Raw genomic sequence first — 230,554 nt, 5'->3', positions numbered from 1 at the left:
GGCGGACTCCACTCGAACAATAAAAGAAAACTATTGAATATTCATGATTGTTGGCGCACATCGACATGACCCTGTGCATAGGGGGATGTGCGAATTGCTATCTGCAATTTAATCCTGACCAGGATCCTGGGATCCCGATCTGGACCGCGGATCATAGCCTAAACTGAGCCAGAGATCTTCTGTTTCTCACAGATTCTTCCCGATTTATCCACAGGACGATCTGAAACCGGGTAAGTGTAAACGATCCTGGCACAAGTGCCCCACGATTTAGCCCGCATATTGGAAAAATTAATGAGCACAGACAATTTATTGCTTAAATGATCTAACGAAGATCCGGGACGATCCTTGCGCTTTGTCGACGAGCCCGTATAATCCTCGACCCGGCGCGTGATGCTCATCTTCCTGCGTCGTCCGTTGCTCATTTTCCACGCGAAAACGTGCGGAAATACGCGGGAAATAAGGAAAGAGAATTGACTCCGGAGTGTACAATTATTACAATCCGGCCTCTTTAATCACCCACGCTGAGGCGTTAGTCGTTCGAAATTCGTTCGGGTATACGCAAAAGTCAGTGAATTTATTCAAGTTTAGGTAGAAATCGCCATGAAACGCACTTTTCAACCGTCTGTACTGAAGCGCAACCGTTCTCACGGCTTCCGTGCTCGTATGGCTACTAAAAATGGTCGTCAGGTTCTGGCACGTCGTCGTGCTAAAGGCCGCGCTCGTCTGACCGTTTCCAAGTAATAAAGCTAACCCCTGAGTGGTTAAGCTAGCATTTCCCAGGGAGTTACGTTTGTTAACTCCCGCTCATTTCACTTTCGTCTTCCAGCAGCCACAACGGGCTGGCACGCCGCAAATCACCATCCTCGGCCGCCAAAATTCGCTGGGGCATCCCCGCATCGGTCTCACAGTCGCCAAGAAAAATGTTAAGCGAGCGCATGAACGCAATCGGATTAAACGTCTGACGCGTGAAAGCTTCCGTTTACGTCAGCACGAACTGCCTTCGATGGATTTCGTGGTGGTGGCTAAAAAAGGGGTTGCCGACCTCGATAACCGTGCTCTCTCGGAAGCGTTGGAAAAATTATGGCGCCGCCACTGTCGCCTGGCTCACGGGTCCTGATAGCCCTCATTCGGGTCTATCAACGCCTGATTAGTCCGCTACTCGGGCCGCACTGCCGTTTCACACCAACGTGCTCAAGCTACGGAATTGAGGCATTGCGCAGGTTTGGAGTGATAAAAGGCAGTTGGTTGACGGTGAAACGCGTATTAAAATGCCACCCTTTACACCCCGGTGGAGACGACCCCGTCCCTCCAGGACCCTTTGATACCAGAGAACACTAACGATGGATTCGCAACGCAATCTTCTTATCATCGCTTTGTTGTTCGTGTCTTTCATGATCTGGCAGGCATGGGAGCAGGATAAAAATCCTCAACCCCAGCAGCAGACCACGCAGACCACGACCACCGCAGCGGGTAGCGCCGCCGACCAGGGCGTACCGGCCAGTGGCCAGGGGAAACAGATTACGGTTAAGACCGATGTGCTTGAGCTGACTATTAACACCCGTGGTGGTGATGTTGAGCAGGCGCTGCTGTTGACCTACCCGAAAGAGCTGAAGTCTAACGAACCGTTCCAGTTACTGGAAACCACGCCTGAGTTTATCTACCAGGCGCAGAGCGGCCTGACCGGTCGTGATGGCCCGGATAACCCGGCTAACGGTGCGCGTCCACTGTATAACGTCGAGAACGACACCTTTGTACTGGCTGATGGTCAGAACGAACTCGTTATCCCGATGACGTATACCGACGCTGCAGGCAACACCTTCACGAAAACCTTCACCCTGAAACGCGGTGAGTATGCGGTGAACGTGGGCTACACCGTACAGAACGCCAGTGCGAAACCACTGGAACTGTCGACCTTTGGCCAGCTGAAGCAGTCCATCAATCTGCCGTCTCACCGTGACACCGGAAGCAGCAACTTTGCGCTGCATACCTTCCGTGGCGCGGCGTACTCCACGCCTGACGCAAAGTATGAGAAATACAAATTCGACACCATTGCCGATAACGAAAACCTGAACGTCAGCGCTAAAGGCGGTTGGGTGGCAATGCTGCAGCAGTATTTCGCCACTGCATGGGTGCCTAATAACGACGGTACCAACAACTTCTACACCGCGAACCTGGGTAACGGTCTTGCAGCCATCGGCTACAAATCTCAGCCAGTTCTGGTTCAGCCGGGTCAAACCGGTAAAATGGCCAGCACCCTGTGGGTCGGCCCGGAAATCCAGGACAAAATGGCCGCTGTTGCGCCACACCTGGACCTGACCGTAGATTACGGTTGGTTGTGGTTCATCTCCCAGCCGCTGTTTAAGCTGCTGAAGTTCATCCACAGCTTCCTGGGTAACTGGGGCTTCTCCATCATCGTTATCACCTTCATCGTTCGTGGCATCATGTACCCGCTGACTAAAGCGCAGTACACCTCCATGGCGAAGATGCGCATGCTGCAGCCGAAGATTCAGGCCATGCGTGAGCGTCTGGGCGATGACAAACAGCGTCAGAGCCAGGAGATGATGGCCCTGTATAAAGCAGAGAAAGTAAACCCACTGGGTGGTTGCTTCCCACTGCTGATTCAGATGCCAATCTTCCTTGCGCTGTACTACATGCTGATGGGTTCCGTTGAGCTGCGCCATGCGCCGTTCGCGTTGTGGATCCATGACCTGTCTGCACAGGACCCGTACTACATCCTGCCGATCCTGATGGGCGTGACGATGTTCTTCATCCAGAAGATGTCTCCGACCACGGTGACCGACCCGATGCAGCAGAAGATCATGACCTTTATGCCGGTCATCTTCACCGTGTTCTTCCTGTGGTTCCCGTCAGGTCTGGTGCTGTACTATATCGTCAGCAACCTGGTGACCATCATCCAGCAGCAGCTGATTTACCGTGGTCTGGAAAAACGTGGCCTGCATAGCCGCGAAAAGAAAAAGTCCTGATTCGGTAAGTTAACGCTAAAATAAGGGCGGTCGATTGACCGCCTTTTTTATTTGTATTGAACGAGACCAACCATGAGCCATAACGACACTATCGTCGCCCAGGCAACCCCACCGGGACGCGGTGGTGTAGGCATTCTGCGTATCTCCGGCCTGAAGGCGCGCGAGGTCGCCGAAGCGGTACTGGGTAAACTGCCAAAACCCCGCTACGCTGATTACCTGCCGTTTAAAGATACCGACGGCACGCCGCTGGACCAGGGCATTGCGCTGTGGTTTCCTGGCCCAAACTCTTTTACCGGTGAAGACGTGCTGGAACTACAGGGTCACGGTGGCCCGGTTATCCTCGATCTGCTGTTAAAACGCATTCTGACCCTGCCTGGCCTGCGTATCGCAAAACCGGGTGAGTTTTCCGAGCGCGCGTTCCTGAACGACAAGCTCGATCTGGCGCAAGCCGAGGCGATAGCGGACCTGATCGACGCCAGTTCTGAACAGGCTGCTCGCTCCGCCCTGAACTCGCTGCAAGGGGCATTCTCCGCGCGCGTGAATCACCTTGTGGAAGCACTTACTCACCTCAGGATCTACGTGGAAGCGGCTATCGACTTCCCGGATGAGGAGATCGACTTCCTCTCTGACGGTAAAATCGAAGCCCAGCTCAACCAGGTGATGGCCGACCTCGACGCGGTTCGTGCCGAAGCGCGTCAGGGTAGCCTGCTGCGGGAAGGGATGAAGGTGGTGATAGCCGGACGTCCTAATGCCGGGAAATCGAGCCTTTTGAACGCTCTGGCGGGCCGTGAAGCGGCGATCGTGACCGACATTGCCGGCACCACCCGCGACGTACTGCGCGAGCATATCCATATCGACGGGATGCCGCTGCACATCATTGATACCGCCGGTCTGCGCGATGCCAGCGACGAAGTCGAGCGCATCGGTATCGAACGCGCCTGGCAGGAGATCGAGCAAGCCGACCGCGTGCTGTTTATGGTGGATGGCACAACCACCGACGCTGTAGACCCGGCTGAAATCTGGCCAGACTTTATTGCCCGTCTGCCGGCGAAGCTGCCTATCACCGTGGTGCGAAATAAAGCAGACGTGACTGGCGAAACGCTGGGCATCAGCGATGTGAATGGTCACTCACTAATCCGCCTGTCGGCGCGTACCGGTGAAGGCGTTGACGACCTGCGTAACCATCTCAAGCAGAGCATGGGCTTTGACACCAGCATGGAAGGTGGCTTCCTGGCGCGTCGTCGTCACCTGCAGGCGCTGGAAGAGGCGGCACGCCATCTTGACCAGGGCAAAGCGCAGCTGATCGGTGCGTGGGCGGGTGAACTGCTGGCGGAAGAGCTGCGTCTGGCACAGCAGAATCTGAGTGAGATCACCGGGGAGTTTACGTCGGACGATCTGCTGGGAAGGATCTTCTCAAGCTTCTGTATTGGTAAGTAATACCCACGAAAACATGGTGATTTCCTTCCAGGAAATCACCTTTGTCCAAATGGCAACTCGCCTAATCCCTTCTCACCCCCTATCCTGCATGCCTGTATCTATGGGGGTTTTATGGCTCGTTTTCTGTTTTGTAGTTTTGCGCTGGTTCTGCTTTATCCGTCTGGCATTGATATGTATCTGGTGGGATTACCGCACATCGCCCGCGATCTGGGTGCCAGTGAAGCTCAGCTGCACATCGCGTTTTCGGCCTACCTCGCGGGAATGGCGTCATCGATGGTGTTTGCCGGGAAGGTCGCAGATAAGGCTGGTCGCCAACCCGTCGCCATAACGGGAGCCATCATCTTTGCGTTGGCTTCCGTGCTCTGTTCACTGGCGCAGGATAGTGCCCTGTTCCTGGCAGGCCGTTTTATCCAGGGCATCGGGGCGGGCGGCTGCTACGTGGTGGCTTTCGCAATTTTACGCGACACATTAAGCGCCCAACGCCGCGCCAAAGTGCTCTCTATGCTCAACGGCATCACCTGTATTATTCCGGTGTTGGCTCCGGTTGTTGGTTATCTGATCATGTTGAAATTCCCGTGGCAGAGCCTTTTCTGGACGATGGCAGCAATGGGGGGGCTGGTCTTTGTGTTGTCCATTTCCGTGCTAAGAGAAACTCACCCAGGTTCGCAAAGTACGGCACACTCAGCAACGATTCACCCGGCAGAGAAGCTGCTTAACCGCTTTTTCCTCAGTCGTCTGGCCGTAACCACGTTAAGCGTGGCGGTGATCCTGACCTATGTAAACGTTTCCCCGGTTTTACTGATGGAGACCATGGGCTTCGATCGGGGTGAGTATTCAACAGTGATGGCATTAACCGCGATGGTCAGTATGGCCGTCTCGTTTTCCACCCCCTTTGCGCTAAATATTTTCAGCCAGCGCACGTTGATGCTGACCTCACAGGTGTTATTTCTCGCAGCAGGCGTGATTCTGGCAACCACCAGCTCACATGTGGTGATGCTGGTAGGCATTACCCTCATTTGCGCCGGGTTCTCGGTCGGCTTTGGCGTGGCGATGAGCCAGGCGCTCGGCCCGTTCTCACTGCGGGCAGGCGTGGCAAGCTCCGTGCTGGGTATCGCTCAGGTCTGTGGCTCGTCCCTGTGGATTTGGCTGGCAGCGGTAATCGGACTTAATGCGCTCAATATGCTGATCGGGATTCTGATTGGCTGTAGCATGGTCTGTATTACCTTACTTATGCTCATCCAGCCCGCGGCAAATTATGAAGAAGCCCATCAGCAGTCTCGATCTTAACCTGTTGCTGTGCCTGCAGCTGTTGCTGCAGGAGCGTAGCGTCACCAAAGCGGCGAAGCGGATGAACGTGACGCCGTCTGCGGTGAGTAAATCACTGGCCAAGCTGCGCGACTGGTTCGACGACCCGCTGTTTGTCAAAACGCCTTTAGGATTGCTGCCGACGCCACTGACGGTAAGTCTGGAGCAGGATCTGACTGACTGGATGCAAATCGGTAACCAGATCCTCGATAAATTTCACCATGACGCGCCTGGCGGGCTGACGTTCGTGCTGGCCGCCGAAACGCCGTTGATGCTGATCCGCTTTAACGCCCTGCTGGAGCAGGTGAACCAGCGCTATCCGCAGGCTACGGTGAAGATGCGTCACTGGGATTACGACTCTCTGGACGCCATTACGCGTGGGGAAGTGGATCTTGGCTTCACTGGTCGAGAAACTCATCCGCGTTCCCGCGAGTTGCTGAAGCTGTTGCCGTGGTTTATCGACTACGAAATCCTGTTTAGTGACCGTCCATGTGTTTATCTGCGCGAGGATCACCCGGCGCTTCAGGAAGAGTGGAACCTGGAGACCTTCCTGCGCTACCCGCATATCAGTATCTTCTGGGAGCGCAGCGACACATGGGCGCTTGATGAGGTGCTAAAGGAGATGGGTCGTGAGCGCAATATCGCCATGTGCCTGCCGGGTTTTGAACAGGCGATGTTTATGGCGGCGCAGCCTGGCCATAATTATATCGCTACGGCTCCCCACTACTGCCACCACTACAATGAACTCCACCAGCGGAAGCTGATCGCGCTTCCTATTCCGATTGACGAAGCGCAGGCTGAAAAGTTGACCGTCCCCTTCACCCTGATCTGGCATAAACGGAACAGCCATAATCCGAAAATTCTCTGGTTGAGAGAGACTATCAAGGCGTTGTACGGTGCCAGCGATCCAATTTTTACCTAAGAAAATGTAAAGTTCGGTCCTCAGGCTTCTCTTACTCCCATTTACTGATTAAAACAGGAGTGAAGTTAAGCGATAATCATGTAACCGTTTAACCGATTACGACCATTATCAAGGAGCGAAAAATGGCAACGCACTTTGCAAGAGGGATACTTACAGAAGGACGCCTCGTATCGGCACGAATTTCTTCAGCCTGTCACAGTGAAGCACGCAAACTCCCGGAACACCGCAGGACGCGTTTTTTAGCGTCCAGAGCGCTTCTCGCAGAGCTGTTGTTTATGTTGTACGGCACCAGTGAACTGCCGGATATCATCACCCAACCTGAAGGCCGCCCGGTTTTTGCTAACCCGGATCTCCCCCGTTTTTCCATTGCCTATACGGGCAATATCATTGGGGTAGCACTCACCACCGAAGGGAATTGTGGGCTGGATATGGAACTTCAGCGCGCAACCCGGGGCATCCACGGCGCGAACCCACACGATGATTACCCGCTCTCCAGCAATGAAAAGCTGTGGGTGCGTAACCAGAACGATCCCAACGAGGCCAGAGCTCAGCTCATCACCCTACGCCAGAGCATTCGAAAGCTCTGTGGATGCGCCTCAGACGACGCCAATATGCTGCAGCTGCTGCCAGGTTCCGGACGTCTTCGAGCCACCCAAGCTACGCTGGTAGAAGCGCTCAGTGACGCAGAGGATGTCCTCATTTGGTCCATAGCGGTTACCCCCGCTATCGAACGCATGAAAATCTGGGAATTTGACAGTCAACAGGGATGGCGTAGCCTTCCTGATGTGCCCGAACGCGCCAACGAGCCCGCCGCACGCCTGATGCGTTTAACCAGTTTACCGGCAGAAAAAGCATACACCCTTAGCTGATCCATTCAGGGTCATCATGATGAAACAGGAGTAATCATGTCTGATACGTTAAAAGTCGTTACGTTACTGGGAAGCCTGCGCAAAGGTTCATTTAATGGGATGGTTGCCCGCACGCTGCCACAGCTGGCACCGGCAGGTATGGAGATTAGTGCCCTTCCATCTATTGGTGACATCCCGCTCTATGATGCAGATGTCCAGCAGGAAGAAGGGTTCCCGCAGAGCGTTGAGGCGCTGGCGGCGCAAATCCGTCAGGCCGATGGTGTGGTTATTGTCACACCAGAGTATAACTACTCCGTTCCTGGCGGTCTGAAAAACGCCATTGACTGGTTATCCCGCCTCCCTGAGCAGCCTCTTTCAGGTAAACCCGTGCTGATCCAGACCAGTTCTATGGGTGCCATTGGCGGCGCGCGCTGCCAGTATCACCTGCGCCAGATTCTGGTGTTCCTGGATGCGATGGTGATGAACAAGCCGGAGTTTATGGGCGGAGTGATTCAGAACAAGGTCGACCCGCAGACGGGTGAAGTGGTGGATCAGAGCACGCGTGACCATCTGTCTGGTCAGCTGACTGCGTTTGGCGATTATATTAAGCGGGTGAAGGCTTAAGCTTATTGCGGCCTGATGCCCTCACCCTGACCCTCTCCCGCAGGGAGAGGGAACAAACATGTTTATTTGGCGTCAATAAACACAATCTTCAGCACAAACAGCAGCGCGACAACGATGACGCACGGGCTGAGATCACGGAAGCGACCGGTACCAATTTTCATTACGCAGTAAGAGATAAAGCCCAGCGCGATACCTTCGGTAATCGAGAAGCTGAACGGCATCATCACGGCGGTAATAAACGCTGGCACCGCTTCGGTTAAGTCATCCCACTTCACGCGTGACAGGCTGGAGGTCATCAGCACACCTACGTAGATCAGCGCGCCGGCTGCCGCATACGGTGGAACCATTCCCGCCAGCGGCGAAAGGAAGATCACCAGCAGGAACAGGATACCCACCACGACCGCCGTCAGACCAGTACGGCCTCCCACAGAAACACCGGAAGAGGATTCAATATAAGCGGTAACAGAAGAGGTACCGATAAAGGAGCCCGCAACAGACGAGATGCTGTCAACGAACAGCGCCTGCTTCATGCGTGGGAACTTCCCTTTCTCATCGGCCAGACCTGCTTTGTCGGTCACGCCAATCAGGGTACCGGAGGAGTCGAACAGGTTGACCAGCATAAAGGAGAAAATTACGCCCGCCAGACCCAGGTTCAGGGAACCCGCCAAATCAACATGACCAATAACGGTGGAAACACTCGGTGGCGCAGAAACGATACCGTTGTAGTGAACGTCACCCAGCAGCCAGCCCAGCAGCGTGGTCACCACGATGGATACCAGCACCGCCGCATGAATATTGCGGGAAGCCAGGATCGCGATGATAAAGAAGCCCAGCACGCCCAGCAGCACGTTGTGAGAGGTCAGGTGACCGATGCTTACCAGCGTATCCGGGTTAGCCACGATAACGCCGGCGTTTTTCAGCCCCATCATACCGATGAACAGACCAATACCGCTGGTAATGCCCACGCGCAGGCTCACAGGAATGTTGGCAATCATCCAGTAACGTACGCGGAAAATAGTCAGCAACAGCAGACCAATAGCGCCCCAGAAGATAGCGCCCATGCCCACTTGCCACGGCAGGCCCATCGCCTGAACAACCACGAACGCGAAGAACGCGTTCAGGCCCATCGCCGGTGCCAGTGCAACCGGCAGGTTAGCGAACACACCCATCAGGATGCTGCCGAGAGCCGCAATCAGACAGGTGGTCACGAAGACGGCGCTGGTATCCATGCCAGCAACGCCCAGAATTTGTGGGTTAACAAAAACGATATAGACCATCGTCAGGAAGGTGGTGAAACCGGCGATCACTTCGGTGCGTGCCGTTGTGCCGTGCTCGCGCAGTTTAAACACGCGCTCAAGCAGACCCTGACCAGATGCCTGGGTAGTGTGTTGTTGACTCATCATCAATTTCCGAACAAGGAGGGAAAATTCGTCGCTATCCTATACCAAAATGCGACAATAAGGGCGGTTATAGGGTACTTTTTTTCATTGAATTTGCTTATACGGCAACGATTGCGTGTCGTAAAACCACACCACGTAAACGTTAAACTTGTTAAAAGGGAAAGACATGTCCGGAATTGAGGCGGTATTTTTCGACTGCGACGGTACGCTTGTCGACAGTGAGGTCATTTGTTCCCGTGCGTATGTCGCCATGTTCCAGGAATTTGGTATTACGCTCGATCTCGAAGAGGTGTTCAAACGCTTTAAGGGCGTGAAACTGTACGAGATTATCGACATCATTAACGACGAGCACGGTGTGGATCTGCCGAAAGGGGATCTCGAGCCGGTTTACCGCGCCGAGGTCGCACGCCTGTTTGATTCCGAACTGGAGGTCATCGCCGGGGCGAATGCGCTTCTGGATGCGATGACGGTGCCAATCTGTGTGGTCTCTAATGGTCCGGTCAGCAAAATGCAGCACTCGCTGGGGAAACTGGAGATGTTGCATCATTTCCCGGAAAAATTGTTCAGCGGCTACGATATTCAACGCTGGAAGCCCGATCCGGCGCTGATGTTCCATGCGGCCAACGCGATGAACGTTAACGTAGAAAACTGCATTCTGGTGGATGACTCGTCTGCGGGCGCGCAGTCAGGGATTGATGCGGGAATGGAAGTGTTTTACTTCTGCGCCGATCCGCACAACAAACCGATCGATCATCCAAAAGTGACGACCTTTACCGATCTGGCGCAGTTGCCAGCATTGTGGAAGGCGCGCGGGTGGGATATTACGCGTTAAGTTAACGTAGGGCGGGTAAGCGCTAGCGCCCCCCGCCACAAACATCACTCTTTCGGATCTTTACCCGCCAGCAGCTTGTCCAGCTCGTCGCCGCCTACGTGACGGAAGTCCTGACCTTTCACGAAGTAGAAAATGTATTCGCAAATGTTCTGGCAGCGGTCACCGATACGCTCAATGGAGCGCGCGCAGAACAGGGCAGTCAGTACGCTTGGGATCGTACGTGAATCTTCCATCATGTAGGTCATCAGCTGACGCACGATGCCTTCGTATTCCTGGTCGACTTTCTTGTCTTCACGGTAGATACGTACCGCTTCGTCCAGATCCATACGCGCAAAGGCATCCAGCACGTCATGCAGCATCTGCACGGTGTGACGCCCCAGCGACTCCAGGCTCACCAGCAGCGGCTGGTGCTGCTGAGAGAACTTCTCCAGCGCGGTGCGGCAGATTTTATCCGCCACGTCTCCAATACGTTCCAGCTCGGCGATGGTTTTGATAATCGCCATCACCAGGCGCAGGTCGCTCGCTGTTGGCTGACGCTTGGCGATAATACGAACGCAAGCTTCATCAATCGCGACTTCCATCATATTGACGTTTTTGTCACCTTCAATGACGCGCTTCGCCAGCTCGCTGTCCTGGTTGTGCATTGCCGTGATCGCATCGGAAAGCTGCTGCTCAACCATGCCACCCATGGTCATGACCTGCGTGCGAATGCTTTCCAGCTCTGCGTTGAACTGGCCTGAAATGTGTTTATTAAGATTAAGGTTGTCCATGGTTCACTCCAAATCAACCGTAGCGGCCAGTAATATAATCTTCAGTTTGCTTTTTAGCGGGTCTGGTGAACAGCGCATCCGTATCGCTGAACTCAATCAACTCGCCCAGGTACATAAACGCCGTGTAATCGGAACAACGTGCAGCCTGCTGCACGTTGTGGGTCACGATAACCACGGTGTAATCCTGCTTCAGTTCGGTGATCAGCTCTTCAATACGACCGGTTGAGATTGGGTCCAGCGCAGAACACGGTTCATCCAACAGCAACACTTCCGGGCGAATGGCGATACCGCGCGCAATGCACAGACGCTGCTGCTGACCACCGGAGAGAGAGTACCCGCTCTGGTGCAACTTATCTTTGGTTTCGTTCCATAATGCGGCCTTGGTCAAAGCCCACTGCACACGCTCGTCCATATCGGCACGAGAGAGCTTTTCAAACAGGCGAACACCAAACGCAATGTTGTCATAAATGGACATCGGGAACGGCGTGGGTTTCTGGAACACCATCCCCACTTTGGCACGCAGCAGGGCGATATCCTGAGCCTGGGTCAGAATGTTTTCGCCGTCCAGGATGATTTCACCTTCAGCGCGCTGCTCCGGATAGAGCGAATACATCTTGTTAAAGGTACGCAGCAGCGTGGATTTACCACAGCCAGACGGACCGATGAATGCCGTAACCTGGTTCTTCGCGATATCCAGGTTGATATTCTTCAGGGCATGGAATTTGCCGTAGTAGAAGTTCAAATCACGAACCTGAATCTTACCCGGGGCAGTATCAACCATACTCATTGACTCATTTCCTCATTCGGCGCCGCGAGCTGCCGCGCCGTAAAAAATTAACCGTGTTTCTTCTTCGCGAAAATGACGCGCGCCAGAATGTTCAGCAACAGTACGCAAAGGGTAATGATCAGCACCCCGGCCCAGGCCAGCTGCTGCCATTCCGCGAATGGGCTCATCGCAAATTTAAAGATCGTCACCGGCAGGTTAGCGATCGGCTGCATCATGTCCGTGCTCCAGAACTGGTTGGAGAGAGAGGTAAACAGCAGCGGGGCCGTTTCACCCGCGATACGCGCAACCGCCAGCAGGATACCGGTCATGATCCCGGAGACTGACGCTTTCAGCGTAATCGCAGAGATCATCTTCCATTTCGGCGTGCCCAGTGCATAAGCCGCTTCACGCAGGCTGTCCGGCACCAGTTTCAGCATGTTCTCGGTAGTACGAATGACGATAGGCACCTGCAGCAGCGCCAGCGCAATCACACCCGCCCAGCCGGAGAAGTGTTCCATCTGTGCCACCACGACGGTGTAAACAAACAGACCCACCACGATAGACGGGGCTGAAAGCAGGATGTCATTGATGAAACGAATGACTTCCGCCAGCCAGGATTTACGACCGTACTCCGCAAGATAGATGCCTGCCATGATGCCCAGCGGCGTACCAAATACCGTTGCCCACAGGATCAGCAACCCGCTGCCCGCCAGGGCATTCGCCAGACCACCACCCGCCGTGTTTGGCGGTGGCGTCATCTCGGTAAACAGCGCCAGCGACATCCCGTCAATCCCGCGCACAACCGTCGAGAAGAGGATCCAGACCAGCCAGAACAGGCCAAATGCCATGGTTCCCATTGAGAGCGTCAGCGCGATACGGTTTTTAAAACGGCGTCGGGCCTGCATTTTGCGGCGGGATTCCGCCAGTTCAGCGGTAGCTTGCATTTCGAGAGTCGCCATTAGCGTGCCCCCTCATTTTTAGCGAGGCGCATAATCATCAGCTTGGAGATCGCCAGAACAATGAAGGTGATCACGAACAGAATCAGACCCAGCTCCATCAACGCCGCAACGTGCAGCCCGGATTCCGCCTCAGCAAATTCATTCGCCAGTGCAGAGGTAATACTGTTACCCGGCATGAAGAGTGATGCGCTGTCGAGCTGGTAGGTGTTACCGATGATAAAGGTCACCGCCATGGTTTCACCCAGCGCACGTCCCAGACCCAGCATCACGCCGCCAATCACCCCATTTTTGGTGAACGGAAGGACAATGCGCCAGATAACTTCCCAGGTGGTACAGCCGATACCGTAGGCCGACTCTTTCATCATCACCGGCGTTTGTTCGAAGACATCGCGCATGACCGCCGCAATGTACGGAATAATCATAATGGCGAGGATCACACCTGCAGCCAGAATACCGATACCGAAAGCCGGGCCAGAGAACAGGGCACCCACAAACGGGATGGCAGAAAGTACATTACCCACGGGTTCCTGGAAGTACGTTGCGAACAGCGGCGCAAAGATAAACAGGCCCCACATGCCGTAAACGATACTCGGAATGGCCGCCAGCAGCTCAATGGCAATACCCAGCGGGCGACGCAGCCAGCCCGGTGCCAGTTCCGTCAGGAACAGAGCAATACCAAAACTGACGGGAACCGCAATCAGCAGGGCGATGAACGAGGTCACCAGCGTACCGTAAATCGGCACCAGCGCACCGTAGATATCGTTCGGCGCGTCCCACTCTTTGGTCCACAGGAAGGAGAAACCGAATTTCTGGATGCTCGGCCAGGAGGAGAAAATCAGAGACACAATAATGCCGCCCAGCAGCAATAGCACAATCAGCGCAGCCAGTTTAACCAGCGCGCTGAAAATCATGTCACCTTTTTTACCCGGAGGGTTAAATGCAGGCTTGGTTGCAGCCATAAATCACTCTTCTGTTAAACGCGTTTACGAAATCGGCGGGTAAGCGCAAGCGCCACCCGCCATTTTCGTCAGAATGCTAAATTAATACAATGCTTTACCGCTGCTGTCTTTTACGTTGGTTTTCCATGCAGCACGAATCTGCTCAACCACGTTTTCTGGCAGGGTAGCGTAATCCAGGGCATTAGCCTGTTTGCCGCCGTTTTTGTACGCCCAGTCGAAGAACTTCAGCACTTCGGCGCCCTGCTCAGGTTTCTTCTGCTCTTTGTGAACCAGGATGAAGGTGGTAGAGGTGATTGGCCATGCACCTTCGCCTTTCTGGTTAGTCAGATCCTGAGCGAAAGATTTGCTCCAGTCAGCGCCTTTTGCAGCGTTGGCAAAGTTCTCTTCGGTCGGGCTGACAGGTTTGCCATCAGCAGAAACCAGTTTGGTGTAGGACAGGTTGTTCTGTTTAGCGTAGGCGTATTCTACGTAACCGATAGAGCCCGGCAGACGCTGTACGAAAGCGGCGATGCCGTCGTTGCCTTTACCACCCAAACCAGTTGGCCAGTTAACGGTAGAGCCAGAACCGACTTTAGATTTCCACTCTTCGTTCACTTTCGCCAGATAGCTGGTGAACACGAAAGAGGTACCAGAACCATCAGCGCGGCGAACCACAGCGATGTTCTGAGATGGCAGTTTCAGGCCAGGGTTGAGTTTGGCAATCGCCTCGTCATCCCATTTTTTGATTTTACCCAGGTAGATGTCACCCAGGGTTTTGCCGTCCAGCACCAGTTCACCAGACTTCACGCCCGGCAGGTTGATGGCCAGAACCACACCGCCGATCACGGTCGGGAACTGGAACAGACCTTCCTGAGCCAGTTTGTCATCAGACAGCGGAGCGTCTGATGCGCCGAAATCAACGGTATTAGCGGTAATTTGTTTAACGCCACCGGAGGAGCCGATACCCTGATAGTTAACCTTGTTACCGGTTTCTTTCTGGTAGGTATCCGCCCATTTGGCATACACCGGCGCAGGGAAGGTTGCACCAGCGCCAGTCAGGCTTGCTTCTGCAAATACAGAGAACGCGCTCAGAGATAAGGTCGCGGCGACAACAGTTGCGACAGTGGTACGCATAACTTTCATAATGTCTCCTGCAAGATTTTCGTAAATCGTTGTTTAGTGGCTACGATGAGCAAAATAGGACAAACAGGTGACAGATAAATGTACGAATTATGACAGTTTTATGACAATGGAAATTTCACTTAAAAACCAGCAGAAGAAAGCTTAATTTTCATCGTGTTAGCCACTTTTATGACAAGGCGTTTTCAGAAATATTTTCTTTATGTGACACTGAAAAAAGTAGCTGAAGATGACAGATTGTCATAAATAAAAACGCAAAAGAGTTGATTAAAAACAAGCCAGGCGGGATAGAAAAGCTCCACCCGAAGGTGGAGCCTGAAGGGATTATTCTACGGTGACAGACTTCGCCAGGTTACGCGGCTGGTCAACGTCGGTGCCTTTGATCAGCGCAACGTGATAAGCCAGCAACTGCAGCGGAACGGTGTAGAAGATCGGTGCAATCACCTCTTCCACATGCGGCATCTCGATGATGTGCATGTTGTCATTGCTGACAAAACCGGCATCTTTGTCGGCGAAGACGTACAGAACACCACCGCGGGCGCGCACTTCTTCAATGTTAGATTTCAGTTTTTCCAGCAGTTCGTTGTTAGGAGCCACAACGATGACCGGCATATCGGCGTCAATCAGCGCCAGTGGGCCGTGTTTCAGCTCGCCTGCCGCATAGGCTTCCGCGTGAATGTAGGAGATCTCTTTCAGCTTCAGCGCGCCTTCCAGCGCAATCGGATACTGATCGCCACGACCCAGGAACAGGGCGTGATGCTTGTCGGAGAAATCTTCTGCCAGTGCTTCAATGCGTTTGTCCTGGGACAGCATCTGCTCAATACGGCTCGGCAGTGCCTGCAGGCCATGAACGATGTCATGCTCAACAGAGGCATCCTCGCCTTTCAGACGTGCCAGTTTCGCCACCAGCATCAACAGAACGGTCAGCTGAGTGGTAAACGCTTTAGTGGAAGCCACGCCAATTTCGGTACCCGCTTTGGTCATCAGCGCCAGATCGGATTCACGCACCAGCGATGAGCCAGGGACGTTACAGATGGCCAGAGAGCCAAGGTAGCCCAGCTCTTTAGACAAACGCAGCGCCGCCAGCGTATCCGCCGTTTCACCAGACTGGGAAAGGGTGATCATCAGGCTGTTACGACGTACAGCGGATTTGCGGTAGCGGAATTCAGACGCGATTTCCACATCACACGGCACGCCCGCCAGGGATTCAAACCAGTAACGAGAAACCATACCGGAGTTGTAGGAGGTACCGCAGGCCACGATCTGAATATGCTCAACCTTGCTGAGCAGTTCGTTCGCGTTTGCACCCAACTCGCTCAGATCCACCTCACCGTGGCTGATGCGCCCGGTAAGAGTGTTTTTGATGGCGTTTGGCTGCTCGTAAATCTCTTTCTGCATGTAGTGACGGTAAGCGCCTTTGTCGCCCGCGTCGTACTGCAGGTTAGATTCGATCTCCTGGCGTTTCACCTGCTCGCCTTTGGTATCGAATACGGTCACGCTGCGACGAGTCACTTCCGCAATATCACCCTCTTCCAGGAAGATAAAGCGACGGGTAACTGGCAGGAGCGCAAGCTGGTCAGAGGCGATAAAGTTTTCACCCATGCCCAGACCGATAACCATCGGGCTACCGGAACGTGCGGCCAGCAGCGTGGACGGATCGCGTGAGTCCATGATCACCGTGCCGTATGCACCGCGCAGCTGAGGGATAGCACGCAGAACTGCGTCACGCAGTGTACCGCCCTGCTCCAGCTCCCAGTGCACCAGGTGAGCAATCACTTCGGTGTCAGTTTCAGAGACGAAGGTATAGCCGCGCGCTTTCAGTTCTTCGCGCAGCGGTTCGTGGTTTTCGATAATGCCGTTGTGCACGACCACGATGTGTTCAGACACATGCGGGTGCGCGTTGCCTTCAGACGGTTCGCCGTGCGTCGCCCAACGGGTGTGCGCAATACCGGTACCACCATGCAGCGGATGTTCTTCCGCGGCCTGGGCCAGCATCTGCACTTTACCGAGACGACGCAGACGGGTCATATGACCTTCTGCATCGACCACGGCCAGACCAGCAGAGTCATAGCCACGGTATTCCAGACGACGTAAACCTTCGAGAAGGATTTCAGCAATATCACGCTGCGCAACTGCGCCAACAATTCCACACATAGTTTTAGATTCCGAATTTAGGCATAACGCCTGCGTTGTCGCTGACCTGTATTTGCCCTTTCCGGGCACCCCGAGCCTTGTAGAGAGTGGGGTTATTTTTATGGGTACTGCTTGTGGGGGGAGGATTATGTTATCCCCTCACCCCGACCCTCTCCCCAAAGGGGCGAGGGTAAATCCGTTACTTTTTCTTCACCGGGCGTTTCCAGCCCTGCTTGTGCACCTGTGGCACACGGCTTAATACCAGCTCGTTATCGGCGATATCGCGCGTAACGGTTGTCCCGGCGGCAATCGTTGCCCCGTTGCCCACCGTAACCGGTGCCACCAGCTGTGTATCGGAACCGACAAACACATCATCACCGATAATGGTTTTAAACTTGTTGGCACCGTCATAGTTGCAGGTGATTGTGCCTGCACCAATATTGACGTTATCGCCAATTTCCGCATCGCCCAGATAGGTCAAATGACCGGCTTTAGAGCCTTTACCCAGACGCGCTTTTTTCATCTCAACGAAGTTGCCCACGTGAGCCCCTTCCATCAGCTCAGCGCCCGGGCGCAGACGCGCAAACGGTCCAATGGTGCACGCCGCTTCAAGATGCGCATCTTCCACCACGCTGTAAGGGCTGATTTCGCAATCGTCACCGATGACGCTGTTTTTGATAACGCAGCCAGCGCCAATTTTGACACGATTGCCCAGAGTGACTTTGCCTTCAAAGATAACGTTAGTATCAATTTCAACGTCACGACCGTGAGACAGGGAACCACGCAGATCGAAACGCGCCGGATCGCGCAGCATCACGCCTGCCAGCAGCAGTTTTTCGGCCTGTTCAGACTGATAAACGCGCTCCAGACGGGAAAGCTGAAGGCGGTTATTCACCCCTTCGGTTTCGCTAATGCGTGCCGGATGTACCGCCGCAATCTCACGTCCTTCCTGATATGCCATCGCAATGATGTCGGTGATGTAGTATTCACCCTGCGCATTGTTGTTGTTGAGCTTCGACAACCAGCGCTTCATATCCGCGCCATTGGCAATCAGGATACCGGTGTTGATCTCCTGAATCTGGCGCTGTTCGTCGCTGGCGTCTTTATGCTCAACAATCCCCGTTACGTTGCCGTTTTCTCGGGTGATGCGGCCATAACCGGTTGGATCGTCCAGCACGACGGTTAACAAACCGATGCCGCCCTGCGGTTTGGCTTCACGCAGGCGAGTTAGTGTTTCAACGGAGATCAGCGGAACATCGCCGTAGAGCATCAGAATATCTTCGTCATCGGCAAAGAACGGTGCTGCCTGCTGCATCGCGTGACCTGTACCCAGCTGCTCAGCCTGAAGCACCCAGTTGAGCTTGTCATCGCTCAGCGTCTTTTTAAGCAGATCGCCACCGTGGCCGTAGACCAGGTGAACCTGACGGGCACCCAGTTCATTTGCTGCATCAATGACATGCTGCACCATCGGCTTTCCTGCCAGCGTGTGAAGCACTTTAGGCAGATCGGAATACATGCGGGTACCTTTGCCAGCGGCAAGGATCACCACGCTCATCGCACTGTTTGACATACGCATCCTGACGGTAGTTTGAGTGAGAAGTAAAAACGTTTGATGCCTAAAATTCTACATCTTTTTCATCATGAATTAAGGCCGAAAAAAAAAGCCAGCCTGGAACCCAGACTGGCTTTTGTGCTTTTCAAGCCGGTGTTACATCGCTTTTTTGGTCAACTCGATAACGCGCAGTTTCGCGATCGCTTTGGCCAGCTCCGCAGACGCCTGAGCGTAATCCACGTCACCATGAGAGCTGCTAATGTGCTCTTCAGCCTTACGCTTCGATTCCAGGGCTCGCGCTTCGTCGAGATCCTGGCCACGAATAGCGGTATCGGCCAGAACGGTCACACTGCCAGGCTGCACTTCAAGAATGCCGCCGGACAGATAGATAAACTCTTCGTGACCGAACTGTTTAACGATGCGGATCATACCAGGCTTAATGGCGGTGAGCAGCGGTGCGTGACCCGGGAAAATACCCAGCTCACCTTCACTACCCGTTACCTGGATTTTCTCGACCAGACCAGAGAACATTTGTTGCTCTGCGCTGACGACGTCCAGGTGGTAAGTCATTGCCATATCACCCTCCGATTAAGGCGTTAAAGTTTTTTGGCTTTTTCCACTGCTTCTTCGATGGAACCAACCATGTAGAACGCCTGCTCTGGCAGGTGATCGTATTCGCCTTCCATGATGCCTTTAAAGCCACGGATGGTGTCTTTCAGGGAAACGTATTTACCTGGAGAACCGGTGAATACTTCCGCAACGAAGAACGGCTGGGACAGGAAGCGCTGGATCTTACGCGCACGTGCTACCACCAGTTTGTCTTCTTCAGACAGTTCATCCATACCCAGGATGGCGATGATGTCTTTCAGTTCCTGGTAACGTTGCAGCAGGGACTGTACGCCACGCGCGGTGTCGTAGTGTTCCTGACCAACAACCAGTGGATCCAGCTGACGGCTGGTGGAGTCCAGCGGGTCAACGGCTGGGTAGATACCCAGAGACGCGATCTGACGGCTCAGTACCACGGTTGCATCAAGGTGCGCAAAGGTGGTTGCTGGTGATGGGTCAGTCAAGTCATCCGCAGGTACGTATACCGCCTGAACGGAGGTGATAGAACCGGTTTTGGTAGAGGTGATACGTTCCTGAAGAACACCCATCTCTTCCGCCAGAGTCGGCTGATAACCTACCGCTGAAGGCATACGACCCAGAAGTGCAGATACTTCTGTACCGGCCAGGGTGTAACGGTAGATGTTATCGACGAACAGCAGGACGTCACGGCCTTCGTCACGGAACTTCTCAGCCATAGTCAGACCGGTCAGCGCAACACGCAGACGGTTTCCTGGTGGCTCGTTCATCTGGCCGTAAACCAGGGATACTTTGTCCAGAACGTTGGAGTCGGTCATTTCGTGGTAGAAGTCGTTACCTTCACGAGTACGTTCACCTACGCCCGCAAATACGGAGTAACCGGAGTGCTCGATCGCGATGTTACGGATCAGCTCCATCATGTTTACGGTTTTACCTACACCCGCACCACCGAACAGACCAACTTTACCGCCCTTCGCAAATGGACACATCAGGTCGATAACTTTGATGCCGGTTTCCAGCAGTTCCTGAGAGCTGGACAGCTCTTCGTAGGAAGGTGCCGCGCGGTGGATAGCCCAACGCTCTTCTTCACCGATGTCGCCTTTCATGTCGATTGGTTGACCCAATACGTTCATGATACGACCCAGCGTTGCTTTACCTACCGGGACTTCGATCGGATGCTCAAGGTCTTTAACTTCCAGACCACGACGCAGACCGTCGGAAGAACCCATCGCGATGGTACGCACGATACCGCCGCCGAGCTGCTGCTGAACTTCCAGCACCAGGCTCTCGTTACCATTCTGTACCTCAAGCGCGTCGTACACGCGTGGTACGGCGTCCTGAGGGAACTCGACGTCCACCACGGCGCCGATTACCTGGACAATCTTTCCAGTAGCCATCTTGAATCCTCTACGTAATTCGTAAACCTGGTTAAACCGCGGCGGCCCCCGAGACGATCTCGGTGAGTTCCTGAGTAATGCTGGCCTGACGAGCTTTGTTGTAAACCAACTGCAGCTCTTTAATCAGGCTGCCGCCATTATCGGTCGCGGCTTTCATCGCCACCATTCGTGCGGCCTGCTCGCTGGCCAGGTTTTCTACAACGCCCTGATAAACCTGAGATTCAACGTAACGACGCAGCAGGGTATCCAGCAGCGGTTTCGGATCGGGTTCATACAGGTAATCCCAGGCTTTGTGCTTCAGCTCATCATCTTCTGATGCCGGTAAAGGCAGCATCTGAGTGAGCGTTGGAACCTGAGACATGGTGTTAATGAATTTGTTGCTGACAACGTACAGTCTGTCCAGACGGCCTTCATCGTAGGCCTGCAACATCACTTTAACCGGGCCGATCAGTTCGGACAGGGACGGGTTATCACCCATACCGGTCACCTGAGCGACAATGTTGCCACCAACGGAGTTAAAGAAAGAGACGCCTTTAGAGCCGATCATTGCGATATCGCACTGAACGCCTTTTTCAGACCATGCTTTCATATCCGCCAGCAGTTTTTTGAACAGGTTAATGTTCAAGCCGCCACACAGACCACGGTCGGTCGACACCACCAGGTAGCCCACGCGCTTAACGTCGCGTTCTTCCAGGTAAGGGTGCTTATATTCCAGATTACCGTTTGCAAGGTGACCAATCACTTTGCGCATGGTTTCTGCATAAGGACGGCTGGCCGCCATGCGATCCTGCGATTTACGCATTTTGGAAGCGGCGACCATCTCCATCGCTTTAGTGATCTTTTGCGTGTTCTGGACGCTTGCGATCTTACTACGTATCTCTTTTGCGCCGGCCATGAGCTTCTCCTCAATGCCAGGCGGCTTGTCCTGAGACAAGCCGCCGGACGATTACCAGGATTGGGTTGCTTTGAAGGAATCGAGGATAGCTTTCAGCTTGCCTTCGATTTCGTCGTTATAGCCACCGGTCTGGTTGATCTCTTGCATCAGCGGAGCGTGATCACGGTCGACGTAAGCCAGCAGAGCGGCTTCGAAGCTACCGATTTTCGCCAGTTCCACATCTTCGAGGTAACCGCGTTCAGCCGCGAACAGTACCAGGCCCTGCTGAGCAACAGACATTGGTGCGTACTGTTTCTGCTTCAGCAGCTCGGTCACTTTCTGACCGTGGCTCAGCTGTTTACGGGTTGCTTCGTCCAGATCGGATGCGAACTGAGAGAACGCAGCCAGTTCACGATACTGTGCCAGCGCGGTACGGATACCACCGGACAGTTTCTTGATGATCTTGGTCTGAGCAGCACCACCAACACGGGATACGGAGATACCCGGGTTAACCGCCGGACGAATACCGGAGTTAAACAGGTTGGTTTCCAGGAAGATCTGACCATCGGTAATGGAAATTACGTTGGTCGGAACGAATGCAGAAACGTCACCCGCCTGGGTTTCAATGATCGGCAGTGCGGTCAGAGAGCCCGTTTTACCCTTCACTTCACCTTTAGTGAAGTTCTCGACGTATTCCGCGTTAACACGGGAAGCACGCTCCAGCAGACGAGAGTGGAGGTAGAATACGTCGCCAGGGAACGCTTCACGTCCAGGTGGACGACGGAGCAACAGGGAAACCTGACGATAAGCAACAGCCTGTTTAGACAGGTCATCGTATACGATCAGTGCATCTTCACCGCGGTCACGGAAGTATTCGCCCATTGCGCAACCCGCGTATGGCGCCAGGTATTGCAGTGCAGCAGATTCAGAAGCGGTAGCAACAACAACAATGGTGTTAGCCAGTGCGCCGTGCTCTTCCAGTTTACGAACCACGTTAGAAATGGTGGACGCTTTCTGGCCGATAGCCACGTACACGCATTTGATGCCGGAATCACGCTGGTTGATGATGGCGTCGATAGCCATCGCGGTTTTACCGGTCTGACGGTCACCGATGATCAGTTCACGCTGACCACGACCGATTGGGATCATGGCATCAACGGACTTATAACCTGTCTGAACAGGCTGATCTACGGACTGACGATCGATAACGCCTGGTGCGATAACTTCGATTGGGGAGAAGCCATCGTGCTCAACCGGACCTTTACCGTCGATTGGTGCACCCAGGGTGTTAACTACGCGACCCAGCAGGCCACGGCCAACCGGCACTTCCAGAATACGGCCAGTACACTTAACCTTCATGCCTTCGGCGAGGTCAGCGTATGGACCCATCACAACTGCACCTACGGAGTCGCGCTCCAGGTTCAGTGCGATAGCGTAACGGTTACCCGGCAGGGAAATCATCTCACCCTGCATACAATCGGCCAGGCCGTGAATGCGGATAACACCGTCACTTACAGAAACAATAGTACCTTCATTGTGAGCTTCGCTCACAACATTGAACTGAGCAATGCGCTGCTTGATCAGTTCGCTGATTTCGGTGGAATTCAGTTGCATGCTCCAGTCCCCTTAAGACTGCAAGACGTCTGCAAGGCGCTCAAGACGGCCGCGTACGCTGCCATCAATGACCATATCACCCGAACGGATGATTACGCCTGCCATTACAGACTTATCGATTTTGCAATTCAGCTTAACTTTGCGTGACAGACGTTTTTCCATCGCGGCGGTAATTTTCGCAAGCTGTTCATTACTCAGTTCAGTCGCAGAAGTTACTTCAACTTCAGCAGTAGCTTCACTAAGGGCACGTAAGTGCTCAAACTGCTCGAGAACATCCGGGAGCACACGGAGACGACCATTTTCTGCCATTACCTTAATCAGGTTCTGGCCGTTGGCATCCAGTTGCTCTCCGCACACGGCGATAAACGACGCGGCGAGAGTTTCAGGTGCTAACGCACCGGAAAGCAACTCGGCCATTTGTTCGTTTTTCGTCACCTCAGCGGCAAACGCCAGCATATTCTGCCAGCGATCGACATTTTGGTGTTCGATAGCAAAGTCAAAAGCTGCTTTGGCGTAGGGGCGAGCTACCGTAACAAATTCAGACATCAGCCCCTCCCTCCTTACAGTTCAGCGACAAGTTTGTCCACGATGTCGCTGTTAGCAGCTTCATCCACGGAACGTTCGATGATCTTCTCGGCGCCAGCAACAGCCAGAATCGCAACCTGCTTACGCAGTTCTTCACGAGCACGTTTACGCTCAGCTTCAATTTCAGCCTGAGCCTGTGTCACGATCTTAGTACGTTCCTGTTCTGCTTCAGCTTTGGCTTCGTCCAGGATCTGCGAACGGCGTTTGTTAGCCTGTTCGATGATAACCTGAGCTTCCGCTTTCGCTTTTTTCAGCTGGTCTGTCGCGTTGGCCTGTGCAAGGTCCAAATCTTTCTTAGCGCGTTCTGCAGAAGCCAGACCGTCAGCAATTTCTTTCTGACGTTTTTCGATGGCAGCCATTAATGGCGGCCATACATACTTCATGCAGAACCAGACAAAGAGAATAAACGCGATGGCCTGGCCGAGGATTGTTGCGTTCATGTTCACAGCACAATACCTCTTTAATTTCTGTGGCTTAGGGTTTTAAAACTACTACTACGCGACAGCAAACATCACGTACAGACCCAGACCTACAGCGATCATTGGGATAGCATCCACCAGACCCATAACGATAAAGAACTGAGTACGCAGCAGAGGAATCAGATCAGGTTGACGCGCAGCGCCTTCCAGGAATTTGCCCCCGAGGATGCCGATACCGATCGCAGCACCGATAGCCGCCAGACCCATCATCACAGCGGCAGCCATGTACAGCAGATCCATATTCAGGTTTTCCATGACAGTCTCCAGTTTGTTTCAATTAAAACGTAGTAGTGTTGGTAAAAAATCAGTGCTCTTCAGACGCCATCGACAGATAGACGATCGTCAGAACCATGAAGATAAAGGCTTGCAGCGTAATGATCAGGATGTGGAAAATGGCCCATGGCACATTAAGAATCCACTGTGACCACCACGGCAGAAGACCCGCGATCAGAATGAAAATCAGCTCACCCGCATACATGTTGCCGAACAGTCGCAGACCCAGTGATACAGGTTTGGACAGCAGGCTAACGCCTTCCAGGATCAGGTTGACCGGAATAAACGCCCAGTGGTTGAACGGCTGCAAGGTAAGCTCTTTCACAAAGCCGCTTACGCCTTTCATTTTGATGCTGTAGAAAAGAATCAGGATAAACACGCCCAGCGCCATCGACAGGGTGATGTTCACGTCAGCAGACGGAACCACGCGCAGTGCAGGCAGACCGAGGACGTGTTCGCCAATCCACGGAATGAAATCGATAGGCAGAAGGTCCATCAGGTTCATCAGGAAGACCCAAACGAACACGGTCAGGGCCAGCGGAGCAATCAGCTTGCTCTTGCCATGGTACATGTCTTTGACGCTGCCATGGACGAAGCCGATGATCATTTCGATGAACGTCTGGAATTTCCCTGGAACACCGCTGGTCGCTCTTTTAGCAACACCGCGGAACATGGCCAGGAACAGAAGACCCAAAACCACCGAGAAGAACATGGAGTCGATGTTGATCGTCCAGAAGGTGGCCGGGGGGTTATGTGGATCCACCAGCGAGAATGTACGCAAGTCCATCTGAAGGTTGCTCAGATGATGACTTATGTAATCCTGCGGCGTCATATTTTCTGAAGCCATGATGCCTTTTACCCTTTGTTATTGATTACAGCTGGAGCCAGAACTTGTACCACCAGCACCAAAACCCACGTAGCTATCAGCGGCATGAAGACCACTTTCAAAACCGCCAGCGCCATCACCAGTAGAGCAAAGGTCAGCAACACCTTACACACTTCGCCGAGGGCGAAGGACCAGGCCACGCGGCCTTTGGCGGGTGTATGCGCCTGATGACGCCAGGCAAAAATCATAAACAACACGTTTGGCAGTACAACCGCCAAACCCCCGCACACGGCGGAGATGCCCCAGAAGGGGTCTTTGAGGCTAAACAGCAGTCCACTTGCTATCACAGCCAGAAACTGAATGAACAGAAGCTTACGAGCAACGTTTCTACTCAAGAGCGACACAGACATCACGTTTTTACTCCTGCTCCCTTCGAGGTATGCCGCGTGTCGTATAAAACGTCCTTTAAGGCTCAGAGTCAAGCATCAAAAAGCGGTCAAATTATACGGTGCGCACCCGTGATTTCAAACATTAAGTAGCGAAAAGGTGAATAAATGTTTAAATATTTTTCCCCACCGCTATTTTTTAACTTTCTCAGAAAGCATCGACCTTCGACCAAAAGTGCAAACAGCGCGAAAACGTTGACAGCAAAGCGTGCACGAGATCACAAAACACACATTTGCGATAAGGTTGTATTAATCAAAGGCGCAAATCGCTTAAATATATCTTTATGAAATCAAACACAAAATGTCGTAACTATTTTCAAAACAGCCCCGTACACAATAAAAACCTTTCATTGACATTCTTAATAAATAATTAACATTGCATTCTGGTTTCTGCCTTCCATTTTTAGCAGACTTATATTTTCGCCATTGACTATCTTCATAGTGAAGAATAACGGTCAGGTTAACCATAAGAAAAACCTTAGTAAAAACGAGGTTAAAAGCTGTCTGGTAAAACCCAAGTAGTTGTGCTGTTTTTTAACATGGTAAGAACAGCACAAATTCCACATTTTTTATTAATTTTTTAAAAATTGTTTGGCTTAATTATCACCAGGTGACGTTCCCCATCGAGTTGAGGAACATTTAATTTCTCGATGGATTCAACAGCAAAACCATCCGGAAGCTGTTCAATCTCATCACCAGGCAACTGCCCTTTCAGCGCATAAAAACGGCCATTATCTGCAGGCAAGTGCTTACACCAGCTCACCATATCATTGAGCGAAGCAAACGCGCGGCTGATAACACCATCAAACGGTGGCTCCGCCGGGAACTCCTCTACCCTGCTCTGCACGGGCGTGATGTTCTCAAGCTTCAGCTCATGCTGTACCTGACGTAAAAAGCGTACGCGCTTGCCAAGGCTGTCCAGCAACGTGAACTGGCTCTCAGGACGAACAATCGACAGCGGAACGCCCGGTAGACCAGGGCCTGTCCCCACATCAATAAAGCGTTCACCTTTCAGATAAGGCGCAACCACAATGCTATCGAGAATATGGCGTACCAGCATCTCGTTGGGGTCTCGTACTGAGGTTAGGTTGTACGCTTTGTTCCATTTGTTCAGCATATCGACGTAGGCCACCAGCTGATTTTTCTGGTGATCGGTGAGCGAAATACCTGCCTGATCCAGCAGACGAGAGAGTTTGTTGAGCACGGTGAATACCTGTTGAGAAACTTAAGTGGCGGGTGGCGCTTCGCTTACCCGCCCTATGGAATTCTGTAGGCCCGGTAAGCGCAGCGCCACCGGGCAATGTTCAGAGCATTACGCGCTGCGGCGCAGCATGCCCTGTTTTTTTAACCACACCAGCAGAATCGAAATCGCGGCCGGAGTAACGCCCGATATGCGGGATGCCTGGCCAATCGACACAGGTTTATGATCGTTCAGCTTGGCGATCACTTCGTTGGAAAGACCAGTGACCTGACGATAGTCCAGCATCTCCGGCAGCAGCGTGTTTTCGTTGCGCTGCTGTTTTTCAATCTCATCCTGCTGGCGTGCGATATAACCTTCGTATTTAACCTGGATCTCAACCTGCTCTGCCGCTTCAGCGTCTTCCAGGCCTGGTGCGAACGCGGTCAGTTTGACCAGGTTCTCATAGGTGACTTCAGGGCGACGCAGCAAATCTTCGCCGCTGGCTTCGCGCGACAGCGGTGCAGTCAAGTGAGCGTTCACTTCGGCTGCAATTTCCGCCTGCGGATTCACCCAGGTGGTTTTCAGCCGCTGACGTTCCTGTTCAATACGCTCCAGCTTCTCGTTGAAACGCGCCCAGCGCTCGTCATCGACCAGACCCAGCTCGCGACCCATTTCGGTCAGACGCAGGTCGGCGTTGTCTTCGCGCAACATCAGGCGGTATTCCGCGCGCGAGGTAAACATACGGTACGGTTCTTTTGTGCCCAGCGTGCAGAGATCGTCGACCAGCACACCCAGATACGCCTGAGAACGGCCTGGTGCCCAGCCTTCTTTCTCAGCAGAGAAGCGCGCAGCGTTCAGACCGGCAAGCAGACCCTGTGCAGCCGCTTCTTCGTAGCCGGTGGTGCCGTTAATCTGCCCCGCGAAGAACAGACCGTGGATGAATTTGCTTTCCAGGGTTGGCTTCAGGTCACGAGGATCGAAGAAATCGTACTCAATAGCGTAGCCAGGACGAACGATTTTCGCATTCTCCATCCCCTGCATTGAGCGAACAATTTGCATCTGCACATCGAACGGCAGGCTGGTGGAGATGCCATTCGGGTAAATTTCGTTTGAGGTCAGTCCTTCCGGCTCCAGGAAGATCTGATGCTGGTTGCGATCGGCAAAACGCATCACTTTGTCTTCGATCGACGGGCAGTAGCGTGGGCCGATCCCTTCAATCACGCCTGCGTACATTGGGCTGCGATCGAGGTTATTGCGGATCACGTCATGGGTTTTCTCGTTGGTATGCGTGATGTAGCACGGTACCTGCTGCGGATGTTGCGCCGCATTGCCCATGAACGAAAACACGGGCATTGGGTTATCACCGTGCTGTTGCGCCAGCACGCTGAAATCAATGGTGCGCGCATCAATACGTGGAGGTGTGCCCGTTTTCAGGCGGCTGACGCGCAACGGCAGTTCACGCAGACGGCGAGACAGTGGAATCGACGGCGGATCGCCAGCACGTCCACCGCTGTAGTTATCCAGACCAATATGAATTTTACCGTCGAGGAATGTGCCCACGGTCAGCACCACGGCTTTCGCGCGGAACTTGAGGCCCATCTGGGTTACGGCACCCACAACACGATCGTTCTCAACGATAAGATCTTCAACTGCCTGCTGGAAGATCATCAGGTTTGGCTGATTCTCCAGTGCAGTACGTACCGCCTGACGGTAAAGCACGCGGTCAGCCTGGGCACGGGTTGCTCGTACCGCAGGGCCTTTACTCGCGTTTAGTATCCTAAACTGAATGCCAGCATGATCGATCGCTTTCGCCATCAGGCCGCCAAGTGCATCCACTTCTTTTACCAGGTGTCCTTTCCCAATGCCGCCAATCGCCGGGTTACAGGACATCTGTCCAAGCGTGTCGATATTGTGTGTCAAAAGCAGGGTCTGCTGACCCATTCGCGCTGCGGCCATTGCGGCCTCAGTGCCTGCATGACCCCCGCCAATGATAATGACGTCAAAAGGATCCTGATAAAACATGGTGGTCTGCCTCGCGTAAAGCGGTATGAAAATGGATTGAAGCCCGGGCCGTGGATTCTACTCAACTTTAGTCTTTCGAGAAAGCATTGGGATCCTGGGCTATTAAAAAGAAGATCTTTTATTTAGAGATCTGTTCTATTGTGATCTCTTATTAGGATCGCCGACCTCTGTGGATAAGTCCGATCCGGCAAATAAGATCATGCGGTTAGGAAGGATCGTTTGCTGTGAATGATCGGTGATCCTGGACCGTATAAGCTGGGATCAGATCGCCACTTTATGCACAGGTCAAAAACCATACCAGAGTTGTTATTTGGATAACTACGGCTTAATACGAGCTTTTAACCAGAGTTATCCACATCTGTTCGCGCGATCTTTAATCGTTTTTGAGTAAATTTTTCCATTCTGCCAGCCAGATCTCGGCTGGATCTTCCGGAATATCATGATCGAGGATGTTGATCTTCAGCGTTTCACCCAGCTGTTTTGCACCACAGGCGGTAACAGCGGCCTCAACTTTCTCTATTGCGCCACAGAAGGTGTCATATTCACGACTTCCGATACCTACCGCACCAAAACGGACGTTGGACAGGTCTGGTTGTTGTTCCTGCAGTTCGTCATATAAAGGTTGCAGGTTATCCGGCAGGTCGCCTGCGCCATGTGTGGAGGTGATCAGCAGCCAGATCCCATCAGTCGGGAGATCTTCAAGCAGCGGTCCGTGCAGTGTCTCTGTGGAAAAACCTGCTTCTTCCAGCTTCTCAGCCAGATGTTCCGCAACGTATTCCGCACCGCCCAGGGTGCTGCCACTGATAAGAGTAATGTCAGCCATTGATCGCTCGCTCAGATAAAGAGGCGGCCATTGTACGCTGTGAACGAGCTGGGATCTACCTGTGGAAAATGTGGGAATGAATTTGCCCGATCACGGGCGGATGGTACGCATTATCGGGTTTTGCAGGGAGATCAGGGTCTCAGTGGACTGAATTTCATCGATTGTTTGGATCTTGTTGATAAGTACCTGCTGGAGGGCGTCGATGGATCGACACATGACTTTTATAAAGATGCTGTAGTGCCCGGTGGTGTAATAGGCTTCTGTGACTTCATCGAGTGCGTTCAGCTTTGCCAGGGCAGAAGGGTAGTCTTTTGCGCTTTTAAGAATGATGCCGATAAAGCAGCAAACGTCATAACCCAGCTGTTTGGGGCTGACGTCAATGCGTGCGCCGGTAATGATCCCCGCCTGTTTCATCTTCTCTACGCGAACATGGATTGTTCCCGGGCTGACACCAAACTGTTTTGCCAGCTCGGCGTAGGCGGTACGGGCATTAGCCATTAAGGCCTCCAGGATGCCGCGGTCGAGATTGTCGATCTGATAATTTTCCATAGCTTTTTCTTATGAAGATTAATGAATCACTCTATTCTAGCGGTTTATTTTATCGAATCAAAAGTGAAGGAGGCTTTTTGTTGATTGGTTATTGAATAAGGTGCCATTTCTGTTGCTTAATCAATAGCAACAGGACGCAGGAGTATAAATAATGAAAACCGCTTATATCGCAAAACAACGCCAGATCAGTTTCGTTAAATCCCATTTTTCAAGCCAGCTGGAAGATAAACTTGGACTGATTGAAGTCCAGGCTCCCATTCTGAGCCGCGTGGGTGACGGGACGCAGGATAACTTATCTGGAAGCGAAAAAGCGGTGCAGGTGAAAGTGAAAACACTGCCAGATGCCCAGTTCGAAGTGGTTCACTCCCTTGCGAAATGGAAGCGTCAAACCCTGGGACAACACGACTTCAGCGCGGGCGAAGGGCTCTACACGCACATGAAAGCCCTTCGCCCCGATGAAGACCGCCTTACTCCAATTCACTCCGTCTACGTTGATCAGTGGGACTGGGAGCGCGTAATGGGTGATGCCGAGCGCCATGTCGGTACGCTGAAATCCACCGTTGAGGCGATCTACGCTGGGATCAAAGCGACCGAAGCGGCTGTAAGCAAAGAGTTTGGTCTGGCACCGTTCCTGCCGGATACGATCCACTTTGTGCACAGCCAGGAGCTGCTGAGCCGTTTCCCGGATCTGGATGCTAAAGGCCGTGAACGCGCAATCGCCAAAGAATTAGGTGCTGTGTTTCTGATGGGGATCGGCGGCAAACTGTCTGACGGCAAACGCCACGACGTTCGTGCGCCGGATTATGATGACTGGAGCACCCGTGGTGAGAGCGAATACGCGGGTCTGAACGGCGATATCCTGGTCTGGAACCCGGTGCTGGAAGATGCGTTTGAGCTGTCTTCTATGGGGATCCGCGTGGATGCTGATGCGCTGAAGCGTCAGCTGGCCGTTACTGGCGACGAAGATCGTCTCAAATTAGAGTGGCACCAGTCGCTGCTACGCGGGGAAATGCCGCAGACCATCGGTGGCGGTATCGGCCAGTCCCGTCTGACCATGTTACTGCTTCAGTTGCCACATATCGGTCAGGTTCAGTGTGGCGTCTGGCCGCAGCAAGTACGCGAAAGCGTTGGCTCCCTTCTGTGATTAACGCCGCCAGCGTCTGAGCAGGCGGCTACGCAACCCGGTATCGAAGCGCCAGATATGATCGAAGATGCGCATGATGCCGGGTTTTCCATGGGCGGACATCGCCACCGCGTGGAAACGGTGCTGATGCACCCGCTGTAACTCCTTCACTTTATTCACCACATCATCCGGCAGACGCTGGGCAATAAAATCGGAAATTACCACCGCGTCAGCGTCGTACCAGTCGCCACCCTGCATTCTCTCCACAATGCTACGAAAACAGCTGGCTAAATCCGTGCCGCCGCGAAAACGCTGGCTTAAAAAGCGGATCGCCTGTTCGATACCCTGCTGGTTCGTCAGCTCATAACCCACCACCTCGCTGGAGAAGAGCATGATGAAGCAGCGACGGCGATCGGCGAGCGCCACGCGCATCAGAGCCAGACAGAATGCCTTCGCACATTGCTCATTAAACCCGCCCATCGATCCGGACGTATCCACGCAAACAATAAAAGGTCCGCGCGGCTGCTCATCAAAATCCTGGTGGACGACTGGCCTCTGGCTGAGCTTCTCGCGCCAGGCTTCACCGTGCAGCCGGTAGGTGAGAAGCTGTTTTTCCACCAGCCGACGGTAAAACTCATACTCCAGCTCGGTCATCCCCAGCGTGCTGAGTTCGGTGGGCAGCAGGCGCAAAATGTCATCGCTTTGCTGAAGCCCATCGACCTGCTCGGGAACGGTTGCCGGTTCGCGTACCAGGGTGCGGAAGGTTTCCATCGGGGCATCTTTCTTTGGGACTGACTTTGCCTCCCTTGAACGGCCCAACTGTTCTGCGAGTTTCATCAGCTCGGGCTGCTGTGCCAGAAAATCGCCGTACTTGACGATCAGCTGATAATCCCCGCGCCGAAGCTGACCGGCGCTCATATCCCAGAGACGCCCGGCGGCGTTTTCATTTTCCACCAGTACCTGCTCGAGCTGACCGCTTAAGGTCATGCGTTCCTGAACTTCACTGAGCAGTTGTTCACGCTCCTCATCCAGCAGTTGCTGGTTCAATGTTGTGGCCTGAACGACAAGGCTGAGGCGCCAGCGCTGTAAAAAGAGAGTGTGCAACGCGGGCGTGAAGGTGGCGTTATCCGTGACCAGCACCCGGGCCTGGCTGGCAAACGGGGAGTGGACGTTGTCGAGCAATGTCAGGGTTTGCGGAAGCTGAACGATAAACTGTGGCGTTGAGAGCCGCTGGCACTGCTGATAACAGGCCACCTCTTCCGTTAACTCAGGGGGGACCTCGGTCTCTTTGAACCGCTGACGCAAGTTTTCACGCCAGCGTGGGAGATCGTCCGTCATCGCTTTTTTAAGCTTCGGAAATTTTTCAAAGAATGCGGCCAACTGCGGCGACGCCAGAAGGGTAATGACCACTTCTTCGATCAACCCTTCTTCGCTGACGGCCAGCATGATGTTAAGCGTATCCAGCGTTAGCATTGACGCGCCTGTTTAATCTGTGTGCTCACATCCTGCAGGCTGGCTTCAATGCGACCTAACCAGTCGCTATGTATGAAGAGGCATTTTTGCTGCTCGCTAAAGCGGGTGTGTTGCTGGTGCCATTCGGTATCCAGCGCTTCCAGCTGCTGCTTAATCTCTTCAGGAACGCTGTCAGAGGCGGTGCCTGGCAGTGCAAGACGCGATCCCTGCAGGCTCACATCGCGGATCACCAGATGCTGGCTACTGTCCACTTCCATACTTAGCGGCTGCGCGAAACCGATGCCGTTGAGTTTTCCGCGGATTTCTCCACCTTTATCCAGCCATTGCGATAGCGGCTCGCGCTCAATCGTAACGTGTACAACCTGCATATCATGGAGCTTTAGCGGTTGCTGGAGCAGCAGGGTAAGCGTCGGGCTAGTCAGCTCGGCGGGTAATTCGTAGTGAGGTTTGCGGGCGAACATTCCACCCAGCCGGTTCACTTTCAGCGCCGTTTTATCACTTTGTTGCTGCTGTAACTGGATGCGTCGTTGGGCAATAGCACCAAGCTGGTTGAGCATCGCCTGTTGTCCCCAGGCGTGTCCGGTCATCAATATTTCAAGCTGTTGCTGCATCAGGTTCATGCCTTCTGCGTCGTGCCAGAGGCAATCTTTCAGCAGGATCAGATCGATTGGCGCAACGGCATCACGGCCGCTGAACAGGGCGCTGGCCTGCAGCAGGCGGATCGCTTTTTTCCAGCGACGATCGGAGACATAGGGCGCTGAAGGGAGTAAATCGAGCTGCTGGCGCAGCATGAAGATCAGCTCGAAGACGGCATCTGGCAGTTTGATTTTGCCGATCTCCTGCTGCCACAGCTGATATTCCTCATCGGTAACCTGAAGCGAAGCGGAGACCGGGTTTTCATTCTCATCCTGCTGGCTCACCAGCATAGAGCGGAAGTTGGATTTATCCTGCACTTTGTCCAGCCACAGGCGGATCAACATGCGGTCATACAGCGCTTCCAGACTGCTGTCGGCCTCGGGGAGTTCGTTGGAGGCGGCCACCAGCAGACGCATCGGGATTTTTTCTTCACTGGCACCGTTGCGGAACCGACGTTCGTTTATCGCCGTGAGCAGGGTGTTCAGAATGGCCGGTCCCGCTTTCCAGATTTCATCAAGAAAGACAATTTCTGCCTCAGGCAGATATCCCGCCGTCAAACGCTCATAGCGCCCTTCATCTTTCAGCGCCTGAATAGAAAGGGGGCCAAACACTTCTTCCGGGGTGGAAAAGCGGGTCATCAGGTATTCAAACGCGCGGGCGTTCTGAAAGGCAAATTTCAGTCGGCGGGCAATCAGGCTTTTGGCGATACCCGGTGGACCCAGCAGAAATACGCTTTCGCCGCTCAACGCCGCCAGTAAACAGAGGCGGATGGCGTGGCTACGCTCGAAAAGGCCTTTTTCCAGCGCGCTGCTGAGGCGGGAAATTCTTTCTGCTAATAAATGTGAGTGAGCCATAATAGTTTTTGCATCCTTTCGCCGTCGTGGCGGCCAATTGAAGCGAGTATAGACGTTTCAGCCAGGGCTGGTAATAGACTGAAGTGCGGCGCAATTTTCTTTGCGCTACATTAATGCGGTTGCATTTAGGGGTACGATTTTGCAACGAATCAGGCATACTGTGCGCTTTTTGTGGACCAAGGGACCAGGAACACATTTGTTATTTAAACGAAAAGACTAGTCTATGAGCACTGATAATAAGCAATCATTACCCGCAATTACGCTTGCGGCGATCGGGGTTGTCTACGGTGATATCGGCACCAGCCCGCTTTATACGCTTCGTGAATGTCTGTCCGGCCAGTTTGGCTTTGGTGTTGAACGCGATGCCGTATTTGGCTTCCTGTCCCTCATCTTCTGGCTGCTGATCCTGGTAGTTTCTGTTAAATATCTCTCCTTTGTTATGCGCGCTGATAACGCAGGCGAAGGCGGTATCCTGACCCTGATGTCCCTTGCCGGGCGTAACACGTCAGCCAGAATGACGTCGGTGCTGGTCATCATCGGCCTGATTGGCGGCAGTTTCTTCTATGGGGAAGTCGTCATCACGCCTGCTATCTCAGTGCTTTCGGCGATAGAGGGGCTGGAGATTATTGCCCCGCAGCTTGATTCCTGGGTTGTTCCTCTGGCCATTATTGTCCTGACGCTGCTGTTTATGATCCAGAAGCACGGTACCGGGCTGGTGGGGAAACTGTTCGCGCCGATTATGCTGGCCTGGTTCCTGATCCTGGCGGCGCTTGGTTTACGCAGCATTATTGCTAACCCGGAAGTGCTGCAAGCGCTAAACCCCTACTGGGCCGTGAATTTCTTCCTCGAATACAAAGTGGTTTCCTTCGTGGCGCTGGGGGCGGTTGTGCTCTCCATCACCGGCGTTGAAGCGCTGTATGCTGACATGGGACACTTCGGGAAACTGCCTATCCGCGTGGCCTGGTTTATTGTGGTACTGCCGTCTCTGGTGCTGAACTACTTCGGCCAGGGCGCGCTGTTGCTCAAAAATCCGGAAGCGATAAAGAACCCATTCTTCCTGCTGGCCCCTGACTGGGCACTGGTACCGATGCTGATTCTGGCGACGCTGGCGACCGTCATTGCCTCTCAGGCGGTGATTTCAGGCGTGTTTTCTCTGACGCGCCAGGCCGTGCGTCTGGGGTATCTCTCACCTATGCGCATCATCCATACCTCAGAGATGGAGTCGGGCCAGATCTACATTCCGTTCGTTAACTGGCTGCTCTATTTCGCTGTGGTGATCGTCATCGTCAGCTTCGAGCATTCCAGCAACCTGGCGGCGGCGTACGGTATTGCGGTCACCGGTACCATGGTACTGACGTCGATCCTCTCCACAACGGTCGCGTACCGAAACTGGCACTGGAATAAATTCCTCGTGGCGATGATTCTGGTGGGCTTCCTGTGTATCGACGTGCCGCTGTTCTCCGCGAACCTCGACAAGATTGTTTCCGGTGGCTGGCTACCGCTGACGCTGGGTCTGGTGATGTTTATTGTCATGACCACATGGAAAAGCGAGCGCTTCCGTCTGCTGCGTCGTATGCACGAACACGGGAATTCTCTGGAGGCGATGATTGCGTCGCTGGAGAAATCCCCGCCAGTGCGTGTACCGGGAACTGCGGTGTACATGTCTCGTGCCTTGAACGTGATCCCGTTTGCGTTGATGCATAATCTTAAGCACAACAAGGTATTGCACGAGCGTGTGATTCTGCTGACGTTGCGCACCGAAGATGCACCGTATGTTCACAATGTGCGTCGTGTTCAGATTGAGCAATTGTCGCCTACCTTCTGGCGCGTGGTGGCAAGCTACGGCTGGCGTGAAACGCCAAACGTGGAAGAGGTCTTCCACCGCTGCGGCCTGGAAGGGCTGAGCTGCCGGATGATGGAGACGTCATTCTTCATGTCACACGAGTCACTGATTATTGGCAAGCGTCCGTGGTATCTGCGCCTGCGCGGCAAGTTGTACCTTATCCTGCAACGTAACGCCCTGCGTGCGCCTGACCAGTTTGAGATCCCGCCTAACCGAGTGATTGAGCTGGGTACACAGGTCGAGATTTAAGCCTGCATTAAATGCCGGGTGGCGTTGCGCTTACCCGGCTTACAAACCCCCCTGCCTACCCACCATAATTGTCTCTACATTTCACTTAGCGAAACGTTTCGACGTCGATCACAAATCTGTTACGTCATGGTGGTTTTCTGAACACCGTTGAGACTAAACTGATTTTAGCGAAACGTTTCGCTAGTGGAGCAAGAAAATGAAGAAAGGCACTGTACTCAACTCAGAAATCTCGTCGGTTATTTCCCGTCTTGGGCATACCGATACGCTGGTGGTTTGCGATGCAGGCTTACCGGTTCCGCGTAGCACAACCCGTATTGATATGGCGTTAACGCAGGGTGTTCCTTCGTTTATGCAGGTACTGGAAGTCGTGACGGCGGAGATGCAGGTTGAGGCGGCCATTCTCGCGGCGGAAATCAAACAACATAATCCGCAACTCCACGAAACGTTGCTCAGCCATATTGAGCAACTGCAACAACACCAGGGAAACACCATAGAAATTCGTTACACAACGCACGAGCAGTTCAAACAACAAACCGCAGACAGTCAGGCGGTGATTCGCAGCGGGGAGTGTTCCCCGTATGCGAATATCATTCTCTGTGCTGGCGTCACCTTCTGAGGCCATCATGGACGCATTACTGCAACTCAAAGGGATCGATAAGTCGTTCCCGGGCGTAAAAGCCCTCTCCGGTGCGGCGCTGAACGTCTACCCCGGGCGCGTGATGGCGCTGGTGGGCGAAAACGGCGCTGGCAAATCCACCATGATGAAAGTGCTGACCGGTATCTACCAACGTGATGCCGGTTCACTCGTCTGGCTGGGTAAAGAGACCACCTTCAATGGCCCGAAATCCTCTCAGGAAGCGGGTATCGGTATTATTCACCAGGAGCTGAACCTGATCCCGCAGCTGACCATTGCGGAGAATATCTTCCTGGGCCGCGAGTTCGTAAACCGGTTCGGCAAAATCGACTGGAAAACCATGTATGCCGAAGCGGATAAGCTGCTGGCGAAGCTGAACCTGCGCTTTAAGAGCGACCGACTGGTGGGTGAACTTTCCATTGGCGATCAGCAGATGGTGGAAATCGCGAAAGTGCTGAGTTTTGAGTCGAAGGTCATCATTATGGATGAACCGACTGACGCCCTGACCGATACCGAAACCGAATCCCTGTTCCGCGTTATCCGCGAGCTGAAATCGCAGGGGCGCGGGATTGTCTATATCTCTCACCGCATGAAAGAGATCTTCGAAATCTGCGATGACGTCACCGTTTTCCGCGACGGACAGTTTATTGCCGAGCGCGAAGTCGCCACGCTGACCGAAGATACGCTCATCGAAATGATGGTGGGACGTAAGCTCGAAGATCAATACCCGCATCTGGATAAAGCGCCGGGTGAGATCCGCCTGAAGGTGGACAACCTCTGCGGTCCAGGTGTGAACGATGTGACCTTTACCCTGCGTCAGGGGGAAATCCTCGGTGTGGCGGGGCTGATGGGCGCTGGGCGTACCGAGCTGATGAAAGTGTTGTACGGCGCACTGCCGCGCACCAGCGGTTATGTCACCCTCGACGGTCATGAAGTGGTCACCCGCTCTCCGCAAGATGGTCTGGCGAATGGCATTGTCTATATTTCTGAAGACCGTAAGCGCGATGGCTTAGTGCTGGGCATGTCGGTGAAAGAGAACATGTCGCTTACCGCACTGCGCTATTTCAGTCACAGCGGCGGTACGCTGAAACACAAAGACGAACAGCAGGCGGTCAGCGATTTTATCCGTCTGTTTAACGTCAAAACACCGTCGATGGAGCAGGCAATTGGCCTGTTGTCCGGTGGTAATCAGCAGAAGGTGGCGATTGCGCGTGGTCTGATGACGCGCCCGAAAGTGCTAATCCTCGATGAACCCACCCGCGGTGTGGATGTCGGCGCGAAGAAAGAGATCTATCAGCTGATTAACCAGTTCAAGGCCGACGGTCTGAGCATCATTCTGGTCTCTTCCGAGATGCCAGAAGTATTAGGCATGAGCGATCGCATTATCGTCATGCATGAAGGGCATCTCGGCGGTGAATTCACTCGCGAGCAGGCCACCCAGGAAGTTCTGATGGCTGCCGCTGTGGGCAAGCTTAATCGCGTGAATCAGGAGTAAGAAGATGACTACCCAGGCTGTTTCTGGTCGCCGTTATTTCACAAAGGCATGGCTGATGGAACAAAAATCGCTGATTGCCCTGCTGGTGCTGATCGCGATTGTGTCGACCATGAGTCCGAACTTTTTCACCGTTAATAACCTGTTCAATATCCTTCAGCAGACTTCTGTAAACGCCATTATGGCGGTCGGGATGACGCTGGTGATTTTGACCTCAGGGATCGATCTGTCCGTTGGTTCCCTGCTGGCGCTCACCGGTGCGATCGCCGCTTCCCTTGTTGGTGTTGAGGTTAACGCGCTGGTGGCCGTGGCTGCAGCGCTGGCTGCTGGGGCGGCAATCGGTGCCGTGACCGGCGTGATTGTGGCGAAAGGGCGTGTTCAGGCGTTCATCGCGACGCTGGTGATGATGCTGTTGCTGCGCGGTGTGACCATGGTTTACACCAACGGCAGCCCGGTGAACACCGGCTTTACCGATAACGCCGATCTGTTTGGCTGGTTCGGTATCGGCCGCCCGCTGGGTATTCCGACCCCGGTCTGGATCATGGCTATCGTCTTCCTGGCGGCGTGGTACATGCTGCATCACACCCGTCTGGGTCGTTATATCTATGCGCTGGGCGGTAACGAAGCGGCAACGCGTTTGTCCGGGATTAGCGTCAATAAAGTTAAAATTATCGTTTATTCCCTGTGCGGCTTGCTGGCTTCTCTGGCAGGCATCATCGAAGTGGCGCGCCTCTCCTCCGCGCAGCCAACGGCGGGCACGGGTTATGAGCTGGATGCCATTGCGGCAGTGGTTCTGGGCGGTACGAGTCTTGCGGGTGGTAAAGGTCGCATTGTTGGGACATTGATCGGCGCACTGATTCTCGGTTTCCTGAATAATGGTTTGAATTTGTTAGGTGTTTCCTCCTATTACCAGATGATCGTTAAGGCAGTGGTGATTTTGCTGGCGGTACTGGTAGACAACAAAAAACAGTAACTGACGACACTACAGGACATCTTAGATATGAACATGAAAAAACTGGCTACCCTGGTTTCTGCTGTCGCGCTGAGCGCAACCGTAAGTGCTAACGCTATGGCGAAAGACACCATCGCGCTGGTTATCTCCACGCTGAACAACCCGTTCTTCGTCTCTCTGAAGGATGGCGCGCAGAAAGAAGCGGACAAACTGGGCTACAACCTGGTGGTGCTGGATTCCCAGAACAACCCGGCGAAAGAGCTGGCTAACGTTCAGGACTTAACCGTTCGTGGTACCAAAATTCTGCTGATCAACCCAACTGATTCTGATGCCGTAGGTAATGCCGTTAAAATGGCAAACCAGGTGAAGATCCCGGTGATCACCCTGGACCGTCAGGCCTCTAAAGGTGACGTGGTCAGCCACATTGCGTCTGATAACGTGCTGGGCGGTAAAATCGCGGGTGATTACATCGCGAAGAAAGCCGGAGAAGGCGCGAAAGTTATCGAATTACAGGGTATCGCGGGTACCTCTGCTGCCCGTGAACGTGGCGAAGGCTTCCAGCAGGCCGTTGCTGCACACAAATTTAACGTCCTGGCCAGCCAGCCTGCCGATTTCGACCGTACTAAAGGTCTGAACGTGATGCAGAACCTGCTGACCGCACATCCTGACGTGCAGGCAGTATTCGCGCAGAACGACGAAATGGCACTGGGTGCGCTGCGTGCCCTGCAGACTGCAGGTAAATCTGATGTGATGGTTGTCGGATTTGACGGTACGCCGGATGGTGAAAAAGCAGTAAACGATGGCAAACTGGCTGCGACCATCGCTCAGTTGCCGGAGCAGATTGGCGCGACTGGCGTTGAAACTGCCGACAAAGTGCTGAAGGGCGAAAAAGTTCAGGCCAAATACCCTGTTGACCTGAAACTGGTCATCAAGCAGTAAAAGGCGAATCAGGCAGCCAGCGGCTGCCTGAGGGACACCAATAAAGAAAAGTGTGGCATACGCCACCGGGTAACACCGGTGGCGCTCTCAGATGGACAACCCAACCATGAAAACCGCAGGCAACCTCGTCGTCCTTGGCAGTATCAATGCCGATCACATTCTTAACCTTGAATCATTCCCTACACCGGGCGAAACGGTCACGGGTAACCAGTATCAGGTGGCATTTGGCGGTAAAGGTGCAAACCAGGCCGTCGCCGCCGGTCGCAGTGGGGCGAATATTGCGTTTATCGCCTGCACGGGTGATGACGATACCGGTGAGCGCGTACGCAAACAGCTGGCGAGCGATAATATCGATATCGCACCGGTCAGCGTGGTTGCAGGGGAATCTACCGGCGTGGCGCTGATTTTCGTCAACGCAGAAGGTGAGAATGTCATCGGTATTCATGCTGGTGCCAACGCTGCTCTGACAACGGAGCGCGTAGAAGCGCAACGTGAGATCATTGCGAATGCCGAAGCGTTGCTGATGCAACTGGAGTCACCGGTTGAAAGCGTGCTGGCCGCCGCCAAAATTGCGCATGAAAATCATACCACTGTCGTACTTAATCCCGCTCCTGCCCGTGTATTATCAGACGAGCTGCTGGCGCTGGTGGACATCATTACGCCAAACGAAACCGAAGCGGAAAAGCTGACGGGCATTCATGTCGAAAATGATGACGATGCCGCGCGAGCTGCACGTGCATTGCATGATAAAGGCATCGGTACCGTGATTATCACCCTTGGTAGCCGTGGGGTGTGGGCAAGCGTCAATGGCGAAGGCCGTCGAGTGCCGGGCTTTAAGGTGAAAGCGATTGACACCATCGCTGCTGGAGACACCTTCAATGGTGCGCTGGTGACCGCGCTACTGGAAGGCAAGCGAATGGATGATGCGATCCGTTTTGCACATGCTGCTGCCGCGATTGCCGTGACGCGCAAAGGGGCCCAGCCTTCCGTTCCGTGGCGTAAAGAGATCGATGAATTCTTAAGTCAGCAGGGGTAACGCTTGGCAACAATGAAAGATGTCGCCCGCATGGCGGGTGTTTCTACCTCGACGGTCTCTCACGTTATAAACAACGATCGCTTCGTCAGCGAGGCGATTCGGGAGAAAGTCGAAGCTGCGGTAAAAGAACTCAACTATGCGCCATCTGCACTGGCGCGTAGTCTTAAGCTCAACCAGACGCGCACTATTGGTATGCTGATTACGGCCAGTACCAACCCTTTCTATTCTGAGCTTGTGCGAGGTGTAGAGCGTAGTTGCTTCGAGCGTGGCTACAGCCTGGTGCTGTGCAATACCGAAGGTGACGAGCAGAGAATGAACCGCAACCTGGAGACGCTGATGCAAAAACGCGTCGACGGGCTACTGCTGCTCTGTACCGAAACACACCAGCCCTCGAAAGAGATTATCCAGCGTTATCCCTCTATTCCCACGGTGATGATGGACTGGGCACCGTTCGACGGTACCAGCGATCTGATTCAGGATAACTCCCTGCTGGGGGGCGACATGGCCACCCAGTATCTGATCGATAAAGGTTACACCCGCATTGCCTGTATTACCGGTCCGCTGGATAAAACCCCGGCGCGTTTGCGTCTGGAAGGGTATCTCTCTGCTATGGCCCGGGCGGGGCTTTCTGTGCCAGAAGGCGACCGTATTACCGGTGATTTTGAGTTTCACGGTGGCTTTGAAGCGATGCAGACCTTGCTGGCGCAGCCGCAGCGTCCGCAGGCCGTCTTTATCGGCAACGATGCCATGGCATTTGGCGCCTATCAGGCGTTATATCAGGCAGGCTTGCGCGTTCCGGATGATATGGCGGTAATTGGTTACGATGATATCGAACTGGCTAGCTACATGACCCCACCGCTGACCACGATTCATCAGCCGAAGGATGAACTGGGCGAGCTGGCCATCGATGTGTTGATCCACCGTATGGCGCAGCCCACGCTGCAACAGCAACGCCTGCAGCTTACTCCTGTTCTGATGGAACGCGGTTCGGCTTAGACTTTGCTTTATGGCGTTCTTTGATCAGGTTGCGGCCGTCTTTCGGTTTTAACAGCATAAAGACCAGCGCTGAAACGACGGTGAGAACGCCCATCGTGATAAACGTATAGTGAAATTGCTCGACGGTATTCGTGCTGTCAAAACCTTCATAAAACCGCAGTACCGCCGCACTTACGGCCACCCCAAGACTGATCGACAGCTGTTGCGTCACCGCCAGCACGCTGTTGCCGCTGCTGGCGTTCTCGTCCGTCAGATCTGCCAGCGTGATGGTATTCATCGACGTAAACTGCGTTGACATCGCCATGCCCAGCACAAATAACGGCAGGATCAACATCCATACGGGAAGGGCGGCGGATTGCAGAGAGAACTGCGCAATCATCAGACCGATAAAGACCGTTACGCCAACCAGCGTCTTACGATAGCCAAACCAGCGCAGCACCTGTGTAACCGTTGATTTTGCCAGAATCGAGCCCATTGCCGTGGGCGCCATCATGCAGCCAGCAATCAGTGCCGGGTAGCCGAAACCGACCTGCAGCATCAATGGCATCAGAAACGGTACGCAACCCGTCCCCAGACGTGACGCAATGTTGCCTGCAATCCCTACGGAAAACGTTCGGGTGTTAAAGAGTCCGAGTGAGATTAACGGTGTCGGGTGACGGCGCGCGTGACGTATATAAAGAAGGAACAGCAGAATACCGCTGAGGATGACGGAGAGCGCAATCCATGTTGCTACGATCTTCTCACCAAACAGTTCCATCCCGCTTGAGAAGAGCACCAGGCTCAGTCCAAACAGGAAAAAGCCTCCCATGTCGAAGCTGCGTCTTGGCGTGGTGAAGTTCGGCATATATTTGCGGGCATACAGCAGCCCGGCAACGCCAATAGGAATATTAATCAGGAAGATCCAGTGCCAGCTTGCCCAGGTGACAAACACACCACCTAGTACCGGGCCAAGTATCGGGCCAACCAGGCCTGGCATGGTGACGAAGTTGAGCACGGGAAGCAGTTCGCTTCGAGGATAGGCTCGCAGCAAGGCAAGGCGTGCCACGGGCATCATCATCGCTCCGCCAATACCTTGTAATACGCGGAAGATAACCAGCTCCGTTAAGGATGAGGAGAGCGCACAAGCCAGCGAGCCGAGCGTAAAGAGCGTTACGGCCAACATGAAAACTCTGCGGGTGCCGAAGCGGTCGGCCAGCCAGCCGCTGACCGGAATTAACATCGCGACCGTCAGGGTGTAGCTAATGATGGCGGACTGCATCGCCAGCGGGGAGCGGTTAAGGCTTTGCGCAATAGCGGGAAGCGCTGTGTTGAGGATGGTGGCATCCAGTGCCTGCATAAAAAACGCCATGGCTGCAATCCACGGCAATCCGGCCATGCTGCGCGCTTTTTTCTTTGTCATTTATTTACCTGCTGGTGGGTTGGCGCGGCCAGCAATGCCTGGCACGCACTCAGGGCTCGCTGCCCGTCGCTTTCCTGAATGGCATCCACTATCGCCTGATGCAAATCCAGTTTAACCACTTCGTCTTGTGTAATAGAGGTAAAGTAAGTGTGGTACACCGAATGAAATAAAGAAGCAAAAGAGGTGAGGAACGGATTGGCACTCATCATATAGATATGTTCATGCCAGGCCATATCGACCTCAACCCAGCGTTCCCGGTTGAAGTGCTTTTTCAGGAACACCATCTCTTCCATTAACGCGTTGAGCTGTGCTTTCTGTTCTGCCGTTCCAAGCGTGGCGGCAAGCAGGCACGCCTGTGGTTCAAGACTGCTGCGCATCACCAGAAAGTGATCGACAACCTGATGAAAGTTATCTTCCGTCATCCACCAGGAGAGCAGCTCCTGATCGAGAAAATTCCAGTTACTCTGTGGCATGACACGTGTGCCGATGCGGGGACGTGGAAGCACCATACCTTTTGCCGTTAGGGTTTTCACCGCTTCACGAACTGCTGTACGACTCACTCCAAACTGCTCACCCAGCTCCATTTCACCCGGCAGGATGCTGCCTGGGGCATATTTACCCGCTAAAATCCGCTGAGCCAGCTTCTCTGCCAGCACATACGACAGGTTTTTTTGGGCGGCCAGCTGTTGTGCGCTTAATGGCATCGCTTTTATTCCTTAAAGATTCATGCTGATAATTATGCCACCTCGAGTGTGATTGTGGTTGCAGATACATCAAATAGAACAATTTGTAGCTTGATTTCATCGCTGTTGGTGAAAAAAGACACGGATGAAAACTTTTTTTAAATTTCCTCTTGTCACGTCGGAATAACTCCCTATAATGCGCCTCCACTGACACGGAACAACGGCACACACGCCGCCGGGTCAGCAGAGAAAAGCAAAATAAACGCTTGACTCTGTAGCGGGAAAGCGTAATATGCACACCCCGCGCCGCAGCGAAAACGAAGCGGCACTGCTCTTTAACAATTTATCAGACAATCTGTGTGGGCACTCAAAGTGACATGGATTCTTAATGTCTTCGGACACTAAATGAATACCAAGTCTCAACGAGTGAACACGTAATTCATTACGAAGTTTAATTCATTGAGCATCAAACTTTTAAATTGAAGAGTTTGATCATGGCTCAGATTGAACGCTGGCGGCAGGCCTAACACATGCAAGTCGAGCGGTAGCACAGAGAGCTTGCTCTCGGGTGACGAGCGGCGGACGGGTGAGTAATGTCTGGGAAACTGCCTGATGGAGGGGGATAACTACTGGAAACGGTAGCTAATACCGCATAACGTCGCAAGACCAAAGAGGGGACCTTCGGGCCTCTTGCCATCAGATGTGCCCAGATGGGATTAGCTAGTAGGTGGGGTAACGGCTCACCTAGGCGACGATCCCTAGCTGGTCTGAGAGGATGACCAGCCACACTGGAACTGAGACACGGTCCAGACTCCTACGGGAGGCAGCAGTGGGGAATATTGCACAATGGGCGCAAGCCTGATGCAGCCATGCCGCGTGTATGAAGAAGGCCTTCGGGTTGTAAAGTACTTTCAGCGGGGAGGAAGGTGTTGAGGTTAATAACCTCAGCAATTGACGTTACCCGCAGAAGAAGCACCGGCTAACTCCGTGCCAGCAGCCGCGGTAATACGGAGGGTGCAAGCGTTAATCGGAATTACTGGGCGTAAAGCGCACGCAGGCGGTCTGTCAAGTCGGTGTGAAATCCCCGGGCTCAACCTGGGAACTGCATTCGAAACTGGCAGGCTAGAGTCTTGTAGAGGGGGGTAGAATTCCAGGTGTAGCGGTGAAATGCGTAGAGATCTGGAGGAATACCGGTGGCGAAGGCGGCCCCCTGGACAAAGACTGACGCTCAGGTGCGAAAGCGTGGGGAGCAAACAGGATTAGATACCCTGGTAGTCCACGCCGTAAACGATGTCGACTTGGAGGTTGTGCCCTTGAGGCGTGGCTTCCGGAGCTAACGCGTTAAGTCGACCGCCTGGGGAGTACGGCCGCAAGGTTAAAACTCAAATGAATTGACGGGGGCCCGCACAAGCGGTGGAGCATGTGGTTTAATTCGATGCAACGCGAAGAACCTTACCTACTCTTGACATCCAGAGAACTTTCCAGAGATGGATTGGTGCCTTCGGGAACTCTGAGACAGGTGCTGCATGGCTGTCGTCAGCTCGTGTTGTGAAATGTTGGGTTAAGTCCCGCAACGAGCGCAACCCTTATCCTTTGTTGCCAGCGGTCCGGCCGGGAACTCAAAGGAGACTGCCAGTGATAAACTGGAGGAAGGTGGGGATGACGTCAAGTCATCATGGCCCTTACGAGTAGGGCTACACACGTGCTACAATGGCGCATACAAAGAGAAGCGACCTCGCGAGAGCAAGCGGACCTCATAAAGTGCGTCGTAGTCCGGATTGGAGTCTGCAACTCGACTCCATGAAGTCGGAATCGCTAGTAATCGTAGATCAGAATGCTACGGTGAATACGTTCCCGGGCCTTGTACACACCGCCCGTCACACCATGGGAGTGGGTTGCAAAAGAAGTAGGTAGCTTAACCTTCGGGAGGGCGCTTACCACTTTGTGATTCATGACTGGGGTGAAGTCGTAACAAGGTAACCGTAGGGGAACCTGCGGTTGGATCACCTCCTTACCTTAAAGAACCTGCCTTTGTAGTGCACACAGATTGTCTGATGAAAAACAGCAGTAAAAATCTCTGCAGGCTTGTAGCTCAGGTGGTTAGAGCGCACCCCTGATAAGGGTGAGGTCGGTGGTTCAAGTCCACTCAGGCCTACCAAACTCCTTTTAAAGGATGAGCGGTACAGAGATTGCAAACGATGGGGCTATAGCTCAGCTGGGAGAGCGCCTGCTTTGCACGCAGGAGGTCTGCGGTTCGATCCCGCATAGCTCCACCATCCTTTACTGCGAACCCAAGAAAACTTCAGAGTGAACCTGAAAAGGTGCACTGCGAAGTTTTGCTCTTTAAAAATCTGGATCAAGCTGAAAATTGAAACGACACACATGTTATGTGTGTTCGAGTCTCTCAAATTTTCGCAAGTCGATGATGAATCGAAAGAAACATCTTCGGGTTGTGAGGTTAAGCGACTAAGCGTACACGGTGGATGCCCTGGCAGTCAGAGGCGATGAAGGACGTGCTAATCTGCGAAAAGCGCCGGCGAGGTGATATGAACCTTTGACCCGGCGATGTCCGAATGGGGAAACCCAGTGTGATTCGTCACACTATCGTTAACTGAATACATAGGTTAACGAGGCGAACCGGGGGAACTGAAACATCTAAGTACCCCGAGGAAAAGAAATCAACCGAGATTCCCCCAGTAGCGGCGAGCGAACGGGGAGCAGCCCAGAGTCTGAATCAGCTTGTGTGTTAGTGGAACGGTCTGGAAAGTCCGACGGTACAGGGTGATAGTCCCGTACACGAAAATGCACAGGCTGTGAACTCGAAGAGTAGGGCGGGACACGTGGTATCCTGTCTGAATATGGGGGGACCATCCTCCAAGGCTAAATACTCCTGACTGACCGATAGTGAACCAGTACCGTGAGGGAAAGGCGAAAAGAACCCCGGCGAGGGGAGTGAAAAAGAACCTGAAACCGTGTACGTACAAGCAGTGGGAGCACCTTCGTGGTGTGACTGCGTACCTTTTGTATAATGGGTCAGCGACTTATATTCTGTAGCAAGGTTAACCGTATAGGGGAGCCGAAGGGAAACCGAGTCTTAACTGGGCGTTAAGTTGCAGGGTATAGACCCGAAACCCGGTGATCTAGCCATGGGCAGGTTGAAGGTTGGGTAACACTAACTGGAGGACCGAACCGACTAATGTTGAAAAATTAGCGGATGACTTGTGGCTGGGGGTGAAAGGCCAATCAAACCGGGAGATAGCTGGTTCTCCCCGAAAGCTATTTAGGTAGCGCCTCGTGAACTCATCTTCGGGGTAGAGCACTGTTTCGGCTAGGGGGCCATCCCGGCTTACCAACCCGATGCAAACTACGAATACCGAAGAATGTTATCACGGGAGACACACGGCGGGTGCTAACGTCCGTCGTGAAGAGGGAAACAACCCAGACCGCCAGCTAAGGTCCCAAAGTCATGGTTAAGTGGGAAACGATGTGGGAAGGCACAGACAGCCAGGATGTTGGCTTAGAAGCAGCCATCATTTAAAGAAAGCGTAATAGCTCACTGGTCGAGTCGGCCTGCGCGGAAGATGTAACGGGGCTAAACCATGCACCGAAGCTGCGGCAGCGACACTATGTGTTGTTGGGTAGGGGAGCGTTCTGTAAGCCGTTGAAGGTGTCCTGTGAGGGATGCTGGAGGTATCAGAAGTGCGAATGCTGACATAAGTAACGATAATGCGGGTGAAAAGCCCGCACGCCGGAAGACCAAGGGTTCCTGTCCAACGTTAATCGGGGCAGGGTGAGTCGACCCCTAAGGCGAGGCCGAAAGGCGTAGTCGATGGGAAACAGGTTAATATTCCTGTACTTGGTGTTACTGCGAAGGGGGGACGGAGAAGGCTATGTTAGCCGGGCGACGGTTGTCCCGGTTTAAGCATGTAGGCGGAGGTTCCAGGTAAATCCGGTACCTTATTAACGCTGAGGTGTGATGACGAGGCACTACGGTGCTGAAGTAACAAATGCCCTGCTTCCAGGAAAAGCCTCTAAGCATCAGGTAACATCAAATCGTACCCCAAACCGACACAGGTGGTCAGGTAGAGAATACCAAGGCGCTTGAGAGAACTCGGGTGAAGGAACTAGGCAAAATGGTGCCGTAACTTCGGGAGAAGGCACGCTGATATGTAGGTGAAGCCCCTGCGGGTGGAGCTGAAATCAGTCGAAGATACCAGCTGGCTGCAACTGTTTATTAAAAACACAGCACTGTGCAAACACGAAAGTGGACGTATACGGTGTGACGCCTGCCCGGTGCCGGAAGGTTAATTGATGGGGTTAGCGGCAACGCGAAGCTCTTGATCGAAGCCCCGGTAAACGGCGGCCGTAACTATAACGGTCCTAAGGTAGCGAAATTCCTTGTCGGGTAAGTTCCGACCTGCACGAATGGCGTAATGATGGCCAGGCTGTCTCCACCCGAGACTCAGTGAAATTGAACTCGCTGTGAAGATGCAGTGTACCCGCGGCAAGACGGAAAGACCCCGTGAACCTTTACTATAGCTTGACACTGAACACTGGTCCTTGATGTGTAGGATAGGTGGGAGGCTTTGAAGTGTGGACGCCAGTCTGCATGGAGCCAACCTTGAAATACCACCCTTTAATGGCTGGTGTTCTAACGTAGACCCGTAATCCGGGTTGCGGACAGTGTCTGGTGGGTAGTTTGACTGGGGCGGTCTCCTCCCAAAGAGTAACGGAGGAGCACGAAGGTTAGCTAATCCTGGTCGGACATCAGGAGGTTAGTGCAATGGCATAAGCTAGCTTGACTGCGAGAGTGACGGCTCGAGCAGGTGCGAAAGCAGGTCATAGTGATCCGGTGGTTCTGAATGGAAGGGCCATCGCTCAACGGATAAAAGGTACTCCGGGGATAACAGGCTGATACCGCCCAAGAGTTCATATCGACGGCGGTGTTTGGCACCTCGATGTCGGCTCATCACATCCTGGGGCTGAAGTAGGTCCCAAGGGTATGGCTGTTCGCCATTTAAAGTGGTACGCGAGCTGGGTTTAGAACGTCGTGAGACAGTTCGGTCCCTATCTGCCGTGGGCGCTGGAGAATTGAGGGGGGCTGCTCCTAGTACGAGAGGACCGGAGTGGACGCATCACTGGTGTTCGGGTTGTCATGCCAATGGCACTGCCCGGTAGCTAAATGCGGAAGAGATAAGTGCTGAAAGCATCTAAGCACGAAACTTGCCCCGAGATGAGTTCTCCCTGACTCCTTGAGAGTCCTGAAGGAACGTTGAAGACTACGACGTTGATAGGTCGGGTGTGTAAGCGCAGCGATGCGTTGAGCTAACCGATACTAATGAACCGTGAGGCTTAACCTTACAACGCCGAAGCTGTTTCGGCGAAGAGACAGACAATCAAATTTCAGCTCTGATACAGATTAACAGAATTTGCCTGGCGGCTTTAGCGCGGTGGTCCCACCTGACCCCATGCCGAACTCAGAAGTGAAACGCCGTAGCGCCGATGGTAGTGTGGGGTCTCCCCATGTGAGAGTAGGGAACTGCCAGGCATCAAACAAGTGAAGAGGCCATCCGGAAGGATGGCCTTTTTGCGTTTATATGCAAAAAAACAGGCGAAGTACCGCCCGGCAAGTCGTCAGATCGCACTCCGCTCCACAATAAACTCCGCAATCCCATCCACGTCATTTAAATCGAGCACCGGAACCTCAAGCGGCAACACAATATCACTGGCTACGGCAATCACATGCTCATCAAGCGTTAACTCGCTGACATCATGCCCGGCATCGCTTCGGAACAGCAGGATCTTAGGCACGGCCTCATGCTTAAAACCCTCAACCAGCACCAGATCCAGCGTGGAATGATCCATTCGACTGACGAGGTAAGCGAGATCCAGCGGTGCCTCATCTGGTGTTTCTGTCATCAGCGCCCAGCGCTGACTACTTGCTACCATCGTTTGCGCTGCACCCGCTTTACGCAACTCATAGCTGTCTTTGCCTGGTTTATCGACATCCGTATTATGGTGGGTATGCTTGATCAATCCTGGGCGTATACCTCTGACACAAAGGGCAGGTATGAGTTTTTTCAACAGCGTGGTTTTCCCGGTCCCACTCCAGGCGGAAATGGCCAGAACAGGTATCATCATTTCTCCTGCATCATCTGCAAATCTTCAGTTGTATTCACGTTCACAAACGCAGACTTCATATCACTGAAATCAATGGAATGGCCGCCAGACTGACGCATAAAGACCATCACCCTACGCTCTCCCGCCATCAGGTACTCCTGAAGAGCAGGTACTAATAATCTGTGCATCAACGCGATAGCAGGATGATCACGCTCACCGTCATGTACCCAGACCACGGGGGCTGCACCACGAAGTCGCACCAGACGCTCGACAAGACAGGACGGAATCAACGGGGTATCGCAAGGACAGAAAATAAACCACTCTCCGGGCGACTGCTGCATAACCGAAAGCATACCAGCCAGCGGTCCTGGGTAATTTGCCTGGTTATCCTGATAAACGGCGTAGCCGCTGCGCTGGTATGTCTCAATATGCCTGTTAGCACTGATGACCATTGTCGTCACCTGGCCTTTAAGCGCATCAGCGACACATTGCCACAAGGGTTTACCGTTCAAAAGCTGAAGCCCCTTATCTTTTCCCCCCATTCGCGTCGCTCTGCCACCCGCCAGAACGACCCCAGTGATTTCCTGGTTAAGATTCACGAATATCGCCTCTTTTATTGTGGGATTGACCCTGCTAACGTGTCACTCTAAATGAAAGGAGCACCACCATGAAATGTAAACGTCTTAATGAAGTCATTGAACTCCTCCAGCCAGCCTGGCAAAAAGAGCCAGAGCTGAATCTGATGCAATTTTTACAGAAACTGGCGAAAGAGTCAGGTTTTGACGGCGAACTGGCAGACCTTTCTGATGATATCCTGATCTACCATCTTAAAATGCGTGACTCAGCTAAAGATGCTGTTATTCCTGGTATTCAGAAAGATTATGAGGAAGATTTTAAAACCGCATTACTGCGCGCCAGAGGCGTAATTAAAGAGTAAAAGCTTGTAAGCGGCGGCACCGAAATCGCCACAAGATGATATCCTGAATCATTCGTATAATTTCCGGATGATCGGATGAACGACCAGGCTTTTACTTTCCAGACATTACACCCGGATACCATTATGGATGCCCTGTTTGAACAGGGTATCCGGGTGGATTCCGGGCTAACGCCGTTAAATAGCTACGAAAACCGCGTCTATCAATTTCAGGATGAGGAGCGTCAGCGCTTCGTCGTGAAGTTCTATCGCCCTAAACGTTGGTCAGCAGAACAAATTCAGGAAGAGCATCAATTTGCTCATGATCTGCTGGATGATGATGTACCTGTTGCCGCCCCGCTAAAATTCAATAACCAAACGCTCCTTATGCACGAAGGGTTCTACTACGCTGTCTTCCCAAGCCTGGGGGGTCGCCAGTTTGAAGCGGATAATATTGATCAAATGGAGTGGGTGGCCCGCTATCTGGGACGTATACATCAGACGGGACGTAAAAAATCTTTTATTGCTCGTCCGATTATCGGCATTCAGGAATACCTTCTTGAACCTCGCGAAGTATTCGAAACCTCTGCGCTGATCCCCACAGCGTTAAAGGATAGTTTCCTCAGCGCCACCGATAAACTTATTGGGGCAGTTAAAGCCAGCTGGCGCGATGATATTTCCGTCCTGCGTTTGCATGGTGATTGTCACGCAGGAAATATTCTCTGGCGTGATGGCCCGCTGTTTGTCGATCTCGATGATGCGCGTATGGGGCCTGCGGTTCAGGACCTGTGGATGCTGCTCAATGGCGACAAAGCCGAGCAACGCATGCAGCTTGAAACCATTATTGAAGCTTATGAAGAATTTAGCCCGTTTAATTCAGATGAAATTGTCTTGATTGAACCTTTACGCGCGATGCGTTTTGTTTATTATCTCGCATGGTTAATCAGGCGTTGGGATGATCCCGCGTTTCCTAGAAATTTCCCGTGGCTTACCGGAGAGGATTACTGGCGCAGCCAGATATCTACATTTACTGAGCAGGTTAAGGTTCTTCAGGAGCCCCCTCTGCAATTAACGCCGATGTATTAATTGGACACACCCAGGAGAAAGTTAATCATGAAAAAAATTTGGCTGGCGCTGGCAGGTATGATTCTGGCATTTAGCGCTTCTGCTGCGCAGTTTACCGACGGAAAACAGTACATCACGCTGGACAAGCCTGTTGCTGGCGAGCCACAGGTTCTGGAGTTCTTCTCGTTCTATTGCCCACACTGCTATCAGTTCGAGCAGGTCTTGCATGTTTCCGATAACGTGAAGAAAAAGCTGCCAGAAGGCACCAAAATGACTAAGTACCACGTTGAGTTCCTGGGTCCATTGGGTAAAGACCTGACTCAGGCGTGGGCAGTTGCTATCGCGCTGGGCGTGGAAGATAAGATCACTTCCCCAATGTTTGAAGGCGTACAGAAAACCCAGACCGTTCAGACCACTGCGGATATCCGTAAAGTATTCGTTGATGCGGGTGTGAAAGGTGAAGACTATGACGCGGCATGGAACAGCTTTGTCGTGAAATCTCTGGTGGCCCAGCAGGAAAAAGCTGCTGCCGACCTGCAGCTTCAGGGTGTTCCGGCGATGTTTGTTAATGGCAAGTATCAGCTGAACATGCAGGGCATGGACACCAGCAGCATGGATATCTTCGTACAGCAGTACGCAGATACTGTGAAATACCTGGTTGAGAAGAAGTAAGATTGTTGATGTAAAAACGCCGGTCACTGACCGGCGTTTTTGTATGAAGATTTAATGTTGTCTATCTGTTCGTCTTTCTCTTTCCAGAGAGTATTAAGCCATAACTGGAAACGACGTTTAAAATTCTTATCGTTAACGTAGTCACCGTGTAATTCGGCCTCGATCGGTACCAGATCAACACGTACAACAATGCGCGTCAGCTTGCCGCTGAGCATATCGAAGAACGGCGTTTTATCGTTTTCCGGGTAGCAGAGGGTAACGTTAAGTAATTTATCGAACTGAGCACCCAGCACGTTAAGCGCCATCGCAATACCTGCGGCTTTTGGCGGCAGCAGGTTCTGAAAAGGAGAACGTGTTTGTTGACGCTTCTCTTCAGTAAACCTGGAGCCTTCAACAAAGTTCACGATGGTTGTTGGGTGCGCGCGAAACTTTTCACAGGAACGGCGCGTGGTCTCCACGTCCTTACCGCGATGCTCCGGATGACGGATCAAATAGCTGCGCGAGTAGCGTTTCATAAACGGCATATCAAGCGCCCAGCAGGCCAGACCGATGAAAGGAACCCAGGCGAGCTGCTGTTTCAGGAAGTATTTGTTCATCGGGATGTGCTTACGGAAAAGCACACATAACACCACGATGTCAGCCCAACTGTGGTGATTGCAAATTAGCAGGTACCAGTTCTTTTTGTTGAGGCTCTCTAGCCCTTCAACATCCCACTTCAGTTGCGGATTCAGGTACAACAGGATCGCCAGCCCTTCACACCAGCAATACATCATGAAATTACAAAATGTGGACACGGCTCGCCACACCACAGGCACAGGCAGCAACAGTTTAATCATTCCTGCGACAATGATCGGCACAGAACAGGCGATAGTCACCAGAATCGTTAAAATAATGCTTAACAGTAATGTTATTGCAGCGAGCAATCTCGACATGGTTAGCTTTTTCAAATAGTTAGCTGTAATTGAGCGACCGGCTATTCGGCGCTGGGCGCTGATTTTACCAGAAAACAGATGAAGTAATGGCGCTTTCACACGGAGAGTTGGTGGCTTTTTCCCAACTGCAGAAGATTTCGCTACGCTTCTGCACGAATCAGGGCTTATATCCACATAGACTAAATTGTCATCAGTGGGTAATACAGATGAGATCTAACAAAATAACATTATGATAATTAAGATCTAAATTATATCTCGTATGTATTTTTTGCGTCTGTTATTCATATGAAGTGAAAATATACACAAACTTATCCACAGTTTGTTTTTTGCGAGAGATCTTCACGATCGTAAAATCTTTTCCTGTATCTGGCGCTAATAACTGATGTTTTCATCCTTCTGTGGCATCCTTTAGCCATAAATTGATTAAAGGCACGGACATTATGGTTCAGATCCCAGAAAACCCTCTTATTCTCGTCGACGGCTCTTCTTACCTGTATCGGGCGTATCATGCGTTTCCTCCTCTGACCAATAGCGCAGGGGAACCTACCGGCGCGATGTATGGCGTGCTTAACATGCTGCGCAGCCTGATACTCCAGTATCAGCCAACCCATGCGGCGGTGGTCTTTGATGCCAAAGGCAAAACCTTCCGCGACGAGTTGTTTGAGCATTACAAATCTCACCGTCCGCCAATGCCTGACGATCTGCGTGCGCAGATTGAGCCGCTGCACGCCATGGTGAAAGCGATGGGCCTGCCGCTGCTGGCGGTCTCTGGTGTTGAAGCCGATGACGTCATCGGCACGCTGGCGCGTGAAGCTGAAAAAATGGGCCGTCCGGTGCTGATCAGCACCGGTGATAAAGATATGGCGCAGCTGGTAACGCCAGGTATCACCCTGATTAACACCATGACCAACACCATTCTGGGGCCTGAAGAGGTTGTCACAAAATATGGCGTACCGCCTGAGCTGATTATCGACTTCCTCGCGTTGATGGGCGACTCGTCGGATAACATCCCAGGAGTCCCTGGTGTCGGTGAAAAAACGGCACAGGCGCTGCTTCAGGGGCTGGGCGGGCTGGATACGCTGTACGCGGAATCGGATAAAATCGCCGGGCTCTCCTTCCGTGGTGCAAAAACCATGGCCGGAAAACTTCAAGATAACAAAGAGGTGGCTTACCTCTCTTATAAGCTGGCAACGATTAAAACCGATGTCGAACTGGAACTGGGTTGTGAGCAACTGGAAGTGCAGCAGCCTTCTGCTGACGATCTGCTGAACTTGTTTAAGCAATACGAATTCAAGCGCTGGATCACCGACGTCGAAAGCGGCAAGTGGTTACAGGCAAAAGGGGCTAAGCCAGCAGCAAAACCGAAAGAGACGATAGTGGTTGATGCTGAAGAACAAGCCGAAGAAGAAGCCGTAACCTTGTCCTTCGACAACTACGAAACGATTCTTGAAGAGTCGCAGCTGATCGCCTGGATTGAGAAACTGAAAAAAGCGCCGGTCTTTGCCTTTGACACGGAAACCGACAGCCTCGACAACATCTCTGCCAATATGGTGGGCCTGTCATTTGCCACTGAACCGGGGATGGCGGCTTATGTCCCTGTTGCACACGATTACCTGGATGCGCCGGCGCAGATCTCCCGTGAACGCGTGCTTGAGCTGCTGAAGCCGATTCTGGAAGACGACAAGGCGCTCAAAGTCGGACAAAACCTGAAGTACGATCGCGGTATTCTGCAAAACTACGATATTGAGCTGCGCGGTATTGCATTCGACACCATGCTGGAATCCTACATTCTGGACAGTGTTGCAGGTCGCCATGATATGGATTCCTTATCAGACCGTTGGCTGAAACATAAAACCATCACTTTCGAAGAGATTGCCGGTAAAGGGAAAAATCAACTTACCTTCAACCAGATTGCACTCGAAGAGGCGGGTCGCTATGCGGCGGAAGACGCGGATGTCACCCTGCAATTGCACCTGAAGATGTGGCCAAAACTTCAGAAAGAAGCAGGGCCGCTGAACGTATTCCAGCATATTGAGATGCCACTGGTGCCTGTGCTTTCACGTATTGAGCGCAATGGCGTTAAAATCGATCCAACCGTATTGCATAACCACTCCGGGGAGCTCGCGCAGCGTCTGACCGAGCTTGAGCAAAAAGCGCATGAGCTTGCTGGAGAACCGTTTAACCTCTCGTCGCCGAAACAGCTACAAACCATCCTGTTTGAAAAGCAGGGCATCAAGCCGCTGAAGAAAACGCCTGGTGGTGCACCGTCGACGTCTGAAGAGGTGCTTGAAGAGCTGGCACTGGATTACCCCCTGCCAAAAGTGATTCTGGAGTATCGGGGTCTCGCGAAGCTGAAGTCCACTTACACTGATAAGCTCCCGCTGATGATCAACCCGAAAACGGGCCGTGTGCATACGTCGTATCATCAGGCTGTGGCGGCGACGGGTCGACTCTCTTCAACCGATCCAAACCTGCAGAACATTCCGGTACGTAATGAAGAAGGCCGCCGAATCCGTCAGGCTTTTATTGCTCCAGATGACTACCTGATCGTCTCTGCAGACTACTCGCAAATTGAGCTACGTATTATGGCGCATCTGTCCCGCGACAAAGGCTTGCTGACCGCGTTTGCCGAAGGGAAGGATATCCACCGTGCAACCGCGGCGGAAGTCTTCGGTTTGCCGCTGGATAGCGTAACCAACGAACAGCGCCGCAGTGCCAAAGCGATCAACTTTGGTTTGATCTACGGTATGAGCGCATTTGGTCTGTCGCGCCAGCTCAACATTCCACGCAAAGAGTCGCAGAAGTATATGGATCTCTACTTCGAGCGTTATCCGGGCGTGCTGGAATATATGGAACGTACCCGCGCACAGGCGAAAGAGAAAGGTTACGTCGAAACACTCGATGGCCGCCGTCTCTACTTACCGGACATCAAATCCAGCAATGCCGCGCGCCGCGCGGGTGCAGAACGTGCGGCAATCAACGCCCCTATGCAAGGTACCGCGGCGGACATCATTAAGCGTGCGATGATCGCCGTTGATGCCTGGCTGGAAAAAGAGAAGCCCCGCGTGAAAATGATCATGCAGGTTCACGATGAACTGGTATTCGAAGTGCACAAAGACGACCTCGACGCTGTATCGAAGAAGATCCACGAACTGATGGAAAGCAGCATGACACTCGATGTGCCGTTGCTGGTGGAAGTCGGAAGTGGTGAAAACTGGGATCAGGCTCACTAAAGGCTCTGCGAATAACGCGCTTTTTATGTAAGTTAGCAACATAACAAAGTGCGTTTTGTGACGATCATTAGAATTCCCTATGTAAATAATGAAAAAAAACTACAAAAAGTGCTTTTTCTGCAGCACAAAAAGGGGTAGAGTTATCGGCGTAGGGTACAGAGGTAAGATGTTCTATCTTTCAGACCTTTTACTTCACGTAATCGGATTTGGCTGAATATTTTAGCCGCCCCAGTCAGTAATGACTGGGGCGTTTTTTATTGCGGCAAAGAAAAAATCAGGCAAAAAAACGCGGACATCGCCGCGCTCGGTATTACTCTTCTTCCGCTTCCGTCGCGGGTTCCAGCTCGCTAAACCAGGTGTCGAGCTTCTGACGCAGTTTGTCCACGCCCTGCTTTTTCAGCGAGGAGAACGGCTCCACCTGCACATCGCCGTTGAAAGCCAGCACCGCTTCGCGAACCAAATTCACCTGCGCTTTACGCGCGCCGCTTGCCAGCTTGTCGGCTTTCGTCAGCAGTACCAGTACGGCAATATCGCTTGCTACAGCCCAGTCGATCATCTGCTGATCCAGATCTTTCAGGGGGTGACGGATATCCATCAGCACCACCAGGCCTTTCAGGCACATGCGTTTTTCCAGGTATTCACCCAGCGCACGCTGCCACTTGATTTTCATCTCTTCGGGGACCTGAGCGTAACCGTAGCCCGGTAAGTCGACCAGGCGTTTGCCCTCTGCGACTTCAAACAGGTTAATCAACTGGGTACGGCCAGGTGTTTTTGAGGTACGCGCCAGGCTTTTCTGATTTGTCAGCGTGTTCAGGGCGCTGGATTTCCCCGCATTGGAGCGGCCAGCAAATGCCACTTCAATACCGGTATCAGAAGGAAGGTGGCGAATATCGGGCGCACTGGTGACAAAATGCGTCTGTTGGTAGTTCCAGGTAGTCACGTGGTCGTCTCCAAAATCGTAATCTGAAGGGGATTATACCCGAATGCAGGCAAAAGGCTTTTCTGATTGCATAGGTCTGTAGGTGAAAGCCCCGGCCGTTGTGAGAGATCGGCTAATCATGCTTTGGGATATTTCAGAGAAATCGCAGGCGTCAAAAAAGCCAAACTGTTTTAAATCATTAGCTTATTTCCAGGTAATTATCTGAAAATCCCTTTTTGTACCGTTTCGTTGCTTGTTAGTTTAACGGAACAAGGTAAAGTGTGCGTCAGGGCGAGGAAGCCAACAGGATATCGACTTAAGGATTAGGGTCAGGAGCGCCAGGAGGCGAAGACGCAGGATTGTCAGGATGACCAGCGCCTGGAGGCGTTTTAACAGGAAATGGAACCGTATCACGGACGGTATAAGCCAAGGGATAAACAGGGTTTGTTGTTGGCAAACATGGAATGTCTGACCCGCTAAGGGTTGTGAGTCAGGAAAAAAGGCGACAGATTGCTCTGTCGCCTTTTTTCTTTGCTTGCTTTCTGCTAGATTTCGCCGCAATTCTATACTGAAGAAAACGACTTAAAGATAAAACATCATGAAAAAACCAACCTCCGCTGCGGGTGCTAAACGCCCTGCGAAAGCACGCCGCAAAACGCGCGAAGAACTGAACCAGGAAGCGCGCGACCGTAAACGCGACAAAAAGCATCGCGGTCATGCTGCGGGTAGCCGTGCAAACGGTGGTGGTACTGCGGGCGCTTCTGCAAAAGGTAAGCAGCAGAAAGATCCTCGTATCGGCAGTAAAACTCCCATTCCACTGGGCGTGACAGACACCCCGGTCACTAAGCAGCACAAACCAAAGAGCGAGAAACCTATGCTTTCACCGCAGGCTGAGCTGGATATGCTGGAGAACGATGAGCGCCTGGACGCGCTCCTGGAACGTCTTGAAGAGGGTGAAACCCTGACTGCTGAAGAGCAGTCATGGGTGGATGCCAAACTGGATCGTATTGATGAACTGATGCAGAAGCTGGGCCTGTCATACGACGATGACGAAGATGAAGAAGAAGACGAGAAACAGGAAGATATGATGCGTCTTCTGAAGGGCGGAAACTAACATTTGCACCCGGCAGGCACGATAGTCCTGCTTATAACCCTTCCGATTATATGTTATCTGGTGTGGTTATTCGTTAAACTACGGCGGTTGTCGCGGCGACAGAAGTGGCTGCGCACCCGAATGATGGCCCGCAACGGGGCCAGGTCGGGCCGCCGTGTACGAACGCGACACCAACGGAAGGAGTGAGCATGTCTGTACCAACTATCGACTGGGATTTGGCCCTAATCCAGAAATATAACTATTCCGGGCCGCGTTATACGTCATACCCCACCGCGCTGGAGTTCTCCGATACCTTCGGCGAGGGGGATTTTCAGCAGGCTGTCGCGCGCTATCCTGAGCGTCCGCTGTCGCTCTACGTCCATATTCCGTTCTGCCACAAGCTTTGCTACTTCTGCGGCTGCAATAAAATCGTTACCCGCCAGCAGCATAAAGCTGATCAGTATCTTGACGCGCTCGAACAAGAAATTGTCCATCGCGCGCCGCTGTTTAAAGACCGTCACGTTAGCCAGCTTCACTGGGGCGGCGGCACGCCAACCTATCTTAATAAAGCGCAAATTAGCCGCCTGATGAACCTGCTGCGCGGCAATTTCAGTTTTAACGCCGACGCTGAAATCTCGATCGAAGTCGATCCGCGTGAAATTGAACTGGATGTACTGGATCACTTACGCGCTGAAGGTTTTAACCGCCTGAGTATGGGCGTGCAAGATTTCAATAAAGAAGTACAGCGTCTGGTGAACCGTGAGCAGGACGAAGAGTTTATCTTCGCCTTGCTCAATCACGCGCGTGAGATTGGTTTCACCTCGACCAACATTGATCTGATTTACGGCCTGCCAAAGCAGACGCCGGAAAGTTTTGCCTTCACGCTGAAACGTGTGGCCGAACTCAGCCCGGACCGTCTGAGCGTCTTTAACTATGCGCATCTGCCGACGCTGTTTGCTGCCCAGCGCAAAATTAAAGATGCCGATCTCCCTTCTGCCCAACAGAAGCTGGATATTTTACAGGAAACTATTACTTCGCTGACCGCAACCGGTTATCAGTTCATTGGCATGGATCACTTTGCCCGTCCGGACGACGAACTGGCGATTGCTCAGCGCGAAGGGGTCCTGCACCGCAATTTCCAGGGCTACACCACCCAGGGCGATACCGATTTGCTGGGGATGGGCGTCTCTGCCATTAGCATGATTGGCGACTGCTATGCACAAAACCAGAAAGAGCTGAAGTCGTACTACCAGCAGGTTGATGACATCGGCAACGCGCTGTGGCGCGGCATTGCGTTAACGCGCGACGACTGTATTCGCCGTGATGTCATCAAGGCGCTTATCTGCAACTTCCGTCTCGATTTCAGCGACGTGGAAGCGCAGTGGGAGCTGAACTTCAGCGATTATTTTGCGGAAGACCTGAAGCTGATTGCACCGCTGGCGAAAGATGGGCTGGTGGATGTATCGGAGAGTATGATTGAGGTCACGCCGAAAGGGCGTCTGTTGATCCGTAATATTTGCATGTGCTTTGACGCGTATCTGCGTCAGAAAGCGCGTATGCAGCAGTTCTCGCGAGTGATTTAAGGCGCATAGCCAAAAGTACGAAACGTAGGCCGGGTAAGGCGAAGCTGCCACCCGGCTTTTACGTTCAAACCCGCTAGCTAAACAGCCCAACCAGCGCCGCGCACAGCACCGCCGCAACGGCTGTTTGCGGTGTATGGCTTTCGGCTGCACCGCTAGAGAGCAAATTCACTAATGATTCCAGCATGATGGTCCCCCCAATTTCCGGGCACGATCATACAAAACTCATCGAAACAGTAAAGCGCAAAATAACGGCAATTTGCGCTCAATTAATAACCTTTACACAAGAGCGGATATTACTCCATTCCCAGCTCTTTCAGCTTGCGCGTCAGGGTATTACGTCCCCATCCCAACAGGCGAGCGGCTTCCTGCTTATGCCCTTGTGTATGGCGGAGCGCAGTGGTCAATAACGTACGTTCCATCTCTGGCTGAGCCTCTGAGAGTAAGTTTTGATGACCGGAACGCAGCGCGCGGTCGGCCCACTGCGCCAGCAGCGTCGCCCAGCTATCCGGCAGCGCGTGCCCGGTACTGCTCTCTGGTGCGGTTGCTTCAAACAGCTCGGCCGGTAAATCCTGAATCAGGACTTCCTGTCCGGCGGCCATCACGGTCAGCCAGCGGCAGGTGTTTTCCAGCTGGCGCACGTTACCTGGCCACGCGAGACGCGTGAGGGCTGCGTCGGTTTCTGGATGAAGCTGCTTAGCTTCCACACCCAGTTCCCGAGCTGCCACCTGCAGGAAGTGACGTGCCAGGCGAGGAATATCTTCCCGGCGTTCACGCAGCGGGGGCAAATGGACGCGAATGACGTTCAGGCGATGGAATAAGTCCTCACGGAATTTTCCTTCCTGCACGCGTTGCTCCAGGTTCTGGTGAGTCGCGGCGATAATGCGCACGTCCACCTTCACCGGCGCATAGCCACCCACGCGATAAAACTGCCCGTCGGCCAGTACGCGCAGCAGGCGGGTCTGGACATCCAGCGGCATATCGCCGATCTCATCCAGGAACAGTGTTCCACCGTCAGCTTGTTCAAAGCGCCCCTGACGAATTGTGTTCGCGCCGGTAAATGCCCCTTTTTCGTGGCCGAACAGTTCGGATTCAATCAAATCCTTCGGGATTGCTGCCATATTCAGGGCGATAAACGGGGCTTTTGCCCGCGGGCTGTGGCGATGTAATGCATGCGCCACGAGCTCTTTACCGGTTCCCGATTCGCCGTTAATTAATACGCTGATGGACGAGCGGGACAAACGGCCAATAATACGAAACACATCCTGCATCGCCGGCGCTTCGCCGATAATGTCAGTTGTTGGCCCAAAATCGGGTGTGTGGCGAGGCTGTTGCTGTTCCTGATAGTGGCTAATTGCACGCTCAACCAGCGCTACCGCTTCGTCGATATCAAACGGTTTTGGTAGGTAATCGAACGCCCCTTGCTGATAGGCGCTCACTGCGGCATCAAGATCGGAGTGCGCCGTCATTATGATGACCGGAAGCATAGGGTGGCGTTGTTTGATCTGTTTTAAAAGCGCCAGCCCGTCCATTCCCGGCATGCGAATATCTGAGAGCAGAACATCGGGCGTTTTGGTGGTGAGTGCGTCGAGCACTTCGCTGCCGCTCTCAAACGTCGTGCAGCTTAATCCTGCCCCTGTGAGCGCGCGTTCAAGCACCCAACGGATGGAGCTATCGTCATCGACTACCCAGACTATCCCTCGTTGCATAAACGTCACCTTTATTTTTTAATCGGCAGGAAAACCGAAAACTCGGTGTGTCCCGGCCAACTGTTAAATTCAATTTTTCCAGAGTGTTGATCGATCAAACTGCGTGCAATGGATAAGCCCAGGCCGGTTCCGCCTTCGCGACCACTTACCATCGGGTAGAACAGGGTGTCCTGTAGATGCGATGGAATACCAGGTCCGTTATCCTCAACGTCGATTCGGGCGGCCAGTCGATAGCGTACGCCGTGTAACGTGAGCTGGAAGGCGGTGCGGGTACGTAAAATAATCTCGCCCCCTTCAGGCCCCAGAGCCTGCAGGGCATTGCGTACGATATTCAACAGTACCTGCTCAATCTGATCCGGGTCATGTGCCAGTTCTGGCAGGCTTGGGTCGTAATCACGCACCAGCGTGACGTTTTCTGGTAATTCCATCGAAACCAGTTTCACCACCCGCTCAGCCACTTTATGAATACTTTCTGATACGTGCATACCCGGTTGCTGTGGCCCGAGAAGACGGTCAACCAGATTGCGCAGGCGGTCTGCCTGTTCGATGATGACGTTGGTGTACTCCGCCAGCGCGGGGTCGGGCAACGCCTTTGTCAGGAGTTGTGCTGCGCCGCGTAACCCACCCAGCGGGTTTTTGATTTCATGCGCCAGACCTCGCACCAGGTCGCGGGCGGCAATTTGCTGGGCATGCTGAAGCTGCTCCTGGCTCAGTCGGCGCTGATTATCCATTGGCGCCATTTCCAGCAGGATCAGTCCTTCAGGAAGGCGTTGGGCAGTCAGTGACAGAATATGCGAGCGCCCGTCGATAACCAGCGTGACTTCGTTATCCGTGAATCCTTGACCGGCCTGCAAACTTTCCTGCATCAGGCCAATATTCAGCGAAAAATAACTCAGTAATTCCGGAAGCGGGGTGCCAAACAGTTTACGTGCGCTTTGGGCGAGCAGCTGCTGTGCCGCCGGGTTGGCATAATGTACGGCCAGCTCGTCGTCGACAAGCAAGATACTGTTAATCAAAGAATTGAGGATCTGCCCAGCATCGGGCAGCGTGCCAGTTGCCATTCAGCAGTCTCCTGGAGTTGTTTGCACTAATTTAGTGCAGTATAGCTTTTTCGTCGTAAAAAGCGCGCGAGATCAGGTTGTTGGTGGAGAAAAAAGCCCATCCGGAGATGGGCTAAAAGTTTCCACGGCAACTACCCCCGGCGTTTGTGACGCCGGGTAAAACAACTTAATTAAACGCTGTAGTACAGCTCGAACTCTACCGGATGCGGAGTCATACGCACGCGGTCGTTCTCTTCAGTACGCAGGGCGATGTAAGCATCGATAGCGTCGTCAGTGAATACGCCACCTGCAGTCAGGAACTCGCGGTCTGCGTCCAGCGCCTGCAGGGCTTCTTCCAGAGAACCAGCAACCTGTGGGATCTCTTTCGCTTCTTCTGGCGGCAGGTCGTACAGGTTTTTGTCCATTGCTTCGCCTGGGTGGATCTTGTTCTTGATACCATCCAGACCAGCCATCAGCAGTGCTGCGAAGCACAGGTATGGGTTAGCCGCTGGGTCCGGGAAGCGCACTTCGATACGACGCGCTTTAGGAGAAGCAACAACCGGGATACGGATAGAAGCAGAACGGTTACGCGCAGAGTAGGCCAGCATTACTGGTGCTTCGTAGCCCGGGACCAGACGCTTGTAGGAGTTAGTGGTTGGGTTAGCCAGGGCGTTGATCGCTTTAGCGTGTTTGATTACGCCGCCGATGTAATACAGCGCCTGCTCAGACAGACCAGCATATTTGTCACCAGAGAACAGGTTGGTACCGTTCTTGGACAGAGACATGTGGCAGTGCATACCGGAACCGTTGTCGCCAAACATAGGTTTTGGCATGAAGGTAGCGGTTTTACCGAAACGGTGCGCAACGTTGTGCACAACGTATTTGTAGATCTGAATTTCGTCTGCTTTTTTGGTCATGGTGTTGAAGCGGGTAGCCACTTCGTTCTGACCAGCAGTCGCCACTTCGTGGTGGTGAGCTTCAACTACCAGGCCCATCTCTTCCATCACCAGACACATGGTGGAACGAATGTCCTGTGCTGAGTCGACCGGAGGAACCGGGAAGTAACCGCCTTTAACGCCTGGACGGTGACCTTTGTTACCACCTTCGTATTTGGTGGAAGAGTTCCATGCGCCTTCGATATCGTCGATAGCAACGTGGGAACCAGAAATAGACGCACCGAAACGGATGTCGTCGAACAGGAAGAATTCTGGTTCTGGCCCGAAAAGAACGGTGTCTGCGATGCCGGTAGAACGCAGGTACTCTTCAGCGCGTTTTGCGATAGAACGTGGGTCGCGGTCGTAGCCCTGCAGCGTGCCTGGCTCGAGGATGTCGCAACGGATGATCAGGGTTGGTTCTTCGAAGAACGGATCAATGACCGCAGTGGTCGCATCTGGCATCAGAACCATGTCGGATTCGTTAATGCCTTTCCAGCCACCAATGGAGGAGCCGTCAAACATTTTGCCTTCTTCGAAGAATTCGGCGTTTACCTGATGAGCAGGAATTGTGACGTGCTGTTCTTTACCTTTGGTATCGGTGAAGCGCAGATCAACAAACTTCACTTCATGTTCGTTCAGCATCGTCAAAACGTGTTCAGCGGACATACTTAACTCTCCAGATTGGTCATTGTCGTCGTGGTAACGAGGTCTTCAATTTCTGTTTGTACTGGCTGGTGCCATGTATTTTTTATAAAGCGAAATCTGTGCCAACTTTTAAAACACCCCAAAAAGGCGTTATCATGCGCACCATAGTGCAAAAGGGCTGCACCACAATGGATTTGTTGCACCAGTATAGTGCTTCAATGTGAACATTGAGCACCATATTGGTGCAATTTACGTTAAAGTGCCCTTTTACCGCTCCGTGAAAGCGATCACAAAGCATCTCTGCAATACTTGTTTGCGGGGGATGTTTGTGATCCTGTTTTGTAGTGCGATTAATCCGTGTACAATAACGCGCTATTTCTAAATGCCTGAGGCAAAGTTGTGATCGAAAATTTGCGTAACATCGCCATCATCGCGCACGTTGACCATGGTAAAACTACCCTAGTTGACAAGCTGCTGCAGCAATCCGGTACGTTTGATGCGCGTGCCGAAACCCAAGAACGCGTGATGGACTCCAACGATTTGGAGAAAGAGCGTGGGATTACCATCCTCGCGAAAAACACCGCGATTAAATGGAATGACTACCGTATCAACATCGTTGATACCCCAGGGCACGCCGACTTCGGTGGTGAAGTTGAACGTGTAATGTCCATGGTAGACTCCGTTCTGCTGGTCGTTGACGCAATGGATGGCCCAATGCCACAGACGCGCTTCGTGACCAAAAAAGCATTTGCCCATGGTCTGAAGCCAATCGTTGTTATCAACAAAGTTGACCGTCCTGGCGCGCGTCCTGACTGGGTTGTTGACCAGGTATTTGACCTGTTCGTTAACCTCGACGCGACCGACGAGCAGCTGGACTTCCCTATCGTTTACGCTTCTGCGCTGAACGGTATTGCGGGTCTGGATCACGAAGACATGGCTGAAGACATGACCCCGCTGTACCAGGCGATTGTTGACCGTGTTCCTGCGCCAAACGTCGATCTCGACGGCACCCTGCAGATGCAGATCTCTCAGCTCGACTACAACAACTATGTTGGTGTAATCGGCATTGGTCGTATCAAGCGCGGTAAAGTGAAGCCTAACCAGCAGGTCACTATCATTGATAGCGAAGGCAAAACCCGTAACGGTAAAGTCGGTAAGGTACTGACTCACCTGGGTCTTGAGCGTATCGAGAGCGACATCGCTGAAGCGGGCGACATCATCGCTATCACCGGTCTGGGTGAACTGAACATCTCCGACACCATCTGCGACCCGCAGAACGTCGAAGCGCTGCCAGCCCTGTCCGTTGATGAACCAACCGTATCCATGTTCTTCAACGTCAACACCTCTCCGTTCTGCGGTAAAGAAGGTAAATTTGTTACCTCTCGTCAGATCCTTGACCGCCTGAACAAAGAGCTGGTGCACAACGTTGCGCTGCGCGTTGAAGAAACCGAAGACGCTGATGCATTCCGCGTTTCAGGTCGTGGTGAGCTGCACCTGTCTGTTCTGATCGAAAACATGCGTCGTGAAGGTTTCGAAATGGCGGTTTCCCGTCCGAAAGTTATCTTCCGCGAAATCGATGGCCGTAAACAAGAGCCGTTCGAAAACGTGACGCTGGACGTTGAAGAGCAGCACCAGGGTTCTGTGATGCAGGCTCTGGGTGAGCGTAAAGGCGACCTGAAAAACATGAATCCAGATGGCAAAGGCCGCGTACGTCTTGACTACGTGATCCCAAGCCGTGGTCTGATCGGCTTCCGTTCAGAATTCATGACCATGACTTCCGGTACTGGTCTGCTGTACTCCACCTTCAGCCACTACGACGATGTTCGTCCGGGTGAAGTTGGCCAGCGTAACAACGGCGTGCTGATCTCCAACGGTCAGGGTAAAGCGGTTGCGTTTGCGCTGTTCGGTCTGCAGGATCGCGGTAAGCTGTTCCTGGGTCACGGTGCTGAAGTTTATGAAGGCCAGATCATCGGTATTCACAGTCGTTCTAACGACCTGACTGTAAACTGCCTGACCGGTAAGAAACTGACCAACATGCGTGCGTCCGGTACTGACGAAGCAACGGTTCTGGTTCCACCGATCAAGATGACTCTGGAGCAAGCTCTGGAATTCATCGATGACGACGAACTGGTAGAAGTGACTCCACAGTCAATTCGTATCCGTAAACGTCACCTGACCGAGAACGATCGTAAACGTGCTATGCGCGGTGCGAAAGAAGACTAATACGGTTATGCCGTAGGCCGGGTAAGCGTTCTCATTACCCGGAACGTAAAAAGCCGCTGAGCGTTCAGCGGCTTTTTATTTGATAATGATCAGACTTCCTTTATTACCCGGAATTGACATGTCCTGAGTCAATCTCTGTTCCGCGAAATTCAACAGATTAGGGTAGCTCTTCTCCATTAATCACGAACACCCGATCTGCCGATGAAATCGTGGTTTCGCGATGTGCGATAATGATCCTGGTAATATTCATCGCTTGTATAGACTGATTGACCTGGCTCTCACTGGTTTTATCCAGGTGGCTGGTCGCCTCGTCCATGAATAGAATACCCGGTTTGCGGTATAATGCCCTGGCAATATAAAGCCGCTGTTTTTGACCACCGGATAACCCTTCCCCGAGTTCACCAATCAGTGTCTCATAACCCATCGGTAGTTTTAAAATGTCATTATGAATATGGCTGGCGATGGTGCATTCCACCATCCATTGCTCGTCAATGTCAGGCCGGAAACCGGCGATGTTTTCTTTGATTGAGCCCGAAAACAGCTTATCTTCCTGCATAATACAGGCAATGCGTTCAGCATAATGCTCAAAACCAAGTTGCTTAATATCAATGCCATTAATTCGGACACAGCCGTTCGCGGGTTCGAATAATCCGCATAACACTTTCATTAGGGTGCTTTTACCGGCACCCGACACGCCCGTAATAGCAATACTCTCTCCGGCATGAATGGTCAGATTCAGTTTACTGAAGATGGGGTCTGCATGGTTATCATAACGGTAGGCCAGATCCTGGGTTTCAAGCGTTAAGGCTCCCTGTGGTAAACGCAGCGGGCTGGTGGCCGTTAAAGACGTTGCTTCCTGTAGCGCAATATCGGCAACGCGTTCATTATGTAAGTTGATGATGTTCAGCTGAATGATAAAGTTGATGAGGGTATTTATTCGATCATAGAACTGGCTCCTGAAGGTGTTAAACGCGATAAACATGCCGATGGTTAAATGACTATCAATCATCAGTTTGCCGCTTACCCACAGGATAACAATTTGGTCGCAGGCGGCGATAAAAGATACAACGCCACCAAAGAAAAGATCCATTCGCGTCAAACGAATACCAGTATTGACCCTATCTGAAAAAAGGTTAAACCAATTATTGATTCTCAGGTCAGTCATCCCCTGAATCTTAATCGTCGCAATACCGTACAGGGTTTCCATAAAATAAGAATTAAGACGTGCCTCCTTGATTAATTCTTCTTCGGATAACTGGCGGTAGTATCGATAGGTTGCAAACCGAATGAAGGTATATATTGCGGTAAAAGAGACCACGATCATGCTGAGTTGCAGGTTGTATAAAAACATCATTATCAGCAAACCCATGAGCATTAGCGTATCAATAATGCTACCAGTTAAACCGGTGGTAAATGTGGCGCGTATCACATCAAGTGAGTGGAAACGAGACTGAATATCCCCTAGTTTGCGCCTTTCAAAATAGGTTGTCGGTAGCTTAATAAGGTGCGAAAAGAGGCTAAAGCTCCACTGGACGTCGATGAGTGTTCCCAGTATCAGCGTGGTCCAGGAGCGTATGACACTGACCGCCAAACGCAACAGAATCAGAATGAACAGCCCAAGACAGATGAGATTGAGTAAACCGTAATCTCCGGATGCAATGACATTATCCGTGACTAATTGTGTACCCACTGGCAACAGCAGGCTGATCAACTCAATCACCAGCGATAAGAAAAATATCTTTGTCAGTGATGCCGTCAGACCATTGATATTCTTTAATAACGTGGCAGTTTTTAACCTCTTTTGCTTCTTTTGACCTGAGAAGGCCGTTCCCGGCCATACCTCAAGCACGACACCGGTAAAATGCCTGGACAATTCGGACATGCTAATTACCCGTCGTCCAAAAGCAGGATCGTGGATCACCACGCTGTTCTTATCGACCTTAATCAGTACGACAAAATGGTTAAAATCCCAGTGCAAAATGCAGGGCTTACGCACATCACGTAATTCCTGAAGCTCCACGGACAATGCACGTGACGACATCTCCAGTTCACTGGCAATTGCTTTTATCGCATTGAGGTTGACCCCACGCGATGACAAATTGAATTGTTGCCGGAGTTGTAGAAGGTCAACCTGCTTGCCATAAAAACTGCATATCATTGAAAGACAGGCCAGGCCACATTCGGATGCTTCAGTTTGAAATACAACCGGGATGCGTTTAAATAACCTCAAATCAAGTTTGCGCATCAGCGTCTCAGGGGTATAAAAATTATTCATTTCCCGCATCCGTTACGCTCATTTTCATTTCGTAAAATGGCGATAATAACCATTCGTAGATACGTCTCTTTTCAAGGAAAAGAGAAATCTGCGCTTTTGCTCCCTGGCTCAGTGAGAGTTGCTTTCCATGAACCTGCACAGACTGTAGGTCAGGTTTGATCATGATTTTGTACCAGGATTTTTTATCGTCATAGAATTCGTGTGCAATGGTCTGCTTTGACAGGAGTTCAGGTTTCGATGCCGGAACCCTGGATATTGCTGATATTGATGCCCTGAACTGACCAAATTTCTCATAAGGAAAGGCGTCGTAACTGACATTAACGCGCTGGCCAATCGCAAGATAGGGGAGAACTTCATCCGGAACCCAGGTTTCGATATAGCATGGCGAATGTATATTCTGCTGAACACGCGCGAGTACATCGCCGGAGCCGATCATCTTACCTTGCGTCGTATTGATGGAGTCGATTAAGCCATCGGCTGTCGCCTCGATGACATAATTTCCTTCTGCTTCTGTGTTTAACTTTTCTTTTTCCAGCTCATACTTTTGTTGCTCAAGCTGATAAATCTGGTGGTCATAATCAGCTCCCTGGGACTGGATCTGCTGATTGAGCATATCTACCTGAACCTGGTCCTGTGATTTTCTGGCGACCAGGTCAGAAACATTGCTCTGCTGTTGATAGAGTAGTGCGTTTTGGCTGCTCATCTGGTCTTTCGTGACCAGACCTTTTTCCTGATAACTGCGGTAATCGTTAACGTTTTTCTCAATCTGATGCAGTTCCCGCTCAGCCTGCACAAGCAATTCAGATGAGGTGTTAAAACTGGACTGATAATGTACTTTCTGAATTATCAGTGCGTTAAGCGTACGTTTTTTCGAAGAGATCAAATTTGCCATCATTACATTGATACTGTTTATCTGTAGCGTGATCTCCTTTTTTTTGTTCTCATCAACCAGACCTGATTGCGTCGATACACCTGAATGAATGAGGAAGAGTGCGTCACCTTTTTTTATACGATCGCCTTCGCTAACAAAACTCTTCACTACCGTACCCTGCATTGATGCAGAGATATTCACTGCACCGGGGAAAGTCGTTATCTCACCGTGAACAATGACGCGCCGGGTATAGGAACCTTTGGCAATAAAAATAGAAATAGAGGCAATAAAAAACAGGCTGAGCAATACGATAAAAGCAAAAGGGATCCCTGGGAGAAGTACGGCCTTTCCTTCCCATCGGGTACTCTGATATTCAATAGCTTCCTTGCGAAACATATCTGGCCTCTTACGGCTGTGGAAATAGCCGCTCAATATCAGCGGCTATGAGTGATAACGATTCAGGAATTAATGTCTGCCGTGATCATTACCCTGGCGGCCACCGCCATTTTTCGAACCTCCATTACCTTTTGACGAACCACCGCTTTTACCACCAACGTTAACTGAGCAACCGCCGCTAAAGGAGGTGCTTTCAGAGTGAGAACCATCCTTGTTGGTGGTACTGGTGTGGGAATAGCTGCCGTTACAACCAGCACTACCACCACCGAACATCCCACCAATCGCACTACCGATAGAACCCCACATTCCTGCACCGCTTACATTGCTTAATTCATTTTCATTGAGTTCACGCATTATAAATTTTCCTTGCAATAGTGAGCAAAAGGTATACCCATAATATCCATAGACTTTTTCCATACCATTTCACCATCCGTGAATGAAATGTTTTTTACGCCAAAACGCGTAAAATCCTTTTCGCTGTACGTCGACAGACCTGTGTCTGGATCACCAATATTTTCTTTTTGCCCGCAAAGTGGCATCATCCATGACACATTTATATCTTTGTAAAATGCTTTATCCGTTTTTCTTATTTCTGAGAAAATGCGATCTGTTATCGTTGTGTCTGTATTGATTTCACCGTTAACCGTGGTCGTTAACTTACTGTCATCAGAATTAGGTGAGCCATGGAAACCAATAATGGAACCATAATTGATGATTTTGTTTTTTGCCGCAGGGAAAAGATAGTTAGCACAGGAAGAAAGACATAATCGCCTGACCTCAATGTTAATTTCTTTGTTATGAATAATGCGTGCTATTTTGATTGCAGCTTCGACATCACCGCCACCACTGTTTATCGATATTGTTCTTACAGGAATAAGGTTTTTTTTGATAATTGAAGAAATTATTTCGTCATCATCTTTTGATATATTTCCGTCGATATATAATGTATCAAAAACGAGGTGGGTTGAAAGTTTTGGTTCAAGCCCTTGCCTCACAATAAGTTGGCTAGAGAGTTGATATAAAATATCTCTGCTGGCTTTTTTATATCGGTAGGCGTTGTATGAGTAAATAGCGAAAGTGCAGAGTATCGCTATTAAAACGGCACAGAGGATGTATCCCTTTTTAATCTTCACGAAAAGTGCTGCTCCATGTGTAAAGTAATGTAAACCTACCATTATAAAAAAGAAGATAAATGCAGTATTTGTATCTAAATGTAAATTTGAGTAAAGTGAATTTGTATCAATCTCGAGCAAAGCCGCGTGAAATGGGATTCCCATGGAGTAAGTAGTGGTAATGTGGTGATGAAAAGAAACTGTACGGAAGCGTTTTTCTGTAGTGTTTTACAGATTGAATTGATACGAATACCTCTGCAAAAACGCACTTAAATAAAACTCGTCTCACTGACTATTGTCCCGAAACTCAATAGCATCTCCGAATGCTAAATTTTCGTTCTTTAGATCAATCCCCCTAAGCTGAATCTGGCGCATAGCCAAAGCTTATCTTTCCCGCTACAGTTACTTTTCCACGGCGAGCAGGAGATAAACATGCTTTATATCTTTGACTTAGGAAATGTAATCGTCGATATCGATTTTAATCGGGTGCTGGGCGCATGGAGCGATTTTAGCCGTGTCCCACTGGCGACATTGAAGCAGAGTTTCGTGATGAGCGAGACCTTCCATCAACACGAACGCGGCGAAATCAGCGATGAAGAGTTCGCCGAACGTTTCTGCCATGAGCTGGATCTGCCGTTAAGCTACGAGCAGTTTTCTCACGGCTGGCAGGCGGTATTTGTGGCGATACGTCCGGAAGTTACGAACATCATGTACAAACTGCGAGAGCAAGGACATCGTGTGGTGGTGTTGTCAAATACCAACCGTCTGCACACCACATTCTGGCCTGAGGAGTACCCTGAAGTTAAGGCAGCGGCAGATAAGATTTATCTTTCGCAGGAAATGGGGATGCGTAAACCTGAGGCACGAATTTATCAGGCTGTTCTTCAGGCAGAAGGATTTACCGCGGCCGATGCGGTCTTTTTCGACGACAACGCCGATAATATAGAGGGAGCTAACCAGTTGGGTATTACGTCAATTCTGGTGACCGGAAAAGAGACGATACCAAACTACTTTGCGAAGCAGTTATGCTAAAAACCGTTCATCAAAAAGCCACCCATCATACTCGTCCGCTGAGAGCCTGGCTAAAACTGCTCTGGCATCGCATTGATGAGGACAACATGACCACGCTGGCGGGTAATCTCGCGTACGTGTCGTTGCTCTCATTAGTGCCGCTGGTGGCGGTTATCTTTGCGCTTTTTTCCGCTTTTCCAATGTTTGCAGACGTTAGTCTGCAGCTTCGCCATTTTGTCTTCGCAAATTTTATTCCTGCAACCGGGGATGTCATCCAGAACTACATTGAGCAGTTCGTTGCTAACTCCAACAAGATGACGGCAGTGGGGGCATGCGGTCTTATCGTCACAGCGCTGCTGTTGATGTACGCCATTGATAACGCGCTGAACACCATCTGGCGGAGTAAAAAGGCACGACCGAAGGTGTACTCCTTTGCCGTTTACTGGATGATCCTGACGCTGGGTCCGTTGCTGGCCGGGGCGAGTCTGGCAATCAGCTCGTATCTTCTTTCATTACGCTGGGCGAGTGATTTAAACGGCGTTATTGATAATGTGCTTCGCATCTTCCCGCTGATCCTGTCTTGGCTCTCATTCTGGCTGCTCTATAGCGTCGTGCCGACCACGCGCGTGCCTAACCGTGATGCGGTCGTGGGGGCGCTAGTGGCGGCGTTGCTCTTTGAGCTCGGGAAGAAAGGGTTTGCCCTCTACATCACCATGTTTCCGTCCTATCAGCTGATTTACGGCGTGCTGGCGGTGATCCCGATTTTGTTTGTCTGGGTCTACTGGACCTGGTGTATCGTCTTGCTTGGTGCCGAAATAACTGTCACTCTCGGTGTCTATCGCGAACTCAAAAAAGCAGCAGCAGCTGAAAAACAACAAGAAGCAGACCAACCATGATTGCATTGATACAGCGCGTAACCCGTGCCAGCGTCACCGTGGAGGGAGAGGTGACGGGTGAAATTGGCCCAGGACTTTTGGTGTTGTTAGGTGTCGAAAAGGATGATGACGAACAAAAAGCTAACCGCTTGTGCGAGCGCGTGCTGGGCTACCGTATTTTCAGCGATGCGGAAGGTAAGATGAACCTGAACGTCCAGCAGGCGGGCGGCAGCGTGCTGGTGGTTTCTCAGTTCACGCTGGCGGCGGATACCGAGCGCGGCATGCGCCCGAGTTTCTCTAAAGGTGCCGCGCCCGATCGTGCTGAAGAACTTTATGAGTATTTTGTTGAGCGCTGTCGCCAGCAGGAAATGAATACGCAAACCGGACGATTCGCTGCTGATATGCAGGTTTCGCTGGTGAACGATGGCCCCGTCACATTCTGGCTCCAGGTATGAGCCAACTGGCGGCGTGGCCGCGGGTAACAAGAGAGAGTACAGCTATGTATCACCTTCGAGTACCGCAAACGGAAGAAGAGTTAGAAGCCTATTACCAGTTCCGCTGGGAAATGCTGCGCAAGCCATTACATCAGCCAAAAGGGTCTGAACGCGACGCCTGGGATGCGATGGCCCACCATCAGATGGTGATGGATGAAGAGGGCAACCTCGTCGCCGTTGGGCGTTTGTATATCAACGCCGATAACGAAGCGTCTATTCGCTTTATGGCGGTTCATCCCTCCGTGCAGGACAAAGGTCTGGGGACGCTGATGGCGATGACCCTGGAATCTGTCGCCCGTCAGGAAGGCGTTAAGCGCGTCACCTGTAGTGCCCGCGAAGATGCCGTGGAGTTCTTCGCGAAACTTGGTTTTGTTAATCAGGGGGAAATCACGACCCCGCAAACCACACCGATTCGTCACTTTTTGATGATTAAACCTATCGCCACGCTGGATGATATTTTGCATCGCGCCGACTGGTGCGGGCAGCTACAGCAAGCCTGGTATCAGCACATTCCGCTGAGTGAAAAAATGGGTGTCCGTATTCAGCAGTACACAGGACAAAAATTTATCACCACCATGCCGGAGATCGGCAATCAAAACCCACACCACACCCTGTTTGCCGGAAGTCTGTTCTCGCTGGCTACGCTGACGGGCTGGGGGCTTATCTGGCTGATGCTGCGTGAGCGCCATCTGGGGGGGACGATCATTCTTGCCGACGCCCATATCCGCTATAGCGCACCGATCAGCGGTAAACCGAGCGCCGTGGCCGATCTGGGTTCACTGGGGGGCGACCTCGATCGCCTGGCCCGAGGTCGCAAAGCCCGCGTACAAATGCAGGTTGAACTGTTTGGTGACAAAACATCTGGCGCGGTGTTTGAAGGCACCTATATTGTTCTTCCGGCGAAGCCATTCGGCGCGTATGAAGAGGGTGGGAACGAAGAGGAATAATCCCTTCGTTGTTATTGCCTGGCTGAGCTAATTCGCCAGGCGATGTCTCGCATAACGTCTCGAGCTGACTGACTAACACCGCCAAGCTGAAAGAAGCCATGGATAACGCCCAGCCAGCGCTGAGCAGTACACTTCACACCCTGCTCAGTCAGATGCTGGAACAGCATTTCTCCCTCATCACATAGCGGATCGTATTCAGCGGTAACAATGTGCACAGGCGGAAGGCCGTGAAAATCATCGCGCCACAGTGGGCTGGCTTCCGGATGCTGAAGGTCAGTCTCTGCGAGATACATTTCATACCCGCTGAGCAGGGTATCGCGAGTGATAATATAATCCGTGCCATTCAGGGCATAACTTTCAAAGCTGGCTGTGGCATCAAGCATGGGATAGATCAGGATGAGCTGTGCTGGATTCCACAGGCCTTTATCTTTGAGCCGCAGTGATGTCACCAGCGCAAGATGTCCACCTGCACTGTCGCCGCAAAGGGTGATTCGGTTTTTATCTACACCCAGTTTGCCTGCATTCTGCCAGACAAGCTCTGCAGCGTGTTCTGCGTCGTCATGTGCTGCGGGGAATTGATGCTCGGGTGCCAGTCTGTACTGAACCGCAATAACCCGGCAGTTACCGTAAAATGCCAGCTGGCGGAGCTGATTATCATGCGTATCAAACCCACCGCTGATAAAGCACCCGCCGTGGTAGTAGATGGCTGCCGGCAATAATTCAGACGCATTGAGAGGTGAAAACACCCGGATGGTAAGTCCATCAAGGACAAGCGTCTCCACCTGAACGCGCGTTTCTATCTTCCCGGCAAGCCCCGTGCTGGCAACATACCCTGCTCGTCGTACCTCAATGGTCTGTCGACGCGACGATGGCCGACCTGCAGCGATAAATCCCTGAACCAGCTGCGCAATACCCTTTTCCAGTGCCATGAAAATGCCCTTTAACTGTATGGATATACAGCTTTATAGCCTGGTTTAATTCAAAAGAAAACAAGAATGTTGTTGAGGACAACAATCTGGAAAGCGCCTCGCAAATGGAAGGCAAACTATTGGCGGGGACTTTTACTCTACTGAGAGAAAGCGTATGTTGCCTTGAAAATAAACAATAATGATATACTAAGGTGATATATGAGTTTTCTCGTGGAGCTTAACATGGGCAGGATTCTGATCGATTTGTCGGATGACGTTATTCAACGTCTCGATAACCTCAAACAGCTGCGTAACCAACCTCGTGCCGAATTACTGCGTGAAGCAATTGAGCAGTTTCTCGATCAGCAAAGCTCATCCGTTATCCGTGATGCGCTTGGTCTGTGGGGGAACCAGCAAGAAGATGGATTAGAGTATGAACGCAAGCTGCGTGAGGAGTGGTAGCTATGGAACACATGGCGGTTTTTGATACCAATATCCTGATCGACCTTTTCAATAATCGCGTCGAGGCAGCAAATACAATCGAAAACACAGCATCGCACCGGTCAATCAGTCTAATTACATGGATGGAAATCATGGTGGGGGCACGCAAACATGGCCACGAAGCGAAAACAGCGACAGTGTTGGGCGCATTTGAGATTATCGATGTAACCCAAGAGATTGCTGAAAGAAGCGTCGTGCTCCGTGAGAAACATGGCATGAAACTGCCGGATGCCATTATTTTAGCGACTGCCCAAAGCAGAAATAGCCCGTTAATAACCCGGAATACCAAAGACTTTCAGGGTATTCCAGGGGTTGTTTCACCGTACCAGCTGTAGGCCGGGCAAGCACGCGCCGCCCGGCACTGTTACAGGGAATTATTCCCCTTCACCCGGGAACAGGAACGGGTTGATCGAGCTGCGGGCAAAGCCCTCCTGCTCCATCTTTGCGTCCAGAATCAGCGAGGCGAGATCGTCGGCTACCGCTTCGACTTTTGGGTCTTTTTCCTGATACAGAATCTTGAGGTAAGTCCCGCAGTCGCCGCAGCTTTCGGCTTTTACCGCTGCTTCTTCGTTTTCCAGCGACCAGTAGTTGAGATCGCGAGTCTGTTCACAGTTGCTGCACTTCACGCGCACTACATGCCATTCGGTTTCACACAGGTTGCAGTGCAGGTAGCGCAGCCCCTGAGTGGTACCAATCTGCACCATACTGGATACCGGCATAGAGCCGCATACCGGGCAAAACTGGCGTGCTTCACCATATTCTGCACGGGCTTTACCGGGGATCAGGCTCGCCATTTGCGCCCAGTAGAGCGACAGCGCAGCCCAGATAAACGGGGCTTTATCACTGCTGACCAGCGTAAAATCGGAAGCAAACAGCGCGCTCGCCATCTCTTCCAGCTCCTGATCGGAGGCTTTTTCCAGATTTTCGATAACGGCCAGCGCGGTGCCGCTCATCTCTGGCTTCAGTTCGGCAATCAGCGAATGCAGCAGCTTGTGCCAGTGTTTATCGCGCGGCAGCACGTGAATATCCAGCAGTGGTTTGCCTTGCTCACTGGCTTCTTTAATGCGCGCAGTCAGGTCCATTTGCAGAGGGTGGTCGTACAGCACCACTTCCTGCGCGTGGGCAATCAGCGCGGCGAAGCGCAGAAAATCGCCCAGCGGGTTGTTCTCTGCCAGCTCGCGCAGACGCTCTGCGCGGCGGTTGTAGAGGTTCTTGAGCCTGGGGAATAACAACGGCGGAATATATTCCGCCGTGCGTTTCTCGCTCGACCCCAGCTCATCTTGCGGGATTATGCGAATACTCATTCAGATGACTTTTCCTGTTTCTGGCGGACTTCACGGTACCAGCGTGGGTGATGTTTCTTTGCCCACGTACTGGTTACCCATCCTTCCACCATCGCGGTAATGGTGCCTTTCACCCAAAGGGCGGCGTAGATATGCACCATGATAACCACAATTAACGCCACTGCGGCAAATGAATGCAGCATCAGCGCGAATCGGATCACCGGGATTGAGAAAGCAGGCGCAAAGTACGGACGCCAGATGATCACGCCGCTCACCAGCAACAGGACCAGGAAGATAATCGCCGCCCAGAATACGCATTTCTGACCGAAGTTATAACGTCCGGTATCACCCACTTCCTCGTTGACGACGATCTTACGAATATTCTTCGCCCAAAAGATATCATCCCGATTGATTAGGTTATGGTGCCAGTAGCGGAAGAACATGATGATGAACGACGCGAACATGATGACGCCAACAAACGGGTGCAGTATACGCGCCAGTTGTGGTGTCCCCATGATCTGCATCAGCCAGTTGAAGGACGGGAAGAAGAACCCCAGCCCGCTTATCGCCGCCAGCATGAAGCAGAAGGCGGTGACCCAATGGTTGATACGTTCCGGCGCGGTATAGCGCACGATGGTGTCACGTTTTCTCATTTGCGCACCTCGTCTTTCTCTTCATGCAGGTTGTCATCTTCCTCTTCCGCGCGGTTCGGGCCGACACCGACGTAGTGGAAAATGCTCGCTGCGAAGGTAGCAGCAAAACCAACCGCTGCCAGTGGTTTCCAGATGCCTTTCCAGAACTTCACGGTGGCGCTGATTTCCGGGTTTTCCGGCAGGCCGTGATACAGATTCGGCTTGTCGGCGTGGTGCAGCACGTACATTACGTGCGTACCGCCAACTCCGGCCGGATCGTACAGGCCCGCATTGTCGTAACCACGGGTTTTCAGCTCGCCTACGCGTTCTGCCGCCAGCGTTTTCATATCCTCTTTCGAACCAAAGTGGATAGCACCTGTCGGGCAGGTCTTCACGCAAGCCGGTTCCTGGCCGACGTTTACACGGTCAACACACAGCGTACATTTGTAGACGCGGTTGTCTTCCGGGTTCAGGCGCGGCACGTTGAACGGACAGCCGGCAATGCAGTAGCCGCAGCCAATGCACTGCTCAGACTGGAAGTCGACAATACCGTTGGCATACTGAATGATAGCCCCTTCTGACGGGCACGCCTTCAGGCAACCCGGATCCGCACAGTGCATACAGCCGTCTTTGCGGATAAGCCATTCCAGTTTGTCGTTCTGCTCCACTTCAGAGAAGCGCATCACCGTCCAGGACTTGGCGGTCAGGTCCGCCGGGTTGTCATAAACCCCGACGTTGTGACCCACTTCGTCACGGATGTCGTTCCACTCTGAACAGGCCACCTGACAGGCTTTACAGCCGATACAGGTGGTCACGTCGATAAGCTTCGCCACTTCCTGCTGGTGGTCCCGCGCCTGAGGCGCGGGCGTGAAACCGTTAGTCGCGGAACGACGGATAATGTCCTGAGATTGATAAGCCATAAGTCGTCTCCGTTACACCTTTTCCACGTTCACGAGGAAGGCCTTAAACTCCGGCGTCTGCGTGTTCGCATCACCGACGAACGGCGTCAGGGTGTTCGCAATAAACCCTTTCTTCGCCACGCCCTCATACCCCCAGTGAATAGGAATACCGATGGTATCCACCTGCTGACCGTGAACGTTCAGCGTGCGAATGCGCTTGGTCACCACCGCCTTGGCTTTGATGTAGCCACGGTTAGAGGAGACCTTCACGGTATCGCCATGGGCAATGCCGAGCTTGTTCGCCAGCTTTTCACCGATCTCCACAAACTGTTCCGGCTGCGCGATGGCGTTAAGCAGCGCGTGCTTGGTCCAGTAGTGGAAGTGCTCAGTCAGACGGTAAGTGGTGCCCACGTACGGGAACTTGTCCTTTTTACCCAGCGCTTCGAAATCGCCCTTGAAGATACGGGCTGCCGGGTTAGAGACCACGTTCGGGTGCAGCGGGTTGGTGCCCAGCGGCGTCTCAAACGGCTCGTAGTGTTCCGGGAACGGCCCTTCCGCCATTTTATCAATAGCAAACAGGCGTCCCATCCCTTCAGGCTGCATGATAAACGGCCCGACATCGCTGCCTGGTGCGGCAGTGCTGTAGTCCGGAATATCCACGCCGCCCCATTTCGCACCGTCCCACTTGAGAAGCTGACGCTTCGGATCCCACGGGTTACCCTGCGGGTCTGCGGAGGCACGGTTATAGAGGATGCGGCGGTTGAGCGGCCATGCCCATGCCCAGCCCAGCGTGTTGCCAAGACCTGACGGGTCGGCGTTATCGCGGTTGGCCATCTGGTTGCCTTTCGGCGTCCAGCTACCGGCAAAGATCCAGCAGCCGCTTGAGGTGGTGCCGTCATCACGCAGATGCGCGAAGGTGCTCAGCTGCTCGCCTTTCTTCGCCAGCACGGTACCGGTGGCTGGATCGATAACATCCGCCAGCGCTTTGCCGTTGCTTTCCATGGCCACTTCTTCCGGCGCTGGGTTTTCCGGCGTCGAATAGTTCCAGCTCATGTTCAGCACCGGTTCCGGGTTCGCGCCGCCTTCAGCCGCATACATCTTACGCAGGCGTAAGAAGATACCGGCCAGGATCTCGCCGTCGTTCATGGCGATGCCCGGGGCGTCCGCGCCTTTCCAGTGCCACTGTAGCCAGCGTCCGGAGTTGACGATAGAACCGTTCTCTTCCGCGAAGCAGGTCGATGGCAGACGGAACACTTCGGTTTGAATCTTCGATGGATCGACGTCGTTCGATTCACCGTGGTTCTGCCAGAAGGTCGAGGTCTCGGTATTGAGCGGGTCAATCGTCACCAGGAACTTCAGCTTCGACAGGGACTCAACAACCTTGTTCTTGTTCGGGAACGAGGCAACCGGGTTAAAGCCCTGGCACAGATAGCCGTTCACTTTGCCCTGGTGCATCATCTCGAAATACTGCAGAACGTCGTAGCCTTTGTCCCACTTCGGCAGCCAGTCAAAGCCCCAGCTGTTTTCCGCCGTCGCTTTGTCGCCGAAGAACGCTTTCATCATGGAGACGAAGAACTTCGGATAGTTGCCCCAGTAGTTCACCTGGCCTTCAAGCAGCGGTTTAGGCGTGCTGGCCGTCAGATAGGTTTGCAGGTCCGGCTGTTTCTCGCTTGGCAGACTCATATAGCCTGGCAGGCTTTGAGACAGGAGACCGAGGTCGGTCAGGCCCTGAATGTTGGAGTGACCGCGCAGGGCGTTCACGCCGCCGCCTGCCATCCCCATGTTGCCGAGCAGCAGCTGGACCATCGCCATGGTACGGATGTTCTGCGCACCGATGGAGTGCTGCGTCCAGCCGAGTGCATACAGGAACGACGCGGTTTTGTCTTTCGCGCTGGTTTCGGCGATAAGCTCACAGACTTTCAGGAAGTCCGCTTTCGGCGTACCGCAGATGTTTTCGACAACGTCCGGTGTATAGCGGGAAACGTGCTCTTTCAGCAGGTTCCACACGCAGCGCGGATGTTGCAGGGTGGTATCGCGCTTCGCAAAGCCTTTCTCATCCAGCTCGTAGTTCCAGCTGGTTTTATCGTATTTGCGTTTTTCGGCGTCATAACCGCTGAACAGGCCATCTTCGAAGTGGTAATCCTCACGCACGATCAGGCTGGCGTTGGTATAGGCTTCGGTGTATTCGCGGTTATATTTTTCGTTGGTCATCAGGTACAGCAATACGCCTGACAGGAAAGTGATGTCAGTACCTGAACGAATAGGGGTGTAGAAATCCGCCACTGACGCAGTACGCGTAAAGCGGGGATCGATCACAATCAGTTTCGCACCGTTGTGGATTTTGGCTTCCATCGCCCAGCGGAACCCTACAGGGTGCGCTTCAGCGGCGTTACCGCCCATCACCACAATGAGGTTGGCGTTCTTGATGTCGACCCAGTGGTTGGTCATCGCACCGCGACCAAATGTTGGAGCAAGACTTGCTACCGTTGGTCCGTGTCAGACACGCGCCTGGTTGTCGACCGCGAGCATACCGAGTGCACGCGTAAATTTCTGGGTTAAATAACCGGTTTCGTTGCTGGAAGCAGAGGCACACAGCATCCCGGTGGAGAGCCAGCGGTTGACCGTGACGCCGTCGGCGTTTTTCTCAACAAAGTTGGCATCGCGATCTTCTTTAATATGTTTTGCGATGCGGTCAAACGCTTCTTCCCAGCTAATTTGCTGCCATTTGTCGGAGCCAGGCGCGCGATATTCAGGGAATTTGAGGCGGCTTTCGGAGTGGATAAAGTCCACCAGACCGGCCCCTTTCGGGCACAACGCGCCGCGGTTGACCGGATGATCCGGGTCGCCTTCGATATGGAAAATAGACGCTTTGGCGTTTTTAGCACCGTCGCCGAGGCTATACATTAACAGCCCGCAACCGACAGAGCAGTACGTACAGGTATTACGGGTTTCACGGGTGCGCAGCAGCTTATACTGCCGCGTTTCCGCCAGCGCTACGCCGGGCGCAAAGCCCAGTGCCGCTGCCGTGGTGCCTGCCATACCGCCAGCGCAGATCTTAAAGAACTGCCTTCTGCTGACCTGCATGGGTCACTCCTTGTTTCGACATTGCTTATATATGGTGTTTTGACTTCGCGGCTAAAGAATGACCGCAAAGGAGAAAAATTTGCGTTAATCCCTCAATTCCACGAGGGATATCATAAGAATACCACAATGTCGGTATGCCTGTTCTCATGGCGTTAAAACAAAGTGAACGTATTATCACCTTGCTGATTATAAAGTGTGATGTTGATCACGCTGGAAGCTCGACATGTTAAAGCCGTGTAGCGGGTGTCGGGTTGCACCCCTCCGAAATGAGTAGGAGAATGGTTGTTGAAAAGTTGATCCATACTATGCGTAAGACCTGCAGTTTATGTTGCAATAGCAGGCTCACCTTCGTGGTTGTTCAGGAATACCGCTGTGTCTAAACAAAACCGTGCTCCTCACTCGTCGTCATTGCCTGCGGGCATTGTGGAATTGTCGGTGCACAGGCCACCCCACATCACTCACGCCACGCCCGATTTTCTGGCCGAGGAAGTTCCCGTTGCCCTGGTTTACAACGGTATTTCGCATGTGGTGATGATGGCCTCTCCGAAAGATCTCGAGCTTTTTGCCATTGGTTTTTCTCTTTCGGAGGGCATCATTGAGCACCCGCAGGAGATCTACGGCATGGATGTGGTTCAGGCCTGCAACGGCCTGGAAGTGCAAATTGAACTCTCGAGCCGCCGTTTTATGGGGCTGAAAGAGCGTCGACGTGCGCTGGCAGGGCGCACCGGTTGCGGTGTCTGCGGCGTTGAGCAACTCAACGATATTGGTAAACCCGTTACGCCTCTGCCGTTTACTCAGACCTTTAATCTGGCGTATCTCGACCATGCGCTTGAACACCTCAACGACGTTCAGCCGATAGGTCAACTGAGCGGTTGTACACACGCCGCAGCCTGGGTGCTGCCATCAGGTGAAATTGCCGGTGGGCATGAGGATGTGGGTCGCCACGTGGCGCTGGATAAGCTGCTCGGTCGCCGTGCGCGTGAAAACGACATCTGGCAGCAAGGTGCTGCGCTGGTGTCCAGTCGGGCCAGCTACGAGATGGTGCAGAAATCCGCGATGTGTGGCGTTGAAATTTTGTTTGCCGTGTCGGCGGCGACCACGCTGGCGGTGGAAGTGGCCGAGCGCTGTAACCTGACGCTGGTAGGGTTCTGCAAGCCGGGAAGGGCGACAATTTATACCCATCCTCAGCGCTTAATTGTTGATCAGTAATTTTGAATGATATTAGCAAATCCTTCCGCTTTTAGTTGTTGGTGATGAGGTCTAGTATTTATCTCATCAAGGCACAACGCCTTATCTAAACAACTTAACGAAAGGGTTTAAATCATGAAAAGCATCAAAACTTTTGTCGCTGTAATCGCTCTGGCTACTTCTTTCGGTTCTTTCGCAGCACAGACTGTGACCGCAACTGCCTCTACCATTGACGGCGCAGAAGCGAAAATCGCTGCACAGGCTCAGGAAGCAGGAGCGTCATCTTACAAAATTACCCAGGCATTCTCCGGTAACCGTGTACACATGACGGCTGAACTGAACAAATAATCTCGCTTTACCGTCGAAAGAGCGCCCCCGGGGCGCTTTTTTTATTGTATCCCCGCCAGGCGCAGTAGCGCCGTTACCACCGCCGCCGCAACGATCACCACAATTAACGGCATCTTCCGCCAGGCCAGAAACACCGCAAACGCCACGCCCAGCACGCGCGCCATACCCGCAAAATGTTCCCCTTCATAAAAGGTTGTCGCCAGCGCCACGGAAAAGAGTAAAACCGTTGCCGCGTCAGAAAGCAGCGACTGTGAACGCTCCGACAGTGCCAGCCTGCTGCCGAGCTTTGCACCACCCAGACGCATCAGATACGTCCCTGCCGATAAGATGGCAATCCCCAGAATAAAGAATGTCATGTTTCCCATTATTTTTTCCTCGCCGCCAGGCCCAGTAAAGACAGCAGAACCGGCAAACCGACCGGAGCAAACGGCACGGCGGCCAGCGACAGAGCGGCACCGCTGCAGGCACGGATCAGCGTGGTTCGGTTTTTAAATGCGGGAACCACTAATGCCAGCAGAATGGCCGGAAATACCGCGTCCAGCCCGATGGTTTCTGGATCTGGCAGAAGCTTACCGACCATGGCACCCAGCAGGGCTCCCAGCGGCCAGATAATCGCCACACCTAAACCACATAACCAGTAGGCAGCTTTACGCTGTTCGGGCGTTTTTTGCGACAGGCCAAATACCACGCTTTCATCGTTCATGATGTGACAGCCCAAAAAACTCAAACCACGTTTGCCGACCAGTTCACGCACCGTGACGCCAAACGGCACATGGCGGGCGTTCACCAGCAACCCGGCAGCCGCAGCCGCCAGAGGGTTACCTCCGCTCGCGACAATGCCGATAAACATAAATTCGGACGCGCCCGCGAGTACGGTAATGGAAAGCACGAACGGTACCCAGACAGGGAAACCGTAGGCCATCGCCAGAGAGCCGTATGACATCCCGACCACGCCAACGGCGAGGCAAACCAGGATGATTGCTTTTATCGTGTCGCCTTTCAGGCAAGAGAGATGATGCTTCATACAATTTTAGCCATATCGAACGTGTATCCATTATAATGAACGCAACAGAGTAGCTTTTCAAGACGAACGATTCGTTCGATTTAAAGAACAAGAGGCCGTTATATGACGCAGCCAATTAGCGTAATCGCCAAAAGTCTGGTGCGAGAACGCCAGCGAACCGGACTTTCACTGGCGGAAATTGCCCGCCGTGCCGGGATCGCTAAATCCACACTGTCCCAGCTGGAGTCTGGCAATGGCAACCCTAGCCTGGAAACGCTGTGGTCGCTTTGCGTGGCGCTGGATATTCCTTTCGCCCGTTTACTGGAACCACAACAGCCGACCACGCAGGTCATTCGCCGCGGTGAAGGGACCAAAGTGGTTGCCGGACAGGCTAACTATGAAGCCATTTTACTGGCGGCGTGTCCACCGGGTGCGCGCCGCGATGTTTACCTTCTGATGACTCAACCGGGTGCAGACCGACTCTCTCAGCCGCATCCGCCGGGCTCGGTAGAGCATATTATCGTGACCCAGGGGCGGGCACTGGTCGGCCTGATTGACGCGGCGGAAGAGCTGAATGCGGGGGATTACATTTGCTATCCTGCCGATCGTCCGCACATCTTTAAAGCCCTTGAGCCAGACACGTATGCGCTGCTGGTGGCAGAACAAAATTAAACCGCCGGGCAATTTTGTGTTAACTCAATGATAAAAATAACAATTCCTCCATCTCTCAAAAGCAAATAACCTTATAAAAATTACGGCATTGATAATCATTTTCAATATCATTTAATTAACTATAATGAACCAACTGCTTACGCGGCATTAACAGCTGTGCCGCCCGACAATAATGGAGAGGATTATGAGTTATACACTGCCATCCCTGCCGTATGCCTACGACGCACTGGAACCGCATTTCGACAAGCAGACGATGGAAATCCATCACACTAAACACCACCAGACCTATGTGAACAACGCGAACGCCGCGCTGGAAAGCCTACCAGAGTTCGCTAACCTGTCTGCTGAAGAGCTGATCACCAAACTGGACCAGCTGCCAGCGGACAAGAAAACCGTACTGCGTAACAACGCAGGTGGTCATGCTAACCACAGCCTGTTCTGGAAAGGCCTGAAAACCGGTACTACCCTGCAGGGTGATTTGAAAGCGGCGATCGAGCGCGACTTCGGTTCCGTTGACAACTTCAAAGCGGAATTCGAAAAAGCGGCTGCAACGCGTTTCGGTTCTGGCTGGGCGTGGCTGGTACTGAAAGGTGACAAACTGGCGGTAGTTTCAACGGCTAACCAGGATTCCCCTCTGATGGGTGAAGCAATTTCTGGTGCATCCGGTTTCCCAATCGTGGGTCTGGACGTGTGGGAACATGCTTACTACCTGAAATTCCAGAACCGTCGCCCGGACTACATCAAAGCATTCTGGGACGTTGTTAACTGGGACGAAGCCGCTGCACGTTTTGCTGCTAAAAAATAATCCCTGATATCGGCATCACCGGTTAATTCATAAATGAAGCCTGGTTAATTTCACCAGGCTTTTTCAATTTTTCCCTCTCAGCGTATCAGATTATTTTTACTTAAATTCTAATTAAGAAAATATCAGCGCCTGAGGTTTATCTGCATGAATATAATTTGACCTGAAAAAATATTCTGGCTGACAGTTGCTAACGCTTTTGTTCCCACCCTTTTCAGGTCAATGTCCATGCATGTTAATAAAAAGCTAACAATATGTTTGCAGGTATTTTTTTACCTGCACTTCACGTTTTGTAATGCATTCTTGTTCTCGTTTCCCGCGCATGCTGAAACAAATCGGAACGTAGAAATCAATACAAAAAGTGGTGAAAATAATACTGCAAAAGTAAAAGATACGCCATCAGATACCCGCGATAGTGATAAAGATATAGCCGGGGTGCTTTCTGGTGCTGGCTCATTATTAAGTCAGGATAATAAAAACGACGCTATTATCAACTCATTGATTAATAGCGGTTCAAGTAAAGCTACGAATGAAATTCAACAGTGGTTGCAGCAATTTGGCACGGCCAGAGTGAATATTGGTCTTGATCAGAACTTTTCGCTTGAGAGTGCGAATCTGGATCTGCTGCTCCCGCTGTATGATGATAAAGGCGCCAATTTATTATTCACGCAACTGGGTGGGCGACGCGAAGACGATCGTAACATCTTCAACGCCGGCCTTGGCTATCGCTACTTTGCTGATAGCTGGATGTGGGGGGTGAACGCCTTCTATGATCAGCAAGTATCCGGCAATACGCACCAGCGAATGGGTGTCGGTGGCGAATTAGGTTGGGACTACTTGAAGCTCAGTGCCAACGGTTATAAACGCCTTTCCGGGTGGAAAACATCTTCAACACATCAGGATTACGAAGAGCGCGTCGCAGATGGCTATGATGTGCGTACAGAGGGGTATTTACCCGTTTATCCTCAACTCGGCGCAAAACTGGTCTGGGAACAATATTATGGCGACGATGTTGCCTTGGTTGGTGACGACGATGATGACCGCCAAAAAAATCCTTATGCTGTTACTGCTGGAATTAACTTTACCCCATTCCCCCTTATTTCATTTGGACTTAACCAAAAAATGGGTAAGGGTGATCACAATGATACACAGGTTGAATTTAATGTTAACTGGATGCCGGGTGTACCCATTGCAACACAGCTAGACTCCGAAAAAGTCAAAGAGCGCCGTACATTACTTGGCAGTCGAATGGATCTGGTTAATCGTAACAATAACATTGTGCTGGAATACCGTAAGCAGGATCTTATTTCGCTCTCGCTTCCTGAGCGTATTGAAGGCGTTGAATCGAAAACAGTGCCTGTTACTGTGAACGTTAAGACAAAATACCCTGTCGATCATATTGTCTGGCAAGACGAAAATCTGGTTAAAAATGGCGGGAAAATTAGCGAGAAAAATGGCGCCTGGTTTGTTGTATTACCGCATTATGAGCAAAACGGTGCTGAGAAAAATATGTATGTGGTCTCCGCAACGGCTTATGACAATCGAGGAAATAAATCTGATACCGCGCATATGACCGTGGCGGTGAATGGATTTGACGTCACTCAGGTCACTTCTGATACCACTTCCGAAAATACGCATTTGCCAGCCGATGGCGTGAGTACCACACAAGTCATGGTGACGATAACATCCGGTGGCGGGCAGAAAATTACGGGGCTTGCCAGCCATCTGAGCAGCCAGTTGCTCCGCGTGTCCGCACGGAAAAAGACGGTGGGTACCGACCTGGTTAGCGAGAAAATGACGGCGTTTCGGGAACAGTCCGCAGGGGTGTATGTGAGTACATTCACCAGCGGAAGTGTGCCGGGGGATGTGACAATCCAGCCGTTGTACGATACGACGAAGCTGAATAAAACCGTGGTCACTCTTGATGCAACAGACGACTCTCAACACTTTGACCATCTGGAGGCGTCAAAAAATACGGCACTGGCGAACGGTCAGGATGCGATTATGCTGACGGCGCATGTGGTTAATGCGGCGAATGAACCGGTACAAGGGGCGAAGGTTAAATGGCAGGGGGATAACTCGCACGCCGTTTTCTCTGCTGCGCAAAGCACCAGCGATGCGCAAGGTAATGCGACGGTATCGGTCACCAGTCACGATGTACTCAGTCTGACGGTTAACGCGCAACTGGAAAATGGCGAATCGATTACAGGCCCTGCGCTGCAATTCACCGCTGATGCCGATTCCGCCGTCGTGACGCATCTTGAAGCGGATAAGACCGTCGCCAAAGCGGATAATCAGGATACGATCACGCTTACCGCGGTGGTGACTGATGACAGTCAGCATCCGCTGGTTAATCAGCCTGTGCAATGGGCGATAGACTCTGCAAATACGTCGGTACATCTCGCGGATAAACAGAGCAACACCAATGAACAAGGGGTGGCGACGATCTCGATCGCCTCGGCTAAAGCCGGGCAGGGAATTGTTTCCGCCACTGCCGGCAATAGCGAGAGCGTCACCTCTGACAAACTCACCTTTGTTGCCGATAGCGAAAGCGCAACCCTTGGAACTATCACGGCCAGTAAAACCAGTGCGCTGGCGAACGGGCAGGATACGATCTCACTTGAAGTTAAAGTGGAAGATGCCAACAAAAACCCGGTGAAGGGTGCAAAAGTCGATTGGTCTACGGGCAGCGCGACCGTCCACCTTTCCGGGACATCTACTGAAACTAACACTCTCGGGATAGCGACCATTGAAGTCACTTCAGCAAGCATTGAAACGCTTGAAGTGACGGCGACGATGGGCGGACAAACGCAGACATCTCCTGCACTTAATTTTACCGTGGATAGCACAACGGCAGTGGTGAAAACGCTGAATGTCGATAAATCTCAGGCGACAGCGAATAACAATGATCGTATTACGCTGACGGCGGAAGTTGTTGATGCTAACGATCATCCGGTTCCTGCATCAACGCTGCAGTGGTCCATTGTTCAGGGGCAAGGCACATTGAGCGCATCACAGAATGCGACAAATGAGTCAGGTATTGGGTCAGTGACACTCACCGCCACGCAGCAAGGAACGGTTGTAGTCTCGGTGAATACGGCGACAGGAACTGCGGTGAATTCACCTGAATTGGTGTTTGTAGCTGATACGGCCACTGGCAAGGTTTCACAGGTGACCACGGATAAAACAACCGCGGTGGCTGACGGTAAAGACAAGGTGACTTACACCGCGACCGTAACGGATGCGAATGGCAATCCGCTTCAGGGGATGGATGTAAACTGGGACGTCACACCCTCTTCCGCGAAACCTTCCTCCACAACGTCCCGGACAGGTGCAGATGGCACTGCATCAGTCAGTGTGACAACGCTGAAAGCCGGGGACGTCAGCCTTACCGCGCAGGCCGGAACAGGAACCGCCTGGAATGCGCCGGTGGTGACATTCACTGCCGATAGCACGACAGCGCAGATTGGCGAACTGTCGGCGAGCAAAGCGACCGCGCTGGCGAATGGTGTGGACAGCATTACGTTTACTGGCGCGGTAACGGATAAAAACGGTAATCCAGTAAGCGGCGAGACGGCGGCCTGGTCGGTGGTGCCAGCGACAGGTGTGCTTTCCGCGACAACGAATGAATCTGATGCCCAGGGAAATGTCTCAGTTACCCTGAAATCAGACCAGGTCGCGGACTATAGTGTGAAAGCGACTGTTAACGGGCATGAAGAGACATCTGACAGCGTGTCGTTTACCGCGGATACCACAACTGCCGCGATACGTACGTTGGTCGCGGATAGAACCAGTGATATTGCTGCCGGTTCAGACACGGTCACCTTAACGGCAACGGTGCTGGATGGCAGAAACCATCCGGTGCCTGGAGCCACCGTATCCTGGTCAAGCAACAATGCTGAGGGGGTGTTTAACGAAAGCAGTACAACGACGGACACCGGGGGGAAAACCTCTGTGACGTATAGCAGCATACTGGCGATGCCTACCGTTGTGACGGCAAAAAGCAGTAATAACAGTGAGAAAACGCTGGAATTAACCATCGTGCCAGACTTGCAAAGCGCAATTCCGGTGTTTATTACGGCAAGTAAATACAGCGCGGTGGCGAATGGTGATGACAACATCACCTTAGCGGCAACGGTGAAAGACAAATACGGTAATGTGGTCACTCAGGGGAGCGTCGGCTGGCAAGTCACGCCTGCAGGTAATTATCAGTTATCTGCGACAGAACAACCGACGGATGACACGGGAAAATCCACGGTAACGCTGGCGAGTACCGATGTCGTGACCTGCCGGGCGGTGGCAACGTTTAATGGCTTCAGCAAAGCGTCGCAAACAATGCGTTTTGCACCGGATCAGGCAACAGAAAAAGTTACCCAGATTACGGCCAATAAAACGACGGGCGTCATTGCGGGTAAAGACATCGTCACGCTTCAGGCGACAGTGATGGATGAGTACGATCACCCGATTGATAATGCAGTCGTCCACTGGGGGACTGACAACGACACCGGTGTGTTCGCACCTGGTGACAGCAGTACGACAAACAGCGAAGGTGTTGCCGAAATATCGTTTACGGCGACAAAAGCGCAAGCCACGTTGGTCGGCGCCGGGATTAACCATTCTCAGCAGACAATGACGATAAATTATATCGGCAACGCCGATACCGCGACGTTGTCTGCCATCAAAGCTGATAAGTCGAAAGCTGTGGCGGATAACGCAGAGCGCGTAACCTGGTCGGCGACGGTGAAAGACGTCAATGGCAACCTTCTGCCAGGTGTAACGGTGAACTGGCGCAGTAACGATGCCGCCATGACGTTATCAGGCGACAGTAGCGTGACGGATGCGAACGGTATTGCGACGGTCAGTGGCACGACGACAAAAGCGGGTGATGTTGTGTTGACGGCAACGCTGGCGGCAGGTGGTCAGTCGCTTACAGCGGCTAAGGTCAGTTTTATCGGCGATGTTAAAACGGCGGAACTGGTGTCGTTAAACGTGGATAAATCGGTCATTCTCAGTAACGGCGTGGATTCGGCAACGTACACTGTTGAGGTAAAAGACGCTAACCAGAACCTTGTTCCGGACGCGTCGATAAACTGGCAAACCACGATGAACACTCTGTCGGCTGCCAGTACCAAAACGGATGCTTCGGGGATCGCCACTGTCAAACTTTCAGGCCATGATATCGGGATGGCAACGGTGACGGCTTCCATTAATAACTCGACGTTGTCTAACGCTAACGTGAAGTTTATTAACACGATTGAAGATACCTGGGTTATTAACTCAGATTCATCAAATTATTCTTCAGCAAAGATCGGTGGGTTCCCGTCATTAGGTTTTGTTACGGTTGATCCAACAAATGGGCCGACTCAGTTGGAATGGGCACCCAGCGGATATTCCGACGTTTCCACACCGGTCATCCTGACCGATGGAAGTGGTCAACAGTATACGGTGAATTTAAAAGGGTACAGAACGTCTGACTGTTCTCAGCGTCCGCTTAATGCTGCAGTAAGCTGCGCCTCCAGTGGTGGGATGCGTGCGAAATTCACTTATGCTCGTACAGATAATCCGGATTTACCCGCCGGACATTACACCGGGCTGGTTCACTTCCTGGGTAAAGACTGGCACACCAGCTATGCCTTTGAGTACAAGCTAACGCTGGATCTTACCGTGAACTAACCGCTAAAAAACTTGCGAAAGGAATAAGGAAAAGCGAGTCTGATGACTCGCTTTTTTGTATCTGCAAAAAGGAGCAGCAATGCATTATCCGGTGAATGTATTTACAGGCAAGGTCAGGGAGTACGACGGCAGCCGCCCGAGTGCCATCGCCAAAGTGCAGGTCGACGGTGAGCTGACGTTAACCGAGCTTGGGCTTGCGGGCGACGAGCAGGCCGAGAAGAAAATCCACGGTGGGCCCGATCGGGCGCTGTGCCACTATCCGCGCGAGCACTATCAATACTGGATAGCCGAATTCCCCGAGCAGGCGGACCTCTTTGTCGCGCCAGCCTTTGGCGAGAACCTCTCCACCGAAGGGCTGACGGAGAGGAATGTTTTCATCGGCGATATCTACCGCTGGGGCGACACCCTGATTCAGGTGACGCAGCCGCGCTCACCGTGCTTCAAACTTAACTACCATTTTGGCATCAGCGATATGTCTGCCCAACTGCAAACGGCAGGCAAAACCGGCTGGCTGTACCGCGTAGTGCTGGCAGGGCAAGTTTCTGCGGACGCGCCGCTGGAACTGGCATCACGCCTGAGCGATGTCTCAGTGTATGACGCCTGCGCGATAGCCTGGCATATGCCGTTTGACGACGACCAGTATCATCGCCTCCTGTCGGCGGCAGGGTTATCAACCAGCTGGACAAGAACGATGCAGAAGCGGCGTATTAGTGGGGAGATCGAGGATAATTCGCGGAGATTGTGGGGGAAATAGCGGTTTCTGCAAAAACGACAGCCTCCGCCTGAATGAAGAGGACAGCACCTTTCTGGCGCTGTCCTCGCTAATCATGAACTTGATACCTGGCCCACAAAAATAGCGTCAGCTTGCCGAAAAAACTTGAGAATTTTCTCCGCTCAAATATTGTGTCTTCAAATTGGTTTAAACCAGATTGCGAGACATGAAAGAAAAAAACAATGTTGATCTCCTGAGAGACCGCTTCGAAAGTTGGCTAGCGGCTAATGATTTTCCGCCGGGCTCCAGACTTCCCTCCGAGCGCGAATTGTGCGAATTGCTTGATGCTAAACGCATGACCTTAAGGCAGGTTTTAATTGAGCTTGAGGTTGCGGCACGTATTTTCCGCAAGAACCGCAGCGGGTGGTTCATCTCTCCCCGGCGATTCATCTACAACCCAAAATCGCTCTCCAGTTTTAATGCGGAGGCGCGTGCGCAGGGGCGAAAACCTTCCTGGGGTTATTTGACCAAAGATGTTGTTGATACCGTCCCTCGTCATATTGAGAAAGCTTTTTCGTCTTCCAGGGCTCCCTACCTGATTACCGGCTGGTGCGGACTGGACGATCATAAAGTTTTTTACCATGAGTCCTGGATTGATGCCGAAGCCGCCCCGGAGTTTATGGTGAAGCTGGAAAACCACGCTTTTTCTAAAGTCTGGGAAGAGCGGTTTGGGCTTGCCTTAACCATCAAAGAGATGATTTTCAAACCGGTCAATATGCCTGAGCTTGCCTGCAAAGAGCTGGGAGTAGCACCCAATACGTACGGTATTTTGGTAGAGAAGCATCGTGCCACCTCTGAAAAGAAAGTGGTTCAGGTTGATCTGGAGTACTGGAGACTTGAATCCGTCGAACTGGTTATTCGTGATGAGTGAGAAAAATTATGGAAAACGTTATCAGAGAAAAACTGGCTGAGCGTGCAAAAAATATTCGTCTTTATTTGCACGCCTATGCCTTTCATTTAAACATGCGCTACGAGAGAGTTCTTCCTGAAGATTTACTGGATATTGCATATCAGAATCATTTATCGGGTGTGAAAGTGCATGTTGAAGACGGTGAATCCTTTTCACTGAGAAATATGCGACCAGAGCAGTTGAGTTCTTTTAAAAAGAAAGCCGAGCAATACGGACTGGATATTCATATTGAAACCAGCGCGTCAGATAAAAAGACCCTGGATGAGGCTATTGCTATTGCGCAGGCCACAGGTGCTACCTCTGTCAGATTTTATCCACGTTATGAAGGGCGTTTAAATTCAGTACTGGAAAAAATCGCCCAGGATATTGCTTATCTGGCGCAGTTTGATAATAGCGGTATCCAGTTTACGATTGAACAGCATGAAGATCTCAAAGGACATGAGCTGGTTACACTGGTAAAAAACAGTGGTATGAAAAACCTCTCAATACTCTTTGATTTTGGCAATATGATCAATGCTAATGAAGAGCCAATGGCTGCGTTACGGACTATGTCGCCTTACATCACTCAGGTTCATATCAAGGATGCCAAAGTGATAAAAGAGGGTAAAGGATGGGCGCATGAAGCCTGCCGTACAGGGCTCGGCGATCTCCCTGTAGAGATGATGTTGCGTGAACTTTTACTGTTGGGTGACGACCAGGCCCAGGTCACTTCTTTTGGCCTTGAAGAAGAGGTTGATTATTACGCACCAGCATTTCGTTTTGATGATGAAGGAGATAACCCTTGGATACCGTGGCGTGACGCAAGTTTTACCCCACTTCCTGATAATGAACTGGTTGATGCTCGTCTGGCACAGGAAAAAGAGTATGCTATTTCTCAAATTGAATTTATTCGTAATTTGTGCGCTAAATTTATAAATATAAAACAACCTGCTTAATTAATTTAACAGTGTCTTGCGGCTTCCTTTTTCAGGGATAGCCTGGATTTTTATATATTACAGAACGGTTTTCTCTCAAAATTGCAGTGAGGGTGTCGAATATGTTTATGAATAAATGGGCTCGTCTGTGCTTTTTGGTATTAGGTGGTGGGACGATATTTAAGCTTTCCAGCATGAAGGATGTCTTTTATGTCCCAATGCAAAGTGACTGGGGGCTGACAAATACACAAATAGGGCTCAGTTTTACGGTATATACGATTGTGCAAACCACGGGGCTTTTCCTCTCTTTATATATTGCCGACCGCTATTCTAAGAAGATCCTTCTGCCCTTCGGGTTAATTGGTGTGGGGCTGTGCGGTCTCTATTTATCCACGCTGCCGTCTTTCACTGGCTATCTCATTTGCTTTGCGGCGATGGCCTTCTTTGCTGATGTCGTTTACTGGCCGGTGTTATTAAAAGCTGTACGCCTGTTAGGGACACAAGAAGAACAGGGGCGGTTGTTCGGGCTTCTGGAGGCAGGGCGTGGTGTGGTGGACGTTATTGTGGCTTCTGGCGCGCTGTTCGTCTTTGTGCACTTTGGGGAAGGGAAAGCGGGGATGCAGGCTGGTTTGCTCTACTACACGTTCATCACCCTGATGGCCGGTGTTATCACCTACTTCATCGTTGATGATGACCATGTCAAAAACGCTAAAGGAAGCAGCGCAAACATTGAAACCCTGAAAGGTATTAAGCATGTTCTGACCTGCCCGAACGTCTGGTTAGCATCATTTGGTATCTTCTTTGTGTATGCGGCTTACTGCGGTTTAACCTATTTCATCCCGTTCCTGAAAGACATCTACATGCTTCCGGTTGCGCTGGTAGGGGCGTACGGGATCATTAACCAGTATGCCCTTAAAATGGTGGGTGGGCCGGTGGGTGGTTTCCTGGCAGATAAAGTCGCTAAGTCCCCCACGGTCTACCTGAAATGGACGTTCTTGATTTCTGCCGTTGCGATGATGTTGTTTATGCAACTCCCTCATCAGTCGATGAACGTTTACATCGGGATGGTTGCAACGTTAGGGTTTGGCGCCATCATCTTCTCGCAGCGTGCCATCTTCTTTGCCCCGATGGATGAAATTGGAACCCCACGGCAATATGCCGGTTCGGCAATGGCATTTGGTTGTATTATCGGCTATATGCCCGCGATGTTTGCGTACACACTCTACGGCTGGATTCTGGATAACTTTAAAGGGATCACCGGATACAACTATGTGTTCAGCGTGATGATTGCCTTTAGTCTTTCAGGATTTATTTGCTCGACATTGCTGGTGAAACGCATCAAAAAACAGAAAGTTATGTCAGTCAGTGAGGCAGCATAAGATCATGAACCACGACCCCCGATGCAACATCGGGGGTCGTGGGGGTCAGGAACGTTTATACAGTGGCAGCCACAGCGTTAACCGTAATCCGCCCAGTGGGCTGTCGTCAGCTTTCACCCAACCGCGGTGCTGTTGCATGGCGGTTTCAACAATCGCCAGACCCAGCCCCGTGCCGCCAGATTCGCGGTCACGCGCCTCGTCGGTACGGTAGAACGGTCGGAAAATCTGCTCGCGATCTTCCGGACTCACGCCAGGACCATCATCATCGACGATCACGGTGATCCCGTCTTTATCCACCGAGAAGGCGACCTCAATCTTCGTATGCGAGTAGCGCAGGGCGTTACGTACGATGTTCTCCAGCGCACTTTCCAGCGTGTTAGGGTTACCGTACAGCGGCCATGGCCCCGGCGGGAAGTTGACGGTAAAGGATTTACCCATCTGTTCTGCTTCGAACGCCGCGTTGTCTAATACTTCATGCCACAGATGATTGGCTTTCACCGTCTCGCTGACCAGCGCGTTTTTCTGCTGATTGCGCGACATCACCAGCAGATCGTTGATCATGCTGTCCAGACGATGCGCTTCCGTTTCAATACGTTCCAGCTCTTTGCTCTCTCCACTACGACGACGGAGCAGGGCGGTACCAAGCTGTAGTCGTGTTAGCGGGGTACGCAGTTCGTGCGAGATATCCGAAAGCAGCCGTTGCTGCGCCGTCATCATACGCTCCAGCGCGCTCACCATCTGGTTGAAACTGGCACCTGCAGCAAGAAACTCTTGTGGCCCGGATTCTAGCTCAGGATGCTGTCTCAGGTTGCCCTGCGCCACTTCGTCGGCGGCATTTTTCAGCTTACGCGCCGGTTTTGCCAGGCTCCACGCCAGCCATAACAGCAGCGGCGAGCTAACCAACATGGTGACAATCAGCAGCAAGAGCGGACGGTCAAACAGCAGATTGATAAAATCAGACTGGGAACTGCTCGCCGGTCGAATCAGGTAGAGCTGATAATTATCCTCCCCATCCCTGACAGAAAAAGGCCCCACCATCTCAACGCGGCCATATTTCTTCTTCTGGGGGTGATCGGCGTTATCTGCCTGACCGATAAAGTTACGGATAATCTGCATTTCATTGCGATCGGCACCAATCACACGTCCTTCACTGGTGACCAGCAGCAGGCGCTGCCCGGGTGGTGCCCACTTGTCGATAGCGCGAAACAGCCTGCGCCACCACATCAAATCGTTTGGCGGGTCATTTGCCAGCTCGGCTTCGACGTGCTGCTCGATCATCACGCCCTGACGTTGCTCGCTGTCGAGAAGCTCCGTCATCTGGCGTGAGTCGAGTTTTGGCAACATCAGTACGAGCATTAAAACCAGTGCCAGCGTCAGCCAGAAAATGGCGAAGATGCGGGCGGTTAAGCTTCCTATCATGAAGCGGAGACCATCAGATAACCGCGACCACGCAGGGTTTTAAACCATGGGTGACCGTCTTTACGCTCCGGCAGCTTACGGCGCAGGTTAGAGATGTGCATGTCGATGGCGCGGTCAAACGGCGTGAGACGCTTGCCCAGCACTTCCTGGCTCAGATGTTCACGCGATACCACCTGGCCGAGATGTTGCGCCAGCAGATAAAGCAGGGTGAACTCCGTGCCGGTCAATTCCAGCGCCTGGCCGTCGAAGCTGGCTTCCTGGCGGCCCGGGTTCAGGCTCAGGGAGTCCACTTCCAGCGTCGGCGAACTGTTGTCGGTATTCTGCTGCTGCTCGCTCCAGTGTGAACGACGCAGGATAGCGCGAATACGGGCGACCAGTTCACGGTCGTTGAACGGTTTCGGTAAATAGTCATCCGCACCCAGTTCAAGGCCAAGTACGCGGTCAAGTTCGCTGCCGCGTGCGGTCAGCATAATTACGGGTGTCTGGTGTGTCTGGCGAAGCTCTTTCAGCGTATCAATGCCGTTTTTCTTCGGCATCATGACGTCGAGCAAAAGTAAATCGATGCTGTCGTCAAGGAGACTCAGCGCCTGCTCGCCATCATGGGCAACCAGAACGTTGAAACCTTCCATGTCGAGCAACTCCTTTAAAAGGGATGTGAGCTCTCGGTCATCATCAACTAACAGGATTTTATTCATTGTTTAAATACCTCCGAGGCAGAAATTACGACATCAAGGCTGTCTAATCCATGACTTTACGTTGTTTTACACCCCCTGACGCATGTTTGCAGCCTGAATCGTAGACTGTCTCTCGTTGAATCGCGACACGAAAGATTTTGGGAGCAAGTGATGCGCAAAGTTACCGCTGCCGTCATGGCCTCAACGCTGGCGTTCAGTGCGTTTAGCCAGGCTGCTGTAGCTATCATCAGCGATAACGGTTCCTCACAAGAGGGCACAACGCAGCACAGTAGCCAAAGCCATATGTTTGACGGCATAAGTTTAACCGAACATCAGCGTCAACAGATGCGAGATCTGATGCAGAGGGCAAGACATGACCAGCCCCCTGTTAATGTTAGCGAAATGGAGACAATGCATCGCCTTGTCACCGCAGAAAATTTTGACGAAAGCGCTGTACGCGCTCAGGCAGAAAAAATGGCACAGGAACAAGTTGCCCGCCAGGTAGAGATGGCGAAGGTCCGCAACCAAATGTTCCACCTGCTAACGCCCGAGCAGCAAGCGGTTTTGAACACCAAACATCAGCAGCGTATGGACCAGCTGCGTGAGGTTGCACGGATGCAGCGAAACTCGGAAACGACGTTTTTCAGTAGCAATAGCAGTACCCGTAGTAACCAGTAAACCCTGTTTTCCTTGCCATAGACACCATCCCTGTCTTCCCCCACATGATGTGGGGGTTTTTTTTGCCTTCATTCTAATTTGTTAACCGTTTATTCATCCTTTGACTCCTCACGCTTCCGTTATACTAGCGGCATGACATGACAGGAGTGTTTATGAATCAATCCTATGGAAGGCTGGTAAGCCGGGCCGCCATTGCGGCAACCGTCATGGCCTCTAGCCTGCTACTGATCAAAATCTTTGCCTGGTGGTATACCGGCTCGGTCAGTATTCTGGCGGCGCTGGTAGACTCATTGATGGACATTGCAGCCTCACTGACCAACTTGCTGGTGGTGCGTTACTCGCTGCAACCGGCGGATGAAGAGCACACGTTCGGGCACGGCAAAGCGGAGTCGCTGGCCGCGCTGGCGCAAAGCATGTTCATTTCCGGGTCTGCACTGTTCCTGTTTTTAACCGGCATTCAGCATCTCGTCTCGCCGACCCCGATGAACGATCCCGGCGTGGGCGTCGTTGTGACAGTCGTTGCACTTATATGCACACTTGTTCTGGTAACGTTCCAGCGCTGGGTCGTTCGCAAAACGCAAAGTCAGGCAGTACGGGCGGATATGCTTCATTATCAATCTGATGTTATGATGAATGGGGCTATTCTTATTGCGCTCGGTCTGGCCTGGTACGGCTGGCATCGGGCCGATGCGTTGTTCGCGTTAGGGATTGGTATCTATATTTTATATAGTGCCTTACGGATGGGGTATGAAGCGGTGCAATCGCTGCTCGATCGCGCTCTCCCGGACTCAGAACGTAATGAAATTTTTACTATTGTGACCTCCTGGCCTGGCGTCAGCGGTGCGCACGATCTTCGAACGCGGCAGTCAGGGCCGACCCGCTTTATTCAGATTCACATTGAAATGGAAGACAACCTGCCACTGGTTCAGGCTCACGTTATTGCTGAGCAGGTCGAGCAGGCGATTTTGCAGCGTTTTCCTGGTTCAGACGTCATCATTCACCAGGATCCCTGCTCGGTAGTACCTGGACATGTTGGGCTTTCGTAATTCGTTGTAAAAAAGTGAGCCAGGCCAGCATTTTGTGTATAAATTACCGCCATTTGGTCTGACCTGAATCAATTCAGCTGGAAGTGATTGATATACTATTTGCAGTATTCGTTGGTCGATAAGTTTCTTCCGGCAACAGATTTCAATTTTGCATTCCTAAGTTCAGAGGTAGTCATGATTAAGAAAATCGGTGTGTTGACAAGCGGCGGTGATGCGCCGGGCATGAACGCGGCAATTCGTGGGGTTGTCCGTGCAGCGCTGACGGAAGGTCTGGAAGTTTTTGGTATCTATGATGGTTACCTGGGTCTGTACGAAGACCGTATGGTTCAGCTCGACCGTTACAGCGTGTCTGACATGATCAACCGTGGCGGCACCTTCCTTGGGTCTGCACGCTTCCCGGAATTCCGTGATGAACACGTTCGTGAAGTGGCTATCGAGAACATGAAGAAACGTGGCCTGGACGCCCTGGTGGTTATCGGTGGTGACGGCTCTTACATGGGTGCAAAACGTCTGACTGAAATGGGCTTCCCGTGCATCGGTCTGCCAGGCACTATCGACAACGACATCAAAGGCACTGACTACACCATCGGTTACTTCACCGCGCTGGGTACCGTTGTGGAAGCGATTGACCGCCTGCGTGACACCTCTTCTTCTCACCAGCGTATCTCCATCGTTGAAGTGATGGGGCGTTACTGTGGTGACCTGACTCTGGCCGCCGCGATTGCGGGTGGTTGTGAGTTCGTGGTTGTGCCGGAAGTGGAATTCAGCCGTGAAGATCTGGTTGCTGAAATCAAAGCGGGCATCGCGAAAGGTAAAAAACACGCGATTGTTGCCATCACCGAGCACATCTGTGATGTTGACGAGCTGGCGAAGTACATCGAAACCGAAACCAAACGCGAAACCCGCGCGACCGTACTGGGTCACATCCAGCGTGGCGGTTCCCCTGGCCCGTACGACCGTATTCTGGCGTCCCGTATGGGGGCATACGCTATTGAACTGCTGCTGCAGGGTCACGGCGGCCGCTGCGTCGGTATTCAGAACGAGCAGTTGGTGCACCATGACATCATCGACGCCATTGAAAACATGAAACGTCCGTTCAAAGGTGACTGGCTGGACTGCGCGAAAAAACTGTACTGATCCCTCAAGCCCTCTCCGTTGCGGAGAGGGCTTTTATTCCTCTAAGTTATAGCCAATCTTTTTTTATTCTTTAATCCTCGATTCGCTTTCTGGCACGCTGCATTCATCAAAACACTACACAAGAGAGCTGGGCGATGAATAAATGGGGCGTGGGTTTAACATTATTGCTGGCATCGACCAGCGTTCTGGCTAAGGACATCCAGTTACTGAACGTGTCATACGACCCGACGCGTGAACTTTACGAGCAGTACAACAAAGCGTTTGCTGCACACTGGAAGCAGCAAACCGGTGACAACGTTGTGGTTCGTCAGTCTCACGGCGGTTCCGGCAAGCAGGCGACGTCTGTGATCAACGGTATTGAAGCCGATGTGGTCACGCTGGCACTGGCTTACGATGTCGACGCTATCGCCGAACGTGGACGTATAGATAAAAACTGGATCAAACGCCTGCCGGACAACTCCGCGCCTTACACCTCGACCATCGTCTTCCTGGTGCGTAAAGGCAACCCAAAACAAATCCATGACTGGAATGATCTGATTAAACCCGGTGTGTCAGTCATCACGCCTAACCCAAAAAGCTCCGGCGGCGCTCGCTGGAACTACCTGGGGGCGTGGGGTTACGCGCTGCACCACAACAACGGTGACCAGGCTAAAGCTCAGGAATTCGTGAAAGCGCTGTATAAAAACGTTGAGGTGCTGGACTCCGGCGCGCGTGGCGCAACCAACACTTTCGTCGAGCGCGGTATTGGTGACGTGCTGATCGCATGGGAAAACGAAGCCCTGCTGGCCACCAACGAGCTGGGTAAAGACAAATTCGAGATTGTGACCCCAAGCGAATCAATCCTTGCGGAACCAACCGTTTCTGTGGTCGACAAAGTGGTAGAGAAGAAAGAGACCAAAGCAGTGGCGGAAGCCTACCTGAAGTATCTCTACTCGCCAGAAGGCCAGGAAATTGCGGCGAAAAACTTCTATCGCCCACGTGACCCGGCGGTCGCGAAGAAATACGAGAATGTCTTCCCGAAACTGAAGCTCTTCACCATTGATGACGAGTTTGGTGGCTGGGCAAAAGCGCAGAAAGAGCACTTCTCTAACGGCGGTACCTTCGACCAGATCAGCAAACGCTAAGTATTTCGCTAAGAATGACACGGAGACCCGGTGTGAGAAATCCACCGGGTTTTTTATTTGGTCATCATTTTGCGTTACTCTTTCACTTCAAATGGATACAGGGAACGCGCTGTGAAAAAAATTATCTTATTGATCCTGATTGTCATCGCCCTTGCCGCTGGCGGCGGGTACTGGATGAAAGCGGGTAATCCGGATGCGCTGCGACATATCGTTCTCGACCAGTGTGTGCCGAATCAAATCCAGAACCGTAACCCGGCGCCGTGTGCGCAGGTGAAAACAGATGCAGGTTATGTGGTGTTTAAAGACCGCAATGGACCGCTGCAGTATCTGCTGATGCCAACCTACCGTATCAACGGCACAGAAAGTCCGCTTTTGACCGAGCCTCATACGCCGAACTTTTTCTGGCTGGCGTGGCAGTCACGCAGTTTTATGACCCTGAAGCGGGGATCCGAGGTGCCTGACAGCGCCATTTCACTGACGATTAATTCCCCGACAGGCCGTACGCAGAACCATTTTCATATTCATATCTCCTGCCTGCGCCCGGACGTGCGCGAGAAGCTGAACGCGGCTCAGGGAGAAATTAGCACCCAGTGGCTGCCGCTGCCGGGTGGGCTGGAAGGACATGAGTATCTTGCCCGTCGGGTAACGGAGAATGAGCTGGTGCAGCGCAGTCCGTTTATGATGTTGGCTGAAGAACTGCCGGAAGCACGCGACCATATGGGACGCTTTGCGCTGGCGATGGCACAGCAGTCAGATGGCTCTTTTGTTTTACTGGCAACGGAACGTAACCTGCTTACCCTTAATCGCGCATCGGCTGAGGAACTGCAGGATCATCAATGCACTATCCTGAATTGACCCCACCATAAATCGCGTTTACTCCGGCTGCCTGTCACCGTAGACTTGCTGAAAAAATCTACAGGAGACAGGTATGTCGTTCTGGTTAGCTCATCCTCTACTGCTGCCCTCACTGATCGTAGGCGTCACCATTGTGCTGTGGGCGACGTCGCTGTTACCGGAATTTATCACCGCGCTGTTGTTCTTCACGGCGGCAATGACCGCCAGAATCGCCCCGCCGGAGGTGATCTTCGGCGGTTTTGCCTCGTCGGCGTTCTGGCTGGTGTTTAGCGGTTTTGTGCTCGGCGTGGCGATCCGTAAAACCGGCCTGGCGGACAGGGCTGCGCGTGCGCTGTCGGCAAAGCTCACCGACTCCTGGGTGTTGATGGTGGCGAGCGTGGTGCTGCTGAGCTATGCGCTGGCGTTTGTGATGCCGTCGAATATGGGGCGTATTGCGCTCCTGATGCCTATCGTTGCTGCGATGGCGAAAAGGGCGAGTATCGCAGACGGTTCGCGGGCGTGGTTTGGCCTGGCGCTGGCTGTGGGGTTCGGTACATTCCAGCTCTCGGCAACTATTTTGCCTGCAAACGTTCCTAACCTGGTGATGAGCGGTGCGGCGGAAGGTTCGTACGGCATCCACCTGAGTTACGTCCCGTATCTGCTGCTGCACACCCCCGTGCTGGGTATTCTCAAAGGTCTGATTCTGATTGGCCTGATCTGCTGGCTCTTTCCCGGTAATCCAAAACCACCGAAGGATCTGGCACCGTCTGAACCGATGGGGCGGGATGAAAAGCGTCTCGCCTGGCTGCTGGCGGTGGTGCTGGGGATGTGGGTGACGGAGAGCTGGCACGGTGTGGGGCCCGCGTGGACGGGGCTTGCGGCCTCGGTCATCGTCATGCTACCGCGCATCGGTTTTATCACCGGAGAAGAGTTTTCTGCGGGGGTGAATATGCGTACCTGTATTTATGTCGCGGGCATTCTTGGTCTGGCGATTGTGGTGACGCAGACCGGGATTGGTGCAGCCGTAGGTGAAGCATTGCTGCGGATAATGCCGCTGGACGCTGATAACCCCTTCACCAGTTTCCTGGCGCTGACCGGTATTACCACCGCGCTCAACTTCATTATGACCGCCAACGGTGTTCCTGCGCTGTACACCACGCTGGCACAGAGTTTTTCCGACGCGACGGGTTTCCCGCTGCTGTCGGTGATCATGATCCAGGTGTTGGGTTATTCCACACCGCTGCTGCCGTATCAGGCGTCGCCAATTGTGGTCGCAATGGGGCTCGGGAAGGTGCCTGCAAAGGCGGGGATGGTGCTCTGTCTGGCGCTGGCGATAGCGACCTATCTGGTGCTGCTGCCGCTGGATTACTTGTGGTTTAGCGTATTGGGTCGTTTGTAGCGGAGTAGGGCGGGTAAGCGCAAGCGCCACCCGCCACAACAGCATTACGCCTGTTTGGCCGCTTCTGCTGCTTTAACGATCACCGCGAAAGCGTCAGCCTTCAGGGATGCACCGCCAACCAGCGCGCCATCGATGTCTGGCTGGGTGAACAGCTCAGCAGCGTTGGATGCGTTTACGGAACCGCCGTACTGGATAATGACTTGTTCAGCCACTTTCGCGTCGGCTTTAGCAATGTGATCGCGGATGAACTTGTGAACTGCCTGAGCCTGCGCAGGGGTTGCTGATTTGCCGGTACCGATCGCCCAGACTGGCTCGTAAGCAATGACCGCGCCTTCGAATGCTGCTGCACCCTGAGTTTTCAGCACTGCGTCGATCTGGCGAGCACACACTTCTTCCGTTTTGCCTGCTTCGTTTTCAGCTTCGGTTTCACCGATGCACAGAACTGGGATCAGACCTTGCTCTTTCAGCACAGCGAATTTCTTCGCGATGAACTCGTCGGATTCTTTGTGATAGGTACGACGCTCAGAGTGGCCGATGATGATGTATTTCGCGCCGATATCTTTCAGCATTTCAGCGGAGGTTTCACCGGTGAATGCGCCAGACAGGTTAACGTCAACGTTCTGTGCACCCAGAATGATGTGGCTGCCGTCAGCGGCGTGTTTAGCCAGATCCAGGTACATATCCGGCGGAGCGATAGCAACCGCACAGCCCGTCACGCCAGCCAGCTCTTTACGCAGGTTCGCAACCAGTTCGTTTACCATGTGGCGGCTGCCGTTCAGTTTCCAGTTACCCATCACTAAAGGATGTCGCATTTCAATTCTCCACGCTAAATAAGCGAATTAAGGAATATGGCCACCCTGTCGGGCAGCATGGTCTGTGAATCAGTATAGAGATTTTCCCTCGAAAGGCTTTGCTTTTTGTCATTAATTCGCCCCTCCGAGTGTGTCAGATAGTGCCAGCTTAATCGGTTCAACTGCGAAGGTCAGTCCTTTTTCGCCGTTGTCTGCGACAACATAGCGAATCGCACCTTCGGTATCGGCGTAGTAGCGCTTGTTTTTACCGGCGGCGAGGAGTTTTTGCAGCTTTTGCTGGCTTTGCTTTTTCGTCAGTGCCGGGGTAAAGGCCTGTAACACCGCGCTCATATACTCCAGCGCCTTCGCCTTCGCAGCTTTCTGCTCTGGCCCCTGAATTGGCAGCCAGGTGATTTGCATGCTTTTGATTTTTAGCGTGCCGCGTTCCAGCGCCGTTGAGGCATACAAGTTCTCGTTAATCTTGCTTGCCGCACGGGTCAGCGTAGGGGTATCGCGAGAACCATCAATGGCGCGAAATTCATCCAGCGGCAGCGTTGGGTTGGCCTGATTGAAGGCTTCACGAAACTGGCTGATGGATTGATCGAAAGACGGGGAGCCCGCAAGCAGATACGGCGCCGTTGTCGGGGCGGTGGTTTCGGCTGCATGCAGGGGAAAGCCCGCGCTAAGCAGCGTTAAACACAGGAAAAGAGAACGCGCCGAAATTTTCATCAACATTGCCCCTGGCCGTAAGTGCTCATGATTAAAACGATATCTGGTCGGCTTGTCAAAAGGTCACAACTCCAGGGTAAAATGCGCGCTATACGATAATAAGGAACCTTACATGACCATACAGCAGTGGCTGTTTTCATTCAAAGGGCGTATTGGACGCCGTGATTTCTGGATCTGGATGGTGACGTGGGTTGTCGCCATGCTGCTTCTGTTTTTTGTTGCTTACAACGCGTGGCTGAGTACGCAAACGGCGGCCTTTGCGCTGGTCTGTCTGCTATGGCCAACAGCGGCCGTGGTGGTAAAACGTCTGCACGATCGCGGCCGTTCCGGGGCGTGGGCATTTCTGATTATTCTGGCGTGGATGCTGGTGGCAGGGAACTGGGCGATGCTTCCGTCCATTCTTCCCTGGGTCGTCGGCAGGCTGCTACCGTCAGTTATCTTCGTGATGATGATTGTCGATCTGGGCGCATTTATTGGCACCCAGAGCGAAAACAAATACGGTAAAGACACCGTTGAGGTGAAATACCGCTGATCACCAGTAGTGTTCGGCGGTCATATGGCCCGGCCGGCGGCGAAGATGTTTCGTCATCTGTCGGGTATCTTTCAGAAGTTGTTGCGTGTCACGAACCATCTGCGGATTACCACACAGCATGACGTGGCTGGTTTCCGCTGTCATCGGCAAACCCACTGCCTTTTCCAGAACTCCACTTTCAATTAATGCCGGCACACGGCCCGTCAGCGCACCTTCTGCCGTTTCACGACTGACCACCGTTTGAATTTTGAGCTTACCGCCATACTTCTGTTCCAGATCGCGCATTTGCGGCAAATAGCTTAAGTCTGCAGCGTAGCGCGCGGCATGAACCAACACGATGTTTTTAAAGCGTTCAAGGTCTTTGCCATATTGCAAAATGGAGAGATACGGACCGATGGCCGTACCGGTTGCCAGCATCCATAGCGTGTCACAGTCAGGAATTTCGTCGAGCACAAAGAAGCCGGCAGCGTCACTCACAATTTGCACATCATCACCGGGCTTAAGAGCGGCGAGACGCGGGCTGAGTTTGCCGTCCGGAACGGTAACCAGATAGAACTCGAGATCCGGGTTATCTGGCGCGTTAACGTAAGAGTAAGCGCGCTGTACGCGTTCACCGTCGACATCCAGCCCCAGCTTCGCAAATTGCCCGGCCGTAAACGGGTGAACGGGAGCATGCAGGGTGAGACTAAATAGCGTATCGGTCCAGAACTGTATCTTTGTGACTTTACCTGTTACCCAGTCCGCCATGATCTTCTCCTGTGCTGTTTCTCTGGTCTATCTTCCTGTCTTGTCGTGAAGATTTCCAGCCCATTTGGGCCGGAAAGCTCTATCGATCAAACGGTTTTACAGAATGTGCGTCTGTACGTCCGGGTCTTTACGGTCGAGATAGTGGATAGACTGAATGCGACGAATGGTGCGTGATTTACCGCGGATCAGCAGCGTTTCAGTGGTTGCCATGTTGCCCTTGCGGGTAATGCCGTCCAGCAGATCGCCTTTCGTGATGCCGGTCGCCGAGAAGATAACATTATCGCTGCGGGCCATTTCGTCCAGAGCGAGAACTTTATGAGCTTCGATGCCCATTGCTTCGCAGCGTGCCAGCTCCTCTTCGCCAATCCGACGGTTCTCTTCGCTGTCGCCTTTGACATCATGACGTGGCAGCAGGCGCGCCTGCATGTCGCCGTCCAGGGCGCGGATCACTGCTGCTGATACGACTCCTTCCGGCGCGCCACCGATGCCATAAAGCACATCGACTTCGCTGTCCGGCATACAGGTCAGAATCGAGGCCGCAACGTCACCATCCGGAATGGCAAACACGCGCACACCGAGTTTTTGCATCTGCGCAATCGTGGCATCGTGGCGCGGTTTCGCCAGAATGGTGACGGTCAGCTCGCTGAGCGGTTTACCCAATGCTTTGGCGATATTATGCAGGTTCTCTTCCAGCGGCAGGCTGAGGTCGATTGCGCCTTTGGCACCCGGGCCGACAATCAGTTTTTCCATGTACATATCTGGCGCGTTGAGGAAGCAGCCTTTATCGCCCACTGCCAGCACCGCCAGGGCATTGGCCTGACCCATTGCCGTCATGCGTGTGCCTTCGATCGGATCGACGGCGATATCCACCGCATCGCCTTTGCCGGTGCCGACTTTCTCACCAATGTAGAGCATTGGCGCTTCGTCGATCTCGCCTTCGCCGATCACGATGGTGCCGTCGATGTTGACCTGGTTAAGGACGATGCGCATGGCATGGACAGCCGCACCGTCTGCGGTATTTTTGTCGCCACGACCCAGCCATTTATAGCCTGCGAGGGCGGCCGCTTCGGTGACGCGGGAAAACTCGATAGCAAGTTCACGTTTCATGAGGTACTCGTGCAATCAAAAAGAATTGCACGAAGTTTATCACAGAGTGGGGAGACGAGTTCCCTCTCCCCTGTGGGGAGAGGGTTAGGGTGAGGGGAATTACTCTTCGTGATCTTCCCATGCCAGGGCGCGTTTCACCGCTTTTTTCCAGCCGCTGTAGCGGAAGTTACGTTCGGTGGTTTCAATACCTGGGCGGAATTCGCGTTCGATCACCGCTTTTTCCTGCAGCTCGTCCAGGTTCTGCCAGAAACCTACTGCCAGACCGGCGAGGTACGCCGCACCCAGCGCCGTGACTTCACGCACTTCAGGGCGTTCAACGCGGGTACCCAGAATGTCCGACTGGAACTGCATCAGGAAGTTGTTCGCGACCGCACCGCCGTCCACGCGCAGGGCGTGCAGACGAATGCCGGAGTCAGCCTGCATCGCTTCCAGCACGTCGCGCGTCTGGTAGGCGATGGATTCCAGCGTGGCGCGGATAATGTGGTTAGAGTTCACACCACGCGTCAGACCGAAAATCGCGCCGCGTGCATACGGGTCCCAGTACGGTGCGCCCAGACCGGTGAATGCAGGCACCACGTATACGCCGTTGGTGTCTTTCACTTTGGTCGCGAAGTACTCGGAGTCGAACGCATCGCTGATCAGTTTCATCTCATCACGCAGCCACTGAATAGACGCACCCGCCATGAACACTGCACCTTCCAGCGCGTAGTTCACTTCGCCGCGTGGGCCGCAGGCAATGGTGGTCAGCAGGCCGTTTTCTGATTTCACCGCTTTCTCGCCGGTGTTCATCAGCATAAAGCAGCCAGTGCCATAGGTGTTCTTCGCCATCCCTTCCTTGACGCACAGCTGGCCGAACAGCGCCGCCTGCTGGTCACCCGCGATACCGGCGATAGGAATACGCGTACCGCCTTTACCGCCGATGTTGGTCTGGCCGTATACCTCAGAAGACTTGCGTACTTCAGGCAGCATCGCGCGTGGGATATCCAGCGCGTCCAGCATCTTGTCATCCCACTCCAGGGTGTTGATGTTGAACAACATGGTACGTGAGGCGTTGGTATAGTCGGTGACGTGGACACGTCCCTGGGTCATCTTCCAGATAAGCCAGGTATCGACGGTACCGAACAGCAGCTCGCCACGTTTTGCACGCTCGCGCGACCCTTCCACGTGGTCGAGGATCCACTTCACCTTGGTACCGGAGAAATACGGGTCAACAACCAGACCGGTGGCGCTGCGCACATACTCTTCCATGCCATCGCGCTTCAGCTGTTCGCAGATTTCTGATGTGCGGCGGCACTGCCAGACGATGGCATTATAAATAGGCTTACCGGTTTCACGTTCCCAGACAATCGTCGTTTCACGCTGGTTAGTAATACCAATCGCGGCAATCTCGTCGGAACTGATATCGGCTTTCGCCAGCACTTCGACCAGCGTGGAGCTTTGTGATGCCCAGATCTCCATCGGGTCGTGCTCTACCCAGCCTGGGCGAGGATAAATTTGCTCAAATTCGCGCTGTGACACGCTGACGATGTTCGCGTCATGATCCATTACGACAGCGCGGGAGCTGGTAGTGCCCTGGTCGAGCGCAACGATATATTTTTTTTCGGTCATGGTATGTGTCCCGTAGTCAGATTACAGCGAAGCTTTTTGTTGTGCGGTAGAAGTCGTTTCCTTCTCCTCTTCCACACAGGTGTCGCACGGTAAGTGGCGACCAATTAATTTGCGGTAGCTAAATGCACCCAGCGCAGCCCCGACAACCGGCGCAAACAGCGGAACCAGGAAGTAAGGAATGTCTTTGCCACCGGTGAAGGCGACGTCGCCCCAGCCTGCGATAAAGGCGAACGCTTTTGGTCCGATATCACGTGCCGGGTTCATCGCAAACCCAGTCAGCGGGCCCATTGATGCGCCAATCACCGCAATCAGCAGGCCAATCAGCAGGGGTGCCAGCGGGCCGCGCGGAATGCCGTTTCCGTCGTCAGTCAGCGCCAGGATAACGCCCATCAGGATAGCGGTAATCACCATTTCAACTGCGAACGCCTGCACAAAATTGATATGCGGGTTAGGGTAGGTTGAGAAGATGCCTGCCAGGTCCAGACTTTCGACACTGCCGCGCACCATATGATGCGTCTGTTCGAAGTCGATGAAAAGATTGTAATAAAGCCCGTAAACTAACGCCGCTGCGCAAAACGCGCCGGCAAACTGAGAAAGAATGAAAGGAACAACTTTGCGTCCTTCGAAGCACGCGAACAGCCACAGTGCGATAGTCACCGCCGGGTTAAGATGTGCACCAGAAACACCTGCAGTCAGGTAGATGGCCATCGCCACGCCCAGACCCCAGATAATACTGATTTCCCACTGACCAAAACTGGCACCCGCCACTTTCAGTGCAGCGACACAGCCCACTCCGAAGAATATCAACAACCCGGTACCAAGGAACTCGGCAATGCACTGGCCTTTTAAGGTTGATGTCTGACTCATAATCGGAATCCTGAAGAAATTGATGTTTATTGTTAGCATGGCCGCCCGTGACAGCCACGATGCCCTGTAGACATAGTGTTAATTTATCGTTAACGAGCAAAAACGAGAAATATCGAAATCAAAATGTGTGGTCTTCGTCATAAAATGAGCGTTTTCGCGCCATAAAGCACATTTTTGCATCAGTGGCGGAATGTGAGCTGAATCATTTCATTAACGAATGAGTTAACAATTTAGGGTGATATGACGCGAACGCACCAGGACCAGACCTAAAAGTGTTGCAAACCGCGATCTGCGCGGTGTGTCGCTGGACACAGAGCGCTGTGCTCCATACAATCGACGGTATATGTCGTGCGCGTTTACGTTAAAGCGTCGCCTTGCAATTCAGGAGAGGTAGCATCATGTCTTTAGAAGTGTTTGAGAAACTGGAATCGAAAGTACAGCAGGCGATTGACACCATCACCCTGCTGCAGATGGAAATTGAAGAGCTGAAAGAGAAGAACAACAGCCTGGCGCAGGAAGTTCAGAACGCTCAGCACGGCCGCGAAGAACTGGAGCGCGAAAACAACCAGCTGCGCGAACAGCAGAACGGTTGGCAGGATCGCCTGCAGGCGCTGCTGGGACGTATGGAAGAAGTCTAATTTCTTACGGGAACTGCAGATTCGAACAAGCCGGGTATGGCGATGCCGCTACCCGGCTTTTTTTATGCCAGTTATAAAAAAGGCCGCCAGAGGCGGCCTTAACGCTACTTGTCCTGCGCTGTCATAGCAAAAGCAACGAACACATTCGGTTCATCACTCTTTACAACGAGTACGCTGGCGACAATGAACGCGATACATAAATAGCGTTTCATTATGCGGTCCCTGCAGCTAACCGCTCCACCGTTCACCACCGGTGATAAGTCGGTGGACACAAGCCCTGGTGTTAGCCTGCTTTACGGTAGTGAATACACCTTTCCCTGGACCGATGCCCATGTGCGAGATGGCGGAAAGGGACGCTGTATCATAAAGGTCATCAACCGTGGCGTTAAGGTTTTCATAGACAAATAGGATTTTATAAAGGTTCTGAGGGGTTGCCCAAGGTTTAGACAAGAGTATGATGAAGTTCCTTGGTGTTAGTCTGTAAGACTTCCCAACGGACCGCGAATCCCGAGGGACAAAAAAACCGCCACATTGCTGTTGGCGGTTTTTTTATGGCCCACGCTTACGGTTTAATTACTCGATATCCAGCGGATCTTCGGAAAGGATTATGCCGGTGTTATCGGCGTACAGATGGTCACCGGAGAAGAAGGTCACGCCGCCGAAATTGACGCGCACGTCGCTTTCGCCGATGCCGTCACCCGCCGCCCCTACCGGTATGGCCGCGATGGCCTGAATCCCGATATCCAGCTCTTCCAGATCGTCCACCTGGCGCACGGAACCGTAAACCACAAGGCCTTCCCACTCATTCTGAACGGCAATGCCGGCCAGTTCAGCATCAATTAATGCGCGGCGCACGGAACCGCCGCCGTCGACCACAAGAACGCGGCCGCGACCGTTCTGCTCGAGCAGATCGTACAGCAACCCGTTGTCCTCGAAACATTTCACCGTGACGATTTGTCCGCCAAACGACGACCGCCCACCAAAGTTGGAGAACAGCGGTTCAACGACGTTGACATCTTCCTGATAGATGTCACAAAGCTCGGAGGTATCGTATTTCATAGGTTTAACGCTCAGTTGCTGCGAATGTGTTCAGTATATCGTGCGAAATGCGTTGTTGGCAAAATCATCAATTGTTAATTGATATTTGTCAGCTAACGAAGCGTCTGACTTAAGACAATCCCGATGACGAACAACAGGTTAGTCAGAAGCGCGCCTTTTACCGTGCGTTCCAGCATTGGTGGCATGGCTGCAGGGCTCAGTTCGCGCATGACAAATCGCGCCTGCTTAATCAGCAGCGGTGCGGCAAGTACAAACAGCCAGCCCCATACGCTGTGCAGCGAGATCAGGTTAAACAGTGCCAGACAGAGCAGCGCGCCTATCAGCAGGCAGGCGTGGTAGCGGCGCGCGTTAACCGGACCCAGACGTACCGCCAGCGTGTTCTTACCGTTCTCACGATCGCTGTCGATATCGCGCAGGTTGTTGATATTGAGCACCGCCGTTGCCAGCAGTCCGCAGGCGGTTGCAGGCAGGAACAGAGCAGGGATAAGGGTATGCGCCTGTAAGTACCAGCTTCCCATCACGCTCAGCCAGCCGAAGAACACCAGCACGGAAATATCACCCAGACCAATATAACCATAAGGACGCGTGCCGACGGTGTAGGTGATGGCCGCGACAATGGCCAATAAACCTAACACCAGGAAGCCAATAAAATCGCTGGTGGTTTTAGACGCCACCGTAACCAGTGCCAGACCCGATAAACAAATCAGCACCACGGTGATAATCAATGCGCGTTTCATCTGCGCCTGAGTAATCACCCCTTTCTGCATCCCGCGCAGTGGCCCGATACGGTCAGGTTTATCGCTGCCTTTTACTGCGTCACCGTAATCGTTGGCGAGATTGGAGAGGATTTGCAGCAGGCCGGCGGTAATCAATGCCAGCGCGGCGACCAGCGGGTCAAAATAACCTTGCCACCAGGCAAGAGCCGTACCGACGACAATCGCAGCAAAGGCCAGAGGAAGTGTTTTAGGGCGCAGACTTTCGAGCCACGCCTGAGTACGGCTGATATCAGTCATAGTTATTTAGCCAATAAAAATGGGGGCATTAGCCCCCATTAAACGTGATGAGAATCCAGTAACCGCGATTATAGGATAAAACGGCTCAGATCTTCATCTGCCACTAACGCATCCAGATGTTTACTCACATATTCTGCGTCAATGGTAATGGTTTGACCGTTAAGGTCGCTCGCATCATAAGAGATATCTTCCACCAGGCGTTCCAGCACAGTATGGAGACGACGCGCACCGATGTTCTCGGTGGTTTCGTTCACCTGCCATGCGGCCTGGGCGATACGTTTGATACCGTCCTGGGTGAACTCGAGGTTCACACCTTCGGTCGCCATCAGCGCTTTGTACTGTACGGTAGCAGAGGCATTTGGCTCGGTCAGGATACGTTCGAAATCTTCAGTGGTCAGCGCCTGCAACTCAACGCGGATTGGCAGACGACCCTGCAATTCCGGGATCAGGTCAGACGGGCTGGCAACCTGGAATGCACCGGAGGCGATAAACAGAATGTGGTCTGTTTTTACCATGCCGTGCTTAGTGGAAACGGTGCAGCCTTCAACCAGCGGCAGCAGGTCGCGCTGAACGCCTTCACGGGACACATCCGGGCCGGAGCTGTTGCCGCCACGTTTACAGATTTTATCGATTTCGTCGATAAACACGATACCGTGCTGCTCAACCGCTTCGATAGCATCCTGTTTCAGCTCTTCCGGGTTCACCAGTTTTGCCGCTTCTTCTTCGATAAGCAGCTTCATCGCGTCCTTGATTTTCAGCTTACGCGCTTTCTGCTTCTGGCCGCCCAGGTTCTGGAACATGGACTGCAGCTGGCTGGTCATCTCCTCCATACCTGGAGGTGCCATGATTTCCACGCCCATCGGTGCGGCCGCGAGATCGATCTCAATCTCTTTATCATCCAGCTGGCCTTCACGCAGTTTTTTGCGGAACGCCTGACGTGCGGCTGAAGGTTCAGACTGTTGTTCAGCCTGGCCCCAGTTGTTTTTTGCCGGTGGGATCAGCACGTCGAGAATGCGCTCTTCGGCCATCTCTTCCGCGCGGTAGCGGTTTTTCTCAATCGCCTGAACGCGCACCATTTTGATAGCAGAATCGGTCAGATCGCGGATGATAGAATCCACTTCTTTACCGACATAACCTACTTCGGTGAACTTGGTGGCTTCAACTTTGATGAACGGTGCGTTAGCCAGCTTCGCCAGACGACGGGCGATCTCGGTTTTACCGACGCCGGTTGGGCCGATCATCAGAATGTTTTTCGGCGTCACTTCATGGCGCAGCTCTTCGTCAAGCTGCATACGACGCCAGCGGTTACGCAGGGCGATCGCCACGGAGCGCTTGGCGTTATCCTGGCCGATAATATGTTTGTTCAGTTCGCTAACAATTTCGCGTGGGGTCATTTCAGACATGGGAGATCCTTACGCTTTAGACGGTAATTCTTCGATGGTGTGGTTGTGGTTGGTATAAATGCAGATATCACCTGCAATATCCAACGCCTTCACCGCGATATCTCGCGCGTTCATGTCGGTATTTTCCAACAGCGCGCGGGCTGCAGCCTGGGCATAAGGGCCGCCAGAGCCGATGGCAATCAGGTCGTTTTCCGGCTGAATGACGTCACCGTTACCGGTGATAATCAGCGACGCGGTTTCGTCGGCTACGGCCAGCAGCGCTTCGAGCTTGCGCAGCATGCGGTCGGTACGCCAGTCTTTCGCCAGCTCAACAGCGGCTTTCACCAGATGACCCTGGTGCATTTCCAGTTTGCGTTCAAAAAGTTCAAACAGCGTGAAGGCATCAGCGGTGCCGCCAGCAAAACCGGCGATCACTTTGTCGTTATAGAGACGACGTACTTTCTTCACGTTGCCTTTCATGACGGTATTACCCAGCGTGGCCTGGCCATCACCGGCGATTACCACATGGCCGTTACGGCGTACACTTACTATTGTTGTCACGAGCAGACCCCCTGGTTACAGAATCGGGAAACAGAAGCCCTGAGCCTGTGCTCAGGGCTGAATAGAATGATAGATGGGGGGGAAATTGGGGGTTTCAACCCCCGGATGCGAGTCGAATACAGTTTGTGTGACCGGCGACTTTCAAACGTGAAATGGTGCCATCAGCATTTTCTTTGCCTTTCACTGGGCCAATCACCACGCGATTCCAGCCATTGTTGGTGGTAATACGTGAATCAAACCCTTCAAAGGCCAGCTGCGCGCGCACCGTTTCCGCCTGCTCGGCACCTTTAAACGAACCGCACTGAACCATCCAGCGGCGCTCGTCTTTTTTCTCTGCCGTCTGCTTCGGTGCCTCGGTCTCTTTAGTGATAGGCGCGGCCTGCTGCGTTTTCGGCTGCTGAGCGGTGGTATGCGCTGGCGTCTGCAAGAGATCCTGATATGGCTGAGCCGTTTGCTTCTGCGGCTGAGTCTTCGGCTGTTGCTGAACCGGCTGGGACTGCACCGTACGCGTCTGCTGCTGGTAAGGCTGTTCCGTTACCCGCGGCTGTGCTTTCGGCTGCTGCACCGGCTGGGTTTGCGCCCACTGTTGTTGCTGCTGTTGCTGTTGCTGAATTTGCTGTTGCGCCTGACGTCGCTGTAACGTTTGCTGACGCTGTGCCGGAGTCTGTTCATTCCACGGGACTTCATTCAGCTGCGTGGGTTGCTGGCGCATATCAGCCTGCATTTGTGCCAACAACTGACGCTGTTCATCCGTCAGTTGATTCGCATTCTGCACTTCTCCACCTGCGGAAGGCTCGGTTGGCGCACGTACGCCAGGCTGACGGCTTTCCAGCTCTTTGATATAGCGCCAGCGTTCTTCAGGCTTCGGAGGAAGACCATTTCCGGCCACTTTACTGGCCTGAAGCGCCTCAGACTCTTCTTTTTTATGGTGCGTAATAAAGTACAGTCCACCAATAAAGGCGACGACTACAGCCGCAGCAATAGCGACCATTGCTGGCGAGACAGCAGGCAGGTTACTCTGCTTTTTCCTTGAGCTACTCTTTTTGCGTCGCGAAGGTGCCGGCTGGCCGCGACGTACATAATCTCGTTGTGCCACTATCGTTTCGCTGTATTTATTCGTTCGTCAGTCCGCCATGTTACTTAAGCGGCGGGGCTTTGACCAGATAAGGGTATCCGAAAGACGTTTACTTTAAGTCAATGCCTGGGTAGTGCCGCGAACAATCAGTTCGCAGTCCAGCAACCGCGAGCCGCTGCTAACTGTTTGACCGTGAAGCTGATCCAGCAGAAGAAGCATCGCTTCGCGGCCGATTTGATAGCGCGGCTGAGCGACCGTTGAGAGCGGCGGATCGCAAAATTCTGAAAGCGAAATATTATCGAATCCGATGATCGATAAATCTTTCGGTATGCGCAGGCCACGACGTTTGGCATACGACAATGCGCCCAGCGCCATTACATCGCTGTGACAGAATACGGCGGTGGGCGGCTCAGGCAGGTCAAGAAGTTTTTCCAGCGCCTGTCCACCCGCAGCGAAGGTGAAGTCACCACGAGCAATATAGTGCGGATTGACAGTGACGCCGGTACGGCGCAGCGCCTGAACGTAGCCCTGTAAGCGGTAGTGACACAGCGGCATCTCTTCCGGTCCGGCAATGCAGCCAATACGTTTATGCCCCAGTTCCTGGAGATAGTTGACGGCGTTGAATGCGGCGGTGAGGTTATCGATATGGACCGTCGGCAGCTCCAGCTCTGGCGCAAACTCGTTGGCCATGACCATCGGCGGTAAATTACGCTGCTCTTCAATGCTGGCATCAAACGGCAGGCGAGAGCCAAGCAGCAACATACCGTCGATCTGCTTGGTGATAATGAGGTCGATAAAGGTTTTTTCCTGCTGGTTCTGGTGCGCACAGTCGCCAATCAGTACCAGATAACCCTGTTCAGCCGCTGTCACTTCAATACCGCGGATAATCTCGCTGAAAAAGGGATCGCAGATGTCCGGCACTATCACCAGGATGGTGCGCGACTCATTGCGCTTGACGTTACGGCCCATCGCCTGTGGAAAATAGCCCACTTCCAGCGCAGCCTGCTCAACCCGGTTACGGGTCGCCTGGGAGACTTTATCCGGATTCATTAATGCGCGGGATACCGTTGCCGTAGAGACCTGTGCTTTCTGGGCAACGTCTTTCATGGTCGCCGGTGCAACCTCTTTGCTGGACTTCAACGTCTTCTCCTCGCCTGAACACCGAACTTCTGACATCACCATTTTTACAGATAGTTAATGGAATCGGTTACAGAATTTTCATAAAAAGTGTGAGGAACGTTAAATTTTTCGATCCGTCTTCAGCCTTCGATGGGATCGACGTCCAGTACCCACTTCACTTTTCGCGCTTCCGGAAGGGTGTTAATCAGTACCAGCGCGCCGCTGACGATATGCTGGAGACGAATTCTCGAAGGGTGCTGGAGCAAAATTTGCCAGCGAAAACGTCCGCCGCGCTTTGGTGCCAGTGCCGGAACCGGGCCCAAAATCCACAGCTGGTTATCCACCAGTGGACTGGCCTGCAGGAGGTTTCTCAGCTGCTGCAGGAAAAGTGGGGCCTGCTGGTTGTTATGATCTTCTGCACGAACGATCACGTGGCTGGTCCACGGCGGTAGCTGCAGGGTCTGGCGTTCTGCCAGCGCCTGTTCGGCAAAGGCGTCATAGCCTTTGTGTAGCAGGGTCTGGAGTAACGGGTGTTCAGGGTGGTGCGTTTGCAGAACCACTTCGCCCTGTTTGCCCGCGCGTCCGGCACGACCGGCGACCTGGGTATAAAGCTGGGCAAAACGTTCCGCGGAACGGAAGTCTGCTGAGAAGAGTGCGCCGTCGACATCCAGCAGGGCAACCAGCGTTACATCCGGGAAATGGTGTCCTTTCGCCAGCATCTGGGTACCAATCAAAATGCGTGCGCCGCCGCGATGCACTTCCGCCAGTTGCTGTTCCAGCGCACCTTTACGGCTGGTGGTGTCCCGGTCGATGCGGGAGAGAGGGACGTCAGGGAAGAAGGGCGCAAGAGCCTGTTCCAGCTGTTCAGTCCCCAGACCCACCGGCACAATGTGCGTTGAACCACACGATGGACACTGGCGCGGAACAGGGCGTTGACTGTCGCAGTGGTGGCAGCGCAAATGACGCTGGGCCTGATGGAAGGTGTAGTAATGATCGCAGCGCGGGCACTCGGCAATCCAGCCGCAGTCGTGGCACAGCAGAGCTGGCGCAAATCCGCGTCGGTTGAGAAACAGAATGACCTGGTTCCCGGCCTGCAAATGCTGGCGCATCCGGGTGATAAGCGCGGGTGCTAACCCCGCCTGAACTTGCTGTCCTTTCAGATCCAGTACGTGCTGAATGGCCGGGCGCGCATTTCCCGCGCGACGCGTCAGGCGTAGCATATGGTATTTACGCTGACGCACGTTGTGCAGCGTTTCGAGCGCCGGCGTGGCGGAGCCGAGAATAATAGGGATTTGCTCGCTGTGCGCGCGATAGACCGCCAGATCGCGGGCGTGATAGCGCCAGCCTTCCTGCTGTTTATAGGAGCTGTCGTGCTCTTCGTCGATCACGATAACGCCGAGATTTTTAAACGGCGTAAACAGCGACGAGCGGGTGCCGATCACAATCGCCGCTTCACCGTTTTTCGCTTTCAGCCAGGCGTTGAGGCGCTCGCTGTCGTTCAGGCCGGAGTGCAGCACCTCAACCGGCGCGTTAAAGCGCTCGCGGAATCGGGCGATGGTTTGCGGCGTCAGGCCAATTTCCGGCACCATCACCAGCGCCTGTTTGCCCTGTGCGAGCACGTTTTCCAGCACGCTCAGGTAGACTTCGGTCTTGCCGGAACCGGTAACTCCCGCCAGCAGCCAGGCAGAGAAATGATCGGAGGCGCTATGGATCGCGCCGACGGCGGTGGCCTGCTCGGTATTCAGACGCAGTCTGTCACCTGATACGGAAAAATTTGTTCGCCAGTCGTAAAGTGCAGGCGCTTCGCTGCCCAGTTCACTCAGCCCTTTCTTTCTCAGGGCCTGTAGCGCCGTTTCGCTGACCTCAAGTTCGTCGACCTGATGACGCCAGATTTTCCCCTGGCGCAGCGCCGCCAGCGCCTGCTGCTGTTTCTGCGAGCGTTTGAGGCTGTTGATGTCGACAGCCTGACCTTCTTCAGTGGCAAACCAGTACCACATCGGCGCATGGCTGGCGCTCTTACCCTGACGCAGCATAATGGGCAGGGCGTGGAACAGGACGTCGCCGATGGGATGGTGGTAGTAATCCGCCGCCCACAGCAGAAGTCGCCAGGTGCTGCTGGAGTAAACCGGCTCACTGTCCAGCACCTCAACAACCGATTTCAGTTCATTAAGCGGTAACTCGCTCTTATCGCTGACCGAAACCACAATCCCCACGCGCTGCTGCTTGCCAAAGGGCACGGTCACGCGACAGCCCGCTTTGGCGCTCATGCTGTCAGGCAGCAGATAGTCAAAGGTGCGGGAAAGCGGAACGGGCAGGGCAACGTGAGCGACGGGCATCTAATCTTCCTGACTTGAAAAGTGGCGCGTTAGTATACACTTTAGTAAAAGCGGCGTGCGGATCAGTTTGCATACGTTGGTCAAATTCTGTATGATTCGCCGCCTTTGGTGTACTTTACGCCAAAGAACTTACAATCAACATCGCGTGGTGTCTGGCGTTAGGGCTGGAAGAGCGACGCGGCCTTAACTGAGGTTCTCCCATGAAAAAAGATATTCACCCGAAATACGAAATGATTACTGCAAACTGTTCTTGCGGTAACTCTATCCAGATCCGCTCTACCGTGGGTCACGATCTGAACCTGGACGTGTGCGGCAAATGCCACCCGTTCTACACTGGTAAGCAGCGTGATGTTGCAACCGGTGGCCGTGTTGACCGCTTCAACAAGCGTTTCAGCATCCCGGGCGCTAAATAAGTTTCCCGAAAAAAAGGCACCGCAAGGTGCCTTTTTTGTATCCGCTTTTCAGTATTCCCACGTCTCCGGGTCAATACCCAGTTCACGCATGATCACCTTCGCCTCTTCCGGGATTTCGTCGCTACGCTCTTTGCGCAGATCGTCATCGTTCGGCAACGGTTGACCGGTAAACGCATGCAGAAACGCTTCGCACAACAGTTCGCTGTTGGTTGCGTGGCGCAGGTTGTTCACCTGACGACGCGTACGTTCATCGGTGAGGATCTTCAACACCTTCAGAGGAATGGAAACCGTAATTTTCTTTACTTGCTCACTCTTCTTACCGTGCTCAGCGTATGGGCTGATATATTCGCCGCTCCATTCAGCCATGAGATACCTTTAATCCTCTCAGTCATTTATCTAAGGGTGCAAAACCTGTAACTCTGGGTTTTGAACCGTAATCTTGCCTAGTTTACCGTAGAGACGATACCGTGGCACGGATATTGCCGCTGCAGCGTGCACTAAAGCATATAATTTTAACGGCTATTTGCGCATTGCTCAATCTATACGCAAAGAAGTTTAGATGTCCAGATGTATTGACGTCCATACATTCAATGTTTACTCTGGTGCCTGACTTTTCACCTCATTCGCCAGGAAGCCTTCACCATGACGCGTAAACAGGCCACTATTGCAGTGCGTAGCGGATTAAATGATGACGAGCAGTACGGCTGCGTTGTCCCGCCAATTCATCTTTCCAGTACCTATAATTTCACCGGATTTAATGAACCCCGCGCGCATGATTACTCGCGTCGTGGCAACCCTACGCGTGATGTGACCCAGCGCGCGCTGGCTGAGCTGGAAGGTGGCGCAGGTGCAGTATTAACCAATACCGGTATGTCCGCCATTCACCTGGTGACAACGGTGTTCCTGAAACCGGGTGATCTGCTGGTTGCGCCGCACGACTGCTACGGCGGCAGCTATCGTCTGTTTGATAGTCTGGCAAAGCGCGGCTGTTATCGCGTGCTGTTTGTCGATCAAAACGACGAACAGGCGCTGAAACAGGCGCTGGCAGAGAAACCGAAGCTGGTACTGGTGGAAAGTCCAAGCAACCCATTGTTGCGCGTTGTCGACATTGCGAAAATTTGTCAGCTCGCAAGGGATGCGGGAGCGATAAGTGTAGTGGATAATACGTTCCTCAGTCCGGCCCTTCAGAACCCATTAGCATTGGGTGCTGATCTGGTATTGCATTCATGCACTAAATATCTGAACGGCCATTCTGACGTGGTCGCGGGCGTGGTGATTGCCAAAGATCCTGAAGTTGTCACGGAACTGGCATGGTGGGCGAATAACATTGGCGTCACTGCCGGGGCCTTCGACAGCTACTTGCTGTTACGTGGCATTCGTACGCTGTCGCCGCGCATGGAAGTGGCGCAGCGCAATGCTCAGGCGATTGTCGATTTCCTGAAAACGCAGCCGCTGGTGAAGAAGCTCTATCACCCGTCGCTGCCGGAAAACCAGGGGCACGAGATCGCCGCGCGCCAGCAGAAGGGATTTGGCGCGATGTTAAGTTTTGAACTGGACGGTGACGAGCAAACGCTGCGTCGCTTCCTGAGCGGGCTGTCATTGTTTACGCTGGCGGAATCCTTAGGTGGGGTTGAAAGCTTAATCTCCCACGCCGCGACCATGACGCACGCAGGTATGGCACCCGAAGCACGTGCCGCCGCCGGGATTTCCGAGACGCTGCTGCGAATCTCAACCGGTATTGAAGATTCTGAAGATTTAATTGCCGATCTGGAAAATGGCTTCCGGGTCGCAGCCAAGGGGTAATCATGAGTGTGATAGCGCAGGCAGGGGCGAAGGGTCGTCAGCTGCACAAGTTTGGTGGTAGTAGTCTTGCTGATGTGAAATGTTATCTGCGTGTCGCAGGGATCATGACAGAGTATTCGCAGCCGGGGGACATGATGGTTGTCTCTGCGGCGGGCAGCACCACCAACCAGTTGATTAGCTGGCTGAAATTGAGCCAGACCGATCGCCTTTCTGCGCATCAGGTGCAACAGTCCTTACGTCGTTATCAGAGCGAGCTGATTGCCGGCCTGCTGCCTGCAGACGTAGCGGACGGGTTGATCAGTGCCTTCACCCATGACCTTGAGCGTCTGGCTGCCCTGCTGGACAGCGGCATTACCGAAGCGGTGTATGCCGAAGTGGTCGGCCACGGGGAAGTGTGGTCTGCGCGTCTGATGGCTGCCGTATTGCAACATCTTGGTGTTGAAGCCGCCTGGCTCGACGCGCGCGATTTCCTGCGCGCTGAGCGTGCTGCACAGCCGCAGGTCGACGAAGGATTGTCTTACCCGTTACTGCAACAGCTGCTGGTGCAACATCCAGGTAAACGCATTGTCGTCACCGGCTTTATCAGCCGCAGCAACGCGGGCGAAACGGTGCTGCTGGGGCGTAACGGCTCCGACTACTCTGCAACGCAAATCGGTGCTCTGGCGGGCGTGTCCCGCGTCACCATCTGGAGTGACGTGGCTGGTGTTTACAGCGCCGACCCGCGCAAAGTGAAAGATGCCTGTTTACTGCCGCTGCTGCGTCTCGACGAAGCCAGCGAACTGGCACGTCTGGCGGCACCGGTACTGCACGCGCGCACGCTGCAGCCAGTCTCCGGCAGCGATATTGACTTGCAGCTGCGCTGCAGTTACACCCCGGATCAGGGCTCCACGCGCATTGAGCGCGTGCTGGCTTCCGGTACCGGGGCGCGTATTGTTACCAGCCACGACGACATCTGTCTGATTGAGTTCCAGGTTCCGGCAGGACAGGATTTCAAACTGGCACATAAGGACATCGACCTGGTGTTAAAGCGTGCTCAGGTACGTCCGCTGGCCGTTGGCGTGCATAACGACCGCCAGCTGCTGCAGTTCTGCTATACCGCAGAAGTGGCGGACAGCGCGCTGAAAATTCTGGATGAAGCGGGCCTGCCGGGCGAGCTTCGCCTGCGTCAGGGGCTGGCGCTGGTGGCGATGGTGGGCGCGGGCGTCACCCGTAACCCGCTGCACTGCCACCGTTTCTGGCAGCAACTGAAGGGACAGCCGGTTGAGTTCACCTGGCAGTCGGAAGAGGGCATCAGCCTGGTCGCCGTGCTGCGTAAAGGGCCTACCGAGAGCCTGATTCAGGGTCTGCATACCTCTCTGTTCCGCGCGGAAAAACGCATTGGCCTGGTGCTGTTCGGTAAAGGCAACATCGGTTCCCGCTGGCTGGAGCTGTTTGCCCGCGAACAGGTCACTCTCTCTGCACGTACCGGGTTTGAATTTATTCTCGCTGGCGTGGTGGATAGCCGCCGCAGCCTGCTGAACTACGAAGGGCTGGACGCCAGCCGTGCGCTTGCCTTCTTTAATGATGAAGCCGTCGAGCAGGATGAAGAGTCGCTGTTCCTGTGGATGCGTGCGCACCCGTATGACGATCTGGTAGTGCTGGATGTCACCGCCAGCGAACAACTGGCCGATCAGTATCTTGATTTCGCCAGCCATGGGTTCCACGTCATTAGCGCCAATAAGCTGGCGGGGGCAAGCAGCACCGATAAATACCGTCAGATCCACGACGCGTTTGAAAAAACAGGTCGTCACTGGCTCTATAACGCCACCGTGGGCGCGGGCCTGCCGGTTAACCACACCGTGCGTGATCTGATTGAAAGCGGCGACAGTATTCTGGCGCTGAGCGGTATCTTCTCCGGCACGCTCTCCTGGTTGTTCCTGCAGTTTGACGGCACCGTACCGTTCACCGACCTGGTGGATCAGGCGTGGCAGCAGGGCTTAACCGAGCCCGATCCGCGCGTTGACCTCTCCGGTAAAGACGTAATGCGTAAGCTGGTGATCCTCGCGCGTGAAGCCGGTTACGACATCGAACCGGATTCCGTGCGCGTCGAATCACTGGTGACTGCTGGCTGTGAAGAAGGTTCTATAGACCATTTCTTTGAAAATGGTGAAGAGCTTAACGAGCAGATGGTACAGCGTCTGGAAGCGGCGAACGAGATGGGGCTGGTACTGCGCTATGTGGCGCGTTTTGAGGCCAACGGAAAAGCGCGTGTGGGTGTTGAGGCGGTGCGTCCTGAACATCCGCTGGCAGCACTTTTGCCGTGCGATAACGTCTTCGCGATCGAAAGCCGCTGGTATCGTGATAACCCACTGGTGATCCGCGGTCCGGGGGCGGGGCGCGATGTGACCGCCGGCGCGATCCAGTCCGACATCAACCGCCTGGCTAAGTTACTGTAACGCCTGAATTTCCCTCTCTCTCCGGGAGAGGGAATTACCCTCATCATGAATTTTCCTCATATTCCCTGAGCAAACCTCACCGTTATTGTTGATTATTTCTGTTGACGTCCCCCCGCTTTTCCGTCATTTTTACATCTGGACGTCTAAACGTATAGAAGTTCACAAAACAACACACAACGACACGCGATTGATAGAGGTACGGTATGAGCTTTTTTCACGCCAACCAGCGGGAAGCCCTGAATCAGAGCCTGGCCGAAGTAAACGGCCAGATTAACGTCTCTTTTGAATTTTTCCCGCCGCGCACCAGTGAAATGGAGCAAACTCTGTGGAGCTCTATCGATCGCCTGAGCAGCCTGAAACCGAAGTTTGTCTCCGTAACCTACGGTGCAAACTCCGGCGAGCGTGACCGTACGCACAGCATCATTAAAGGCATTAAAGATCGCACCGGTCTGGAAGCGGCCCCGCACCTTACCTGTATTGACGCAACCCGTGATGAACTGCGTGCTATCGCCCAGGATTACTGGAACAACGGCATTCGTCATATTGTTGCCCTGCGCGGTGACCTGCCGCCGGGTAGCGGTAAGCCGGAAATGTATGCTGCCGACCTGGTCGCGCTGCTGAAAGACGTGGCCGATTTTGATATCTCCGTTGCCGCTTATCCTGAAGTTCACCCGGAAGCGAAAAGCGCCCAGGCCGATCTGCTTAACCTGAAGCGTAAAGTGGAAGCCGGTGCAAACCGCGCGATTACCCAGTTCTTCTTTGATGTGGAAAGCTACCTGCGCTTCCGTGACCGTTGTGTTTCCGCAGGCATCGACGTTGAAATCATCCCAGGTATTCTGCCGGTCTCTAACTTCAAACAGGCGAAGAAATTTGCTGACATGACGAATGTGCGCATTCCGCTTTGGATGTCTAAAATGTACGAAGGGCTGGACGATGACCCGGAAACACGCAAGCTGGTGGGCGCAAATATCGCGATGGACATGGTGAAGATTTTAAGTCGTGAAGGGGTGAAGGATTTCCACTTCTACACGCTGAACCGTGCGGAGATGAGTTACGCCATATGCCACACGCTCGGTGTTAGACCAGGCGTGTAACAAAAAAGCCCTCTTCGGAGGGTTTTTTGATTTATAAGGGTTTTATTTTCCTGTCATATCGGCAATTCTGCCAAAGACGTAAAAAAGTCACAAATTTTCAAAGTGTAATTAAACGGAATTAACTATCGAATCTGTGGGTTATCCCAACTGTACCTTATCAATAAGGGCGTATATCGTAACGGTAACACTGTAAAAGGGAGCATAGCGATGAGCACGTCAGACGATACCAATAAAGTCGGCAAATGCCCGTTCCATCAGGGCGGTCACGATCAGAGCGCGGGGGCAGGTACCAGCAGCCGTGACTGGTGGCCAAAACAACTCCGTGTCGACCTTCTTAACCAACATTCCAACCGTTCGAACCCTCTGGGTGAAGACTTCGACTACCGCAAAGAATTCAGCAAACTTGATTACTCTGCGCTTAAAGGCGACCTCAAAGCACTTTTAACCGACTCTCAACCGTGGTGGCCAGCCGACTGGGGCAGCTATGCAGGTCTGTTTATTCGTATGGCCTGGCACGGTGCAGGCACCTATCGCTCCGTTGATGGGCGCGGTGGTGCAGGACGCGGTCAACAGCGCTTTGCGCCGCTGAACTCCTGGCCTGATAACGTCAGCCTGGATAAAGCACGCCGCCTGCTGTGGCCAATTAAGCAAAAATACGGGCAAAAAATCTCCTGGGCTGACCTGTTTATCCTCGCGGGTAACGTGGCGCTGGAAAACTCGGGTTTCCGCACCTTTGGTTTTGGTGCCGGGCGTGAAGACGTCTGGGAACCGGATATGGACGTTAACTGGGGCGACGAAACGACCTGGCTGAAGCACCGCGATCCGGAAGAGCTGGCGAAGCGTCCACTCGGCGCAACCGAAATGGGCCTGATTTACGTTAACCCGGAAGGGCCAAATGCCAGCGGCGAACCGCTGTCAGCGGCAGCGGCGATTCGCGCCACCTTTGGTAACATGGGTATGGATGACGAAGAGACCGTCGCGTTGATTGCAGGGGGGCATACTCTCGGTAAAACCCACGGTGCAGGAGAAGCGACCCATGTAGGTGCTGATCCGGAAGCCGCACCGATTGAGGCGCAGGGTCTTGGCTGGCATAGCACGCACGGCTCTGGCGTTGGCGAAGATGCTATCACCTCTGGTCTGGAAGTCATCTGGTCACAAACCCCGACCCAGTGGAGCAACTATTTCTTCGAGAACCTGTTCAAATATGAGTGGGTGCAGACACGTAGCCCGGCCGGTGCCATTCAGTTTGAAGCCGTAAATGCGCCGGACATTATGCCTGATCCGTTCGACCCGTCGAAAAAACGCAAACCAACCATGCTGGTCACCGACCTGACGCTGCGTTTTGACCCGGAATTCGAAAAAATTTCCCGTCGTTTCCTGAACGATCCGCAGGCTTTCAACGAAGCTTTCGCACGTGCATGGTTCAAACTGACCCACCGTGATATGGGGCCAAAAGCGCGGTACATTGGTCCGGAAGTGCCGAAAGAAGATCTGATTTGGCAGGATCCGCTGCCACAGGCGGTGTTCAACCCTTCGAAGGAAGATATTGAAAGTCTGAAAGCGGAAATTGCGGCATCGGGTCTCTCCGTAAGCGAGCTGGTTTCTGTTGCCTGGGCGTCTGCTTCAACCTTCCGCGGCGGCGATAAGCGTGGCGGTGCCAATGGCGCACGTCTGGCGCTGGCGCCTCAGCGTGACTGGGATGTGAACGCCGCAGCGGTTCGTGCACTTCCTGCTCTGGAAGCTATTCAGCGCACCACTAACAAAGCTTCCCTGGCAGATATTATCGTGCTGGCGGGCGTAGTAGGCGTGGAGCAAGCCGCGAAAGCGGCAGGCGTATATGTCACTGTACCGTTCACACCAGGCCGTGTGGATGCACGTCAGGATCAGACGGATATCGAGATGTTTAACCTGCTCGAACCGATTGCTGATGGCTTCCGCAACTATCGTGCCCAGGTTAATGCCTCGACCACGGAATCACTCCTGATTGATAAGGCCCAACAGCTGACGCTGACCGCGCCTGAACTGACGGTGCTGGTGGGTGGCTTGCGTGCATTGGGTGCTAACTTCGATGGCAGCAAGAATGGCGTGTTCACCGACCGCGAGGGCGTGCTGAGTAATGACTTCTTCGTCAATCTGCTGGATATGAATACCCAATGGAAAGCGACCGATGAGTCAAACGAACTGTTTGCCGGTAGCGACCGCGCCAGCGGTGAAGTGAAATATACCGCGACCCGAGCCGATCTGGTCTTCGGCTCTAATGCCGTCCTGCGCGCGCTGGCAGAAGTTTATGCCAGCAGCGATGCCAGCGAGAAGTTTGTCCGTGACTTCGTTGCAGCATGGGCGAAAGTGATGGATTTGGATCGTTTCGACCTGCAGTAAATAAAAATCCCCGCTTCGGCGGGGATTTTTAACACCATGTGGGCTGCGACTATTCCCACTCCTGTAAGAACCGCTGTCCGTACTGATCGGCAACCAACAGTGCCGCGTAAACCTGGTCCGGCGACACGCCGCCCGGCATGTTATGAATGGTTTCGCCTTCCGCGCAGGAGGCTTCCGCAATCAGACGCATTTTAGCCGGGATATCCTCTTTGATGTTCAGCTGTGCCAGCGTGATGGGCAAACCAACGCTGTGACAAAGCGCCGCGACGGTCTCTATTTCTTCTACCGGGGCGTTTTCCAGTACCAGCTGCGTCAGCGTACCGAATGCGACTTTTTCACCATGATAGAAGTGATGTGCGTCCGGCACTGCCGTCATGCCGTTGTGAATGGCGTGTGCTGCAGCAAGCCCGCCGCTTTCAAAACCGACGCCGCTGAGATACGTATTGGCTTCAATGATGCGTTCCAGCGCCGGTGTTACGACGTGCTGTTCCGCCGCCAGCATCGCTTTTTCACCCTCTTCAATCAGCGTGTTGTAGCACAGCTCGGCGAGCGCTAACGCAGCCTGCGTACATTTGCCTCCTGCCATGGTGGTTGCGCCACTGCGGGAACAGGCTCGTGCTTCAAACCAGGTGGCCAGTGCATCGCCAATCCCCGCAGCCAGCAGACGTGGTGGTGCTCCTGCAACCACATTGGTGTCGACGATAACCATGTTCGGGTTGTGCGGTAGCATCAGGTAGCGATCGAACTCGCCGTTGTCGGTATAAATCACGGAAAGCGCGCTGCACGGCGCATCAGTGGAGGCTATAGTCGGGGCAATGGCGACCGGCACGTCCATAAAGTGAGCCAGCGCTTTGGCAGTATCCAGCGTTTTTCCGCCGCCGATACCCAGTACCGCCATACAGTCAGCACTGTCTGCCAGTTTTTTCAGTCGATCGATTTCATTTTGCGAACATTCGCCACCAAACGGTGCGATTTCAGCATGCAGTTCTGCGTTTTTGAAACTCTGCCGTAAAGTCTCTTCAGCAAAGCCCAGTACAAATTTATCGCCGACTACCAGCCAGCGCTGTGCTAGTGGCTTCAGATAGTCGCCGAGACGGGTAAGCACATTAGCGCCCTGGATGTATTTCCCCGGCGATTGAATGATACGGTCCATAACAGTTCTCCCTTAGAGGTTGAGGTTACCAAACGCGTTTTTCCAGTCTTGCTCGAACTTCTCTATGGCTGACTCTACCGCCGGGGTGCCGAGCATTTGTTGCGCTACATCTAAAGGAAGCGTGATTGCTTCACAGCCGGCAAGCAGGCAGTCCAGCGCCTGTCGCGGAGTTTTAAAGCTGGCGGCAAGTACCTTGCTCTCTGGCGCATGCATTTCAAGCAGGGATTGCAGTTCTTGCACCATACGAATACCGTCACCGCCTTGAGCGTCGACGCGGTTGACATACGGGGCCACATACTTTGCTCCTGCCAGTGCGGCGAGTAACCCCTGTGCTGCGCTGTATACGGCGGTACCCAGCGTGGTAATGCCCTCTTTTTTCAGAACCTGAATCGCGATAAGCCCCTGAGCTGTCACCGGAATTTTGACCACAATGTCCGGTATGACATTACTCAGGCGTTTAGCCTCCGCCACCATGCCCTCTGCATCGCGGCTCATGGTTTGGGCAAACAGCGTGCCGTCCGGCCCGATGGCCTTTTGCAGGCGCGGCAGCACGTCCCAGATGGATTCACGGCTGGCAGCGATAATGCTTGGGTTAGTGGTCACGCCCGCAATGGAAAAAATGCGTGCAAGGCGTTCGACTTCCGCCACGTTGGCGGTATCCAGATACAGTTCCATCACTCTTCCTCGTATTAAAGTTCTAATTCGTGTTGCAGCAGAGAAGCAATAGCCTCCCCGGAGCTGGCGTTCACCAGCGCGTTGCGGAAATCTTCATGCATGATGCGACGTGCCAGGCGTGAGAAAATTCGCATGTGCTGGTCGCCTGCGGCGTGTTTGTTCAGCGTCAGCATGATGATGAATTGCGCTTCCTCATCTCCCCACATGACGGGGGCTTTCAGGCGTGCAACGCTGATGGTGGATTGCTCAATGTGCTCCGATTTGCTGTGTGGGATGGCAAAACTAAAACCCAGCCCGGTAGAAAATACGGCTTCGCGCGCCCACAGATCGGCTTCCAGCTTGCGCGGATAGCGGCAACGCCCAGCGAGCAAAAGGTTATCGGTCATGCCTTTCATGACCTCTTCTTTGCTGTTCCAGTCGTTATCCAGAGAAATGCAGCGTGGCGTCACCAGCGGCGTATCCTGCTGATTCATGCGGAACTGGGCGAGCAGGTGTTCCACTTCAAGCGAGGTGCGACACGCCATGGCCTGGTTCAACAACTGGCGGCAGGCGCGGCTATCAAGCTGGGCCAGGCGCGCTTTGGTCGCCGGGATAGCAGGCGACCCCATACTGAGCTCGTCCAGGCCCAAACCTACCAGCAATGGCAACACAGAACCTTTTGCACCCAGCTCACCGCACAGGCCAATCCATTTTCCCTGGCGATGGACGGCCTGTACCGCGTAATCCAGAGCGCGCAGGAAAGCCGGGTTCAGGCTGTTGTAATGGCGCGTGACTTTGGCATTGTCGCGGTCGACGGCCAGGAGATACTGCGTCAGGTCATTGCTGCCGATACTAAAGAAATCAATTTCTTCACAGCATTGATCGATGATGAACATCACCGAGGGCACTTCCAGCATGATGCCGAGCGGGATTTTTTCATCAAATGGAATATGTTCAGTACGAAGCTGCTGCTTCGCTTCGGCAAGCTTCTCTTTAACCCACAGGATCTCTTCCATGGAGGAGATCATCGGGATCATGATCTTCAGGTTGCCGTGAGCAGAGGCGCGCAGGATCGCCCGAAGCTGGGTGGTGAAAAGCGTTGCATACTCTTCGTAGATACGTACTGCGCGGTAGCCGAGGAAGGGGTTGTTTTCTGCCGGTATGTTCAGGTACTCCACCGGTTTATCGCCTCCGATATCCATAGTACGCACGATAATGCTGCGCTCATTTGCACTTTCAAGGGCCTGGCAGAAAATGTTGTACAGCTCGTTTTCACCGGGGGCGCTGGTGCGATCCATATACAGCATTTCGGTGCGGAACAGGCCAACGCCTTCGGCACCGTTACCAAATGCCGCCACGGCTTCCACTGCATGAGCGATGTTCGCGGCAATCTCAATGCGCAGGCCATCTGATGTTCTGGCTTCCCGATCAAGCCAGATGCGTTGCTGCTCGCGGATCGCCTGTTGTACTCGTGCTTCCTGCTGATAGTAGCGCACCACCGCATCACTGGCATTGACCACAACCGCGCCCGCATTGCCATCTACGAAGACAGGCTGGTTGCGCCATTGAAGAAGACCTTCGCTATCGACGCCGACCAGCGTGGGAATATTGAAGGAGCGCGCAAGAATAACGGTGTGCGAAGTGGTTCCGCCGCTCTTTAACAGCAGCCCTTTGAGTAATGTTTTATCCAGTTCCAGGAACTGACCGGGAGTGAGGTCGTCTGCAAGGCAGACGGTCGGCTGCGTCAACTGGCCTGGCACCGGGAAGCGTTGTTCTCCATAAATGTGTTGTAAAAGTTGATAGCAGACATCGCGCACATCCAGTACCCGCTCCTGCAGGTAGCTGCTACTGGAACGAGAAAACGCATCGCAGAAATGGTTTGCAGTAGCGATTGTTGCTTGCGCGCAGCTCAGTCCCTGGCTCACGCCTGCAAGAAGATGCTGGCGCAGTGAGGTATCCGTCGCCAGCGATCGATGCGCATCGAGAATGGCGCTGGCGGTACTCTCGCTGTCCATCGCACGCAACTCAATGTTTTTCACCAGCAGGGTGAGACCGTTATTCAGCGCAGACTGCTCTTCTTCAACATTTTTCGCATCGGGTAAATCAGTCAGTGCATTGAGATCCAACGAGGTCAGTAAGGTCAGAATACCCTGGGCGCTACCGCTGCAAACAGGCATGGCGCGGAACAGCGTTGGGTTAAGGCGCGTGAGGGATTCTGGTAATGGATCAAGCTCGGTAGTGATGGTTTCTGCGAGTGGTGAATCACAGTGCGGGAACTCTTCCCGGATCCAGTGTTCCAGTTGTTGATGGGCGTTTTGCTCATCTTCCCCTTGAATCACCAGGCGACATGCATCACCTGCCAGCGTATCGGTACCAATAAGAGCCAGTGCGCTTCTGGCATCGGCCTTACGGCCAGTGCGCAGGTTGTGCCATTCGATTTGTGAGCTAAACGTATTGCACAGCGTTTCCACATGACTTGCCGGACGCGCGTGAACCCCGTTGGGTAATTCACAGGTAAATTCCACTACCAGAGCCATACACACACTCCTCAAACCAATCATCATTAATTGGGGAACAGCATACGAGTGCGGTGATGACGCGCGCCATGTGACAAATCTGCCAAAAACTGGACAAATGTAATATCACTCGAAAAGTGAGATTTGACTCACAGGTTGTGATGGTTTGTCTTACGCTTCCGTCTGTGCGAAATGTCGAGGCGGATCGCATTTTCATTTCAACATTACAAAAATCCAGTAAATGGCCTTTTTGTCTCCTGTCCGCCGACTATCTGATTGCCTATTGTTTGCCACAACACCTTTAGGGTTTTAGGCCAGGAGCGACATATGAAAGAGTTGGTGCATATTCTCAAGAACACGCGGCAGCATCTGATGACAGGTGTGTCGCACATGATTCCGTTCGTGGTTGCAGGCGGAATTTTGCTGGCGGTTTCAGTCATGTTGTACGGCAAAGGCGCGGTACCGGATGCAGCAACCGATCCCAACCTGAAAAAACTGTTCGATATCGGCGTGGCCGGGTTAACGCTGATGGTCCCTTTCCTCGCCGCCTATATTGGCTATTCCATTGCCGAACGTGCCGCGCTTGCACCTTGCGCCATTGCGGCCTGGGTTGGTAACAGCTTCGGTGCGGGTTTCTTCGGCGCCATTATTGCCGGGATACTCGGTGGGATAGTTGTCTGGTATCTGAAGAAACTGCCGGTTCCGAAAGTGCTGCGCTCAGTCATGCCTATCTTCATCATCCCTATCATCGGCACTTTTCTTACCGCGGGCATCATGATGTGGGGCCTGGGTGAGCCTGTCGGGGCGTTGACCACGGGGTTAACTCAGTGGCTGCAAGGAATGCAGCAGGGCAGCATCGTTGTGCTGGCCGTCATCATGGGGCTGATGCTGGCCTTCGATATGGGGGGGCCAATTAACAAAGTGGCCTATGCCTTTATGTTGATTTGTGTTGCCCAGGGCGTCTACACCGTTGTGGCAATCGCAGCGGTGGGTATCTGTGTGCCTCCGCTGGGGTTAGGCCTGGCGACGCTCATTAATCGCAAGAATTTTACTGGTGAAGAGCGTGAAGCGGGTAAAGCGGCACTGGTGATGGGCTGCGTGGGGGTCACCGAAGGGGCGATTCCATTTGCTGCAGCCGATCCTCTGCGCGTGATCCCTTCCATCATGTTGGGCTCCGCGTGCGGTGCAGTGACGGCTGCCGTGATGGGCGCACAATGTTATGCCGGATGGGGTGGGCTTATCGTTCTCCCTGTGGTGGAGGGCAAAATGGGCTACATCGCGGCAGTAGCCGTGGGTGCGGTGGTTACCGCCATCAGCGTTAACGTGCTGAAAAGTATTGCCCGCAAGAATGCAAAACAGGTCGAAGAAAAAGAGGACGACCTGGATCTGGATTTCGAAATTAACTGAATGAGGAAGAGAACATGGCCCGAATTATCGCAGTAACGGCATGCCCGTCAGGCGTTGCGCATACCTATATGGCGGCCGAAGCACTGGAAAGTGCCGCTAAAGCCAAAGGCTGGGAAGTGAAAGTTGAAACGCAGGGGTCGATAGGTCTTGAGAACGAACTGACGGCTGAGGATATCGCCGCAGCGGATATGGTGATCCTGACTAAAGATATCGGCATTAAATTCGAAGAGCGTTTTAGCGGGAAAACCATCGTGCGCGTCAACATTAGCGACGCGGTAAAGCGTGCTGACGCCATCATGAACAAAATTGATGCCCACCTGACACAAACCGCCTGATGCTCTCCCGCCCTTCGGGGCGGGCTCGTTTTTCCGTTACAGGAGTTACCTCATGACGAATCGTACCCAGCGTCTGAAAGACGCACTCTTTGCTAACCCGCGCGAAATCTCACTTGAGCGTGCTTTGCTCTATACCGCCAGTTATCAGCAGACGGAAGGCGAGCCGGTTATGCTCAGGCGCGCGAAAGCCACGGCGTACATTCTCGACCATGTGAATATCGCGATTCGTGATGAGGAACTGATTGCCGGAAACCGCACCGTTAAACCGCGCGCAGGAATTATGTCCCCTGAGATGGACCCGTACTGGCTGCTTAAGGAGTTGGATCAGTTTGCCACACGACCCCAGGATCGCTTCGACATTAGCGACGAGGATAAGCGGATCTACCGTGAAGTGCTGTATCCCTGGTGGGAAAAACGGTCGATGAAAGATTTCATCAACAGCCAGATGACGGATGAAGTGAAAGCCGCCGTGGGGACACAGATTTTTAGCGTCAATCAGACGGATAAAGGGCAGGGGCATATCATCATTGATTACCCACGCCTGCTGAATAATGGTCTGGGTGCGCTGGTAGAGGAAATGCGTGAACACTGCACCCGCGATACGGAGAACACCTTCTATGCCGCGGCGCTGATTCTGCTTGAAGCCTCGCAGCGCCACATTCTGCGCTATGCAGTGCTGGCTGAAGACGTCGCTGCCATCAGCCATGGCTCTCGACGCGAGGAATTACTCAAGATTGCGGAAAACTCTCGTCATAACGCTCAGCATAAACCGCAAACGTTCTGGCAGGCGTGTCAGCTATTCTGGTACATGAACGTTATTTTACAGTACGAATCTAACGCCAGCTCGCTCTCCATCGGGCGCTTTGATCAGTATATGTTGCCGTTTTATCAGGCTTCGCTCTCGCAAGGTGACGATCCTTCGTTTCTGAAAGAACTTCTGGAATCATTGTGGGTGAAGTGCAATGACGTGGTGTTATTACGTTCGACCAGCAGCGCACGTTATTTTGCCGGATTTCCGACGGGATATACTGCACTGCTGGGCGGCCTGACGGAGAGTGGTCGCAGTGCGGTGAATGTGCTTTCCTTCCTGTGCCTGGATGCCTACCAGAGCGTTCAGCTTCCGCAGCCCAACCTTGGCGTGCGAGTGAACGAACTTATTGATCGACCTTTCCTGCTCAAAACTGCAGAGACGATCCGCCTGGGAACCGGTATTCCGCAGATATTTAACGATGAAGTGGTGGTGCCAGCTTTTCTGAATCGTGGTGTGTCACTTGAAGATGCGCGTGATTACGCCGTTGTCGGCTGCGTTGAACTGTCCATTCCGGGTAAAACCTACGGTCTTCACGATATCGCGATGTTTAACCTGCTGAAAGTCATGGAAATTGCGATGCAGGAGAACGAAGGCAATGCGGATCTCAGTTATGAAGAGTTGCTGAGACATATTCGCGCCAAAATTAATCACTACATTGCGCTGATGGTCGAGGGGAGCAATATCTGCGATATCGGCCACCGCGACTGGGCGCCCGTTCCGCTTCTCTCTTCGTTTATCAGTGATTGCCTGGTTACGGGGAGAGATATTACCGACGGCGGTGCACGCTATAACTTCTCTGGCGTGCAGGGGATAGGGATAGCGAATTTGAGTGACTCATTGCATGCTCTGAAAGGGCTGGTTTTTGAACAGCAACGCTTAAGTTTTGATGAGCTATTAGCCGTGTTAAAAGCCAATTTTGCCACCCCTGAAGGCGAGAAAGTGCGTGCAAGGCTGATCAACCGCTTCGAAAAATACGGCAATGATATTGATGATGTCGACAATATCAGCGCTGAATTGCTGCGCCATTACTGTAAAGAGGTCGAAAAATACCGCAACCCGCGTGGTGGGCAATTTACCCCCGGTTCATATACCGTGTCGGCACACGTACCGCTGGGCGCAGTCGTGGGTGCCACACCGGATGGTCGCCTGGCAGGTGAGCAGCTGGCAGACGGTGGGCTCTCTCCTATGCTCGGGCAAGATATGCAGGGCCCGACGGCGGTACTGAAATCGGTGAGTAAGCTGGATAACTATTTATTATCTAACGGTACACTTCTGAACGTTAAATTCACGCCTGCGACGCTGGAAGGCGATGCCGGGCTGCAAAAGCTGGCGGATTTTCTGCGCGCGTTCACCCAGCTTAAACTGCAACATATCCAGTTCAACGTCGTTAACGCGGACACGCTACGCGAAGCACAGCAGCGCCCACAGGATTTTGCCGGGTTGGTCGTCCGGGTTGCCGGATACAGCACCTTCTTTGTTGAGTTATCGAAGGAGATCCAGGATGACATTATCCGTCGCACAGCACATCAGCTGTGACGAGGTTGAAACGCGCGCCAATGCGGCGCGTATTTTCAACATTCAGCGCTATTCGTTGAATGATGGGCGTGGCATTCGTACGGTAGTGTTTTTTAAAGGTTGTCCTCACCGCTGCCCCTGGTGTGCTAATCCTGAGTCGATCTCACCGAAAATCGAGACAGTGCGCCGCGTGAGCAAATGTTTGCACTGTAGCCCCTGTCTGCGGGATGCTAATGAGTGCCCTTCTGGCGCGTTCGAGCATATTGGAAGAGACGTTACGCTCGATGTGCTCGAACGTGAGGTAATGAAAGACGATGTGTTCTTCCGTTCTTCGGGTGGTGGCGTCACCCTCTCCGGAGGGGAAGTGTTGATGCAGGCACCTTTTGCGACACTGCTTTTGCAGAGGCTGCGTCGATATGGCGTGCATACAGCCATCGAAACGGCAGGAGATGCGCCTTTATCTCGCTTACTGCCACTGGCGCACCAGTGTGATGAAGTGCTGTTTGATTTGAAAATAATGGATACGGAGCTGGCGCGTTCAGTGGTAGCAATGAATCTGCCCAGAGTGCTCGATAATTTTATGCAACTGGTGGCAGACGGAGTAAATGTGATCCCTCGCGTGCCGCTTATTCCGGGTTTTACGCTCAATGAAACGAACATGGCTCGCGTGCTGGCGTTTCTGTTACCTTCTGGAATACGGCAACTGCATTTACTGCCGTTCCATCAGTACGGGGAACCAAAGTATCGTCTCCTTGGTCAGGAGTGGGGGATGCGGCAAGTGGTTCCGCCAACAGAAAGTGAGGTTGCGGCGATGCGTCAAATGGCTGAGCGCGAAGGTTTCCATGTCACCGTAGGAGGTTAAGTATGGCAGTGATAACGGAACGTCACCTGGTGGCGGTGACCGCTTGTGTCAGTGGCGTTGCACATACCTATATGGCAGCCGAAAGGCTTGAAAAACTCTGCCTGCATGAGAAGTGGAGCGTTCACATTGAGACGCAGGGAGCTCTGGGCGTTGAAAACGAGCTCACAGATGACGATATTCGTCGCGCCGATGTTGTTCTACTGATCGCGGATATCGAACTGGCTGGCAGTGAACGCTTCGAACATACCCGCTACGTGAAGTGCGGGATTAACGCCTTTTTACGTGACCCGCAAAGGGTGATGGGAGCGGTGCGTAAAATGTTTTCCGCACCGCAGCATACTCAGCTCATTCTGGACTAGCCACTTTCCCTGTTAGCTGGCTGTGATACTGGCGACGGTATTCTGACGGGGATCGCTCTGTGTTTTTACGGAACAACCGGCAGAAATAGTTACTGTCAACAAACCCGCAGGCATGTGCCACCTCTTTCACTTTTAAATCATACCCTTTCAGCAACTGACGCGCGTGTTCCAGCCGGGTATGCGTCAGGTATTCATTGAAACCCACTGCACCTGTTTTCTGGAAGAGATGCGACAGATAGTTGGGGGAGATGTAAAACGCCTGCGCCACGGATTCACGGGTTAGCGGCGCGGCGTAGTGCTCGTCAATATAGACCCGAATCGCTTCAAACAGAGCCTGACTACGCGAGGCGGTTTGGATCTGGCTGCCCAGCAGGTCGACGCAGTGGCTAAGCAGGCTGGCGATAATCAGCCGTGCGGTTTGCTGCTCATGCGGCTGCATCTGCATTTCATGGAGCGTTTGCAGCAGGAATGAGCCAATACGAGGACCTCTGCGGGCAACATGCCGTTTTGCCAGGTTACGGACCTCAACGCCATCCCAGTGCAGGAGGCTAAACCCAAGTTGTTGTTTGCCAAACAGAATGCTCAACGTCGTCGCGGGCTTTTGCCATTGCGGATCATTCCAGCCGCCAGCAGGAACGTATAAAACATCACCCTGCTGTAAAACGGAAGCAGCCAGGTCTTTCACCGAACCTTCGAGCACGATCTCCAGACGAGGAAAATCGACCTGCAAGGCAAGTGCGGGAACGGAGGATGTTGAGTTTGCAAAATGCACCTGACGTAGAGGCAACGTGCCGTTTATCAGGTCAGTCAGGATGTGGGTGATATCGTGGTGCATGATGTGAATACCGAGGTATTGCCCGGCAAGCGCAGCGCTGCCGGGCATAAAGCATTAGCCGGTGTTACGCATACCTGCCGCAACGCCTGCAATCGTCACCATCAGCGCCTGTTCAACGCGTGGATCCGGCTCTTTACCTTCTTCTTCCGCCAGACGCGAACGATGCAGCAGTTCTGCCTGCAGGACGTTCAACGGGTCGGTATAGATGTTACGTAGCTGAATAGACTCGGCAATCCACGGCAGGTCCGCCATCAGGTGTGAGTCGTTGGCGATATCCAGCACCACTTTGATGTCACCTTCCAGCAGTTCGCGCAGCTCTTTACCCAGTGCCCACAGCTCAGGTTTCACCAGGCGCTGATCGTAGTATTCCGCCAGCCACAGGTCAGCTTTCGAGAAGACCATCTCCAGCATACCCAGGCGGGTTGAGAAGAATGGCCAGTCGCGACACATAGCTTCCAGCTCGCTCTGTTTGCCATCTTCTACCACTTTCTGCAGCGCGGCACCGGCACCCAGCCAGGCTGGCAGCATCAAACGGTTCTGCGTCCAGGCGAAGATCCACGGGATAGCACGCAGGGATTCTACGCCACCGGTTGGGCGACGCTTCGCAGGACGTGAGCCCAGCGGCAGTTTACCCAGCTCCTGCTCAGGCGTCGCTGAACGGAAGTAAGGTACGAAGTCTTTGTTTTCACGCACGTAGCCGCGGTACAGATCGCAGGAGATATCTGACAGCTCGTCCATAATATGACACCAGGACGCTTTTGGCTCCGGCGGCGGTAGCAAGTTCGCTTCCAGAATAGCGCTGGTGTAAAGCGACAGGCTGCTGATGGTGACTTCTGGCAGACCGTACTTGAAGCGGATCATCTCGCCCTGCTCGGTCACGCGCAGGCCGCCTTTCAGACTTCCCGGCGGTTGTGACAGCAGTGCGGCATGAGCAGGTGCACCGCCACGGCCAATGGAACCGCCGCGTCCGTGGAACAGGGTCAGCTCAATACCGGCTTTCTCACAGGTTTTAATCAGTGCATCTTGCGCCTGGTACTGGGCCCAGGATGCTGCCATTACGCCCGCATCTTTTGCGGAGTCAGAATAGCCAATCATGACCATCTGTTTGCCCTGAATAAAGCCACGATACCAGTCGATGTTCAGCAACTGGGTCATGACATCATTGGCATTGTTCAGGTCATCGAGGGTTTCAAACAGCGGCGCGACCGGCAGGGCGTAGTCGATACCGGCTTCTTTCAGCAGGAGATGAACGGCCAGCACGTCGGACGGCGTTTTCGCCATGGAGATCACATAGGCCGCCACCGATCCTTTCGGCGCATCAACGATCGCTTTACAGGTGTTGAGAACTTCGCGGGTGTCGTTGCTTGGCTCCCAGTTGCGAGGCAGCAGAGGACGTTTGGAGTTCAGTTCGCGGATCAGGAAGGCCTGCTTGTCGGCTTCGGACCAGCTTTCATAATCGCCGATGCCGAGATAGCGGGTCAGTTCGCCCAGGGCTTCGGTATGACGGGTGCTCTCCTGACGCACATCGATACGCACCAGCGGTACGCCAAAACACTTCACGCGGCGCAGGGTATCAAGCAACTCACCGTTCGCGATGATGCCCATCCCACAGGCCTGCAGAGATTTATAACAGGCGTACAGGGGCTCCCAGAGCTGTTCGTTCTGGCTCAGAAGACCTTCGGGTTTTGGCAGGCGCTGGCCTTTAAGTCGTGCTTCCAGCCAGGCCTGAGTAGCCATCAGTTGACTGCGCAGTTTTTTCATCAGGAAACGATACGGCTCGCTGGCACCTTCTTCACCAGCCAGCTCGCGCAGTTCCGGTGTTGCTTCAACCATCGACAGTTCGGAAATCAGTACCTGAATGTCTTTCAGGAACAGGTCGGTGGCCTTCCAGCGGCTCAGCAACAGGACATGACGGGTGATCTCTGCGGTCACGTTCGGGTTGCCGTCGCGGTCTCCGCCCATCCAGGAGGTGAAGCGCACTGGAACAAAATCCACCGGCAGGCGGTAGCCCAGGTTCTCTTCCAGCTGTTCGTTCAGCTCGCGCAGGTAGTTAGGAACCCCTTCCCACAGGCTGTTTTCTACCACCGCAAAGCCCCATTTGGCTTCATCAACCGGGCTTGGGCGATGCTTACGAATTTCATCGGTGTGCCAGGATTGGGCAATCAGCTGGCGCAGGCGGCGCATCAGCTGGTTGCGCTCGTAGTCAGCGATGTCTTTGTTATCCAACTGCTTCAGGCAGTTGTTCACTTCCACCATTTTATGGATCAGGGTACGACGGGTGATTTCGGTTGGGTGCGCGGTCAGTACCAGCTCCAGCGAAAGGGACTCCACCGCTTTTTTGATGGTGTCTTCATTGAGGCCTGGCTGATCTTTGAGTTTACGAAGCGTACGGGCAATGACTTCCGGGTTGCTGGCAGCTTCGCCATTTGGCGAAATGCTGTGGTATTGCTCAGCGGTGTTTGCCAGGTTAAGGAACTGGCTGAATGCGCGTGCAACGGGTAACAGCTCATCGTTAGAGAGGTTCTGCAACGTGGTTAGCAGCTCCTGACGATTGGCCTCATTACCTGCACGAGAAGATTTCGATAGCTTGCGGATGGTTTCAACACGGTCGAGGATGTTCTCCCCCAACGCATCTTTGATGGTATCTCCAAGCACTTTGCCGAGCATACTGACATTACTACGCAACGCGGAATATTGTTCGTTCATAAAAACCCAGTCACCCCATCATTTTTGTTTATGCCCAGTCGAAACTCTTCTGGACATTATTTTGTCATCTCCCTTTATAAAGCCACGTAAAACCCCCGTCGTCAATTGCTGCGAAAACGGTTCAGCAAACGAATAAATGTGGGTAATTTACGAAATTTAATTCGCTTCGCGTCAGATAAGTGATGCTTATGGGAATGTGACGGAGATCGCGAGATTTTCCCCTCTCAGATGAGAGGGGAAAGGTCATTAATGCCAGCAGAAGTGATGCACAACCTGAGTAATCAGTTCGCGGGTTGGCTTGATAAAGCGAGTTTCCAGATACTCATCCGGCTGGTGGGCCTGGTTGATGGAGCCAGGGCCAAGGACCAGCGTCGGGCAGAGCGTTTGAATAAACGGCGCTTCGGTGCAGTAGTTCACCACATCGGTTTTCTCGCCGAGCAGTTTTTCCACCACGTCGACCAACTGGTGATCCGGCGGGCACTCATAGCCCGGAATTGGCGGATGCAGATCGGAAACCGTCAGACGGCCTGGCCAGCGTTCACTCACCGGTGCAAGGGCTTCTGTCAGTAATCCGTTCAGATCGCTCAGCGTCATACCCGGCAGCGGGCGGATATCCATGTGCAGCTCGCAACAGGCGCAGATACGGTTGGAGGCATCGCCGCCGTGAAGGCTACCGAGGTTCAGCGTCGGATAAGGAACGGTGAACGAATCATGGTGATAGCGCTCTTTCAGGGAATCACGCAGCTGCATGATGTGGCCGATGGCATCGTGCATCAGCTCAATGGCATTCACGCCGCGCGCCGGGTCGCTGGAGTGGCCGGACTGGCCCAGCACGCGCACTGCCGTCGAGATATGGCCTTTGTGCGCGCGAATCGGTTGCAGAGACGTTGGCTCGCCGATGATCGCGCAATCCGGGCGAATCGACGTGTTTTCAGAGAAGTAGCGAGCGCCCGCCATGCTGGTTTCTTCATCGGCGGTCGCCAGAATGTAGAGCGGTTTCTTCAGTTTCGTCACGTCGACGTCACGCAGCGCGTCGAGGATAAAGGCGAAGAATCCTTTCATGTCGGCGGTGCCCAGACCGTAGAGCTTGTTGTCATGTTCGGTCAGGGTGAACGGATCGCGCGTCCAGCGGCCGTCGTCAAACGGTACGGTGTCAGTATGACCGGCCAGCAGCAGGCCGCCCGCACCGGTTCCGGTGCTGGCGAGCAGGTTAAATTTGTGGCGGGTTCCGGGGACGGGCTGAACCTCAACGTTAAACCCAAGATCGCTAAACCAACCCGCCAGCAGATTGATTAAAGACTCATTGCTCTGATCCAGCGCTTCTTCGGTTGCACTGATGGACGGTGTGGCAATCAGGGCGCGGTAGATCTCGATAAATGGCGGTAAGTTCATTTTCATTGTTGACACACCTTAGGTCGTGATAGTATCAATATTCATGCAATAAATGTGAATAAAAATACATTAACGTTGAGCATAAAGGAACCCGATGTTGAATACGCTGATTGTAGGCGCTAGCGGTTATGCGGGCGCAGAGCTTGTAAGCTACGTGAATCGCCATCCACATATGACCATAACCGCTTTGACCGTGTCAGCGCAAAGCAATGATGCAGGAAAGTTAATTTCTGATTTGCATCCGCAACTTAAGGGCATTGTTGATCTGCCGTTGCAGCCAATGTCTGACATCAGTGAGTTCACCGAAGGCGTCGACGTGGTGTTTTTGGCCACTGCGCACGAAGTCAGCCACGACCTGGCACCGCAATTTCTGGCGGCCGGTTGTGTGGTGTTCGACCTCTCTGGCGCGTTCCGTGTTAACGATGGCGCGTTCTATGAAAAATATTACGGTTTTACCCATCAGCACCCGGATCTGCTTGAAAAAGCGGTGTACGGCCTGGCGGAGTGGAGCGCAGACAAACTGAAAGAAGCGGATCTGATTGCAGTCCCGGGCTGCTATCCAACGGCGGCGCAGCTTTCTCTTAAGCCTTTGATCGACGCGGGCCTGCTGGATCTGAACCAGTGGCCAGTGATCAACGCCACCAGTGGCGTGAGCGGTGCCGGGCGCAAGGCTGCTATCTCCAACAGCTTCTGCGAAGTGAGCCTTCAGCCGTATGGTGTGTTTAACCACCGTCATCACCCTGAAATTACCACCCATCTGGGCGCGGAGGTGATTTTCACCCCGCACCTGGGCAGCTTCCCGCGTGGGATCCTCGAAACCATTACCTGCCGCCTGAAACCGGGCGTAACCAAAGAACAGGTGAACGAGGTCTTCACTCAGGCATACGCGGATAAACCGCTGGTGCGTTTGTACGATAAAGGCGTCCCGGCGCTGAAAAACGTGGTCGGTCTGCCGTTCTGCGATATCGGCTTTGCTGTGCAGGGCGAACACCTGATTGTGGTCGCCGCAGAAGATAACTTACTCAAAGGCGCTGCCGCTCAGGCCATGCAGTGCGCAAATATTCGTTTCGGCTTCCCTGAAACGCAGGCTCTTATTTAAGGTGTGATGATGAACCCATTAATTATCAAACTCGGTGGTGTACTGCTGGACAGCGAAGAGGCGCTGGAGCGTCTTTTTACCGCGCTGGTTAACTATCGCGAATCGCACCAACGTCCGTTGGTGATTGTTCACGGTGGCGGCTGCGTGGTGGATGAGCTGATGAAAGGGCTCAACCTGCCGGTGAAAAAGAAAAATGGTCTGCGCGTTACGCCTGCCGATCAGATTGACATCATCACCGGTGCGCTGGCGGGGACGGCGAACAAAACGCTACTGGCATGGGCGAAGAAACACCATATTGCTTCCGTTGGCCTCTACCTGGGCGATGGCGATAGCGTAAAAGTGACTCAGCTCGACGAAGAACTCGGTCATGTTGGACTGGCGCAGCCAGGTTCGCCTAAGCTGATTAACACGTTGCTGGACGGTGGTTTCCTGCCGGTGGTCAGTTCTATCGGTGTCACCGAAGAGGGTGAGCTGATGAACGTGAATGCGGACCAGGCGGCAACGGCACTGGCGGCAACGCTGGGCGCAGACCTGATCCTGCTTTCCGACGTGAGCGGTATTCTGGACGGCAAAGGTCAGCGCATTGCGGAAATGACGGCGGCGAAAGCCGAGCAGCTGATTGCGCAGGGCATTATTACCGACGGTATGATCGTCAAAGTGAACGCTGCACTGGATGCCGCGCGCACGCTCGGTCGTCCGGTCGATATCGCCTCCTGGCGTCACGCGGAGCAACTCCCGGCGCTGTTTAACGGCACGCCGATTGGCACGCGTATTTTAGCGTAAGTTTTTATTGAATGACCGTAGGCCGGGTAAGCGTAGCGCCACCCGGCGGAACTAACGAATAAAGGAACGATGTTATGGCACTTTGGGGTGGGCGTTTTACACAGGCAGCGGATCAGCGGTTCAAACAGTTCAACGACTCTTTGCGCTTCGACTACCGCCTGGCCGAACAGGATATTGTCGGCTCTGTGGCCTGGTCCAAAGCGCTGGTGACAGTTGGCGTACTGACCGCAGAGGAACAGCAGCAGCTGGAAGAAGCGCTGAACAACCTGCTGGAAGAAGTGCGCCTGAACCCGGATCAAATTCTCCAGAGTGATGCCGAAGACATTCACAGCTGGGTAGAAGGCAAACTGATCGATAAAGTCGGTCAGTTGGGTAAGAAGCTGCACACTGGCCGTAGCCGTAACGACCAGGTCGCAACCGATCTGAAGCTGTGGTGTAAAGATACCGTTGGCGAACTGCTGGCCGCTAACCGTCAACTGCAGAGTGCGCTGGTGGAAACCGCGCAGAACAACCAGGACGCGGTCATGCCGGGTTATACCCACCTGCAACGTGCGCAGCCAGTGACGTTTGCGCACTGGTGCCTGGCCTATGTCGAGATGCTGGCGCGTGATGAAAGCCGTCTGCAGGATACCCTGAAACGTCTGGACGTGAGTCCGCTGGGTAGCGGCGCGCTGGCCGGTACGGCGTATGAAATTGACCGTGAACAGCTGGCAGGCTGGTTGGGCTTTGCCTCTGCCACCCGTAACAGCCTGGACAGCGTGTCTGACCGTGACCACGTGCTGGAACTGCTCTCAAATGCTTCAATCGGCATGGTCCACCTGTCGCGTTTCGCAGAAGACCTGATCTTCTTCAACTCCGGTGAGGCCGGGTTTGTCGAGTTGTCTGACCGTGTGACTTCAGGTTCTTCCCTGATGCCGCAGAAGAAAAACCCGGATGCGCTGGAGCTTATCCGCGGCAAGTGTGGCCGCGTCCAGGGCGCGCTGACCGGCATGATGATGACCCTGAAAGGGCTGCCGCTGGCGTATAACAAAGATATGCAGGAAGACAAAGAAGGGCTGTTCGACGCGCTCGACACCTGGCTGGACTGTCTGCATATGGGCGCACTGGTGCTGGATGGTATTCAGGTGAAACGCCCGCGTTGCCAGGAAGCGGCGCAGCAGGGGTATGCCAACTCCACTGAGCTGGCGGATTACCTCGTTGCGAAAGGCGTACCGTTCCGTGAAGCGCACCATATTGTGGGCGAAGCGGTAGTGGAAGCGATTCGCCAGGGTAAACCGCTGGAAGATCTGGCGCTTGCCGAGCTGCAGAAGTTCAGCGCGGTTATCGGGGATGATGTTTATCCGATTCTGGCATTACAGTCTTGTCTGGATAAGCGTGCGGCGAAAGGCGGCGTGTCACCTAAGCAGGTCGCGCAGGCGATTGCGGATGCGAAAAACCGCTTAGTTTAAACTGTGAGGGTGGGTGCCCTCATCCCGACCCTCTCCCACGGGGAGAGGGAGAAAAACCGAGCCTGGCTTAACGCCAGGCTTTTTTACACAAAAAAAAAGCGGACCACGGGGTCCGCAAAAGTTCACGTTGGCTTTAGTTGTTCGAGTTTTGAGAGAAACTCGCTGACGGAGCGGGGTCGTTTTGGGTCAAACACGTGCCGCCTCGTCTATGTGGTGTATTATTCAACAGAATGCTTGATAGGGATAATCGTTCGTTGCTATGCTATCTATCGCCATGAACTATCGTGGCGACGGAGGATGAATAATGAATATTCGTGATCTTGAATACCTGGTAGCGTTAGCCGAGCACCGTCATTTTCGCCGCGCGGCAGATTCCTGCCACGTCAGCCAGCCTACGCTGAGCGGCCAGATCCGCAAGCTGGAGGATGAGCTTGGTGTGATGCTGCTGGAGCGCACCAGTCGTAAGGTACTGTTCACCCAGGCAGGTCTTTTGCTGGTTGATCAGGCGCGTACCGTGCTGCGCGAGGTCAAAGTGCTCAAGGAAATGGCAAGCCAGCAGGGGGAAACGATGTCAGGCCCACTGCATATTGGCCTGATCCCAACCGTTGGCCCGTACCTGTTACCGCACATCATTCCGATGCTGCACCAGACGTTCCCGAAACTTGAAATGTACCTGCATGAAGCGCAGACCCATCAGCTGCTGGCGCAGTTAGATAGCGGTAAGCTCGACTGTGCCATTCTGGCGCTGGTCAAAGAGAGCGAAGCCTTTATTGAGGTGCCGCTGTTTGATGAGCCGATGATGCTGGCGATCTATCAAGATCACCCGTGGGCGAACCGCGATCGCGTGCCGATGGCCGATCTGGCCGGCGAGAAGCTGCTGATGCTGGAAGATGGCCACTGCCTGCGCGATCAGGCGATGGGTTTTTGCTTTGAAGCGGGTGCTGATGAAGATACCCATTTCCGCGCAACCAGCCTGGAAACGCTGCGTAATATGGTGGCTGCGGGAAGTGGTATTACACTGCTGCCTGCGCTGGCCGTACCTCGTGAACGCACGCGAGATGGCGTGGTGTACCTGCCGTGCATTAAGCCAGAGCCGCGCCGTACGATTGGCCTGGTTTATCGCCCGGGTTCGCCGCTGCGCAGCCGCTATGAGCAGCTGGCAGAGGCCATCCGGAGTTCAATGGATGGCCATTTTGACAGCGCGTTAAAACAGGCGGTTCAGACCGTTTAGTGCCGCTACCCGATAGGCTTCTGCCATGGTCGGGTAGTTAAAGGTGGTGTTAACGAAGTACTCGATGGTGTTACCACCCCCTTTTTGCTCCATTATCGCCTGGCCGATATGAATGATTTCCGCGGCGCGTTCACCAAAGCAGTGAATACCGAGGATCTCTTTCGTCTCGCGATGGAACAAAATCTTCAGCGTTCCCACGCTCATCCCCACGATTTGCGCGCGCGCCAGATGTTTAAACTGGGCACGACCTACCTCGTAAGGCACTTTCATGGCCGTCAGTTGCTGTTCGGTTTTCCCGACTGAGCTAATTTCCGGGATGGTGTAAATCCCTGTCGGAATATCTTCAATCAGATGCGCCGTTGCTTCGCCTTTCACCAGCGCCTGAGCCGCAATGCGTCCCTGGTCGTAGGCTGCTGACGCGAGACTTGGATAGCCAATAACATCCCCGACTGCATAAACGTGCGGCAGGGCGGTCTGGTACATACTGTTGACCTTCAACTGACCGCGACTGTCGGTTTCCAGACCAATGTTTTCCAGCGCCAGTGAATCGGTGTTACCGGTACGGCCGTTGGCATACAGCAGGCAGTCGGCTTTCAGCTTCTTGCCAGATTTCAGGTGCATGATCACACCGTCATCGCAGCCTTCGATTTTCTCGTACTCTTCGTTGTGGCGAATGACGACACCGCTGTTCCAGAAGTGATACGAGAGGGAATCCGACATCTCCTGGTCGAGGAAGGCCAGCAGGCGATCGCGGGTGTTGATCAGGTCAACTTTGACCTCCATGCCCCGGAAGATCGACGCATATTCGCAGCCAATCACCCCAGCGCCATAGATAATCACGTGGCGTGGTTCGTGGTGCAGGCTGAGGATGGAGTCACTGTCGTAGATGCGTGGGTGCGAGAAATCTACATCGGCCGGGTGGTACGGGCGTGAGCCGCAGGCAATAACGAATTTTTCAGCGGTGATGGTTTCAACCGAACCGTCGTGGCATTCGAGCGCCAGGGTGTGCTCATCAACAAAATGCGCGTTACCCTGCAAAATTTCACAGTGGTTACGCTCATAAAACCCCTGACGCATACGTGTCTGCTGGTTAATGACGGTATCCGCGTGATTCAGGATGTCGGCAAAGGATGAACGAAGAAGTCGGGAGTGGTCGCTGTAGAGAGGGTTCTGGTTAAATTCGATAATGCGGCTAACGGCGTGGCGGAGGGCTTTCGAAGGGATGGTGCCCCAGTGGGTGCAACCGCCGCCAACATTATGGTAGCGCTCAATGACCGCTACTCGGGCTCCCTGTTTCACCAGACCCATAGCAGCACCTTCGCCGCCGGGGCCGGAACCAATAACTATTGCGTCGTAATCGTAGGAATGTGGCATGGCAAGGCTTACCTGTTCTTATACATAAAAGCAACAGAATCATAACATCATTGCCAGAGTAACCCAATTATCGTTGTGCTTTTTTCGGGCAGTGAAGCACAAACCGCGCGTAAACAATCATTCACAAAGCCAGGCAAACAGATTAATTTTATTCTCTGGTATAGTGCCATCAGGCCTTTGGAAGGATTCAACTATCGTGATGGGCGTAAGAGCACAACAAAAAGAGAAAACCCGGCGTTCGCTGGTGGAAGCCGCATTCAGTCAACTGAGTGCCGAGCGTAGTTTTGCCAGTTTGAGCCTGCGTGAAGTTGCGCGCGAGGCCGGGATTGCGCCAACGTCCTTCTATCGTCACTTCCGTGATGTGGATGAACTGGGTCTGACCATGGTCGACGAAAGTGGTCTGATGCTGCGTCAGCTCATGCGCCAGGCGCGTCAGCGTATCGCAAAAGGCGGCAGCGTGATCCGCACCTCCGTGTCGACCTTTATGGAATTTATCGGCAATAACCCCAACGCGTTTCGTCTGCTTCTGCGCGAGCGTTCCGGAACCTCTGCGGCGTTTCGTGCTGCCGTCGCGCGTGAAATTCAGCATTTCATCGCGGAACTTGCCGACTATCTTGAACTCGAAAACCATATGCCGCGTGCGTTTACTGAAGCACAGGCTGAGGCGATGGTGACGATTGTTTTCAGCGCGGGTGCCGAAGCGCTGGATATCAGCATTGAACAACGCAAGCAGCTCGAAGAGCGACTGGTATTACAGCTTCGCATGATTTCTAAAGGTGCGTACTACTGGTATCGCCGTGAACAAGAGAAACTGGCACATCAAACCGAAGAGTGAAGGTGAGTAATGAAACAGTCAGGTCAGGATAAAGGGACGCTGTTGCTGGCATTGATCGCTGGCTTATCCATTAATGGTACGTTTGCCGCTATTTTTAGCTCAATCGTACCTTTTTCGATTTTCCCGCTAATTGCACTGGTGCTGACGGTTTACTGTCTGCATCAACGTTACCTGAACCGCACTATGCCGGTCGGGTTACCGGGGTTGGCTGCCGCCTGCTTTATTCTGGGTGTGTTGCTGTATAGCACAGTGGTGCGTGCCGAGTATCCGGATATCGGCTCTAACTTCTTCCCTGCGGTACTGTCTGTGGCGCTGGTGTTCTGGATTGGCTCGCGCATGCGTAGCCGTAAGAGCCAGTTACCAGAGTAATGAATTATTTGTAAGGCAGGTGAGCGAAGCTCCACCTGCCAAAAATGCCAGATAATTACTTCGCCGTGAGCAGTACACCACACTCCATATGGTGCGTATACGGGAACTGATCGAACAGCGCCAGACGTTCAACCTTGTGCGTCTGGCTTAATGTTTCGAGGTTCTTGCATAGCGTCTCCGGATTACAGGAGATGTACAAAATACGCGGGTACGCCTGCACCATCTTCTCGGTTTCGCTGTCCAGGCCACTGCGCGGCGGATCGACAAAAATCGTCTCACACTGGTAGCTCTTCAGATCAATGCCCTGCAGGCGATTAAACTCGCGTACGCCGTTCATGGCCTGCGTGAACTCTTCTGCGGCCATACGAATGATCTGCACGTTGTCGATATGATTAGCCGCGATGTTGTACTGTGCCGCAGCAACCGATGGTTTTGCGATTTCTGTGGCCAGCACGCGCTCGAAGTTACGCGCCAGCGCCAGCGAGAAGTTGCCGTTACCGCAGTACAGCTCAAGCAGATCGCCCGTCGATCCTTCCGTCGCCTTCAGCGCCCACTCAAGCATCTGCACGTTCATCGCGGCGTTCGGCTGGGTGAAGCTGTTCTCTACCTGACGATACACCATCTCTTTACCCGCCACCGGCAGACGCTCGTCGATGTAATCCTGATCCAGCATGATTTTGGTTTTGGTAGCACGGCCAATCAGATGAACATTGATGTTCTGCGCGCGCAGCGCATCGCGCAGGGCTTCTGCCTGCTCGCGCCACTCGTCATTCAGCGCTTTGTGATACAGCAGAGAGACAATCGCCTGGTTACTTTGGGTAGTCAGGTAGTCAATCTGGAACAGCTTATTGCGCAGCACTGGGTTGGTGCGCACACCGTCCATAATGAGGGTCATTAGCTGGTTAATCAGCTCGCTCGCCGCCGGAAAACTGTCTACGCGGATACGGGATTTTGTCTGCTGATCAAAAATGATGTGGTACAGGTCGTCACCGTCGTGCCAGATGCGGAACTCGGCGCGCATGCGGTAGTGGCTGACAGGAGAGCGGAACACCTCGGGAACGGGCGCGTTGAAAGGCGTCATCATACTTTGCAGGCGGACAACTTTCTCTGCCAGCTGCGCGTCGTACTGTTCTGTCGGGAGGTGTTCTGGGGTCATGATGCGTCCTGAGTGATAAAGAATTACGCGGGGATTGTAGGCATTGTTCAGGGGATGTCCAGATTTAATGGCTAATAGCTATCTGGACATCTTTACGTGTCTAATTGTAGCATTCTGTTTCCGGTCTCCTGAGAGTGAAAAGGGAATCCAGTGTAAATCTGGAGCTGACGCGCAGCGGTAAAGACTGGCGGGATGAGCGTTGTAGACACTGTGAAAATGGGAAGTCTTCATCCTTCTAAAGCCACCTAGCCCGAAGACCTGCCGGGATCACGTCGCATTTGGTTTCATCATCGCGTGCTATAGATGAATCCTGCGGCATCCTTCTTATATTGTGGATGCTTTAACAATGATTAAAAAAGTATCGCTGCTGACGGCGTTGTCCGTCACGGCATTTTCGGGCTGGGCGCAGGATAGCGCAGACTCGTTGGTGGTGACTGCAAACCGTTTTGAACAACCGGCAAAAACCGTTCTGGCTCCGACATCTGTTGTGACGCGTGAAGATATTGAACGCTGGCAGGCAAAGAGTGTGGTGGAAATCATGTCACGTCTGCCTGGCGTGGATATCGCGCAAAGCGGTGGAATGGGCTCGAACTCTTCGACATTTATTCGCGGAACTGAATCTCGCCATGTGCTGGTGCTGATTGACGGTATTCCTTTGAATAACGCCGGGATCAGCAACGTACCTGACCTGAGCCAGATCCCGACTTCCCTGATTCAGCGTATTGAATACATTCGTGGCCCACGTTCGGCTCTGTATGGTTCCGACGCGATTGGCGGTGTGATCAACATCATTACCGGACGCGATAAACCGGGTGCGGAAATTTCTGCAGGTGTGGGGTCTAAGGGTTACCAAACCTATGATGGCTCTTTCCAGCAGGTTCTTGATAAAACCAGGATCACCATGGCGGGTAACTATACCTATACCCGTGGTTTTGATATTGCAGCCCAGGACGCACCGCGTCAGCCTGACCGCGATGGCTTTATGAGCAAGTCACTGTACGGCTCTGTGGAACAGCAGATTACCGACAGCGTGAGCGGCTTCTTCCGTGGTTTTGGTTATGACAACCGCACGGCGTATGACGGTTACGATCACTATGACGCCAACTTTATGGTGGATGGGCGACCGGATACTCGCCAGCTCTACAGCCAGAACTGGGATACGGGACTACGTTACAACCAGGGGATTTTCCAGTCACAACTGGTGGCGGGTTACGGTCGCAGTAAAGATCAGAACTATGACCCGAAGAAAGGGCGCTATGCTGATTCCGCAACGATGGATGATGTGAAGCAGTACACCACCCAGTGGCTTAATACTGTTGAAGTCGGTCACGGCAACATTGGTGCAGGACTGGACTGGCAAAAGCAGAAGACGCAGGCCGGAACGGGCTACCTGGATAAAGGTTACGAGCAGCGTAATACCGGCGTTTTCGTTTCAGCGATGCAGCAGTTCAACAGCGTGACGCTGGAAGTGGCGGCGCGTAATGACGACAACTCCAACTTTGGTAACCATGGAACATGGCAAACCAGCGCAGCGTGGGAGTTTGTGGATGGTTATCGCGTGATAGCCTCCTACGGTACCGCATTTAAAGCGCCTACGATGAGTCAGATCCACAGTGCGAACTATGGTAATCCAGACCTTAAACCGGAAGAGAGTAAGCAGTGGGAAGGAGGTTTTGAAGGCCTGACGGGACCGGTTAACTGGCGTATTACAGGTTATCGTAATGATATTGATAATCTGATCAGCAGCGATCCGCATACATACCGTTACTACAACGTTGATGAAGCGCGTATCAAAGGCGTGGAAGCCACGGCGCAGTTTGACACTGGCCCGGTAGGCCATCAGATTTCTTACGATTATGTTGACCCACGTAATGCGAAAACCAACGAAGTCCTGGCACGCCGCTCTAAGCAGCAGGTTAAGTATCAGCTTGACTGGCAGGTCTGGGATCTCGACTGGAATCTGGCGTACCGTTATCTGGGAACTCGCTACGACGTTGCGATCGATCCGAATACCTATGCGTCAGAACGTGTGAAAATGGGTGGCGTAAGTTTGTGGGATATCGCAGTTTCATATCCTGTCACCTCTCACCTCACAGTTCGTGGTAAAATAGCCAATCTGTTCGATAAAGATTACGAGACAGTTTATGGCTATCAAACTGCAGGACGGGAATACACCTTGTCTGGCAGCTACACCTTCTGATCCGCGTCCCACTGTACTGGTGTTTGATTCCGGCGTTGGTGGGCTTTCGGTCTATGATGAGATTCGGCATCTCCTGCCGAATCTCCATTACATCTACGCTTTTGATAACGTCGCTTTTCCGTACGGTGAAAAAAGCGAAGAGTTTATTGTTGAGCGTGTGGTTGAAATTGTTACCGCGGTACAAAAGCGTTACCCCCTTGCGCTGGCGGTTATCGCCTGCAATACGGCGAGTACGGTTTCCCTTCCTGCCTTGCGTGAAAAATTCCAGTTCCCGGTTGTGGGCGTCGTTCCTGCAATAAAGCCAGCCGCGCGTCTGACGGCGAACGGTATCGTTGGTTTGCTGGCAACACGTGGCACCGTGAAGCGTCCTTATACGCGTGAACTGATCGACCGCTTTGCTAATGAATGCCAGATAGCAATGCTCGGATCGGCGGAGCTTGTCGAAATGGCTGAAGCGAAGTTGCATGGACACGCTGTTTCGCTGGAAGAGCTGCGCCGCATTTTGCGCCCGTGGTTGCGGATGCCGGAGCCGCCAGACACCGTTGTTCTGGGATGTACCCATTTCCCTCTTTTACAGGAAGAGCTTCTGGCTGTTCTGCCAGAGGGGACTCGTCTGGTGGATTCCGGTGCGGCAATTGCGCGTCGTACTGCCTGGTTGCTGGAACATGAAGCGCCAGATGCAAAATCTACCGATGCAAATGTCGCTTTTTGTATGGCGATCACAAAAGAAACTGAACAACTTTTGCCCGTTTTACATCGTTACGGCTTTGAAACGCTCGAAAAACTGGCGTTGTAGCACGGTTTTGAGCAAAAAAGAGGCGGTTGAAAGTTTTTTTCAAAAGAGGGGTTGTCAACGTCTGAGAACTCCCTATAATGCGCCTCCACTGACACGGAACAACGGCTTACAAGCCGCCGGGTTAGCGGGGTTCAGAGATGAACACCAACAGAGAAAAGTGAAAATAATCGCTTGACTCTGAATGAGGAAAACGTAATATACGGGACCTCGCAACGGTGAGCTGAAAGCCGCGTTGCAACTGCTCTTTAACAATTTATCAGACAATCTGTGTGGGCACTCAAAGTGACATGGATTCTTAATGTCTTCGGACACTAAATGAATACCAAGTCTCAACGAGTGAACACGTAATTCATTACGAAGTTTAATTCATTGAGCATCAAACTTTTAAATTGAAGAGTTTGATCATGGCTCAGATTGAACGCTGGCGGCAGGCCTAACACATGCAAGTCGAGCGGTAGCACAGAGAGCTTGCTCTCGGGTGACGAGCGGCGGACGGGTGAGTAATGTCTGGGAAACTGCCTGATGGAGGGGGATAACTACTGGAAACGGTAGCTAATACCGCATAATGTCGCAAGACCAAAGAGGGGGACCTTCGGGCCTCTTGCCATCAGATGTGCCCAGATGGGATTAGCTAGTAGGTGGGGTAACGGCTCACCTAGGCGACGATCCCTAGCTGGTCTGAGAGGATGACCAGCCACACTGGAACTGAGACACGGTCCAGACTCCTACGGGAGGCAGCAGTGGGGAATATTGCACAATGGGCGCAAGCCTGATGCAGCCATGCCGCGTGTATGAAGAAGGCCTTCGGGTTGTAAAGTACTTTCAGCGGGGAGGAAGGTGTTGAGGTTAATAACCTCAGCAATTGACGTTACCCGCAGAAGAAGCACCGGCTAACTCCGTGCCAGCAGCCGCGGTAATACGGAGGGTGCAAGCGTTAATCGGAATTACTGGGCGTAAAGCGCACGCAGGCGGTCTGTCAAGTCGGATGTGAAATCCCCGGGCTCAACCTGGGAACTGCATTCGAAACTGGCAGGCTAGAGTCTTGTAGAGGGGGGTAGAATTCCAGGTGTAGCGGTGAAATGCGTAGAGATCTGGAGGAATACCGGTGGCGAAGGCGGCCCCCTGGACAAAGACTGACGCTCAGGTGCGAAAGCGTGGGGAGCAAACAGGATTAGATACCCTGGTAGTCCACGCCGTAAACGATGTCGACTTGAGGTTGTGCCCTTGAGGCGTGGCTTCCGGAGCTAACGCGTTAAGTCGACCGCCTGGGGAGTACGGCCGCAAGGTTAAAACTCAAATGAATTGACGGGGGCCCGCACAAGCGGTGGAGCATGTGGTTTAATTCGATGCAACGCGAAGAACCTTACCTACTCTTGACATCCAGAGAACTTTCCAGAGATGGATTGGTGCCTTCGGGAACTCTGAGACAGGTGCTGCATGGCTGTCGTCAGCTCGTGTTGTGAAATGTTGGGTTAAGTCCCGCAACGAGCGCAACCCTTATCCTTTGTTGCCAGCGGTCCGGCCGGGAACTCAAAGGAGACTGCCAGTGATAAACTGGAGGAAGGTGGGGATGACGTCAAGTCATCATGGCCCTTACGAGTAGGGCTACACACGTGCTACAATGGCGCATACAAAGAGAAGCGACCTCGCGAGAGCAAGCGGACCTCATAAAGTGCGTCGTAGTCCGGATTGAGTCTGCAACTCGACTCCATGAAGTCGGAATCGCTAGTAATCGTAGATCAAAATGCTACGGTGAATACGTTCCCGGGCCTTGTACACACCGCCCGTCACACCATGGGAGTGGGTTGCAAAAGAAGTAGGTAGCTTAACCTTCGGGAGGGCGCTTACCACTTTGTGATTCATGACTGGGGTGAAGTCGTAACAAGGTAACCGTAGGGGAACCTGCGGTTGGATCACCTCCTTACCTTAAAGAACCTGCCTTTGTAGTGCTCACACAGATTGTCTGATGAAAAACAGCAGTAAAAATCTCTGCAGGCTTGTAGCTCAGGTGGTTAGAGCGCACCCCTGATAAGGGTGAGGTCGGTGGTTCAAGTCCACTCAGGCCTACCAAACTCCTTTTAAAGGATGAGCGGTACAGAGATTGCAAACGATGGGGCTATAGCTCAGCTGGGAGAGCGCCTGCTTTGCACGCAGGAGGTCTGCGGTTCGATCCCGCATAGCTCCACCATCCTTTACTGCGAACCCAAGAAAACTTCAGAGTGTACCTGAAAAGGTGCACTGCGAAGTTTTGCTCTTTAAAAATCTGGATCAAGCTGAAAATTGAAACGACACACAGCTAATGTGTGTTCGAGTCTCTCAAATTTTCGCAAGTCGATGGTGAATCGAAAGAAACATCTTCGGGTTGTGAGGTTAAGCGACTAAGCGTACACGGTGGATGCCCTGGCAGTCAGAGGCGATGAAGGACGTGCTAATCTGCGAAAAGCGCCGGCGAGGTGATATGAACCTTTGACCCGGCGATGTCCGAATGGGGAAACCCAGTGTGATTCGTCACACTATCGTTAACTGAATACATAGGTTAACGAGGCGAACCGGGGGAACTGAAACATCTAAGTACCCCGAGGAAAAGAAATCAACCGAGATTCCCCCAGTAGCGGCGAGCGAACGGGGAGCAGCCCAGAGTCTGAATCAGCTTGTGTGTTAGTGGAACGGTCTGGAAAGTCCGACGGTACAGGGTGATAGTCCCGTACACGAAAGCACACAGGTTGTGAACTCGAAGAGTAGGGCGGGACACGTGGTATCCTGTCTGAATATGGGGGGACCATCCTCCAAGGCTAAATACTCCTGACTGACCGATAGTGAACCAGTACCGTGAGGGAAAGGCGAAAAGAACCCCGGCGAGGGGAGTGAAAAAGAACCTGAAACCGTGTACGTACAAGCAGTGGGAGCACCTTCGTGGTGTGACTGCGTACCTTTTGTATAATGGGTCAGCGACTTATATTCTGTAGCAAGGTTAACCGTATAGGGGAGCCGAAGGGAAACCGAGTCTTAACTGGGCGTTAAGTTGCAGGGTATAGACCCGAAACCCGGTGATCTAGCCATGGGCAGGTTGAAGGTTGGGTAACACTAACTGGAGGACCGAACCGACTAATGTTGAAAAATTAGCGGATGACTTGTGGCTGGGGGTGAAAGGCCAATCAAACCGGGAGATAGCTGGTTCTCCCCGAAAGCTATTTAGGTAGCGCCTCGTGAACTCATCTTCGGGGTAGAGCACTGTTTCGGCTAGGGGGCCATCCCGGCTTACCAACCCGATGCAAACTACGAATACCGAAGAATGTTATCACGGGAGACACACGGCGGGTGCTAACGTCCGTCGTGAAGAGGGAAACAACCCAGACCGCCAGCTAAGGTCCCAAAGTCATGGTTAAGTGGGAAACGATGTGGGAAGGCACAGACAGCCAGGATGTTGGCTTAGAAGCAGCCATCATTTAAAGAAAGCGTAATAGCTCACTGGTCGAGTCGGCCTGCGCGGAAGATGTAACGGGGCTAAACCATGCACCGAAGCTGCGGCAGCGACGCTTATGCGTTGTTGGGTAGGGGAGCGTTCTGTAAGCCGTTGAAGGTGTCCTGTGAGGGATGCTGGAGGTATCAGAAGTGCGAATGCTGACATAAGTAACGATAATGCGGGTGAAAAGCCCGCACGCCGGAAGACCAAGGGTTCCTGTCCAACGTTAATCGGGGCAGGGTGAGTCGACCCCTAAGGCGAGGCCGAAAGGCGTAGTCGATGGGAAACAGGTTAATATTCCTGTACTTGGTGTTACTGCGAAGGGGGACGGAGATATGTTAGCCGGGCGACGGTTGTCCCGGTTTAAGCATGTAGGCGGAACGATTAGGTAAATCCGGTCGTTTATTAACGCTGAGGTGTGATGACGAGGCACTACGGTGCTGAAGTAACAAATGCCCTGCTTCCAGGAAAAGCCTCTAAGCATCAGGTAACATCAAATCGTACCCCAAACCGACACAGGTGGTCAGGTAGAGAATACCAAGGCGCTTGAGAGAACTCGGGTGAAGGAACTAGGCAAAATGGTGCCGTAACTTCGGGAGAAGGCACGCTGATATGTAGGTGAAGCCCCTGCGGGTGGAGCTGAAATCAGTCGAAGATACCAGCTGGCTGCAACTGTTTATTAAAAACACAGCACTGTGCAAACACGAAAGTGGACGTATACGGTGTGACGCCTGCCCGGTGCCGGAAGGTTAATTGATGGGGTTAGCGGTAACGCGAAGCTCTTGATCGAAGCCCCGGTAAACGGCGGCCGTAACTATAACGGTCCTAAGGTAGCGAAATTCCTTGTCGGGTAAGTTCCGACCTGCACGAATGGCGTAATGATGGCCAGGCTGTCTCCACCCGAGACTCAGTGAAATTGAACTCGCTGTGAAGATGCAGTGTACCCGCGGCAAGACGGAAAGACCCCGTGAACCTTTACTATAGCTTGACACTGAACACTGGTCCTTGATGTGTAGGATAGGTGGGAGGCTTTGAAGCGTGGACGCCAGTCTGCGTGGAGCCAACCTTGAAATACCACCCTTTAATGGCTGGTGTTCTAACGTAGACCCGTGATCCGGGTTGCGGACAGTGTCTGGTGGGTAGTTTGACTGGGGCGGTCTCCTCCCAAAGAGTAACGGAGGAGCACGAAGGTTAGCTAATCCTGGTCGGACATCAGGAGGTTAGTGCAATGGCATAAGCTAGCTTGACTGCGAGAGTGACGGCTCGAGCAGGTGCGAAAGCAGGTCATAGTGATCCGGTGGTTCTGAATGGAAGGGCCATCGCTCAACGGATAAAAGGTACTCCGGGGATAACAGGCTGATACCGCCCAAGAGTTCATATCGACGGCGGTGTTTGGCACCTCGATGTCGGCTCATCACATCCTGGGGCTGAAGTAGGTCCCAAGGGTATGGCTGTTCGCCATTTAAAGTGGTACGCGAGCTGGGTTTAGAACGTCGTGAGACAGTTCGGTCCCTATGCCGTGGGCGCTGGAGAATTGAGGGGGCTGCTCCTAGTACGAGAGGACCGGAGTGGACGCATCACTGGTGTTCGGGTTGTCATGCCAATGGCACTGCCCGGTAGCTAAATGCGGAAGAGATAAGTGCTGAAAGCATCTAAGCACGAAACTTGCCCCGAGATGAGTTCTCCCTGACTCCTTGAGAGTCCTGAAGGAACGTTGAAGACTACGACGTTGATAGGTCGGGTGTGTAAGCGCAGCGATGCGTTGAGCTAACCGATACTAATGAACCGTGAGGCTTAACCTTACAACGCCGAAGCTGTTTCGGCGAAGAGACAGACAATCAAATTTCAGCTCTGATACAGATTAACAGAATTTGCCTGGCGGCTTTAGCGCGGTGGTCCCACCTGACCCCATGCCGAACTCAGAAGTGAAACGCCGTAGCGCCGATGGTAGTGTGGGGTCTCCCCATGTGAGAGTAGGGAACTGCCAGGCATCAAATTAAGTAGTAAGCCGGTGCATAAATCCGGTGGTTACAGCAGTCTTCGGTGGAGCGGTAGTTCAGTCGGTTAGAATACCTGCCTGTCACGCAGGGGGTCGCGGGTTCGAGTCCCGTCCGTTCCGCCACTTATTAAGACATTAAGCCTGCCTTATTGGCAGGCTTAATGGCAAAAAACTTTAGGGGCGTAGCTCAGTTGGTAGAGCACCGGTCTCCAAAACCGGGTGTCGCGAGTTCGAGTCTCTCCGCCCCTGCCATATATAATCCTTTGCTCCGGCAAAGGATTTTTTTTGCCTGAAACACTGCAGAAAACTCTCTTCTTAATTTTCAGCCAGCATTCCTGCTGGCTGATGTATCAATCTATTACATTGATTTTTAATAGATCTTTTATCTGTGATTGTTTATCACTGTTTTGCAGCCAAATCGCATACAGCGGCCTGGTAAGCGTTGTGGAATCCAATACAGTGTGAAGCCCGGCTTTAGCATCAGCCCAGCGGACAGGTAACCAGGTGCAACCCTTCAGCAAGGAAAGTTGCTGGCAGGCGATCTCTGCAGAGCTGGTTGTTAACTGCGGAACATCATCAACTGCAATCAACCCCGTCTCGTGCTGCTGAAAATCAGGCCCCCACTCCAGTCGCAAATAGGTCAAGTCTGCCTTCATCATTGAAGGTTCAGAAGCATAAAGCGCCAGGCCAAACTGACCCACAATCTGGCTGCTAAATTCGTCCATCTTGGGGGCTTCGGTTGTGATCAGAAGATCAAGCTGGCGTTCATGAAGTTGCTTAACCAGCGACTGCCGTTGTGCAATCCTGGCTTCAAATTGCAAATGCCCATGAGAATGATATAGCCGGGTAAGCCATTGACTTAGCATGCATTCCCACAGTGACGCACTGGCCCCTATTGAAAACTCATTATGCCTGGAAGTATGTGCAACCTCTTTGCGGGCAGCCTGCCAGGTATTCATCAGCGTTTCTGCGTACGGGAGCAGTTTCTCTCCGGCAGGGGTTAAACGTATGTTGTTGCGATGGCGGGTAAAAAGATTCACGCCCAGTTGGTTTTCCAGCTGTCGAATACGAAAACTGACTGCTGACTGCGTAAGGTAAAGGGCTTCAGCTGCTCGCCCAAAGTGGCGCGTTCTGCTCACTTCAAGGAAAGTTTTTAGCAATTCCGTATCCACATCTTTCTCCGCAAAATTATTTGTCGTTATGATTTAAATGTTTTGTTTTACACTCTGTCAAGCGTAACTAATACTCCGCGCCATAAATAGCTCGGCCAAAGAATTAGGAGCGTGTAGGATGGCGGAAAGCTTTACGACGACTAATCGTTTTTTCGACAATAAACATTATCCGCGCGGGTTCTCTCGTCACGGCGATTTCACCATCAAAGAAGCTCAACTGCTTGAGCGCCATGGTTATGCCTTTAACGAGCTGGATCTGGGTAAGCGTGAACCTGCAACTGAAGACGAAAAACAGTTTGTTTCTGTTTGCCGTGGCGAGCGTGAGCCGCAGTCTGAAGCGGAACGTGTATGGATCAAGTACATGGCGCGCATTAAGCGTCCAAAGCGCTTCCATACGCTGTCTGGCGGTAAGCCGCAGATGGAAGGTGCAGAAGACTACACCGAGTCTGACGACTAATAAAAAAGGGGCTACGGCCCCTTTTTTACGCCAGTAACTTTTGCAGGTGCAAAAGCAGACGATCGATTGCACGATAGCTCAACGCTTCCTGCAGATGTTGTCTCTCAATTTCATTACACCTTTCCACATCGGCGATAGTTCGGGCGACTTTTAAGAGACGCTGCCACGCACGAATTGAGAGCCCAAATCGCGTCAATGTTTCTTCCAGCCAGTTTGCATCCTCAGCCTTTAGCTGGCAAAACTGCCGAATCTCAGCATTATCCAGACGGGCATTCAGTTTATTTTGACGTATATACTGTTGGGCCTGAGCGGCGATAACCCGCTCGCGAACCTCTACCGTGCTCTCCCCTCTGACGCTACTCTGGCTGAGCAGGCCAGGGGGAGGCAAAGGGATCTCAAGGGATAAATCGAAACGATCCAGAAAAGGGCCAGAGAGTTTCCCCAGATATCGCAGCGTCTGCTCAGGCGTACAGCGATTATGATTACCCTGATAATGTCCTGACGGGCTGGGGTTCATTGCTGCAACCAGCTGGAACTGCGCGGGGTAGCTTATTTTGGCACGTGTACGGGAGATATGAATTTCACCCGATTCGATAGGCTCCCTCAGAGCATCCAGCACTCGCCTTTCAAACTCAGGCAGCTCATCAAGAAACAGAATGCCATTGTGGGCCAGTGAGATCTCTCCCGGCCCCGGTATAGAACCTCCCCCTACCATGGCTGTTAGTGAGGCACTGTGATGCGGAGAGCGGAAGGGGCGACGTCGCCACTGTTTTTGTAACGACACAGAACTCACCAGGCTAAATATCGCAGCGCTTTCAAGTGCCTCATGGTTATTGAGTGGGGGAAGCAGACCATTCAATCTGCTCGCCAGCATCGTTTTCCCTGTACCCGGCGGACCAATCAACAGCAGGTTATGCCCTCCGGCAGCGGTAATCTCCAGTGCCCGTTTCCCCTGCTCCTGACCGATAATATCACTGAGATCGTCCAGGCTTTCAGGTAGGAGATCCCCTGTTTCTTCAGGCTCTGCTAACTCATGTCGCCCCTCAAGATATGCACAGACCTCCTGCAAGTGCCCTGCTATCAGGCATCCTTTTTCGGCTATCAGGCTCACCTCGGAACCATTTTCATTGGCAACAATGATTTGTCGACCAGCACGAATGGCTTCCAGTGCACCTGAGATTGCACCAGGAACGCCCCTCAATGCACCTGTAAGCGCCAGTTCACCGATGAACTCATACGACCCTAACCTGGACGCATTAAGCTGTTCAGAGGCCGCGAGAAGCGCTATAGCGATAGGTAAATCATATCGACCTCCCTCTTTGGGTAGGTCCGCAGGCGCCAGGTTGATAGTGATCTTCTTTGCGGGGAAGGTATAACCGCTATTGATGATTGCGCTGCGTACCCGATCTCTGGCTTCTTTCACCGTTGTTTCCGGCAAGCCGACGAGCGTTAATCCGGGAAGCCCATTGCTCAGATGGACCTCTACGGAAATCAGCGGTGCTTTGACTCCAATAGCCGCACGCGTATAAACAACTGACAGTGACATAAGCACCTCCTTGAGGGCCGACTATGCCAGTATCTCGATCACACCTTTAGTGTCAGTTCTGTGTTTTACGACGCTTGTTCCAGGCTTTTGGCGACAAAATGCAACCATTACGTCTTGGCGGAAGCCTTCTCGCAGAAAAAGAGCGGTTCGTTTTGATGACCTGAGTACGCTTGAAATTATGAAAAATATTCACACTCTGTTTTTCTCATATAAAACAATGATTTTTCGGAATATGATTTGTGTGCTAATCAAAATGGTCATAAATAAATCTTGTGTTTGATTTAAAAACTGTGATAACTCTTTAGGTATTCCTTCGAACAAGATGCAAAAAGAACTGAAAATGACAGCCCTTCTACGAGTGATTAGCCTGGTCGTGATTAGCGTGGTGGTGATTATTATCCCACCGTGCGGGGCTGCACTTGGACGAGGAAAGGCTTAGAAATCAAGCCTTAACGAACTAAGACCCCTGCACCGAAAGGTCCGGGGGTTTTTTTATGACTAAAAAACTTAAGCGAGGAGCAGAGAATGAACACTAGCACAAAATTCTGTTTCTCCCGATTTATGACGGGGAACTAACTATGAATGGGGCACAGTGGGTAGTACATGCGTTGCGCGCGCAGGGAGTCGAGACAGTATTCGGTTATCCGGGTGGCGCAATTATGCCGATTTACGATGCATTGTATGACGGCGGCGTGGAACACCTGTTGTGCCGACACGAGCAGGGCGCAGCAATGGCAGCCATTGGTTATGCGCGGGCTACCGGCAAAACTGGGGTTTGCATGGCAACCTCAGGACCGGGTGCAACCAACCTGATCACCGGTCTGGCTGATGCACTGCTCGACTCTGTTCCTGTCGTGGCAATCACTGGTCAGGTCGCTTCTCCGTTTATCGGTACCGATGCCTTCCAGGAAGTGGATGTACTTGGTTTATCGCTGGCTTGCACCAAACACAGTTTCCTCGTCCAGTCTCTGGAAGAGTTGCCGCGTGTGATGGCTGAAGCATTTGCTGTTGCCAGTTCTGGCCGTCCTGGCCCGGTTCTTGTGGATATCCCCAAAGATATCCAGGTGGCTCTCGGCGATCTGGAACCGCACTTCTCCACCGTTGAAAGCGACGATGTGTTTCCACATGAGGACGTTGCAGAGGCGCGCCAGATGCTGGCGCAGGCAAAACAGCCGATGCTGTACGTCGGCGGTGGCGTAGGCATGGCACAGGCCGTTCCAGCCCTGCGCGAATTTATCGCAACAACGCAGATGCCAGCGACCTGCACGCTGAAAGGTCTGGGCGCGGTAGATGCTGACTATCCGTACTACCTCGGTATGCTGGGGATGCACGGCACCAAAGCCGCAAACCTGGCGGTGCAGGAGTGCGATCTGCTCATCGCCGTAGGGGCACGTTTCGATGACCGCGTCACCGGCAAGCTGAACACCTTCGCGCCGAATGCCAAAGTTATCCATATGGATATCGACCCGGCGGAGATGAACAAGCTGCGTCAGGCGCATGTCGCCTTGCAGGGCGATCTCAATGCGCTGTTACCGGCATTACAGCAGCCGCTGGACATTAACGCATGGCGTCAGCACACCGCCGATATGCGCGCTGAGCATGCCTGGCGTTACGACCACCCCGGTGAGGCCATCTACGCACCGCTGCTGTTGAAACAGTTGTCCGATCGTAAACCCGCAGACAGCGTCGTTACCACCGACGTGGGCCAGCATCAGATGTGGTCAGCCCAGCACATGACCTACACTCGCCCGGAAAATTTCATCACTTCCAGCGGGTTAGGGACGATGGGCTTCGGTTTGCCAGCAGCAGTGGGCGCGCAGGTTGCCCGACCGAACGATACCGTTATCTGTATCTCCGGTGATGGCTCCTTCATGATGAATGTTCAGGAGCTGGGCACCGTGAAGCGTAAGCAGTTGCCGCTGAAAATCGTGTTACTCGATAACCAGCGTTTAGGGATGGTTCGTCAGTGGCAACAGTTGTTCTTCCAGGAGCGTTACAGCGAAACCACCCTGACCGATAACCCCGATTTCCTCACTCTGGCCAGCGCCTTTGGCATCCCTGGCCAGCACATTACCCGTAAAGACCAGGTTGAAGCAGCACTCGACACCATGCTGTCAAGCGAAGGGCCTTACCTGCTTCATGTCTCAATCGACGAGCTTGAGAATGTCTGGCCGTTGGTACCGCCAGGTGCCAGTAACTCACAAATGCTGGAGAAATTATCATGATGCAACATCAGGTCGCCGTGCAGGCTCGCTTCAATCCAGAAACCTTAGAACGCGTTTTGCGTGTGGTCCGTCATCGTGGTTTTCAGATTTGCTCTATGAATATGGAGACGGCCACTGATGCGCAAAATATCAGTATCGAATTAACCGTTGCCAGTCCGCGCCCGGTCGACTTACTGTTTAGTCAGTTATCAAAGCTGGTAGACGTTGCCCATGTAGCCATCTGCCAGAGCACAACCACATCACAACAAATCCGCGCTTAAGCGTGACAGGACGAAAAAATGACGACAAAAAAAGCTGATTACATTTGGTTCAACGGTGAGATGGTTCGCTGGGAGGACGCGAAGGTTCACGTGATGTCCCACGCGCTGCACTACGGTACGTCTGTGTTTGAAGGCATCCGTTGCTATGACTCTCACAAAGGGCCAGTGGTGTTCCGTCATCGTGAACATATGCAGCGTCTGCATGACTCAGCCAAAATTTATCGTTTCCCGGTTTCCCAGAGCGTTGATGAGCTGATGGAAGCCTGCCGTGACGTGATCCGTAAAAACAACCTGACCAGCGCGTATATTCGTCCGCTGGTGTTTGTGGGTGATGTGGGCATGGGCGTTAACCCACCAGCAGGCTATACCACCGATGTGATCATTGCCGCGTTCCCATGGGGTGCTTACCTGGGAGCGGAGGCCCTGGAGCAGGGGATCGACGCAATGGTCTCTTCCTGGAACCGCGTTGCGCCGAACACCATCCCGACCGCGGCTAAAGCGGGCGGTAACTACCTCTCCTCACTGCTGGTCGGTAGCGAAGCGCGCCGTCACGGCTATCAGGAAGGTATTGCCCTTGACGTGAATGGCTACATCTCAGAAGGTGCGGGCGAAAACTTGTTTGAAGTAAAAGATGGCATTCTGTTCACGCCACCATTTACCTCGTCCGCGCTGCCGGGCATCACCCGTGACGCCATCATCAAGCTGGCGAAAGATCTGGGTATCGAAATGCGCGAGCAGGTACTGTCCCGCGAATCTCTCTACCTGGCGGATGAAGTCTTTATGTCCGGTACTGCGGCTGAAATTACGCCGGTACGCAGCGTAGACGGTATCCAGGTGGGCGAAGGCCGCTGCGGCCCGGTCACCAAACGTATTCAGCAAGCCTTCTTTGGCCTCTTCACCGGTGAAACAGAAGATAAATACGGCTGGTTGGATCAGGTTAATCACTAAGTATAAATATGGGACGGCACGCACCGTCCCATTTAAATAGTCAGACGGGAGTAAATAAAGCATGCCTAAGTATCGTTCAGCCACCACCACCCACGGCCGTAACATGGCGGGTGCTCGCGCACTGTGGCGCGCCACCGGAATGACCGACGCCGATTTCGGCAAGCCAATTATCGCCGTGGTGAACTCCTTTACCCAGTTTGTGCCTGGTCACGTGCACCTGCGCGATCTCGGTAAACTGGTTGCCGAGCAAATCGAAGCCGCTGGCGGTGTGGCGAAAGAGTTCAACACCATTGCGGTGGATGACGGTATTGCGATGGGTCACGGGGGCATGCTCTATTCACTGCCATCTCGCGAACTGATCGCCGACTCAGTGGAATACATGGTTAACGCCCACTGCGCGGATGCGATGGTCTGTATCTCCAACTGTGACAAAATCACCCCAGGGATGCTGATGGCTTCCCTGCGTCTGAACATTCCGGTGATCTTCGTCTCCGGCGGCCCTATGGAAGCTGGAAAAACCAAGCTTTCCGACAAAATCATCAAGCTCGACCTGGTTGATGCGATGATTCAGGGCGCGGACCCGAAAGTCTCTGATGAGCAGAGTGAGCAGGTGGAACGCTCCGCGTGCCCGACCTGCGGCTCCTGCTCCGGGATGTTCACCGCCAACTCCATGAACTGCCTGACCGAAGCGCTCGGCCTGTCGCAGCCGGGCAACGGCTCGCTGCTGGCGACCCACGCCGATCGTAAACAGTTGTTCCTCAACGCCGGTAAACGCATTGTTGAGCTGACGAAACGCTACTACGAGCAGGACGACGCCAGCGCGCTGCCGCGAAATATCGCCAGCAAAGCGGCGTTCGAAAACGCTATGACGCTGGATATCGCCATGGGCGGTTCCACCAACACTGTGCTGCACCTGCTGGCCGCCGCGCAGGAAGCCGAAATCGACTTCACCATGAGCGACATCGACAAGCTGTCCCGCAAAGTGCCTCAGCTGTGTAAAGTCGCGCCGAGTACCCAGAAGTACCACATGGAAGACGTGCACCGTGCCGGTGGCGTAATCGGTATTTTGGGCGAGCTGGACCGCGCCGGGCTGCTGAACCGTGACGTGAAAAACGTGCTTGGCCTGTCGCTGCCGGAGTCGCTGGACCAGTACGACGTGATGCTGACCAAAGACGACGCGGTGAAAAAGATGTTCCGCGCGGGTCCAGCGGGTATTCGCACCACCCAGGCGTTCTCGCAGGACTGCCGCTGGGACACCCTGGATGACGATCGCGCCGAAGGCTGCATCCGCTCGCTGGAACACGCCTACAGCAAAGACGGTGGTCTGGCCGTGCTGTACGGTAACTTTGCGGAAAACGGCTGCATCGTGAAAACCGCAGGCGTGGACGACAGCATCCTGAAATTCACCGGCCCGGCAAAAGTGTATGAAAGCCAGGACGAGGCGGTAGAGGCGATTCTCGGTGGCAAAGTGGTGGAAGGTGATGTGGTGGTGATCCGCTACGAAGGTCCGAAAGGCGGGCCGGGTATGCAGGAGATGCTTTACCCAACCACCTTCCTGAAATCCATGGGACTCGGTAAAGCTTGCGCACTGATCACTGATGGTCGATTCTCTGGCGGTACGTCCGGCTTGTCCATCGGCCACGTTTCCCCTGAAGCAGCGAGTGGCGGCAACATCGCCATTATCGAAGATGGCGACCTGATCGAAATCGATATTCCAAATCGCGGTATCCAGCTGAAGCTCAGCGACCAGGAAATTGCGGCTCGTCGTGAGGCGCAAGAAGCGCGCGGCGACAAAGCCTGGACGCCGAAAGATCGTCAGCGTGAAGTCTCCTTCGCCCTGCGTGCTTACGCGAGCCTTGCCACCAGTGCAGATAAAGGCGCGGTGCGCGATAAATCGAAACTTGGGGGCTAATGATGGCCGAATCACAACCCTTATCTGCCGCCCCTGAGGGGGCGGAATATTTAAGAGCGGTGCTACGCGCGCCGGTCTATGAAGCGGTGCAGGTCACCCCGCTGCAGAAAATGGAAAAACTCTCTTCGCGCCTTGATAACGTGATCCTGGTGAAGCGCGAAGACCGTCAGCCAGTACACAGTTTTAAGCTGCGCGGGGCCTACGCGATGATGGCCGGGTTAACCGACGAGCAAAAAGCACGCGGCGTAATTACCGCCTCTGCAGGTAACCACGCTCAGGGCGTCGCATTCTCCTCTGCTCGCTTAGGGTTGAAAGCGCTGATCGTGATGCCGGTCGCTACCGCAGACATCAAAGTCGATGCGGTGCGAGGTTTTGGCGGTGAAGTGCTGCTCCACGGGGCTAACTTCGACGAAGCAAAAGCCAAAGCGATTGAGCTGGCGCAGCAGCAGGGGTTCACCTGGGTGCCGCCGTTCGATCACCCGATGGTGATTGCCGGGCAGGGCACGCTGGCGCTGGAGCTGCTGCAACAGGATGCCCATCTTGACCGCGTGTTTGTACCGGTCGGCGGCGGCGGCCTGGCTGCGGGCGTGGCGGTGCTGATCAAACAGCTGATGCCGCAGATCAAAGTCATCGCCGTTGAAGCGGAAGATTCTGCCTGCCTGAAAGCGGCGCTGGATGCCGGTCATCCGGTAGACCTGCCGCGCGTCGGGCTGTTTGCCGAGGGCGTGGCGGTGAAGCGCATTGGGGATGAAACCTTCCGCCTGTGCCAGGAGTATCTTGACGATATTGTCACGGTTGATAGCGACGCGATCTGCGCGGCGATGAAAGATCTGTTCGAGGATGTTCGCGCGGTGGCGGAACCGTCCGGCGCGCTGGCGCTGGCGGGGATGAAAAAATACATCGCTCAGCACAACATTCGCGGCGAACGCCTGGCGCATGTGCTCTCCGGTGCTAACGTTAATTTCCACGGTCTGCGCTATGTTTCAGAGCGCTGCGAGCTGGGTGAACAGCGAGAAGCACTGTTGGCGGTGACCATCCCGGAAGAGAAGGGCAGCTTCCTGAAATTCTGCCAGCTACTCGGCGGCCGCTCAGTGACGGAATTTAACTACCGTTTTGCTGACGCCAAAGATGCGTGCATTTTTGTCGGTGTGCGCCTGAGTCGCGGTCTGGAAGAACGCAAAGAGATCCTCAATCTGCTGCATGAGGGCGGCTATAGCGTTGTTGATCTCTCTGACGACGAGATGGCGAAGCTGCACGTGCGCTACATGGTGGGCGGACGTCCATCGAAACCGCTCAAGGAACGTCTGTTCAGCTTTGAGTTTCCGGAATCTCCGGGCGCACTGCTTAAGTTCCTGCATACGCTGGGTACGCACTGGAACATCTCTTTGTTCCACTACCGCAGCCACGGCACGGACTATGGTCGCGTGCTGGCAGCGTTTGAACTGGGCGAACATGAGCCTGATTTCGAAACGCGGCTGAACGAACTGGGCTATGACTGTCACGATGAGACGCATAACCCGGCGTTCAGGTTCTTCCTCGCGGGTTAATGGTTTGGCAGGATCTGCCAGAACGCATCAATAAGCGGCTCATGCAGCCGCTTTTTTTGTGCACACACGCCAAGCTCAAACGGTGTTTTCTCGTCGCTGCGTTCCAGAATCATCACGCGGTTACGTACCGGCTCCGGGCTGTTTTCCAGCACCACTTCCGGCAGCAGCGCCACGCCGCAGCCGAGCGCCACCATTGAGACCATCGCCTCATGTCCACCGACTGTTGCGTAAATCGACGGATTGCTGATCTTCTGGCGGCGGAACCAGAGCTCAATACGGCGGCGTACCGGTCCCTGATCGGCCATGATAAACGGCACCGTTGACCAGTCCGGTTTCTCCACCGATACCTGATTACGCACCGGGCAGGGCAGTGCCGGGGCAATCAGCACTACCGCCAGGTTCTCCAGCATTGAAAATGCCACCGCACCCGGCAAGGTTTCGGGTTTCCCGGCAATGGCGAGATCCGCTTCGCCAGTCACCACTTTTTCCATTGCATCGGCGGCGTCGCCGGTGGTGAGCTTAATTTCAACCGACGGATGCGCCGCGCGGAAGCGGTCGAGAATGGGCGGCAGATGGCTATAGGCGGCGGTCACGGAGCAGAAAATATGCAGCTCACCGGAAAGTGACGGCCCCTGCTGGTCAATCGAGTGCCGCAGCTGCTGGTACTGCAACAGCGTCTGCTGGGCAAAAATGCGCAGTTCTTCACCCGCTTCCGTGAGGGTAACGGTACGGTTATCACGCACAAACAGCGGCTGGCCGAGATCTTCCTCAAGGCGCTGGATTTGCCGCGAAAGCGTAGAGGGGCTGACGTGCATCGCCCGGGCGCTGCGGCCAAAGTGGCGGCTTTCCGCAAGATGCAGGAACATTTTCAGATCGCGTAAATCCACTGATGTCACTCCCCTTTTTTACATTGCAGATATTGCAACGTGACGTTGTGAATATATCAATTTCCGCAATGAATTTCCTGTTGTAATGTGGGTACATTCTCGCTGAACAGCGAACCGAACAATAAGACACACAACATCACGAGGTATCACCCATGGCTAACTACTTTAATACACTGAACTTGCGCCAGCAGCTGGCGCAGCTGGGCAAATGCCGCTTCATGGCGCGCGACGAATTTGCCGATGGCGCGAGCTACCTTCAGGGTAAAAAAGTGGTCATCGTCGGCTGTGGCGCACAGGGTCTGAACCAGGGCCTGAACATGCGTGACTCCGGTCTGGATATCTCCTACGCCCTGCGTAAAGAAGCGATTGCCGAGAAGCGTGCTTCCTGGCGTAAAGCGACCGAAAACGGCTTTAAAGTGGGTACCTACGAAGAGCTGATCCCGCAGGCGGATTTGGTGGTTAACCTGACGCCAGACAAACAGCACTCTGACGTTGTGCGTTCCGTACAGCCGCTGATGAAAGATGGCGCGGCGCTGGGTTATTCCCACGGTTTCAACATCGTTGAAGTGGGCGAGCAGATCCGTAAAGACATCACCGTTGTGATGGTGGCTCCGAAGTGCCCAGGTACGGAAGTCCGTGAAGAGTACAAACGTGGCTTCGGCGTGCCAACCCTGATCGCGGTTCACCCGGAAAACGATCCAAAAGGCGAAGGTATGGCGATTGCCAAAGCATGGGCTGCCGCAACCGGTGGTCACCGTGCGGGCGTGCTGGAATCTTCCTTCGTTGCAGAAGTGAAATCTGACCTGATGGGTGAGCAGACCATTCTGTGCGGCATGTTGCAGGCTGGCTCTCTGCTGTGCTTCGACAAGCTGGTGGAAGAGGGTACTGACCCTGCATACGCTGAAAAACTGATTCAATTCGGCTGGGAAACCATCACTGAAGCCCTGAAGCAGGGCGGTATTACGCTGATGATGGACCGTCTGTCTAACCCGGCGAAACTGCGTGCTTACGCATTGTCTGAACAGCTGAAAACCATCATGGCACCGCTGTTCCAGAAACATATGGACGACATCATCTCCGGTGAGTTCTCTTCCGGCATGATGGCTGACTGGGCGAATGACGATAAGAAACTGCTGACCTGGCGTGAAGAGACCGGTAAAACCGCGTTTGAAACCGCGCCACAGTATGAAGGTAAAATCGGCGAGCAGGAGTACTTCGATAAAGGCGTACTGATGATTGCCATGGTGAAAGCAGGCGTTGAGCTGGCGTTCGAAACCATGGTGGATTCCGGCATCATCGAAGAGTCTGCGTACTACGAATCACTGCACGAGCTGCCGCTGATTGCGAACACCATCGCCCGTAAGCGTCTGTACGAAATGAACGTGGTGATCTCTGATACCGCTGAGTATGGTAACTACCTGTTCTCTTACGCTTGCGTACCGCTGCTGAAAGAGTTCATGACTACGTTGCAGACAGGCGATCTGGGTAAAGCGATTGCAGAAGGTGCCGTGGATAACGCGCAGTTGCGCGATGTGAACGAAGCGATTCGCAGCCATCAGATCGAGAAAGTGGGTCATAAACTGCGTGGCTACATGACTGATATGAAACGTATCGCGGTAGCGGGTTAACAACCTTGTCGGGTGGCGCTTCGCTTACCCGACTTACAAAACGCTAAGACGTAAGCCGGGTAAGGCGCAGCCGCTACCCGGCTTTTTATTTGCGATACAGAACCTTAATAATGTGATAACCGAACTGCGTGTGCAGCGGGCCGGTTGGCTCCAGTACCGGGCAAGAGAAGACCACTTTGTCGAACGCCGGAACCATCTGACCCTGACGGAATTCACCTAAGTCACCACCGCGTTTGCCTGATGGGCAGATGGAGTGCTTCTTCGCCAGCTTACCGAAGTCGGCACCGTTCTTAATTTGCTCCAGAAGATCCAGAGCCAGTTTCTCTTCTTTAACGAGGATGTGCACTGCTGCTGCTGTTTTTGCCATGATCGTGCCTTGAATTGGTTGAAATAAATCGGGGCGCAATATACCACGCGTCAGCGGCGATACAGCACCTTAATGATATGGTAGCCAAATTTGGTTTTTACCGGGCCGTAGGGCTTCAGGAGCGGGCAGCTAAAGACTGCCTGATCGAACGGGCCGACCATCGCACCTTGTTGAAATTCCCCGAGATCCCCGCCATTGCGTCCGGACGGACATTTAGAGTAGCGCTTTGCCAGATGATCAAAGCTGATGCCGCGCTCCAGCTTGGCAAGGATCTCCTGGGCCAGTTTCTCTTCTTTTACCAGAATATGCAGGGCTGCTGCGCTCTTTTTCATGGTTCTGCTCTACGGGTTAAACGCGATTTATCCACTTTATCATTAGCCGGTAAATCTGCGCCCGGCTTTCTGCTACAATCCACACCCCGTTCGAAGATTGAGCAATATTCCCATGCGTTTAAACCCTGGACAACAACAAGCGGTCGAATTCGTTACTGGACCATGCCTGGTGCTGGCAGGGGCGGGTTCCGGTAAAACCCGCGTGATCACGAATAAAATCGCCCACTTAATTCGTGGGTGTGGCTATCAGGCACGCCACATTGCGGCGGTGACATTTACCAATAAAGCAGCGCGCGAGATGAAAGAGCGTGTTGGCCAGACGCTGGGGCGCAAAGAGGCGCGCGGGCTGATGATCTCCACCTTCCATACCCTGGGACTGGATATCATTAAACGCGAATACGCCGCACTGGGGATGAAGTCCAACTTCTCTCTTTTCGATGACACCGACCAGGTGGCGTTGCTCAAAGAGCTCACCGAAGGCCTGATCGAAGACGACAAAGTTCTGCTGCAACAGCTGATCTCGACGATCTCAAACTGGAAAAACGATCTGATGACGCCTGCACAGGCGGCAGCGAGTGCGAAGGGCGAACGGGATCGGATCTTCGCGCACTGTTATGGTCTGTACGACGCGCATATGAAAGCGTGCAACGTGTTGGATTTCGACGATCTGATCCTCCTGCCAACGCTGCTGCTTCAGCGTAATGAAGAGGTACGTGAACGCTGGCAGAACAAGATCCGCTACCTGCTGGTGGATGAATATCAGGATACCAACACCAGCCAGTACGAACTGGTGAAGCTGCTGGTGGGTCAGCGCGCGCGTTTCACCGTGGTGGGTGACGATGACCAGTCAATTTACTCCTGGCGCGGTGCGCGTCCACAAAATCTGGTGTTGTTAAGCAAAGATTTTCCTGCGTTGCAGGTGATTAAGCTGGAGCAAAACTACCGTTCTTCCGGGCGTATCCTCAAGTCGGCGAATATCCTGATCGCCAATAACCCGCATGTGTTTGAGAAGCGTCTGTTCTCCGAACTGGGTTACGGCACCGAGCTGAAAGTGCTCAGTGCCAATAATGAAGAGCATGAGGCTGAACGCGTTACCGGCGAGCTCATTGCCCACCACTTCGTGAATAAAACCGAGTACAAGGATTACGCCATTCTGTATCGCGGTAACCACCAGTCGCGCGTCTTTGAAAAGATGCTGATGCAAAACCGCATCCCCTACAAAATTTCGGGTGGTACGTCGTTCTTCTCGCGTCCTGAAATCAAGGATCTGCTGGCCTATCTGCGCGTGCTCACCAACCCGGATGATGACAGCGCGTTTCTGCGCATCGTGAACACCCCGAAACGTGAGATCGGCCCAGCGACACTACAAAAGCTTGGCGAATGGGCGAAGACCCGCAACAAAAGCCTGTTTACCGCCAGCTTTGATATGGGGCTGAGTCAGACGCTGACCGGACGTGGTTACGATTCGTTAACCCGTTTCACCCACTGGCTGGGTGAAGTGCAGCGCCTTGCGGAACGTGAACCTGTCGCGGCAGTGCGCGATCTCATTCACGGTATTGATTACGAATCCTGGTTGTACGAAACCTCCGCCAGCCCGAAGGCGGCTGAGATGCGGATGAAAAACGTTAACCAGCTCTTCAGCTGGATGACCGAAATGCTGGAAGGCTCGGAGATAGATGAGCCAATGACCCTGACTCAGGTGGTCACCCGCTTTACCCTTCGCGACATGATGGAGCGTGGCGAGAGCGAGGAAGAGGCTGACCAGGTTCAGCTGATGACGTTACACGCGTCAAAAGGACTGGAGTTCCCGTATGTATATCTGGTCGGTATGGAAGAAGGTTTGCTGCCGCACCAGAGCAGCATTGATGAAGATAACGTCGACGAGGAACGCCGTCTGGCCTATGTCGGGATCACCCGTGCGCAGAAGGAGCTGACATTCACGCTGTGCAAAGAGCGCCGTCAGTATGGCGAACTGGTGCGTCCGGAACCGAGTCGTTTTCTGCTGGAGCTACCGCAGGACGATCTGATCTGGGAGCAGGAGCGCAAAGTGATTACGGCAGAAGAGCGGATGCACAAGGGGCAGGCTAACGTGGCGAACATTCGCGCGATGCTCGCGAAAGCCAAAGAGAAAGGATAATTATTCGAAGGCCGGGTATGGCGAAACCGCCACCCGGCAATGCTCAGGGTATTACTTCACTTCAAGAACCCAGTGTACATAACTCTGCCACTGGCACTCCTGTTCGATCATCTCTGCCCCAAGTGGATGATTATCAATCCAGTTTTCCGGTAACGTCAGCGAAAGCTTCTCGCCATCAGCGACCAGATTGATGGCAGGTAGCAAATCATCGCGGCGGCGGCTGGCAAACAAAATCGCCAGACGTAGCAGTCGGCAAAGATGCTCGGCCACGCGTGGCGGTACGGCGTTTTGTTGATGTAAAGAGGAGAGGTCAACGGCGTTGGTCTGGTTCAGCAGCAGGGTTGCCAGCAACTTTTTCTGTGCAGGCGTGTAGCCCGGTAAATCGAGGTTACGTACCAGATAGGCCGCATGAACAGGGGCCTGTTTGAAATCAATGCTCAGCCCCACTTCATGTAGCGCGCAGGCGCTCAGCAATAAATCACGGCTCAAAGGGTCAAGATCCCAGCCGGTGGCAACCTGATCGGCGAAGCGTGATGCCAGTTGCGCCACACGACCCGCCTGGTCGATATCAACCAGAAAACGACGCTGCACGTTGCGCAGAGTACGGCTGCGAATGTCCTGATCAACCGACAGATGCAACATCCCATAGACCAGGCCTTCTCGCAGTGCGCCGCCAGCCAGCGTCATACACTGAATGTTTAGCTCGGTGAAAATCGCAATCAGAATGGCCAGCCCGCTCGGGAAAACCAGCGCACGTTCAAGCGTCAGGCCTTCAATTTCAAGCTCTTCCAGCCGCCCACACTGAATAGCGCGCTGTTTAAGCTGCTGGAGCTTGGCAAGCGTGATCCGCTCATCCATTCCCTGCGCCATCATGATTTCCTGCAAGGCCTGCACAGTGCCAGAAGCACCCACGCAGACTTTCCAGCCGTGATAACGAAGTTCATTCATGACCGGACGCAACACCTCGCGTGCGGCATTCTCCGCCTCGTCGAAGTTTTCTTTCCCCAGATTCCGGTCAGTGAAGTAGCGCTCAAGCCAGGTCACGCAGCCCATCGACAGGCTGAACAGTGACGTTGCCTGGGCGCCGGTGCCGGTCACGAGTTCGGTGCTGGCACCGCCGATATCCACGACCAGACGGCGATCGTCACCTCCTGTCGTATGGGCAACGCCCTGATAGATCAGGCGGGCTTCTTCTTCACCGCTGATAACCTGAACCGGACACCCCAGAATTTCCTGCGCTTTAGCAATAAAATCTACGGCGTTAACTGCCAGGCGGAGCGTCGCCGTGGCGACAACGGTAATTTGGGAATGCGGGATATCCTGCAGACGCTCAGCAAAGAGCCGTAGACACTGCCAGCCACGTTCCATGGCTTCATGGGATAGGTGGTTATCGCTGCTCAGGCCCGCCGCGAGGCGGACCTTGCGCTTAATACGCGTCAGCGTTTGTATGCTTCCCGCCACCTCGCGCACAACCAGCATATGAAAACTATTCGAACCGAGATCAATTGCCGCATAAAGCGAGGTGGAACTGAGCATATTTTCTTAACCTGAACGACGACGATTACGCGGTGCGCCAGAGCGACGCGGGCCATTGCCGGAGCGGGCGCGGGAAAGGCGCTTAGGCGGCGGCAGTTCGCTTAGCAGCGCTTCCGGATTGTATTTGCTCTGCGGAATAGAGTGACCGATGTAGGTCTCAATGGCTGGAAGATTCAGCGCATACTCTTCACACGCAAGGCTAATAGAGTGACCGCTTGCGCCCGCACGACCGGTACGACCGATACGGTGAACATAGTCTTCGCAGTCATCTGGCAGGTCATAGTTAAAGACGTGCGTCACGGCTGGAATGTGTAAACCACGTGCTGCCACGTCGGTTGCGACCAGAATATCGAGATCGCCACGGGTAAATTCTTCAAGAATACGCAGGCGTTTTTTCTGCGCCACATCGCCAGTCAGCAGGCCAACACGGTGACCGTCTGCAGCCAGATGACCCCAGATGTCTTCGCAGCGGTGTTTGGTGTTCGCGAAAATAATGGCGCGGTCTGGCCACTCTTCTTCGATCAGCGTTTGCAGCAGACGCATTTTCTCTTCATTAGATGGATAGAAGAGCTCTTCTTTAATGCGGTGACCTGTTTTCTGCTCGGGCTCCACTTCCACGTATTCGGCGTTGTTCATCTGCTCGAACGCCAGCTCACGTACGCGATAAGAAAGGGTCGCGGAGAACAGCATGTTCAGACGCTGATTTGCCGGAGGCATGCGACGGAACAGCCAGCGGATGTCTTTAATGAAGCCCAGATCGTACATACGGTCAGCTTCATCCAGCACCACAACCTGGATGGCACCGAGGTTAATGTGGTTCTGTTTAGCGTAATCAATGAGGCGGCCCGTGGTACCGATCAGGATATCCACACCGCTTTCCAGCACTTTAAGCTGTTTATCGTAGCCGTCGCCGCCATAGGCCAGGCCAAGCTTCAAGCCGGTAGCCTGTGCCAGGGGCTCAGCGTCTGCATGGATCTGTACCGCCAGTTCTCGCGTTGGGGCCATAATTAGCGCACGCGGCTGGTTAACTTTGCGGTCTGCAATCGCTGGATGAGAAAGTAAATAATGAAACGTTGACGTTAAGAACGCCATCGTTTTGCCAGTACCGGTTTGCGCCTGCCCTGCAACATCGCGACCGGCCAGCGTTAGCGGCAGCGCGAGGGCCTGAATGGGCGTGCAGTTATGAAACCCTTTTTTTTCAAGGGCTTCCGTCACCTTTGGGTGCAGGGCGAAGTCGGAAAACTTCTGTTCTGTTAAATGTGTTTTGCTCATAGTGTGGTAGAATATCAGCTTACTATTGCTTTACGAAAGCGTATCCGGTGAAATAAAGTCAACCTTTAGTTGGTTAATGCGACATCAACACGTCGTTGGTGGAGACAAAACCAACGTACCAGGCTTATTCCTGTGGAGTTATATATGAGCGATAAAATTATTCACCTGACTGACGACAGTTTTGACACGGACGTACTTAAGGCTGACGGGCTGATCCTCGTCGATTTCTGGGCTGAATGGTGTGGTCCTTGCAAAATGATCGCCCCGATTCTGGATGAGATCGCCGACGAATATCAGGGCAAACTGACCGTTGCCAAGCTGAACATCGACCAGAACCCGGGCACCGCACCAAAATACGGTATCCGTGGCATTCCGACCCTGCTGCTGTTCAAAAACGGCGAAGTGGCGGCGACCAAAGTGGGCGCGCTGTCCAAAGGTCAACTGAAAGAGTTCCTCGACGCTAACCTGGCGTAAGGTTTCTCCGCTGTGCGTTCAGAGCTCCCGGCTAAATGATGAGGAACTCTGGACGCCCGGCTGAAGTCGTGCTAAGTTAGCTATGACTTCGTTTTAAACATATCTTGTTGTTTGAATCTTGTTTTACCCGATACTTCCCGTTGTTGACTTATACAGTGCGTGAAGTGGCTAAATTCCGGGCTTGTCACTCAATCCGTCTTGTCGTTTCAGTTCTGCGTTCTTTCCCTGTGACCAGACAGCGAACAGACATGAGTTGATGGCCGCTAAACAGGCATGGATGACCCTGCCATACCATTCACAACATTAAGTTCGAGAATCACCCCGAGTTTAAGAACCCACACCATTATGAATCTTACCGAATTAAAGAATACGCCGGTTTCTGAGCTGATCACTCTCGGCGAAAATATGGGGCTGGAAAACCAGGCTCGTATGCGCAAGCAGGACATCATTTTCGCCATCCTGAAGCAGCACGCGAAGAGTGGCGAAGATATCTTTGGCGACGGTGTGCTGGAGATATTGCAAGACGGATTTGGTTTCCTCCGCTCTGCAGACAGCTCCTACCTCGCCGGCCCTGACGACATCTACGTATCCCCTAGCCAAATCCGCCGTTTCAACCTCCGCACTGGTGACACCATTTCAGGTAAGATTCGTCCTCCTAAAGAGGGTGAACGCTACTTTGCGCTGTTGAAAGTTAATGAAGTTAACTACGACAAACCAGAAAACTCACGTAACAAGATCCTTTTTGAGAACTTAACGCCGCTGCACGCGAACTCTCGCCTGCGCATGGAGCGTGGTAACGGTTCTACCGAAGACTTAACTGCGCGTGTTCTGGACCTGGCATCACCAATTGGTCGTGGTCAGCGTGGTCTGATTGTGGCACCGCCAAAAGCGGGTAAAACCATGCTGCTGCAGAACATCGCGCAGAGCATTGCCTATAACCACCCAGACTGTGTGCTGATGGTGCTGCTGATTGACGAACGTCCGGAAGAAGTAACGGAGATGCAGCGTCTGGTTAAAGGTGAAGTTGTGGCTTCTACCTTTGACGAACCTGCATCTCGTCACGTTCAGGTTGCGGAAATGGTTATCGAGAAGGCGAAACGCCTGGTTGAGCACAAGAAAGACGTGATCATCCTGCTCGACTCCATTACGCGTCTGGCCCGTGCGTACAACACTGTGGTTCCGGCTTCCGGTAAAGTATTGACCGGTGGTGTGGATGCCAACGCCCTGCATCGTCCGAAGCGTTTCTTCGGTGCTGCACGTAACGTGGAAGAGGGCGGCAGCCTGACCATCATCGCGACGGCGCTGATCGATACCGGCTCCAAAATGGACGAAGTTATCTACGAAGAGTTTAAAGGTACAGGCAACATGGAACTGCACCTCTCTCGTAAGATTGCAGAAAAACGCGTCTTCCCGGCTATCGATTACAACCGTTCCGGTACCCGTAAAGAAGAACTGCTCACCACACAGGAAGAGCTGCAGAAAATGTGGATCCTGCGCAAAATCATCCATCCAATGGGTGAAATCGATGCAATGGAGTTCCTCATTAATAAACTGGCAATGACCAAAACCAACGACGATTTCTTCGACATGATGAAACGCTCGTAACGCAAATAAAGCCAGTGAACGCCACGTTTTTACGTGGCGTTTTTCTTTTATGGACTATACGCTAGTATCACCTACTCCCAATTTTGACCGGTCGGTGCGACAATAGAACCGTTTGTGCAGTCAAATAAATAATTGATTGAAAAATATACAAAGGGAGTTGTAAGAGGCCATCTTTATTACTTCTGAGTCAGTGGCTTCATGGTTATACTTCCGGGACTAACATTTGTTGAGAGCAATCCATTGTGAATCTATTCACCGCCGTTACTGAACTGATCAGTATTTTTTTATTCACAACCTGTTTTTTGTTCATCGCCCGTAAGGTGGCAAAGCGAATAGGGTTGGTGGATAAACCTAATTTTCGTAAACGTCATCAGGGACTTATTCCTTTGGTCGGCGGGATTTCTGTTTATGCAGGGATTTGCTTCACGTTTGGCATTGCCGATTATTATATCCCGCATGCCGCTCTCTACATCGCCTGTGCCGGTGTTCTGGTGCTGATCGGGGCCCTAGATGATCGATTTGATATCGCGGTAAAAATACGCGCCACCGTTCAGGCGGGGATTGGCGTAATTATGATGGTTGTCGGTGGGCTGTATCTCCGGAGTCTCGGCTATGTGTTTGGTCCCTGGGAGTTAGTCCTGGGTCCATTTGGCTTCTTCCTGACACTCTTTGCCGTCTGGGCGGCGATCAATGCTTTCAACATGGTAGATGGGATTGACGGCCTGCTCGGTGGATTGTCTTCCGTCTCGTTCGCCGCTATCGGCATTATTTTGTGGTTTGATGGCCAGTACAGTCTGGCAATGTGGTGTTTTGCCATGATTGCCGCCATCCTCCCTTATATCCTTTTAAACCTTGGTGCGCTTGGCCGCCGCTATAAAGTCTTTATGGGCGATGCAGGCAGTACGTTGATCGGTTTTACCGTTATCTGGATTTTGCTGGAAACCACACAGGGTGAAACCCACCCAATTAGCCCGGTAACAGCACTGTGGATTATTGCCATTCCATTAATGGATATGGTGGCGATTATGTATCGTCGTCTGCGTAAAGGGATGAGTCCTTTCTCTCCTGATCGTCAGCATATTCATCATCTCATCATGCGCGCGGGTTTTACTTCACGTCAGGCGTTTGTTCTGATCACCCTGGCCGCCGCTATTCTGGCAGCAATTGGCGTAGCTGCGGAATATTCTCATATTATTCCTGAGTGGGTTATGTTGGCATTATTTTTGCTGGCATTCTTCCTGTATGGCTACTGTATTAAGCGCGCATGGAAAGTGGCGCGATTCATTAAACGTCAGAAACGCAGGATGCGTCGTAACAATGACAAAAACACAACATTAACTAAGTAAAACCGGGACTATGATGACTCAACCGTTGGCGGGAGCGAAATCAGTGGTAACTGAGAATGAACTGGATATTCGGGGTTTGTTTCGCGTGTTATGGGCAGGCAAACTCTGGATTGCTGGGATCGCGCTGGGGTTCGCACTGTTAGCGCTGGCCTACACCTTCTTTGCAAAACAAGAGTGGAGCGCCACAGCAATTACAGACAGACCAACGGTTAACATGCTCGGCGGGTTTTATTCCCAGCAGCAGTTCCTGCGTAATCTGGATATCAAGGCGAATCTGGCGACACCCGATCAGGCTTCCGTCATGGATGAGGCATACAAAGAGTTTGTGATGCAACTGGCCTCGTGGGATACACGCCGCGATTTCTGGAGTCAGACGGATTATTACAAGCAGCGTATGGTGGGCAACAGCAAAGCGGATGCCGCGTTTTTGGATGACCTGATAAACAACATCCAGTTTACGCCGGGTGATGCGCTGCGTAACGTTAACGACAGCGTTAAGCTGATTGCAGAAACTGCGCCGGATGCCAACAACCTGTTGCGCCAGTATGTCGCGTTTGCCAGCCAGCGTGCCGCAAGCCATCTGAATGAAGAGCTTAAAGGTGCCTGGGCGGCTCGTACCATCCAGATGAAAGCCCAGGTAAAACGTCAGGAAGAGGTGGCAAAAGCCATTTTCTCTCGCCGTGTACACAATATTGAACAGGCGCTGAAAATTGCGGAGCAGCGCAATATTTCCCGCACTGAGACAGATGTCCCGGCTGATGAATTGCCTGATTCTGAGATGTTCCTGCTTGGTCGCCCAATGCTGCAGGCCCGTCTGGAAAACCTCCAGGCCGTTGGCCCTGATTTTGACCTCGACTACGATCAAAACCGCGCGATGCTCACTACCCTGAATGTTGGTCCAACGCTGGACCCGCGTTTTCAGACCTATCGTTATTTGCGAACGCCTGAAGAACCTGTAAAACGCGATAGTCCGCGTCGTGCATTCCTGATGATCATGTGGGGGATTGTAGGCGCACTGACGGGCGCTGGCGTGGCGTTAACGCGTCGTCGCACAAACTAAGAACGCCGTCTACGATGAAGGCTAAGGCCTTCATCGTCTAATCGAAGAGAATCGATGTGAAAGTACTTACCGTATTTGGCACCAGGCCGGAGGCCATTAAGATGGCACCTCTGGTTCACGCGCTGGCCAATGATCCTGATATTGAAGCGAAAGTGTGCGTCACAGCCCAACACCGTGAGATGCTCGATCAGGTCTTAACGCTCTTTTCCATCGTCCCGGATTATGACCTCAATATTATGAAGCCGGGGCAAGGGTTGACCGAGATAACCTGCCGGATTCTGCAAGAGCTCAAGCCGATTCTGGAGTCATTCAAACCTGACGTTGTACTGGTTCACGGTGACACCACCACCACCGTGGCGACAAGTCTGGCTGCGTTTTACCAGCGTATTCCCGTCGGTCATGTTGAGGCGGGTCTGCGTACCGGAAACCTATATTCCCCATGGCCGGAAGAGGCCAACCGCACGCTCACCGGTCATCTGGCCATGTACCACTTTGCGCCAACCGAAAACTCGCGTCAGAACTTGCTGCGTGAAAATATCGCTGATAACAAAATCTTTGTAACCGGCAATACGGTCATTGATGCGTTGATCTGGGTACGCGACCGTGTACTGGCAAACAACGATCTGCAGAAGGACCTCGCTGCCCGTTACCCCTTCCTGCACAATGGCAAAAAAACCATTCTGGTCACTGGTCACCGTCGTGAAAGCTTTGGTCGGGGCTTTGAGCAAATCTGTCATGCACTGGCTGAAATTGCCGCGCAGAACGACGATGTACAGATAGTTTATCCGGTGCATCTCAACCCAAATGTTAGCGAGCCCGTCAACCGCATCCTGGGTCATGTCGAAAATGTCCTTCTCATTGAACCTCAGGATTACATGCCGTTTGTCTGGTTGATGAATCATGCCTGGCTGATCCTCACCGATTCTGGTGGCATTCAGGAAGAAGCACCGTCCCTTGGCAAGCCCGTTCTGGTGATGCGTGAAACGACCGAGCGTCCGGAAGCCGTCAAAGCGGGAACGGTACGCCTGGTCGGCACCGACACACAGTTGATCGTCGAAGAGGTCACGCGCCTGCTGCACGACGATGAAGAGTATCAGGCGATGAGCCGGGCCCATAATCCGTACGGAGACGGGCAGGCTTGTGGTCGTATTTTGCATGCACTTAAACACAATCGGATATCGCTATGAGTTTTACTACCATCTCTGTCATTGGTCTTGGCTATATTGGCTTGCCTACTGCGGCAGCGTTTGCCTCCCGTCAAAAGCAGGTTGTCGGGGTGGATATCAACGCGCGTGCGGTAGAAACCATTAACCGTGGCGAAATTCATATTGTGGAGCCCGATCTTGATCGCGTGGTGAAAGAGGCGGTTGAGGGGGGCTTCCTGCGAGCCAGCACGACGCCTGTTGAAGCTGATGCGTACCTGATTGCTGTTCCAACGCCATTTAAAGGCGACCACGAGCCCGACATGGCCTTCGTCGAGTCGGCGGTGAAATCCATTGCGCCTGTGCTGAAGAAAGGGGCGCTGGTGATCCTGGAATCAACTTCTCCGGTTGGGGCAACCGAGCAGATGGCGCAGTGGCTGGCTGAAGCGCGTCCCGATCTCAGCTTCCCGCAGCAGGCGGGTGAGCAGGCCGATGTCAATATTGCCTACTGTCCGGAGCGCGTGCTGCCGGGGCAGGTCATGGTCGAACTGATTAAAAACGACCGCGTGATTGGCGGTATGACGCCAGTCTGTTCCGAACGTGCCAGCGCGCTGTACAAGATTTTCCTGGAAGGTGAGTGTGTGGTGACTAACTCCCGCACCGCCGAGATGTGCAAGCTGACGGAAAACAGCTTCCGTGACGTCAATATCGCGTTTGCGAATGAGTTGTCGCTGATCTGCGCCGATCAGGGGATTAACGTCTGGGAGTTAATCAGCCTGGCGAATCGCCATCCGCGCGTCAACATTCTGCAGCCAGGCCCTGGCGTGGGCGGTCACTGTATCGCCGTCGATCCGTGGTTTATCGTGGCGCAAAACCCGGCGCAGGCACGTCTGATTCGCACCGCGCGTGAAGTGAACGACAGCAAACCTCACTGGGTACTCAATCAGGTTAAAACCACGGTTGCGGATTGTCTGGCAGAGAGCGGCAAGCGCGCCAGTGAACTGAAAATTGCCTGCTTTGGTCTGGCATTTAAACCGAACATTGATGATTTGCGTGAAAGCCCGGCAATGGAAATTGCTGAGATGATTGCCGGATGGCACAAGGGCGAAACGCTGGTGGTCGAACCGAATATTCATGAGCTTCCGGCAAAACTGGCGGGGCACTGTACGCTGACCGCGCTGGAGGATGCGCTGGCGACGGCGGATGTGCTGGTGCTGCTGGTGGATCATAAAGAATTTAAAGCGACGTCCGGCGCAGCTGTTCGTCAGCAGTATATTGTTGATACCAAAGGTGTCTGGCGTTGAGTAGCCTGAATGGGGTGCTTGAACCCCTGAACTGGGAGAGTACCTTTTTCGGTCTACCTTCGGCTATTGTGCGTCTGCGCGATAATGCGCCGGCACTGATGGAATCTGACTTTACGGCCTGGCAGAGGGTTCAGGCGAAGATCCCTGCGGACCGTGCTGACCTTCTTGATGCGCTCCAGCAACACGGCTTTAAGCTGGTTGAAGGTGAGGTCGATCTTTCTATAACGCTCACCCGGCATGATGCGTCAGGCGCGGAATTTGCAACCGAACAGGATATTCCCGTGCTGCGTCAGATGGCGGTTCGGGCGTTTGCTCAGAGCCGTTTTCGCACGCCCTGGTACGCGCCTGACGACAGCGGTCGTTTCTACGCGCAGTGGGTGGAGAATGCGGTCAAAGGCACCTTTGACCACGTCTGCCTGGTTTTTCGTGCTGGAGACGGTCAAATCCAGGGGTTCGTCTCGCTGCGCAAGCTCAACGAGCGTGAGGCGCGTATTGGCTTATTAGCCGGGCGTGGCATGGGTGAAAAACTCATGCAGGCGGCGATGCACTGGGCGCAACAGCAGCAGGTTTCGACGCTGCGGGTGGCGACCCAGGTGGGCAACACCGCTGCGCTTAAACGTTATATTGCGAGTGGTGCCAACATCGACGCCACCGCCTACTGGTTATACAGGTGACAAGATGATTCCATTTAACGCACCACCCGTCGTCGGAACGGAACTCGACTATATGCAGTCTGCCATGGGCAGCGGCAAACTCTGCGGTGACGGCGGTTTTACCCGCCGCTGTCAGCAGTGGATGGAACAGCGTTTTCGCAGTGCCAAAGTGCTGCTGACCCCGTCCTGTACGGCATCGCTGGAAATGGCGGCGCTGCTGTTGGATATCCAGCCCGGCGATGAAGTGATCATGCCGAGCTATACCTTCGTTTCCACAGCGAACGCGTTTGTCCTGCGCGGGGCGAAAATCGTCTTTGTGGATATCCGCCCGGATACCATGAACATTGACGAGACGCTGATTGAAGCGGCTATCACCGACAAAACGCGCGCGATCGTGCCGGTTCACTACGCGGGTGTGGCCTGTGAAATGGACACCATCATGGCGCTCGCCAAAAAACATAATCTGTTCGTGGTGGAAGATGCCGCCCAGGGCGTGATGTCGACCTACAAGGGACGCGCGCTGGGCACGATCGGCCATATCGGCTGCTTTAGCTTCCACGAAACTAAAAACTACACGGCGGGTGGAGAAGGTGGTGCGACGCTGATTAACGACCGGGCGCTGGTGGAGCGTGCGGAAGTGATCCGCGAAAAAGGCACCAACCGTAGCCAGTTCTTCCGTGGCCAGGTCGACAAATATACCTGGCGTGATATTGGCTCAAGCTATCTGATGGCGGATCTACAGGCGGCCTATCTGTGGGCGCAGCTTGAAGCGGCGGAACGCATCAACCTTCAGCGTCTCTCCCTGTGGCAAACCTATTACGATGCGCTTGAACCTCTGGCAAAAGCCGGGCGTATTGAGCTACCGACCATTCCGGCAGATTGCGTCCACAACGCGCATATGTTCTACATCAAGCTACGCGATAACGACGATCGCAGCCAGCTTATTGCCTGGCTGAAAGAAGCCGAAATTATGGCGGTGTTCCACTACATTCCGCTGCACTCCAGCCCGGCGGGCGAGGAGTTTGGGGTATTCTCAGGTGAAGACCGTTACACTACCAAAGAAAGTGAGCGTCTGCTTCGCCTGCCACTGTTCTACAACCTCGCGCCGGTTAACCAGCGTACGGTGATTAATACCCTTCTGAGTTATTTCGGCTGATATGTCTCTGGCAAAAGCATCGGTGTGGACCGCCGCGTCCACGCTTGTAAAAATTGGCGCCGGGCTGCTGGTCGTCAAGCTGTTGGCCGTCTCATTTGGCCCCTCGGGTGTGGGGCTGGCGGGTAATTTCCGTCAGCTTGTTACCGTTCTTGGGGTACTGGCCGGTGCCGGCATCTTTAACGGCGTGACCAAATATGTTGCGCAGTATCACGATGATGCGGCTCAGCTTCGCAGGGTGGTGGGCACCTCCTCGGCGATGGTCACGGGGTTTTCAACCCTGATGGCGATTATCTTTCTGCTGGCGGCGGCACCCATCAGCCAGGGGTTGTTCGGGCACACTCATTACCAGGGGCTGGTGCGTCTGGTTGCGCTGGTTCAGATGGGGATTGCCTGGGCTAACCTGCTGCTGGCGCTGATGAAAGGCTTTCGTGATGCTGCCGGGAATGCCCTTGCGTTAATTCTCGGGAGCGTCATCGGCGTTATTGCCTATTACTTCTGCTATCGCCTTGGAGGGTATGAAGGCGCACTGCTGGGGCTGGCGCTCGTCCCGGCGCTGGTTGTTGTTCCTGCCGCCTTTATGCTGATGCGTCGTGGCGTCATCCCTCTGAGCTACCTGAAACCTCAATGGGATAAGATTCTTGCCAGCCAGCTGGGTAAATTTACCCTGATGGCGCTCATCACCTCCGTCACGCTACCCGTGGCCTACGTGATGATGCGAAACCTGCTGGCGGCGCATTATAGCTGGGATGAGGTCGGTATCTGGCAGGGCGTAAGTAGCATTTCCGACGCCTACCTACAGTTTATAACGGCTTCCTTTAGCGTTTATTTACTGCCAACCTTATCGCGCCTGACGTCCAGACAGGATATTACCCGTGAGATTTTTCGATCTCTGCGCTTTGTGTTGCCGGCTGTTGCGGCTGCGAGTTTTACCGTCTGGTTATTGCGCGATGTTGCCATCTGGCTGCTTTTCTCGGCGAAGTTTACCGCCATGCGCGATCTCTTTGCCTGGCAGCTGGTGGGGGATGTACTGAAAGTGGGGGCTTACGTTTTTGGCTATCTGGTGATTGCGAAAGCCTCGCTGCGTTTGTATATCCTGGCTGAGATTAGCCAGTTTACGCTCCTGACGGTGTTCTCGCACTGGCTGATCCCCGCGCACGGAGCACTGGGAGCGGCTCAGGCCTACATGGCAACCTATATCGTTTATTTTGCTGCCTGTTGCGGCGTATTTTTACTTTGGCGTAAACGCGCATGACTGCACTGATTCACATCCTGGGATCGGATATCCCACACCATAACCAGACCGTATTGCGGTTCTTTAACGATGAGCTGGCATCGGACGATCCTGATGCGCGTGAATTTATGGTTGCAGGTCAGGATAAGGGCCTGAGCGAGGCGTTTCCGGCGCTGAGGATCGCATTCTGGCCGGATAAGGCTACGCTGGCGAAGGCGGTCGTTGCCAAAGCCAAAGCGGATCGTGAGCAACTCTTCTTCTTCCACGGGCAGTTTAATACCGGTCTGTGGCTGGCATTGTTAAGCGGCGGAATTAAACCCTCCCAGTGCAGCTGGCATATCTGGGGGGCCGATCTTTACGAGGTTTCCCGCGGCTGGAAATTCCGGCTTTTCTACCCGCTGCGTCGCATGGCGCAGGGACGCGTGGGCTGTGTTTTTGCCACCCGTGGCGATCTGAATTATTTTGCGAAACAGCATCCTGATGTGCGCGGCGAATTGCTCTATTTCCCGACCCGAATGAACCCGGCGCTTAACACCATGGGGACCGGCACGCCACGGGAGGGGAAACTGACGATTCTGGTCGGTAACTCTGGCGATCGCAGCAACGAACATGCTGCCGCGCTCAGGGCTGTTCATCAGCAATTTGGCGATACCGTCAATGTGGTTGTCCCGATGGGTTACCCCCTCAACAACGACGCCTATATCGACGAGGTTCGCCAGCAGGGGCTGGCGTTATTCAGCGCCGGGAATTTGCAAATTCTGGATAATAAGCTGGAATTTGATGAGTACCTTGCGCTGCTGAGGAAATGCGATCTCGGGTATTTTATCTTTGCCCGCCAGCAGGGGATTGGCACACTGTGTCTGCTGATTCAGGCCGGGATCCCCTGTGTACTTAATCGCGATAATCCGTTCTGGCAAGATATGGTCGAGCAGAATCTGCCGGTGCTGTTTACCACCGATGTGCTTAATGAAGAAGTTGTTCGGGAAGCACAGCGACAACTGGCGCTGGTGGACAAAAATTCCATCGACTTCTTTAGCCCGAATTACCTCTCGCCGTGGCACCGTGCGCTGCGTATCGCTGCAGGAGGCAAAGCATGAGCCAGTTGCAATTCAGCGGTTTGCTGGTCGTTTGGCTTCTGAGCACGCTGTTTATCGCTACGCTCACCTGGTTCGAATTCCGCCGCGTGCGTTTCAACTTTAACGTGTTCTTCTCGTTACTGTTTTTGCTGACGTTCTTTTTTGGCTTCCCACTGACCAGCATTCTGGTCTTCCGCTTCGACGTGAGCGTCGCGCCACCAGAAATTTTGCTCCAGGCACTTCTGGCTGCAACCTGTTTCTATGCAGTTTACTACGTCACCTATAAAACGCGGCTGCGTTCAACGCAGGCAACCGCACCACGCCGGGCGCTTTTTACCATGAACAGGGTGGAGACCCACCTGACATGGGTGATGCTAATGACCATCGCCCTGGTCAGTGTCGGCATTTTCTTCATGCATAACGGCTTCCTGCTGTTTAAGCTGCACTCCTACAGCCAGATTTTTTCGGCCGAAGTCTCAGGCGTGGCGCTTAAGCGTTTCTTCTACTTCTTCATCCCGGCAATGCTGGTGATCTTCTTCCTGCGCCAGGACAGCAAAGCGTGGCTGTTCTTCCTGGTCAGTACCGTCGCGTTCGGCATTCTGACCTACATGATTGTGGGGGGGACGCGCGCGAACATCATTATCGCCTTCGCGATCTTCCTGTTTATCGGCATTATTCGCGGCTGGATCTCGCTGTGGATGCTGGTGGCGGCTGGGGTGTTTGGCATTGTGGGGATGTTCTGGCTGGCACTGAAGCGCTACGGAATGAATGTGGCGGGTGATGAAGCGTTTTACACGTTCCTCTATCTGACGCGTGATACCTTCTCGCCGTGGGAAAACCTGGCATTACTTCTGCAAAACTACGACAAGATTGATTTCCAGGGCCTGGCGCCAATCGTTCGCGACTTCTACGTCTTTATCCCTTCCTGGCTATGGCCGGACCGTCCTGGCGTGGTGCTCAATACCGCGAACTATTTTACCTGGGAGGTACTGAACAACCATTCCGGACTGGCCATCTCGCCAACGCTGATTGGCTCTCTGGTAGTGATGGGTGGGGCGTGGTTCATTCTGCCCGGGGCCGTTGCCGTAGGGTTGATTATTAAGTGGTTTGACTGGCTTTACGTGCGTGGTAACGAAGAGACCAACCGCTATAAAGCGGCCATTTTGCACAGTTTCTGCTTTGGTGCCATTTTCAATATGATCGTTCTGGCGCGCGAAGGGCTGGACTCATTCGTTTCGCGCGTGGTGTTCTTCATGGTCATTTTCGGCGTCTGCCTGTTACTGGCCAAATTGTTGTACTGGCTGTTTGACAGTGCCGGGCTTGTGCACAAGCGCGAGCCGCAGGGCAGCACAACGCTGTCGCAAGTCTGAGTAAGGATAGTAATGACTGATAAAACGTCTGCACCGCGCTATGCGCTACGTGGTTTGCAGCTTATTGGCTGGCGCGACATGCAGCACGCACTGGATTTTCTTTTTGCCGACGGCCAAATGAAATCCGGGACGCTGGTGGCCATCAATGCGGAAAAAATGCTGGCAGTTGAGGATAATGCGGAAGTCAAAAGTCTGATTGAAGCCGCTGAGTTTAAATACGCGGACGGTATCAGCGTGGTTCGCTCAATCCGTAAAAAGTATCCTGACGCTAATGTTTCCCGCGTGGCGGGTGCCGATCTCTGGGAGCAGCTTATGGCCCGCGCAGGTGCGCAGGGCACGCCCGTGTTCCTGATTGGCGGGAAGCCGGAGATACTGGCCCAGACGGAGGAGAAACTGCGTCGTCAATGGAATGTTAATATTGTTGGCAGCCAGGATGGGTACTTCAAACCGGAAGATCGGCAGGCGCTGTTTGCGCGCGTTCGCGACAGCGGGGCGAAAATTGTCACCGTGGCGATGGGTTCCCCGCGCCAGGAGATCCTGATGCGTGACTGCCGTCCGGTCTGCCCAGATGCCCTGTACATGGGCGTCGGCGGCACGTACGACGTCTTTACTGGCCACGTTAAGCGTGCGCCCAAGGTCTGGCAAAATCTGGGCCTTGAGTGGCTGTACCGCCTGCTATCGCAACCGACGCGCATTAAACGACAGATTCGCCTGCTTCGCTACCTCGCCTGGCATTACACCGGGAAAATGTAATCAAAATGTAGCGCGATATGCTATTCGCGCTGCAACTCCCCTGCAAAACTGCTGATAATCTGTGCAATGCATTCATTTTTTTAATGCATCGTTTGCCATTTGGCAGATTTTAAGAAACCATTCGCTCCGTATTTTAGTACCCCTAAAAAACAATACCCGGTCTTAAGTCGGGAAACAGCAAACACAATCGAGGATCTATGGCAGAGAAAAAACCGGAGCTACAGCGTGGGCTGGAAGCTCGTCATATTGAACTGATAGCGCTGGGCGGCACTATCGGCGTCGGCCTGTTTATGGGCTCCGCAAGTACGCTCAAATGGGCAGGCCCTTCCGTATTACTGGCGTATATTATCGCCGGGCTGTTTGTTTTCTTCATTATGCGTTCGATGGGCGAAATGCTCTTCCTGGAGCCAGTGACCGGTTCTTTCGCCGTTTACGCGCATCGCTATATGAGCCCGTTCTTCGGCTACCTGACGGCCTGGTCATACTGGTTTATGTGGATGGCGGTAGGCATCTCAGAGATCACCGCGATAGGGGTCTACGTCCAGTTCTGGTTCCCGGACATGGTTCAGTGGATACCCGCGCTCATTGCCGTAGGGTTGGTGGCGCTGGCAAATCTGGCCGCCGTGCGCCTTTACGGTGAAATTGAGTTCTGGTTCGCAATGATTAAAGTCACCACGATTATCGTGATGATTGTCGTTGGCCTGGGCGTGATTTTCTTCGGCTTTGGCAACGGCGGACACGCTATCGGCTTTGGTAACCTGACTGAAAACGGCGGCTTCTTCGCTGGCGGCTGGAAGGGCTTCCTGACGGCGCTGTGTATCGTTGTGGCCTCGTATCAGGGGGTGGAGCTTATCGGCATTACCGCCGGTGAAGCGAAAAACCCGCAAGTCACGCTGCGTAGTGCGGTGGGTAAGGTGCTGTGGCGTATCCTGATTTTCTATGTGGGCGCGATCTTCGTCATCGTGACCATCTTCCCGTGGAACGAAATTGGCACGACCGGTAGCCCGTTTGTTTTAACCTTCGCGAAAATTGGCATCACGGCGGCGGCAGGTATCATCAACTTTGTGGTACTGACGGCGGCATTGTCAGGCTGTAACAGTGGAATGTACAGCTGTGGTCGTATGCTTTATGCACTCTCGAAGAATAACCAGCTGCCTGCGGCGATGAGTAAAGTCTCACGTGCTGGCGTTCCGGTTGCGGGCGTGGCGGTCTCCATTGCGATACTGCTGGTTGGCTCTTGTCTGAATTACATCATTCCTAACCCGCAGCGCGTATTTGTTTACGTCTATAGCGCCAGCGTGCTGCCAGGCATGGTGCCGTGGTTTGTTATCCTGATAAGCCAGCTGCGTTTCCGCCATGCGCATAAAAAGGCGATTGAAAGCCATCCGTTCCGCTCAATTCTGTTCCCGTATGCGAACTATTTAACGATGGCGTTCCTGGTTTGCGTATTAATCGGAATGTACTTTAATGAAGATACCCGCATGTCGCTGTTTGTCGGGGTGATCTTCCTGGCGGCAGTGACAGCTGCGTATAAGCTTTTTGGCCTGGGTAGCCGTGCCACCACGCAGAAAGTGGAGGAATAAGCGGCAAAATGTGCAAACCATAACCAAACGCGCATTTTTTTCAAAAAAGCACTAGACAGCGGGGACGGAGGTACGTAATATCCAGCCCCGCAACGGCGCTAAGCGCCCGTAGCTCAGCTGGATAGAGCGCTGCCCTCCGGAGGCAGAGGTCTCAGGTTCGAATCCTGTCGGGCGCACCATTTACCCGGTGCTGGAGCTGCGGTGGTCTGAGAAGTAGTCAGTACCGCGTGAGTTAAGAATACAGTGGTGGCTATAGCTCAGTTGGTAGAGCCCTGGATTGTGATTCCAGTTGTCGTGGGTTCGAATCCCATTAGCCACCCCATTATTGAAAGAGTTGTGAATTGCGAAGGTGGCGGAATTGGTAGACGCGCTAGCTTCAGGTGTTAGTGTCCTTAGGATGTGGGGGTTCGAGTCCCCCCCCTCGCACCACGACTTTTTAAATGAATTGAACTAAAAATTCAAAAAGCAGTACATCGGCGAGTAGCGCAGCTTGGTAGCGCAACTGGTTTGGGACCAGTGGGTCGGAGGTTCGAATCCTCTCTCGCCGACCAATTTTGAACCCCGCTTCGGCGGGGTTTTTTGTTTTCTGCGCCTTTTCACCCTGTAGCAATCCCCCGACAGCACCTACATTTATTGTCGCGATTTAGCGACATGCAATTCATTGAAAAAATAGAAAAAAATCCTTTGCTGATTTTACTGTCTCCTCCAGGAGACATATTGTTGTGTTTGCCGGATTATTGTCGGGCCTCAGAGGGTGCTTAACAGCATAATTTCCTTTTATCTTAAAATGTTGCGCGGTGTAAAAGTTCGGAGTGTTATGTTGGCACGTTACGTGCAATAATATGCGTGTAGATGCTCATTCCATCTCTTATGTTCGCCTTAGTGCCTCATAAACTCAGGAATGACGCAGAGCCATTTACGGTGCTTATCGTCCACTGACAGATGTCGCTTCGGCCTCATCAAACACCATGGACACAACGTTGAGTGAAGCACCAAATATGTTGTCTTACAGACCTGTTTTAACGCCTGCTTTTATAGCAGGCGTTTTTTTATGTCTTACTCCCGATAAAAGCACATGCTCAGAGCAACGGTCAGCAGAGCCACTGACGAGACGGTATAGAGTGCCTGTACTGAGCCAAATCCGGTTGCCACCATCGCTGCGATGCCGGTGAAAAGAGAGGCGCTGAGCGTTTGCCAGCGCCAGGCTTTACCGCTGGCTGAAGCGGTTTGCGTGTCATCAAAGCTACTAAGAACAGCAAACGTGCCAGCCGCAAAGAGAACATTCGAAGCCAGATGTGCGATAAAGATCATCCCTAGCGCACAGGCCACCCATCCGGATAAAAACGGAAGCATGCCATAAGCGGCCAGAAAGATACCGAGACAAACGATGATTCGCGGTGTGTGGGCAGCAAAGTGCGCCAGGCTGTCTCTTTTTAGCAGCATGGGGCCGCAAAGCTGTCCCATACTCCTCGCGAGAAGCAGAGGCAGAGCAAGACCCGCCGCATTCTGAGGATGGATCTGTTGCGCGAGTGCCGGAAGGAGTGCCATCGCCGGTGAACCGACGGCTGCCAGCGCCGGGAGGATGAGCAGGCTGCGTTTTTGCCGACGGGTCAACGTCCGCCAGCGTAGCGCCGCAGGCGCTGTCTCTTCAACAGGGAACGGGAGTGATGGTGCTGAAAACTGGCGCTCAGCCAGCCATAGCATTAACAGTGACCCGAGAAAGCTGGCGGCATCAATAGCCAGCAGTGTAAACACGGATGTCCTCTGGAACAGCACTACGCCCAGTCCGGTTCCTAACAACACCTGAGAAGCAAAAATCACAGTTTCCAGACAGGTTGCCGCAGGTAACTCCGCTTCACTGAGACCGCGCTTAAAGAGCAACGTCAGCGCGGGCCAACTCATCCCGCTGAGCAGCGCTTCGGTGGATTGCACGGCGAGTAAAGCGGCAATGCTGTGATAACCCACGCCAAACAAGGGAAAGAGCAGGGCGAGCAGGCCCAGTCCTTCGGTCAGTATCAGCAGAGATATTGGAGAATAGCTCGAGCACAGCTTTTCACCGATCAGGCTACCGACAAATCCTGGTACCGTAGCGAAAAGAAAAGCGAGGGTTAGCAGTGCTGGCGAGGCTGACCACGCTAACAGCAAACCGAAGACCACAACCTGGGTTAAACCATTTCCCAGCGAAGTAAAGATAAAAGCACAGGCAAGCAGGCGCAGCCAGCGGTGGCCGCGCAGCGCTTCAATAAGCGCATACAAAAGCGAGTTCATGAAGATTTCCTTTCAAAAACAATTTAGTCCACGCTGCAGAATGTGCGCGTGTGTGAAAAAGGTTAATGAAAAGACATCGTTACATTGGCGGGTGCGTTTGCAGATATGGGTACAAAGAATGTAGCAGGAGATGGGCGATAAAAAAAGGAGGCCATTTGGCCTCCTGTTTATTTACTGCTGGGTACCGTTGTTTTGCAGCGTCAACAGCAACCCATCACGTCGCATGGCGGCTGCCTCTTCGGGCTTATGCTGTTTGTCCAGCGTATCGGCAAGCCATGCGTAGTCAAACGCATCCGGACGCTGTTTCAGTGCCGCGCGGAAGGCGAGGCTCGCTTCCTGCCATTCGCCATGCTTCATCAGCGACTGACCCAGCGTGCTCCACAGCAGCGGACGGTCACCGACGGTTTTAATCTGCTGACGCAGCACTTTTTCAATTTGTTCTGGATTGTTGGTTTTCAGGCGTGGGATCACCATCACCAGCCGATCGTCATACTGGCGTTTGAGACCGTCGAGAAGGATCTCCTGCGCGGTGTCATGATCGTCACATTCAATAAGATGTTCTGCCATTGCCACCTGCAGTGGGATCTGCTGACGCGTTTTCCTGCTCTGATTCTTCCACCAGGTTTTCAGACCGTCGCTGCCCAAATCGGCGCGAGCCTGATCCATCAGGCCAATCCATGCCAGGCGCTGAAGCTCATCACGATGTTCATCATCACCCACTTCGGCCTTCGCCATTGATGGAATGATGTCCAGCAGTGAACCCCATGCACCGGTCCGAATATACGCCTGCTCAGCCAGACGCAGAACTTCCGGGTGACGTGGCGCAATTTCCAGCAGGCGGTCGATGCCGTGGCGTGCAGCGTGATTTTCATTGCGTGCCAGTTGCAGACGAACACGCGTAATTTCCACCGGAATCGGGTCGTTAGACGCCAGTTCAGACGCACGTTCCAGGTGTTGATTAGCGCGGACTTCGTCACCCCGCTGTTGCGCGGCTTCCGCGGCCAGCAAATAGTTCACTACTGGCTGTTCGGCATGATCGGCGTTTTTTGACATCAGCTTTTCAACCTGCTGATAGTCACCTTCCGCAAGTTTCAGCAGTGCCTGTTCGGTTTGCTTACGGGCGCGGCGGCGCTTACGACCCACGAACCAGCCACGCGTATGCGCGCCGGTGCGGAAAATACGGCGCAGGACCCACTCGACAGCAAACAGCACGACCACACCGAGGATCAGAATGATCGCCAGACCCGTTACGCTGGTTTCGATGTTGTAGTTATCGGTCTGGATCAGGACGTAACCCTGATGACCGGCAAGCATCGGACCCAACACGATCCCGGCGATCAGCAGGATGAAGAGTAAGAGGACTTTTAGCATCATTACTCTCCTTGCGGTGCGCTTTCAGGCGCGGGTGCAGGAGCTGGGGCGGCTCCGCCAGTTTGCTCAGCCGGAACACCTGGCTGTGCCAGCAAATTACGCACTCGCGTCTGCATCAGCTTCTCCAGAATCGGCTGGCTTTCCAGCTTATCTGGCACGTTCATGGTGATGTTCTGTTGGCTCAGTTTATCAATGTCTTCGAGGAAGGCGGTGGTCGTCGCATCATCGGTATTGTAGTAAGCGCGTACCCACGTAGAGACGTTATCCAGCGCCTGTTTGTAGGTCTCTTCCTGATGACGCGGCACGGCCTGGGCGGCAACCAGCAGGCGGGAACGAATGTTTTCGCGCAGATAAATATCCTGATTCGGCGCTAACAGCGGAACGGCGGTTTCGTCGCGACGGCGGATAGTGATAAAGCTGTCCATAAAGTTCTGCCAGCTTTTTTGCAGGTTCACACGCCATTCGCTCAGGGAGCTGGAAAGCTCGGTGCCGTCGGAATCCATCGGGGAGTCGTCGTCGTTGTTATCTGCCAGCTGCAGGTTATCAATCTGATTCGAAAGCTGGTTCACTTTGAGGATAATGCCATCGTAATCCACCTGTGAGACGGCGGAGAGGCTGGCGATGTCTTCGGTGATCGCGCGACGTGCGGTGATGAGGCTTGGATCGTTCATGTCCGCCAGGCTCGCATCGGCGCTTTTCAGCAGTGCGGCGGCAGTGGTGACATCCTGATCGCTCCAGAGCTTACGCCCGGCGAGCTTCACCAGGAAGTCAGCCTGGGAGAGCAGCCAGGTTTTAGCATCGGTGCCGGAGATCGTCGCCACTTTCTGCTGCACGTCGCCCAGCTGTTTGGTCAACTCTTCTTGTTTACTGTTCGCCTCGGCGAGTGCGGTTGCCTGCTGTTTAATCACCGCTTCCAGTTCGGTTTTCTGTGTCTCTTGCGCTTTTTGCAGAGCCGTAAGCTGATTCACCAGTGCGTCGCTGGTGGCCGTCTGGTTAGCACTCTGTTGTTTCACCAAACCGTACAGGCCAACGCCGGCCGCCAGCGCAATAGCGATGGCAATCGCGCTCAGCGCGAGGCTTTTTTTGTTGCTGCCGTTTTTCTTCTCAGCGATGTTCTCTTTCGTCTCTGGCTGTGGCGTCGCGTCCACAGTCTCCCTGGTCTCTTCAACCACGGCGGAGGATTTATCGTGTTCCGTCATTATGGCTTCCCATTTGAGAGTTATTGTAATGCGCGCAGCAGCGCATCGTTGTCGGCGTTATCAGCGATCCGAATATCCTGCCAGCCCAGTTCCCGGGCCTTGTTCGCCAGACGCTCACTGACGACCAGAAGTCGACAGCGGAGTAACCAGTTTTCGCGATACCAAAGCGGTATCAGTGCCCAAAGCTGTTGTAACATTTCACCGCTGGTCACCACCAGCGTATTGATGCCTCGCGCGTGCCAGCGCATCGCCTCTTCCGCGCCATCGTAGTGTTTTGCACAGCGCTGATAACACTCAACGAACGTGATATCAGCTCCACGCTCCAGCAGCGTTTCACCCAACAGTTCACGTCCGCCGTTACCGCGTAAAATCAGCGCACGCTTGCCGGCAATAGTTTGTAATTCAGGTAATTGTAGCAAGACTTCGCTGATTTCCCGATCTAACGGGTAACGCACATTCGCACCGCTGATGGTATGTAAAGCCAGCGCCGTCGAGCGGCCAATCGCGAAATAGCGGGGGGCGGTTGGCCAGGTCAGACCTTGCTGTTGCAGCTGTGCGTGGGCATATTCCACGGCATGTTGCGACAGCGCGAACAGCAGATCGCCTTCCTGAAGGGTATTCATCTGGTCGGCGAGCACAGACAGTTCCCGACCCGGGGAGAATTCAATAAGCGGAAAACTCCAGGCCACCTGCCCCAGTGCGCGCAGACGGCTCACTAATTGCTCTCCTGCGGGAGAAGGGCGGGTGACAAGAATACTCATGCAGGGGGTTCTCCATTATAAACGTCAGCCAGAATCTCGCGGGCGCCGTTATCCAGTAACTCTTCTGCCAGCGACACGCCAAGCTGATCGGCATCCTGTGCTTTGCCGCGACGCTCACCGCGTACCATCTGCGAACCGTCCGGTGCGCCAACCAGTGCACGCAACCACAGCTCACCGTTAATTAATTCAGCATAGCTGCCAATCGGCACCTGGCACCCTCCTTCGAGGCGGGTATTCATCGCACGTTCGGCTTTTACGCGAATAGCGGTCTCGTCATGGTTCAGTGGGGCAAGGAGTGCGCGGGTTCGCGCATCGTCCAGACGGCACTCAATGCCGACCGCACCCTGACCCACGGCGGGCAGCGACAGCTCCGGTGGCAACGCCACACGAATGCGCGACTCCAGCCCCAGACGCTTCAGACCCGCCACCGCAAGAATAATGGCATCGTAATCGCCGTTATCCAGCTTGCTCAGACGCGTGCCGACGTTACCGCGCAGCGAGCGGATGATCAGGTCCGGACGACGCTCTGCCAACTGACACTGACGGCGTAAACTGGACGTGCCAACCACACAGCCCTCAGGCAGCGCATCAAGCGAGTCATAGTGGTTAGAGACAAACGCGTCACGCGGGTCTTCGCGCTCGCAGATTGTCACCAGACCCAGCCCTTCCGGAAACTCGACGGGCACGTCTTTCATCGAATGTACGGCAATATCAGCGCGGTTCTCAAGCAATGCCAGTTCCAGTTCTTTGACAAACAGGCCTTTGCCGCCCACTTTCGCCAGCGGCGTATCAAGGATCACATCACCACGCGTGACCATCGGCACTAGCTCGACGCGCAATCCACCGTGGCAGGCTTCAAGGCGCTGCTTCACATAATGTGCCTGCCAGAGCGCAAGAGGGCTTTGGCGTGTGGCAATTCTCAAAACATTGTCTAACATGCTTGTTACCGTCATTATCAATCGCTAACCATCCTAACATTGTTGACTCTGGGATGGCAGTTTTACGGTTGATGAAGAGTGAGAGGGACAAGGCGGCGTATTCGTCAGCCATAGCCGTATTCAGGAATTTACACGTACAGAACGGTGCTACACTTGTATGTAGCGCATCTTTCTTTACGGTCAATCGGCAAGGTGTTAAATTGATCACGTTTTAGACCATTTTTTCGTCGGTACCACCAAAAATGATAAGGGCGAAAAAGGGTAACGGTTATCTTTTTGAAATACTGCGGGTCCGCTGTTATTCGTGTTTTGAATAGTTTGCGACACCCGGAAACATCAGGCGATACGTCTTGTACCTCTATATTGAGACTCTGAAACAGAGACTGGATGCCATAAATCAACTGCGTGTGGATCGCGCGCTTGCTGCTATGGGCCCTGCTTTCCAGCAGGTATACAGTCTGCTGCCGACATTATTGCACTATCACCATCCGCTGATGCCGGGTTACCTCGATGGTAACGTTCCCCAGGGCATTTGCCTTTTCACGCCTGATGAAACCCAACAGCATTATCTGAATGAGCTTGAACTCTACCGTGGCATGCCGCCGCAGGAGTCCCCGAAAGGTGAACTGCCGATTACCGGCGTTTACTCTATGGGAAGTACCTCATCGGTAGGGCAAAGCTGTTCTTCTGACCTGGACATCTGGGTCTGCCACCAGTCCTGGCTCGATAACGAAGAGCGTCAGCTGCTGCAGCGTAAATGCAGCCTGCTGGAGAGCTGGGCTGCGTCGCTCGGCGTGGAAGTGAGTTTCTTCCTGATTGATGAAAACCGTTTCCGTCATAACGAAAGCGGCAGTCTGGGTGGTGAGGACTGCGGCTCGACCCAGCACATTTTGTTGCTGGATGAATTTTACCGTACTGCCGTTCGTCTGGCCGGTAAGCGTATTCTTTGGAATATGGTGCCGTGCGAAGAAGAAGAGCATTACGACGATTACGTCATGTCGCTGTATGCGCAGGGCGTGCTGACGCCAAACGAATGGCTGGACCTGGGCGGCCTGAGTTCCCTGTCGGCCGAAGAGTACTTTGGCGCGAGCCTCTGGCAGCTCTATAAGAGCATTGACTCCCCGTATAAAGCGGTGCTGAAAACGCTGCTGCTCGAAGCCTACTCCTGGGAATACCCCACGCCGCGCCTGCTGGCGAAAGACATCAAACAGCGTCTGCACGATGGCGAGATTGTCTCCTTCGGGCTTGATGCCTACTGCATGATGCTCGAACGCGTCACCGAATACCTGAATGCCATTGAAGACACCACGCGTCTTGACCTGGTGCGTCGATGTTTCTATCTCAAAGTCTGTGAAAAATTGAGCCGCGAACGCGCCTGCGTTGGCTGGCGTCGTGAAGTAGTTAGTCAGTTAGTCAAAGAGTGGGGATGGGACGAAGAGCGTCTGTCCATGCTCGACAACCGCGCCAACTGGAAAATCGACCAGGTGCGTGAAGCGCACAACGAATTGCTTGATGCGATGATGCAAAGCTACCGTAACCTGATCCGCTTTGCGCGCCGCAATAATCTCAGCGTCTCCGCCAGCCCGCAGGATATCGGGGTGTTGACCCGTAAACTGTACGCTGCGTTTGAAGCGCTGCCAGGTAAAGTCACGCTGGTTAACCCGCAGATTTCGCCTGACCTGTCTGAACCGAATCTGACGTTTATCTATGTGCCGCCGGGACGCGCGAACCGCACCGGGTGGTATCTGTACAACCGTGCGCCAAGCATGGATTCGATCATCAGCCATCAGCCGCTGGAGTATAACCGCTACCTGAACAAGCTGGTGGCCTGGGCCTGGTTTAATGGCCTGCTGACTTCACGTACCCGTTTGTTCATCAAGGGTAACGAGGTCGTCGATTTAGCCAAACTGCAGGAGATGGTAGCGGATGTGTCCCATCACTTCCCGCTGCGCCTGCCTGCGCCAACGCCAAAAGCGCTCTACAGCCCGTGTGAAATCCGCCATCTGGCGATTATCGTCAACCTGGAATACGACCCGACGGCGGCTTTCCGCAATCAGGTGGTCCATTTTGATTTCCGTAAGCTGGACGTCTTTAGCTTTGGCGAGCAGCAAAACTGCCTGGTGGGCAGCGTTGACCTGCTTTATCGCAACTCGTGGAACGAAGTGCGTACCCTGCATTTCAACGGCGAGCAGGCGATGATCGAAGCGCTGAAAACCATTCTCGGCAAGATGCACCAGGATGCCGCGCCGCCGGACAGTGTAGAAGTGTTCTGCTACAGCCAGCATCTGCGCGGGTTGATTCGTACTCGTGTGCAGCAACTGGTCTCTGAATGTATTGAACTGCGTCTCTCCAGTACTCGCCAGGAAACCGGGCGCTTTAAAGCGCTGCGCGTCTCCGGTCAGACCTGGGGCTTGTTCTTTGAACGTCTGAACGTGTCGGTACAGAAACTGGAAAACGCCATCGAATTTTATGGCGCAATTTCGCACAACAAGCTGCATGGCCTGTCCGTGCAGGTGGAAACCAACCACGTCAAACTGCCGCAGGTGGTGGATGGTTTTGCCAGCGAAGGGATTATTCAGTTCTTCTTTGAAGAGTCGGGCGACGATGCCGGTTTCAACATCTACATTCTGGATGAGACCAACCGCGCCGAGGTCTATCACCACTGTGAAGGCAGTAAAGAGGAGCTGGTGCGCGACGTCAGCCGCTTCTATTCCTCTTCACACGACCGCTTCACCTACGGCTCAAGCTTTATCAACTTCAACCTGCCGCAGTTCTACCAGATTGTGAACGTCGATGGCCGCGTGCAGGTGATCCCGTTCCGGACCCAGGCCGTCACGCCTGCGGTGCCTGCAAATCAGGACACCACGCCACTGTTGCAGCAGTATTTCTCCTGAGTCTTTTCGCCCGGTAAGCGTAAGCGCCACCGGGCAACAAAACTACCTGAAACTCACGACCTCACCCGCTTGCGCGGTCGCCGCCTGCTCCAGCAGATCCCAGAACGTGACGCCGCTACGGTCGCAAACCCATTCACCGTCTTTCAGGTCGAAATGGTAGCCACCCTGTTTGGCTGCCAGCCATACCTGGTGAAGCGGCTCCTGACGGTTAATAATAATTTTGCTGCCGTTTTCGAAGCTCAGGGTCAGGATACCGCCGTTGATTTCACAATCGATATCGCTGTCGCCGTCCCAGTCGTCAAGACGTTCTTCGATGGTCATCCACAGGTTGTCGGCAAGGCGATGGAATTCACTGTCGTTCATAGTTTTGTTCCTGTTTTTCGTGATGGCGGCAGTATAACGCTAAATAATTCCCGTTGCAGGAAAGCGGCAAACTCTTGCTTTTGTGTCTTCTCCTGCGATGATAGAACCAGATTTGAACTTACGGGCAATTTTATAATGAAAAACGCTTTTCGAACGCTTGCCGTTCTCATCACGCTGTTTAGCCTGACTGGCTGTGGACTGAAAGGACCACTGTATTTCCCGCCAGCGGATAAAACCGCACCGCCGCCGACGAAACCTGTGCAAAGCGGCATTGAGTCTTCTACGCCAGATACTAACGATCGTGGCGACAACGGTGGCCCGACTCAGGTTAATCTCTGACGACAACGTTCTGTACCCGCGCAATGGAGCAAATGATGCAGTTCTCTAAAATGCATGGCCTTGGCAACGATTTTATGGTCGTCGACGCGGTAACGCAGAATGTGTTTTTCTCCCCGGAACTGATCCGTCGCCTGGCGGATCGGCATCTGGGCGTGGGGTTCGATCAGCTGCTGGTTGTTGAGCCGCCGTACGATCCCGACCTCGATTTTCACTACCGTATTTTTAACGCGGACGGCAGTGAGGTTAACCAGTGCGGTAATGGCGCGCGCTGTTTTGCTCGCTTTGTTCGCCTGAAGGGGCTAACCAACAAACGTGATATCCGCGTCAGCACCGCCAATGGTCGCATGGTGCTCAGCGTGACTGATGACGAGCTGGTTCGCGTTAACATGGGTGAACCTAACTTCGAGCCTTCGGCAGTACCGTTCCGCGCAAACAAAGCGGAAAAGACCTATATTATGCGTGCGGCCGAGCAGACAGTATTGTGCGGCGTCGTCTCGATGGGTAACCCACACTGCGTGATTCAGGTTGATGATGTGGAAACCGCCGCCGTCGAAACGCTCGGCCCGGTGCTGGAAAGCCACGAGCGTTTTCCGGAGCGCGCGAACATCGGTTTTATGCAGGTGGTGAAGCGTGAGCACATCCGTCTGCGGGTTTACGAGCGCGGCGCGGGCGAAACTCAGGCCTGCGGAAGCGGTGCCTGTGCTGCTGTGGCCGTTGGCATCTCGCAAGGGTTACTGGCAGAAGAAGTTCGCGTGGAGTTACCAGGTGGTCGGCTTGATATCGCCTGGAAAGGACCGGGTCATCCACTGTATATGACTGGCCCGGCGGCACATGTCTATGACGGGTTTATCCATCTATGAAACAACCAGGGGAAGAACTGCAGGAAACAGCGACGGAACTGGACGACAGAGCTGTTGTTGATTATCTGCTGCGCAATCCTGAGTTTTTTATTCGCAATGCACGCGTCGTCGAACAGATGCGCGTGCCGCATCCGGTTCGTGAGACCGTGTCGTTGGTCGAATGGCACATGGCACGCTCGCGCAACCACATCAATCAGCTCGAAGAGAACATGACGCTGCTGATGGAACAGGCCAGCACCAACGAAAGTCTGTTCTATCGTCTGCTGCATCTGCAGGCGCGTCTGGCGTCGGCGCACAGCCTTGAAGAGTTCCTGAGTCGCTTCCACCGCTGGGCGCGCGAGCTTGGGCTGGCGGGCGCAACGATTCGTCTTTTCCCTGACCGCTGGCGTATTGGCGCGCCGTCCGGTTTTACCCATCTGGCTCTCAGCCGTCAGGCGTTCGAGCCGCTGCGTATTCAGCGTCTGGGCCACGAACATCACTACCTGGGGCCGCTAAACGGACCTGAGCTGCTGGTGGTATTACCGGAAGCCAAAGCGATTGGCTCGGTGGCGATGTCGCTGATGGGGCGCGATGGCGATTTGGGCGTGATGTTATTTACCAGCCGCGATGCGCATCATTATGAGCAGGGGCAAGCTACGCACCTGCTACAGGAGATCGCTCTGATGCTGCCTGAGCTGCTGGAGCGCTGGATTGAGCGCGTATGACGGACGGACTACTCACCACTGACGTCACGCGCTTTCTGCGCTATCTGGGCGTGGAGCGTCAGCTTAGCCCGATTACGCTACTGAACTATCAGCGTCAGCTTGATGCCATCATGCAGATTGCCGAAGAGATCGGCCTGAAAAGCTGGCAACAATGTGACGCTGCAACCGTGCGAGCCTTTGTGGTGCGTAGTCGACGCAAGGGACTCGGCCCGGCGAGTCTGGCACTCAGGCTCTCTGCATTACGCAGTTTCTTCGACTGGCTGGTCAGCCAGGGTGGGTTAAAAGCCAACCCGGCAAAAGGAATTGCCACACCAAAAGCGCCGCGCCATTTACCTAAAAATATCGACGTTGACGATGTGAATCGCCTGCTGGATATTGATCTTAACGATCCGCTGGCCGTGCGTGACCGCGCAATGCTGGAGGTGATGTACGGCGCCGGTCTGCGTCTATCTGAGCTGGTCAATCTTGATTTAAAACATCTCGACCTGGACACCGGCGAAGTGTGGGTGATGGGTAAGGGCAGCAAAGAGCGCCGTCTGCCGATTGGCCGCAATGCGGTCTCCTGGATTGAGCACTGGCTGGATCTGCGCGGGCTGTTTGGCGCGGAAGAAGATGCGCTGTTTCTGTCGAAACTCGGTAAGCGGATCTCAGCGCGTAACGTGCAGAAGCGCTTTGCGGAGTGGGGCATTAAGCAGGGGTTGAACAGCCACGTTCACCCGCACAAGCTGCGTCACTCCTTTGCGACACACATGCTTGAGTCGAGCGGTGATCTGCGCGGCGTGCAGGAATTGCTCGGCCACGCGAATCTGTCGACCACTCAGATCTATACCCACTTAGACTTCCAACACCTTGCCTCGGTGTATGACGCGGCGCATCCACGCGCCAAACGGGGGAAATAATGCGTTTTTACCGCCCTCTCGGGCAGATCTCAGCTCTGACCTTTGACCTTGATGACACCCTTTATGACAACCGCGAGGTAATTCTGCGTACTGAGCAGGAGTCACTGGCGTTTGTGCAGAACTACCATCCGGCGTTGAAGACGATGCAGAACAAGGATTTCCAGAAGCTGCGTCAATCCCTGCGGGAGACCGAACCCGACATTTACCACGACGTGACCGAATGGCGTCGCCGTGCGGTAGAGCAAGCCATGCTCAACGTCGGCATGAGTGCGCGTGATGCCGCGATTGGCGCTGAAGCGTCGATGGAAAACTTTGCCAAATGGCGTAGCCGTATCGACGTGCCACAGGAAACCCACGACACGCTGGCTGCTCTGGCCGAAAAATGGCCGCTGGTGGCGATCACCAATGGTAATGCCCAGCCGGAGCTGTTTGGCCTTGGCGATTACTTCAAATTTGTGCTGCGTGCCGGCCCGCATGGGCGCTCCAAACCATTCAGCGATATGTATCATCTGGCGGCAGAAAAACTGAATCTGTCGCTGGGTGAAATTCTGCACGTAGGCGATGACCTGACCACTGACGTGGCCGGTGCAATCCGCTGCGGCATGCAGGCCTGCTGGATCAAGCCGGAAAACGCTGATCTGATGATCGCCTCCGATAGCCGTCTTCTGCCGCACGTGGAAATTTCGCGGTTGGCATCCCTCACGACGCTGATATAATCATCAATTGTTCTGTATAAATTAACAGGGTTTTGGCGAGTGGAAATATTCGCCTGCCCGACACGACGTGACGGTGCCAATGGACGTTTCTTACCTGCTCGACAGCCTTAATGACAAACAGCGTGAAGCCGTAGCGGCCTCGCGGACTAACCTGCTGGTGCTGGCTGGGGCGGGCAGTGGTAAGACGCGCGTGCTGGTTCACCGTATCGCCTGGTTACAGAGCGTGGAGAACTGTTCGCCATACTCCATCATGGCGGTAACCTTTACCAACAAGGCGGCGGCAGAGATGCGCCACCGTATCGCACAGCTGATGGGCACCAGCCAGGGCGGCATGTGGGTGGGGACTTTCCACGGCCTGGCGCACCGTCTGCTGCGCGCGCACCATATGGATGCCAACCTGCCGCAGGATTTCCAGATCCTCGACAGCGAAGATCAGCTCCGCTTGCTGAAGCGCCTGATTAAGGCGATGAACCTCGACGAGAAGCAGTGGCCGCCGCGTCAGGCGATGTGGTACATCAACGGTCAGAAAGACGAGGGGCTGCGCCCGCACCATATTCAGAGCTTTGGCAACCCGGTTGAGCAGACCTGGCAGAACGTCTACAAGGCTTATCAGGAAGCGTGCGATCGCGCCGGTCTGGTGGACTTCGCCGAGCTGCTGCTGCGCGCTCACGAACTATGGCTTAACAAACCGCACATCCTGCAGCACTACCGCGAACGCTTTACCAATATCCTGGTGGACGAATTCCAGGATACCAACAACATCCAGTATGCGTGGATCCGTCTGCTTGCGGGTGATACCGGAAAGGTGATGATCGTGGGCGATGACGACCAGTCCATCTATGGCTGGCGTGGGGCGCAAGTGGAGAACATCCAGCGCTTCCTCAACGATTTCCCCGGTGCACAGACCATCCGTCTGGAACAGAACTACCGCTCAACCAGCAACATCCTGAGCGCGGCCAACGCCCTGATTGAAAATAACAACGGGCGTCTGGGTAAAAAGTTGTGGACCGATGGCGTCGACGGCGAACCGATTTCAATTTACTGCGCATTTAACGAGCTCGACGAAGCTCGCTTCGTGGTGAATCGCATCAAAACCTGGCAGGACAACGGCGGCGCGCTGGAACAGTGCGCCATTCTCTACCGCAGCAACGCCCAGTCACGCGTGCTGGAAGAGGCGCTGCTACAGGTGGGCATGCCGTACCGTATTTACGGCGGTATGCGTTTCTTCGAACGCCAGGAAATCAAAGATGCGCTCTCGTATCTGCGCCTGATCGCTAACCGTAACGACGACGCGGCTTTTGAGCGTGTGGTGAATACACCAACCCGTGGTATCGGTGACCGTACGCTGGACGTCGTACGTCAGGCATCGCGCGACCGCCAGCTAACGCTGTGGCAGGCGTGCCGCGAGCTGCTGCAGGAAAAAGCGCTCGCCGGACGTGCTGCCAGCGCGCTGCAGCGTTTCCTCGAACTGATTGATGCTCTGGCGCAGGAAACCACCGACATGCCGCTGCACGTGCAGACCGACCGGGTGATTAAAGACTCCGGCCTGAGAACCATGTACGAGCAGGAAAAGGGCGAGAAGGGCCAGACCCGTATTGAGAACTTAGAGGAACTGGTCACGGCAACGCGCCAGTTCAGCTACAACGAAGAAGACGAAGACCTGATGCCGCTGCAGGCGTTTCTCTCTCACGCCGCGCTGGAAGCGGGCGAAGGGCAGGCGGATACCTGGCAGGATGCGGTTCAACTGATGACCCTGCACTCCGCCAAAGGTCTGGAATTCCCGCAGGTGTTTATCGTCGGTATGGAAGAGGGGATGTTCCCGAGCCAGATGTCGCTGGATGAAGGTGGCCGTCTGGAAGAGGAGCGTCGTCTGGCCTATGTGGGCGTCACCCGTGCGATGCAAAAGCTGACGCTGACCTACGCCGAAACCCGACGTCTGTACGGTAAAGAGGTGTATCATCGTCCATCGCGCTTTATTGGCGAGTTGCCGGAAGAGTGTGTGGAAGAGGTGCGTCTGCGTGCGAGCATCAGCCGTCCGGTCAGCCATCAGCGTATGGGCTCGCCGATTGCGGAAACCGACACCGGTTACAAGCTGGGCCAGCGCGTACGCCATTCGAAGTTTGGCGAAGGCACCATTGTGAATCTGGAAGGCAGCGGCGAGCATAGCCGCCTGCAGGTGGCGTTCCAGGGGCAGGGGATCAAATGGCTGGTGGCGGCCTATGCGAAGCTGGAAACAGTCTAACATTCAGAAAAATATAATTTTTTTGTAATAATCTGCTAGCCTTATACATTGAAGGTCAATTAATGCCCTTCAGCGTCCCGTTGCGTGTTGACGCCACAGTTATTGCTGGCGTAACATGCGCGCACGATTACGCTAAGAGGACATTCGCCTTGGACACACCCAGTAGATACTGGCTCAATTCCCTGTCATCCAGGAACAACTCCTAAGGCTATCTCCTCTTGCTGATGGCCTTAGTGGTTGTCAGCGACCTGCATTATTCCCGTCGCGCTGAGTCAGGCTGTTTAATGGTCTGAAACCCAATTTGTTTCTGTGTGCCCACCGAACTGTCCGATATTTTTTGCATTGGGAGTCCCGGTCATGTTGAGCGCATTTCAACTCGAAAATAACCGACTGACTCGGCTTGAAGCCGAAGAGTCACAGCCCCTCATTGATGCCGTATGGGTGGATCTGGTCGAGCCGGACGACGATGAACGCCTTCGCGTACAATCTGAGCTGGGACAAAGCCTGGCGACTCGCCCGGAACTGGAAGATATCGAAGCATCTGCGCGTTTTTTTGAAGATGAAGACGGTCTGCACATCCACTCCTTCTTCTTCTTTGAAGACGCCGAAGACCACGCGGGCAACTCCACCGTGGCATTTACCATCCGCGATGGTCGCTTGTTTACGCTGCGCGAACGCGAACTGCCTGCGTTTCGTCTCTATCGCATGCGCGCCCGTAGCCAGGCGATGGTGGACGGCAATGCCTATGAGCTGCTGCTTGACCTGTTCGAAACCAAAATTGAACAGCTGGCGGATGAGATTGAAAACATCTACAGCGATCTGGAAAAGCTGAGCCGCGTGATCATGGAGGGCCATCAGGGCGATGAGTACGACGAAGCACTCTCCACGCTGGCGGAGCTGGAAGATATCGGCTGGAAGGTGCGTTTGTGTCTGATGGATACCCAGCGTGCGCTGAACTTCCTGGTGCGTAAAGCGCGTCTGCCGGGTGGTCAGCTGGAGCAGGCGCGTGAGATTTTACGTGATATCGAATCCCTGCTGCCGCACAACGAATCCTTGTTCCAGAAGGTGAACTTCCTGATGCAGGCAGCGATGGGCTTTATCAACATCGAGCAGAACCGCATTATCAAGATCTTCTCGGTGGTTTCCGTGGTGTTCCTGCCACCGACGCTGGTGGCGTCGAGCTACGGGATGAACTTTGAGTTTATGCCAGAGCTGAAGTGGAGTTTTGGTTACCCTGGCGCGATTATCTTTATGATCCTCGCCGGGCTGGCGCCGTATCTGTACTTTAAGCGTCGTAACTGGCTGTAAAAATCTGGCGGGTAGCGCTACGCTTACCCGCCCTACAAAACACCTACATTCCTCTGCGGGTCCTGCGCTGGGTATAAATGGCATCGGCAACGAAAATCGCCAGCGCCACCCAGATAAAGGCGAACGTCACCATCTTATCCGCCCCCGGCACTTCGCCGTAAAACACCACTGCCAGCAGGAACATCAGCGTCGGGCCAATATACTGGAAGAAGCCCAGCGTGGAGAGACGCAGGCGCGTTGCCGCTCCGGTAAAGCACAGCAATGGAATGGTGGTCACCACGCCTGCTGCCATCAGCATCAGGTTCAGCGACCATGGGTTGCTGCCCATGTGGCTGGTGGCGCTGTCAGCGATACCAAACAGGTAAATTGCCGCGACCGGCAGCAGCCACAGGGTTTCAAACAGCATCCCGGTTTGTGCTTCCACCGCGATTTTCTTACGCACCAGACCGTAGAACGCAAAGCTGAACGCCAGCCCCAGCGCGATGATCGGCAGTGAACCGAAGGTCCATAGCTGCACCAGTACACCGCAGAATGCAAGGATCACCGCCAGCCACTGCATACGTCGGAAGCGTTCACCGAGGAAAATCATCCCCAGCACAATGTTCACCAGTGGGTTAATAAAGTAACCGAGGCTCGCTTCAAGCATATGGTGGTTATTCACGGCCCAGATAAACAGCAGCCAGTTACCGCCAATCAGCACCGCAGAGAGCGCCAGCAGGAAAATTTTCTTCGGTGTTTGCAGCAGCGTTTTGACACCCGACCACTGACGGCTGAGGCTCATCAGCGCGATCATAAAGAAGAACGACCAGATGACGCGGTGAGTGAGGATCTCATCAGCCGGAACGTAGGCAATAAGCTTGAAATACGCCGGGGCGATACCCCAAATAAAATAAGCGGCAAGAGCGAGTAAAACGCCCTGCCGCGTCTGTTTAGCATCCATCGGGAAAATCCGTTACAAAAAAGTGAATTAATTTTACCCGATTTTATCGTCTCAACCCACCATATAAGTGGCGGTTGCGCTGGCAATGTAAACCTGTTCTTCGTTGTGTAATTCAACGCGCGCCACGGCAACTTTATTCCCCGCGCGCAGCAGGCTGCTGGTGCAGGTAAAACGATTTCCGCGCCCAGGACGAAGATAGTCGACACGTAAATCAATAGTGCCCATGCGCGACAGGCGCTGGCGCAGTTCATCTTCATTGATGGTGTCATGACGCGTCAGCGTACTGCCCACGCAGACCAGGCCTGCCGCCACGTCGAGCGCGGAGGCAATCACCCCGCCGTGCAAAATACTTTGTGCCCAGTTGCCCACCATCATCGGCTGGTTGTTGAAGCTCAGCTGGGCAAAGTCTTTCTCGTAACGCTCCAGCTCCAGCCCCAGCGCACGGTTAAACGGCATATGGTAGACAAAAATCTCGCCCACGAGTTTTAAAACTTCTTCGGCGGTAAGCATGGCTGACATGAGACATCACATCCTTATTGTTAACGAAATGTTGATTTTATGCCGTGGCAATAAGGAATTCCACTTTCAGAAACGAGGATGCAGCAGTTGTCGCAGAAGTCTGTAGAATGTCCGCCACATAACTATTCAAGTCATCTTAATTTTTTGCAGGAGAATACCACCGATGCGGACGTATCTGGCCTGGTTACTGGCCGCGGTTGCGCTGCCCTTCACAGCAATTGCGCAGGAAGCGACGATAAAAGAGGTGCATGACCAACCTGCCGTTCACGGCAGCATTATCGCGAACCTGCTTCAGGAGCATGACAATCCGTTCACGCTCTATCCTTATGACACCAACTACGTGATTTACACTCAGACCAGCGATCTCAATAAAGAGGCGATAAGCTCCTATAACTGGGCTGATAATGCGCGTAAAGATGAAGTGAAGTATCAGCTCAGCCTCGCATTCCCGTTCTGGCGCGGCATTCTGGGGCCAAACTCGGTATTCGGCGCGTCTTATACGCAGAAATCCTGGTGGCAGTTATCTAACAGCGGGGAGTCATCGCCGTTCCGTGAAACTAACTATGAGCCGCAGCTGTTCCTTGGTTTTGCAACGGATTACGAGTTCGCCGGCTGGACGTTGCGTGACGTCGAGGTAGGTTTCAACCACGATTCAAACGGTCGTTCTGACCCAACGTCACGTAGCTGGAACCGTGCCTATACACGCCTGATGGCGCAGAATGGCAATTTGATGGTGGAAGTGAAGCCGTGGTACGTGGTGGGGAGCACCGATGACAACCCGGATATCACCAAATATATGGGCTACTATCAGCTCAAGATTGGTTATCAACTGGGTGATGCGGTGCTGAGCGCCAAAGGCCAGTACAACTGGAATACCGGCTACGGCGGCGCAGAGCTGGGCTTAAGCTACCCGATGACCAAACATGTGCGTATTTATACCCAGGTCTACAGCGGTTACGGCGAGTCGCTCATCGACTATAACTTCAACCAGACCCGCGTGGGTGTGGGCGTGATGCTGAACGATATTTTCTAGACTGCTCGAATGTTTTTGCGTTAAACGTTGAAGTTTCTCTCTCAGGCGCTGAAAATAGCGCCTGTTTCATTTCTGGCATATGGGGTTAATGTGGCGCAGGCGGAAGTATTGAATCAGGAGTCGCTGGCTAAACAGGTTTTGCATGAAACCTTTGGCTACCAGCAGTTCCGCCCTGGCCAGGAAACCATCATTGAAACCGTGCTGGAAGGTCGTGATTGCCTGGTGGTGATGCCGACCGGTGGCGGTAAATCACTCTGTTATCAGGTGCCCGCGCTGGTGCTTAACGGCCTGACGGTCGTGGTATCGCCACTTATTTCTCTGATGAAAGACCAGGTTGACCAGCTGCTTGCCAACGGCGTGGCGGCGGCCTGTCTTAACTCCACGCAGACCCGCGAGCAGCAGCAAGAGGTGATGGCCGGGTGCCGCACCGGGCAGATCCTCCTGCTGTATATCGCGCCGGAACGCCTGATGCTGGATAACTTCCTCGACCATCTAGCGCACTGGAATCCGGTGCTGCTGGCGGTAGATGAAGCACACTGTATTTCCCAGTGGGGACACGATTTCCGCCCGGAATACGCGGCCCTCGGCCAGCTCCGTCAGCGCTTCCCCGAGCTTCCGTTTATGGCGCTTACCGCCACGGCGGACGACACCACGCGGCTGGATATTGTCCGTCTGCTGGGGCTGAACGACCCGTTGATTCAGGTCAGCAGTTTCGATCGCCCGAATATCCGCTACATGCTGATGGAAAAATTCAAGCCGCTGGATCAGCTCTTGCGCTATGTGCAGGAGCAGCGCGGCAAGTCAGGCATTATTTACTGCAACAGCCGCGCAAAAGTGGAAGACACGGCTGCGCGTCTGCAAAACCGTGGCTTTAGCGCTGCGGCTTATCATGCCGGGTTAGAAAACCACATTCGCGCCGACGTGCAGGAGAAATTCCAGCGTGACGACCTGCAAATTGTGGTCGCGACGGTGGCATTTGGGATGGGGATTAATAAACCCAACGTGCGCTTTGTTGTGCACTTCGACATCCCGCGAAATATTGAATCCTACTATCAGGAAACCGGCCGCGCCGGGCGTGACGGCCTGCCTGCGGAAGCAATGCTGTTTTACGATCCGGCCGATATGGCATGGCTGCGCCGCTGTCTGGAAGAGAAACCGCAGGGACAGCTGCAGGATATCGAGCGCCATAAGCTCAACGCGATGGGGGCCTTTGCCGAAGCGCAAACCTGCCGCCGTCTGGTGTTGCTCAACTATTTTGGTGAAGGGCGTCAGGAGTCGTGCGGTAACTGCGATATCTGTCTTGATCCTCCTAAACAGTACGATGGTCTGATGGATGCGCGTAAGGCGCTCTCGACCATTTACCGTGTAAATCAACGCTTCGGCATGGGCTACGTGGTTGAAGTGCTGCGCGGCGCCAATAACCAGCGTATCCGCGACATGGGCCACGACAAGTTGCCAGTGTACGGTATTGGCAAAGACCAGAGCCACGAGCACTGGGTCAGTATTATTCGTCAGCTAATTCACCTTGGCTTTGCCACACAGAATATCGCCCAGCACTCCGCACTGCAGCTTACCGAAGCCGCGCGTCCGGTGCTGCGCGGTGATATCGAACTCAAGCTTGCCGTACCACGCGTCATCGCCCTCAAACCGCGCGTGATGCAGAAATCCTACGGTGGCAATTACGACCGTAAGCTGTTCGCCAAACTGCGCAAGCTGCGAAAAGCCATTGCCGATGAAGAGAATATCCCGCCTTATGTCGTCTTCAACGACGCGACGCTGATTGAGATGGCCGAACAGATGCCGCTGAGCGCCAGCGAAATGCTCAGCGTCAACGGTGTTGGCACACGTAAGCTCGAACGTTTTGGCAAAGAGTTTATGGCGCTCATCCGTTCTCACGCCGACGGTGATGATGAGGAGTAGTCAGCCGGGCGAAAAAGTGCCAGGATGGTGACTCACTAAATTATTTCCCCGCGAGCGAATTATGTTAATGCTATTTCTCACCGTGGCGTTAGTGCACATCGTTGCGCTGATGAGCCCGGGCCCTGACTTTTTCTTTGTATCACAAACGGCCGTCAGCCGCTCCCGCAAAGAGGCGATGATGGGGGTACTGGGTATCACCATGGGCGTGATGGTCTGGGCGGCGGTGGCACTGCTCGGTCTGAACCTGATCCTGGCAAAGATGGCCTGGCTGCATAACATCATTATGGTTGGCGGCGGGCTGTACCTGTGCTGGATGGGCTACCAGATGCTGCGCGGGGCGCTGAAGAAAGAAGAGAAAAAACCAGAAGAGCCAAAGGTTGAGCTGGCAACGGGCGGCCGCAGCTTTGTGAAGGGGCTGCTGACCAATCTGGCAAACCCAAAAGCGATTATCTATTTCGGCTCCGTGTTCTCGCTGTTTGTGGGTGATAGCGTTGGTGCGGGCGCACGCTGGGGTATTTTCCTGCTGATCGTCGTTGAGACGTTTGCGTGGTTCACCATTGTTGCAAGCCTGTTTGCCTTACCGGCGATGCGCCGTGGCTATCAGCGCATCGCGAAGTGGATCGACTGCGTTGCCGGCGCGCTGTTCGCCGGCTTTGGTATTCATCTCATCATTTCTCGCTAAGCGTGACGCGCTGATGCAAGCAGCGCGCCCACCAGCATAAACAGCGAACCAAACACTTTATTCAGGGCCTTCATCTGTTTAGGCCCTTTAATCCACGCCGCAATTCGCTGTGCCAGCGTCGCATAACCAATCATCACGATGATATCGACGATAATGGTGGTCGCGCCCAGCACCACATACTGCATCACCTGTGGTTGATGTGGAGCGATAAACTGCGGGAACAGGGCAGCCAGGAAAACAATGCTTTTCGGGTTGGTCAGGTTTACAAATACTGCACGTTTGAACAGACGACCACGGGTTTGCGACTGGGCAAGCGTGTTGAGATTAATCGAACCTGCCGCGCGCCACTGCTGAATACCCAGCCAAATCAGGTACGCTGCACCGGCCCATTTCAGTACTTCGAACGCCAGCACAGAGCGGGAGAACAGCGTCCCCAGACCAATCCCGACCAGCACAATATGAATGCCCAGCCCGGTCTGCAAACCGGCAATCGACGCCGCCGCACCGCGATAGCCGTGGTTGATGGAGGTGGTCATTGTGTTAATAGCACCTGAGCCCGGTGAAAGGCTGAGGATAATGGATGTCAGCAGGTAGGCGAACCACCACTCGAAGGTCATTTGAAGCTCCCGAACCGTCTATTTTTATGCCACAATACGCTATTGTTGAGTCATTTTGTGACCTGTTACGAAAAAACGATATTCCTTGGCTTACGTGAGTGGAAACCCGATGTTTCAGCAGAAAAAGGACTGGGAAACACGAGAAAACGCATTTGCTGCTTTCTCTATGGGGCCGCTGACCGATTTCTGGCGGCAGCGTGAGGAAGATGAGTTTACGGGCGTCGGTGATATTCCGGTACGCTTCGTGCGTTTCCGCAATGTGAAGAACGATCGGGTGATCGTCGTCTGCCCTGGGCGCATCGAGAGCTACATCAAATACGCCGAACTGGCTTATGATCTTGTCCATCTTGGCTTTGATGTGTTGATTATCGACCATCGTGGGCAGGGGCTTTCTGGTCGTCTGTTATCGGACACGCACCGCGGTCATGTGGATAATTTCAGCGATTATGTCGACGATCTTGCCGCGTTCTGGCAGCAGGAAGTTGAACCTGGTCCATGGCGTAAGCGCTATATTCTGGCGCACTCTATGGGTGGGGCAATCTCTACGCTATTTTTACAGCGCTATGAGCACCAGTGCGATGCCATTGCGCTTACCGCGCCAATGTATGGCATCGTCATGCGTTTTCCTGACTGGATGGTGCGCCATATTCTCGATTGGGCTGAGGGCCATCAGCGCATTCGTGAAGGCTATGCCATCGGGACGGGGCGCTGGCGTGCATTGCCGTTTGCAATGAACGTGTTAACCCACAGCCGACAGCGTTATCGTCGTAACCTGCGTTTTTATGCCGATGAACCACGCCTGCGCGTTGGCGGTCCGACCTATCATTGGGTGCGGGAAGGTATTCTTGCCGGGGAACAGGTGCTTGCTGGCGCGGGTGATGATGACACGCCAACACTTCTGATTCAGGCTGAAGAAGAGCGTGTGGTGGATAACCGCATGCACGATCGTTTTTGTGAACTCCGCGCTGCCGCCGGTCACCCCTGTGAAGGGGGAAAACCGCTGGTCATCAACGGCGCGTACCATGAGATCCTTTTTGAAAAGGACGCTATGCGCTCAGTCGCGCTCAACGCCATTGTTGAATTTTTCAACAGGCATAACTGATTTTTTTATTGAGGTTAAATTTCCCTATGTACCAGGTTGTTGCATCTGATTTAGATGGCACGCTGCTTTCCCCCGACCACACCCTGTCGCCTTACGCGAAAGAGACCTTAAAGCTTCTGACTGCCCGTGGCGTGAACTTTGTGTTTGCCACCGGCCGCCACCACGTAGACGTGGGGCAGATCCGCGATAATCTGGAAATCAAATCGTACATGATCACCTCTAACGGTGCGCGCGTACACGATACGGACGGCAACCTGATTTTCGCGCATAACCTTGATCGCGATATCGCCGCCGATCTGTTCGGCGTGGTGCACAACAACCCGGATATCGTGACTAACGTCTATCGTGATGATGAGTGGTTTATGAACCGCCACCGCCCTGACGAAATGCGTTTCTTCAAGGAAGCGGTATTCAACTACACCCTGTACGAGCCAGCCCTGCTTGAACCTGAAGGTATCAGCAAGGTGTTCTTCACCTGCGAAAGCCACGAAGAATTGCTGCCGCTGGAGCAGGCGATCAACGCTCGCTGGGGCGACCGTGTTAACGTGAGTTTCTCAACGCTGACCTGTCTGGAAGTGATGGCCGGGGGCGTATCCAAAGGCCATGCGCTGGAAGCGGTTGCGAAGCGTCTGGGCTTCGAGCTGAAAGACTGTATCGCCTTTGGTGACGGTATGAACGATGCCGAAATGCTTTCGATGGCAGGCAAGGGCTGCATTATGGAGAACGCGCACCAGCGTCTGAAAGACCTGCACCCGGAGCTGGAAGTGATCGGCACCAACGGCGACAACGCGGTACCAAAATATCTGCGCAAGCTGTTCCTTGAATAATCTTCATTTGGTTATTTATTGCTCAGTTGTCAACTAAAGAGTTCGCTACAATGCCTGTCCTTCTTTCTGAGAGACAAGCATTGTGGCGCTACTCATTATCACCACTATCCTGTGGGCCTTCTCCTTTAGCCTGATTGGCGAATATCTTGCTGGTTCGGTCGACAGTTATTTCTCGGTGCTGATGCGTGTTGGGCTGGCGGCGCTGGTATTCCTGCCGTTTCTGCGTACGCGCGGGCAATCGCTGAAAACCATTGTGCTGTATATGCTGGTGGGGGCGATGCAGCTCGGCATCATGTATCTGTTCAGCTTTCGGGCCTACGTCTACCTGTCTGTTTCGGAGTTTCTGCTTTTTACCGTACTCACGCCGCTCTACATCACGCTGATTTACGATCTGCTCAGCAAGCGCCGTTTACGCTGGGGATACCTGCTGAGCGCGGCGCTGGCAGTTATTGGGGCGGCGATTATTCGCTATGACAAAGTCAGCGACCACTTCTGGACCGGGCTGATGTTCGTCCAGCTCGCCAACATCAGTTTCGCCATCGGTATGGTGGGCTACAAACGTCTGATGGAAACCCGTCCGATGCCGCAGCATAACGCGTTCGCCTGGTTCTATATGGGGGCCGCGATTGTCGCGGTAGCGGCGTGGTTCATGCTCGGTAACCCGCAAAAACTGCCGACCACTACGGTGCAATGGAGCGTTCTGGTCTGGCTGGGCGTGGTGGCCTCAGGGCTGGGATACTTCATGTGGAACTACGGCGCGACCCAGGTCGACGCCGGTACGCTGGGGATCATGAACAACGTGCATGTGCCCGCGGGTCTGCTGGTTAACCTTGCAATCTGGCAGCAGCAACCCCACTGGCCGAGTTTCCTTATTGGGGGAACGGTGATCCTGGCTTCACTGTGGGTCCATCGCCGCTGGGTCGCTCCGCGCTCCGCACAAACGGAAGATGGTCGCACGCGTGGTTCCGCGTTGAGCGAATAAACGCCTCCGTAATCGGCTGGCGCTGCTCGCCATCGCGCACGGCGGCGTACAGCCGGCTCCACAGTCCTTCGCCCAGGGTTTTGGTCACCACCAGGCCCTGGCGTTCAAAACTCTCTACCACCCAGTGCGGCAGTGCCGCGATACCCATTCTGGCCGCCACCATCTGAATCAACAACAGGGTGTTATCCACGCTTTTCAACTGCGGGCTAATGCCTGCCGGTTGCAGGAAGTGACGCCAGATATCCAGACGACTGCGCTGAACCGGGTAAATCAGCAGCGTTTCCGTCGCCAGGTCTTCCGGTGTGATGCGCGTTTTAGCCGCCAGCGGATGATCCGGTGCCAGCACCAGACGCACTTCATAATCAAACATTGGGGAGTAGTGCAGGCCGCTGCGCGGCAGAATATCAGAGGTCATGACCAGATCCAGCTCGCCCTGCTGGAGCGAGGGCTGCGGGTCAAACGTCACCCCGGATGTAAAGTCCATCTCCACCTGCGGCCACTTCTGGCGGAAATTCTCAAGTGCGGGGGTCAGCCACTGAATGCAGCTATGACATTCAATGGCGATACGCAGTTTGGTCTGTTGCGGCTCGTTACAGGACTGCAGGGCGCTGGCAATTTGCGGCAGCACCTGATTTGCCAGCTGCAGCAAAATCTCACCCTGAGGCGTAAAGCGTAGCGGCTGGCTCTTGCGCACAAAAAGACGAAAGCCGAGGCGTTGTTCCAGATCGCTGAACTGGTGAGAAAGGGCGGACTGGGTCTGGTGCAGCGAGGCTGCCGCCGCCGCAAGAGAACCGCAGTTCCGCAACGCTTGTAGCGTTTTCAGGTGTTTTATCTCGATCATGAAAGTCCTTCACTTCGCCATGAACATTTTGCGCTTGAGGAATATACAGTAACCGCCAATTATGGATGTGTAAACATCTGGACGTCTAAATACCGAAAATTGACAAGGGGCATGACATGACAATCCGCAATCACACTCTCGGTTTCCCTCGCGTTGGCCTGCGTCGCGAGCTGAAAAAAGCGCAAGAAAGCTACTGGGCGGGTAGTACCACCCGTGAAGAACTGCTGGCCGTTGGACGCGAACTGCGTGCGCGTCACTGGGATCAGCAAAAACAGGCGGGCATTGACCTGCTGCCGGTGGGCGATTTTGCCTGGTACGACCATGTTCTGACGACAAGCCTGCTGCTTGGCAATGTGCCGGCTCGTCATCAGAACAAAGATGGATCGGTAGATATCGACACCCTGTTCCGCATCGGCCGTGGTCGCGCGCCAACAGGTGAGCCAGCGGCAGCGGCTGAAATGACCAAGTGGTTTAATACCAACTATCACTACATGGTGCCGGAGTTCGTTAAAGGTCAGCAGTTCAAACTGACCTGGACGCAATTACTGGATGAGGTGGACGAAGCGCTGGCGCTGGGCCACCAGGTGAAGCCTGTGCTGCTGGGGCCGGTTACTTACCTGTGGCTTGGCAAAGTGAAGGGTGAGCAGTTTGATCGCCTCAGCCTGCTGAACGACATTCTTCCGGTCTACAAACAGGTGCTGATTGAGCTGGGCAAACGCGGTATCCAGTGGGTGCAAATCGACGAACCTGCTCTGGTGCTCGAGTTGCCGCAGGAATGGCTAGATGCCTTCAAACCGGCGTATGACGCACTTGCCGGACAGGTGAAGTTGCTGCTGACTACCTATTTCGAAGGCGTGACGCCAAACCTGAAGACCATCACCGCGCTGCCAGTGCAGGGTCTGCACGTTGACTTTGTACACGGTAAAGATGATGTCGCGGAGCTGCACAAACGCCTGCCTGCGGACTGGCTGCTCTCGGCCGGTGTGGTGAATGGCCGTAACGTCTGGCGTGCCGATCTCACTGAGAAATACGCTCAGGTTAAGGACATCGTCGGCAAACGTGAGTTGTGGGTGGCATCGTCTTGTTCACTGTTGCATAGCCCAATCGATCTCAGTGCTGAAACCCGTCTGGACGCAGAAGTGAAGAGCTGGTTTGCCTTTGCCTTGCAGAAATGTGAGGAGCTGACGCTGCTGCGTGATGCATTGAACACGGGTGACACGGCAGCGATTACCGAATGGAGCGCACCGATCCAGGCCCGCCGCGACTCGGCTCGCGTAAACAACCCGGCAGTCGAAAAACGTCTGGCAGCCATCACGGCTCAGGACAGTCAGCGCCAGAGCGCCTATGAAGTGCGCGCTGAAGCACAGCGCGCCCGCTTTAATCTGCCTGCGTGGCCAACCACGACGATCGGTTCTTTCCCGCAGACTACCGAGATCCGCGGCCTGCGTCTGGACTTCAAAAAGGGCAATCTGGATGCGAATCATTACCGCACCGGTATCGCTGAACACATTAAACAGGCGATTATCGAGCAGGAACGTTTAGGTCTGGATGTTCTGGTGCACGGTGAAGCCGAGCGTAACGACATGGTGGAATACTTTGGTGAACACCTGGACGGTTTCGTGTTTACCCAAAATGGCTGGGTGCAGAGTTACGGTTCCCGCTGCGTGAAGCCGCCGGTGGTGATTGGTGATATCAGCCGTCCAGAAGCGATTACCGTTGAATGGGCGAAGTATGCCCAGTCTCTGACAGATAAACCGGTGAAAGGAATGCTCACGGGTCCGGTAACGATTCTCTGCTGGTCCTTCCCGCGTGAAGACGTGAGCCGCGAAACCATCGCCAAACAGATCGCGCTGGCACTGCGTGATGAAGTGGCGGATCTGGAAGCCGCAGGCATTGGCATTATTCAGATCGACGAACCGGCGCTGCGCGAAGGTCTGCCGCTGCGTCGTAGCGACTGGGATGCCTACCTGAAATGGGGCGTGGAGGCTTTCCGCATCAACGCCGCGGTCGCGAAGGACGACACCCAGATCCACACCCACATGTGTTACTGCGAATTTAACGACATCATGGATTCGATAGCCGCGCTGGATGCCGATGTGATCACCATCGAGACATCGCGTTCAGACATGGAACTGCTGGAGTCATTTGAAGAGTTCGACTACCCGAACGAAATAGGACCGGGGGTGTACGACATTCACTCTCCGAACGTGCCGAGTGTGGAGTGGATCGAAGCTCTACTGAAAAAAGCGGCCCAGCGCATTCCGGCAGAGCGTCTGTGGGTGAACCCGGACTGCGGACTGAAAACCCGCGGCTGGCCGGAAACCCGCGCTGCACTGGCGAACATGGTGCAGGCGGCGCAGAATTTGCGTCAGGCGTAATAAGTTGTAGGCCCGGTAAGGCGTCATCGCCGCCGGGCTTTTTGCTTTTACCCTTTTTTACCGCCGTACTGGCTGAACCACGCCAGCATTCGCTGCCATCCGTCTTTTGCAGATTCCTCGTGATAACTCGGACGATAGTCGGCATTAAATGCATGCCCGGCATCCGGGTATACCACGATCTCCGCCTTCGCATTTGCCGCGCGGAGCGCATGGCGCATGGTTTCTACCGAATCCAGTGAAATACCGGTGTCCTGACCGCCGTAAAGCCCTAACACGGGGGCATTCAACTCGGTGGCGATATCAACCGGATGTTTCGGTGAATTCAGCGTTTTTTCACCCACCAGTTTGCCGTACCAGGCGACAGCGGCTTTGAGCTGCGGGTTATGGGCGGCATACAGCCAGCTGATACGCCCTCCCCAGCAGAAACCCGTCACCATCAGACGATGTGCATCACCACCGTTACGTGCTGCCCAACTGGCAACGTGGTCGAGATCGGCCATGACCTGCGCATCCGGGACTTTGCTGACCAGGTTGCTGAGTAATGTTGGAATATCGCTGTAGTCGTTCGGATCGCCCTGACGGAAGTAGAGCTCTGGCGCAACGGCCAGATACCCTTCCAGCGCCAGCCGGCGGCAGAGGTCGCGGATATGTTCGTGAACACCAAAAATTTCCTGAACCACAATGACGATGGGCAGCGGACCCTCTGCCGATTTTGGCCGCGCGTGGTAAGCCGGCATATTATCCCCCTGCGAGGGGATGGAGGTCTCACCCGCCGTTATGGCCTCTTTGGGCGTTGAAACGATGGTTGAAGCATGCGGGGCTGCAGCAGGTGCAAAACCGATTTTTTCAGTCATGGCATTCTCCGTACCAATGAGTTAGCGCAAAGGTAAATATAGACACCAGGTTAACAACCCACAGTGCCTTAAACGGTCTATCTTTTGTGCAGCACACCACGATATAACTTGTTAATGTGATGTAAATCACTTTTTCATGGAAATTTACTGCAATCATTTTCACTCATGGTGAAGTGCATCACGAAATTATGCGTATTGCTTCTGTAAAGTACCATTTTACTTCTTCTGACTAACCGACCCACAGAGGAGTCACCTATGTCTAAGTCTGATGTTTTTCATCTCGGCCTCACCAAAAACGATTTACAAGGGGCTACGCTCGCTATCGTCCCGGGTGATCCTGAGCGTGTGGAAAAGATCGCCGCGCTGATGGATAAGCCGGTTAAGCTGGCAGCCCATCGTGAATTCACCACCTGGCGTGCAGAGCTGGATGGCAAAGCCGTGATCGTGTGTTCTACCGGTATCGGTGGCCCGTCGACCTCCATTGCTGTTGAAGAGCTGGCGCAACTGGGCATTCGTACTTTCCTGCGTATCGGTACCACCGGCGCTATTCAGCCGCATATCAATGTCGGTGACGTGCTGGTCACCACCGCATCTGTGCGTCTGGACGGGGCAAGCCTGCACTTCGCGCCAATGGAATTCCCGGCAGTGGCAGACTTCGAATGTACCACTGCGCTGGTTGAAGCGGCGAAATCTGTGGGCGCGACCACGCACGTGGGTGTAACTGCCTCTTCCGATACCTTCTACCCAGGCCAGGAGCGCTATGACACCTTCTCTGGTCGCGTGGTGAGCCGTTTCAAAGGTTCTATGGAAGAGTGGCAGTCCATGGGCGTAATGAACTACGAAATGGAGTCTGCGACGCTGCTGACCATGTGCGCAAGCCAGGGTCTGCGTGCCGGTATGGTGGCGGGCGTTATCGTCAACCGTACCCAGCAGGAGATCCCGAACGCCGAAACCATGAAGCAGACCGAAAGTCATGCCGTGAAAATCGTGGTGGAAGCGGCGCGTCGCCTGATCTAGTCCTCTCTTCTGCATGCAATAAAAGGCCGACACGTTCGGCCTTTATTTTTTGCGTAGCACCTCGCAGGAAAACCCTTTCAAACTGGACGTTTATACAGCACAATTCTATTTTGTGCGGGTAATACGTTGATGCAGGGGGCATTGTGGATATCTCGATCCTGATTTACGCGGTGATTGCGCTGGTGGGCTTAGGGATTGGCTGGCTCATTTCCAGCTACCAGCATGCACAGCAGAAGGCCGATCAGCTGGCCGAGCGAGAAGAGATGGTCGCCGATTTAAGCGCGGCAAAACAACAGCTTGCTCTGAGCGGGCACTGGCGCGATGAGTGCGAGTTGCTCAACAACGAACTACGCAACCTGCGGGATATCAACACCTCGCTGGAAGCTGATCTCCGCGAAGTGACCACCCGTCTTGAATCCACCCAACTGCATGCGGAAGACAAAATCCGCCAGATGATCAACAGCGAGCAACGCCTCAGCGAACAGTTTGAAAACCTCGCCAACCGCATTTTCGAACACAGCAACCGCCGCGTTGATGAACAGAATCGCCAGAGCCTGAACAGCCTTCTGACGCCTCTGCGTGAACAGCTGGACGGTTTTCGTCGTCAGGTGCAAGACAGTTTTGGTCAGGAGGCTCGCGAGCGGCACACGCTGGCGCATGAGATTCGCAATCTTCAGCAACTGAATGCACAGATGGCGCAGGAGGCGGTCAACCTGACTCGCGCGCTGAAAGGGGATAACAAAACCCAGGGAAACTGGGGGGAAGTGGTCCTGACCCGCGTGCTCGAGGCCTCAGGCCTGCGTGAAGGTTATGAGTATGAGACTCAGGTCAGCATCGAAAATGATGCTCGCTCGCGCATGCAGCCCGATGTCATAGTGCGTCTGCCTCAGGGCAAAGACGTTGTCATCGACGCCAAAATGACGCTGGTGGCATATGAGCGCTACTTTAATGCGGAAGATGATTACACCCGAGAGTCGGCATTGCAGGAGCATATTGCTTCCGTGCGTGACCATATCCGTCTGCTCGGCAGAAAAGACTACCAGCAACTGCCGGGCCTGCGCTCACTGGATTACGTGCTGATGTTCATTCCGGTTGAACCGGCCTTCCTGCTGGCACTCGACAGGCAGCCTGAACTGATCACCGAAGCGCTGAAAAATAACATTATGCTGGTCAGCCCGACCACGTTGCTGGTGGCCTTGCGAACCATTGCGAACCTGTGGCGCTATGAACACCAGAGCCGCAATGCGCAACAGATTGCCGATCGAGCCAGCAAGCTGTACGACAAAATGCGTCTGTTCGTGGACGATATGTCCTCGGTCGGGCAAAGCCTTGACCGCGCGCAGGATAACTACCGTCAGGCAATGAAAAAACTCTCCTCCGGACGTGGCAACTTACTGGCACAAGCTGAGGCATTCCGTAGTCTGGGCGTCGAAGTAAAACGCGAGATTAATCCGGAACTGGTTGAACAGGCCACGTCGCAGGACGAGGAGTTCCGCCTGCGTGAAGGCAGTGCTGAACAAAAGACAAACAGTGAAGACAACGATCTAGCAGCGGAATTATCGCCAGATGAGCAGCCGACGCGTTTGTTTCGCGGTGGTTGAATCGTAGGGCAAACGCGTCCAATCTGGTACACTTCACAAACATTTTACTGATAAGCAGGCTCTGAGATGGTTGACGATTCACAAGACACGACGCACTTTGGTTTTCAGACTGTTGCCAAAGCGCAGAAAGCTGACATGGTGGCCCACGTATTTCACTCTGTGGCGGCGAAGTACGATGTGATGAATGACTTGATGTCATTCGGTATTCATCGCTTGTGGAAGCGCTTCACCATCGACTGCAGCGGTGTGCGTCGTGGACAAACGGTGCTTGATTTAGCTGGCGGCACGGGCGATTTAACCGCGAAATTCTCTCGCCTGGTAGGCGAAACTGGCCGTGTCGTTCTGGCAGATATTAATGATTCAATGCTGAAAATGGGACGCGAAAAGCTGCGTAACATCGGCGTGGTGGGGAATGTGGAATATGTGCAGGCGAACGCCGAAGCGCTGCCATTCCCGGACAACACTTTTGACTGCATTACCATCTCCTTCGGTCTGCGTAACGTCACTGATAAAGAGAAAGCGCTGCGTTCTATGTACCGCGTGCTGAAGCCGGGTGGACGTCTGCTGGTGCTTGAGTTCTCTAAACCGATTATTGAACCACTGAGCAAAGCTTACGACGCTTATTCATTCCACGTACTCCCTCGCATTGGTGAGCTGGTGGCAAACGACGCGGAAAGCTACCGTTATCTGGCTGAATCTATTCGTATGCACCCGGATCAGGACACATTAAAAGCCATGATGCAGGATGCGGAATTTGAGAATGTTGAATATTTCAACCTGACGGCGGGTGTCGTCGCGCTGCATCGCGGTTACAAATTCTGAGTGGAGGTGTCTTGTGCCCTTTAAACCCCTGGTCACTGCTGGCATCGAGAATGTACTGAATGCCTTTCTGTATCGCGCCCCGGCGCTGAAAGCTGCACGTCAGCGGCTTAACGGGAAGGTATTACGCATTGTTTTAAAAGAGTTCTCGACGCCGCTGGTGCTGGTTTTCAGCGAACGCCAGCTTGACGTTCTGGGTGAGTGGGAGGGTGAAGCCGACTGCTCTGTTATCACGCACATGAGCGTGTTGCCAAAATTACACGACCGCCAGCAATTAACTGCACTGATCCGCAGCGGTGAGCTGGAAGTGGAAGGCGACATTCAGGTTGTACAGAATTTCGTTGCGCTCAGTGACCTTGCCGAGTTCGACCCCGCAGAGCTGCTTTCACCTTTTGTTGGTGACATTGCCGCCGAAGGGATCGGTAAAGCTATTCATGGTGGGGCGGCATTTTTGCGTAAAAACCTGCAACGGCAACAACGCTATGCGGCGGAAGTGCTGACGGAAGAGTGGCGTATGGCCCCTGGACCACTGGAAGTGGCGTGGTTTGCGGAAGAGACCGCTGCTGTTGAACGTGCGGTTGATGCGTTAACCAAACGGCTGGAAAAACTGGAGGGCAAATGACGCCTGGTGAAATTCGGCGCCTCTATTTCATTATTCGCATCTTTTTGAGCTACGGGCTCGACGAGCTTATCCCCAAAATGCGTATCACGCTGCCGCTTCGTATCTGGCGGCGGATGCTGTTCTGGATGCCTAATCGACATAAGGGACAGCCGCTGGGTGAACGTCTGCGTCTGGCGCTGCAGGAGCTCGGTCCGGTCTGGATTAAATTCGGTCAGATGCTTTCGACTCGCCGCGATCTCTTCCCGCCTCTGATTGCGGATGAGCTGGCGATGCTGCAGGATCGCGTTGCACCGTTTGACGGCGCACGCGCGAAAAAGCAGATCGAAGAGGCGATGGGCAACATTCCCGTCGAAACCTGGTTTGACGATTTCGACATCCAGCCTCTGGCGTCGGCCTCTATCGCACAAGTCCACACAGCACGTCTGAAAGAAAACGGTAAAGAAGTTGTCATTAAGGTTATTCGCCCGGACATCCTGCCGATCATCAAAGCGGACATGAAGCTGATTTACCGGTTGGCCCGTTGGGTGCCCCGTTTGCTGCCTGATGGACGTCGTCTGCGCCCGATGGAAGTGGTGCGGGAATATGAAAAAACTCTGATTGATGAGCTTAATCTGCTGCGTGAATCGGCAAACGCCATTCAGCTGCGTCGCAACTTTGAAAACAGCCCGATGCTCTACGTACCCGAAGTCTATTCTGACTACTGTAGCCAGAATATGATGGTGATGGAGCGTATTTACGGTATTCCCGTCTCGGATGTGACGGCCCTGGAGAAACAGGGAACGAACATGAAGTTGCTGGCCGAACGTGGCGTACAGGTCTTCTTTACCCAGGTGTTCCGCGATAGCTTCTTCCATGCGGACATGCACCCGGGCAATATCTTCGTGAGCTACGAACATCCTGAGAATCCGAAGTATATCGGTATCGACTGTGGGATTGTGGGGTCGTTGAACAAAGAAGATAAACGCTATCTTGCTGAGAATTTCATCGCTTTCTTCAACCGCGACTACCGTAAGGTGGCCGAGCTGCACGTCGATTCCGGATGGGTCCCGCCGGATACCAACGTCGAAGAGTTTGAGTTTGCCATTCGAACCGTCTGCGAACCGATTTTTGAAAAACCGCTGGCGGAAATTTCCTTCGGGCATGTGCTGTTAAACCTGTTCAACACGGCTCGCCGTTTTAATATGGAAGTTCAGCCACAGCTAGTTTTACTTCAGAAAACATTACTTTACGTTGAGGGTGTAGGCCGACAGCTCTATCCTCAGTTAGACTTGTGGAAGACTGCGAAACCTTTCCTTGAATCCTGGATTAAAGATCAGGTTGGCATTCCGGCACTGGTGCGTTCACTGAAAGAGAAAGGCCCGTTCTGGATCGAAAAAATGCCTGAAATTCCTGAACTGGTTTACGACAGTTTGCGTCAGAGCAAGAACCTTCAGCACAGCATGGATAAAATCGCCCGCGAACTTCAGTCCAGCCGTGCTCGTCAGGGTCAGTCACGCTATCTTTTTGGGATTGGAGCAACGCTGCTGCTAAGTGGTACGCTGCTTCTGATCAACCGTCCGGACTGGCAGATGATGCCCGCCTGGTTGATGGCTGGTGGCGTGGTTGTCTGGCTCGTTGGCTGGAGAAAGACGCGCTGATTTTGCGTCGCTATCGACAGGTTGCATACGTATAATACGACCTGACTAATTAATCATCTATCCCTGAGGAACTTGTATGGGTGGTATCAGTATCTGGCAATTGTTGATCATTGCCGTCATCGTCGTGCTGCTGTTCGGCACCAAAAAGCTCGGTTCTATCGGTTCCGATCTGGGCGCGTCTATCAAAGGCTTCAAGAAAGCGATGAGCGATGATGAGAGCAAGCAGGATAAAACCAGCCAGGACGCTGACTTTACTGCTAAATCCATCTCCGACAAGCAAGACGAAACCAAAAAGGAAGACGCTAAACGCCACGATAAAGAGCAGGTGTAAGTCGTGTTCGACATTGGTTTTAGTGAGCTGCTGCTGGTCTTTGTGATTGGCCTGATCGTTTTGGGGCCGCAGCGTCTGCCGGTGGCGGTGAAAACTGTTGCGGGCTGGGTTCGTGCGCTGAGATCGCTTGCATCGACCGTTCAGAATGAGCTGGCACAGGAACTTAAGTTGCAGGAGTTTCAGGAAAGCCTGAAAAAGGTAGAGAAGGCGAGCATGGATAACCTGACGCCGGAACTGAAAGCCTCAATGGATGAGCTGCGCGAAGCGGCGGAATCAATGAAGCGCTCCTATAGCATTAACGATCCTGAAAAAGCGAGTGATGAAGCGAACACCATCCATAACCCGGTGGTGAAGGGCAGCGAGGAGCAGCGCGAGGGCGTAACGCCTGCTAGCGCTGAACATCAGGCTGTAGCGCCTGAACAAACGCCGCAGGAACCTGAACCGAAAAAACAGGCGCAGCCGGAAGAGCCAGCGGTAAAAGCGGCTGAAGTTAAGCCCGTCGCGCCTGTTTCCGAATCATCCCCATCGTCGAGTGATAAAGCGTAAACATGGCAGTAGATGATACTCAACCGCTTATTACGCACCTTATAGAGCTGCGTAAGCGACTGTTAAACTGCATTATTGCAGTTTTACTCATATTCCTGTGTCTGGTCTACTTCGCCAATGACATCTATCAAGTGGTCTCTGCGCCGCTGATCAAGCAGATGCCGCTGGGGGCAACGATGATTGCAACAGATGTTGCATCACCGTTTTTCACCCCTATTAAGCTTACTTTCTGGGTATCGTTGATTGCGTCTGCGCCGATCATTCTTTACCAGGTGTGGGCATTTGTGGCGCCGGCACTGTACAAACACGAACGCAAGCTGGTGATCCCGCTGCTGGTATCCAGCTCGCTGCTGTTCTATATCGGCATGGCGTTTGCCTATTTCGTTGTCTTCCCGCTGGCCTTTGGCTTCCTGACGCATACCGCGCCGGAAGGTGTCCAGGTGTCGACGGATATCGCTAGCTACCTCAGCTTTGTGATGGCACTGTTTATGGCCTTTGGCGTGGCATTCGAAGTGCCGGTGGCCATTGTGTTGCTTTGCTGGGTAGGGGTGACTACCCCTGATGATCTGCGTAAGAAGCGTCCGTATATCCTGGTCGGTGCATTTGTGGTTGGCATGCTGCTGACACCGCCGGATGTGTTCTCCCAGACGCTGCTGGCCATACCGATGTATTGCCTGTTCGAGGTCGGTGTCTTCTTCTCGCGTTTCTACGTGGGTAAAGGACGTCGAACAGATGACGAAGACGATACGTCAGACAAGACCACTGAAGAGTAAAATCAACCGCCCGTCAGGGCGGTTGTTATATGGAGATTCGCATGTTTGATATTGGACTCAACCTGACCAGCTCGCAGTTTGCGAAAGATCGTGATGAGGTCGTTGCACGTGCGTTTGCTGCCGGAGTGAAAGGACTGTTGCTGACAGGAACCAACCTGCATGAAAGCGAGCAGGCGCAGCTGTTGGCGCAACGCTACGAGCGCTGCTGGTCGACCGCTGGTGTACATCCTCATGACAGCAGCCAGTGGACTGCGGAAAGTGGCGATACCCTGTACAGGCTGGCGAAGATGCCAGAAGTGGTGGCGATCGGCGAATGCGGTCTCGATTTCAACCGTAACTTTTCCACGCCTGAAGAGCAGGAAAAAGCGTTCACGGCACAACTTGCGCTGGCAGCTGAGCTTGGAATGCCGGTGTTTTTGCACTGCCGCGACGCGCATGAGCGTTTTCTTGCCCTTCTGAACCCGTGGCTGGATAAAATACCCGGTGCGGTGCTGCACTGCTTTACCGGTTCGCGACAGGAGGCTTTGGATTGCCTGGAACGTGGGCTCTTTCTGGGGATCACTGGCTGGGTTTGTGATGAGCGCCGCGGGCTTGAGCTTCGCGAGCTGTTGCCGGTAATCCCGGCTGATCGTTTGCTCCTGGAAACGGATGCGCCTTATCTGCTGCCGAGAGACATGAAACCCAAACCGACGTCGCGGCGAAATGAACCTGCACATCTTGGGCACATCGTTGAGAACGTGGCGAAACGGCGCGGAGAAGATCCCCACTGGCTTTCCGC

199 protein-coding genes, 10 tRNA genes, 6 rRNA genes, 1 pseudogene and 1 riboswitch (1 of these 217 only partly in view) are annotated in these 230,554 nt (G+C 53.5%); of the genes and pseudogenes, 130 read left to right on the top strand and 86 right to left on the bottom strand.

The features are described from left to right. Positions 1–600 precede the first annotated feature (600 nt). From rpmH to ACLHV8_RS22185, 9 genes are all read left to right on the top strand, one after another. Positions 601–741, top strand: coding sequence for a 50S ribosomal protein L34 (gene rpmH / locus ACLHV8_RS22225; RefSeq protein WP_000831330.1), 141 nt, complete (start codon positions 601–603; stop codon positions 739–741). A 16-nt stretch (positions 742–757) separates the two neighbouring features. After that, positions 758–1,117: a ribonuclease P protein component gene (gene rnpA, locus ACLHV8_RS22220; RefSeq protein ID WP_024907873.1), complete on the top strand. Its 360-nt coding sequence runs from the start codon at positions 758–760 to the stop codon at positions 1,115–1,117. After that, positions 1,081–1,338: a membrane protein insertion efficiency factor YidD gene (yidD, locus tag ACLHV8_RS22215; RefSeq protein ID WP_001307474.1), complete on the top strand. Its 258-nt coding sequence runs from the start codon at positions 1,081–1,083 to the stop codon at positions 1,336–1,338. Before rnpA ends, yidD begins: the two co-directional genes overlap by 37 nt. A 2-nt stretch (positions 1,339–1,340) precedes the next feature. After that, entirely contained in the window at positions 1,341–2,984 is a 1,644-nt protein-coding gene (yidC, locus tag ACLHV8_RS22210; RefSeq protein ID WP_028017778.1) for a membrane protein insertase YidC, read from the top strand. Positions 2,985–3,056: 72 nt separating this feature from the next. Further along, on the top strand, positions 3,057–4,421 hold the full coding sequence (mnmE, locus tag ACLHV8_RS22205; RefSeq protein WP_028017777.1) for a tRNA uridine-5-carboxymethylaminomethyl(34) synthesis GTPase MnmE: 1,365 nt from the start codon (positions 3,057–3,059) through the stop codon (positions 4,419–4,421). 111 nt (positions 4,422–4,532) lie between these two features. Continuing rightward, positions 4,533–5,708, top strand: a complete 1,176-nt coding sequence (locus tag ACLHV8_RS22200) for an MFS transporter (protein WP_129324383.1) — start codon at positions 4,533–4,535, stop codon at positions 5,706–5,708. Continuing rightward, positions 5,677–6,648: an HTH-type transcriptional regulator YidZ gene (yidZ, locus tag ACLHV8_RS22195; protein WP_208594880.1), complete on the top strand. Its 972-nt coding sequence runs from the start codon at positions 5,677–5,679 to the stop codon at positions 6,646–6,648. Before ACLHV8_RS22200 ends, yidZ begins: the two co-directional genes overlap by 32 nt. A 122-nt stretch (positions 6,649–6,770) precedes the next feature. After that, on the top strand, positions 6,771–7,517 hold the full coding sequence (locus ACLHV8_RS22190; protein ID WP_049007091.1) for a 4'-phosphopantetheinyl transferase family protein: 747 nt from the start codon (positions 6,771–6,773) through the stop codon (positions 7,515–7,517). A gap of 36 nt (positions 7,518–7,553) precedes the next feature. After that, the gene (locus tag ACLHV8_RS22185) at positions 7,554–8,120 is read left to right on the top strand and encodes an NADPH-dependent FMN reductase (protein ID WP_028017773.1); all 567 of its coding nucleotides are present in this window, start codon (positions 7,554–7,556) and stop codon (positions 8,118–8,120) included. Positions 8,121–8,182: 62 nt separating this feature from the next. On the opposite strand, the gene adeP is transcribed toward ACLHV8_RS22185, so the two are convergent. Beyond that, a complete protein-coding gene (adeP, locus tag ACLHV8_RS22180; protein WP_028017772.1) occupies positions 8,183–9,520 on the bottom strand; it encodes an adenine permease AdeP in 1,338 nt (445 codons plus the stop codon). Between the two features lie 166 nt (positions 9,521–9,686). On the opposite strand from adeP, the gene yieH reads away from it, so the two are divergent. After that, the gene (gene yieH, locus ACLHV8_RS22175; protein WP_129994685.1) at positions 9,687–10,352 is read left to right on the top strand and encodes a 6-phosphogluconate phosphatase; all 666 of its coding nucleotides are present in this window, start codon (positions 9,687–9,689) and stop codon (positions 10,350–10,352) included. Between the two features lie 44 nt (positions 10,353–10,396). Here yieH and phoU read toward each other — a convergent pair whose 3' ends face one another. The 20 genes from phoU to asnC form a co-directional block, all read right to left on the bottom strand. Continuing rightward, positions 10,397–11,122: a phosphate signaling complex protein PhoU gene (phoU, locus tag ACLHV8_RS22170; protein ID WP_008500182.1), complete on the bottom strand. Its 726-nt coding sequence runs from the start codon at positions 11,120–11,122 to the stop codon at positions 10,397–10,399. A gap of 13 nt (positions 11,123–11,135) precedes the next feature. After that, the gene (pstB, locus tag ACLHV8_RS22165; protein WP_410392135.1) at positions 11,136–11,909 is read right to left on the bottom strand and encodes a phosphate ABC transporter ATP-binding protein PstB; all 774 of its coding nucleotides are present in this window, start codon (positions 11,907–11,909) and stop codon (positions 11,136–11,138) included. 47 nt (positions 11,910–11,956) lie between these two features. Beyond that, on the bottom strand, positions 11,957–12,847 hold the full coding sequence (gene pstA, locus ACLHV8_RS22160; protein WP_028017769.1) for a phosphate ABC transporter permease PstA: 891 nt from the start codon (positions 12,845–12,847) through the stop codon (positions 11,957–11,959). Beyond that, the gene (pstC, locus tag ACLHV8_RS22155; RefSeq protein WP_028017768.1) at positions 12,847–13,806 is read right to left on the bottom strand and encodes a phosphate ABC transporter permease PstC; all 960 of its coding nucleotides are present in this window, start codon (positions 13,804–13,806) and stop codon (positions 12,847–12,849) included. Before pstC ends, pstA begins: the two co-directional genes overlap by 1 nt. Before the next feature lie 81 nt (positions 13,807–13,887). Beyond that, positions 13,888–14,928: a phosphate ABC transporter substrate-binding protein PstS gene (pstS, locus tag ACLHV8_RS22150; RefSeq protein ID WP_028017767.1), complete on the bottom strand. Its 1,041-nt coding sequence runs from the start codon at positions 14,926–14,928 to the stop codon at positions 13,888–13,890. 321 nt (positions 14,929–15,249) lie between these two features. Beyond that, a complete protein-coding gene (gene glmS / locus ACLHV8_RS22145) occupies positions 15,250–17,079 on the bottom strand; it encodes a glutamine--fructose-6-phosphate transaminase (isomerizing) (RefSeq protein WP_048990817.1) in 1,830 nt (609 codons plus the stop codon). 178 nt (positions 17,080–17,257) lie between these two features. Next, positions 17,258–18,628 (bottom strand): bifunctional UDP-N-acetylglucosamine diphosphorylase/glucosamine-1-phosphate N-acetyltransferase GlmU, encoded by a 1,371-nt coding sequence (gene glmU / locus ACLHV8_RS22140; protein ID WP_208594882.1) that lies wholly within the window; start codon positions 18,626–18,628, stop codon positions 17,258–17,260. Between the two features lie 138 nt (positions 18,629–18,766). After that, positions 18,767–19,186 (bottom strand): F0F1 ATP synthase subunit epsilon, encoded by a 420-nt coding sequence (locus ACLHV8_RS22135; protein WP_006177560.1) that lies wholly within the window; start codon positions 19,184–19,186, stop codon positions 18,767–18,769. Between the two features lie 20 nt (positions 19,187–19,206). Then, a complete protein-coding gene (gene atpD / locus ACLHV8_RS22130) occupies positions 19,207–20,589 on the bottom strand; it encodes a F0F1 ATP synthase subunit beta (RefSeq protein ID WP_003862362.1) in 1,383 nt (460 codons plus the stop codon). Positions 20,590–20,620: 31 nt separating this feature from the next. Next, positions 20,621–21,484 (bottom strand): F0F1 ATP synthase subunit gamma, encoded by an 864-nt coding sequence (gene atpG / locus ACLHV8_RS22125; protein WP_023333921.1) that lies wholly within the window; start codon positions 21,482–21,484, stop codon positions 20,621–20,623. A 51-nt stretch (positions 21,485–21,535) separates the two neighbouring features. Next, a complete protein-coding gene (gene atpA, locus ACLHV8_RS22120; RefSeq protein ID WP_028017764.1) occupies positions 21,536–23,077 on the bottom strand; it encodes a F0F1 ATP synthase subunit alpha in 1,542 nt (513 codons plus the stop codon). Between the two features lie 12 nt (positions 23,078–23,089). Then, positions 23,090–23,623: a F0F1 ATP synthase subunit delta gene (atpH, locus tag ACLHV8_RS22115; protein ID WP_028017763.1), complete on the bottom strand. Its 534-nt coding sequence runs from the start codon at positions 23,621–23,623 to the stop codon at positions 23,090–23,092. A 14-nt stretch (positions 23,624–23,637) separates the two neighbouring features. Further along, complete coding sequence (atpF, locus tag ACLHV8_RS22110; protein ID WP_003862370.1) at positions 23,638–24,108, bottom strand: F0F1 ATP synthase subunit B; 471 nt, start codon at positions 24,106–24,108, stop codon at positions 23,638–23,640. Between the two features lie 48 nt (positions 24,109–24,156). Next, entirely contained in the window at positions 24,157–24,396 is a 240-nt protein-coding gene (gene atpE / locus ACLHV8_RS22105) for a F0F1 ATP synthase subunit C (RefSeq protein WP_000429386.1), read from the bottom strand. Between the two features lie 49 nt (positions 24,397–24,445). Further along, positions 24,446–25,261 carry a F0F1 ATP synthase subunit A gene (atpB, locus tag ACLHV8_RS22100; RefSeq protein ID WP_028017762.1) on the bottom strand — a complete coding sequence of 272 codons (816 nt, stop codon included), beginning with the start codon at positions 25,259–25,261 and terminating at the stop codon, positions 24,446–24,448. 8 nt (positions 25,262–25,269) lie between these two features. After that, positions 25,270–25,650, bottom strand: coding sequence for a F0F1 ATP synthase subunit I (gene atpI / locus ACLHV8_RS22095; protein WP_008500194.1), 381 nt, complete (start codon positions 25,648–25,650; stop codon positions 25,270–25,272). Between the two features lie 616 nt (positions 25,651–26,266). After that, positions 26,267–26,890, bottom strand: coding sequence for a 16S rRNA (guanine(527)-N(7))-methyltransferase RsmG (rsmG, locus tag ACLHV8_RS22090; protein ID WP_108089275.1), 624 nt, complete (start codon positions 26,888–26,890; stop codon positions 26,267–26,269). A gap of 108 nt (positions 26,891–26,998) precedes the next feature. After that, complete coding sequence (gene mnmG, locus ACLHV8_RS22085; RefSeq protein ID WP_208594883.1) at positions 26,999–28,888, bottom strand: tRNA uridine-5-carboxymethylaminomethyl(34) synthesis enzyme MnmG; 1,890 nt, start codon at positions 28,886–28,888, stop codon at positions 26,999–27,001. Positions 28,889–29,261: 373 nt separating this feature from the next. Continuing rightward, positions 29,262–29,711, bottom strand: coding sequence for an FMN-binding protein MioC (gene mioC / locus ACLHV8_RS22080; protein WP_108089273.1), 450 nt, complete (start codon positions 29,709–29,711; stop codon positions 29,262–29,264). 90 nt (positions 29,712–29,801) lie between these two features. Then, positions 29,802–30,260, bottom strand: a complete 459-nt coding sequence (asnC, locus tag ACLHV8_RS22075) for a transcriptional regulator AsnC (protein ID WP_008500198.1) — start codon at positions 30,258–30,260, stop codon at positions 29,802–29,804. A gap of 151 nt (positions 30,261–30,411) precedes the next feature. On the opposite strand from asnC, the gene asnA reads away from it, so the two are divergent. Continuing rightward, on the top strand, positions 30,412–31,404 hold the full coding sequence (asnA, locus tag ACLHV8_RS22070; RefSeq protein WP_208594884.1) for an aspartate--ammonia ligase: 993 nt from the start codon (positions 30,412–30,414) through the stop codon (positions 31,402–31,404). Here the strand turns inward: asnA and viaA are convergent, their stop codons facing one another. Together viaA and ravA are read right to left on the bottom strand one after the other, a co-directional pair. After that, a complete protein-coding gene (gene viaA / locus ACLHV8_RS22065; RefSeq protein WP_208594885.1) occupies positions 31,405–32,856 on the bottom strand; it encodes an ATPase RavA stimulator ViaA in 1,452 nt (483 codons plus the stop codon). It lies immediately after the preceding gene. After that, entirely contained in the window at positions 32,850–34,346 is a 1,497-nt protein-coding gene (ravA, locus tag ACLHV8_RS22060; protein ID WP_208594886.1) for an ATPase RavA, read from the bottom strand. The genes viaA and ravA overlap by 7 nt, the downstream gene beginning before the upstream one ends. A gap of 223 nt (positions 34,347–34,569) precedes the next feature. On the opposite strand from ravA, the gene kup reads away from it, so the two are divergent. From kup to rbsR, 7 genes are all read left to right on the top strand, one after another. Next, a complete protein-coding gene (gene kup, locus ACLHV8_RS22055) occupies positions 34,570–36,438 on the top strand; it encodes a low affinity potassium transporter Kup (RefSeq protein WP_028017756.1) in 1,869 nt (622 codons plus the stop codon). 196 nt (positions 36,439–36,634) lie between these two features. Beyond that, entirely contained in the window at positions 36,635–37,054 is a 420-nt protein-coding gene (gene rbsD, locus ACLHV8_RS22050) for a D-ribose pyranase (protein ID WP_003862392.1), read from the top strand. A 7-nt stretch (positions 37,055–37,061) separates the two neighbouring features. Beyond that, entirely contained in the window at positions 37,062–38,567 is a 1,506-nt protein-coding gene (rbsA, locus tag ACLHV8_RS22045; protein WP_128348491.1) for a ribose ABC transporter ATP-binding protein RbsA, read from the top strand. A 4-nt stretch (positions 38,568–38,571) separates the two neighbouring features. Then, positions 38,572–39,537, top strand: a complete 966-nt coding sequence (gene rbsC / locus ACLHV8_RS22040; protein ID WP_028017754.1) for a ribose ABC transporter permease — start codon at positions 38,572–38,574, stop codon at positions 39,535–39,537. Positions 39,538–39,564: 27 nt separating this feature from the next. Further along, on the top strand, positions 39,565–40,455 hold the full coding sequence (rbsB, locus tag ACLHV8_RS22035; RefSeq protein WP_208594887.1) for a ribose ABC transporter substrate-binding protein RbsB: 891 nt from the start codon (positions 39,565–39,567) through the stop codon (positions 40,453–40,455). Between the two features lie 106 nt (positions 40,456–40,561). Beyond that, positions 40,562–41,491 carry a ribokinase gene (rbsK, locus tag ACLHV8_RS22030; RefSeq protein ID WP_208594889.1) on the top strand — a complete coding sequence of 310 codons (930 nt, stop codon included), beginning with the start codon at positions 40,562–40,564 and terminating at the stop codon, positions 41,489–41,491. Positions 41,492–41,494: 3 nt separating this feature from the next. Beyond that, positions 41,495–42,487: a ribose operon transcriptional repressor RbsR gene (rbsR, locus tag ACLHV8_RS22025; protein WP_208594888.1), complete on the top strand. Its 993-nt coding sequence runs from the start codon at positions 41,495–41,497 to the stop codon at positions 42,485–42,487. Here rbsR and mdtD read toward each other — a convergent pair. Then, entirely contained in the window at positions 42,453–43,886 is a 1,434-nt protein-coding gene (gene mdtD / locus ACLHV8_RS22020) for a multidrug transporter subunit MdtD (protein WP_128348457.1), read from the bottom strand. The genes rbsR and mdtD overlap by 35 nt on opposite strands. Further along, positions 43,883–44,590: a FadR/GntR family transcriptional regulator gene (locus ACLHV8_RS22015; protein ID WP_028017749.1), complete on the bottom strand. Its 708-nt coding sequence runs from the start codon at positions 44,588–44,590 to the stop codon at positions 43,883–43,885. The genes mdtD and ACLHV8_RS22015 overlap by 4 nt, the downstream gene beginning before the upstream one ends. Before the next feature lie 455 nt (positions 44,591–45,045). Between ACLHV8_RS22015 and ACLHV8_RS22010 the strand changes: the two genes are divergently transcribed. The 5 genes from ACLHV8_RS22010 to rrf (ACLHV8_RS21990) all read left to right on the top strand — a co-directional run bounded on the left by ACLHV8_RS22010 (position 45,046) and on the right by rrf (ACLHV8_RS21990) (position 50,117). Further along, a 16S ribosomal RNA gene (locus tag ACLHV8_RS22010) occupies positions 45,046–46,583 on the top strand. Between the two features lie 67 nt (positions 46,584–46,650). After that, positions 46,651–46,727, top strand: a tRNA-Ile gene (locus ACLHV8_RS22005). A gap of 42 nt (positions 46,728–46,769) precedes the next feature. Beyond that, positions 46,770–46,845, top strand: a tRNA-Ala gene (locus ACLHV8_RS22000). A 180-nt stretch (positions 46,846–47,025) separates the two neighbouring features. After that, positions 47,026–49,929, top strand: a 23S ribosomal RNA gene (locus ACLHV8_RS21995). 72 nt (positions 49,930–50,001) lie between these two features. After that, positions 50,002–50,117 (top strand): 5S ribosomal RNA (gene rrf / locus ACLHV8_RS21990). Together the 16S, 23S and 5S rRNA genes with 2 tRNA genes alongside form the textbook arrangement of a ribosomal RNA operon. A gap of 86 nt (positions 50,118–50,203) precedes the next feature. Here the strand turns inward: rrf (ACLHV8_RS21990) and mobB are convergent. Next, entirely contained in the window at positions 50,204–50,707 is a 504-nt protein-coding gene (gene mobB / locus ACLHV8_RS21985; protein ID WP_208594713.1) for a molybdopterin-guanine dinucleotide biosynthesis protein MobB, read from the bottom strand. Continuing rightward, positions 50,707–51,288 (bottom strand): molybdenum cofactor guanylyltransferase MobA, encoded by a 582-nt coding sequence (mobA, locus tag ACLHV8_RS21980; RefSeq protein ID WP_208594712.1) that lies wholly within the window; start codon positions 51,286–51,288, stop codon positions 50,707–50,709. The genes mobB and mobA overlap by 1 nt, the downstream gene beginning before the upstream one ends. Positions 51,289–51,356: 68 nt before the next feature. Between mobA and ACLHV8_RS21975 the strand changes: the two genes are divergently transcribed. From ACLHV8_RS21975 to dsbA, 3 genes are all read left to right on the top strand, one after another. Continuing rightward, positions 51,357–51,626 carry a YihD family protein gene (locus ACLHV8_RS21975; RefSeq protein ID WP_003861904.1) on the top strand — a complete coding sequence of 90 codons (270 nt, stop codon included), beginning with the start codon at positions 51,357–51,359 and terminating at the stop codon, positions 51,624–51,626. A gap of 75 nt (positions 51,627–51,701) precedes the next feature. Continuing rightward, the gene (locus ACLHV8_RS21970; RefSeq protein WP_028018159.1) at positions 51,702–52,688 is read left to right on the top strand and encodes a serine/threonine protein kinase; all 987 of its coding nucleotides are present in this window, start codon (positions 51,702–51,704) and stop codon (positions 52,686–52,688) included. 27 nt (positions 52,689–52,715) lie between these two features. Then, positions 52,716–53,339, top strand: a complete 624-nt coding sequence (gene dsbA / locus ACLHV8_RS21965) for a thiol:disulfide interchange protein DsbA (protein ID WP_028018158.1) — start codon at positions 52,716–52,718, stop codon at positions 53,337–53,339. 23 nt (positions 53,340–53,362) lie between these two features. Here the strand turns inward: dsbA and ACLHV8_RS21960 are convergent, their stop codons facing one another. Further along, entirely contained in the window at positions 53,363–54,271 is a 909-nt protein-coding gene (locus tag ACLHV8_RS21960) for an acyltransferase (protein WP_028018157.1), read from the bottom strand. Between the two features lie 440 nt (positions 54,272–54,711). Between ACLHV8_RS21960 and polA the strand changes: the two genes are divergently transcribed. Next, on the top strand, positions 54,712–57,504 hold the full coding sequence (gene polA, locus ACLHV8_RS21955) for a DNA polymerase I (RefSeq protein WP_208594711.1): 2,793 nt from the start codon (positions 54,712–54,714) through the stop codon (positions 57,502–57,504). A gap of 310 nt (positions 57,505–57,814) precedes the next feature. On the opposite strand, the gene yihA is transcribed toward polA, so the two are convergent. Next, the gene (yihA, locus tag ACLHV8_RS21950) at positions 57,815–58,444 is read right to left on the bottom strand and encodes a ribosome biogenesis GTP-binding protein YihA/YsxC (protein ID WP_049008123.1); all 630 of its coding nucleotides are present in this window, start codon (positions 58,442–58,444) and stop codon (positions 57,815–57,817) included. A 577-nt stretch (positions 58,445–59,021) separates the two neighbouring features. Between yihA and yihI the strand changes: the two genes are divergently transcribed. Continuing rightward, the gene (gene yihI / locus ACLHV8_RS21945) at positions 59,022–59,537 is read left to right on the top strand and encodes a Der GTPase-activating protein YihI (RefSeq protein ID WP_049008125.1); all 516 of its coding nucleotides are present in this window, start codon (positions 59,022–59,024) and stop codon (positions 59,535–59,537) included. Positions 59,538–59,725: 188 nt separating this feature from the next. Beyond that, positions 59,726–61,099: an oxygen-independent coproporphyrinogen III oxidase gene (gene hemN / locus ACLHV8_RS21940; protein WP_208594710.1), complete on the top strand. Its 1,374-nt coding sequence runs from the start codon at positions 59,726–59,728 to the stop codon at positions 61,097–61,099. 73 nt (positions 61,100–61,172) lie between these two features. Here the strand turns inward: hemN and ACLHV8_RS21935 are convergent, their stop codons facing one another. From ACLHV8_RS21935 to glnA, 4 genes are all read right to left on the bottom strand, one after another. Then, entirely contained in the window at positions 61,173–61,283 is a 111-nt protein-coding gene (locus ACLHV8_RS21935; RefSeq protein ID WP_125358805.1) for a YshB family small membrane protein, read from the bottom strand. A 109-nt stretch (positions 61,284–61,392) separates the two neighbouring features. After that, positions 61,393–62,805 carry a nitrogen regulation protein NR(I) gene (gene glnG, locus ACLHV8_RS21930; RefSeq protein ID WP_020883985.1) on the bottom strand — a complete coding sequence of 471 codons (1,413 nt, stop codon included), beginning with the start codon at positions 62,803–62,805 and terminating at the stop codon, positions 61,393–61,395. An 11-nt stretch (positions 62,806–62,816) separates the two neighbouring features. Further along, the gene (gene glnL, locus ACLHV8_RS21925; RefSeq protein WP_028018152.1) at positions 62,817–63,866 is read right to left on the bottom strand and encodes a nitrogen regulation protein NR(II); all 1,050 of its coding nucleotides are present in this window, start codon (positions 63,864–63,866) and stop codon (positions 62,817–62,819) included. Positions 63,867–64,036: 170 nt separating this feature from the next. After that, the gene (gene glnA / locus ACLHV8_RS21920; RefSeq protein WP_008501856.1) at positions 64,037–65,446 is read right to left on the bottom strand and encodes a glutamate--ammonia ligase; all 1,410 of its coding nucleotides are present in this window, start codon (positions 65,444–65,446) and stop codon (positions 64,037–64,039) included. 378 nt (positions 65,447–65,824) lie between these two features. On the opposite strand from glnA, the gene typA reads away from it, so the two are divergent. Further along, a complete protein-coding gene (gene typA / locus ACLHV8_RS21915; protein ID WP_023331638.1) occupies positions 65,825–67,648 on the top strand; it encodes a ribosome-dependent GTPase TypA in 1,824 nt (607 codons plus the stop codon). 157 nt (positions 67,649–67,805) lie between these two features. Here typA and ACLHV8_RS21910 read toward each other — a convergent pair whose 3' ends face one another. The 4 genes from ACLHV8_RS21910 to ACLHV8_RS21895 all read right to left on the bottom strand — a co-directional run bounded on the left by ACLHV8_RS21910 (position 67,806) and on the right by ACLHV8_RS21895 (position 72,323). Further along, entirely contained in the window at positions 67,806–69,923 is a 2,118-nt protein-coding gene (locus ACLHV8_RS21910) for a peptidase domain-containing ABC transporter (RefSeq protein WP_410377034.1), read from the bottom strand. Beyond that, a complete protein-coding gene (locus tag ACLHV8_RS21905; protein WP_208594709.1) occupies positions 69,916–71,190 on the bottom strand; it encodes an HlyD family secretion protein in 1,275 nt (424 codons plus the stop codon). Before ACLHV8_RS21905 ends, ACLHV8_RS21910 begins: the two co-directional genes overlap by 8 nt. Positions 71,191–71,259: 69 nt before the next feature. Continuing rightward, positions 71,260–71,544, bottom strand: a complete 285-nt coding sequence (locus tag ACLHV8_RS21900) for a hypothetical protein (protein ID WP_028018149.1) — start codon at positions 71,542–71,544, stop codon at positions 71,260–71,262. Beyond that, positions 71,544–72,323 (bottom strand): hypothetical protein, encoded by a 780-nt coding sequence (locus ACLHV8_RS21895; protein WP_049008136.1) that lies wholly within the window; start codon positions 72,321–72,323, stop codon positions 71,544–71,546. Before ACLHV8_RS21895 ends, ACLHV8_RS21900 begins: the two co-directional genes overlap by 1 nt. Positions 72,324–72,734: 411 nt before the next feature. On the opposite strand from ACLHV8_RS21895, the gene yihX reads away from it, so the two are divergent. The 4 genes from yihX to fabY are packed head-to-tail and all read left to right on the top strand — an operon-like array spanning position 72,735 to position 75,629. Beyond that, the gene (yihX, locus tag ACLHV8_RS21890; protein ID WP_410377033.1) at positions 72,735–73,334 is read left to right on the top strand and encodes a glucose-1-phosphatase; all 600 of its coding nucleotides are present in this window, start codon (positions 72,735–72,737) and stop codon (positions 73,332–73,334) included. Beyond that, positions 73,328–74,209 carry a virulence factor BrkB family protein gene (locus tag ACLHV8_RS21885; RefSeq protein ID WP_028018146.1) on the top strand — a complete coding sequence of 294 codons (882 nt, stop codon included), beginning with the start codon at positions 73,328–73,330 and terminating at the stop codon, positions 74,207–74,209. The genes yihX and ACLHV8_RS21885 overlap by 7 nt, the downstream gene beginning before the upstream one ends. Then, positions 74,206–74,643, top strand: a complete 438-nt coding sequence (gene dtd / locus ACLHV8_RS21880) for a D-aminoacyl-tRNA deacylase (RefSeq protein WP_047345532.1) — start codon at positions 74,206–74,208, stop codon at positions 74,641–74,643. Before ACLHV8_RS21885 ends, dtd begins: the two co-directional genes overlap by 4 nt. A gap of 44 nt (positions 74,644–74,687) precedes the next feature. Further along, positions 74,688–75,629 carry a fatty acid biosynthesis protein FabY gene (gene fabY, locus ACLHV8_RS21875; RefSeq protein ID WP_028018144.1) on the top strand — a complete coding sequence of 314 codons (942 nt, stop codon included), beginning with the start codon at positions 74,688–74,690 and terminating at the stop codon, positions 75,627–75,629. Between the two features lie 11 nt (positions 75,630–75,640). Here fabY and ACLHV8_RS21870 read toward each other — a convergent pair whose 3' ends face one another. Then, entirely contained in the window at positions 75,641–76,558 is a 918-nt protein-coding gene (locus tag ACLHV8_RS21870) for an alpha/beta hydrolase (RefSeq protein ID WP_410377032.1), read from the bottom strand. A gap of 198 nt (positions 76,559–76,756) precedes the next feature. Here ACLHV8_RS21870 and ACLHV8_RS21865 point away from each other — a divergent pair, with 198 nt between their 5' ends. Both ACLHV8_RS21865 and ACLHV8_RS21860 read left to right on the top strand, forming a co-directional pair. Next, the gene (locus ACLHV8_RS21865) at positions 76,757–76,999 is read left to right on the top strand and encodes a ribbon-helix-helix protein, CopG family (protein WP_028018142.1); all 243 of its coding nucleotides are present in this window, start codon (positions 76,757–76,759) and stop codon (positions 76,997–76,999) included. 2 nt (positions 77,000–77,001) lie between these two features. Further along, positions 77,002–77,373 (top strand): type II toxin-antitoxin system VapC family toxin, encoded by a 372-nt coding sequence (locus ACLHV8_RS21860; RefSeq protein WP_208594706.1) that lies wholly within the window; start codon positions 77,002–77,004, stop codon positions 77,371–77,373. A 39-nt stretch (positions 77,374–77,412) separates the two neighbouring features. Here the strand turns inward: ACLHV8_RS21860 and fdhE are convergent, their stop codons facing one another. The 4 genes from fdhE to fdnG are packed head-to-tail and all read right to left on the bottom strand — an operon-like array spanning position 77,413 to position 82,936. Further along, complete coding sequence (gene fdhE, locus ACLHV8_RS21855; protein ID WP_208594705.1) at positions 77,413–78,342, bottom strand: formate dehydrogenase accessory protein FdhE; 930 nt, start codon at positions 78,340–78,342, stop codon at positions 77,413–77,415. Then, positions 78,339–78,974, bottom strand: a complete 636-nt coding sequence (gene fdoI / locus ACLHV8_RS21850; protein WP_008501832.1) for a formate dehydrogenase cytochrome b556 subunit — start codon at positions 78,972–78,974, stop codon at positions 78,339–78,341. Before fdoI ends, fdhE begins: the two co-directional genes overlap by 4 nt. Continuing rightward, the gene (gene fdxH / locus ACLHV8_RS21845) at positions 78,971–79,873 is read right to left on the bottom strand and encodes a formate dehydrogenase subunit beta (RefSeq protein WP_028018139.1); all 903 of its coding nucleotides are present in this window, start codon (positions 79,871–79,873) and stop codon (positions 78,971–78,973) included. Before fdxH ends, fdoI begins: the two co-directional genes overlap by 4 nt. A 12-nt stretch (positions 79,874–79,885) precedes the next feature. After that, on the bottom strand, positions 79,886–82,936 hold the full coding sequence (gene fdnG, locus ACLHV8_RS21840; protein ID WP_129324946.1) for a formate dehydrogenase-N subunit alpha: 3,051 nt from the start codon (positions 82,934–82,936) through the stop codon (positions 79,886–79,888). 372 nt (positions 82,937–83,308) lie between these two features. Between fdnG and fdhD the strand changes: the two genes are divergently transcribed. Both fdhD and ACLHV8_RS21830 read left to right on the top strand, forming a co-directional pair. Beyond that, positions 83,309–84,145: a formate dehydrogenase accessory sulfurtransferase FdhD gene (fdhD, locus tag ACLHV8_RS21835; RefSeq protein WP_028018136.1), complete on the top strand. Its 837-nt coding sequence runs from the start codon at positions 83,309–83,311 to the stop codon at positions 84,143–84,145. A 114-nt stretch (positions 84,146–84,259) separates the two neighbouring features. Beyond that, complete coding sequence (locus ACLHV8_RS21830; RefSeq protein WP_014072382.1) at positions 84,260–84,472, top strand: DUF1471 domain-containing protein; 213 nt, start codon at positions 84,260–84,262, stop codon at positions 84,470–84,472. A gap of 41 nt (positions 84,473–84,513) precedes the next feature. Here the strand turns inward: ACLHV8_RS21830 and ACLHV8_RS21825 are convergent, their stop codons facing one another. Next, positions 84,514–84,837, bottom strand: a complete 324-nt coding sequence (locus ACLHV8_RS21825) for an AzlD domain-containing protein (RefSeq protein ID WP_028018135.1) — start codon at positions 84,835–84,837, stop codon at positions 84,514–84,516. After that, positions 84,837–85,496, bottom strand: coding sequence for an AzlC family ABC transporter permease (locus ACLHV8_RS21820; protein ID WP_049004917.1), 660 nt, complete (start codon positions 85,494–85,496; stop codon positions 84,837–84,839). The genes ACLHV8_RS21825 and ACLHV8_RS21820 overlap by 1 nt, the downstream gene beginning before the upstream one ends. Positions 85,497–85,598: 102 nt before the next feature. On the opposite strand from ACLHV8_RS21820, the gene ACLHV8_RS21815 reads away from it, so the two are divergent. The 7 genes and pseudogenes from ACLHV8_RS21815 (at position 85,599) to ACLHV8_RS21785 (ending at position 96,597) form a co-directional block, all read left to right on the top strand. Further along, the gene (locus ACLHV8_RS21815) at positions 85,599–86,147 is read left to right on the top strand and encodes a helix-turn-helix domain-containing protein (protein ID WP_049004916.1); all 549 of its coding nucleotides are present in this window, start codon (positions 85,599–85,601) and stop codon (positions 86,145–86,147) included. Between the two features lie 184 nt (positions 86,148–86,331). Next, positions 86,332–86,952, top strand: a complete 621-nt coding sequence (gene sodA, locus ACLHV8_RS21810; RefSeq protein ID WP_010436906.1) for a superoxide dismutase [Mn] — start codon at positions 86,332–86,334, stop codon at positions 86,950–86,952. Between the two features lie 432 nt (positions 86,953–87,384). Continuing rightward, on the top strand, positions 87,385–92,622 hold the full coding sequence (locus ACLHV8_RS21805) for an Ig-like domain-containing protein (RefSeq protein WP_208594704.1): 5,238 nt from the start codon (positions 87,385–87,387) through the stop codon (positions 92,620–92,622). A 23-nt stretch (positions 92,623–92,645) separates the two neighbouring features. Next, positions 92,646–93,376: pseudogene (gene yiiM / locus ACLHV8_RS21800) on the top strand (6-hydroxyaminopurine reductase). Between the two features lie 184 nt (positions 93,377–93,560). Then, entirely contained in the window at positions 93,561–94,265 is a 705-nt protein-coding gene (locus ACLHV8_RS21795; protein ID WP_208594703.1) for a UTRA domain-containing protein, read from the top strand. 8 nt (positions 94,266–94,273) lie between these two features. Next, on the top strand, positions 94,274–95,239 hold the full coding sequence (locus tag ACLHV8_RS21790) for a sugar phosphate isomerase/epimerase family protein (protein ID WP_208594702.1): 966 nt from the start codon (positions 94,274–94,276) through the stop codon (positions 95,237–95,239). Between the two features lie 107 nt (positions 95,240–95,346). Beyond that, entirely contained in the window at positions 95,347–96,597 is a 1,251-nt protein-coding gene (locus ACLHV8_RS21785; protein ID WP_028018128.1) for an MFS transporter, read from the top strand. A 45-nt stretch (positions 96,598–96,642) separates the two neighbouring features. Here the strand turns inward: ACLHV8_RS21785 and cpxA are convergent, their stop codons facing one another. After that, positions 96,643–98,016, bottom strand: coding sequence for an envelope stress sensor histidine kinase CpxA (gene cpxA / locus ACLHV8_RS21780; protein WP_028018127.1), 1,374 nt, complete (start codon positions 98,014–98,016; stop codon positions 96,643–96,645). Next, on the bottom strand, positions 98,013–98,711 hold the full coding sequence (cpxR, locus tag ACLHV8_RS21775; protein WP_028018126.1) for an envelope stress response regulator transcription factor CpxR: 699 nt from the start codon (positions 98,709–98,711) through the stop codon (positions 98,013–98,015). Before cpxR ends, cpxA begins: the two co-directional genes overlap by 4 nt. Before the next feature lie 150 nt (positions 98,712–98,861). Here cpxR and cpxP point away from each other — a divergent pair, with 150 nt between their 5' ends. The 6 genes from cpxP (at position 98,862) to ACLHV8_RS21745 (ending at position 104,908) form a co-directional block, all read left to right on the top strand. Beyond that, on the top strand, positions 98,862–99,368 hold the full coding sequence (gene cpxP, locus ACLHV8_RS21770; RefSeq protein ID WP_108091208.1) for a cell-envelope stress modulator CpxP: 507 nt from the start codon (positions 98,862–98,864) through the stop codon (positions 99,366–99,368). A gap of 152 nt (positions 99,369–99,520) precedes the next feature. Further along, positions 99,521–100,414, top strand: coding sequence for a CDF family cation-efflux transporter FieF (fieF, locus tag ACLHV8_RS21765; protein WP_028018124.1), 894 nt, complete (start codon positions 99,521–99,523; stop codon positions 100,412–100,414). Between the two features lie 174 nt (positions 100,415–100,588). Next, a complete protein-coding gene (pfkA, locus tag ACLHV8_RS21760) occupies positions 100,589–101,551 on the top strand; it encodes a 6-phosphofructokinase (protein WP_028018123.1) in 963 nt (320 codons plus the stop codon). A gap of 134 nt (positions 101,552–101,685) precedes the next feature. Then, positions 101,686–102,675 carry a sulfate ABC transporter substrate-binding protein gene (locus ACLHV8_RS21755; protein ID WP_134708693.1) on the top strand — a complete coding sequence of 330 codons (990 nt, stop codon included), beginning with the start codon at positions 101,686–101,688 and terminating at the stop codon, positions 102,673–102,675. Positions 102,676–102,786: 111 nt separating this feature from the next. Then, positions 102,787–103,530: a CDP-diacylglycerol diphosphatase gene (locus ACLHV8_RS21750; protein WP_208594701.1), complete on the top strand. Its 744-nt coding sequence runs from the start codon at positions 102,787–102,789 to the stop codon at positions 103,528–103,530. Positions 103,531–103,603: 73 nt separating this feature from the next. Beyond that, entirely contained in the window at positions 103,604–104,908 is a 1,305-nt protein-coding gene (locus ACLHV8_RS21745; RefSeq protein ID WP_208594700.1) for an SLC13 family permease, read from the top strand. A 44-nt stretch (positions 104,909–104,952) separates the two neighbouring features. On the opposite strand, the gene tpiA is transcribed toward ACLHV8_RS21745, so the two are convergent. Continuing rightward, positions 104,953–105,720 carry a triose-phosphate isomerase gene (tpiA, locus tag ACLHV8_RS21740; protein WP_014172206.1) on the bottom strand — a complete coding sequence of 256 codons (768 nt, stop codon included), beginning with the start codon at positions 105,718–105,720 and terminating at the stop codon, positions 104,953–104,955. A 111-nt stretch (positions 105,721–105,831) separates the two neighbouring features. Then, positions 105,832–106,428, bottom strand: a complete 597-nt coding sequence (locus ACLHV8_RS21735; protein WP_049004908.1) for a DUF1454 family protein — start codon at positions 106,426–106,428, stop codon at positions 105,832–105,834. Between the two features lie 112 nt (positions 106,429–106,540). Here ACLHV8_RS21735 and ACLHV8_RS21730 point away from each other — a divergent pair, with 112 nt between their 5' ends. Beyond that, the gene (locus tag ACLHV8_RS21730; RefSeq protein ID WP_023293600.1) at positions 106,541–106,960 is read left to right on the top strand and encodes a DUF805 domain-containing protein; all 420 of its coding nucleotides are present in this window, start codon (positions 106,541–106,543) and stop codon (positions 106,958–106,960) included. Here ACLHV8_RS21730 and fpr read toward each other — a convergent pair whose 3' ends face one another. From fpr to ACLHV8_RS21710, 4 genes are all read right to left on the bottom strand, one after another. Next, positions 106,961–107,707 (bottom strand): ferredoxin--NADP(+) reductase, encoded by a 747-nt coding sequence (gene fpr / locus ACLHV8_RS21725; RefSeq protein ID WP_028018117.1) that lies wholly within the window; start codon positions 107,705–107,707, stop codon positions 106,961–106,963. A gap of 96 nt (positions 107,708–107,803) precedes the next feature. Continuing rightward, positions 107,804–108,814: a class II fructose-bisphosphatase gene (gene glpX, locus ACLHV8_RS21720; RefSeq protein WP_028018116.1), complete on the bottom strand. Its 1,011-nt coding sequence runs from the start codon at positions 108,812–108,814 to the stop codon at positions 107,804–107,806. Positions 108,815–108,913: 99 nt separating this feature from the next. Then, positions 108,914–110,422: a glycerol kinase GlpK gene (gene glpK, locus ACLHV8_RS21715; protein ID WP_028018115.1), complete on the bottom strand. Its 1,509-nt coding sequence runs from the start codon at positions 110,420–110,422 to the stop codon at positions 108,914–108,916. 21 nt (positions 110,423–110,443) lie between these two features. Beyond that, a complete protein-coding gene (locus tag ACLHV8_RS21710; RefSeq protein ID WP_028018114.1) occupies positions 110,444–111,289 on the bottom strand; it encodes an MIP/aquaporin family protein in 846 nt (281 codons plus the stop codon). A 398-nt stretch (positions 111,290–111,687) separates the two neighbouring features. Between ACLHV8_RS21710 and zapB the strand changes: the two genes are divergently transcribed. Further along, entirely contained in the window at positions 111,688–111,927 is a 240-nt protein-coding gene (gene zapB / locus ACLHV8_RS21705) for a septal ring assembly protein ZapB (protein ID WP_010436935.1), read from the top strand. 573 nt (positions 111,928–112,500) lie between these two features. Here the strand turns inward: zapB and rraA are convergent. The 7 genes from rraA to priA all read right to left on the bottom strand — a co-directional run bounded on the left by rraA (position 112,501) and on the right by priA (position 120,472). Then, a complete protein-coding gene (gene rraA, locus ACLHV8_RS21700; RefSeq protein ID WP_025758826.1) occupies positions 112,501–112,986 on the bottom strand; it encodes a ribonuclease E activity regulator RraA in 486 nt (161 codons plus the stop codon). 92 nt (positions 112,987–113,078) lie between these two features. After that, positions 113,079–113,999 (bottom strand): 1,4-dihydroxy-2-naphthoate polyprenyltransferase, encoded by a 921-nt coding sequence (gene menA / locus ACLHV8_RS21695; RefSeq protein WP_208594699.1) that lies wholly within the window; start codon positions 113,997–113,999, stop codon positions 113,079–113,081. A gap of 68 nt (positions 114,000–114,067) precedes the next feature. Beyond that, a complete protein-coding gene (hslU, locus tag ACLHV8_RS21690) occupies positions 114,068–115,402 on the bottom strand; it encodes an HslU--HslV peptidase ATPase subunit (protein WP_049004905.1) in 1,335 nt (444 codons plus the stop codon). A gap of 9 nt (positions 115,403–115,411) precedes the next feature. Further along, entirely contained in the window at positions 115,412–115,942 is a 531-nt protein-coding gene (gene hslV, locus ACLHV8_RS21685; RefSeq protein ID WP_014172194.1) for an ATP-dependent protease subunit HslV, read from the bottom strand. Between the two features lie 94 nt (positions 115,943–116,036). After that, positions 116,037–117,038, bottom strand: a complete 1,002-nt coding sequence (gene ftsN, locus ACLHV8_RS21680; RefSeq protein ID WP_028018111.1) for a cell division protein FtsN — start codon at positions 117,036–117,038, stop codon at positions 116,037–116,039. A gap of 93 nt (positions 117,039–117,131) precedes the next feature. Next, complete coding sequence (gene cytR, locus ACLHV8_RS21675) at positions 117,132–118,157, bottom strand: DNA-binding transcriptional regulator CytR (RefSeq protein ID WP_028018110.1); 1,026 nt, start codon at positions 118,155–118,157, stop codon at positions 117,132–117,134. A gap of 119 nt (positions 118,158–118,276) precedes the next feature. Then, positions 118,277–120,472 (bottom strand): primosomal protein N', encoded by a 2,196-nt coding sequence (gene priA, locus ACLHV8_RS21670; protein ID WP_049004902.1) that lies wholly within the window; start codon positions 120,470–120,472, stop codon positions 118,277–118,279. Positions 120,473–120,672: 200 nt separating this feature from the next. On the opposite strand from priA, the gene rpmE reads away from it, so the two are divergent. Continuing rightward, a complete protein-coding gene (rpmE, locus tag ACLHV8_RS21665) occupies positions 120,673–120,885 on the top strand; it encodes a 50S ribosomal protein L31 (RefSeq protein ID WP_003862040.1) in 213 nt (70 codons plus the stop codon). Positions 120,886–120,933: 48 nt separating this feature from the next. Here rpmE and metJ read toward each other — a convergent pair whose 3' ends face one another. Continuing rightward, on the bottom strand, positions 120,934–121,251 hold the full coding sequence (gene metJ / locus ACLHV8_RS21660) for a met regulon transcriptional regulator MetJ (RefSeq protein ID WP_003862042.1): 318 nt from the start codon (positions 121,249–121,251) through the stop codon (positions 120,934–120,936). A 276-nt stretch (positions 121,252–121,527) separates the two neighbouring features. Between metJ and metB the strand changes: the two genes are divergently transcribed. The 4 genes from metB to katG all read left to right on the top strand — a co-directional run bounded on the left by metB (position 121,528) and on the right by katG (position 128,596). Continuing rightward, positions 121,528–122,688 carry a cystathionine gamma-synthase gene (metB, locus tag ACLHV8_RS21655; protein ID WP_049004901.1) on the top strand — a complete coding sequence of 387 codons (1,161 nt, stop codon included), beginning with the start codon at positions 121,528–121,530 and terminating at the stop codon, positions 122,686–122,688. 2 nt (positions 122,689–122,690) lie between these two features. After that, entirely contained in the window at positions 122,691–125,123 is a 2,433-nt protein-coding gene (locus ACLHV8_RS21650; protein WP_028018107.1) for a bifunctional aspartate kinase/homoserine dehydrogenase II, read from the top strand. A gap of 203 nt (positions 125,124–125,326) precedes the next feature. Then, positions 125,327–126,217, top strand: coding sequence for a methylenetetrahydrofolate reductase (metF, locus tag ACLHV8_RS21645; protein ID WP_028018106.1), 891 nt, complete (start codon positions 125,327–125,329; stop codon positions 126,215–126,217). Positions 126,218–126,424: 207 nt separating this feature from the next. Beyond that, a complete protein-coding gene (gene katG, locus ACLHV8_RS21640) occupies positions 126,425–128,596 on the top strand; it encodes a catalase/peroxidase HPI (RefSeq protein ID WP_028018105.1) in 2,172 nt (723 codons plus the stop codon). Positions 128,597–128,645: 49 nt separating this feature from the next. Here the strand turns inward: katG and ACLHV8_RS21635 are convergent, their stop codons facing one another. Genes ACLHV8_RS21635 through ptsP form a run of 3 tightly spaced genes read right to left on the bottom strand, consistent with a single transcriptional unit; the run spans position 128,646 to position 132,940 of the window. Next, positions 128,646–129,749, bottom strand: a complete 1,104-nt coding sequence (locus tag ACLHV8_RS21635) for a glycerol dehydrogenase (protein WP_208594698.1) — start codon at positions 129,747–129,749, stop codon at positions 128,646–128,648. A 12-nt stretch (positions 129,750–129,761) separates the two neighbouring features. Continuing rightward, a complete protein-coding gene (gene fsa / locus ACLHV8_RS21630) occupies positions 129,762–130,424 on the bottom strand; it encodes a fructose-6-phosphate aldolase (protein WP_208594697.1) in 663 nt (220 codons plus the stop codon). 14 nt (positions 130,425–130,438) lie between these two features. Next, positions 130,439–132,940: a phosphoenolpyruvate--protein phosphotransferase gene (gene ptsP / locus ACLHV8_RS21625; RefSeq protein ID WP_208594696.1), complete on the bottom strand. Its 2,502-nt coding sequence runs from the start codon at positions 132,938–132,940 to the stop codon at positions 130,439–130,441. Positions 132,941–133,246: 306 nt separating this feature from the next. On the opposite strand from ptsP, the gene ACLHV8_RS21620 reads away from it, so the two are divergent. From ACLHV8_RS21620 to ACLHV8_RS21600, 5 genes are read left to right on the top strand one after another with little or no spacing between them, the layout of a single operon-like run. Continuing rightward, positions 133,247–134,326: a PTS fructose transporter subunit EIIC gene (locus tag ACLHV8_RS21620; protein WP_134708681.1), complete on the top strand. Its 1,080-nt coding sequence runs from the start codon at positions 133,247–133,249 to the stop codon at positions 134,324–134,326. A gap of 14 nt (positions 134,327–134,340) precedes the next feature. Beyond that, a complete protein-coding gene (locus ACLHV8_RS21615) occupies positions 134,341–134,661 on the top strand; it encodes a PTS fructose-like transporter subunit IIB (RefSeq protein ID WP_028018100.1) in 321 nt (106 codons plus the stop codon). Between the two features lie 52 nt (positions 134,662–134,713). Next, entirely contained in the window at positions 134,714–137,008 is a 2,295-nt protein-coding gene (locus ACLHV8_RS21610) for a formate C-acetyltransferase (protein ID WP_208594695.1), read from the top strand. Further along, a complete protein-coding gene (locus ACLHV8_RS21605) occupies positions 136,974–137,849 on the top strand; it encodes a [formate-C-acetyltransferase]-activating enzyme (protein ID WP_028018098.1) in 876 nt (291 codons plus the stop codon). The genes ACLHV8_RS21610 and ACLHV8_RS21605 overlap by 35 nt, the downstream gene beginning before the upstream one ends. Before the next feature lie 2 nt (positions 137,850–137,851). Then, on the top strand, positions 137,852–138,208 hold the full coding sequence (locus ACLHV8_RS21600) for a PTS fructose-like transporter subunit IIB (RefSeq protein WP_028018097.1): 357 nt from the start codon (positions 137,852–137,854) through the stop codon (positions 138,206–138,208). Here the strand turns inward: ACLHV8_RS21600 and ACLHV8_RS21595 are convergent. The 3 genes from ACLHV8_RS21595 to argE all read right to left on the bottom strand — a co-directional run bounded on the left by ACLHV8_RS21595 (position 138,195) and on the right by argE (position 143,147). Continuing rightward, positions 138,195–139,043 carry a helix-turn-helix transcriptional regulator gene (locus ACLHV8_RS21595; protein WP_028018096.1) on the bottom strand — a complete coding sequence of 283 codons (849 nt, stop codon included), beginning with the start codon at positions 139,041–139,043 and terminating at the stop codon, positions 138,195–138,197. The two genes, ACLHV8_RS21600 and ACLHV8_RS21595, sit on opposite strands and share 14 nt — an antisense overlap. 54 nt (positions 139,044–139,097) lie before the next feature. Next, positions 139,098–141,749, bottom strand: a complete 2,652-nt coding sequence (gene ppc / locus ACLHV8_RS21590; protein ID WP_028018095.1) for a phosphoenolpyruvate carboxylase — start codon at positions 141,747–141,749, stop codon at positions 139,098–139,100. A gap of 246 nt (positions 141,750–141,995) precedes the next feature. Beyond that, a complete protein-coding gene (gene argE / locus ACLHV8_RS21585) occupies positions 141,996–143,147 on the bottom strand; it encodes an acetylornithine deacetylase (RefSeq protein WP_028018094.1) in 1,152 nt (383 codons plus the stop codon). Positions 143,148–143,235: 88 nt separating this feature from the next. Here argE and argC point away from each other — a divergent pair, with 88 nt between their 5' ends. The 4 genes from argC to oxyR all read left to right on the top strand — a co-directional run bounded on the left by argC (position 143,236) and on the right by oxyR (position 147,702). Next, a complete protein-coding gene (gene argC, locus ACLHV8_RS21580; RefSeq protein WP_108091192.1) occupies positions 143,236–144,240 on the top strand; it encodes an N-acetyl-gamma-glutamyl-phosphate reductase in 1,005 nt (334 codons plus the stop codon). 6 nt (positions 144,241–144,246) lie between these two features. Beyond that, positions 144,247–145,023, top strand: a complete 777-nt coding sequence (gene argB / locus ACLHV8_RS21575; protein WP_108091191.1) for an acetylglutamate kinase — start codon at positions 144,247–144,249, stop codon at positions 145,021–145,023. A gap of 74 nt (positions 145,024–145,097) precedes the next feature. Continuing rightward, a complete protein-coding gene (gene argH / locus ACLHV8_RS21570) occupies positions 145,098–146,471 on the top strand; it encodes an argininosuccinate lyase (RefSeq protein ID WP_129324967.1) in 1,374 nt (457 codons plus the stop codon). A 304-nt stretch (positions 146,472–146,775) separates the two neighbouring features. Further along, the gene (gene oxyR, locus ACLHV8_RS21565; protein WP_028018090.1) at positions 146,776–147,702 is read left to right on the top strand and encodes a DNA-binding transcriptional regulator OxyR; all 927 of its coding nucleotides are present in this window, start codon (positions 146,776–146,778) and stop codon (positions 147,700–147,702) included. Here oxyR and sthA read toward each other — a convergent pair. Then, a complete protein-coding gene (gene sthA, locus ACLHV8_RS21560; RefSeq protein ID WP_028018089.1) occupies positions 147,676–149,076 on the bottom strand; it encodes a Si-specific NAD(P)(+) transhydrogenase in 1,401 nt (466 codons plus the stop codon). The genes oxyR and sthA overlap by 27 nt on opposite strands. Positions 149,077–149,272: 196 nt before the next feature. Between sthA and fabR the strand changes: the two genes are divergently transcribed. Both fabR and ACLHV8_RS21550 read left to right on the top strand, forming a co-directional pair. Next, positions 149,273–149,911 carry an HTH-type transcriptional repressor FabR gene (gene fabR, locus ACLHV8_RS21555; RefSeq protein ID WP_028018088.1) on the top strand — a complete coding sequence of 213 codons (639 nt, stop codon included), beginning with the start codon at positions 149,273–149,275 and terminating at the stop codon, positions 149,909–149,911. Between the two features lie 9 nt (positions 149,912–149,920). Beyond that, positions 149,921–150,280 (top strand): YijD family membrane protein, encoded by a 360-nt coding sequence (locus ACLHV8_RS21550; RefSeq protein ID WP_008501783.1) that lies wholly within the window; start codon positions 149,921–149,923, stop codon positions 150,278–150,280. A gap of 55 nt (positions 150,281–150,335) precedes the next feature. Here ACLHV8_RS21550 and trmA read toward each other — a convergent pair whose 3' ends face one another. Further along, positions 150,336–151,436, bottom strand: coding sequence for a tRNA (uridine(54)-C5)-methyltransferase TrmA (trmA, locus tag ACLHV8_RS21545; RefSeq protein ID WP_049004893.1), 1,101 nt, complete (start codon positions 151,434–151,436; stop codon positions 150,336–150,338). Positions 151,437–151,540: 104 nt separating this feature from the next. Next, positions 151,541–151,717: riboswitch (cobalamin riboswitch) on the top strand. Between the two features lie 65 nt (positions 151,718–151,782). Here trmA and btuB point away from each other — a divergent pair. The 9 genes from btuB to ACLHV8_RS21500 all read left to right on the top strand — a co-directional run bounded on the left by btuB (position 151,783) and on the right by ACLHV8_RS21500 (position 160,146). Beyond that, the gene (gene btuB / locus ACLHV8_RS21540; protein ID WP_208594694.1) at positions 151,783–153,636 is read left to right on the top strand and encodes a TonB-dependent vitamin B12 receptor BtuB; all 1,854 of its coding nucleotides are present in this window, start codon (positions 151,783–151,785) and stop codon (positions 153,634–153,636) included. Further along, positions 153,581–154,432, top strand: a complete 852-nt coding sequence (murI, locus tag ACLHV8_RS21535; protein WP_208594693.1) for a glutamate racemase — start codon at positions 153,581–153,583, stop codon at positions 154,430–154,432. Before btuB ends, murI begins: the two co-directional genes overlap by 56 nt. A gap of 386 nt (positions 154,433–154,818) precedes the next feature. Next, positions 154,819–156,356 (top strand): 16S ribosomal RNA (locus tag ACLHV8_RS21530). A 69-nt stretch (positions 156,357–156,425) separates the two neighbouring features. Then, a tRNA-Ile gene (locus ACLHV8_RS21525) sits at positions 156,426–156,502 on the top strand. A gap of 42 nt (positions 156,503–156,544) precedes the next feature. Continuing rightward, positions 156,545–156,620 (top strand) — tRNA-Ala (locus tag ACLHV8_RS21520). A gap of 180 nt (positions 156,621–156,800) precedes the next feature. Beyond that, positions 156,801–159,697 (top strand): 23S ribosomal RNA (locus ACLHV8_RS21515). Between the two features lie 72 nt (positions 159,698–159,769). Continuing rightward, positions 159,770–159,885 (top strand): 5S ribosomal RNA (gene rrf / locus ACLHV8_RS21510). Positions 159,886–159,940: 55 nt separating this feature from the next. Then, positions 159,941–160,017: transfer RNA gene (locus tag ACLHV8_RS21505), tRNA-Asp, on the top strand. A gap of 53 nt (positions 160,018–160,070) precedes the next feature. Next, positions 160,071–160,146, top strand: a tRNA-Trp gene (locus ACLHV8_RS21500). A 98-nt stretch (positions 160,147–160,244) separates the two neighbouring features. On the opposite strand, the gene hdfR is transcribed toward ACLHV8_RS21500, so the two are convergent. Further along, complete coding sequence (gene hdfR / locus ACLHV8_RS21495; protein WP_129325071.1) at positions 160,245–161,066, bottom strand: HTH-type transcriptional regulator HdfR; 822 nt, start codon at positions 161,064–161,066, stop codon at positions 160,245–160,247. Between the two features lie 118 nt (positions 161,067–161,184). On the opposite strand from hdfR, the gene ACLHV8_RS21490 reads away from it, so the two are divergent. After that, positions 161,185–161,523, top strand: a complete 339-nt coding sequence (locus tag ACLHV8_RS21490) for a DUF413 domain-containing protein (RefSeq protein ID WP_008501577.1) — start codon at positions 161,185–161,187, stop codon at positions 161,521–161,523. Between the two features lie 25 nt (positions 161,524–161,548). Here the strand turns inward: ACLHV8_RS21490 and ACLHV8_RS21485 are convergent, their stop codons facing one another. Continuing rightward, positions 161,549–163,069, bottom strand: coding sequence for a YifB family Mg chelatase-like AAA ATPase (locus tag ACLHV8_RS21485; protein ID WP_208594835.1), 1,521 nt, complete (start codon positions 163,067–163,069; stop codon positions 161,549–161,551). A gap of 340 nt (positions 163,070–163,409) precedes the next feature. On the opposite strand from ACLHV8_RS21485, the gene ilvL reads away from it, so the two are divergent. The 7 genes from ilvL to ilvA all read left to right on the top strand — a co-directional run bounded on the left by ilvL (position 163,410) and on the right by ilvA (position 169,961). Further along, the gene (gene ilvL, locus ACLHV8_RS21480) at positions 163,410–163,508 is read left to right on the top strand and encodes an ilv operon leader peptide (RefSeq protein WP_001311244.1); all 99 of its coding nucleotides are present in this window, start codon (positions 163,410–163,412) and stop codon (positions 163,506–163,508) included. Positions 163,509–163,594: 86 nt separating this feature from the next. Then, entirely contained in the window at positions 163,595–163,645 is a 51-nt protein-coding gene (gene ilvX / locus ACLHV8_RS21475; protein WP_108091188.1) for a peptide IlvX, read from the top strand. A 2-nt stretch (positions 163,646–163,647) separates the two neighbouring features. Next, positions 163,648–165,294: an acetolactate synthase 2 catalytic subunit gene (gene ilvG / locus ACLHV8_RS21470; protein ID WP_208594834.1), complete on the top strand. Its 1,647-nt coding sequence runs from the start codon at positions 163,648–163,650 to the stop codon at positions 165,292–165,294. Then, positions 165,291–165,554, top strand: coding sequence for an acetolactate synthase 2 small subunit (gene ilvM / locus ACLHV8_RS21465; RefSeq protein WP_003860184.1), 264 nt, complete (start codon positions 165,291–165,293; stop codon positions 165,552–165,554). Before ilvG ends, ilvM begins: the two co-directional genes overlap by 4 nt. 18 nt (positions 165,555–165,572) lie before the next feature. Beyond that, the gene (gene ilvE, locus ACLHV8_RS21460; protein ID WP_208594833.1) at positions 165,573–166,502 is read left to right on the top strand and encodes a branched-chain-amino-acid transaminase; all 930 of its coding nucleotides are present in this window, start codon (positions 165,573–165,575) and stop codon (positions 166,500–166,502) included. A 61-nt stretch (positions 166,503–166,563) separates the two neighbouring features. After that, a complete protein-coding gene (ilvD, locus tag ACLHV8_RS21455) occupies positions 166,564–168,414 on the top strand; it encodes a dihydroxy-acid dehydratase (protein WP_208594832.1) in 1,851 nt (616 codons plus the stop codon). A gap of 2 nt (positions 168,415–168,416) precedes the next feature. Further along, positions 168,417–169,961, top strand: a complete 1,545-nt coding sequence (gene ilvA, locus ACLHV8_RS21450; RefSeq protein ID WP_108091187.1) for a threonine ammonia-lyase, biosynthetic — start codon at positions 168,417–168,419, stop codon at positions 169,959–169,961. Here ilvA and ilvY read toward each other — a convergent pair. Continuing rightward, positions 169,958–170,848 carry an HTH-type transcriptional activator IlvY gene (gene ilvY / locus ACLHV8_RS21445; protein ID WP_028018214.1) on the bottom strand — a complete coding sequence of 297 codons (891 nt, stop codon included), beginning with the start codon at positions 170,846–170,848 and terminating at the stop codon, positions 169,958–169,960. The two genes, ilvA and ilvY, sit on opposite strands and share 4 nt — an antisense overlap. A gap of 152 nt (positions 170,849–171,000) precedes the next feature. On the opposite strand from ilvY, the gene ilvC reads away from it, so the two are divergent. Then, positions 171,001–172,476 carry a ketol-acid reductoisomerase gene (ilvC, locus tag ACLHV8_RS21440; RefSeq protein ID WP_021242831.1) on the top strand — a complete coding sequence of 492 codons (1,476 nt, stop codon included), beginning with the start codon at positions 171,001–171,003 and terminating at the stop codon, positions 172,474–172,476. Between the two features lie 85 nt (positions 172,477–172,561). Here ilvC and ppiC (ACLHV8_RS21435) read toward each other — a convergent pair whose 3' ends face one another. After that, on the bottom strand, positions 172,562–172,843 hold the full coding sequence (gene ppiC, locus ACLHV8_RS21435) for a peptidylprolyl isomerase PpiC (protein ID WP_023309650.1): 282 nt from the start codon (positions 172,841–172,843) through the stop codon (positions 172,562–172,564). Positions 172,844–172,893: 50 nt separating this feature from the next. After that, positions 172,894–173,175: a peptidylprolyl isomerase PpiC gene (gene ppiC / locus ACLHV8_RS21430; protein ID WP_049008154.1), complete on the bottom strand. Its 282-nt coding sequence runs from the start codon at positions 173,173–173,175 to the stop codon at positions 172,894–172,896. A gap of 112 nt (positions 173,176–173,287) precedes the next feature. Here ppiC (ACLHV8_RS21430) and rep point away from each other — a divergent pair, with 112 nt between their 5' ends. Continuing rightward, a complete protein-coding gene (gene rep, locus ACLHV8_RS21425; protein WP_410377030.1) occupies positions 173,288–175,312 on the top strand; it encodes a DNA helicase Rep in 2,025 nt (674 codons plus the stop codon). A gap of 51 nt (positions 175,313–175,363) precedes the next feature. On the opposite strand, the gene gppA is transcribed toward rep, so the two are convergent. Next, positions 175,364–176,848, bottom strand: coding sequence for a guanosine-5'-triphosphate,3'-diphosphate diphosphatase (gppA, locus tag ACLHV8_RS21420; protein ID WP_108091182.1), 1,485 nt, complete (start codon positions 176,846–176,848; stop codon positions 175,364–175,366). A 6-nt stretch (positions 176,849–176,854) separates the two neighbouring features. Further along, a complete protein-coding gene (rhlB, locus tag ACLHV8_RS21415; protein WP_208594831.1) occupies positions 176,855–178,120 on the bottom strand; it encodes an ATP-dependent RNA helicase RhlB in 1,266 nt (421 codons plus the stop codon). A gap of 144 nt (positions 178,121–178,264) precedes the next feature. On the opposite strand from rhlB, the gene trxA reads away from it, so the two are divergent. From trxA to ACLHV8_RS21330, 17 genes are all read left to right on the top strand, one after another. Then, complete coding sequence (gene trxA, locus ACLHV8_RS21410) at positions 178,265–178,594, top strand: thioredoxin TrxA (protein WP_006179218.1); 330 nt, start codon at positions 178,265–178,267, stop codon at positions 178,592–178,594. 345 nt (positions 178,595–178,939) lie between these two features. Next, positions 178,940–180,199 carry a transcription termination factor Rho gene (rho, locus tag ACLHV8_RS21405; protein ID WP_001054528.1) on the top strand — a complete coding sequence of 420 codons (1,260 nt, stop codon included), beginning with the start codon at positions 178,940–178,942 and terminating at the stop codon, positions 180,197–180,199. Positions 180,200–180,441: 242 nt separating this feature from the next. Beyond that, complete coding sequence (gene wecA / locus ACLHV8_RS21400; protein WP_208594830.1) at positions 180,442–181,545, top strand: UDP-N-acetylglucosamine--undecaprenyl-phosphate N-acetylglucosaminephosphotransferase; 1,104 nt, start codon at positions 180,442–180,444, stop codon at positions 181,543–181,545. Positions 181,546–181,558: 13 nt separating this feature from the next. Then, positions 181,559–182,605: an ECA polysaccharide chain length modulation protein gene (gene wzzE, locus ACLHV8_RS21395; protein ID WP_108091181.1), complete on the top strand. Its 1,047-nt coding sequence runs from the start codon at positions 181,559–181,561 to the stop codon at positions 182,603–182,605. 56 nt (positions 182,606–182,661) lie between these two features. Further along, complete coding sequence (wecB, locus tag ACLHV8_RS21390) at positions 182,662–183,792, top strand: non-hydrolyzing UDP-N-acetylglucosamine 2-epimerase (RefSeq protein WP_028018207.1); 1,131 nt, start codon at positions 182,662–182,664, stop codon at positions 183,790–183,792. Continuing rightward, a complete protein-coding gene (gene wecC, locus ACLHV8_RS21385) occupies positions 183,789–185,051 on the top strand; it encodes a UDP-N-acetyl-D-mannosamine dehydrogenase (protein ID WP_208594829.1) in 1,263 nt (420 codons plus the stop codon). The genes wecB and wecC overlap by 4 nt, the downstream gene beginning before the upstream one ends. After that, positions 185,048–185,725 (top strand): dTDP-4-amino-4,6-dideoxy-D-galactose acyltransferase, encoded by a 678-nt coding sequence (gene rffC / locus ACLHV8_RS21380; protein WP_208594828.1) that lies wholly within the window; start codon positions 185,048–185,050, stop codon positions 185,723–185,725. The genes wecC and rffC overlap by 4 nt, the downstream gene beginning before the upstream one ends. Positions 185,726–185,729: 4 nt before the next feature. Continuing rightward, a complete protein-coding gene (gene rffA / locus ACLHV8_RS21375; RefSeq protein ID WP_028018204.1) occupies positions 185,730–186,860 on the top strand; it encodes a dTDP-4-amino-4,6-dideoxygalactose transaminase in 1,131 nt (376 codons plus the stop codon). 1 nt (position 186,861) lies between these two features. Then, positions 186,862–188,112 carry a lipid III flippase WzxE gene (gene wzxE, locus ACLHV8_RS21370; protein WP_108091178.1) on the top strand — a complete coding sequence of 417 codons (1,251 nt, stop codon included), beginning with the start codon at positions 186,862–186,864 and terminating at the stop codon, positions 188,110–188,112. Beyond that, a complete protein-coding gene (locus ACLHV8_RS21365) occupies positions 188,109–189,188 on the top strand; it encodes a TDP-N-acetylfucosamine:lipid II N-acetylfucosaminyltransferase (RefSeq protein WP_410377029.1) in 1,080 nt (359 codons plus the stop codon). The genes wzxE and ACLHV8_RS21365 overlap by 4 nt, the downstream gene beginning before the upstream one ends. Next, positions 189,185–190,537: an ECA oligosaccharide polymerase gene (wzyE, locus tag ACLHV8_RS21360; protein WP_028018201.1), complete on the top strand. Its 1,353-nt coding sequence runs from the start codon at positions 189,185–189,187 to the stop codon at positions 190,535–190,537. Before ACLHV8_RS21365 ends, wzyE begins: the two co-directional genes overlap by 4 nt. A gap of 12 nt (positions 190,538–190,549) precedes the next feature. Then, entirely contained in the window at positions 190,550–191,290 is a 741-nt protein-coding gene (gene wecG, locus ACLHV8_RS21355) for a lipopolysaccharide N-acetylmannosaminouronosyltransferase (protein WP_208594826.1), read from the top strand. Between the two features lie 197 nt (positions 191,291–191,487). After that, positions 191,488–192,873: a bifunctional threonine/serine APC transporter ThrP gene (thrP, locus tag ACLHV8_RS21350; protein WP_028018199.1), complete on the top strand. Its 1,386-nt coding sequence runs from the start codon at positions 191,488–191,490 to the stop codon at positions 192,871–192,873. A 102-nt stretch (positions 192,874–192,975) separates the two neighbouring features. Beyond that, a tRNA-Arg gene (locus ACLHV8_RS21345) sits at positions 192,976–193,052 on the top strand. A 67-nt stretch (positions 193,053–193,119) separates the two neighbouring features. Further along, a tRNA-His gene (locus ACLHV8_RS21340) sits at positions 193,120–193,195 on the top strand. Positions 193,196–193,216: 21 nt separating this feature from the next. Continuing rightward, positions 193,217–193,302 (top strand) — tRNA-Leu (locus tag ACLHV8_RS21335). Between the two features lie 45 nt (positions 193,303–193,347). Further along, positions 193,348–193,424: transfer RNA gene (locus tag ACLHV8_RS21330), tRNA-Pro, on the top strand. 505 nt (positions 193,425–193,929) lie between these two features. Here ACLHV8_RS21330 and ACLHV8_RS21325 read toward each other — a convergent pair. The 5 genes from ACLHV8_RS21325 to hemC all read right to left on the bottom strand — a co-directional run bounded on the left by ACLHV8_RS21325 (position 193,930) and on the right by hemC (position 199,410). Further along, positions 193,930–195,141: an MFS transporter gene (locus ACLHV8_RS21325; protein WP_410377028.1), complete on the bottom strand. Its 1,212-nt coding sequence runs from the start codon at positions 195,139–195,141 to the stop codon at positions 193,930–193,932. A gap of 171 nt (positions 195,142–195,312) precedes the next feature. Further along, on the bottom strand, positions 195,313–196,512 hold the full coding sequence (gene hemY, locus ACLHV8_RS21320) for a protoheme IX biogenesis protein HemY (RefSeq protein ID WP_028018197.1): 1,200 nt from the start codon (positions 196,510–196,512) through the stop codon (positions 195,313–195,315). A gap of 2 nt (positions 196,513–196,514) precedes the next feature. Continuing rightward, entirely contained in the window at positions 196,515–197,711 is a 1,197-nt protein-coding gene (hemX, locus tag ACLHV8_RS21315; RefSeq protein WP_208594824.1) for a uroporphyrinogen-III C-methyltransferase, read from the bottom strand. Positions 197,712–197,731: 20 nt separating this feature from the next. Then, on the bottom strand, positions 197,732–198,472 hold the full coding sequence (gene hemD / locus ACLHV8_RS21310; protein WP_108091174.1) for a uroporphyrinogen-III synthase: 741 nt from the start codon (positions 198,470–198,472) through the stop codon (positions 197,732–197,734). Continuing rightward, on the bottom strand, positions 198,469–199,410 hold the full coding sequence (gene hemC / locus ACLHV8_RS21305; protein WP_208594823.1) for a hydroxymethylbilane synthase: 942 nt from the start codon (positions 199,408–199,410) through the stop codon (positions 198,469–198,471). The genes hemD and hemC overlap by 4 nt, the downstream gene beginning before the upstream one ends. 350 nt (positions 199,411–199,760) lie before the next feature. Here hemC and cyaA point away from each other — a divergent pair, with 350 nt between their 5' ends. Then, complete coding sequence (cyaA, locus tag ACLHV8_RS21300; RefSeq protein WP_028018193.1) at positions 199,761–202,304, top strand: class I adenylate cyclase; 2,544 nt, start codon at positions 199,761–199,763, stop codon at positions 202,302–202,304. Between the two features lie 42 nt (positions 202,305–202,346). Here the strand turns inward: cyaA and cyaY are convergent, their stop codons facing one another. Further along, entirely contained in the window at positions 202,347–202,667 is a 321-nt protein-coding gene (gene cyaY / locus ACLHV8_RS21295; RefSeq protein WP_028018192.1) for an iron donor protein CyaY, read from the bottom strand. 135 nt (positions 202,668–202,802) lie between these two features. Between cyaY and lptM the strand changes: the two genes are divergently transcribed. The 8 genes from lptM (at position 202,803) to corA (ending at position 209,735) form a co-directional block, all read left to right on the top strand. Then, positions 202,803–203,006: an LPS translocon maturation chaperone LptM gene (gene lptM / locus ACLHV8_RS21290; protein ID WP_028018191.1), complete on the top strand. Its 204-nt coding sequence runs from the start codon at positions 202,803–202,805 to the stop codon at positions 203,004–203,006. Between the two features lie 35 nt (positions 203,007–203,041). Continuing rightward, the gene (gene dapF, locus ACLHV8_RS21285) at positions 203,042–203,866 is read left to right on the top strand and encodes a diaminopimelate epimerase (protein ID WP_108091171.1); all 825 of its coding nucleotides are present in this window, start codon (positions 203,042–203,044) and stop codon (positions 203,864–203,866) included. Next, positions 203,863–204,570, top strand: a complete 708-nt coding sequence (locus ACLHV8_RS21280) for a DUF484 domain-containing protein (RefSeq protein ID WP_028018189.1) — start codon at positions 203,863–203,865, stop codon at positions 204,568–204,570. Before dapF ends, ACLHV8_RS21280 begins: the two co-directional genes overlap by 4 nt. Beyond that, positions 204,567–205,469 carry a tyrosine recombinase XerC gene (gene xerC, locus ACLHV8_RS21275; protein WP_028018188.1) on the top strand — a complete coding sequence of 301 codons (903 nt, stop codon included), beginning with the start codon at positions 204,567–204,569 and terminating at the stop codon, positions 205,467–205,469. Before ACLHV8_RS21280 ends, xerC begins: the two co-directional genes overlap by 4 nt. Beyond that, positions 205,469–206,185 carry a 5-amino-6-(5-phospho-D-ribitylamino)uracil phosphatase YigB gene (gene yigB / locus ACLHV8_RS21270; protein ID WP_028018187.1) on the top strand — a complete coding sequence of 239 codons (717 nt, stop codon included), beginning with the start codon at positions 205,469–205,471 and terminating at the stop codon, positions 206,183–206,185. The genes xerC and yigB overlap by 1 nt, the downstream gene beginning before the upstream one ends. Positions 206,186–206,264: 79 nt before the next feature. After that, positions 206,265–208,427 carry a DNA helicase II gene (gene uvrD / locus ACLHV8_RS21265; protein WP_129994761.1) on the top strand — a complete coding sequence of 721 codons (2,163 nt, stop codon included), beginning with the start codon at positions 206,265–206,267 and terminating at the stop codon, positions 208,425–208,427. A gap of 149 nt (positions 208,428–208,576) precedes the next feature. After that, the gene (gene ysgD, locus ACLHV8_RS21260; protein ID WP_212743980.1) at positions 208,577–208,633 is read left to right on the top strand and encodes a YsgD/CorL family protein; all 57 of its coding nucleotides are present in this window, start codon (positions 208,577–208,579) and stop codon (positions 208,631–208,633) included. 151 nt (positions 208,634–208,784) lie between these two features. Further along, a complete protein-coding gene (gene corA, locus ACLHV8_RS21255; protein WP_008501540.1) occupies positions 208,785–209,735 on the top strand; it encodes a magnesium/cobalt transporter CorA in 951 nt (316 codons plus the stop codon). Positions 209,736–209,778: 43 nt separating this feature from the next. Here the strand turns inward: corA and rarD are convergent, their stop codons facing one another. Then, the gene (gene rarD / locus ACLHV8_RS21250; RefSeq protein WP_028018185.1) at positions 209,779–210,675 is read right to left on the bottom strand and encodes an EamA family transporter RarD; all 897 of its coding nucleotides are present in this window, start codon (positions 210,673–210,675) and stop codon (positions 209,779–209,781) included. A 51-nt stretch (positions 210,676–210,726) separates the two neighbouring features. Then, a complete protein-coding gene (gene yigI, locus ACLHV8_RS21245; protein WP_028018184.1) occupies positions 210,727–211,194 on the bottom strand; it encodes an acyl-CoA thioesterase YigI in 468 nt (155 codons plus the stop codon). 163 nt (positions 211,195–211,357) lie between these two features. Here yigI and pldA point away from each other — a divergent pair, with 163 nt between their 5' ends. The 3 genes from pldA (at position 211,358) to rhtC (ending at position 214,829) form a co-directional block, all read left to right on the top strand. Continuing rightward, positions 211,358–212,227, top strand: coding sequence for a phospholipase A (gene pldA / locus ACLHV8_RS21240; RefSeq protein ID WP_208594821.1), 870 nt, complete (start codon positions 211,358–211,360; stop codon positions 212,225–212,227). A 90-nt stretch (positions 212,228–212,317) separates the two neighbouring features. Then, positions 212,318–214,147 carry an ATP-dependent DNA helicase RecQ gene (gene recQ / locus ACLHV8_RS21235; RefSeq protein ID WP_208594820.1) on the top strand — a complete coding sequence of 610 codons (1,830 nt, stop codon included), beginning with the start codon at positions 212,318–212,320 and terminating at the stop codon, positions 214,145–214,147. A gap of 61 nt (positions 214,148–214,208) precedes the next feature. Continuing rightward, positions 214,209–214,829, top strand: coding sequence for a threonine export protein RhtC (gene rhtC / locus ACLHV8_RS21230; protein WP_208594819.1), 621 nt, complete (start codon positions 214,209–214,211; stop codon positions 214,827–214,829). Here rhtC and rhtB read toward each other — a convergent pair. Further along, complete coding sequence (gene rhtB / locus ACLHV8_RS21225) at positions 214,826–215,446, bottom strand: homoserine/homoserine lactone efflux protein (RefSeq protein WP_028018181.1); 621 nt, start codon at positions 215,444–215,446, stop codon at positions 214,826–214,828. The two genes, rhtC and rhtB, sit on opposite strands and share 4 nt — an antisense overlap. Before the next feature lie 109 nt (positions 215,447–215,555). On the opposite strand from rhtB, the gene pldB reads away from it, so the two are divergent. The 3 genes from pldB to ACLHV8_RS21210 all read left to right on the top strand — a co-directional run bounded on the left by pldB (position 215,556) and on the right by ACLHV8_RS21210 (position 218,357). Beyond that, positions 215,556–216,548 (top strand): lysophospholipase L2, encoded by a 993-nt coding sequence (pldB, locus tag ACLHV8_RS21220; RefSeq protein WP_028018180.1) that lies wholly within the window; start codon positions 215,556–215,558, stop codon positions 216,546–216,548. Between the two features lie 26 nt (positions 216,549–216,574). Beyond that, positions 216,575–217,375 carry a sugar/pyridoxal phosphate phosphatase YigL gene (gene yigL / locus ACLHV8_RS21215; RefSeq protein WP_028018179.1) on the top strand — a complete coding sequence of 267 codons (801 nt, stop codon included), beginning with the start codon at positions 216,575–216,577 and terminating at the stop codon, positions 217,373–217,375. Positions 217,376–217,457: 82 nt separating this feature from the next. Further along, the gene (locus tag ACLHV8_RS21210) at positions 217,458–218,357 is read left to right on the top strand and encodes a carboxylate/amino acid/amine transporter (RefSeq protein WP_032666884.1); all 900 of its coding nucleotides are present in this window, start codon (positions 217,458–217,460) and stop codon (positions 218,355–218,357) included. Here the strand turns inward: ACLHV8_RS21210 and metR are convergent. Continuing rightward, positions 218,245–219,198 (bottom strand): HTH-type transcriptional regulator MetR, encoded by a 954-nt coding sequence (gene metR / locus ACLHV8_RS21205; RefSeq protein ID WP_028018178.1) that lies wholly within the window; start codon positions 219,196–219,198, stop codon positions 218,245–218,247. The two genes, ACLHV8_RS21210 and metR, sit on opposite strands and share 113 nt — an antisense overlap. A gap of 116 nt (positions 219,199–219,314) precedes the next feature. On the opposite strand from metR, the gene metE reads away from it, so the two are divergent. Beyond that, positions 219,315–221,576: a 5-methyltetrahydropteroyltriglutamate--homocysteine S-methyltransferase gene (metE, locus tag ACLHV8_RS21200; protein WP_208594818.1), complete on the top strand. Its 2,262-nt coding sequence runs from the start codon at positions 219,315–219,317 to the stop codon at positions 221,574–221,576. Between the two features lie 47 nt (positions 221,577–221,623). Here metE and ACLHV8_RS21195 read toward each other — a convergent pair whose 3' ends face one another. Then, entirely contained in the window at positions 221,624–222,430 is an 807-nt protein-coding gene (locus tag ACLHV8_RS21195; RefSeq protein ID WP_208594817.1) for a dienelactone hydrolase family protein, read from the bottom strand. 255 nt (positions 222,431–222,685) lie between these two features. Here ACLHV8_RS21195 and udp point away from each other — a divergent pair, with 255 nt between their 5' ends. The 9 genes from udp to tatD all read left to right on the top strand — a co-directional run. Then, positions 222,686–223,447, top strand: coding sequence for a uridine phosphorylase (gene udp, locus ACLHV8_RS21190; protein ID WP_003860792.1), 762 nt, complete (start codon positions 222,686–222,688; stop codon positions 223,445–223,447). A gap of 143 nt (positions 223,448–223,590) precedes the next feature. Then, on the top strand, positions 223,591–225,048 hold the full coding sequence (gene rmuC, locus ACLHV8_RS21185) for a DNA recombination protein RmuC (RefSeq protein WP_208594816.1): 1,458 nt from the start codon (positions 223,591–223,593) through the stop codon (positions 225,046–225,048). Between the two features lie 66 nt (positions 225,049–225,114). After that, positions 225,115–225,870: a bifunctional demethylmenaquinone methyltransferase/2-methoxy-6-polyprenyl-1,4-benzoquinol methylase UbiE gene (gene ubiE / locus ACLHV8_RS21180; RefSeq protein WP_008501525.1), complete on the top strand. Its 756-nt coding sequence runs from the start codon at positions 225,115–225,117 to the stop codon at positions 225,868–225,870. Between the two features lie 13 nt (positions 225,871–225,883). Beyond that, on the top strand, positions 225,884–226,489 hold the full coding sequence (ubiJ, locus tag ACLHV8_RS21175) for a ubiquinone biosynthesis protein UbiJ (protein ID WP_208594815.1): 606 nt from the start codon (positions 225,884–225,886) through the stop codon (positions 226,487–226,489). Next, on the top strand, positions 226,486–228,126 hold the full coding sequence (ubiB, locus tag ACLHV8_RS21170) for a ubiquinone biosynthesis regulatory protein kinase UbiB (protein ID WP_128348547.1): 1,641 nt from the start codon (positions 226,486–226,488) through the stop codon (positions 228,124–228,126). Before ubiJ ends, ubiB begins: the two co-directional genes overlap by 4 nt. A 76-nt stretch (positions 228,127–228,202) precedes the next feature. Further along, positions 228,203–228,457, top strand: a complete 255-nt coding sequence (tatA, locus tag ACLHV8_RS21165; protein ID WP_028018172.1) for a Sec-independent protein translocase subunit TatA — start codon at positions 228,203–228,205, stop codon at positions 228,455–228,457. Positions 228,458–228,460: 3 nt separating this feature from the next. After that, a complete protein-coding gene (gene tatB, locus ACLHV8_RS21160) occupies positions 228,461–229,003 on the top strand; it encodes a Sec-independent protein translocase protein TatB (RefSeq protein WP_028018171.1) in 543 nt (180 codons plus the stop codon). A gap of 2 nt (positions 229,004–229,005) precedes the next feature. After that, a complete protein-coding gene (gene tatC, locus ACLHV8_RS21155; protein ID WP_028018170.1) occupies positions 229,006–229,776 on the top strand; it encodes a Sec-independent protein translocase subunit TatC in 771 nt (256 codons plus the stop codon). A 41-nt stretch (positions 229,777–229,817) separates the two neighbouring features. After that, positions 229,818–230,554, top strand: the 5' portion of a protein-coding gene (tatD, locus tag ACLHV8_RS21150) for a 3'-5' ssDNA/RNA exonuclease TatD (protein WP_134708719.1). 46 nt of this gene lie beyond the right edge of the window; the window shows 737 of its 783 coding nt (coding positions 1–737); the start codon lies at positions 229,818–229,820; its stop codon lies beyond the right edge, outside the window.

Origin of the sequence: Enterobacter sp. CPE_E863, assembly GCF_046521465.1 — a bacterium.
Lineage (GTDB): Bacteria > Pseudomonadota > Gammaproteobacteria > Enterobacterales > Enterobacteriaceae > Enterobacter > Enterobacter adelaidei.
The sequence above is the reverse complement of the archived record's forward strand: the minus strand, read 5'-3'. Positions and strand labels throughout refer to the sequence as shown.

What these genes read in the sequence shown, in the direction of transcription:
- rpmH (WP_000831330.1), top strand. Translation starts at nt 601, where the DNA reads ATGAAACGCACTTTTCAACCGTCTGTACTGAAGCGCAACCGTTCTCAC.
- yidD (WP_001307474.1), top strand. Translation starts at nt 1,081, where the DNA reads ATGGCGCCGCCACTGTCGCCTGGCTCACGGGTCCTGATAGCCCTCATT.
- yidC (WP_028017778.1), top strand. Translation starts at nt 1,341, where the DNA reads ATGGATTCGCAACGCAATCTTCTTATCATCGCTTTGTTGTTCGTGTCT.
- mnmE (WP_028017777.1), top strand. Translation starts at nt 3,057, where the DNA reads ATGAGCCATAACGACACTATCGTCGCCCAGGCAACCCCACCGGGACGC.
- ACLHV8_RS22200 (WP_129324383.1), top strand. Translation starts at nt 4,533, where the DNA reads ATGGCTCGTTTTCTGTTTTGTAGTTTTGCGCTGGTTCTGCTTTATCCG.
- yidZ (WP_208594880.1), top strand. Translation starts at nt 5,677, where the DNA reads ATGAAGAAGCCCATCAGCAGTCTCGATCTTAACCTGTTGCTGTGCCTG.
- ACLHV8_RS22190 (WP_049007091.1), top strand. Translation starts at nt 6,771, where the DNA reads ATGGCAACGCACTTTGCAAGAGGGATACTTACAGAAGGACGCCTCGTA.
- ACLHV8_RS22185 (WP_028017773.1), top strand. Translation starts at nt 7,554, where the DNA reads ATGTCTGATACGTTAAAAGTCGTTACGTTACTGGGAAGCCTGCGCAAA.
- adeP (WP_028017772.1), bottom strand. Translation starts at nt 9,520, where the DNA reads ATGAGTCAACAACACACTACCCAGGCATCTGGTCAGGGTCTGCTTGAG.
- yieH (WP_129994685.1), top strand. Translation starts at nt 9,687, where the DNA reads ATGTCCGGAATTGAGGCGGTATTTTTCGACTGCGACGGTACGCTTGTC.
- phoU (WP_008500182.1), bottom strand. Translation starts at nt 11,122, where the DNA reads ATGGACAACCTTAATCTTAATAAACACATTTCAGGCCAGTTCAACGCA.
- pstB (WP_410392135.1), bottom strand. Translation starts at nt 11,909, where the DNA reads ATGAGTATGGTTGATACTGCCCCGGGTAAGATTCAGGTTCGTGATTTG.
- pstA (WP_028017769.1), bottom strand. Translation starts at nt 12,847, where the DNA reads ATGGCGACTCTCGAAATGCAAGCTACCGCTGAACTGGCGGAATCCCGC.
- pstC (WP_028017768.1), bottom strand. Translation starts at nt 13,806, where the DNA reads ATGGCTGCAACCAAGCCTGCATTTAACCCTCCGGGTAAAAAAGGTGAC.
- pstS (WP_028017767.1), bottom strand. Translation starts at nt 14,928, where the DNA reads ATGAAAGTTATGCGTACCACTGTCGCAACTGTTGTCGCCGCGACCTTA.
- glmS (WP_048990817.1), bottom strand. Translation starts at nt 17,079, where the DNA reads ATGTGTGGAATTGTTGGCGCAGTTGCGCAGCGTGATATTGCTGAAATC.
- glmU (WP_208594882.1), bottom strand. Translation starts at nt 18,628, where the DNA reads ATGTCAAACAGTGCGATGAGCGTGGTGATCCTTGCCGCTGGCAAAGGT.
- ACLHV8_RS22135 (WP_006177560.1), bottom strand. Translation starts at nt 19,186, where the DNA reads ATGGCAATGACTTACCACCTGGACGTCGTCAGCGCAGAGCAACAAATG.
- atpD (WP_003862362.1), bottom strand. Translation starts at nt 20,589, where the DNA reads ATGGCTACTGGAAAGATTGTCCAGGTAATCGGCGCCGTGGTGGACGTC.
- atpG (WP_023333921.1), bottom strand. Translation starts at nt 21,484, where the DNA reads ATGGCCGGCGCAAAAGAGATACGTAGTAAGATCGCAAGCGTCCAGAAC.
- atpA (WP_028017764.1), bottom strand. Translation starts at nt 23,077, where the DNA reads ATGCAACTGAATTCCACCGAAATCAGCGAACTGATCAAGCAGCGCATT.
- atpH (WP_028017763.1), bottom strand. Translation starts at nt 23,623, where the DNA reads ATGTCTGAATTTGTTACGGTAGCTCGCCCCTACGCCAAAGCAGCTTTT.
- atpE (WP_000429386.1), bottom strand. Translation starts at nt 24,396, where the DNA reads ATGGAAAACCTGAATATGGATCTGCTGTACATGGCTGCCGCTGTGATG.
- atpB (WP_028017762.1), bottom strand. Translation starts at nt 25,261, where the DNA reads ATGGCTTCAGAAAATATGACGCCGCAGGATTACATAAGTCATCATCTG.
- atpI (WP_008500194.1), bottom strand. Translation starts at nt 25,650, where the DNA reads ATGTCTGTGTCGCTCTTGAGTAGAAACGTTGCTCGTAAGCTTCTGTTC.
- mnmG (WP_208594883.1), bottom strand. Translation starts at nt 28,888, where the DNA reads ATGTTTTATCAGGATCCTTTTGACGTCATTATCATTGGCGGGGGTCAT.
- mioC (WP_108089273.1), bottom strand. Translation starts at nt 29,711, where the DNA reads ATGGCTGACATTACTCTTATCAGTGGCAGCACCCTGGGCGGTGCGGAA.
- asnC (WP_008500198.1), bottom strand. Translation starts at nt 30,260, where the DNA reads ATGGAAAATTATCAGATCGACAATCTCGACCGCGGCATCCTGGAGGCC.
- asnA (WP_208594884.1), top strand. Translation starts at nt 30,412, where the DNA reads ATGAAAACCGCTTATATCGCAAAACAACGCCAGATCAGTTTCGTTAAA.
- viaA (WP_208594885.1), bottom strand. Translation starts at nt 32,856, where the DNA reads ATGCTAACGCTGGATACGCTTAACATCATGCTGGCCGTCAGCGAAGAA.
- ravA (WP_208594886.1), bottom strand. Translation starts at nt 34,346, where the DNA reads ATGGCTCACTCACATTTATTAGCAGAAAGAATTTCCCGCCTCAGCAGC.
- kup (WP_028017756.1), top strand. Translation starts at nt 34,570, where the DNA reads ATGAGCACTGATAATAAGCAATCATTACCCGCAATTACGCTTGCGGCG.
- rbsD (WP_003862392.1), top strand. Translation starts at nt 36,635, where the DNA reads ATGAAGAAAGGCACTGTACTCAACTCAGAAATCTCGTCGGTTATTTCC.
- rbsA (WP_128348491.1), top strand. Translation starts at nt 37,062, where the DNA reads ATGGACGCATTACTGCAACTCAAAGGGATCGATAAGTCGTTCCCGGGC.
- rbsC (WP_028017754.1), top strand. Translation starts at nt 38,572, where the DNA reads ATGACTACCCAGGCTGTTTCTGGTCGCCGTTATTTCACAAAGGCATGG.
- rbsB (WP_208594887.1), top strand. Translation starts at nt 39,565, where the DNA reads ATGAACATGAAAAAACTGGCTACCCTGGTTTCTGCTGTCGCGCTGAGC.
- rbsK (WP_208594889.1), top strand. Translation starts at nt 40,562, where the DNA reads ATGAAAACCGCAGGCAACCTCGTCGTCCTTGGCAGTATCAATGCCGAT.
- mdtD (WP_128348457.1), bottom strand. Translation starts at nt 43,886, where the DNA reads ATGACAAAGAAAAAAGCGCGCAGCATGGCCGGATTGCCGTGGATTGCA.
- ACLHV8_RS22015 (WP_028017749.1), bottom strand. Translation starts at nt 44,590, where the DNA reads ATGCCATTAAGCGCACAACAGCTGGCCGCCCAAAAAAACCTGTCGTAT.
- mobB (WP_208594713.1), bottom strand. Translation starts at nt 50,707, where the DNA reads ATGATACCTGTTCTGGCCATTTCCGCCTGGAGTGGGACCGGGAAAACC.
- ACLHV8_RS21975 (WP_003861904.1), top strand. Translation starts at nt 51,357, where the DNA reads ATGAAATGTAAACGTCTTAATGAAGTCATTGAACTCCTCCAGCCAGCC.
- ACLHV8_RS21970 (WP_028018159.1), top strand. Translation starts at nt 51,702, where the DNA reads ATGAACGACCAGGCTTTTACTTTCCAGACATTACACCCGGATACCATT.
- dsbA (WP_028018158.1), top strand. Translation starts at nt 52,716, where the DNA reads ATGAAAAAAATTTGGCTGGCGCTGGCAGGTATGATTCTGGCATTTAGC.
- ACLHV8_RS21960 (WP_028018157.1), bottom strand. Translation starts at nt 54,271, where the DNA reads ATGTCGAGATTGCTCGCTGCAATAACATTACTGTTAAGCATTATTTTA.
- polA (WP_208594711.1), top strand. Translation starts at nt 54,712, where the DNA reads ATGGTTCAGATCCCAGAAAACCCTCTTATTCTCGTCGACGGCTCTTCT.
- yihI (WP_049008125.1), top strand. Translation starts at nt 59,022, where the DNA reads ATGAAAAAACCAACCTCCGCTGCGGGTGCTAAACGCCCTGCGAAAGCA.
- hemN (WP_208594710.1), top strand. Translation starts at nt 59,726, where the DNA reads ATGTCTGTACCAACTATCGACTGGGATTTGGCCCTAATCCAGAAATAT.
- ACLHV8_RS21935 (WP_125358805.1), bottom strand. Translation starts at nt 61,283, where the DNA reads ATGCTGGAATCATTAGTGAATTTGCTCTCTAGCGGTGCAGCCGAAAGC.
- glnG (WP_020883985.1), bottom strand. Translation starts at nt 62,805, where the DNA reads ATGCAACGAGGGATAGTCTGGGTAGTCGATGACGATAGCTCCATCCGT.
- glnL (WP_028018152.1), bottom strand. Translation starts at nt 63,866, where the DNA reads ATGGCAACTGGCACGCTGCCCGATGCTGGGCAGATCCTCAATTCTTTG.
- glnA (WP_008501856.1), bottom strand. Translation starts at nt 65,446, where the DNA reads ATGTCCGCTGAACACGTTTTGACGATGCTGAACGAACATGAAGTGAAG.
- ACLHV8_RS21910 (WP_410377034.1), bottom strand. Translation starts at nt 69,923, where the DNA reads ATGAATAATTTTTATACCCCTGAGACGCTGATGCGCAAACTTGATTTG.
- ACLHV8_RS21905 (WP_208594709.1), bottom strand. Translation starts at nt 71,190, where the DNA reads ATGTTTCGCAAGGAAGCTATTGAATATCAGAGTACCCGATGGGAAGGA.
- ACLHV8_RS21900 (WP_028018149.1), bottom strand. Translation starts at nt 71,544, where the DNA reads ATGCGTGAACTCAATGAAAATGAATTAAGCAATGTAAGCGGTGCAGGA.
- yihX (WP_410377033.1), top strand. Translation starts at nt 72,735, where the DNA reads ATGCTTTATATCTTTGACTTAGGAAATGTAATCGTCGATATCGATTTT.
- ACLHV8_RS21885 (WP_028018146.1), top strand. Translation starts at nt 73,328, where the DNA reads ATGCTAAAAACCGTTCATCAAAAAGCCACCCATCATACTCGTCCGCTG.
- dtd (WP_047345532.1), top strand. Translation starts at nt 74,206, where the DNA reads ATGATTGCATTGATACAGCGCGTAACCCGTGCCAGCGTCACCGTGGAG.
- fabY (WP_028018144.1), top strand. Translation starts at nt 74,688, where the DNA reads ATGTATCACCTTCGAGTACCGCAAACGGAAGAAGAGTTAGAAGCCTAT.
- ACLHV8_RS21870 (WP_410377032.1), bottom strand. Translation starts at nt 76,558, where the DNA reads ATGGCACTGGAAAAGGGTATTGCGCAGCTGGTTCAGGGATTTATCGCT.
- ACLHV8_RS21865 (WP_028018142.1), top strand. Translation starts at nt 76,757, where the DNA reads ATGAGTTTTCTCGTGGAGCTTAACATGGGCAGGATTCTGATCGATTTG.
- ACLHV8_RS21860 (WP_208594706.1), top strand. Translation starts at nt 77,002, where the DNA reads ATGGAACACATGGCGGTTTTTGATACCAATATCCTGATCGACCTTTTC.
- fdhE (WP_208594705.1), bottom strand. Translation starts at nt 78,342, where the DNA reads ATGAGTATTCGCATAATCCCGCAAGATGAGCTGGGGTCGAGCGAGAAA.
- fdoI (WP_008501832.1), bottom strand. Translation starts at nt 78,974, where the DNA reads ATGAGAAAACGTGACACCATCGTGCGCTATACCGCGCCGGAACGTATC.
- fdxH (WP_028018139.1), bottom strand. Translation starts at nt 79,873, where the DNA reads ATGGCTTATCAATCTCAGGACATTATCCGTCGTTCCGCGACTAACGGT.
- ACLHV8_RS21830 (WP_014072382.1), top strand. Translation starts at nt 84,260, where the DNA reads ATGAAAAGCATCAAAACTTTTGTCGCTGTAATCGCTCTGGCTACTTCT.
- ACLHV8_RS21825 (WP_028018135.1), bottom strand. Translation starts at nt 84,837, where the DNA reads ATGGGAAACATGACATTCTTTATTCTGGGGATTGCCATCTTATCGGCA.
- ACLHV8_RS21820 (WP_049004917.1), bottom strand. Translation starts at nt 85,496, where the DNA reads ATGAAGCATCATCTCTCTTGCCTGAAAGGCGACACGATAAAAGCAATC.
- ACLHV8_RS21815 (WP_049004916.1), top strand. Translation starts at nt 85,599, where the DNA reads ATGACGCAGCCAATTAGCGTAATCGCCAAAAGTCTGGTGCGAGAACGC.
- sodA (WP_010436906.1), top strand. Translation starts at nt 86,332, where the DNA reads ATGAGTTATACACTGCCATCCCTGCCGTATGCCTACGACGCACTGGAA.
- ACLHV8_RS21795 (WP_208594703.1), top strand. Translation starts at nt 93,561, where the DNA reads ATGAAAGAAAAAAACAATGTTGATCTCCTGAGAGACCGCTTCGAAAGT.
- ACLHV8_RS21790 (WP_208594702.1), top strand. Translation starts at nt 94,274, where the DNA reads ATGGAAAACGTTATCAGAGAAAAACTGGCTGAGCGTGCAAAAAATATT.
- ACLHV8_RS21785 (WP_028018128.1), top strand. Translation starts at nt 95,347, where the DNA reads ATGAATAAATGGGCTCGTCTGTGCTTTTTGGTATTAGGTGGTGGGACG.
- cpxA (WP_028018127.1), bottom strand. Translation starts at nt 98,016, where the DNA reads ATGATAGGAAGCTTAACCGCCCGCATCTTCGCCATTTTCTGGCTGACG.
- cpxR (WP_028018126.1), bottom strand. Translation starts at nt 98,711, where the DNA reads ATGAATAAAATCCTGTTAGTTGATGATGACCGAGAGCTCACATCCCTT.
- cpxP (WP_108091208.1), top strand. Translation starts at nt 98,862, where the DNA reads ATGCGCAAAGTTACCGCTGCCGTCATGGCCTCAACGCTGGCGTTCAGT.
- fieF (WP_028018124.1), top strand. Translation starts at nt 99,521, where the DNA reads ATGAATCAATCCTATGGAAGGCTGGTAAGCCGGGCCGCCATTGCGGCA.
- pfkA (WP_028018123.1), top strand. Translation starts at nt 100,589, where the DNA reads ATGATTAAGAAAATCGGTGTGTTGACAAGCGGCGGTGATGCGCCGGGC.
- ACLHV8_RS21755 (WP_134708693.1), top strand. Translation starts at nt 101,686, where the DNA reads ATGAATAAATGGGGCGTGGGTTTAACATTATTGCTGGCATCGACCAGC.
- ACLHV8_RS21745 (WP_208594700.1), top strand. Translation starts at nt 103,604, where the DNA reads ATGTCGTTCTGGTTAGCTCATCCTCTACTGCTGCCCTCACTGATCGTA.
- tpiA (WP_014172206.1), bottom strand. Translation starts at nt 105,720, where the DNA reads ATGCGACATCCTTTAGTGATGGGTAACTGGAAACTGAACGGCAGCCGC.
- ACLHV8_RS21735 (WP_049004908.1), bottom strand. Translation starts at nt 106,428, where the DNA reads ATGAAAATTTCGGCGCGTTCTCTTTTCCTGTGTTTAACGCTGCTTAGC.
- ACLHV8_RS21730 (WP_023293600.1), top strand. Translation starts at nt 106,541, where the DNA reads ATGACCATACAGCAGTGGCTGTTTTCATTCAAAGGGCGTATTGGACGC.
- fpr (WP_028018117.1), bottom strand. Translation starts at nt 107,707, where the DNA reads ATGGCGGACTGGGTAACAGGTAAAGTCACAAAGATACAGTTCTGGACC.
- glpX (WP_028018116.1), bottom strand. Translation starts at nt 108,814, where the DNA reads ATGAAACGTGAACTTGCTATCGAGTTTTCCCGCGTCACCGAAGCGGCC.
- glpK (WP_028018115.1), bottom strand. Translation starts at nt 110,422, where the DNA reads ATGACCGAAAAAAAATATATCGTTGCGCTCGACCAGGGCACTACCAGC.
- ACLHV8_RS21710 (WP_028018114.1), bottom strand. Translation starts at nt 111,289, where the DNA reads ATGAGTCAGACATCAACCTTAAAAGGCCAGTGCATTGCCGAGTTCCTT.
- zapB (WP_010436935.1), top strand. Translation starts at nt 111,688, where the DNA reads ATGTCTTTAGAAGTGTTTGAGAAACTGGAATCGAAAGTACAGCAGGCG.
- rraA (WP_025758826.1), bottom strand. Translation starts at nt 112,986, where the DNA reads ATGAAATACGATACCTCCGAGCTTTGTGACATCTATCAGGAAGATGTC.
- menA (WP_208594699.1), bottom strand. Translation starts at nt 113,999, where the DNA reads ATGACTGATATCAGCCGTACTCAGGCGTGGCTCGAAAGTCTGCGCCCT.
- hslU (WP_049004905.1), bottom strand. Translation starts at nt 115,402, where the DNA reads ATGTCTGAAATGACCCCACGCGAAATTGTTAGCGAACTGAACAAACAT.
- priA (WP_049004902.1), bottom strand. Translation starts at nt 120,472, where the DNA reads ATGCCCGTCGCTCACGTTGCCCTGCCCGTTCCGCTTTCCCGCACCTTT.
- rpmE (WP_003862040.1), top strand. Translation starts at nt 120,673, where the DNA reads ATGAAAAAAGATATTCACCCGAAATACGAAATGATTACTGCAAACTGT.
- metJ (WP_003862042.1), bottom strand. Translation starts at nt 121,251, where the DNA reads ATGGCTGAATGGAGCGGCGAATATATCAGCCCATACGCTGAGCACGGT.
- metB (WP_049004901.1), top strand. Translation starts at nt 121,528, where the DNA reads ATGACGCGTAAACAGGCCACTATTGCAGTGCGTAGCGGATTAAATGAT.
- ACLHV8_RS21650 (WP_028018107.1), top strand. Translation starts at nt 122,691, where the DNA reads ATGAGTGTGATAGCGCAGGCAGGGGCGAAGGGTCGTCAGCTGCACAAG.
- metF (WP_028018106.1), top strand. Translation starts at nt 125,327, where the DNA reads ATGAGCTTTTTTCACGCCAACCAGCGGGAAGCCCTGAATCAGAGCCTG.
- katG (WP_028018105.1), top strand. Translation starts at nt 126,425, where the DNA reads ATGAGCACGTCAGACGATACCAATAAAGTCGGCAAATGCCCGTTCCAT.
- ACLHV8_RS21635 (WP_208594698.1), bottom strand. Translation starts at nt 129,749, where the DNA reads ATGGACCGTATCATTCAATCGCCGGGGAAATACATCCAGGGCGCTAAT.
- fsa (WP_208594697.1), bottom strand. Translation starts at nt 130,424, where the DNA reads ATGGAACTGTATCTGGATACCGCCAACGTGGCGGAAGTCGAACGCCTT.
- ptsP (WP_208594696.1), bottom strand. Translation starts at nt 132,940, where the DNA reads ATGGCTCTGGTAGTGGAATTTACCTGTGAATTACCCAACGGGGTTCAC.
- ACLHV8_RS21620 (WP_134708681.1), top strand. Translation starts at nt 133,247, where the DNA reads ATGAAAGAGTTGGTGCATATTCTCAAGAACACGCGGCAGCATCTGATG.
- ACLHV8_RS21615 (WP_028018100.1), top strand. Translation starts at nt 134,341, where the DNA reads ATGGCCCGAATTATCGCAGTAACGGCATGCCCGTCAGGCGTTGCGCAT.
- ACLHV8_RS21610 (WP_208594695.1), top strand. Translation starts at nt 134,714, where the DNA reads ATGACGAATCGTACCCAGCGTCTGAAAGACGCACTCTTTGCTAACCCG.
- ACLHV8_RS21605 (WP_028018098.1), top strand. Translation starts at nt 136,974, where the DNA reads ATGACATTATCCGTCGCACAGCACATCAGCTGTGACGAGGTTGAAACG.
- ACLHV8_RS21600 (WP_028018097.1), top strand. Translation starts at nt 137,852, where the DNA reads ATGGCAGTGATAACGGAACGTCACCTGGTGGCGGTGACCGCTTGTGTC.
- ACLHV8_RS21595 (WP_028018096.1), bottom strand. Translation starts at nt 139,043, where the DNA reads ATGCACCACGATATCACCCACATCCTGACTGACCTGATAAACGGCACG.
- ppc (WP_028018095.1), bottom strand. Translation starts at nt 141,749, where the DNA reads ATGAACGAACAATATTCCGCGTTGCGTAGTAATGTCAGTATGCTCGGC.
- argE (WP_028018094.1), bottom strand. Translation starts at nt 143,147, where the DNA reads ATGAAAATGAACTTACCGCCATTTATCGAGATCTACCGCGCCCTGATT.
- argC (WP_108091192.1), top strand. Translation starts at nt 143,236, where the DNA reads ATGTTGAATACGCTGATTGTAGGCGCTAGCGGTTATGCGGGCGCAGAG.
- argB (WP_108091191.1), top strand. Translation starts at nt 144,247, where the DNA reads ATGATGAACCCATTAATTATCAAACTCGGTGGTGTACTGCTGGACAGC.
- argH (WP_129324967.1), top strand. Translation starts at nt 145,098, where the DNA reads ATGGCACTTTGGGGTGGGCGTTTTACACAGGCAGCGGATCAGCGGTTC.
- oxyR (WP_028018090.1), top strand. Translation starts at nt 146,776, where the DNA reads ATGAATATTCGTGATCTTGAATACCTGGTAGCGTTAGCCGAGCACCGT.
- sthA (WP_028018089.1), bottom strand. Translation starts at nt 149,076, where the DNA reads ATGCCACATTCCTACGATTACGACGCAATAGTTATTGGTTCCGGCCCC.
- ACLHV8_RS21550 (WP_008501783.1), top strand. Translation starts at nt 149,921, where the DNA reads ATGAAACAGTCAGGTCAGGATAAAGGGACGCTGTTGCTGGCATTGATC.
- trmA (WP_049004893.1), bottom strand. Translation starts at nt 151,436, where the DNA reads ATGACCCCAGAACACCTCCCGACAGAACAGTACGACGCGCAGCTGGCA.
- btuB (WP_208594694.1), top strand. Translation starts at nt 151,783, where the DNA reads ATGATTAAAAAAGTATCGCTGCTGACGGCGTTGTCCGTCACGGCATTT.
- murI (WP_208594693.1), top strand. Translation starts at nt 153,581, where the DNA reads ATGGCTATCAAACTGCAGGACGGGAATACACCTTGTCTGGCAGCTACA.
- ACLHV8_RS21490 (WP_008501577.1), top strand. Translation starts at nt 161,185, where the DNA reads ATGGCGGAAAGCTTTACGACGACTAATCGTTTTTTCGACAATAAACAT.
- ACLHV8_RS21485 (WP_208594835.1), bottom strand. Translation starts at nt 163,069, where the DNA reads ATGTCACTGTCAGTTGTTTATACGCGTGCGGCTATTGGAGTCAAAGCA.
- ilvL (WP_001311244.1), top strand. Translation starts at nt 163,410, where the DNA reads ATGACAGCCCTTCTACGAGTGATTAGCCTGGTCGTGATTAGCGTGGTG.
- ilvG (WP_208594834.1), top strand. Translation starts at nt 163,648, where the DNA reads ATGAATGGGGCACAGTGGGTAGTACATGCGTTGCGCGCGCAGGGAGTC.
- ilvM (WP_003860184.1), top strand. Translation starts at nt 165,291, where the DNA reads ATGATGCAACATCAGGTCGCCGTGCAGGCTCGCTTCAATCCAGAAACC.
- ilvE (WP_208594833.1), top strand. Translation starts at nt 165,573, where the DNA reads ATGACGACAAAAAAAGCTGATTACATTTGGTTCAACGGTGAGATGGTT.
- ilvD (WP_208594832.1), top strand. Translation starts at nt 166,564, where the DNA reads ATGCCTAAGTATCGTTCAGCCACCACCACCCACGGCCGTAACATGGCG.
- ilvA (WP_108091187.1), top strand. Translation starts at nt 168,417, where the DNA reads ATGGCCGAATCACAACCCTTATCTGCCGCCCCTGAGGGGGCGGAATAT.
- ilvC (WP_021242831.1), top strand. Translation starts at nt 171,001, where the DNA reads ATGGCTAACTACTTTAATACACTGAACTTGCGCCAGCAGCTGGCGCAG.
- ppiC (WP_023309650.1), bottom strand. Translation starts at nt 172,843, where the DNA reads ATGGCAAAAACAGCAGCAGCAGTGCACATCCTCGTTAAAGAAGAGAAA.
- ppiC (WP_049008154.1), bottom strand. Translation starts at nt 173,175, where the DNA reads ATGAAAAAGAGCGCAGCAGCCCTGCATATTCTGGTAAAAGAAGAGAAA.
- rep (WP_410377030.1), top strand. Translation starts at nt 173,288, where the DNA reads ATGCGTTTAAACCCTGGACAACAACAAGCGGTCGAATTCGTTACTGGA.
- gppA (WP_108091182.1), bottom strand. Translation starts at nt 176,848, where the DNA reads ATGCTCAGTTCCACCTCGCTTTATGCGGCAATTGATCTCGGTTCGAAT.
- rhlB (WP_208594831.1), bottom strand. Translation starts at nt 178,120, where the DNA reads ATGAGCAAAACACATTTAACAGAACAGAAGTTTTCCGACTTCGCCCTG.
- trxA (WP_006179218.1), top strand. Translation starts at nt 178,265, where the DNA reads ATGAGCGATAAAATTATTCACCTGACTGACGACAGTTTTGACACGGAC.
- rho (WP_001054528.1), top strand. Translation starts at nt 178,940, where the DNA reads ATGAATCTTACCGAATTAAAGAATACGCCGGTTTCTGAGCTGATCACT.
- wzzE (WP_108091181.1), top strand. Translation starts at nt 181,559, where the DNA reads ATGACTCAACCGTTGGCGGGAGCGAAATCAGTGGTAACTGAGAATGAA.
- wecC (WP_208594829.1), top strand. Translation starts at nt 183,789, where the DNA reads ATGAGTTTTACTACCATCTCTGTCATTGGTCTTGGCTATATTGGCTTG.
- rffA (WP_028018204.1), top strand. Translation starts at nt 185,730, where the DNA reads ATGATTCCATTTAACGCACCACCCGTCGTCGGAACGGAACTCGACTAT.
- wzxE (WP_108091178.1), top strand. Translation starts at nt 186,862, where the DNA reads ATGTCTCTGGCAAAAGCATCGGTGTGGACCGCCGCGTCCACGCTTGTA.
- ACLHV8_RS21365 (WP_410377029.1), top strand. Translation starts at nt 188,109, where the DNA reads ATGACTGCACTGATTCACATCCTGGGATCGGATATCCCACACCATAAC.
- wzyE (WP_028018201.1), top strand. Translation starts at nt 189,185, where the DNA reads ATGAGCCAGTTGCAATTCAGCGGTTTGCTGGTCGTTTGGCTTCTGAGC.
- wecG (WP_208594826.1), top strand. Translation starts at nt 190,550, where the DNA reads ATGACTGATAAAACGTCTGCACCGCGCTATGCGCTACGTGGTTTGCAG.
- thrP (WP_028018199.1), top strand. Translation starts at nt 191,488, where the DNA reads ATGGCAGAGAAAAAACCGGAGCTACAGCGTGGGCTGGAAGCTCGTCAT.
- ACLHV8_RS21325 (WP_410377028.1), bottom strand. Translation starts at nt 195,141, where the DNA reads ATGAACTCGCTTTTGTATGCGCTTATTGAAGCGCTGCGCGGCCACCGC.
- hemY (WP_028018197.1), bottom strand. Translation starts at nt 196,512, where the DNA reads ATGCTAAAAGTCCTCTTACTCTTCATCCTGCTGATCGCCGGGATCGTG.
- hemX (WP_208594824.1), bottom strand. Translation starts at nt 197,711, where the DNA reads ATGACGGAACACGATAAATCCTCCGCCGTGGTTGAAGAGACCAGGGAG.
- hemD (WP_108091174.1), bottom strand. Translation starts at nt 198,472, where the DNA reads ATGAGTATTCTTGTCACCCGCCCTTCTCCCGCAGGAGAGCAATTAGTG.
- hemC (WP_208594823.1), bottom strand. Translation starts at nt 199,410, where the DNA reads ATGTTAGACAATGTTTTGAGAATTGCCACACGCCAAAGCCCTCTTGCG.
- cyaY (WP_028018192.1), bottom strand. Translation starts at nt 202,667, where the DNA reads ATGAACGACAGTGAATTCCATCGCCTTGCCGACAACCTGTGGATGACC.
- lptM (WP_028018191.1), top strand. Translation starts at nt 202,803, where the DNA reads ATGAAAAACGCTTTTCGAACGCTTGCCGTTCTCATCACGCTGTTTAGC.
- dapF (WP_108091171.1), top strand. Translation starts at nt 203,042, where the DNA reads ATGCAGTTCTCTAAAATGCATGGCCTTGGCAACGATTTTATGGTCGTC.
- ACLHV8_RS21280 (WP_028018189.1), top strand. Translation starts at nt 203,863, where the DNA reads ATGAAACAACCAGGGGAAGAACTGCAGGAAACAGCGACGGAACTGGAC.
- xerC (WP_028018188.1), top strand. Translation starts at nt 204,567, where the DNA reads ATGACGGACGGACTACTCACCACTGACGTCACGCGCTTTCTGCGCTAT.
- yigB (WP_028018187.1), top strand. Translation starts at nt 205,469, where the DNA reads ATGCGTTTTTACCGCCCTCTCGGGCAGATCTCAGCTCTGACCTTTGAC.
- uvrD (WP_129994761.1), top strand. Translation starts at nt 206,265, where the DNA reads ATGGACGTTTCTTACCTGCTCGACAGCCTTAATGACAAACAGCGTGAA.
- corA (WP_008501540.1), top strand. Translation starts at nt 208,785, where the DNA reads ATGTTGAGCGCATTTCAACTCGAAAATAACCGACTGACTCGGCTTGAA.
- rarD (WP_028018185.1), bottom strand. Translation starts at nt 210,675, where the DNA reads ATGGATGCTAAACAGACGCGGCAGGGCGTTTTACTCGCTCTTGCCGCT.
- yigI (WP_028018184.1), bottom strand. Translation starts at nt 211,194, where the DNA reads ATGTCAGCCATGCTTACCGCCGAAGAAGTTTTAAAACTCGTGGGCGAG.
- pldA (WP_208594821.1), top strand. Translation starts at nt 211,358, where the DNA reads ATGCGGACGTATCTGGCCTGGTTACTGGCCGCGGTTGCGCTGCCCTTC.
- rhtC (WP_208594819.1), top strand. Translation starts at nt 214,209, where the DNA reads ATGTTAATGCTATTTCTCACCGTGGCGTTAGTGCACATCGTTGCGCTG.
- rhtB (WP_028018181.1), bottom strand. Translation starts at nt 215,446, where the DNA reads ATGACCTTCGAGTGGTGGTTCGCCTACCTGCTGACATCCATTATCCTC.
- pldB (WP_028018180.1), top strand. Translation starts at nt 215,556, where the DNA reads ATGTTTCAGCAGAAAAAGGACTGGGAAACACGAGAAAACGCATTTGCT.
- yigL (WP_028018179.1), top strand. Translation starts at nt 216,575, where the DNA reads ATGTACCAGGTTGTTGCATCTGATTTAGATGGCACGCTGCTTTCCCCC.
- metR (WP_028018178.1), bottom strand. Translation starts at nt 219,198, where the DNA reads ATGATCGAGATAAAACACCTGAAAACGCTACAAGCGTTGCGGAACTGC.
- metE (WP_208594818.1), top strand. Translation starts at nt 219,315, where the DNA reads ATGACAATCCGCAATCACACTCTCGGTTTCCCTCGCGTTGGCCTGCGT.
- ACLHV8_RS21195 (WP_208594817.1), bottom strand. Translation starts at nt 222,430, where the DNA reads ATGACTGAAAAAATCGGTTTTGCACCTGCTGCAGCCCCGCATGCTTCA.
- udp (WP_003860792.1), top strand. Translation starts at nt 222,686, where the DNA reads ATGTCTAAGTCTGATGTTTTTCATCTCGGCCTCACCAAAAACGATTTA.
- ubiE (WP_008501525.1), top strand. Translation starts at nt 225,115, where the DNA reads ATGGTTGACGATTCACAAGACACGACGCACTTTGGTTTTCAGACTGTT.
- ubiB (WP_128348547.1), top strand. Translation starts at nt 226,486, where the DNA reads ATGACGCCTGGTGAAATTCGGCGCCTCTATTTCATTATTCGCATCTTT.
- tatA (WP_028018172.1), top strand. Translation starts at nt 228,203, where the DNA reads ATGGGTGGTATCAGTATCTGGCAATTGTTGATCATTGCCGTCATCGTC.
- tatC (WP_028018170.1), top strand. Translation starts at nt 229,006, where the DNA reads ATGGCAGTAGATGATACTCAACCGCTTATTACGCACCTTATAGAGCTG.